Annotated in this window: 201 protein-coding genes, 2 tRNA genes and 1 pseudogene (1 of these 204 running past the window's edge); 94 read left to right on the forward strand and 110 right to left on the reverse strand. The window is 64.2% G+C overall.

What is annotated here, in order from left to right:
- The first annotated feature begins 455 nt into the window (after positions 1-455).
- From SM753_RS08200 to SM753_RS08215, 4 genes are all read left to right on the forward strand, one after another.
- Positions 456-1,880 (forward strand): hypothetical protein, encoded by a 1,425-nt coding sequence (locus SM753_RS08200; RefSeq protein WP_323191216.1) that lies wholly within the window; start codon positions 456-458, stop codon positions 1,878-1,880.
- 86 nt (positions 1,881-1,966) lie between these two features.
- Positions 1,967-2,953 carry a glycosyltransferase family 2 protein gene (locus SM753_RS08205; protein ID WP_323191217.1) on the forward strand — a complete coding sequence of 329 codons (987 nt, stop codon included), beginning with the start codon at positions 1,967-1,969 and terminating at the stop codon, positions 2,951-2,953.
- A 338-nt stretch (positions 2,954-3,291) separates the two neighbouring features.
- Entirely contained in the window at positions 3,292-4,983 is a 1,692-nt protein-coding gene (locus SM753_RS08210) for a hypothetical protein (RefSeq protein WP_323191218.1), read from the forward strand.
- Positions 4,984-5,153: 170 nt separating this feature from the next.
- Positions 5,154-5,720, forward strand: a complete 567-nt coding sequence (locus SM753_RS08215; protein ID WP_323191219.1) for a hypothetical protein — start codon at positions 5,154-5,156, stop codon at positions 5,718-5,720.
- 97 nt (positions 5,721-5,817) lie between these two features.
- Here the strand turns inward: SM753_RS08215 and SM753_RS08220 are convergent, their stop codons facing one another.
- The gene (locus SM753_RS08220; protein WP_138798456.1) at positions 5,818-6,393 is read right to left on the reverse strand and encodes a hypothetical protein; all 576 of its coding nucleotides are present in this window, start codon (positions 6,391-6,393) and stop codon (positions 5,818-5,820) included.
- Between the two features lie 450 nt (positions 6,394-6,843).
- Between SM753_RS08220 and SM753_RS08225 the strand changes: the two genes are divergently transcribed.
- Together SM753_RS08225 and SM753_RS08230 are read left to right on the forward strand one after the other, a co-directional pair.
- Positions 6,844-7,914: a DUF1616 domain-containing protein gene (locus tag SM753_RS08225; RefSeq protein WP_323191220.1), complete on the forward strand. Its 1,071-nt coding sequence runs from the start codon at positions 6,844-6,846 to the stop codon at positions 7,912-7,914.
- Between the two features lie 2 nt (positions 7,915-7,916).
- The gene (locus tag SM753_RS08230; RefSeq protein WP_138798458.1) at positions 7,917-8,495 is read left to right on the forward strand and encodes a metal-dependent hydrolase; all 579 of its coding nucleotides are present in this window, start codon (positions 7,917-7,919) and stop codon (positions 8,493-8,495) included.
- A 150-nt stretch (positions 8,496-8,645) separates the two neighbouring features.
- Here the strand turns inward: SM753_RS08230 and SM753_RS08235 are convergent, their stop codons facing one another.
- Genes SM753_RS08235 through SM753_RS08255 form a run of 5 tightly spaced genes read right to left on the reverse strand, consistent with a single transcriptional unit; the run spans position 8,646 to position 15,126 of the window.
- On the reverse strand, positions 8,646-10,613 hold the full coding sequence (locus SM753_RS08235) for a hypothetical protein (protein WP_323191221.1): 1,968 nt from the start codon (positions 10,611-10,613) through the stop codon (positions 8,646-8,648).
- Complete coding sequence (locus tag SM753_RS08240) at positions 10,603-11,574, reverse strand: glycosyltransferase family 4 protein (RefSeq protein ID WP_323191222.1); 972 nt, start codon at positions 11,572-11,574, stop codon at positions 10,603-10,605. The genes SM753_RS08235 and SM753_RS08240 overlap by 11 nt, the downstream gene beginning before the upstream one ends.
- A complete protein-coding gene (locus SM753_RS08245; protein ID WP_323191223.1) occupies positions 11,571-12,647 on the reverse strand; it encodes a DUF354 domain-containing protein in 1,077 nt (358 codons plus the stop codon). Before SM753_RS08245 ends, SM753_RS08240 begins: the two co-directional genes overlap by 4 nt.
- Positions 12,644-13,720 (reverse strand): glycosyltransferase family 2 protein, encoded by a 1,077-nt coding sequence (locus SM753_RS08250; protein ID WP_323191224.1) that lies wholly within the window; start codon positions 13,718-13,720, stop codon positions 12,644-12,646. Before SM753_RS08250 ends, SM753_RS08245 begins: the two co-directional genes overlap by 4 nt.
- Positions 13,720-15,126 (reverse strand): nucleotide sugar dehydrogenase, encoded by a 1,407-nt coding sequence (locus SM753_RS08255; protein ID WP_138798463.1) that lies wholly within the window; start codon positions 15,124-15,126, stop codon positions 13,720-13,722. Before SM753_RS08255 ends, SM753_RS08250 begins: the two co-directional genes overlap by 1 nt.
- Before the next feature lie 492 nt (positions 15,127-15,618).
- Between SM753_RS08255 and SM753_RS08260 the strand changes: the two genes are divergently transcribed.
- Entirely contained in the window at positions 15,619-17,052 is a 1,434-nt protein-coding gene (locus SM753_RS08260) for a helix-turn-helix domain-containing protein (RefSeq protein ID WP_323191225.1), read from the forward strand.
- Positions 17,053-17,274: 222 nt separating this feature from the next.
- Here SM753_RS08260 and SM753_RS08265 read toward each other — a convergent pair whose 3' ends face one another.
- Positions 17,275-18,102, reverse strand: a complete 828-nt coding sequence (locus SM753_RS08265) for a thioredoxin domain-containing protein (protein ID WP_323191226.1) — start codon at positions 18,100-18,102, stop codon at positions 17,275-17,277.
- A 514-nt stretch (positions 18,103-18,616) separates the two neighbouring features.
- On the opposite strand from SM753_RS08265, the gene glmS reads away from it, so the two are divergent.
- Positions 18,617-20,425, forward strand: a complete 1,809-nt coding sequence (gene glmS / locus SM753_RS08270) for a glutamine--fructose-6-phosphate transaminase (isomerizing) (protein ID WP_323191227.1) — start codon at positions 18,617-18,619, stop codon at positions 20,423-20,425.
- 339 nt (positions 20,426-20,764) lie between these two features.
- Here the strand turns inward: glmS and SM753_RS08275 are convergent, their stop codons facing one another.
- From SM753_RS08275 to uvrB, 3 genes are all read right to left on the reverse strand, one after another.
- Entirely contained in the window at positions 20,765-21,361 is a 597-nt protein-coding gene (locus SM753_RS08275; protein ID WP_323191228.1) for a hypothetical protein, read from the reverse strand.
- 2 nt (positions 21,362-21,363) lie between these two features.
- Positions 21,364-22,560 carry a bifunctional sugar-1-phosphate nucleotidylyltransferase/acetyltransferase gene (gene glmU / locus SM753_RS08280; RefSeq protein WP_323191229.1) on the reverse strand — a complete coding sequence of 399 codons (1,197 nt, stop codon included), beginning with the start codon at positions 22,558-22,560 and terminating at the stop codon, positions 21,364-21,366.
- Between the two features lie 147 nt (positions 22,561-22,707).
- Positions 22,708-24,768, reverse strand: coding sequence for an excinuclease ABC subunit UvrB (uvrB, locus tag SM753_RS08285; RefSeq protein WP_323191230.1), 2,061 nt, complete (start codon positions 24,766-24,768; stop codon positions 22,708-22,710).
- A 295-nt stretch (positions 24,769-25,063) separates the two neighbouring features.
- Between uvrB and SM753_RS08290 the strand changes: the two genes are divergently transcribed.
- The gene (locus SM753_RS08290) at positions 25,064-25,465 is read left to right on the forward strand and encodes a hypothetical protein (protein ID WP_323191231.1); all 402 of its coding nucleotides are present in this window, start codon (positions 25,064-25,066) and stop codon (positions 25,463-25,465) included.
- Positions 25,466-25,543: 78 nt separating this feature from the next.
- Positions 25,544-25,816 carry a hypothetical protein gene (locus SM753_RS08295; RefSeq protein ID WP_138798471.1) on the forward strand — a complete coding sequence of 91 codons (273 nt, stop codon included), beginning with the start codon at positions 25,544-25,546 and terminating at the stop codon, positions 25,814-25,816.
- 247 nt (positions 25,817-26,063) lie between these two features.
- Here the strand turns inward: SM753_RS08295 and SM753_RS08300 are convergent, their stop codons facing one another.
- The gene (locus tag SM753_RS08300; RefSeq protein WP_323191232.1) at positions 26,064-26,678 is read right to left on the reverse strand and encodes a rubrerythrin family protein; all 615 of its coding nucleotides are present in this window, start codon (positions 26,676-26,678) and stop codon (positions 26,064-26,066) included.
- A 345-nt stretch (positions 26,679-27,023) separates the two neighbouring features.
- Between SM753_RS08300 and SM753_RS08305 the strand changes: the two genes are divergently transcribed.
- The 3 genes from SM753_RS08305 to SM753_RS08315 all read left to right on the forward strand — a co-directional run bounded on the left by SM753_RS08305 (position 27,024) and on the right by SM753_RS08315 (position 31,689).
- Complete coding sequence (locus SM753_RS08305) at positions 27,024-28,460, forward strand: sugar transferase (protein ID WP_323191233.1); 1,437 nt, start codon at positions 27,024-27,026, stop codon at positions 28,458-28,460.
- Positions 28,461-28,726: 266 nt separating this feature from the next.
- Positions 28,727-30,439, forward strand: a complete 1,713-nt coding sequence (locus SM753_RS08310; protein ID WP_323191234.1) for an O-antigen ligase family protein — start codon at positions 28,727-28,729, stop codon at positions 30,437-30,439.
- Between the two features lie 44 nt (positions 30,440-30,483).
- Positions 30,484-31,689 (forward strand): sulfatase-like hydrolase/transferase, encoded by a 1,206-nt coding sequence (locus SM753_RS08315; protein WP_323191235.1) that lies wholly within the window; start codon positions 30,484-30,486, stop codon positions 31,687-31,689.
- On the opposite strand, the gene SM753_RS08320 is transcribed toward SM753_RS08315, so the two are convergent.
- Both SM753_RS08320 and SM753_RS08325 read right to left on the reverse strand, forming a co-directional pair.
- Positions 31,677-33,215 carry a flippase gene (locus tag SM753_RS08320; RefSeq protein ID WP_323191236.1) on the reverse strand — a complete coding sequence of 513 codons (1,539 nt, stop codon included), beginning with the start codon at positions 33,213-33,215 and terminating at the stop codon, positions 31,677-31,679. The two genes, SM753_RS08315 and SM753_RS08320, sit on opposite strands and share 13 nt — an antisense overlap.
- A gap of 2 nt (positions 33,216-33,217) precedes the next feature.
- Positions 33,218-33,994: a hypothetical protein gene (locus SM753_RS08325; RefSeq protein ID WP_323191237.1), complete on the reverse strand. Its 777-nt coding sequence runs from the start codon at positions 33,992-33,994 to the stop codon at positions 33,218-33,220.
- A gap of 223 nt (positions 33,995-34,217) precedes the next feature.
- Here SM753_RS08325 and SM753_RS08330 point away from each other — a divergent pair, with 223 nt between their 5' ends.
- Entirely contained in the window at positions 34,218-35,408 is a 1,191-nt protein-coding gene (locus SM753_RS08330) for a glycosyltransferase family 4 protein (protein WP_323191238.1), read from the forward strand.
- On the opposite strand, the gene SM753_RS08335 is transcribed toward SM753_RS08330, so the two are convergent.
- Positions 35,387-36,211, reverse strand: coding sequence for a glycosyltransferase (locus tag SM753_RS08335; RefSeq protein ID WP_323191239.1), 825 nt, complete (start codon positions 36,209-36,211; stop codon positions 35,387-35,389). The genes SM753_RS08330 and SM753_RS08335 overlap by 22 nt on opposite strands.
- A gap of 55 nt (positions 36,212-36,266) precedes the next feature.
- Between SM753_RS08335 and SM753_RS08340 the strand changes: the two genes are divergently transcribed.
- Complete coding sequence (locus tag SM753_RS08340; protein WP_323191240.1) at positions 36,267-37,394, forward strand: glycosyltransferase family 4 protein; 1,128 nt, start codon at positions 36,267-36,269, stop codon at positions 37,392-37,394.
- 3 nt (positions 37,395-37,397) lie between these two features.
- On the opposite strand, the gene SM753_RS08345 is transcribed toward SM753_RS08340, so the two are convergent.
- Positions 37,398-38,264 (reverse strand): sulfurtransferase, encoded by an 867-nt coding sequence (locus tag SM753_RS08345; protein ID WP_323191241.1) that lies wholly within the window; start codon positions 38,262-38,264, stop codon positions 37,398-37,400.
- 433 nt (positions 38,265-38,697) lie between these two features.
- Here SM753_RS08345 and SM753_RS08350 point away from each other — a divergent pair, with 433 nt between their 5' ends.
- Positions 38,698-40,359: an aryl-sulfate sulfotransferase gene (locus SM753_RS08350; protein WP_323191242.1), complete on the forward strand. Its 1,662-nt coding sequence runs from the start codon at positions 38,698-38,700 to the stop codon at positions 40,357-40,359.
- 326 nt (positions 40,360-40,685) lie between these two features.
- Complete coding sequence (locus tag SM753_RS08355; protein WP_323191243.1) at positions 40,686-41,465, forward strand: sulfurtransferase; 780 nt, start codon at positions 40,686-40,688, stop codon at positions 41,463-41,465.
- A gap of 138 nt (positions 41,466-41,603) precedes the next feature.
- Here the strand turns inward: SM753_RS08355 and SM753_RS08360 are convergent, their stop codons facing one another.
- From SM753_RS08360 to SM753_RS08375, 4 genes are all read right to left on the reverse strand, one after another.
- The gene (locus SM753_RS08360; protein ID WP_323191244.1) at positions 41,604-43,112 is read right to left on the reverse strand and encodes a phosphoenolpyruvate carboxykinase (ATP); all 1,509 of its coding nucleotides are present in this window, start codon (positions 43,110-43,112) and stop codon (positions 41,604-41,606) included.
- 193 nt (positions 43,113-43,305) lie between these two features.
- Entirely contained in the window at positions 43,306-44,280 is a 975-nt protein-coding gene (locus SM753_RS08365) for a transcription initiation factor IIB (protein WP_138798482.1), read from the reverse strand.
- Positions 44,281-44,430: 150 nt separating this feature from the next.
- Positions 44,431-45,042 (reverse strand): class I SAM-dependent methyltransferase, encoded by a 612-nt coding sequence (locus tag SM753_RS08370; RefSeq protein ID WP_323191245.1) that lies wholly within the window; start codon positions 45,040-45,042, stop codon positions 44,431-44,433.
- A gap of 11 nt (positions 45,043-45,053) precedes the next feature.
- Positions 45,054-45,212 carry a hypothetical protein gene (locus tag SM753_RS08375; RefSeq protein WP_323191246.1) on the reverse strand — a complete coding sequence of 53 codons (159 nt, stop codon included), beginning with the start codon at positions 45,210-45,212 and terminating at the stop codon, positions 45,054-45,056.
- Positions 45,213-45,487: 275 nt separating this feature from the next.
- Between SM753_RS08375 and SM753_RS08380 the strand changes: the two genes are divergently transcribed.
- A complete protein-coding gene (locus tag SM753_RS08380; RefSeq protein ID WP_323191247.1) occupies positions 45,488-47,017 on the forward strand; it encodes a glycosyltransferase family 2 protein in 1,530 nt (509 codons plus the stop codon).
- Positions 47,010-48,314: a polysaccharide deacetylase family protein gene (locus SM753_RS08385; protein WP_323191248.1), complete on the forward strand. Its 1,305-nt coding sequence runs from the start codon at positions 47,010-47,012 to the stop codon at positions 48,312-48,314. The genes SM753_RS08380 and SM753_RS08385 overlap by 8 nt, the downstream gene beginning before the upstream one ends.
- Before the next feature lie 11 nt (positions 48,315-48,325).
- Here SM753_RS08385 and SM753_RS08390 read toward each other — a convergent pair whose 3' ends face one another.
- From SM753_RS08390 to SM753_RS08410, 5 genes are all read right to left on the reverse strand, one after another.
- On the reverse strand, positions 48,326-48,556 hold the full coding sequence (locus SM753_RS08390) for a hypothetical protein (protein ID WP_135535111.1): 231 nt from the start codon (positions 48,554-48,556) through the stop codon (positions 48,326-48,328).
- A 115-nt stretch (positions 48,557-48,671) separates the two neighbouring features.
- Positions 48,672-49,091, reverse strand: a complete 420-nt coding sequence (locus SM753_RS08395; RefSeq protein ID WP_323191249.1) for a hypothetical protein — start codon at positions 49,089-49,091, stop codon at positions 48,672-48,674.
- 147 nt (positions 49,092-49,238) lie between these two features.
- A complete protein-coding gene (locus tag SM753_RS08400) occupies positions 49,239-50,072 on the reverse strand; it encodes a hypothetical protein (protein ID WP_323191250.1) in 834 nt (277 codons plus the stop codon).
- An 88-nt stretch (positions 50,073-50,160) separates the two neighbouring features.
- Positions 50,161-51,132, reverse strand: coding sequence for a transcription initiation factor IIB family protein (locus SM753_RS08405; protein WP_135535113.1), 972 nt, complete (start codon positions 51,130-51,132; stop codon positions 50,161-50,163).
- 607 nt (positions 51,133-51,739) lie between these two features.
- A complete protein-coding gene (locus SM753_RS08410; protein ID WP_323191251.1) occupies positions 51,740-52,024 on the reverse strand; it encodes a DUF357 domain-containing protein in 285 nt (94 codons plus the stop codon).
- A gap of 139 nt (positions 52,025-52,163) precedes the next feature.
- Between SM753_RS08410 and SM753_RS08415 the strand changes: the two genes are divergently transcribed.
- Both SM753_RS08415 and SM753_RS08420 read left to right on the forward strand, forming a co-directional pair.
- The gene (locus tag SM753_RS08415) at positions 52,164-53,495 is read left to right on the forward strand and encodes an FAD-dependent oxidoreductase (RefSeq protein ID WP_369335338.1); all 1,332 of its coding nucleotides are present in this window, start codon (positions 52,164-52,166) and stop codon (positions 53,493-53,495) included.
- Positions 53,496-53,592: 97 nt separating this feature from the next.
- Positions 53,593-53,877: a hypothetical protein gene (locus SM753_RS08420; RefSeq protein ID WP_135535119.1), complete on the forward strand. Its 285-nt coding sequence runs from the start codon at positions 53,593-53,595 to the stop codon at positions 53,875-53,877.
- A 29-nt stretch (positions 53,878-53,906) separates the two neighbouring features.
- Here SM753_RS08420 and SM753_RS08425 read toward each other — a convergent pair whose 3' ends face one another.
- A complete protein-coding gene (locus tag SM753_RS08425; protein WP_323191460.1) occupies positions 53,907-54,584 on the reverse strand; it encodes a 2,5-diamino-6-(ribosylamino)-4(3H)-pyrimidinone 5'-phosphate reductase in 678 nt (225 codons plus the stop codon).
- Between the two features lie 116 nt (positions 54,585-54,700).
- On the opposite strand from SM753_RS08425, the gene SM753_RS08430 reads away from it, so the two are divergent.
- From SM753_RS08430 to SM753_RS08465, 8 genes are all read left to right on the forward strand, one after another.
- Positions 54,701-55,972: a Single-stranded DNA binding protein gene (locus SM753_RS08430; RefSeq protein WP_323191252.1), complete on the forward strand. Its 1,272-nt coding sequence runs from the start codon at positions 54,701-54,703 to the stop codon at positions 55,970-55,972.
- A gap of 55 nt (positions 55,973-56,027) precedes the next feature.
- Entirely contained in the window at positions 56,028-57,680 is a 1,653-nt protein-coding gene (locus SM753_RS08435) for a hypothetical protein (RefSeq protein ID WP_323191253.1), read from the forward strand.
- Positions 57,680-58,429, forward strand: coding sequence for a metallophosphoesterase (locus tag SM753_RS08440; protein WP_323191254.1), 750 nt, complete (start codon positions 57,680-57,682; stop codon positions 58,427-58,429). The genes SM753_RS08435 and SM753_RS08440 overlap by 1 nt, the downstream gene beginning before the upstream one ends.
- A 197-nt stretch (positions 58,430-58,626) precedes the next feature.
- Positions 58,627-58,941, forward strand: a complete 315-nt coding sequence (locus SM753_RS08445) for a PadR family transcriptional regulator (RefSeq protein ID WP_135535123.1) — start codon at positions 58,627-58,629, stop codon at positions 58,939-58,941.
- Between the two features lie 114 nt (positions 58,942-59,055).
- Positions 59,056-61,899, forward strand: coding sequence for a DEAD/DEAH box helicase (locus SM753_RS08450; RefSeq protein ID WP_323191255.1), 2,844 nt, complete (start codon positions 59,056-59,058; stop codon positions 61,897-61,899).
- A 96-nt stretch (positions 61,900-61,995) separates the two neighbouring features.
- Positions 61,996-62,910, forward strand: a complete 915-nt coding sequence (locus SM753_RS08455) for a hypothetical protein (RefSeq protein WP_323191256.1) — start codon at positions 61,996-61,998, stop codon at positions 62,908-62,910.
- A gap of 32 nt (positions 62,911-62,942) precedes the next feature.
- Positions 62,943-63,590 carry a protein sorting system archaetidylserine decarboxylase gene (locus SM753_RS08460; RefSeq protein WP_323191257.1) on the forward strand — a complete coding sequence of 216 codons (648 nt, stop codon included), beginning with the start codon at positions 62,943-62,945 and terminating at the stop codon, positions 63,588-63,590.
- Positions 63,587-64,774 (forward strand): hypothetical protein, encoded by a 1,188-nt coding sequence (locus tag SM753_RS08465; protein ID WP_323191258.1) that lies wholly within the window; start codon positions 63,587-63,589, stop codon positions 64,772-64,774. Before SM753_RS08460 ends, SM753_RS08465 begins: the two co-directional genes overlap by 4 nt.
- Positions 64,775-64,829: 55 nt before the next feature.
- On the opposite strand, the gene SM753_RS08470 is transcribed toward SM753_RS08465, so the two are convergent.
- Positions 64,830-66,965, reverse strand: a complete 2,136-nt coding sequence (locus tag SM753_RS08470; protein ID WP_323191259.1) for a CDC48 family AAA ATPase — start codon at positions 66,963-66,965, stop codon at positions 64,830-64,832.
- A 123-nt stretch (positions 66,966-67,088) separates the two neighbouring features.
- On the opposite strand from SM753_RS08470, the gene SM753_RS08475 reads away from it, so the two are divergent.
- Positions 67,089-67,223 (forward strand): hypothetical protein, encoded by a 135-nt coding sequence (locus SM753_RS08475; protein WP_259371288.1) that lies wholly within the window; start codon positions 67,089-67,091, stop codon positions 67,221-67,223.
- A 64-nt stretch (positions 67,224-67,287) separates the two neighbouring features.
- On the opposite strand, the gene SM753_RS08480 is transcribed toward SM753_RS08475, so the two are convergent.
- Positions 67,288-67,530: a hypothetical protein gene (locus SM753_RS08480; protein WP_135535129.1), complete on the reverse strand. Its 243-nt coding sequence runs from the start codon at positions 67,528-67,530 to the stop codon at positions 67,288-67,290.
- A gap of 78 nt (positions 67,531-67,608) precedes the next feature.
- On the reverse strand, positions 67,609-68,022 hold the full coding sequence (locus SM753_RS08485) for a DUF5796 family protein (protein WP_135535130.1): 414 nt from the start codon (positions 68,020-68,022) through the stop codon (positions 67,609-67,611).
- Between the two features lie 127 nt (positions 68,023-68,149).
- On the opposite strand from SM753_RS08485, the gene SM753_RS08490 reads away from it, so the two are divergent.
- From SM753_RS08490 to SM753_RS08510, 5 genes are all read left to right on the forward strand, one after another.
- Entirely contained in the window at positions 68,150-68,998 is an 849-nt protein-coding gene (locus SM753_RS08490) for a shikimate kinase (RefSeq protein ID WP_323191260.1), read from the forward strand.
- Complete coding sequence (locus SM753_RS08495; protein ID WP_323191261.1) at positions 68,956-69,261, forward strand: chorismate mutase; 306 nt, start codon at positions 68,956-68,958, stop codon at positions 69,259-69,261. Before SM753_RS08490 ends, SM753_RS08495 begins: the two co-directional genes overlap by 43 nt.
- A gap of 750 nt (positions 69,262-70,011) precedes the next feature.
- Positions 70,012-70,464, forward strand: coding sequence for an ester cyclase (locus tag SM753_RS08500; RefSeq protein WP_323191262.1), 453 nt, complete (start codon positions 70,012-70,014; stop codon positions 70,462-70,464).
- Between the two features lie 18 nt (positions 70,465-70,482).
- Positions 70,483-70,914 (forward strand): ester cyclase, encoded by a 432-nt coding sequence (locus SM753_RS08505; RefSeq protein WP_323191263.1) that lies wholly within the window; start codon positions 70,483-70,485, stop codon positions 70,912-70,914.
- Between the two features lie 73 nt (positions 70,915-70,987).
- Positions 70,988-71,365, forward strand: coding sequence for an ester cyclase (locus SM753_RS08510; RefSeq protein ID WP_323191264.1), 378 nt, complete (start codon positions 70,988-70,990; stop codon positions 71,363-71,365).
- 222 nt (positions 71,366-71,587) lie between these two features.
- Here the strand turns inward: SM753_RS08510 and SM753_RS08515 are convergent, their stop codons facing one another.
- Positions 71,588-72,388: a hypothetical protein gene (locus tag SM753_RS08515; RefSeq protein WP_323191265.1), complete on the reverse strand. Its 801-nt coding sequence runs from the start codon at positions 72,386-72,388 to the stop codon at positions 71,588-71,590.
- A gap of 279 nt (positions 72,389-72,667) precedes the next feature.
- Between SM753_RS08515 and SM753_RS08520 the strand changes: the two genes are divergently transcribed.
- Positions 72,668-73,093: an ester cyclase gene (locus SM753_RS08520; RefSeq protein WP_323191266.1), complete on the forward strand. Its 426-nt coding sequence runs from the start codon at positions 72,668-72,670 to the stop codon at positions 73,091-73,093.
- 372 nt (positions 73,094-73,465) lie between these two features.
- Here SM753_RS08520 and SM753_RS08525 read toward each other — a convergent pair whose 3' ends face one another.
- The 3 genes from SM753_RS08525 to SM753_RS08535 are packed head-to-tail and all read right to left on the reverse strand — an operon-like array spanning position 73,466 to position 74,297.
- Positions 73,466-73,663 carry a helix-turn-helix transcriptional regulator gene (locus tag SM753_RS08525; protein WP_323191267.1) on the reverse strand — a complete coding sequence of 66 codons (198 nt, stop codon included), beginning with the start codon at positions 73,661-73,663 and terminating at the stop codon, positions 73,466-73,468.
- A 5-nt stretch (positions 73,664-73,668) separates the two neighbouring features.
- Positions 73,669-74,061: a hypothetical protein gene (locus SM753_RS08530; RefSeq protein WP_323191268.1), complete on the reverse strand. Its 393-nt coding sequence runs from the start codon at positions 74,059-74,061 to the stop codon at positions 73,669-73,671.
- Positions 74,061-74,297 carry a hypothetical protein gene (locus tag SM753_RS08535; RefSeq protein ID WP_323191269.1) on the reverse strand — a complete coding sequence of 79 codons (237 nt, stop codon included), beginning with the start codon at positions 74,295-74,297 and terminating at the stop codon, positions 74,061-74,063. Before SM753_RS08535 ends, SM753_RS08530 begins: the two co-directional genes overlap by 1 nt.
- Positions 74,298-75,331: 1,034 nt before the next feature.
- On the opposite strand from SM753_RS08535, the gene SM753_RS08540 reads away from it, so the two are divergent.
- Positions 75,332-75,568: a hypothetical protein gene (locus SM753_RS08540; RefSeq protein ID WP_135535138.1), complete on the forward strand. Its 237-nt coding sequence runs from the start codon at positions 75,332-75,334 to the stop codon at positions 75,566-75,568.
- A 251-nt stretch (positions 75,569-75,819) separates the two neighbouring features.
- Here SM753_RS08540 and SM753_RS08545 read toward each other — a convergent pair whose 3' ends face one another.
- The 3 genes from SM753_RS08545 to SM753_RS08555 all read right to left on the reverse strand — a co-directional run bounded on the left by SM753_RS08545 (position 75,820) and on the right by SM753_RS08555 (position 79,507).
- A complete protein-coding gene (locus SM753_RS08545) occupies positions 75,820-76,140 on the reverse strand; it encodes a hypothetical protein (protein WP_323191270.1) in 321 nt (106 codons plus the stop codon).
- A 106-nt stretch (positions 76,141-76,246) separates the two neighbouring features.
- Complete coding sequence (locus tag SM753_RS08550) at positions 76,247-78,580, reverse strand: bacterio-opsin activator domain-containing protein (protein ID WP_323191271.1); 2,334 nt, start codon at positions 78,578-78,580, stop codon at positions 76,247-76,249.
- Positions 78,581-78,826: 246 nt separating this feature from the next.
- Positions 78,827-79,507 (reverse strand): carbonic anhydrase, encoded by a 681-nt coding sequence (locus tag SM753_RS08555; protein WP_323191272.1) that lies wholly within the window; start codon positions 79,505-79,507, stop codon positions 78,827-78,829.
- Positions 79,508-79,714: 207 nt separating this feature from the next.
- Between SM753_RS08555 and SM753_RS08560 the strand changes: the two genes are divergently transcribed.
- The gene (locus SM753_RS08560; RefSeq protein WP_323191273.1) at positions 79,715-79,909 is read left to right on the forward strand and encodes a hypothetical protein; all 195 of its coding nucleotides are present in this window, start codon (positions 79,715-79,717) and stop codon (positions 79,907-79,909) included.
- 2 nt (positions 79,910-79,911) lie between these two features.
- Here SM753_RS08560 and SM753_RS08565 read toward each other — a convergent pair whose 3' ends face one another.
- The gene (locus tag SM753_RS08565) at positions 79,912-80,127 is read right to left on the reverse strand and encodes a hypothetical protein (RefSeq protein ID WP_135535142.1); all 216 of its coding nucleotides are present in this window, start codon (positions 80,125-80,127) and stop codon (positions 79,912-79,914) included.
- A gap of 180 nt (positions 80,128-80,307) precedes the next feature.
- Entirely contained in the window at positions 80,308-81,354 is a 1,047-nt protein-coding gene (locus SM753_RS08570) for a hypothetical protein (protein ID WP_323191274.1), read from the reverse strand.
- Positions 81,355-81,507: 153 nt separating this feature from the next.
- Between SM753_RS08570 and SM753_RS08575 the strand changes: the two genes are divergently transcribed.
- Both SM753_RS08575 and SM753_RS08580 read left to right on the forward strand, forming a co-directional pair.
- The gene (locus tag SM753_RS08575) at positions 81,508-82,254 is read left to right on the forward strand and encodes an ABC transporter ATP-binding protein (RefSeq protein WP_323191275.1); all 747 of its coding nucleotides are present in this window, start codon (positions 81,508-81,510) and stop codon (positions 82,252-82,254) included.
- Positions 82,251-83,675, forward strand: coding sequence for a hypothetical protein (locus SM753_RS08580; RefSeq protein WP_323191276.1), 1,425 nt, complete (start codon positions 82,251-82,253; stop codon positions 83,673-83,675). Before SM753_RS08575 ends, SM753_RS08580 begins: the two co-directional genes overlap by 4 nt.
- 97 nt (positions 83,676-83,772) lie before the next feature.
- On the opposite strand, the gene SM753_RS08585 is transcribed toward SM753_RS08580, so the two are convergent.
- The 3 genes from SM753_RS08585 to SM753_RS08595 form a co-directional block, all read right to left on the reverse strand.
- The gene (locus SM753_RS08585) at positions 83,773-89,151 is read right to left on the reverse strand and encodes a S8 family serine peptidase (protein WP_323191277.1); all 5,379 of its coding nucleotides are present in this window, start codon (positions 89,149-89,151) and stop codon (positions 83,773-83,775) included.
- 365 nt (positions 89,152-89,516) lie between these two features.
- A tRNA-Thr gene (locus SM753_RS08590) sits at positions 89,517-89,591 on the reverse strand.
- 105 nt (positions 89,592-89,696) lie between these two features.
- Positions 89,697-90,788, reverse strand: coding sequence for a class I SAM-dependent methyltransferase family protein (locus SM753_RS08595; RefSeq protein WP_323191278.1), 1,092 nt, complete (start codon positions 90,786-90,788; stop codon positions 89,697-89,699).
- Between the two features lie 111 nt (positions 90,789-90,899).
- Here SM753_RS08595 and dph5 point away from each other — a divergent pair, with 111 nt between their 5' ends.
- Positions 90,900-91,703: a diphthine synthase gene (gene dph5 / locus SM753_RS08600; RefSeq protein ID WP_323191279.1), complete on the forward strand. Its 804-nt coding sequence runs from the start codon at positions 90,900-90,902 to the stop codon at positions 91,701-91,703.
- Between the two features lie 121 nt (positions 91,704-91,824).
- Here dph5 and SM753_RS08605 read toward each other — a convergent pair whose 3' ends face one another.
- The 6 genes and pseudogenes from SM753_RS08605 to SM753_RS08625 form a co-directional block, all read right to left on the reverse strand.
- Positions 91,825-94,446, reverse strand: coding sequence for a BGTF surface domain-containing protein (locus tag SM753_RS08605; protein ID WP_323191280.1), 2,622 nt, complete (start codon positions 94,444-94,446; stop codon positions 91,825-91,827).
- Positions 94,447-94,539: 93 nt separating this feature from the next.
- Positions 94,540-94,629: pseudogene (locus SM753_RS21365) on the reverse strand (surface glycoprotein); the annotation flags it as partial.
- Positions 94,630-94,661: 32 nt separating this feature from the next.
- On the reverse strand, positions 94,662-97,406 hold the full coding sequence (locus tag SM753_RS08610) for a carboxypeptidase-like regulatory domain-containing protein (protein WP_323191281.1): 2,745 nt from the start codon (positions 97,404-97,406) through the stop codon (positions 94,662-94,664).
- A 388-nt stretch (positions 97,407-97,794) separates the two neighbouring features.
- Positions 97,795-98,553, reverse strand: coding sequence for a VOC family protein (locus SM753_RS08615; RefSeq protein ID WP_323191282.1), 759 nt, complete (start codon positions 98,551-98,553; stop codon positions 97,795-97,797).
- An 83-nt stretch (positions 98,554-98,636) separates the two neighbouring features.
- Positions 98,637-99,143, reverse strand: coding sequence for a TIGR04206 family protein (locus tag SM753_RS08620; RefSeq protein WP_323191283.1), 507 nt, complete (start codon positions 99,141-99,143; stop codon positions 98,637-98,639).
- The gene (locus SM753_RS08625) at positions 99,140-100,249 is read right to left on the reverse strand and encodes a GTP-binding protein (RefSeq protein ID WP_135535152.1); all 1,110 of its coding nucleotides are present in this window, start codon (positions 100,247-100,249) and stop codon (positions 99,140-99,142) included. Before SM753_RS08625 ends, SM753_RS08620 begins: the two co-directional genes overlap by 4 nt.
- 238 nt (positions 100,250-100,487) lie before the next feature.
- On the opposite strand from SM753_RS08625, the gene SM753_RS08630 reads away from it, so the two are divergent.
- Positions 100,488-100,700, forward strand: coding sequence for a hypothetical protein (locus SM753_RS08630; RefSeq protein WP_323191284.1), 213 nt, complete (start codon positions 100,488-100,490; stop codon positions 100,698-100,700).
- Positions 100,701-100,759: 59 nt separating this feature from the next.
- Here the strand turns inward: SM753_RS08630 and SM753_RS08635 are convergent, their stop codons facing one another.
- From SM753_RS08635 to glpK, 3 genes are all read right to left on the reverse strand, one after another.
- Positions 100,760-101,434 (reverse strand): phosphoglycolate phosphatase, encoded by a 675-nt coding sequence (locus SM753_RS08635; protein ID WP_323191285.1) that lies wholly within the window; start codon positions 101,432-101,434, stop codon positions 100,760-100,762.
- Between the two features lie 68 nt (positions 101,435-101,502).
- A complete protein-coding gene (locus tag SM753_RS08640; RefSeq protein ID WP_323191286.1) occupies positions 101,503-102,612 on the reverse strand; it encodes a hypothetical protein in 1,110 nt (369 codons plus the stop codon).
- Between the two features lie 2 nt (positions 102,613-102,614).
- Positions 102,615-104,153: a glycerol kinase GlpK gene (gene glpK, locus SM753_RS08645; RefSeq protein WP_323191287.1), complete on the reverse strand. Its 1,539-nt coding sequence runs from the start codon at positions 104,151-104,153 to the stop codon at positions 102,615-102,617.
- A 241-nt stretch (positions 104,154-104,394) separates the two neighbouring features.
- Between glpK and glpA the strand changes: the two genes are divergently transcribed.
- The 4 genes from glpA to SM753_RS08665 are packed head-to-tail and all read left to right on the forward strand — an operon-like array spanning position 104,395 to position 110,029.
- Positions 104,395-106,221, forward strand: coding sequence for an anaerobic glycerol-3-phosphate dehydrogenase subunit GlpA (gene glpA, locus SM753_RS08650; RefSeq protein WP_323191288.1), 1,827 nt, complete (start codon positions 104,395-104,397; stop codon positions 106,219-106,221).
- Complete coding sequence (gene glpB, locus SM753_RS08655) at positions 106,211-107,542, forward strand: glycerol-3-phosphate dehydrogenase subunit GlpB (protein WP_323191289.1); 1,332 nt, start codon at positions 106,211-106,213, stop codon at positions 107,540-107,542. Before glpA ends, glpB begins: the two co-directional genes overlap by 11 nt.
- A complete protein-coding gene (locus tag SM753_RS08660; protein ID WP_323191290.1) occupies positions 107,539-108,876 on the forward strand; it encodes an anaerobic glycerol-3-phosphate dehydrogenase subunit C in 1,338 nt (445 codons plus the stop codon). The genes glpB and SM753_RS08660 overlap by 4 nt, the downstream gene beginning before the upstream one ends.
- Before the next feature lie 4 nt (positions 108,877-108,880).
- Positions 108,881-110,029, forward strand: a complete 1,149-nt coding sequence (locus SM753_RS08665; protein ID WP_323191291.1) for an AAA family ATPase — start codon at positions 108,881-108,883, stop codon at positions 110,027-110,029.
- Between the two features lie 40 nt (positions 110,030-110,069).
- On the opposite strand, the gene SM753_RS08670 is transcribed toward SM753_RS08665, so the two are convergent.
- A complete protein-coding gene (locus SM753_RS08670) occupies positions 110,070-111,035 on the reverse strand; it encodes a DUF368 domain-containing protein (protein WP_138798529.1) in 966 nt (321 codons plus the stop codon).
- Between the two features lie 4 nt (positions 111,036-111,039).
- On the reverse strand, positions 111,040-114,015 hold the full coding sequence (locus SM753_RS08675) for an oligosaccharyl transferase, archaeosortase A system-associated (protein ID WP_323191292.1): 2,976 nt from the start codon (positions 114,013-114,015) through the stop codon (positions 111,040-111,042).
- Positions 114,016-114,160: 145 nt separating this feature from the next.
- Here SM753_RS08675 and aglG point away from each other — a divergent pair, with 145 nt between their 5' ends.
- Complete coding sequence (aglG, locus tag SM753_RS08680; RefSeq protein WP_323191293.1) at positions 114,161-115,078, forward strand: glucosyl-dolichyl phosphate glucuronosyltransferase; 918 nt, start codon at positions 114,161-114,163, stop codon at positions 115,076-115,078.
- Positions 115,072-116,250 (forward strand): glycosyltransferase, encoded by a 1,179-nt coding sequence (locus tag SM753_RS08685; RefSeq protein WP_323191294.1) that lies wholly within the window; start codon positions 115,072-115,074, stop codon positions 116,248-116,250. Before aglG ends, SM753_RS08685 begins: the two co-directional genes overlap by 7 nt.
- On the opposite strand, the gene SM753_RS08690 is transcribed toward SM753_RS08685, so the two are convergent.
- On the reverse strand, positions 116,240-117,655 hold the full coding sequence (locus SM753_RS08690) for an oligosaccharide flippase family protein (protein ID WP_323191295.1): 1,416 nt from the start codon (positions 117,653-117,655) through the stop codon (positions 116,240-116,242). The two genes, SM753_RS08685 and SM753_RS08690, sit on opposite strands and share 11 nt — an antisense overlap.
- Positions 117,655-119,046 carry a sulfatase gene (locus SM753_RS08695; RefSeq protein ID WP_323191296.1) on the reverse strand — a complete coding sequence of 464 codons (1,392 nt, stop codon included), beginning with the start codon at positions 119,044-119,046 and terminating at the stop codon, positions 117,655-117,657. The genes SM753_RS08690 and SM753_RS08695 overlap by 1 nt, the downstream gene beginning before the upstream one ends.
- Positions 119,047-119,301: 255 nt before the next feature.
- Here SM753_RS08695 and SM753_RS08700 point away from each other — a divergent pair, with 255 nt between their 5' ends.
- The 6 genes from SM753_RS08700 (at position 119,302) to SM753_RS08725 (ending at position 126,584) form a co-directional block, all read left to right on the forward strand.
- Positions 119,302-120,285, forward strand: a complete 984-nt coding sequence (locus tag SM753_RS08700) for an alkaline phosphatase family protein (RefSeq protein WP_323191297.1) — start codon at positions 119,302-119,304, stop codon at positions 120,283-120,285.
- 5 nt (positions 120,286-120,290) lie between these two features.
- Positions 120,291-121,748 (forward strand): sulfatase, encoded by a 1,458-nt coding sequence (locus SM753_RS08705; RefSeq protein WP_323191298.1) that lies wholly within the window; start codon positions 120,291-120,293, stop codon positions 121,746-121,748.
- A gap of 59 nt (positions 121,749-121,807) precedes the next feature.
- Complete coding sequence (aglF, locus tag SM753_RS08710) at positions 121,808-122,536, forward strand: UTP--glucose-1-phosphate uridylyltransferase AglF (RefSeq protein WP_135535169.1); 729 nt, start codon at positions 121,808-121,810, stop codon at positions 122,534-122,536.
- 59 nt (positions 122,537-122,595) lie between these two features.
- The gene (locus SM753_RS08715; RefSeq protein WP_323191299.1) at positions 122,596-123,579 is read left to right on the forward strand and encodes a GDP-mannose 4,6-dehydratase; all 984 of its coding nucleotides are present in this window, start codon (positions 122,596-122,598) and stop codon (positions 123,577-123,579) included.
- Complete coding sequence (aglM, locus tag SM753_RS08720) at positions 123,576-124,859, forward strand: UDP-glucose 6-dehydrogenase AglM (RefSeq protein WP_323191461.1); 1,284 nt, start codon at positions 123,576-123,578, stop codon at positions 124,857-124,859. Before SM753_RS08715 ends, aglM begins: the two co-directional genes overlap by 4 nt.
- Before the next feature lie 279 nt (positions 124,860-125,138).
- Positions 125,139-126,584, forward strand: coding sequence for an MATE family efflux transporter (locus SM753_RS08725; protein WP_323191462.1), 1,446 nt, complete (start codon positions 125,139-125,141; stop codon positions 126,582-126,584).
- 96 nt (positions 126,585-126,680) lie between these two features.
- Here SM753_RS08725 and SM753_RS08730 read toward each other — a convergent pair whose 3' ends face one another.
- Both SM753_RS08730 and SM753_RS08735 read right to left on the reverse strand, forming a co-directional pair.
- Entirely contained in the window at positions 126,681-127,793 is a 1,113-nt protein-coding gene (locus SM753_RS08730; RefSeq protein WP_323191300.1) for an AI-2E family transporter, read from the reverse strand.
- Positions 127,794-127,861: 68 nt separating this feature from the next.
- A complete protein-coding gene (locus SM753_RS08735) occupies positions 127,862-129,613 on the reverse strand; it encodes an AMP-binding protein (RefSeq protein ID WP_323191301.1) in 1,752 nt (583 codons plus the stop codon).
- Between the two features lie 113 nt (positions 129,614-129,726).
- On the opposite strand from SM753_RS08735, the gene SM753_RS08740 reads away from it, so the two are divergent.
- Genes SM753_RS08740 through SM753_RS08755 form a run of 4 tightly spaced genes read left to right on the forward strand, consistent with a single transcriptional unit; the run spans position 129,727 to position 135,172 of the window.
- Positions 129,727-130,836 carry a thiamine ABC transporter substrate-binding protein gene (locus SM753_RS08740; RefSeq protein WP_323191302.1) on the forward strand — a complete coding sequence of 370 codons (1,110 nt, stop codon included), beginning with the start codon at positions 129,727-129,729 and terminating at the stop codon, positions 130,834-130,836.
- Between the two features lie 16 nt (positions 130,837-130,852).
- Positions 130,853-132,679 carry an ABC transporter permease gene (locus tag SM753_RS08745; RefSeq protein ID WP_369335339.1) on the forward strand — a complete coding sequence of 609 codons (1,827 nt, stop codon included), beginning with the start codon at positions 130,853-130,855 and terminating at the stop codon, positions 132,677-132,679.
- The gene (locus SM753_RS08750; RefSeq protein ID WP_323191303.1) at positions 132,672-133,769 is read left to right on the forward strand and encodes an ABC transporter ATP-binding protein; all 1,098 of its coding nucleotides are present in this window, start codon (positions 132,672-132,674) and stop codon (positions 133,767-133,769) included. Before SM753_RS08745 ends, SM753_RS08750 begins: the two co-directional genes overlap by 8 nt.
- 32 nt (positions 133,770-133,801) lie before the next feature.
- A complete protein-coding gene (locus SM753_RS08755; protein WP_323191304.1) occupies positions 133,802-135,172 on the forward strand; it encodes a hypothetical protein in 1,371 nt (456 codons plus the stop codon).
- Positions 135,173-135,293: 121 nt separating this feature from the next.
- On the opposite strand, the gene SM753_RS08760 is transcribed toward SM753_RS08755, so the two are convergent.
- The 3 genes from SM753_RS08760 to SM753_RS08770 form a co-directional block, all read right to left on the reverse strand.
- Complete coding sequence (locus tag SM753_RS08760) at positions 135,294-137,744, reverse strand: ATP-dependent DNA helicase (RefSeq protein ID WP_323191305.1); 2,451 nt, start codon at positions 137,742-137,744, stop codon at positions 135,294-135,296.
- 168 nt (positions 137,745-137,912) lie between these two features.
- Positions 137,913-138,533 (reverse strand): hypothetical protein, encoded by a 621-nt coding sequence (locus SM753_RS08765; protein ID WP_323191306.1) that lies wholly within the window; start codon positions 138,531-138,533, stop codon positions 137,913-137,915.
- 238 nt (positions 138,534-138,771) lie between these two features.
- Positions 138,772-139,221, reverse strand: coding sequence for a PaaI family thioesterase (locus tag SM753_RS08770; protein WP_323191307.1), 450 nt, complete (start codon positions 139,219-139,221; stop codon positions 138,772-138,774).
- A gap of 134 nt (positions 139,222-139,355) precedes the next feature.
- On the opposite strand from SM753_RS08770, the gene SM753_RS08775 reads away from it, so the two are divergent.
- A complete protein-coding gene (locus SM753_RS08775; RefSeq protein ID WP_323191308.1) occupies positions 139,356-139,904 on the forward strand; it encodes a DUF1684 domain-containing protein in 549 nt (182 codons plus the stop codon).
- Positions 139,905-140,054: 150 nt separating this feature from the next.
- Here SM753_RS08775 and SM753_RS08780 read toward each other — a convergent pair whose 3' ends face one another.
- The gene (locus SM753_RS08780) at positions 140,055-140,735 is read right to left on the reverse strand and encodes a class I SAM-dependent methyltransferase (protein ID WP_135535178.1); all 681 of its coding nucleotides are present in this window, start codon (positions 140,733-140,735) and stop codon (positions 140,055-140,057) included.
- 89 nt (positions 140,736-140,824) lie between these two features.
- Here SM753_RS08780 and SM753_RS08785 point away from each other — a divergent pair, with 89 nt between their 5' ends.
- Both SM753_RS08785 and SM753_RS08790 read left to right on the forward strand, forming a co-directional pair.
- Complete coding sequence (locus tag SM753_RS08785; RefSeq protein ID WP_323191309.1) at positions 140,825-141,268, forward strand: DUF2391 family protein; 444 nt, start codon at positions 140,825-140,827, stop codon at positions 141,266-141,268.
- Between the two features lie 60 nt (positions 141,269-141,328).
- On the forward strand, positions 141,329-141,907 hold the full coding sequence (locus SM753_RS08790; RefSeq protein WP_323191310.1) for a hypothetical protein: 579 nt from the start codon (positions 141,329-141,331) through the stop codon (positions 141,905-141,907).
- Here the strand turns inward: SM753_RS08790 and SM753_RS08795 are convergent.
- From SM753_RS08795 to SM753_RS08815, 5 genes are all read right to left on the reverse strand, one after another.
- Positions 141,904-142,680 carry a hypothetical protein gene (locus tag SM753_RS08795; RefSeq protein ID WP_323191311.1) on the reverse strand — a complete coding sequence of 259 codons (777 nt, stop codon included), beginning with the start codon at positions 142,678-142,680 and terminating at the stop codon, positions 141,904-141,906. The genes SM753_RS08790 and SM753_RS08795 overlap by 4 nt on opposite strands.
- 253 nt (positions 142,681-142,933) lie before the next feature.
- The gene (locus SM753_RS08800) at positions 142,934-144,409 is read right to left on the reverse strand and encodes an MATE family efflux transporter (RefSeq protein WP_323191312.1); all 1,476 of its coding nucleotides are present in this window, start codon (positions 144,407-144,409) and stop codon (positions 142,934-142,936) included.
- Positions 144,410-144,559: 150 nt separating this feature from the next.
- A complete protein-coding gene (locus tag SM753_RS08805) occupies positions 144,560-145,318 on the reverse strand; it encodes a Zn-ribbon containing protein (RefSeq protein ID WP_323191313.1) in 759 nt (252 codons plus the stop codon).
- Entirely contained in the window at positions 145,318-145,704 is a 387-nt protein-coding gene (locus SM753_RS08810; protein ID WP_135535184.1) for a DUF2073 domain-containing protein, read from the reverse strand. The genes SM753_RS08805 and SM753_RS08810 overlap by 1 nt, the downstream gene beginning before the upstream one ends.
- A gap of 4 nt (positions 145,705-145,708) precedes the next feature.
- Positions 145,709-146,350, reverse strand: coding sequence for an Era-like GTP-binding protein (locus SM753_RS08815; RefSeq protein ID WP_135535277.1), 642 nt, complete (start codon positions 146,348-146,350; stop codon positions 145,709-145,711).
- 1,196 nt (positions 146,351-147,546) lie between these two features.
- On the opposite strand from SM753_RS08815, the gene SM753_RS08820 reads away from it, so the two are divergent.
- Positions 147,547-149,040 (forward strand): ORC1-type DNA replication protein, encoded by a 1,494-nt coding sequence (locus SM753_RS08820; RefSeq protein ID WP_323191314.1) that lies wholly within the window; start codon positions 147,547-147,549, stop codon positions 149,038-149,040.
- A gap of 344 nt (positions 149,041-149,384) precedes the next feature.
- Here SM753_RS08820 and SM753_RS08825 read toward each other — a convergent pair whose 3' ends face one another.
- Positions 149,385-150,203 (reverse strand): S26 family signal peptidase, encoded by an 819-nt coding sequence (locus tag SM753_RS08825; RefSeq protein ID WP_323191315.1) that lies wholly within the window; start codon positions 150,201-150,203, stop codon positions 149,385-149,387.
- Between the two features lie 130 nt (positions 150,204-150,333).
- Between SM753_RS08825 and SM753_RS08830 the strand changes: the two genes are divergently transcribed.
- Positions 150,334-151,977, forward strand: a complete 1,644-nt coding sequence (locus tag SM753_RS08830; RefSeq protein ID WP_323191316.1) for a DNA-directed DNA polymerase II small subunit — start codon at positions 150,334-150,336, stop codon at positions 151,975-151,977.
- Between the two features lie 526 nt (positions 151,978-152,503).
- Here SM753_RS08830 and SM753_RS08835 read toward each other — a convergent pair.
- Positions 152,504-152,929 (reverse strand): hypothetical protein, encoded by a 426-nt coding sequence (locus SM753_RS08835; protein ID WP_135535188.1) that lies wholly within the window; start codon positions 152,927-152,929, stop codon positions 152,504-152,506.
- A gap of 97 nt (positions 152,930-153,026) precedes the next feature.
- On the opposite strand from SM753_RS08835, the gene SM753_RS08840 reads away from it, so the two are divergent.
- The 6 genes from SM753_RS08840 (at position 153,027) to SM753_RS08865 (ending at position 158,432) form a co-directional block, all read left to right on the forward strand.
- A complete protein-coding gene (locus SM753_RS08840; RefSeq protein ID WP_323191317.1) occupies positions 153,027-154,157 on the forward strand; it encodes an ATPase domain-containing protein in 1,131 nt (376 codons plus the stop codon).
- Between the two features lie 187 nt (positions 154,158-154,344).
- Complete coding sequence (locus tag SM753_RS08845) at positions 154,345-155,523, forward strand: aspartate kinase (RefSeq protein ID WP_323191318.1); 1,179 nt, start codon at positions 154,345-154,347, stop codon at positions 155,521-155,523.
- A gap of 317 nt (positions 155,524-155,840) precedes the next feature.
- A complete protein-coding gene (locus SM753_RS08850) occupies positions 155,841-156,080 on the forward strand; it encodes a hypothetical protein (RefSeq protein ID WP_323191319.1) in 240 nt (79 codons plus the stop codon).
- A 65-nt stretch (positions 156,081-156,145) separates the two neighbouring features.
- The gene (locus SM753_RS08855; protein WP_135535192.1) at positions 156,146-156,340 is read left to right on the forward strand and encodes a cold-shock protein; all 195 of its coding nucleotides are present in this window, start codon (positions 156,146-156,148) and stop codon (positions 156,338-156,340) included.
- 179 nt (positions 156,341-156,519) lie between these two features.
- Positions 156,520-156,939, forward strand: coding sequence for a Rieske 2Fe-2S domain-containing protein (locus SM753_RS08860; protein WP_323191320.1), 420 nt, complete (start codon positions 156,520-156,522; stop codon positions 156,937-156,939).
- 152 nt (positions 156,940-157,091) lie between these two features.
- Complete coding sequence (locus tag SM753_RS08865; RefSeq protein ID WP_323191321.1) at positions 157,092-158,432, forward strand: tryptophanase; 1,341 nt, start codon at positions 157,092-157,094, stop codon at positions 158,430-158,432.
- An 18-nt stretch (positions 158,433-158,450) separates the two neighbouring features.
- Here the strand turns inward: SM753_RS08865 and SM753_RS08870 are convergent, their stop codons facing one another.
- From SM753_RS08870 to SM753_RS08885, 4 genes are all read right to left on the reverse strand, one after another.
- Positions 158,451-158,636: a hypothetical protein gene (locus SM753_RS08870; protein ID WP_323191322.1), complete on the reverse strand. Its 186-nt coding sequence runs from the start codon at positions 158,634-158,636 to the stop codon at positions 158,451-158,453.
- Positions 158,636-158,977 carry a hypothetical protein gene (locus SM753_RS08875; protein WP_323191323.1) on the reverse strand — a complete coding sequence of 114 codons (342 nt, stop codon included), beginning with the start codon at positions 158,975-158,977 and terminating at the stop codon, positions 158,636-158,638. Before SM753_RS08875 ends, SM753_RS08870 begins: the two co-directional genes overlap by 1 nt.
- Before the next feature lie 69 nt (positions 158,978-159,046).
- Complete coding sequence (locus tag SM753_RS08880; protein WP_323191324.1) at positions 159,047-159,706, reverse strand: metallophosphoesterase family protein; 660 nt, start codon at positions 159,704-159,706, stop codon at positions 159,047-159,049.
- A 50-nt stretch (positions 159,707-159,756) separates the two neighbouring features.
- A complete protein-coding gene (locus SM753_RS08885; protein ID WP_323191325.1) occupies positions 159,757-160,383 on the reverse strand; it encodes an IMP cyclohydrolase in 627 nt (208 codons plus the stop codon).
- A 389-nt stretch (positions 160,384-160,772) separates the two neighbouring features.
- Here SM753_RS08885 and SM753_RS08890 point away from each other — a divergent pair.
- Positions 160,773-160,845: transfer RNA gene (locus SM753_RS08890), tRNA-Gln, on the forward strand.
- Positions 160,846-160,942: 97 nt separating this feature from the next.
- Here SM753_RS08890 and SM753_RS08895 read toward each other — a convergent pair.
- The gene (locus tag SM753_RS08895; RefSeq protein WP_323191326.1) at positions 160,943-161,581 is read right to left on the reverse strand and encodes a zinc-ribbon domain-containing protein; all 639 of its coding nucleotides are present in this window, start codon (positions 161,579-161,581) and stop codon (positions 160,943-160,945) included.
- A 231-nt stretch (positions 161,582-161,812) separates the two neighbouring features.
- On the opposite strand from SM753_RS08895, the gene SM753_RS08900 reads away from it, so the two are divergent.
- On the forward strand, positions 161,813-162,862 hold the full coding sequence (locus tag SM753_RS08900; RefSeq protein WP_323191327.1) for a hypothetical protein: 1,050 nt from the start codon (positions 161,813-161,815) through the stop codon (positions 162,860-162,862).
- A gap of 1 nt (position 162,863) precedes the next feature.
- On the opposite strand, the gene SM753_RS08905 is transcribed toward SM753_RS08900, so the two are convergent.
- Positions 162,864-163,517, reverse strand: coding sequence for a helix-hairpin-helix domain-containing protein (locus tag SM753_RS08905; protein WP_323191328.1), 654 nt, complete (start codon positions 163,515-163,517; stop codon positions 162,864-162,866).
- A 140-nt stretch (positions 163,518-163,657) separates the two neighbouring features.
- On the opposite strand from SM753_RS08905, the gene SM753_RS08910 reads away from it, so the two are divergent.
- Both SM753_RS08910 and SM753_RS08915 read left to right on the forward strand, forming a co-directional pair.
- On the forward strand, positions 163,658-164,278 hold the full coding sequence (locus SM753_RS08910) for a hypothetical protein (protein WP_323191329.1): 621 nt from the start codon (positions 163,658-163,660) through the stop codon (positions 164,276-164,278).
- Positions 164,275-165,597, forward strand: a complete 1,323-nt coding sequence (locus SM753_RS08915; protein WP_323191330.1) for a cytochrome P450 — start codon at positions 164,275-164,277, stop codon at positions 165,595-165,597. Before SM753_RS08910 ends, SM753_RS08915 begins: the two co-directional genes overlap by 4 nt.
- A gap of 227 nt (positions 165,598-165,824) precedes the next feature.
- Here SM753_RS08915 and SM753_RS08920 read toward each other — a convergent pair whose 3' ends face one another.
- The 5 genes from SM753_RS08920 to SM753_RS08940 form a co-directional block, all read right to left on the reverse strand.
- Positions 165,825-166,784 carry a transcription initiation factor IIB family protein gene (locus SM753_RS08920; RefSeq protein WP_135535204.1) on the reverse strand — a complete coding sequence of 320 codons (960 nt, stop codon included), beginning with the start codon at positions 166,782-166,784 and terminating at the stop codon, positions 165,825-165,827.
- A gap of 531 nt (positions 166,785-167,315) precedes the next feature.
- A complete protein-coding gene (locus SM753_RS08925; protein WP_323191331.1) occupies positions 167,316-168,626 on the reverse strand; it encodes an NADH:flavin oxidoreductase in 1,311 nt (436 codons plus the stop codon).
- 69 nt (positions 168,627-168,695) lie between these two features.
- Complete coding sequence (gene cgi121 / locus SM753_RS08930; RefSeq protein ID WP_323191332.1) at positions 168,696-169,193, reverse strand: KEOPS complex subunit Cgi121; 498 nt, start codon at positions 169,191-169,193, stop codon at positions 168,696-168,698.
- Positions 169,193-171,544, reverse strand: a complete 2,352-nt coding sequence (locus SM753_RS08935) for an ATP-dependent DNA helicase (protein WP_323191333.1) — start codon at positions 171,542-171,544, stop codon at positions 169,193-169,195. Before SM753_RS08935 ends, cgi121 begins: the two co-directional genes overlap by 1 nt.
- A gap of 48 nt (positions 171,545-171,592) precedes the next feature.
- Positions 171,593-172,981, reverse strand: a complete 1,389-nt coding sequence (locus tag SM753_RS08940; protein ID WP_323191334.1) for a hypothetical protein — start codon at positions 172,979-172,981, stop codon at positions 171,593-171,595.
- Between the two features lie 115 nt (positions 172,982-173,096).
- Between SM753_RS08940 and SM753_RS08945 the strand changes: the two genes are divergently transcribed.
- Together SM753_RS08945 and SM753_RS08950 are read left to right on the forward strand one after the other, a co-directional pair.
- Positions 173,097-173,342, forward strand: a complete 246-nt coding sequence (locus tag SM753_RS08945; protein ID WP_135535209.1) for a ferredoxin — start codon at positions 173,097-173,099, stop codon at positions 173,340-173,342.
- Between the two features lie 393 nt (positions 173,343-173,735).
- On the forward strand, positions 173,736-173,858 hold the full coding sequence (locus tag SM753_RS08950) for a hypothetical protein (protein ID WP_318282333.1): 123 nt from the start codon (positions 173,736-173,738) through the stop codon (positions 173,856-173,858).
- 241 nt (positions 173,859-174,099) lie between these two features.
- On the opposite strand, the gene mdh is transcribed toward SM753_RS08950, so the two are convergent.
- A complete protein-coding gene (gene mdh / locus SM753_RS08955; RefSeq protein WP_135535210.1) occupies positions 174,100-175,014 on the reverse strand; it encodes a malate dehydrogenase in 915 nt (304 codons plus the stop codon).
- Between the two features lie 140 nt (positions 175,015-175,154).
- Between mdh and SM753_RS08960 the strand changes: the two genes are divergently transcribed.
- Entirely contained in the window at positions 175,155-175,793 is a 639-nt protein-coding gene (locus tag SM753_RS08960; RefSeq protein WP_323191335.1) for an Sjogren's syndrome/scleroderma autoantigen 1 family protein, read from the forward strand.
- 2 nt (positions 175,794-175,795) lie between these two features.
- On the opposite strand, the gene SM753_RS08965 is transcribed toward SM753_RS08960, so the two are convergent.
- The 11 genes from SM753_RS08965 to SM753_RS09015 form a co-directional block, all read right to left on the reverse strand.
- Complete coding sequence (locus SM753_RS08965; protein ID WP_323191336.1) at positions 175,796-178,255, reverse strand: DEAD/DEAH box helicase; 2,460 nt, start codon at positions 178,253-178,255, stop codon at positions 175,796-175,798.
- Between the two features lie 168 nt (positions 178,256-178,423).
- Positions 178,424-178,996: a dolichol kinase gene (locus SM753_RS08970; RefSeq protein ID WP_138798568.1), complete on the reverse strand. Its 573-nt coding sequence runs from the start codon at positions 178,994-178,996 to the stop codon at positions 178,424-178,426.
- On the reverse strand, positions 178,996-180,759 hold the full coding sequence (gene glyS / locus SM753_RS08975) for a glycine--tRNA ligase (RefSeq protein ID WP_323191337.1): 1,764 nt from the start codon (positions 180,757-180,759) through the stop codon (positions 178,996-178,998). Before glyS ends, SM753_RS08970 begins: the two co-directional genes overlap by 1 nt.
- The gene (locus tag SM753_RS08980) at positions 180,752-181,603 is read right to left on the reverse strand and encodes a CBS domain-containing protein (protein ID WP_323191338.1); all 852 of its coding nucleotides are present in this window, start codon (positions 181,601-181,603) and stop codon (positions 180,752-180,754) included. The genes glyS and SM753_RS08980 overlap by 8 nt, the downstream gene beginning before the upstream one ends.
- Before the next feature lie 77 nt (positions 181,604-181,680).
- The gene (locus SM753_RS08985) at positions 181,681-182,250 is read right to left on the reverse strand and encodes a hypothetical protein (protein ID WP_323191339.1); all 570 of its coding nucleotides are present in this window, start codon (positions 182,248-182,250) and stop codon (positions 181,681-181,683) included.
- A gap of 63 nt (positions 182,251-182,313) precedes the next feature.
- On the reverse strand, positions 182,314-182,724 hold the full coding sequence (locus SM753_RS08990; RefSeq protein ID WP_323191340.1) for a hypothetical protein: 411 nt from the start codon (positions 182,722-182,724) through the stop codon (positions 182,314-182,316).
- Positions 182,724-184,295, reverse strand: a complete 1,572-nt coding sequence (locus tag SM753_RS08995) for an oligopeptide/dipeptide ABC transporter ATP-binding protein (protein WP_323191341.1) — start codon at positions 184,293-184,295, stop codon at positions 182,724-182,726. Before SM753_RS08995 ends, SM753_RS08990 begins: the two co-directional genes overlap by 1 nt.
- Complete coding sequence (locus tag SM753_RS09000) at positions 184,288-185,526, reverse strand: ABC transporter ATP-binding protein (protein ID WP_323191342.1); 1,239 nt, start codon at positions 185,524-185,526, stop codon at positions 184,288-184,290. The genes SM753_RS08995 and SM753_RS09000 overlap by 8 nt, the downstream gene beginning before the upstream one ends.
- Positions 185,523-187,052: an ABC transporter permease gene (locus tag SM753_RS09005; protein ID WP_323191343.1), complete on the reverse strand. Its 1,530-nt coding sequence runs from the start codon at positions 187,050-187,052 to the stop codon at positions 185,523-185,525. Before SM753_RS09005 ends, SM753_RS09000 begins: the two co-directional genes overlap by 4 nt.
- A 2-nt stretch (positions 187,053-187,054) precedes the next feature.
- Positions 187,055-188,095 carry an ABC transporter permease gene (locus tag SM753_RS09010; protein WP_323191344.1) on the reverse strand — a complete coding sequence of 347 codons (1,041 nt, stop codon included), beginning with the start codon at positions 188,093-188,095 and terminating at the stop codon, positions 187,055-187,057.
- Positions 188,096-188,225: 130 nt separating this feature from the next.
- Positions 188,226-190,070, reverse strand: a complete 1,845-nt coding sequence (locus SM753_RS09015; protein ID WP_323191345.1) for an ABC transporter substrate-binding protein — start codon at positions 190,068-190,070, stop codon at positions 188,226-188,228.
- 738 nt (positions 190,071-190,808) lie between these two features.
- Here SM753_RS09015 and SM753_RS09020 point away from each other — a divergent pair.
- Both SM753_RS09020 and SM753_RS09025 read left to right on the forward strand, forming a co-directional pair.
- Entirely contained in the window at positions 190,809-191,273 is a 465-nt protein-coding gene (locus SM753_RS09020; protein ID WP_135535225.1) for a PPC domain-containing DNA-binding protein, read from the forward strand.
- Positions 191,274-194,789: a DNA polymerase II large subunit gene (locus tag SM753_RS09025; RefSeq protein ID WP_323191346.1), complete on the forward strand. Its 3,516-nt coding sequence runs from the start codon at positions 191,274-191,276 to the stop codon at positions 194,787-194,789.
- Between the two features lie 164 nt (positions 194,790-194,953).
- On the opposite strand, the gene fer is transcribed toward SM753_RS09025, so the two are convergent.
- Positions 194,954-195,598 (reverse strand): ferredoxin Fer, encoded by a 645-nt coding sequence (fer, locus tag SM753_RS09030; protein ID WP_323191347.1) that lies wholly within the window; start codon positions 195,596-195,598, stop codon positions 194,954-194,956.
- 165 nt (positions 195,599-195,763) lie between these two features.
- Here fer and SM753_RS09035 point away from each other — a divergent pair, with 165 nt between their 5' ends.
- The 3 genes from SM753_RS09035 (at position 195,764) to SM753_RS09045 (ending at position 198,795) form a co-directional block, all read left to right on the forward strand.
- Positions 195,764-197,443 (forward strand): aldehyde ferredoxin oxidoreductase C-terminal domain-containing protein, encoded by a 1,680-nt coding sequence (locus SM753_RS09035; RefSeq protein ID WP_323191348.1) that lies wholly within the window; start codon positions 195,764-195,766, stop codon positions 197,441-197,443.
- A gap of 80 nt (positions 197,444-197,523) precedes the next feature.
- On the forward strand, positions 197,524-197,862 hold the full coding sequence (locus SM753_RS09040) for a hypothetical protein (protein WP_135535229.1): 339 nt from the start codon (positions 197,524-197,526) through the stop codon (positions 197,860-197,862).
- A gap of 30 nt (positions 197,863-197,892) precedes the next feature.
- Positions 197,893-198,795: a ketopantoate reductase family protein gene (locus tag SM753_RS09045; protein WP_323191349.1), complete on the forward strand. Its 903-nt coding sequence runs from the start codon at positions 197,893-197,895 to the stop codon at positions 198,793-198,795.
- A 93-nt stretch (positions 198,796-198,888) separates the two neighbouring features.
- Here SM753_RS09045 and SM753_RS09050 read toward each other — a convergent pair whose 3' ends face one another.
- The 4 genes from SM753_RS09050 to SM753_RS09065 all read right to left on the reverse strand — a co-directional run bounded on the left by SM753_RS09050 (position 198,889) and on the right by SM753_RS09065 (position 202,271).
- Complete coding sequence (locus tag SM753_RS09050) at positions 198,889-199,923, reverse strand: lysylphosphatidylglycerol synthase transmembrane domain-containing protein (protein ID WP_323191350.1); 1,035 nt, start codon at positions 199,921-199,923, stop codon at positions 198,889-198,891.
- A gap of 1 nt (position 199,924) precedes the next feature.
- Positions 199,925-201,436 carry a sulfatase-like hydrolase/transferase gene (locus tag SM753_RS09055; RefSeq protein WP_323191351.1) on the reverse strand — a complete coding sequence of 504 codons (1,512 nt, stop codon included), beginning with the start codon at positions 201,434-201,436 and terminating at the stop codon, positions 199,925-199,927.
- 68 nt (positions 201,437-201,504) lie between these two features.
- The gene (locus SM753_RS09060; protein WP_135535233.1) at positions 201,505-201,870 is read right to left on the reverse strand and encodes a NifU family protein; all 366 of its coding nucleotides are present in this window, start codon (positions 201,868-201,870) and stop codon (positions 201,505-201,507) included.
- Positions 201,871-201,953: 83 nt separating this feature from the next.
- On the reverse strand, positions 201,954-202,271 hold the full coding sequence (locus tag SM753_RS09065; RefSeq protein WP_135535234.1) for a DUF5783 family protein: 318 nt from the start codon (positions 202,269-202,271) through the stop codon (positions 201,954-201,956).
- A 112-nt stretch (positions 202,272-202,383) separates the two neighbouring features.
- Here SM753_RS09065 and SM753_RS09070 point away from each other — a divergent pair, with 112 nt between their 5' ends.
- Complete coding sequence (locus tag SM753_RS09070; RefSeq protein WP_323191352.1) at positions 202,384-204,171, forward strand: VWA domain-containing protein; 1,788 nt, start codon at positions 202,384-202,386, stop codon at positions 204,169-204,171.
- 915 nt (positions 204,172-205,086) lie between these two features.
- Here SM753_RS09070 and SM753_RS09075 read toward each other — a convergent pair.
- The 7 genes from SM753_RS09075 to SM753_RS09105 form a co-directional block, all read right to left on the reverse strand.
- The gene (locus tag SM753_RS09075; protein WP_135535236.1) at positions 205,087-205,452 is read right to left on the reverse strand and encodes a DUF5518 domain-containing protein; all 366 of its coding nucleotides are present in this window, start codon (positions 205,450-205,452) and stop codon (positions 205,087-205,089) included.
- Positions 205,453-205,550: 98 nt separating this feature from the next.
- Positions 205,551-206,963 (reverse strand): DHH family phosphoesterase, encoded by a 1,413-nt coding sequence (locus SM753_RS09080; RefSeq protein WP_323191353.1) that lies wholly within the window; start codon positions 206,961-206,963, stop codon positions 205,551-205,553.
- Positions 206,964-207,003: 40 nt separating this feature from the next.
- The gene (locus tag SM753_RS09085) at positions 207,004-207,747 is read right to left on the reverse strand and encodes a uroporphyrinogen-III synthase (protein WP_323191354.1); all 744 of its coding nucleotides are present in this window, start codon (positions 207,745-207,747) and stop codon (positions 207,004-207,006) included.
- On the reverse strand, positions 207,744-208,541 hold the full coding sequence (cobA, locus tag SM753_RS09090; protein WP_323191355.1) for a uroporphyrinogen-III C-methyltransferase: 798 nt from the start codon (positions 208,539-208,541) through the stop codon (positions 207,744-207,746). The genes SM753_RS09085 and cobA overlap by 4 nt, the downstream gene beginning before the upstream one ends.
- A complete protein-coding gene (hemC, locus tag SM753_RS09095) occupies positions 208,538-209,668 on the reverse strand; it encodes a hydroxymethylbilane synthase (RefSeq protein ID WP_323191356.1) in 1,131 nt (376 codons plus the stop codon). The genes cobA and hemC overlap by 4 nt, the downstream gene beginning before the upstream one ends.
- An 85-nt stretch (positions 209,669-209,753) precedes the next feature.
- Positions 209,754-210,194 carry a hypothetical protein gene (locus tag SM753_RS09100; RefSeq protein ID WP_323191357.1) on the reverse strand — a complete coding sequence of 147 codons (441 nt, stop codon included), beginning with the start codon at positions 210,192-210,194 and terminating at the stop codon, positions 209,754-209,756.
- 321 nt (positions 210,195-210,515) lie between these two features.
- Complete coding sequence (locus SM753_RS09105) at positions 210,516-211,115, reverse strand: conditioned medium-induced protein 4 (RefSeq protein ID WP_323191358.1); 600 nt, start codon at positions 211,113-211,115, stop codon at positions 210,516-210,518.
- A 154-nt stretch (positions 211,116-211,269) separates the two neighbouring features.
- Here SM753_RS09105 and SM753_RS09110 point away from each other — a divergent pair, with 154 nt between their 5' ends.
- The 5 genes from SM753_RS09110 (at position 211,270) to SM753_RS09130 (ending at position 216,125) form a co-directional block, all read left to right on the forward strand.
- A complete protein-coding gene (locus tag SM753_RS09110; protein WP_323191359.1) occupies positions 211,270-211,851 on the forward strand; it encodes a biotin transporter BioY in 582 nt (193 codons plus the stop codon).
- Complete coding sequence (locus tag SM753_RS09115) at positions 211,848-212,549, forward strand: ABC transporter ATP-binding protein (RefSeq protein WP_323191360.1); 702 nt, start codon at positions 211,848-211,850, stop codon at positions 212,547-212,549. The genes SM753_RS09110 and SM753_RS09115 overlap by 4 nt, the downstream gene beginning before the upstream one ends.
- On the forward strand, positions 212,543-213,247 hold the full coding sequence (locus tag SM753_RS09120; RefSeq protein ID WP_135535245.1) for an energy-coupling factor transporter transmembrane protein EcfT: 705 nt from the start codon (positions 212,543-212,545) through the stop codon (positions 213,245-213,247). Before SM753_RS09115 ends, SM753_RS09120 begins: the two co-directional genes overlap by 7 nt.
- 96 nt (positions 213,248-213,343) lie before the next feature.
- Positions 213,344-215,443 (forward strand): heterodisulfide reductase-related iron-sulfur binding cluster, encoded by a 2,100-nt coding sequence (locus SM753_RS09125; protein WP_323191361.1) that lies wholly within the window; start codon positions 213,344-213,346, stop codon positions 215,441-215,443.
- Between the two features lie 49 nt (positions 215,444-215,492).
- Positions 215,493-216,125 carry a PH domain-containing protein gene (locus SM753_RS09130; protein ID WP_323191362.1) on the forward strand — a complete coding sequence of 211 codons (633 nt, stop codon included), beginning with the start codon at positions 215,493-215,495 and terminating at the stop codon, positions 216,123-216,125.
- Here the strand turns inward: SM753_RS09130 and SM753_RS09135 are convergent.
- From SM753_RS09135 to SM753_RS09145, 3 genes are all read right to left on the reverse strand, one after another.
- Complete coding sequence (locus tag SM753_RS09135; protein ID WP_323191363.1) at positions 216,119-216,691, reverse strand: GNAT family protein; 573 nt, start codon at positions 216,689-216,691, stop codon at positions 216,119-216,121. The genes SM753_RS09130 and SM753_RS09135 overlap by 7 nt on opposite strands.
- On the reverse strand, positions 216,691-217,287 hold the full coding sequence (locus tag SM753_RS09140; RefSeq protein WP_138796431.1) for a GNAT family N-acetyltransferase: 597 nt from the start codon (positions 217,285-217,287) through the stop codon (positions 216,691-216,693). Before SM753_RS09140 ends, SM753_RS09135 begins: the two co-directional genes overlap by 1 nt.
- A gap of 76 nt (positions 217,288-217,363) precedes the next feature.
- On the reverse strand, positions 217,364-218,002 hold the full coding sequence (locus SM753_RS09145; RefSeq protein WP_135536791.1) for a DedA family protein: 639 nt from the start codon (positions 218,000-218,002) through the stop codon (positions 217,364-217,366).
- Between the two features lie 118 nt (positions 218,003-218,120).
- Between SM753_RS09145 and hemB the strand changes: the two genes are divergently transcribed.
- On the forward strand, positions 218,121-219,101 hold the full coding sequence (gene hemB, locus SM753_RS09150; RefSeq protein WP_135536790.1) for a porphobilinogen synthase: 981 nt from the start codon (positions 218,121-218,123) through the stop codon (positions 219,099-219,101).
- Between the two features lie 441 nt (positions 219,102-219,542).
- Positions 219,543-221,201 carry an ammonium transporter gene (locus SM753_RS09155; RefSeq protein WP_323191464.1) on the forward strand — a complete coding sequence of 553 codons (1,659 nt, stop codon included), beginning with the start codon at positions 219,543-219,545 and terminating at the stop codon, positions 221,199-221,201.
- Between the two features lie 83 nt (positions 221,202-221,284).
- Here the strand turns inward: SM753_RS09155 and SM753_RS09160 are convergent, their stop codons facing one another.
- Positions 221,285-222,190, reverse strand: a complete 906-nt coding sequence (locus SM753_RS09160; RefSeq protein ID WP_135536789.1) for a DMT family transporter — start codon at positions 222,188-222,190, stop codon at positions 221,285-221,287.
- Between the two features lie 114 nt (positions 222,191-222,304).
- On the opposite strand from SM753_RS09160, the gene SM753_RS09165 reads away from it, so the two are divergent.
- Positions 222,305-223,645 carry a glutamate-1-semialdehyde 2,1-aminomutase gene (locus SM753_RS09165; protein WP_323191364.1) on the forward strand — a complete coding sequence of 447 codons (1,341 nt, stop codon included), beginning with the start codon at positions 222,305-222,307 and terminating at the stop codon, positions 223,643-223,645.
- 243 nt (positions 223,646-223,888) lie between these two features.
- On the opposite strand, the gene radA is transcribed toward SM753_RS09165, so the two are convergent.
- From radA to SM753_RS09180, 3 genes are all read right to left on the reverse strand, one after another.
- On the reverse strand, positions 223,889-224,923 hold the full coding sequence (gene radA / locus SM753_RS09170; protein WP_135536787.1) for a DNA repair and recombination protein RadA: 1,035 nt from the start codon (positions 224,921-224,923) through the stop codon (positions 223,889-223,891).
- A gap of 170 nt (positions 224,924-225,093) precedes the next feature.
- Positions 225,094-226,332 carry an ABC transporter permease gene (locus SM753_RS09175; protein ID WP_323191365.1) on the reverse strand — a complete coding sequence of 413 codons (1,239 nt, stop codon included), beginning with the start codon at positions 226,330-226,332 and terminating at the stop codon, positions 225,094-225,096.
- On the reverse strand, positions 226,329-227,036 hold the full coding sequence (locus tag SM753_RS09180) for an ABC transporter ATP-binding protein (protein WP_323191366.1): 708 nt from the start codon (positions 227,034-227,036) through the stop codon (positions 226,329-226,331). The genes SM753_RS09175 and SM753_RS09180 overlap by 4 nt, the downstream gene beginning before the upstream one ends.
- Before the next feature lie 130 nt (positions 227,037-227,166).
- Between SM753_RS09180 and rpiA the strand changes: the two genes are divergently transcribed.
- On the forward strand, positions 227,167-227,853 hold the full coding sequence (gene rpiA / locus SM753_RS09185) for a ribose-5-phosphate isomerase RpiA (protein ID WP_135536784.1): 687 nt from the start codon (positions 227,167-227,169) through the stop codon (positions 227,851-227,853).
- Between the two features lie 36 nt (positions 227,854-227,889).
- On the opposite strand, the gene SM753_RS09190 is transcribed toward rpiA, so the two are convergent.
- Positions 227,890-228,057, reverse strand: coding sequence for a DUF1931 family protein (locus SM753_RS09190; RefSeq protein WP_135536783.1), 168 nt, complete (start codon positions 228,055-228,057; stop codon positions 227,890-227,892).
- A 203-nt stretch (positions 228,058-228,260) separates the two neighbouring features.
- On the opposite strand from SM753_RS09190, the gene larB reads away from it, so the two are divergent.
- Together larB and SM753_RS09200 are read left to right on the forward strand one after the other, a co-directional pair.
- On the forward strand, positions 228,261-229,034 hold the full coding sequence (larB, locus tag SM753_RS09195) for a nickel pincer cofactor biosynthesis protein LarB (protein WP_323191367.1): 774 nt from the start codon (positions 228,261-228,263) through the stop codon (positions 229,032-229,034).
- Positions 229,035-229,433: 399 nt separating this feature from the next.
- Positions 229,434-229,673, forward strand: coding sequence for a GIY-YIG nuclease family protein (locus SM753_RS09200; protein ID WP_135536781.1), 240 nt, complete (start codon positions 229,434-229,436; stop codon positions 229,671-229,673).
- Here the strand turns inward: SM753_RS09200 and SM753_RS09205 are convergent.
- Positions 229,670-230,260 carry an NAD(P)H-dependent oxidoreductase gene (locus SM753_RS09205; protein ID WP_323191368.1) on the reverse strand — a complete coding sequence of 197 codons (591 nt, stop codon included), beginning with the start codon at positions 230,258-230,260 and terminating at the stop codon, positions 229,670-229,672. The two genes, SM753_RS09200 and SM753_RS09205, sit on opposite strands and share 4 nt — an antisense overlap.
- Positions 230,261-230,423: 163 nt before the next feature.
- On the opposite strand from SM753_RS09205, the gene SM753_RS09210 reads away from it, so the two are divergent.
- On the forward strand, positions 230,424-230,686 hold the start of the coding sequence (locus SM753_RS09210) for a phosphoglucomutase/phosphomannomutase family protein (RefSeq protein WP_323191369.1). It continues 1,117 nt past the right edge of the window; the window shows 263 of its 1,380 coding nt (coding positions 1-263); it begins with the start codon at positions 230,424-230,426; the stop codon falls past the right edge of the window.

Here is a 230,686-nt window from a genome sequence, read left to right on the forward strand (position 1 = left end):
CAACGAGACGACGACAGAGGACCGGCCGACTACCGACGAGCGGGAAGCGACGACGGCGAACGCCACAGTTGCGGCGAGCGCCAGATCTGAACCAGGCAGCCTTCCGCGAACTCCGACCCGGTTCTGACGGCCGACGAAGGGTGTCCGACGGGCCGCAGTCGATGGAACGCCCGGCGGATACCGAGGCCGTTCATCGGCGTCCGACGGCCACCGGGGGAACGGTTGGTTCGGGTGCCGACACGGAGTCAGGCGGAAACTCCGCAGCAGCGTTGTGGCTTCGTAAAAGCGCGACGGACCGTTTCGGTTGCTCCGGAACACCGCGGAATCGTACATACAGCCCTTATTATATACATAATAAAGATTCGTCTACGGGAAGTGTCCCCGTGACACGAAACGGTTCTACCGGACCGGGGCTCAGTCGTCGTTCGTTTCTCAACCGTGCCTCCGCCGCTACTGTGGTCGCATCCACGGTCGTGGGGACCGCCGCCGCGCACTCGCTGGGAGATAACTACGGAACGGTCGTCGACATCGTCGACGCGGGTGCGGACAGTGACGGCGGTACCTCGATCACGCCGATACTCCGCCGGACAGCCGCCGACGATACGCTACTGAAGTTCCCGCCGGGACGCTACTACATGGACGAGCAGTTCCGGTTCACGGGGTTCGAGAACTTCGGGCTACTCGGGAACGACGCGACGCTCGTTCCGGCGAACTACCACGAGTTCGACGGGCCGCAGTATCGGCTCTTCCGACTCGGCGTCGGCGACAGCCCCGGCCGTAGTCTTCGGTTCGAGGGATTCACCGTCGACCAGACCGCACCCGACACAGGAATTCGGGTGATAAACGCCGAGGTCGAGGACGGTCTGGTCGTTCAGGATATCGTTGTTCGCGGCCGCCACGACAGCGGGACGTGGGGGCCGGGGCTGTTCAACATCACCGACCCCGACGGCAGCGGGGTCGTAGAGCGGTTTACGGCACGCGGCGGGGCGGCCTGGGTCGACGAGACGCCCAACGCCGGGAACCTCTGGCGCGGACCGAGCGGCATCATCGCCAACCGAAACCACGAAGGAACGCTCCGGTTCCGGAACTGTGCGCTGGGTGCGTTCCCGGATAACGGCCTCTACGCGTCGGGCGGAACCGGAACGGTCGTCGTCGAGGGCGGGCGCTACCAGAACAGCGGAACCGCCTCCATACGCCTCGGCGGCCGGCGAGTCGTCGTCGACGGCGCGACCGCCCGCGTCGGCTGGAACCCGGAGAACTACGTCCGACAGGACCCGATCCGGCTCGACTACGCCGGATGGGCGACCCTGAAAAACGTCACCGTCGACGTCCCGCGACCGAACGGTATCGGGATCGCAGTCCGGAACGGCGTCGACGGGGTGACGATCAGGAACGCGTCCATCTCGATGGCGCGTACGCCGACGACCGGCGTCGGGATCAGCCCGCAGGTCGGACCGTCGTATCTGGAAGACGTCGAGGTCGAAATGGACGCCAGCGGAAACGCTATCGAGATCCGCGGCGATTCCCCCGGCGAAGTCGGGCTACAGAACGTCCGGATCACCGGTGATGCGAGCGGGTCACCCTTGCGTCACGCCATCTACTGCAGCCGCGACCACTGCCAGTTCAGGGGCGTGGATATCGACCAGACGGGCGGGGAAAAGCGCCGCGGGCTCGAACTCAACGGCCGCGACTACTTGCTCTACGACTGCGATTTCGGGACGACCCACCACCCCGTCGTCGTCAACGGCGACAACGTCTGGGTGGAGAACTGTCGCTTCGACTCCTACGCGGGCTACGCGTCGCTCAAACTCAACGACGGAGCGGGGTCGATCCGTCTCAAGAACAGTTCGTTCCCCGATGGAGTGGCGGATCTTCGGTGACTCCGGGAGGTTCGAGAATCACACCACTGGATCCCCGTCGTTTACCGGGTCTATAATAATCAGACGCGGGGACGCACTCCGACGAAATGCCGAAAGTTACCGTGATCATCCCGACGTACAACCGAGCGGAAACGCTCCCCAGGGCCGTCGACAGCGCGCTGGACCAGACGTTCGAGGACCTCGAAGTGCTCGTCGTCGACGACGGTTCGACCGACGAAACGCGGGAGTTGCTCGACTCGTATTCGGACCCGCGTGTCCGGACGATCGCACACGAGACGAACCGAGGGGCGAACGTCGCCCGCAACACCGGCATCGAGAACGCTCGCGGGGAGTACGTCGCCTTTCTCGACTCCGATGACGAGTGGTATCCCGGGAAAGTATCGAGGCAACTCACGGCGCTCGACGCGAAAGGCTCCGACTGGATCGCCGCCTACTGCGACACCGAGATCCGCACGTCCGGGTCGTCGGGACGGCTCCGGTCGCTCGCCGCGGGCGTCCTCGCTCGCGCCGACGTCGACCCGCGGATGGAGGGCGGCGAGCAACTCGTCGGCGAGATCCTCGCCGGCAACGTACATCCCGGCGCGGGATCGACGCTGCTGGTCCGCACGGACGTCGCCCGCGAAATCGGCGGGTTCGACGAGACGCTCGACCGCTTTCAGGACCCGGAGTTCGTGCTTCAGATCCTCGACGAAGGGAAGGTAGCGTACGTCGACGAACCCCTCGTGGTTCGCCTCGAAACCGGGACGCCAGCCGCCGAAACGGTCGCGGCGGCCGACGAGCGGTATCTCCGGAAGAACGCCGACGCCGTCGAGACGTTCGAGCGGCGAGGCTACGATATCATGGGGCGTCACCACCTCATCCTCGCGAAACGGTATTTCGAGGACGGGCAGTTCTACCACGGGACGAATCACGCCCGCCGGGCGACGGTACCGCCGCGTCACTGTCCCGGCCTCCTCTGGGCCGTTATCGCCGGGGTCGGCCGGCAGGACCGCAAGTCGCTCGCCATCGCCGCGTCTGCAGTCGGACTTGTCGTCGCCGCCGTAGCCATCCGCGGCAGTTCGAACGGGCGTTGACCGCGCTGACCGGCAGTTCGGATAGCGGGCATCCAGTGTCGATCAAGTGATAGGCCGGAGATAGATGGCCGTCAGTGACGGGTTATCGGACCGTTAATCGTGCATCCACAGACGGGCCATCCGGTTACGTGCCGCGAACGGAGTCCGTCGGCAGACACACCGCAAACGAAAGCTGTCGACGCACGTTCGCGCTGACCGAACGGGGACAAACACATATCGTCGAACAGCGCGGCCCCTTATCCGGTTTATAGTTAATATCGCATGCCCGGATATAACCGATACTGCCGCTCGCGACCGCGCTTCGACTCCGGTCGCGACCACCACGATATCCGAGAACTATGAACAAGGAAATGTTCGGCGTGTTCGGCGACGAGGATGAGTTCGCCCGGTTTCGCTCCCCTGACGAGTTCGACCGGGTCGTCGGAGGGGACGAAGTGACCGTCGGAATCCGCGACCCGGGACTGACCGTCCCAGGGAGAAGCGCGACCCACACCGCCGACGGCGACGCCTGCGTCGTCTGGGGCGAGGTGTTTCCGCCGGACGACCGCGATGTCAACGCGGCGTGCTGGTTACTAGAACGGTACAGCGATGTCGGCGCGGATGCGTTCGCGGACCTCAACGGCTCGTACCTCGCAGTCGTCGACGTGGACGGCGAGGCGGTCGTTGCAACTGACCCCATCCGGTCGTGGGAGTGTTTCTACACGGACGGCCCCGGAACGCGGGTGTTCGGTACTGACGCCGCGGCTGTCGGGCGAACGATACGGTCGCCTCGCGTCCACGAGGAGTCAGTGCTCGAGTTCCTCCACATCGGCGTCGTGCTCGGCGAGAAGACGTGTTTCGAACGGCTCCGCCGCTTGCCGATGGATAGCGCTCTACGGACCGACGAGGTGGAGCGACTCTCTCGGTTCGTCTACGAGCCACGGGAGTTCGACTACGTCGGCGAACTCGCCCGTCGACTAGAGCGGGCGATCGAACGCCGCGCGCAGTATCCTGGCGAGAAGGGCCTGCTTCTCTCCGCGGGGTACGATTCCCGACTGCTGCTCTCCCAGATACCCGGACTCGACGACAGTTACACGGTCGGGTCGTCCGACGCCCAGGAGGTCAGCGGTGCCCAACGACTCTCCGACCAGTACGGTACCACCCACTCCGCCTTCACCCCGGACGACCGGTACCTCCACGCCGACGAGCGGAAGGTCCGCTACTCGCAGGGCATCAAGGAGTCGCTACACATCCACCACGCGGGTTACGACGACCAGATCGACGCGAACACGATGTGTCACGGCCTCCTCTGTGATACCATCTTCCGGGGGCACTTCACCGAGCAAGCGAGCGTCGAAGTGTGCGGAAAGCGTGTGCCGTTCGGGAAGTTAGACCCGGATCCGGAACCCGTAGACGTACTGCTCGACAAGTTCGGCTACCGGACCGAGGCCAGCCGGGACCTCTCGCGGTACACGTCGACCGACCTCGATCCGGAGACGTTCGTTCGGAACGCAGTCCGATCGGAGTTCGAGTCCCACCGCGGCCGGTTCGACGCGGTACAGAACGGCCTCGACTGCTGCGGGATCGGGAATCAGCCGTCGATGCCGTTTCACACCCACCTCTCGGACAACTACTTCGAGGCGTTTCTCGCCACTGACGCGGAACTACTCGACTGGCATCTCCAGACGCCCCCCGAGCACCGAACCACCGAAACGTTCCTGCGGGCGTGCGAAAGACTCGATCCGGACATCCTGCGGATCCGGCCGCCCGACCGCCCTCACGATTCTTTTCTGCTCAACGAGGTCGAGGGGTTCATCCGGCGGACGGTGCCGTTTGTTCGCGCGTTCGAATCGGCGTGGCCGGACCGAGCGGCGATATTCGACCAATACGACCTCGACCGGCGTCTCTTCCCCGACGCCGAGTACGTCCACGACTTGCCCGTTCGTCATAAGTTGCGCATCAACGATATCTCCGGGTGGCTGGCACAGTGCTCCGAGTCCGCGAGAGACATCGACGAGTTACTTCAAGACCCAGTCCCGAAACCGGCGTGACGCGTCACAGCCCGATGAGTTCCCCGTTCCGCCGGTCGCTACAGGGTCGGAGTCGAGCACAGGGCGAAACGAGTGCCACCACTCGACGGTAGCTATACATAATCATTAAGGTCTAACTCGAGAATGGGTTCGTAACGAGTGTCGCATCACCGCCCCATCGTACTTTTACAATGGATCCCGAGACCGATTCGGACGTCGACTCGGCGAAGTTCACGATTCCGGACGAGAGGCGAGCGATGACCGCGGAGTCGACATCGGGTGATCGGAACCCGCCCAGATCCAGACAGATCCTCGACGCCCTCGACGAGATGGACACTCCCGTCACGATCGACGAACTCGCGGACGAACTGGTGACGCGACGTGACCTCCGATCGGAGGGCGAGGATATCGAGACGTGGGCTGACGTACACGAACAGTTGTACGTCGTCGACCTGCCCGTCCTCCACGGCACAGGTGACGTCCACTTCGATGCATCAGCCGGTCTCGTCTCGCTCGCCGACACGGAATCCGCCGAACCCACAACTGATACAACGCCCGCCGACGAGGGTGACGGCCGTCGCTGGGCCTCGGTCCTACCTATCGCCGGACTCGCGACGTGCTCGGCGCTACTCGTCGGCCTGACTCGCGTCGGCGCCTGGCCGCTGGCAGACACGCCGACGCTCGCTCTCTCGGGGGCCGTCGCGGGGGCAGCCGTCTTGCTGGCCGCCGTACTGGCGGTGCGTCGAACCGTCAGCTAACTTCGAGTCACGGTCGTACCGGAGAACACGGACGGCGTCACGCCGACGCCAGAAGCGCCAGTTGTCGGCTGTATCAGTCGCTGTTGGCAAAAGCCCGTCACTCGGTCGCGATCTTGGTCACCGTTAGCGCCGTAAACAGTAGCAGAACGACCGCAGAGAGTGCTACGGCAGGGAGCGCCGTAAGCGGCGGGACATTGAACACCATCCCGGCGAAGAAGGATGCGCTGACTCCGGACGCTCCGAGGTAGTAGCTGTTCCACGAGCGGGACTCGTCGTCCGTCGCGTCATCGTCGTCGACCGGCCCGAGATGCCGGTCAAGGCGGTCCGCGAGCGAGGCACGTTCGACTATCCCGCGGCTCTGGTTGTACTCGATGATCCCCTCCTCGTCGAGTTTCGGGAGGTGGGACTGGTAAAGCGGGATGTAGACGCGCTGGCGCTGTTTGGAAGTCAGCGCCTTGACGGTCGTATCGTGTTCCCACGCGGCCACCTGCTCCGCGATATCGCGCATGCGAACGGTTCCGTCCTCGCCCTGAAGATACCGAAGGACGTTCCGTCGCCGTTCGTTCTGGAGCAGGTGGAAGATCTGGTCTTCAGTGAGGGTAGATTCGTCAGTGTCGTCGTCAGACGTGTCTTCTATCGTCGGTCCGTCGGAGGGGGTCTCGATCACACTCATTATCGACGGATAATACATTCTCGGAGAGTGTAATAAATAGGTAAACCTGTCTCGCGTGTTGCAGACTGTTGCAGCGAATTCAGATAGTCAAACTGACTGTTTACACAGTTTAAAACCACTCAAGAGCCCCTCAAACCGACAATTATGGCTTTTTGGAGAAAAACACCCATATCTGGTACGGGTCACAGAAACGGTTAATGCGTCGTTAGCAACAGCGGTTTCGGGCCGGGATCGAAGCGGATCGTATCCGACGGCGATCACATCTGACTCAGGTGCGAGAGAGGTCGCGGTGTCTCGCTGGCGGCCACACCAGGTCACGGCCGCGTCTGCTGGCTAGGTGGAACCCATCGAACGGATCCGCTAGACCGACCCGCCGTATCGCGCGCAAACGGCGAGAGCCAGCAGTATATGAAACTGATAATAAACTCCGATCGGGTCGAACGGGCGGTAATGGACGATCAGAATCGCTGGTGGTACGTCGATCTCGTCATCGTATCGCTTCTCGCGGGACTCGCCGGGGGATTGATCCATCTCGGAACGGCGGGGATGGCACGGATCGTACTGGCAATGCCGTTGTTCCTGCTGTTTCCGGGCTACGCATTCGTCGCGCTACTGTTTCCGGAGAACGGGGACGCCCCCGACGAACCGTTCGACGAGGACCGGACGGGACTCTGGGCTCCGCGTTCCGAGTCCAACGGCATCGACCGCGTGAGTCGCTTTATCCTATCGGTCGTAACGAGCGTCGTTCTGGTGGCTGTCGTCGCTCTCGCCGCGAACGTGACTCCGTGGGGGATCACTCTGCGGCCGCTACTGGCCGGTCTCGGTATCGCCACCGTGGGTTTCAGTCTGCTCGGTCTCGTTCGCCGGTGGCGGTGTCCCGCCGACCGGCGCTTCACGCCGTCGGCCGGCGCGTTCTGGTCCGGCCTGTTCTACGCCTCGAAAGACACCCCTTACGGCTCAAATCGTGCGGTGTACAACATCGCGATCGGGCTAAGTCTACTACTGCTCGTGACGAGCGCGGGGTACGCGGCAACGAACCCGGTGGAACACGAGGGATTCACCGAACTGTACGTGGATACGGACCCGGTGAGCGGCGACGACCGGTCGATGTATCAGTCGACGTACGTCCGGGGAGAGAGTGCGGAGTTCGCCGTGAACGTCACGAACAGGGAACACGAGCAACGGCAGTACACGACCGTAGTCATGCTCCAGCGAGTGAACGAGAGCGGACGCGAGACGACCGTCCAAGCGGAAACTGAACTTGCGAGCGACGAGATCACAGTTTCGGACGGTGCGACGGAGAGCCAACAGTTCGAGATCGCTCCGACGATGGCAGGGGACGACCTCCGACTGGCCGTGTTGCTATACGAGGGCGATGCGCCTGCGGACCCGACGGCGGCGGACGCCTATCGGACGCTCCGGTTACCGATCACGGTCGAGGACGGGCAGAGTGCGATGGCCCAACGAGCGACCGGCGGCAGTGATGCGGTGCAGTCCGCGCCGACCGGCGGTGATAGCTGACGATGTGGCCGTGGGAACACCTCGCGTTGGGCTACGTGGTCTACTCGCTGCTCGGACACGCACTCGAACGGAAAGCACCGTCGGACATCGGTGCCGTCGCGGTCGGAGTCGGAACGCAACTACCTGACCTCGTGGACAAGCCGCTCTCGTGGGGTCTCGGGATCACTGAAACCGGGTACTCGGTCGGACACTCGCTGTTCCTCGCGCCGGTCGTCTGCCTCGCCGCGGTCGCGCTCGGACGGAGATACGGCGACGGGAGGATCGTCGTCGCGTTCGCCGTCGGCTACCTGTCGCACCTGTTCGGCGACATCGTTTACCCGCTGTTTCTGGGGCGGGGGGTCGCGCCCTCGGTCGTTCTCTGGCCCGTGGTGACGCAGCCGCCGTCGAACTCGCACCTCGGCTTCGTCCAGTTGGTTACCCGGTACCTCGTTCGATACGCGCGCCAGATGGCTGCGCTCGACGTTACTCCCTACCTGCTCTTTCAACTGTGTCTCGGCCTGTGCGTCCTACTGCTTTGGCTGTACGACGGCATGCCCGGTGCCGCCCTGTACCGCATCTTCGCTCGCCGCGCCACGCGTTGAGACAGGAGTCGTTCCGTTTCGGAGTCCGGCCGCGCTCGGTCTGCTGTCGGCTGGGTTCGGAAGACAACTGCTGTCGGCTGACTGCGGAAGAAAAGCACCGTGACGAAATCGGCCGAGATCGGAACCGAGTGCCAACGATACGGGCAGTCGCTACTGGGGGCTCGTACACATCGTCACGTCGCCGTTCGCGTAGACTGTGCCCTGTTCGGGTCGGCAGAGCCGGGACTGCGGAACGTCGCGGATCACCCCCCGCTCGTTTTCGTCGCGGAAGTAGGTCGCTTCCGTCGACTGCCTCTCCCGGTAGACGACGAGGTCGTGGGTGACTGGCTCACCGTCGACCACCGTTGCGGTGTCGGCCGGATGCGCGTGCGTTCGCTTGATCAACGTCTGGTACGGGTGGTCGGTGTAGAGCACCTGGTCGGGGCGGATCTCGTCCGGCCGGGGCGAGCCGGTCATCTCGCCTATCGTGTCGGCGGCGGTCAGTTCCGATTCGCTGTAACTCAGTTGTTCGTGTTGCTCGTCGAAAACCGGACTGTCGATGGTCCCCTGGCTCGACAGCAACATCGCGCCCGGGAACGCGAGCGAGAAGACGAGAAGGCAGGCGAGAAAGAGCCTCGGCTGCAGGTTCGTTGCGAGGTATCTGATGCCGATGACGGCGAGGAGAGCCATCGGCGCGTACAGGAACGCGAACCAGCGCTGGGGGATGAAGTTTCGGATGCCGAACATCGGCAGACCGAGAACGAAGACGAGCATCACCGCAGTGGCGAACAGGAGCATCAGCACGGACTGGTTGGCCCGCTTGCGGTGGACCACGTAGAGACAACCGACGAGTGCGGCACAGAGCAACAGCAGGAAACCGGACACGTCGACGTACTGAACGAGCAGTTCTATCGCCGTCGGGCCGGCCGACTCGCCGCCACCGCCGCCGGCGGAGGAACCGCCGGCCAGGTTCAGGAGTCCGGCACTCGACGCGAACGTCTCGCGGAGCCAACTCAACACCGTCCCCAGGAACGAACGCTGTTTGTACGGCGTCAGCGACCAGGTGAAGATGGTAAAGCCCACGTCGAAAACGACTATCCCGACCAGGTTGACCGGCTTTCGCATCCGGAAGATGTTCGGGTCGAGCGGCGACGTTTCGAACGGGGTGATCTGGATGACGACCTGGGAGAGAAACGCGGCGGCGAGCAAGATCAGCATGATGAACGTCGAAACCTGATGGGTGAGGATGATCGCGAGCGTCAGCAGGATCAACAGTACGAAGTCCCGAAGACCGTTCTCGACCCACATGAGTCGGACGAGCGCGTAGAGTACGGCGAGAAAGAAGACCAGACCGAGGCTCGTTGGAATGAGGTGTACCCCCCACTCGACGACGTAATTCCCGACGGAGTAGATCATGGTCGCGAGCACCGCCCAGCGGTCGGTCACGAGCAGGTTCGCCGTCGAATAGACGAGCAGGACCGAGAGGGGCATCACCACGCCGATCGAGAGGTAGAGCGCGTTTCGAAGCGAGAGGTCGTAAACGATCGCCGCCGACGCGAGCACCAGATGATAGAACGGTGAGGCGAAGTGTTTGTCGTCGGCGATCGCATCCAGAGATCCCTCCGACAGGATCCCCGCAGCCAACTGGGTCACGTGGGTCCAGCTATCGATACCGATCAGGCCGGGCGTGGTGAACAGGCCGGCGAAGCGGACGACGAACGCCAGCAAGACGACCTCGGTGAGCAGTAGCGTCCGGTTGAAATCCGTCTCGTCGGTGAAGAGGATCTGCCCGAACACCAGCGTGCCGAGGACGCTCGCCAGGTCGAGAAACAGCGGGGACCGCTCGCCGTGGACGGTCGCAACCAACACCATCGCCGCCAGTCCCGAGATCACGACGCTCGGCAGGGAGCGGGCGATCGGGGCCGGCAGCGCCGGCAACGCATCCGCCTGGCGGTCGTTGTACGACGCCAGCAGGTAGAGGAGGCAGGCCACACCGAGAACCAGCGGAATCGTCTTGATGTAGACCTGCGAGGCGAAAAACCGCAACGGGAAGAGGAGGGCGGCGACGATCAGGCCGCCGCCGGCGGCCACCAGATCGAACCGGAGGTCGTCGAGCCGTCTGGCGACGCTACGTCTCATTGGACATCTCTCGAAGGTCGATCGAGCGTCGGTTCGTGTCCGTTCCGTCGAGTACGCCGTCGTACAGCGCCACGAGCTGGTCACCCATCGCGTCGAGGCTCAACTCGTCGACCGCGCTCCGCCCGTTCGACCGGCTCCCGTTCTCCAGGACGTATTCGAGCGCGGCGACCAGTTCGATCTCCCTGTCACAGACCGCCGAGTTTGCCACGTCGTCGAGCACGTCGCTCACGAATCCGACATCGGTCGAGACGACCGGCAAGTTGCACGCCGCCGCCTCCTTGACGGCCATCGGCCCGCTCTCGCGGGTCGACGTGAGTAACAGGGCGTCGCTCGCGTTCATGTAGTGCGGCATCTTCTCGTGCGGGACCCCGGTCACCGTCCGCAACTCGGCGTCGACCGAAGCCTCATCGACGACCGACCGAGCGAGCGGGTAGTTCTTCTCGGGACGGTCGGGGTCGTACGGGAAGAGGACGACGGGGTCGTCCGTCTCCCAGCCGAGATGGTCCCGGGCGCGATGGCGTGGGATCGGTCGGAACTGGTCCGTATCGACGCCGAACGGGATGACGGTGTGGTCGCAGTCGAGCGCCGAGGACATGACCGGACTCGGCAGGACGACCGCGTCGGAGAGCCGCGCCCCGTATCGGCTCATCGCCCGAAGCCAGCCGCGCCCGCTCATCAGGTCAGTTCCCCAAAGCGTCAGCACGACCGGTCTGGTCGGCTGCGCCAGGGCGAGGGGCGCGACGAGCCCGTAGTTCGCGTGGACGAGGTCGTAGTCGCCCGACCGGATTTCCCTGAGGATCCGCGGGTAAAAGCGGAGGTAGTCGCCGGCCGAGCGGGGCGAGTCGGGGTGGTACTCGCCCGGTACCGAGAGGACGGTACAGTCGATACCGCGGTCGTCGAGCGTCGCGACCTGTTGCTCGAAAAACGATCTGGTCGACGTGATTAGCTGTAACACGTTCATGGTCGCGTCGGCGTCGCGTCCGGTTCGCCGGGCTGAGACGTTCGGTCGCCCGGCGGCGATTCGATCTTGTCGACGACGACGTCGGTAACGTCTACCGTCTCCTCCAGTAACGTCTCACGCCGGCGCGCCCACCGCTCGTCGTTCGGGTCGCGGAGGATCGACGCCGCCTTCCGCAGGGACGCCTCGTGTCTGTCTTCGCCGTTGAAGTTGAACAGGAGACCGTAGCGCTCCTCGAGTTCTTCGGTGTATCCCAGCGAGAGCGAATTCACGTAGACTGCAGGCGTCCCGAGCACCGCGCTCTCGGTGGCAGTCGTCGCGCCCTCGCCGATGACCAGATCCGCGTGGTAGAGGAGGTCGTGAATCCGTTCCGGCGCGATCGAGATCCGCCGGGATTCGAGGTCGTCGGGGAGCGCCACCTCGGACGTGAGCAGGACCCGCGCGCCCGCCGCCTCTAGTCGGTCGACCGCATCGTGGACGTCGTCGAAGCCGCCCTGCCCGACGTCGTGTGAGGAATCCCAGCTGCTGACCCGAACGACGACGAGCCGGTCATCCGGGTCGGCGTCGACGGCTTCGAGTACGTCGGCGTCCGGCGTGAACCGGTCAGGGTGGAGGTACGCGAGTTCGTGGTATCCGGGATAGCGAACCTGCTTGTCCCCGACATCACCGCGATAGCACGCGGGCGTACACACCGTGTCGGCGAAGGGGTACGCCAGCGTCTTGATGATCGTCGCGTGTTCGGTGTCGTAGAAAACGACGCTGCGCGCGCCGACTGCCGACGCGACGTGTGCGGCTGCGACCCCCCCGATAGCCGTGATGACATCGGGGTCGATCCGACGGGCCCGCCGCAGTAGCCGCGTCTCGTACGTCGCCTGAACCGCCGCCAGCGAGAGCAGCGAGTCCGAACGGCCGGCGAGTACCTCGTGGTCGATCCCGTAGCGGTCGAGCAGGTCGACCGTCATCTCGTTCTCGCGGGCGAAGACGTGGACGTCGTGGCCCCGCTCCGACAACACGGAGATGGCGTTTTTGAAGAAGTGGACGTGTCCCGGATGCTGGATCGTCGTGACGACGTTCATTCGCGGGTCACCTCCAGTCCCTCGTTCGCCGTCGCGTCCAGCACCATCGCGGTGACGACGAGAAAGAGACTGACGGCGAGTGCCACCGCCGACTTCGCCGCACGGCCGCCGGCGGAGTCGCTGGTGAGGGACTCGACGACCGCCGTCAGTCCAGTCACGACGCCGATCACCGCACCGAGGACGCCGACGCCGTAACAGACCGCGACCGGATGAACCCCGTCGTCGAGGTAACACTCCTTCAGTCGCCAGCCGAAGCCACGCGCCAGCGTCAGCGATGTCGTCGGGACGAACGACGCGAAGTCGATCGTGCTCTCCTCGTCGCGGTAGACCGCCGGCATGGAGACGTCGACGACGCGCATGTCAGCGACGTTCAGCCGCACGAGGAGGTCGTTACAGTAGTCGTGGTTGTCGCGCATCCGGTCGACGTCGATAGCACAGAGCGCCTCGCGAGTGATCGCGGTGTAACCGTTCTGCGGGTCGGTCGTCCGCCAGTAGCCGCTGGCGACCTTCGTCAACGCCGTCAGCAACCAGTTGCCGACGGTTCGAAACGGCGGCATCTCCATCCAGTCCTCGCGGTTCGCCAGGCGGTTGCCCTTCGCGTAGTCGGCCTCGTCCTCGACCAGCGGGTCCAGCAACGCCGGCATGCGCTCGGGGTCCATCTGTCCGTCGGCATCTATCGTGACCGTCAGGTCGACGCCGTCCGCGCGGGCGCGGCGGTACCCGGTTCTGAGTGCGCCCCCGGCCCCCTGATTCTCCTCGTGACGGATAGGGACGACCTGCGGGTCGGCCAGCGTTCCGCCGTCCGGGAGCGATTCGGGGGGTGAGACCTCCCGACCACTCGCGACCGCGTCCGTCACCGTCTCGTCGGCCACCGCTTCATCCCGATTCACCGCAGAACAGTCGGGGTCGGCCGTCGCGTACCGCTGGATCACGTCCCAGGTCCTGTCGGTAGAGCAGTCGTCGACTGCGTAGACGCGGTCGACGAAGGCCGGTATCGATTCGAGAACGTGCCCGATGCGTTCCGCCTCGTCGTAGGCGGGGACGATGACCCCGACCGTGTGGTCGCGGTACATCACAACCTCCTGTAGGCGATGTCCTGTTCCCGCATGGCCTCGGGGTCGAGGGCACCGGTTACGTCGATCAGGACGGGGTCGTCGTTGAACTGCGCAGCCACCTCCGCGTGGTCGAGGTCGCGGAACTCGCCGTGGGGCGTCGAGAGAATGGCACCGTCCATCTCCTCGAACGAGAGAGACTCCTGTACTTCGATGCCGAACGCGTCCCGCATCGCCTCGTCGTCGCCGTGCGGATCGTAGCCGACGACATCGATATCGTACTCCCGGAGGTTGTCGACGACCTCCGCAACCTTCGACGTGCGGATGTCGGCGACGTCGGATTTGTAGGTAAGTCCGAGTAGCAGCAGCCGACTGTGCTTGAGCGTCTTCTCGCTCTGGTTCAGGGCCTTGATCGCCACGGTGGCGACGTGGTCGGGCATCGATTCGTTGACCTCGCGGCCCGTGAGCATCAACTCGGGGACGAACCCGTCGCGCTCCGACTGGTGGGCGAAGAAGTACGGGTCGACGGGGATGCAGTGGCCGCCGACGAGACCCGGCCTGTAGCCGTGGAAGTTCCACTTCGTCCCCGCGGCTTCGAGTACCGCGTGGGTGTCAAGGTCCATCCGCTCGAACGCCATCGAAAGCTCGTTCATCAACGCGATGTTGAGGTCGCGCTGAACGTTTTCGACGAGCTTGCACGCCTCGGCCACCTCGATCGAGGGGGCGCGGTAGATGCCGGCGTCGACGACCGAGTCGTAGAGCGCTGCGACGTCCTCTAAAACAGCGGTGTTTTGCCCACTCACGACCTTGACGACGTTCCGGAGAGAGTGGTCGTCGTCACCCGGCGTCGCCCGTTCGGGCGAGTAGCCGACGTGGAAACCGTCGCCACACGTCAGTTCGGAGGTGTTCTCGATGGCGGGGACCAGAACCTCCCGCGTCGCGCCCGGGTACACCGTCGATTCGAGGATCACGGTTGTCCCCGGACTGATGGACGCACCAACAGTTTCGCCGGCGCTCCGGACTAATTCGAGGTCGGGCTGTTGGTTGCGGTCGACGGGCGTCGGGACCGCGATGACGACGTACTCCGCGGCACTGATCGCGGACGGGTTCGACGTGTACGTGATATCGTCGTCGGCGACTGCCTCGTCGTCCAGGTCGCCGGTCGTGTCGACGCCGTTTTGCAGGGTCTCGACCTTCTCGGCGTCGATGTCGTACCCGATGACGCCGTAGCCCGCCTGGGCAAACCCGGTCGCCAGCGGAAGGCCGACGTACCCGAGTCCGACCACGCAGACGCTCGCATTCCGCGGCTGGTCCGGCTCGGTCGCGTTCCGAGGGCGCTGTCCGTCCGTGTTTCGAGACTGGACGGAACTGCCGTCGTTCTCGACGCGGTCCATTCGACCGTCGGTATCGCTGAGTGGTGGATTCATATATCGTCTCTTCGGATGTTCTGTGCCGATCCGACCCCGACTCGGACGAAGGAACTGAGACGCGAACCGTCGGTCGAAGCGACGGATCGGTGCGTCTCGGTCCCTCGTCAGCGACGGCGACGGCGCGTCCGTCACCGCGCCCCGCCGGGATCGGCCGAGCACGAACCTCGAAGTGGAAGACGAACCTGTCAGTCATTATTATAAAGCAGGTAAACGCTCGACGCCGCTCTGACCGTCGTCTTCGTCCCCTCGACCACCCATCTGAGACGGAGGTTCGGGTCTCGGCGCCCCGAGAACGCCGGAAATCCGGTTTATATCCGCGTTAAACTCCGACTTGTTCTACTAATAATAATGGGAGAGGCGTGTCAGGTATCTCACCATGAGAGCGAGGGCAGTCGACGAGCATCGTGAGACGGATCGGTCGGAGAGATAGGAAAGATTAACAGTGGGATCGTGAGTACCTCCGATACTGACGTAAAAACGACAATCGCTATGGATTTCAGGTCCCTTGCCGCCGTCGTCGTTATCCTGTTGTTCCTCGTGTCCTCTACGCCTGTCGCGGCAGACGCATCTGGCGTCGCAATAGAGGGGGCGTCGTACGCGGGCGAAGGTGTCGTCGAACAGAACGAAGACACCGTCCGACTGTGGCAGTCCGACCCCCACACGCTCAACGTCACACTTACTGACACGAACGCCTCTACGCGCGTTGAAGTCTGTGTCGGCGTCGCCAACGCGAGCAACGAGTCGGTGCACAACCTCAGTTGTCAAATAACGACGACTACTGTGAACGGAAGTACAGCCTCTGTACCGGTCGAGAAGTGGCCCGAAAACGTCACCGGTGACCAGACTGTCGTAATGACCGTCCGGAACAATCCATCCGGGTTCCAGAAGAGTGAGCTACTCGACCGGGACACCGTTTCGGTACAGGTGATCGAGAAAGACGGCGACCTCGACAGCGACCGGCTAACGAACCACCAAGAGGTCGAACACGAAACAAACATGTCCAAGGCCGATACCGACGGAGACGGCCACGGCGACGGCAAGGAGGTACACGAGTACGGGACCGATCCGACGGACACAGACACCGACAGTGACGGACTCCGGGACGGCGACGAGATCAGCCGCGGAACCGACCCGACGGCATCGGACACGGACGGTGACGGGCTCACTGACAGCGAGGAAGTCAACGAGTACGACACCGACCCGACGGTACCGGACACGGACGGCGACGGCCTCACTGACGGCGAGGAAGTCAACGAGTACGACTCCGACCCGACGGAACCGGACACGGACGGTGACGGGCTTACTGACAGCGAGGAAGTCGACGAGTACAACACCGACCCGACGGAACCGGACACGGACGGCGACGGCCTCACTGACGGCGAGGAAGTCGACGAGTACGACTCCGACCCGACGGTACCGGACACGGACGGCGACTTCGTGAGCGACGGCACCGAAGTCACCGTCTGGTCCGGACCGAGCAGCGCCGCGACACCGCTGGCATACGTTATCGTCGCGGTCGGTGGTCTCGTAGCGGTGGCGTGGCGGATCGACGGTGCCGACGGTCTTGAACGACTCAGGTCAGTCGTCGAATCCGAGTCCGCCGAGGAGACAGAGACCGAATCCGTATCCGCCGTCGGCACGACCGACGGCACTGACGAACCGGCAGAGACAAACGGGACGACTGAACCGCCGCTTATCACCGACGACGCGCGAGTCCTACGGATGCTCGACGAGCACAGTGGTCGCCTTCCGCAAAGCGAGGTCGTCGAGCGGACCGAGTGGTCAAAATCCAAAGTCAGCCGCCTCCTCTCGCGGATGGAAGACGAAGACCAGATCAAGAAGATCACTATCGGCAGAGAGAATCTCATCACCCACATGTCCGACCAGCCGCTGGAGTCCAACGATAGCTCCGTGAACGATTGATAGGGTCGTTCGTGATTTTCACCGGCATAGATTCTCCGTCGTCGGGTTTCTTCACCGGCATAGACTCTCCGTCGTCGGTTTTACCCCCAACTCGTTTGCTGCTGGGGTTGGCCGAACACAGTTACGAACGACCCTGTGACGCCGGTGCGGCGGTAGAGAAGGGGAGAGTGAACGCGATACACACCGTCGAGGCGGACGCGGACCGGTGATGCGTCCGGCAGATCAATCGTCGCTTGCCCGTTCGAGTTGTGCTCTGGTCTCGTCCAGATCGACGGTCGGTGCGGTGACATCGCCGTCGACGACGACGCGAGGGACCGTAGAGACGCCAGCGTCGCTCGCGGCGTCCGTGGTTGCCCGCACCGCGGAGGCGTACGCGTCATCGTCGAGCGCCCGTCCGATCTGAGACACACCGCGGACGCCGGCCTCCTCGGCGAGTTGTTCGAGGAAATCGCGTTGGGCCCATTCGTACTGCTCCTGTGGCTGGTTCTCGAAAACGTACGCGAGATACGCCCAGTAGTTCGCCGGGTCCGCGTTCCAGACCGCGAGTCCGGCGCGAGCGGCCCGCGGCGCGTCGGAACCGAGAAACGGCTCGCCTGACCGGTATCCCAGAAACCGGAATTCCAGAGCGATATCCTCGGAACGGACGAACTCCGCGACGATCCCATCGAGTTGTTCGAGGACGAACGTCTGCGTGTGGGGACACTTCCAGTTCCCGTAGACGGTTGCCGTCGCCGTCGCGTCGGCGGAGCCCATCGTCGCGTACTCGTACTGTCCAGGGTCGTCGGGACCCGGCGCGGTTCCGGCGAACGAGACGCCCGGCTGACGGATCGTGATACCGTCCACGTCGAACGACTCGTCAGCGGATTCAACGCGGGAAATCCGTGTCTCGGTTTCGGTGTCGGGGCGCCGCTGGGTCACTGTATCCGCCCTCTCCGTTCCCGTATCGGACGTGTCCATCGCTTCGAGAACGGAGGCACAGCCCCCGAACGAAGCCGTGACCGCGGTTCCGATCGCCCCTACGACGCGTCTCCGCGGAACGTCATCTGCCATGGGACGCCGAAGGGACGGCGAGGGCATTATTATCTCGACGATAAGCGAGACGTACGACGCCGAGTCGCGTCGGGGGACTCGACACCGACCGAAATTCCGGTCGCTTCCTATCGCTGACTATCGACGCGCGGTCGGTCACGGTCTGACCCGGCGGTACGAACGTTGCACTCGCGAAACAGTACGGGAGAGTCACGTCGCAACGGTCCGATACTGTCCGTTCGCCCGAGCATGCGGCCGCTACGGCGCACTGAGCCGGCTAAATTCGAGCCGCGAGGGGTTACACCTCCGCTAAGGCGGCTTATCTAACCTATAGTAAATTCCCGGTACACGAATGTGTCCGGTAAGCGCCCCCTCTCCCCGACGGACGGGGACGGCGGGCCACCAGACCAACTATGTATCAGCACACCACCGTAGACGGTCGATTTCCGCAGGAGAGCGTCGGAACCACGGAGCATGATACGACAGTCGTTGCGCCGCTCGGATCGAGTGCGATCCAGACGGAGGTGAGAGGCTGATGTGCGGGATCATCGCTCACGTCGGCGACGGGAACGCGATCGGCCCCCTTATCGAGGGGCTGGAAAACCTGGAGTACCGCGGCTACGACTCCGCCGGCGTCGCGGTCCAGAACGGCAGCGGCGTCAAGGTTCACAAGTGCTCGGGGCAGGTTTCCGAACTCAAAGAAGAACTGCGGGCGACCCCGAAAGGAAACGTCGGGATCGGTCACACGCGCTGGAGCACGCACGGCCCGCCGACGGACGAGAACGCCCACCCCCACACGGACACGGCCGGGGACGTCGCCGTCGTCCACAACGGGATCATCGAGAACTACGAGAGGCTTCGACGAGACCTCGAAGCGAAGGGCCACGAGTTCACGAGCGACACCGATACTGAGGTCATCCCGCACCTGATCGACCACCATCTCGGGTCGTCTACGTCCCCCGAGGCGGCGTTCCGGCGTGCGGTCAGCGACCTCGACGGGACTTACGCGATCGCCGCCCTCGTCGACGGCGAGGAAGCGGTCTACGCCACTAGACAGGGGTCGCCGCTGGTGCTCGGCCTCGAAGACGAGAAGTGGTATCTAGCGAGCGACGTGCCCGCGTTCCTCGAACACACGAACGAAGTGGTGTATCTCGAAGACGAGGACGTGGTGGTACTCGAACCGCACGAAGTGACGATCACCGACCTCGACGGCCGACAGGTCGAGCGAGCGGCCGATACGGTCGATTGGGACCCCGAGGAGACGAGCAAGGGGAAGTACGACCATTACATGCTCAAGGAGATCCACAACCAGCCGACATCCCTCTCGAATACGATCGAGGGCCGCGTGCAGGACGGCGAGGTCGCACTAGAGGAGTTCCCGGACGGGACGTTCGCCGACGTGCGGAACGTGCAGTTCGTCGCCTGTGGTACCTCCTATCACGCAGCGCTCTGCGGCGAACAGTTGCTGAAAGAAGCGGGCGTCCCCGCACAGGTGGTCCGCGCGAGCGAGTACGTCTCGACGTCCGGACCGGTAAGCGAGGAGACGCTCGTGATCGCAGTTACCCAGAGCGGCGAAACCGCTGACACGCTGGGGGCGGTCCGGGCCGCGAACGCGGCGGGTGCGACGACCATCGCCGTGACGAACGTCGTGGGGTCGACGGCCGCACGAGAGACCGACAGGGCGCTCTATCTGCGCGCCGGCCCCGAGATCGGCGTCGCCGCTACGAAGACGTTCTCCTCCCAGTCAGTCGCGCTGGCGCTACTGACCCAACGCATCGCGGCGGACATTCCCGTGGGGACGGTCCCGGAGAGTACGGAATCGCTGTTGAACACGGCTGAGCGACTCCCTGACGACATCGAAACGGTGCTTGAGACGAGCGATTCGGACCGCATCGCCGCCAAGTACGGTGGCAGTGACTCCTACTTTTTCATCGGACGCGACCTGGGCTACCCCGTCGCGCTCGAAGGGGCACTGAAGTTCAAGGAGATCACCTACGAGCACGCCGAGGGGTTCGCCGCCGGCGAACTCAAGCACGGCCCGCTCGCGCTCGTAACGCCGCGGACCCCGATCTTCGCGGTTTTTACTGGCGAAGACGACGAGAAGACGCTGACCAACGCGAAGGAAGCCCGGACGCGGGGCGCGCCGATCGTCGCGGTCGCGCCGGAGGGACATCCGGCCGTCCAGGCTGCCGACGCACACCTCGAAATCCCCGACACGCACCCCACCTGGGCCAGCCTGCTCGCGAACGTCCAGTTACAGCTGGTCTCCTACCACGCCGCGAGCCACCTAGACCGCCCCATCGACAAACCGCGTAACCTCGCGAAGAGCGTCACCGTCGAGTAGGGTTCCGGGTATCCGACGTTTCACTTCCGTCCGGTCTCGATGACGAACCGATCGGCGGCTGAGTCTCGCCGCCTAAACGGTACTGTCCAGCGCCTTCTCGGTCTTTGACCACAGCGTTTCTGTCGTAGCTGTGACCGCGTTAGAGCAGGGTACGCCGGAATCGTGTTCAACGGATGACGACAAGCGTGGCGCGAACCGCGTTGAACGCAGACTCTCCCGGGATAGGAGCACAGATGGTTGGCACAGCCGAGACGGTCTTTTTGACGCTCGCTCGGACGCCGTCTCAGACGGTCGGATCGTACGATCGATGTCGCCCTGGCTTCTAGCCGGTAGTAGATATCAATGAGGTAGGGTGTCACTCGTCTCGTTCAATCTGATGGTCGCGTTGAGCGTCGTGTCGTTGATATCAACCGTCTCGTTGCTTTCGTTCGTCTCCTCCGTCTCGTTCAGTCCATCTGTCTCGTTCGTCTCCTCCGTCTCGTTCAGTCCATCTGTCTCGTTGTCGGATCTGTTCTCGGCATCGGTGTCATCGTCGCCGATCGTGATGTTGAATTCCTCGTCGGTCGTCTCCTCCGTCTCGTTTAGCCCATCCGTCTCGTTGTCGGATCCGTTCTCGGCGTCTTCGTCATCATCGCCGATCGTGATATTGAACTCCTCGTCGGTCGTCTCCGACGAGGACGTCGTCGGTTGCGACTGTTCCGTCGTCTTGGCAGACGACGACATGGTTTCGTTATCAGCGGTCGCTCCTCCGTACAGCGCGCCGATACTGGGCCCGGAGACGGAGAGGACGATGCCGACGGAAAAGAAGATGATACCGAACGTGACCAGGGCGATCTGCAGGGCGCTCGTGAAGGTGATACCGATAGCAGATCCGTCGGATCTAGCCTCGCGCGCATCGTCCGGCGAGTCGAGGGGACTGCGACGGTTCACTCGCATGGTCAACCCTTGTCCCCAGTGCGGTCGCGCACAATGTCTTCGCCGGGACCAGTAGTAACGCCGGGCGAGAGCGTCACGCCCGGACCGAGGCTCGTGTTAATTCCGGTCTTCGCTCCGTCGCCGACGACCGCGCCGAACGTTCGACGGCCGGTCGAGACGCGCTCGCCTTTGACGGTGTGTTCGACGGGTTCCTCGTCATGCCGGACGTTTGCAACGGTCGTCCCCGCGCCGAAGTTCACGTCACGGCCGAGGATGCTGTCGCCCACGTACGAGAGGTGGCCGACGGTCGCGCCGGCGAACAGGAGGCTGTTTTTGACCTCGACGGAATGGCCGATCGTTGCACCCTCGTCTACGAGCGTCGTCCCTCGAATGTACGCGTTCGGCCCGACCGTCGCGCCGGACCGGATCAACGCGGACCCTTCGATAACGACGCCGGGTTTCACCGTCGCACCCTCTTCGACGACGACTGACCCCTCGACGTGAGCGTCAGGACTGATATCGCCTGCCAGAGCGGTCGAGAGTTCGCCGAGCCACCACTCGTTGGCCTCCAGCAGTTCCCACGGCCGCCCGACATCCATCCACCGGTCCAGTTCGACGTACTCGACATCGAACTCCGCGATCACCCGTGCGAGGACGTCAGTGATCTCGCGCTCGCCGCGCTCGCTGACGGGGACATCGAGCCAATTACGGGCTTTCTCGGGGAGGACGTACGCTCCCGTGTTCACCAGGTCGCTCGGCGGGTCGTCGGGTTTCTCGGTGATTCCCGTGACCCGTCCCGCCTCCGCAGTCAAAACGCCGTACTGTGACGGGTTCTCCACCCGAAACGCACCGACGCCCGGACCGGCCTCGAACAGTCGCGCGACGGACGCCTGATCATAGAGATTGTCGCCGTTTAGCACCGCGAACGCGCCGTCGATGTGTCGGGCCGCAACGCGAACGGCGTCGGCCGTCCCCGACTGCTCCATCTGGACGGCGTAGCTGATCGACGCACCTGCGTATTCCGAGCCGAAGTAGCGTCGAACGGCGTCGGCTTCGTACCCGACGACCAGAACGATCTCGTCCGCGCCCGCCGCGGCGGCCGCCTCGACGGTGTGGGCGACTATCGGCCGCTCGGCCACCGGTAGCATCGGTTTCGGCACCGAGGCGGATAGCGGTCTCATCCTTGTTCCTTCGCCCGCTGCGAGAATGATGGCTTGCATCGGTGGTGACACCTGGACGTAGACGCGGTTTACTATACGCTTGTTAAGGGGCGCAAAACGCCGGTGAACAGGGGAAGAAGGCGGTACGTCGATATCGCGCTGCGGGGAACTGGTTCGTCCTTCCGCTCTCAATAGCGGTCGAGGTCCCTAGAACTCGGGGTCGATCTCGGGCGCGACGCCCTCGTCGCCGCCGTCCAGGTCGAACTCCTGGCGGAGTTCGCGGATGCGGTCGCGGATGTCCGCCGCGAGTTCGAACTCCAGATTGTCGGCGGCTTCCTGCATGCTCGCCTCTAACTGCTCGATCCGGCGGGCCGCCTCGTCGGCGTCGTCCGGTCCCTCGCCGGTCACGTCGCTGGTGTCGGTCTCGCTGCCGGGCAGGTTCGTCTGGCCGATCTCTTTCTCGATGGTCGTGGCCTCGAAGCCGTGTTCCTCGTTGTACTCCTGTTGGATCCGCCGGCGGCGCTGGGTCTCCTCGATGGCCGCCTCCATCGCCGACGAGCGCTCGTCGGCGTACAGCACCACTTCGCCGTTGACGTTTCTGGCCGCACGACCCATCGTCTGGACGAGCGTGGTCTCCGACCGCAGGAACCCCTCCTGGTCCGCGTCGAGGATGGCGACCAGAGAGACTTCGGGGATGTCCAGCCCCTCGCGGAGCAGGTTGATGCCGACGAGTACGTCTATCTCGCCGAGGCGGAGCGAGCGGATCAGTTCGTGGCGTTCCAGGGTGTCCGTCTCGTCGTGCATGTACGCCACGTCGACGCCCGCTTCCTCGAAGTACTCCGTCAGGTCCTCGGCCATACGCTTCGTGAGCGTCGTGACGAGGACGCGCTCGTCGCGGTCGACGCGGTCGTCGATGCGGTCCATGAGGTCGTCGACCTGCCCCGTCGCATCCGCGACCTCGACCTTCGGGTCGACCAAGTGGGTCGGGCGGACGATTTGTTCGACTATCTGGTCCGAATGCTCGCGCTCGTAGTCAGCGGGCGTCGCCGAGACGTACAGCGTCCTGTCGACGCGGTCGGCGAACTCGTCGAACGTGAGCGGGCGGTTGTCGTACGCGGTTGGCAGGCGAAAGCCGTTCTCGACCAGCGAGTCCTTCCGCGATTTGTCGCCCTCGTACTGGCCCTTGATCTGCGGGAGCGTCTGGTGCGATTCGTCGATGACCGTGAGGAAGTCGTCGGGGAAGTAATCGAGCAGGGTGTACGGCGCGTCGCCCGGTTCGCGGTCGCCGAGGTAGACCGAGTAGTTCTCGATGCCCGAGCAGTAGCCCGTCTCCTGCATCATCTCCAGGTCGAAGGTCGTGCGCTCCTCGATGCGCTGGGCCGCGATCATATCGCCCGCTCGCTCGAAGTAGGAAACCCGGTCGTGCATGTCCTCGCGGATCTCGTCCATGGCGGTCTGCAACTGCGGTTCCGGGATGGAGTAGTGTTCTGCCGGGTGGACGAGCACGGCCGGTTCCTGGCTCTTGACCTCGCCCTCCAGCGGGTCGATCTTCACCATCTGGTCTATCTCGTCGCCCCAGAACTCCACTCGGACGGCGTAACGGCCGTACATCGGGTATATCTCGACGGTGTCACCGCGGACCCGGAACGTCCCCTGCGTGAAGTCGACGTCGTTGCGCTCGTAGTTCAGGTCGACGAGTCGGCCGAGCAACTCGTCGCGGTCGATAGTTTGGCCGACTTCGAGCCGCATCGACATGTCGACGTAGTTCGACGGGTCACCGAGGCCGTAGATCGCGGAGACGCTCGCGACGACGATAACGTCGTCACGCGTCAGCAGTGAACGCGTCGCGGAGTGGCGCAGGCGGTCGATCTCGTCGTTGATGGAGGCGTCCTTGTCGATGAAGGTGTCCGTCTGCTCGACGTAGGCTTCGGGCTGGTAGTAGTCGTAATAGGAAACGAAATACTCGACGGCGTTGTCCGGAAACAGGCTGCGGAACTCCTCGTACAACTGCGCGGCGAGGGTCTTGTTGTGGGCGATGACGAGGGTCGGCTTCTGTATCTCCTCTATCACCCACGAGACGGTGTTGGTCTTGCCCGAGCCAGTCACGCCGAGTAGTGTCTGCTCGTCCATCCCCTGACGATAGCCCTCGGCCAGTTGCTCGATGGCCTCCGGCTGGTCGCCCGCGGGGTCGAACGGCGCGTCGACGCGAAACGGTCGTTCCTGGTCGGGACGGTCCGGGGAGAGCGGACCGGAGTTTGCGTCACTCACAGTGGACAACGATACGGACTGAAGTTACTTTACGCGCTCGGTCGGGTGCTTCCTCGACGTTCGAACGACGGGGTTCGACGTATCTGAACCAGAAGCGGAAAAATACGTCTCCGATCCCGTACAGTGTGCGCTGCGACTGTTTATTATGATAATTATTATTCAGATACTGACTCGTAGCCATCGACCATCGTGGGGGACTGCAGACGCCGCGTGCGTCCCGTACCCCTGACAAACGTTCCCATATATTTCAGTACGGAAACACTTAATAGCAATCCCGAACACCTGTACAGTACCGATGAAGTTTGACGTTAGATTTACCCGCTCCGAAAAGATCGGGATGACGGGAGCAATGACCGTCGTCCTCTCCGCCTTCCTCCCCTGGGTTACGCTCGGTCTCGGTCGCGTTTCCGTCTCCGGCCTCGCCGGCGGATATCCCGGCCATGTCACGCTTGCGCTCGGTCTCACCGCGTTCGCCGGGGTCGTCCACTGGGGGTGGCGAATCAAGACACGCGCACTCCTCGCCGGCGTCGGTCTCGCGACCATTGCCGTCGTCTGGTTCACTCTGGTGTACATCACCGGCCGCGCAAACCTCGGTCTCGGTCTCGTTACGACGACGATGGGGGCGACTATCCTCCTCGCCAACGGGGTCTACGGCCTCGCCGGCGATTACGTCGGGCGTCACCGCATTACGGCCTGAGTGAGGACCGAACAGTCGGGGCCGGAACGCCGCGGCGTTGTGACAACTTCTTTCTTCTAGGTGTGCTTACAGCCGAGCATGAGTCGAGACGAACTCGAACGCGTGAGCGAACTGCTCCGCGACGCCAGCGCGGCGGCCGACGACGACGAAGCGAGAGAGCGCCTGTACGACCAGTCAGACCAGTTCGCCGACCTCGCGACAGCCGACCGCGGCCCGGACCACGGCCGACTGGCACGCCACGAGCGGATACTGGACGAGATCGGCGACGACGAGAACGACGAGGTGCGGACGGCTATCGACGATGCGCTCGCGGAGATCCGGTCGTACCGCGAAACGCTCGAGGGCGTCTGAACTATAGCGGACCAGTCCGAAGCAGTTCGGATGTCCGCGAGAATTCGGGGGCCAGGGTGTGAAGGATGACGTCGATCACCCGGATGGCGCGCTGGCCAGCGAAAGCGAGCGAGTATCGAACGAGATGCGGATTCGCGCCCCGAGGTGAACGGTCTCGTGGACTGCTCACTGACCGAGCGCCCGAGAGCGGAGACGGTCGCGGCTTCGAATGCGAAACCGTCCACTCGTCGATAGCTGGAACGCCGATTTAGCAGACTGGTTTCGGGTTGACGCCCATCGCCTCTAACTTCTCGACGTAGTCGTCGTACGCCGCCTGGATCGCTCCACCTGCGGCCTCCGCCGCGCGGTCCCAGTCCTCGTCGCCGTCGCACAGATCGCCGAGGGCGGCGACCGCCTCGTCGCGCAGGTCGTCCAGCGACCCGCCGTACCCGCGGAACGTGGACGCCGTCTGCGGGTCCGCCTCGCCCGTGAAAAAGCCCGACATCTGGGTGGCGCGCTTGGACTCCGCGAGCGCCGCGCCGACGAGCCCGCCGACGCGGGAGACGTCATCGTCGAGCCCTCGGAGGTACACCTGTATCGCCGGCGTCCCGTGTGGGTCGTGGTCCGCCACGTCGTCGACGACGGTTTCGTACTGGTCGCGCTCGACGACTGCGGCGTCGGCGATGCAGTCGACGTCGGTGTCTTCGGTCCACTCCTCGTACGTCTCGGCGGCGGCGAGGGCGGACGTCGCGGCGGCATCGAGGACCGCGTCGCTCTCCATCTCCCCACCCGTGAGCGCGTAGAGCGCCTTCGAAGAGCCGAGTCGGGAGAGCGCTGTTTCGTTGTCGTCGCGGACCGTATCGAGGAAATCGTCGGCGGTCATGTCGACGCGTACGCAGAGGACGCGTTTGTAAGCATCGTCCTTGGCAGTTGTTGGGCAGGAGACGGGAAATCCAAGAGCGTAGATACGCTAACACGCTCTCGTCACCGCCGGCGCGTCGTCTCGGTCGCATTCATCACGTACTCCGTCGTGTCGCCGTGGGTTGGGTAGGCAGCAGCAAGCGAGACGCTTCCCGCGATCACCGCCGGGCGGGTTCCGGTAGCGAAAAACGCCGACGGCGGGTACCGGATCGTGCGTAGTTGGATATCGGGGCCGAGAGTCGCCCCCGACCGCGAAAGCCGTTGGTAACGCAGTCCTTATATTCGGTGCGGCAGTGTCACATGTACGATGACAACGGGATGGCGCTACCGGACGCTCTCGGTGACGGGCGTCGCCGGGCTGACGGCGCTGGCCGTGCTGCTGGCGAATCACGCCATTCCGCAGTACCTCTTTACGACGTACGTTCCGGTGTTCAACCGACTCGACGTCACCGTGTTAACGGGGATGTCGCTCCGACGGGCGCTCTCGATGAGCGTCTTCTTTACGATCATGGCGCTGATCCCGATGTACAAGCCCCGGCCGCGGCGGATCCTCGATGCGGTGTTTCTGACCCAAAAGCGCGTGCTCGTCTGCGGGTTGGCGCTCGCGACGCTCGGGTACTTCCAGTGGTCCCACCGGTTGCCACGGGCGACGCTGGTGATGCTGACCGGAATCCTGTTACTTGTGCTTCCCGCCTGGTTCGTGGCTATCAGGCGGCCGATCCCGGGCGAGCTAGACCGGACGATAATCGTCGGCGACGACCTGGCGCAGATGCGGACCGTTCGCGAGGCGGTGGACGGTGACTTGCTCGGGTATCTGTGTCCGACGGCCGCGTTGCCGATCGCCGAACCGGAGCAGGCGCTCGCTGACGGCGGCGTTGCCGGACTAGAAAACATCGACCATCTCGGCGGGCTGTCCCGGGTCGAGGACGTGCTGGTCGAGTACGACGTCGATACCGTGGTGCTGGCGTTCGGCGAAGCGGACAGAGGGGAGTTCTTCGGGGCTCTGGACGCGTGTTACGAACACGGCGTCGCGGCGAAAGTGCACCGGGACTACACTGATTCAGTGCTGACTCCGGATACGAGCGTGGGGCCGTTAGTGGACGTGGAGGTGGAACCGTGGGACTGGCAGGACTACGCGTTCAAGCGGACGTTCGACATCTGCTTTGCGGCGTTCGGACTGGTCGTCTGGGCCCCCGTGATGCTGGTCATCGCCGTTGCGATCAAACTAGACAGTTCCGGTCCCGTTCTGTACAAGCAAGAGCGGACCGCGGTCCTCGGGGAGACCTTTCCCGTGTACAAGTTTCGGAGTATGGTGCCTGAAGGCGAGTCCGCGGAACCGACTGCGGACGAGCAAAACGACCGCGTGACGAACGTCGGTCGCGTGTTACGGAAGACGCATCTGGACGAGATCCCACAACTGTGGACGATACTGACGGGACGGATGAGTGTCGTCGGTCCGCGAGCCGTCTGGACCGACGAGGAAGCGCTGTTAGAGGCGACATCACAGATGTGGCGAAAGCGGTGGTTCGTGAAGCCGGGACTCACAGGGCTAGCGCAGATTAACGGCGCGAAAAGTACCGATCCCAAGGCGAAGTTGCAGTGGGATATCGAGTACATCCGCAAGCAGTCGTTCTGGTTCGATCTAAAGATCGTGATACGGCAGGTGTGGATAATACTGCTGGAGACAACCAATAGCGGCCCGATGGATGCAGCGTCTCGACCCAACGGATCAAAGGAAGATTAATTGGGCATATATTCGTCATGTGTGTTACGACGCTCAATTTCCCTCAAAGACTCCTCGTCACCCCGGTGATTATAACCATCAGAATCTAAATGACATACTTTAAACATCATATACCGGATCAGGTACTAACTCTCCGAAGCCCGCCCAATTCGATTTCGACGGATGCAACGATAGGAACCGCCGTATGCCTCACCGCTCTCCTGACAGGATTTGCCCCGATCAGTCACGTCACGACGGGGATATCACTGATTACGGCTATCGGTATCGTGGGAGTCGTCTATACGGTAGTCGTCTTCAGATACGGCGTTCTGATCGAAGGCCTACTGAGTGCGTTTTTCGTGCTGCTCACGTTCAACGCTGACGTACCTCTCGTTCATGGCCCCGGGATCGCGGAACTCAGCGTGTACCTGTTAGACTTCGGTAGCCTCGGAGTGTTTCTGTTGGGGATACTCTGGTATCAGCAACAGCGCCCGACATTCAGTGTGGCGTTCAGAGTAGTACTCGCTTCGCTCGGTGCGTTCGTCCTGTGGAGCGTTCTCGCAGCGCTTTTCGGTAGCGGGACATCGCTGACCGCCGGACTGATGTTCTCGGCGGCACAGTTGCGATATCTGCTCGTCTTTAGCGCTGCGGGAATGGTAGTGTACTGGACGGACGTCCGGCAGGCTCTGTATCCGCTAGTAATCGCAGTGACCGGTCACCTGATCGTCGCTATGGTCCAGACCGTGAGCGGGGGGATAATCGGTTTTAGTCGTCTTGGCGAAACGAGCGAACAGTTGATATCGACCTTTACCATCGGATCCTACACGATCGCGACCGGACTGCACGCAGGAGGCTTCGTCGGAACTGGGCGGGTCTTCATCGCCGTCTTGCTTTTACTGACGCCGATTCTCTGGTATGCGGCGAACTCCGACGCCAGATTCGCTATGGCAACCGTCGGCCTTGGAGCGATAACCCTTCTGCTCCGCGTCAGTGACACTGAGTCCGGACTCGGGGCGTTTTTCGTTAGCGCCCTGTTGTTCCTCTTGGGGATCGCACTGTTCAACAGGATTGACCGCCGGCACTATCGACAGATAGGTGTCACAGTGCTATCGTTAGGGATGCTCATTGGACTGTATCTTGGTAACACTGTTCGCGCAATCGGAATATCCCTCGTTTCGGGACTTGCCGATACGGTTCAGGGGATAATACGGACGGACGATACCACTGCGACAGAAGGCGAACCAGGTATGGGATCGGCGGGGGAGAGCCGAACCGACTCGAAGAACGGAGCAGACGGGACGGACGATACCACTGCGACAGAAGGCGAACCGGGTATGGGATCGGCGGGGGAAGAGGGCCGAACAGACCCGAAGAACGGAGCAGACGGGACGGACGAGACGACTGCGACAGAAGGCGAACCAGGTATGGGATCGGCGGGGGAAGAGAGCCGAACCGACTCGAAGAACGGAGCAGACGGGACGGACGGTGGGACAAGCACGGACCCGGGCGACTCAACTGGTCAGCCCAGTGATTCCGGCGGAGCTGGTATGAACGATGGTTCCGCGGAGGTAGCTGTTGACGCATCTAATCTTGACGTTCGACTCGAACAGTACGAGGCAAGCATCGACATCGCGATCGAGAACCCTCTGTTCGGACTCGGCGGCTGGAACTTTCCACTGCGCTCCACGCAGTATCAGCTACCGGAGATGATGGCTGTTCACAATACCGTACTGTCACACCTCGCCGCCACCGGAATTGTCGGAGCGCTACTGTATCTGACCGCCGTCGTGACTGTCGTCGTCCATCTGCTCCAGAACGTGATCTACGGGAAGGATCGACGAGGCCTGGGGATAGCACTAGCCTGTGGGATAATCGGGTTTCAGGCGTACTCGTTCTGGACTACGGTTCATCACAGTACGACTGCCACAGCCGTATACTGGGCACTCTGTGGCGCGGCAGTGGCATGGAACCCACAGAATGGAAACAATTGGGAACATTGATATTGAGGATGTCCACTACATCGTCTATGCTTCCGCTGCGATCCGTGGCAGAAACCGACTCCGTCGAGAATATATTATTGTTTATCTCTGACAGTACGAAGTTCGAGTCGCTGCCAGCGACCGTCCGAGAACTCGGTGTTACCGCACAAGCAATCGCTCCAAGTACGTTTACAGCTCCAAGCTTTCCAAGCCTCATTACCGGTCAATATCCGGCGGACCACGGGATATGGGATTTCAATGACAGCCTCGATAGGAAGCCACTGTTACTATCCGGTGATCAGGATGTGGGATTCAGAGCAGACACGATATGGACAGATTTAGAGCCCGAACAGAAACCACCTCGACGGATGCTTCAGATAGAGAGTACGAAAAATCTGGATGCACTTGAACCCCCCTTCGTTTACGTCGAACATCACAAAGGCGGACATCTCCCGTACGGCTATAGCTTTGACGAATGCAAGTCCACAGACGATTTCTTCAAGCATAAATTGGGTTCATTTGAGGATATATCGAGTCTGTACCAACACAGCGTCGATACGGCCGCAGAACGGTTCGTTACGCTCACGGAGTTTTTGGCGGATGCGGATCTGCTGGAGTCAACCCTTCTCATATTTGTAAGCGACCATGGCGAGGTTCTCGGAGAGGCGAAATACGGCCGTCCGATAGGACACGCACGTCCCATGACACCCGAACTCGTCGAGGTCCCACTCACGTTCGTCGGTTCAGGGCTACCGGAGGGCGAAACGATAGAGCGGACGGTATCCGGAATAGACATCGTTCCGACATGTTTCGGGGCACGTGAAAAGCAACAACCACCAGATGTCAGTGGAGTGGATCTCTGGAACGAAACTCCATCCCCAAAAAGGCGTGTTCGATCTGACGTCTGGCAAACGACGACCATAGATAAAATCGATCACAAGTTCACGAAATACAAAGCAAGTTCTGTATGGGACAGTGAAGGCGGTCGAGTGTATCACCAGGGACCTACATACGAACGACTCGGGTATGCAATGTACGTTCAATTATACGCGGGACATGGAACCTCGTTTACGCGGCCACAGTTCGGCGTACGGTCGGCTAGCGGGCTCCTGAAGACATATCTCCCGAAACACGTCGAGTATGGGTCACCCGGGTTTACCGTCGAACAGGGTAAGACGGAACTTCCCGAACAATATAACAGGGAAAGAGAGCGCTGCGGGACAGATCAGATACCACAGGAACAACTCGAAAAACTCGGTTATCTCGAATAGCCCCGTTCACTTGCAGTGACGAGCAGTCGTTTCATGCGCGGAAATCGACGTCCAACGTTATTTTCAACAGCCACTAGTAACTCCACATCTGCTCGTTGTACCCCACCAGATAGCACGTACACTGGGAGATAGATCACCGCAGTCAACGCAATGAACAGTATTACGCCTAATGGCCCATCAATGACTTCTGGACGCAAGATCAACCACGGTACGAGAACGAGGGCCCCAGTAATTCCGAGAGGCGCTAGCGTCGGAAAAGAGAAGGGGAACACGTCGTACCTGCGAAGGGTCCTGATGTACAGCAGGTTCAGTCCGGAATACGAAATCGCAGACGCAACAGCGGCCCCCTCAATACCGTACGCGGGGATTAAGACGACGTTCAGCAAGATATTGAGAACCACGATTGTGAGATTCACGAAAAGTATCGTCCGCGTTCGTCCGATCGCGACAAGCGCGTTCCCGGAGAGCCCCGAGAGGATGTGAAAGAAAAACCCCGTGCTGATTATCCGTAGGACTCCGCCTGCAGACGCGTACTCCGGACCGAACGCGGTCGATAGGATCGTTTCGGGGAAGAGTAGCGCAGCGAGGTACAGCGGGAAAGCGAGAGAAGCGGCCCACTTCGCAGTCACGTTGTAGAAGCGGTTCATCGCCTCAGCGTCGTTCTCAGCGTGTAGTTCGGAGAAAATCGGCATGAAGAGAAACCCGAAGGCAGTGATAACAGCGAGTAGCAACTTGGCCAGAGTAAACGCAATGTCGTACTGACCGACGACCGAGGCCGTCGAGAAGTATCCTAATAGGACGTTGTCTGCCTGCTGGACAACGTTCCATATCGCAGCCGAGAGCATCAGCGGGAGCGAAAAAACGAGGAGCGACCAATACTGGGGTTCGTATCCGTCTCGAACGAAGATCCCGGTTCGTCGGTGAAGGAGAACGAGCGCTGCGACCGCCGTGATGCCGGCACCGAGGACCCATGCCACGGCTGCACCACCGATTTCGTATCCGAGCGCGACAGCACTAGCAATGAGAACAAACCGTGCGACCGGAGCGAGGAAGTTGTTGAGAAGTACTCGCTCTCCGGTCCGGTTGTATCCACGAAAAATGCTGACGGCGATAGACCGGATCACGATAAACGGAACTACGAAAGAAAAAACCTGTAGGACGAACGTAAGCCGCTGATCGTCGAACACTCGTGTCGCGATAAGCGGCGAAAATGCGTACAGTAAGACACCGAGTCCGGTCCCGAGACATAGTCCTAGCGTTAGTCCGGATAGGGCGACGTCACGACTCTCGCTCTCGCTCTCGTGGCGAGGGAGTTCTCGGGCGACACCGCGTGGCAGTCCGCCTTTCGCGACGATCGCAACGAGAGTTGCGACGGTAAATCCAAGGACAACGACGCCGTATCCGTCAGAACCTAGCAATCGGGCGAGAACGACCCGAATACCGAAGCTCAGACCCATGCTAACGACAGTACCGAAGAGAATGAACGCAGCACTGCCTGCGAGTCGGCCGAATTTACCGCTGTCCATACTTACTCTTGAAGATATCCGAGATGAGAGAGACGGTCCGAGACCTGATCGTCGGGACGCTCGTTTTCCCGTTGTTCGATGTCTCCCGCGGTTATTTCCCGACGCTTACCCCCAGAAAGCGTGAGCCATGGAACGGCGACCAGATCTTCGAGGTAGAGACGATGTGGATGACCGTAGACGCCGAAACGTCCGAAACTATTTCCGTGATCTCCCGTAACGACGGATTTGCCGGATAAGGACTCAACGAGTCGTTCGACGTGTGGCATTGTCACCTCAAGATTCTCCTCGTAAGCACGACGGACGGTAGCGGTATCGATCTGCCCATGTCGGAGTTGGTCCCAGATCCGTAGCGTCTTCGTATCGTCGCCAAGGAGTCCTTGTTGTTCTATCTGTTTACCCTCAGGCCCGATAAACGGGTAGTGAGGCTGCATAAAGTGTATGATGAGGCGTTTATTTGGATATTTTCGGACAATATCGAGAGCACTCTCGACGACCGCCTCGGGACGAACTGTCTTCAGGTCGTCGTTCCAGTCCTCGCGCCAGAGCTGTACGTCGTGGAAAAAGTTCTCTGAAACTTCCTGACGGATAATGTGTGGGTTCGCTGAGACGTACACCGTGTCTGGAAAGGTTCTATCGACGTAGTTGTGATGAATGAATTCGGGGGTACTGGAACCTCCGGATATTACGCGGATAAGATCCCCTTCTAAAGTATTATGTCGGGCAAATGTATCGTATCGACAGCCATCGAGAATGATCAGATTGTCCCAGTCTTCGTCCATCACGGTGATACCCGTGTTCCCAAGGATATTCCGCTGAACCTGAGAATATAGACGGAGCCCAGGCCTGAGAACCTCCGAATACAACAGAGAGGGATTGCGGATCCCTTTACGGACATCCGAGAGAGAATACATCTTATCCCGCGTAAGGTTTATCAGCGATAATAACTCTGCGATCTCCGGCCAACAGGAACCTATTTCAGGATAGCTTCTTCACCCTGAACTCGTGACCGATGAAGTCGTCGTGTTCGCCTGTCAACATATAAAGTGTTCCCGCAACACGACACCGTTTCAGCGCAGCAGTGCCGTTTGTGATAGTTTCGACACCCATATTCTGTCTCGGGGTGAAGTGTGCGATGAAGTCGCTGCCGAGAGCGAGAAGACGATATCGGTAGGAAACGGTCCCGTCCAACGGCTACTGTATCCGCTTTTTATCATCGCGTACGTATTCGCTATACATCGATCACATGATGTGAGGTGCGTCCACACTACGCACCCACCTCAGACGCTTGCAGCGGGAGCTTTCCTCCAATTGATCGGATTCGTTTGGATAGCAGATATCTGGGACGACCCCCGACTCGGCGTCGACCTCGATCGAAGCGAATCGATCACGCGACGCATCGCCAGAGGATACAATAGGGCGCTATTTTCGTTTGCGAAGCGAAGACTCGGGAGGGCCGACCTGATTGTCTTTGCGCTCGCTCCGGAATTACTCTCAGAATATGGTATCGCACCTGACGCCGCCAACGTCTACACGACGACCAACGGCGTGGACCCAACGCTAGTCCCGACAACAGTCGGTAGCGATGAGAGAGAGTCAGTTAGTGTCGTCTACGTAGGGCCAGTGCTACTGGAACGGGGCATCGGGACACTGCTTGATGCCGTGACGGCGTTGCCAAAAGACTGTCCGCCGCTATCGATCACACTGGTCGGTGAAGCGAACAAAGAGACGAGAGAAGCGGTCTCAGAGTGGCAAGAGAACACTGGAGACCACACTGTTCGATTGACCGGACGTCTTTCACACGACGCCGCTATGGAACACCTGAGAACTTCGGATATCGGAGTCTGTCTTCTATCAACTGAGGTGAGAAATTACAATTTCGCCTACCCCATTAAAGTGTTTGAATACATGGCCGCTGGGGTCGCGATCGTCTGTACTCGGACCGTGGGAACGGAACAGATCCTGAACGATGGCGAGAACGGTCTACTCGTCGAATCAGATGACACAGACGATGTCGCCGACGCGCTGAGTCGTCTGGTAAGAGAGGAGGAACTACGCAGCCGGCTCTCGTCCGAGGCGCAAAAGACAGTGCGTGAGTATCGGTGGTCCGAGATCAACGAGTCAATAATAGCAGAGATCCGCGCGACCACTGGATCCAGTGTTAGACAGCGAGATCACTCGCGGAGCCACCGCTGATAGAGAGCACCGCGAACCGAAGTAGGAAGCAGCCGCGGTATCAGGCGAACGATGGTGTTTGCCACAGCGCGCGGGAATGATATGAATCCGATCTCGTGAAAGTACCGCTGAATCCGGATTTCCTCGCGGGCGTACTCAAGACCGCCTCGGCGACCGTACATTTCTGATCCGGCCCGTACCTTGACGACGACATCTGGTAGATTACGAAACCGGTAACCGTTCTGTATCATCCGCACCCAGAGTTCGTAGTCCTCCATTCGATCGACCGCACGGTAGTTCCCTGAACGGAGGACGGCTGACCGGCGCGCCACTACGGTCGTCTGATTGATCGGGCATCTGAACTTGGCCATAGAGACTATATTTTCGTGTTCGGTCGGGACTTCCCTGACCGCGTGCGTCTCAGCTGGGTCGTCCTCGAACTCGGCGATGTAGCCGCCAACGACATCCGCACCAGTCTCATCGATAACCGACAATTGCTTTCGAAACCGGTCTTCGAGGCAGATATCATCAGCGTCGTGAATTGCAACGTATTCGCCAGAGGCCACCTGAAATCCTCGCTTGAGCGCCCCGCCATGGCCACGGTTTGTGGATAGTTCGTCAACAACGACGGGGAACGCAGCTTCGTCCTCAGCGAGATCTATAGTTTCCTCTATTCCTTCAGGAACTGGACCGTCCTTGACGATGACGAGCTCTTCAGGGGGACGAGACTGATCTCGGATACTGTCGAGAGAGGCTGCCAACTCCCTAGGGTCATCACCAGCATAAGTGGTACAGACCGCAGTGAGGTCGATATCGTCACTCATTATCGAGTATTCGAAATAGAAGGGTTAAATAATGGCTGCTTCTATGAGCTTCCGAATGCATATCTGCTTCGTCTTCCGCCGACGGGTCCCCGATACCGGGTCGACGGCCGTGAGCGAGTATGCCCGTCACCTCGCTGCCAACGGAGACGATGTTTCCTTCATTGGTGGGACTGACGGAGAAAGCGTAGAGAAAGACACCTGGAACGGAGTAGATGTCTGGCGCATCCCGACAGACCTGTCTACCGCACTGTCTATCTCGCCCGTGCGTTTCGCGTACCGCTCTGCAAAGCTGCTGCGTCGGTATCCGGAACTGCGAGACGTCGATGTAGTTTATATGCACGGTTTTCCCGGGTTGGGGCCGGCCCTCCGACTCCCAGGGGTCGACATCCCCACGATCGCAGACATTCGCGGGACGGCCGTCAGCAACCAGCTTCTCGAGCGGGTTTCTCATCTCGGGATTCGTCTACAGCGCCACGTCGTGGACAGGACGACAGTTCTGGATGACCGCGTCGCGACCCGCATCTTCGGACGGGATCACGGTCTCGATGTCGTCCCGCTGGGTGCAGACTTCGATATCTTTTCGCCGTCCGGACAAACGCAACGGCCGACTGGGGTGCCCTCCGACTCACCTCTAATTGGATACGTGGGCCGGTTGCATCCATCTCGGGATTTAGATAGACTCGTCGCTTCATTCGCAGAGTTCGTGTGCGCCGACCTCGACGCTCACTTGGCAATCATAGGTGACGGCGAAGCACGTAGGGAGCTTAAGGCCACCTCGAAGCGACTCGGTGTGACTGATCGTGTCCATTTGCCGGGCCCGGTAGCACACCATCAGATACCAGACTACCTCCGCGGATTCGACGTGGTTGCCGGATACGTTGCAGACAAACCCCAATATCGGTATCAACCCCCAATCAAGACTATCGAGGCGCTCGCCACGGCCCGTCCAACTGTACTGACGTCGACGCCCGGTAACCAGCAGTTTTATACTGGTGACAACGCGCTCGTAGCTCCGGATACACCTAGTGAATACGGGAGTGCGCTGGAAACACTCATCGAGAGCCCGGCGACCAGAGAAGAGCTCCGGTCGAACGCACGTGAATCCGTCAAACGATTCGACTACGAAAACATCGTGAAAAACGACCTCAGGCCCGTGCTACGAAAGACTGCTAAGTCAGGGTGAGATTTACTTCCCGCTGCCCGTCTCGATCGGCGCGTCCACCAGATTACCCCACTCGGTCCACGAGCCGTCGTAGTTGACGGTGTCCTCGTAGCCGAGCAGTTCGTGCAGCGCGAACCAGGCAACGGACGAGCGCTCGCCGATACGGCAGTACGCGACCGTCGTCCCTTCGCCATCGATACCTTCATCGCCGTAGAGCTCCGCCAGTTCGTCGCGCGTCTTGAACGTGCCGTCGTCGTTTGTCACGGCAGCCCACGAGATGTTCTTCGCGCCGGGGATGTGGCCGCCGCGCTGGGCGGTCTCCTGGAGTCCCGGCGGGGCGAGCACTTCACCGCTGTACTCCTCGGGCGAGCGAACGTCGACGAGCGGAACGCCGCGGTCGATGGCCTTCTCGACGTCGTCGCGGTAAGCGCGAATGGACTCGCGCGGACCGGAGGCGTTGTACTCCACGGCGGAGAAGTCCGGCTCCTCGTCGGATAGCGGGTAGTCGTTGTCTACCCAGTACTCGCGGCCGCCGTCGAGCAGGCGGACGTCGTCGTGGCCGTAGTACTGGAACTGCCAGTAGGCGTAGGCGGCGAACCAGTTGGAGTTGTCGCCGTACAGGACGACAGTCGAGTCCTCGCTGATGCCGTGACCGCCCAGCAGGTCCTCGAAGTCCTCCTTCTCGAGAATGTCGCGCTGGGTCTGGTCCTGGAGTTGCGTCTCCCAGTTGAAGCCGATAGCGCCGGGGGCGTGGCCCTCTTCGTACGCCTCCGTGTCGACGTCGACCTCTACGAGTCGGTACTCCGGATCGTCGCTCTGGAACTCGTCCAGGTGCTCTTCGACCCAGTCGGCCGAGACGAGCACGTCGTTTGCGTAGTCGCTTTCGCTCATACAGTACATTGTACTCGCGCCACTCTTATAGAAACTACACATACGGCAGGTACCGCCTCGCCGCCGCCGTCGAGGTAGGTGTTGCCGGTACTCTCAGCGACGGCAGGGAACGGCCGCGGGACTGTCGAAGCGAGTCTCCGCTGAATGGAACCTTACGTCCGGAGACACGAAAACGCGGTGCGGGTATCCCGGCTAATCTTGCAGGTAACTCCGAGATGGCAAAGGAACAACAGTTCACGACGGACGTTACGATTGACGGCTGTAAAGCGTCGAACAGCGAAACCAGATATCGACTGACGAAATTATATGTCGATAGAAGCTTCGGAAGAGGTTGAAATCTCTCTGACCGGAAGTTCCGCATCATCCCAACTTTGATCGTGCAAATCCAAACGACTTAGAAATATATTCAAGGACACATAAACAAGCCAAGCCAATGAACTTAGGGAATAAACTTCGAATAGGAATAGTAGTTCTTTGTATCGTGCTACTCATACCGGTATTATCTTCTGCTCTAACGTATGAGGGGCTACATTCCGGAAACGAGGAGCTCCGGAATACGACGAACAACGTGACATTCGTCACTACCCAAGGAGGTTCATCAGATATCTATGAGCATGCTGGGGTACTCACGGCGGTACATACAGAGTCGGGAGAAGCCATCTGGACACACGATGAATACCGCCGATACATGGATGTTCAGCCACTAGACCAGGACCGGCTCCTCTTCGTTGCCGGCGAACGGGAATCTGGCGACAGTTTTCAGCGTGTAGCCGTTGTTATCAACTGGCGGACTGGAGAGGAGCTAACGAAGTTCGATGTTCCATCGGATACACATGATATTGACCATATGGGGGGAAGTGAATACGTAATCGCAGACAAAGCTACTCCAGAGCCCGCTAAGCACCGTGGCGGTCGGATCTATATCTACAACGAATCGACCGATGAAGTCGAATGGGAATACGTGTTCGCCGAACACTTTCCGTCGTATCCCGAAGCCGGTGGACAAGCAACTGGATACACCCATCTGAACGACGTCGATATCGTCGACAACGGGAGCGCATTCCTCGTAAGCCCCCGAAACTTCGATCGTGTGATGTTGATAAATCGGTCGACGAAGGAGACCGAGTGGACGCTCGGCGAGGAAAATAACTATGATATTCTTCACGAGCAGCACAACCCTAGCTTGATATCGCAAGATCCAGTGACTCTCCTTGTCGCAGATAGTGAGAACAACCGTGTCGTAGAATACGAACGGCAAAGTGACGGGTCCTGGAAGCTTATCTGGTCGTTTTCAGAGGGATTACACTGGCCTCGCGACGCGGATCGCCTCCCGAACGGGAACACGCTAATCGTAGATACTGCTAACGACCGCGTCATCGAGGTAACACCAGACCGGGAAGTGGTGTGGGAGTTTACGATCGAACGGAGTCCGTACGATGCTGACCGCTTGGAGTATGGAGAAGAGCCAGAGGGCCCACCTATGGTCGAGTTCAGTGATCAGTTCGACTCGCCACATGATGACAGAGGGGCCTCTACCGCCAGAGCCGTCAAAGAAAAGTTCATCGACAGCCACAACAGACTCTACTCACTTGTCGGTGCATGGGTGCTACCACTCTGGGCCGGTAGTACAGATTTCGCATTCCTCCTCGGCGTCACCGGCCTTCTGTCGGTCTGGGCAGGTGTCGAAGTCGGAATGCGGACGCCGATCGAGAGACTGTTCGAGCACATCAATGTAGATCGTCTGGGTACTGCAGCAGCCGCAATGGGCATACTGGCAGTTTTGAGCGCTACTGGATTACTCTGGATCAGTTTATCGCAGAGTAGTTTCACGGGAATATATGTCGGTACAGCCGTACTCTTGCTGAATATCGGGTATTCGAGCGTAGCCGAGGCGGAGAACTGGCCTCACACACGATCCGCAAGGCGGGTTGATGCAGTATTCAGGGTCGGGTCGTTACTGGTGAGTTTCGTCCTCGGTGGTTTGTTCGTGTTTTTACAGTTATCGAACGCGGGCGGATCACTCGTACTGTATTCCGCATTAGCCCTTGGAATGATATTTACAGCCCTACAGAACGTGTTAGTGGTGGACCTGTAGCCGCTGGCAGGGATCTCACAGGCTAAATCTGGCTTGAAGTCGTTTTGATTCGGTACCGTCGGTTCCTGATACTGTTGGCTGTACTCCCGTGAAGAATATCGGACACCGGAGGTCCGAGTCTCGTTCCGAAGGTACAGCGGACAGTATGAGTTGCCAGGTACTTCCAACGCTTCCTGACGAGGAACGCCAGTTCGACCGGGTACCGGTGGTTCTTATCGCTGTCCGCGTGTCCCAGCGTGAGAGTCTGCCTCTTTCCACGGCGAACGCGAACTGTCGGTTTTGACCCTTCCGGTCTATATAAAACTGTAGCGCCCTCACCTCGACGCATGACCGACGACATCGTCGTTTCGCGCGAGTGGCTCGCGGACCACCTCGACGAGGTGGCCATCGTGGACGTGCGCGACGCCTGGGAGTACGACGGGATCGGACACGTCCCCGGGGCCGTGAGCATCCCGTTCGACACGTTCCGCAGCCAGTCGGACGGGGACGAGGGCATGCTCCCCGGCGAGGCGACGTTCGCCGACCTCATGAGCGAAGCCGGTATCGAGTCCGGTGACACTATCGTCGCCTACGACGACACACACGGCGTGTTCGCGGCGCGCTTTCTCGTCACGGCGGAGATATACGGTCACGACGACGTCCGCCTGCTCGACGGCGATTACAGCGCCTGGAACCTGGAGTACGAGACGACATCGGACGTGCCGGACGTGGAGCCGACCGACTACGAGGTGACCCGGCCCGAGGAGACCATCCTGATCGACCAGGCCGCCGTGGAGGCCGCCATCGACACCGACGCCGTCCTCGTCGACACGCGCGACGACTGGGAGTACGAAGAGGGGCATATCCCCGGAGCCGTCAACCTCGACTGGAAGGACCTCGTCGACGAAGAGACGCGGGGGCTCAAGCCGCGAGAGGAACTGGAGGAGACACTGGCGTCGCACGGCATCACGCCCGACCGTCGAGTTATCCTCTACTGCAACACCGCGCGGCGGATCAGTCACACGTACGTCGTCCTCCGGTATCTCGGCTACGAAACCGTCGCGTTCTACGAGGGGAGCCTCACCGAGTGGAACGAGGCGGACGGGCCGCTAGAGACTGGGACGTGACGGACAGAACAGTCCAGATCCACCAGTCTGTTAGACTGGACTAGTCAAAACAGTGCGGTCAGGTTCAGTACAGTCAGGCTCAGTGCGGTCAGAGACAGTCCGGTCAGAACGGAGGAACAGACAGCGAAGTCGCAGTGATCAGTAGACCGCGTCTCTGATCGCTTCGTCCAGGTCCTCGAACTCAGACAGGTACTCGCGCCGCTCGGACCGGAGGTCGCGGACCTTCCGTTCGTACTCGTCGACGTGGTCGGGCACGGCGAACGACCCGATATCCATGTCCGGCACCGAGCGGGGTATCGTCAGTCCCGTCGCTTCGTCGTCCGTCCACTCGACGGTGCCGCGGGCTATCTCGCGCAGGATCGTCACCGAGTCGTCGACGCCGATGTCTTTCGCCCCCGCGCCGATGTGGCCGGTGTTCAGCACGAAACAGTCCACGTCGAGGTCGTCGATGAGGGCGCGGAACCGGTTCCCCTCCGCGCCCTTCGAGCCGATTATGAAGGGATTCGTGCCGACGACGCGGATCGACTCGCCGGCGCTCGACGGGTCGCCGGCGCTGGTCTGGATGGATTCGCCGAGCATGAACGCCGCGGCGGACTCCGCGGGCGAGAGCTTCGCGACCGGCGGCATGAGCGGATTGCGCGTGATGAAAAACACCTGGTCGACGGTTTCGAGGTCGATGTCGTCGGCCGCCGAGGAGAGGTGGTCGCGGAGTATGCTCGCCCGCCCGTTGGACGTGTGAACGTCGCTCTCGAAGTCGACGGTCCCATCGTCCGCCACCGCGACGTTTTCGAGCACCGCGGAGTCGTGGGTCACGGCGTCGTGCAGCGCGGGCTGTTCGTCGGGGTCAAGTCCGATAGTTTTCACGTACAGGCCCTCGCCCTCGCTGCCGGCGACGCTGCCGTTCGGAAGCAGCGCGCAGACGTCGTCCTGGAGCATCGTCGCCGACTCGGGCTCGTCGAGCCAGAGCCCGTGAGCGGTGAGCGTCGATTTCCCGGTCGCCGAGAGGCCGAGAAACAGCTGACCGACGGTTTCGAGGTCGTCGGTCTCGGTGCGGAGCTCGACCCGCTTGCTGCCGGCGTGAAGGCCGAGGCCGCCGTTTTGCTTGGCATAGAACATGAACAGTCGGAGGAACGACTTCTTGGCCTCGCCGGTGTAGTCGCTGCCGAGTACGGCGGTGACGCCGGCGTCTGGAAGGACGCGGATCGCGGTCTCGTCCCACTCGGGAACCTGCACCGTGAGGAAGTCCGGGTCGGTGACGGTGTCGCCCGCCGCGGGTTCGAGCAGCTTTGCGAGCGAAAGCGCGATGCGGCCGTACTCCTTCGGCACGTAGTACCGGCAGACGTAGCTGTGTTCGGGATGGCGGCCCACCTGTCGGTCGAGACAGATCATCTCGTGCTCGCGAGCGTACTCCAGCGCGTCATCAACGTGCCCGTAGTCACGCGCGGTGAACTCGTCGTCGACGGCAGTTCTGGTTCTGTCCGCGCAGCGCGAGCGGTGTTCGCTGACGTACGACGGAGACCCGAAGGTGGTCGTTGTTTCCAGTTCCCGTGAGAACTCTCGGAGTCGTTCGAGCGATGGGTTATAGACGACGTTTGCGGCCTCGGCCGGATCGGGAAGTGCCGTCTCCGGCGGGGAAGCTGTTGTCATGATGGCTGGCGTATAGGTGATTTACGATGACCACGGCTATAATAATACGCTTCCGAATCGCCCGCGGTAGCGGCCGCCCCGTCTGCAGAATTCGGTGAACTCCGTGCAGTCCTGAGTGCCGGCCTGTACCATGATAAGTGCGTGAAGCAGGGTCAGGTCACGGCGATGGCGGACCGCCCGCCTCCCGCCGCAGTCACTCGTGGACGCCCATGGCCTCGATCTGTTCCTGATACCGGTTCCGGATGGTCACTTCGGTCACCTGCGCGACGTCGGCGACCTCCCGCTGGGTCTGTTTGTCGTTGCAAAGCAGCGACCCCGCGTAGATCGCAGCGGCGGCGAAACCCGTCGGCGACTTCCCCGACAACAGCCCCATCTCGGTCGTTTTGTCGATGATCTCGTTGGCTTTCGACTGGACTTCCTCGGAGAGTTCGAGGTCGGAACAGAAGCGCGGTACGTACTGTTTCGGGTCGACCGGTTCCATTTCGAGTCCGAGTTCCTGCGAGACGTACCGATACGTACGGCCGATCTCCTTGCGTTCGACGCGCGAGACCGCCGCGACCTCTTCTAGCGACCGCGGGATCCCCTCCATGCGGCAGGCCGCGTACAGCGTCGCGGTGGCGACGCCCTCGATGGAGCGGCCGCGGATGAGGTCCTCGTCCAGCGCCCGTCGGTAGATGACCGACGCGACTTCGCGGACCGAGCGCGGAACGCCGAGCGCGGAGGCCATCCGGTCGGTCTCCGAGAGCGCGAACTGGAGGTTGCGTTCACCCGCGTCTTTGGTCCGGATGCGGTTTTGCCACTTGCGCAGGCGGTTCATCTGACTGCGTTTCTTCGAGGAGAGTGAGCGTCCGTAGGCGTCTTTGTCCTTCCAGTCGATAGTCGTCGTCAGTCCCTTGTCGTGCATCGTCTGCGTCGTCGGCGCGCCGACGCGGGACTTGCTCTGTCGCTCCTGGTGATTGAACGCCCGCCATTCCGGGCCGCGGTCGATAGTCTGCTCCTCGACGATGAGTCCGCACTCCTCGCAGCTACGTTCGTTCCCGTCCCCGCTCGTGACGAGCGTCTCCGACTCGCATTCGGGGCAGTGTTTGACGCCCTCAGTGGATTCTGTGGCCTCCGTTTCGTCTTCCGACTGTTCATCCCGTTCTCGCTGCCGAGTGGGGCGTACCATTGGACGAATACATAAACTTCCCCGAGACGCTTAAACGCTGGGAGCGGATCGGTGAACACGGACGGGGGTGAGCGGGCCGTCGTGACCGTCGCTGACAGTTTTCACACTGTTACCGTCGGGTGTCGCCAACCAGTGTCCCGACGTGCCGAACTACAGGTCGGAGACCGGTTGCCGGCAGGAGAAGTTCGCGAACGTCCGACCGGGAGACACCTGATTCACCGTCACCGACTGCACCCGAAACCCTGCCGCTTCGAGCAGTTCCCGCGCTTCGTCCTCGGAGACGTGGTACTCCACGGTGGTTTCCCCCCATTTCTCCACCTCGACCGGTCCGTCGCCGATTTTGAACCCGATGCGCGCAACCCCTGCGGGGCGAAGTACGCGCGAAAACTCGTTCAGAGCGACTGCCATCTCTTCGTCGGGCACGAAAAAGACCGAGGCCGGACACCACACGCCGTCGAACCGGTCGGCGTCGAACGCGAGATCGCGGATGTCCATTCGAAGGTACTCCCCCGGTCGGTGCGTGCGAGCGTAGTCGATCATCCCGTCCGCGATATCGACGCCGATCGGATCGAGGCCACGGGTGTGGAAGTACTCGCAGTCGCGGCCGGGGCCGCATCCGGCGTCGAGGACGGCCGGTCCGGGGAGAGCGTCGACGAACGATTCGAGGAGGGCGTGAAACTCCTCGGGGAGAGCGTCGAGTTTCGTGCGGGAATCGAACTCGTCCGCGTGTCGGCCGTAGAGTTCCGCTGGAGGTTCCGGCATTTAAACGACCGTTAGGCAAACAGCGAAATGAGCGTTCGGGTCCGGCCGGGTCGCACGGGCAGGCCAGTGTCGTTTCCCGCCGGGTCTGCCGTCCCCTTCGTCGCGGACGACTCGGTCTGCGCTCCCTGGTGGTCAGCGGCGAGACCGAACGACCCCGCACTCGCGTCCAACTGGGCCTACCGACCGGGCTCTCATACTGTCGGCTGTACCTTCGGAACGATACTCGGGCCTCCGGGGGGTCAGATATTCTCTAAGGGAGTACAGCCGACAGTATCAGCACCTGCGTGGACACTGGGCTATCGGCGTTCGAGACACTCCCGCAGCATTATTTCCAGCACAATTGTAGGAAATAATATGTAAATAATCTATAAACCAACCCTACTAGCAAGTAGCATCTCTATTACAACAACGGAAGGAGTTGGGAATCTAATTACTGTACATTTACATGAATTCGCCAACAGATCAGTTCGGGGAGCGGCTTACGGAGACGACGCTTTTCGTGCTCACCGTTTTAGCGTTCGGACTCCTCCTCCATCTGCTCCCCCCGCCAGTCGTAGACATCTGCTTGCTGATCGGCGTTCTCGGCTTCCTTTACCACGTGTTTCTAACGTATTACGAGGACCGTGCTACGGGGCTCCCGTGGCCGGTTTCTCAGGTTCCGGTTTGGTGCGTTTTCGCTTTCCCCCTTGGCGGGACCATCTCCGCGTACGTGTTCGCTATGAACAGAAGTATCACCCAGACGGTGGTGTTCAGCGCTTTGCTCGTCGTCTTCTTCTACTTCTGGTTTATCCTTCCGGCGGCGTGGTTTCAGAAAACGCACGGTGGCCCGGCGAACGAGGACCGAGAGCCTCCTGACTCGACTCTCTCGGTACTCGTGCCGGCGTACAACGAAGAGGGATACGTCGGTCGGTGCGTGGAATCGCTACTGGATTCTCGCTATCCCGGGCCCACAGAGATCATCGTGATCGACGACGGGAGTACGGACGGCACCTATGACGAGGCCATCGCACACGCAACCGGTGACGTTACCGTCATCCAACAACCGAACGAAGGGAAATACTCGGCACTGAACACGGGACTCGAACGATCGACCGGCGACGTGATCGTTACCGTCGATGCCGATTCGGTCGTCGACGAGGACGCGCTCGTCCAGATCGTAAGAGACCTAGAGGCGGACCCGAACATCGGGGCCGTCGCGGGGGCAGTGAAACTGCTCCGCGTCCAGTCGCGTATCGAGAAACTGCAGGCGCTCGAATACGCACTCGGGATCAACACCTTTCGACGAGCGTTCGCGGCGTTAGGGTTCGTAAACGTCGTTCCGGGCTGTCTCGGCTGTTTCCGGCGAGCCGCCCTCGAAGAAGTCGACGGATACGACGGGGACACGATGACGGAGGATTTCGACGTCACGATCAAACTCCTCAAAGCGGGATGGAACGTCGAGGCCAGTGACTCGCTCGCCTTCACCGAAGCGCCCAGAACGTGGACCGGCCTCTACAGTCAACGGCTCCGGTGGAGCCGGGGGAATATCGAGACGCTGGTCAAACACAGCGATCTGCTTCGCAGTAGGGAGGTGAACAACTTCACCGGCCTGCTGTTTCCCTATCAGATCGTTTCGCTCGTCGCGATGCCGTTTGCGACGGTCGTCATCCTCTGGACCATCGGCAGCCGACTCGCGGCGGGGAACATAGCGTACGTCGTCGCGATACTGATGACGTTTACGCTCCTCCAGTTGATCGCGAGCCTCTTCGCGCTCGCGTTAGACGAAAACGACCTCTGGTTGAGCCTGTACGCGCCGGTCGTCGTGGTCGTGTACAAACACTTCATCGACGCTGTAACGCTCAAGTCGCTGTTCGATATCGTGAGACGGTCAGACAGAGCGTGGTCGCAAACCCGCCATCGCGAAACGGGGGTCAGCGGAGACCCCAGCGCCGTACAGAAAACCGAATCGCCGACAGTAGAGACCGATAATGACTGAACGCTCTCGGCGAGCGTTTCTCGGGACGCTCGGGACGACAGTGTGCGGGACGTTGCTCGCGCGTGAGGGGTTCAAACGGCTTCGCTCCGCGGGCGAGTCCGGTCCGCAGGACGCTGACCCGCCAGCGGTTCCTCCCGACTCGCTCCGCGTGCGCTCCTCTAGCCGTTCTATCGCTGCTCGACGCGGTACGTTACACGCTGGACTGAATTCGGCGGAGTCGTGGGAGCCCGTCGCGGGGAGCCTGTCACCCGAACGGGACTCTCCGAGGGAGGGGTCCGAGCCGATGCGTCTCGCTTCGAACTCGGCCGGGAAACGTCTCGGTTCGGACTCGGCCGGGGCGATCGAATACACGTTCGACACTCCGTTCGATTTTACCGAGTCTGGCCTCTCCTTCTGGGCGAAGTTCCTCGGTCGGCCGACAGCACCGCTCCGGATACGGTTGTTCGCCCCGGACGAACGGAATCAGTTGCTCGCAACCCGATATACGGCTAACTCGATGTCGAACGCCTGGTTCGGTATCGATGTCGGTCCGACTACCGAGGTCGGGTCGCCGGACCCGGCGAACGTCTCTCGGATACAGATCGAAGTTGACGCCCGGGACCGGCCCCTTCTCCTCGACAGGTTCGAGACCAAGCCCGCGGCGAGGACCGGACGCGTGATGCTGATCTTCGACGATAACCGGGCAAGCGTCGCGAGCGCGTACGAGGAGATGCACCGGCGAGGGCTCACCGGCGCGATCGCCGTGATCCCCGATCTAGTGGGCGACCGCGGCCATCTATCCGCCGATCAGCTTGCGACGTACCACGCTGACGGCTGGGACCTCGTTTCCCACCCGCAACTGGACAAACCGTTGCCTGCGTATTCGGAGGCGACTCAGAGACGGGAGATCATCCGCACGAAACGGTGGCTCGTTAGCCACGGGTACGAGGCGGGCGCGGATCATTTCGTCGCCCCGTTCGGAAAGATCGGCCCGAAGACGCTCGAACTGCTCGAGGAGTTCCATCACACGAACTATCTGACGACTAACGGATTGAACGACACGCCGCCGACGGATCCCCTCACGATCGACCGGGTCGCCATCGACGACGTACAGAACGCGAAACGGCAGATCGAATTGGCGGCCACGTACGATAGGCTCGCCGTCCTCTCGGCGCACACGGTCGGGAACGCGGACGATCGCTGGGTCTCCCGAGACGGGTTTATCGACGTACTCGACCACATCGAACGGTCAGCCGTCGAGGTCGTCACTCCCACGAGTTACTGGGAGACTGCCGCCGCAGTTTCCGGGTCCGACTGATGCACTGATAGTCACTTCCCGCCGCGCTCGGCCGAGAGTTGAAGCTCCCCGTCCGCCGACGCGAGCGTGTAGGCCTGATCGGTCGCCTCGACCGCGTCTATGAGCAGATCGCCTAGCTCCGGGTCGTCCTCGAGGTCGATCGATTCGAGGATCGTTTCGAGCTGGTCGTACACGTCGGCGATCTGTACCGCTTCGTTCTCCCGCAGGGCCGTCCGTGTCCGGCTGAGCGATCCGTTGACCATAGCTGACGATCAGTCCAGATAGTGTTAGTTATGGACTCTTTACTCCCGACAAAGAGGGCGGTCGCTCGGCCGACGCCGGGGTGACGCGTGTACTCCGGGCAGTTCTCAGGCGAGTCTAATCGTCGGTCGCATAGACACCGGAGAGACCGCTGTCTGCGGTTTCTGTGGGGGCTGTCACGGTTTTGTAAAACATGATGAGCATGGCTACGATGAGAGCACCGCCCCAGAGGAATCCAGTGGGGAGAAGGAATGTGAGCCCGAATCCCTCTCCGAGCCAGACGATTCCCGGAGTGCCCCACTGCCCGGCGATGAACAGGGCGGTGACGGCAGTCCGAAGCGTGCCCGTCACGTCGAGCGCGGGCACGGCAAACCCCATCACGATAGCCAGGATCGAAAGCACGCCCAGATGTGCGTGGCCGCCGATCATCCACCCGGGGACGACGCCGCTGCTGGATAGCAGGATGAACTGATACAGTCCGACTGCCATCATCACTGCCAATCCGAGGAATCCCGATCCCTTGAGTGCTCTCGTCATTGGTATACTATCCAATAACTATATTTGAATGAAATGTTTTGGGATCGGGGCACTGCTCACCGGCACCGTTCCTTGTAACGACGAAAGATACCACTACGTCCTGGCAGGAAGACTACGACTGTCGCTCTGGACTAGGACGGGTAAGGGTCACTCGGCCACGAACTCCCGGGTCAACGCGGCGACGTCCGACCTGAACGCCCGGAGTTCGTCGTCGGAGGTCCCGGCGGAGAGTTCTCGGTGTTTTTCGCGGACGATATCCTCCAGCACCCGGTCGTAGAGCGAGTCGACGGTGACTGGCTTCCCATCGGCTTCGAGACCGTTCGCGATCCGCTCGAAGCGACGGTCAGTCGCCGCCTCGCTGGCCAGTTTCTCGGCAGTGAAACCGGCCGATGGCGACCCGTCCGACGGTTCAAGGTTCGGATCGGGTTTGTGGGCACGCAAACGGGTCTTGTTACGCAGTACGACGCCGGCCGCAGTCCCGTCGTACCAGCGCGAATCAGGTATCGCGTACGTCTCGGGATCGAAATCGACCGCTCGAACCTCCTTCCGGAACGCGTTCACCGGCGTGAGCCCGAGTCGGTCGAACACCTTCTCGGTCGTGTCGGGTGGGAGAAACGCTTCCTCGGTCCCCGACCAGATATCGTGACCCACGAACGAGGGGAGCCGATTCCAGTCGTAGTCGACGGCGCGCTTGTACGTCGACACGCCGAAAAACACCACGTCCTCGACGGAGTCGACGGCGGTCCGGAGCGCCGCCCGGTCGAGGCGCTCGCGGACGTGTCGGACCGTGTGCTCGTCGGGTGCAGGGATCGTGTCCCGGTCGAAAACATCGGTACGGTCGCCGAACTCGACGGTGCCGGATTCGGAGAGCCGGAACCGAAACTGGCCCCCGTCGATCCGTTCCTGTATCCATAGATGTCCGCCGTCGAACAGTTCGGTCGGAGCGTCGTCGACGCGGGGGACGGGAGGACACGCTTTCATCGCGTACCGGGTACCACTTGACCCGAGTACTTGCTTGCTTCGGCGGGCGAAACGACGAGCGAAGCGAGTTGCCGTGGTTCCAGTCCAGTTACGCCATCGCGGCCGACGTTCCGGCGGCCTCTAACAGTTCCTTGTAGCGGTTCCGGATGGTGACTTCGCTGACGTTTGCGACCTCGCCGACCGCCGACTGAGTGACCTTCTCGTTGACCAGCAGTGACGCGGCGTAGACGGCGGCGGCTGCGAGACCGACGGGCGATTTCCCGCTGTGAATGCCGCTGTTGCGGGCGTCGTCGAGCAGGCGTCGCGCCTGTCGCTCGACTTCCTCCGAGAGGTCGAGGTCGCTGGCGAACCGCGGGACGTACTTCTCGGGGTCCGCAGGCTGGACTTCGAGGCCGAGTTCGCGCACCACGTAGCGGTACGTCCGGGTGAGTTCCATCTTCTCCACGCGGGAGACGGTGGCGATCTCGTCGAGGCTCCGGGGCGTTCCGGCCTGGCGAGCGGCGGTGTACAGCGACGCAGTCGCCACGCCTTCGATGGAGCGACCCGGTAGGAGATTCTCTTCGAGCGCGCGTCGGTAGATGACGCTCGCGGTCTCACGGACGCTTTTCGGGAGGCCGAGCGCCGACGCCATCCGATCTATCTCCCCGAGCGCCTGCTTCAGATTCCGGTCCTGGGAGTCACGGGTTCGGAACCGCTCGTTCCAGGTGCGCAGACGCTGCATCTTCTTGCGCTGGCGCGAACTGAGCGAGTTGCCGTACGCGTCCTTGTTCTGCCAGCCGATGTTGGTCGAGAGCCCCTCGTCGTGCATCATCTTCGTCGTCGGCGCGCCGACGCGGGACTTCTCGTCGCGGTCGCTGGAGTTGAACGCACGCCACTCCGGACCGTGGTCTATCTCGTCTTCCTCGACCACGAGGCCGCAGTCTTCGCAGACGGACTCGCCCTGCGCGGAGTCCTGTCTGACCGACCCAGAACACTCCGGGCATACGTCTGCGTTCTCGTTTTCGTCCGCTTGTTCGATCTCTGTCTCGCCAGTGGTCGTACGGATGTTAGAGTCACTCATGATTGTGGGGGTGGAAACGACAACACGGGGGTAGGAACCAAGAAACCCGGATCGTTCTTCCTATCGGGAAAGACGAACGGCAGATATATAAGCCTTCCCCCTACCTTTATAAGTAAGCTTCTCCCTGCTTATGTATATGACGGTCTTTGATCGGACATCAGTCATGACCGTTTCGGGGAGTGTCGGGAGAAAACAGCTACGTGGGGCGGAGCCAAAATCGGCTGCGAGTAACTCCCCGGGAAAAGTCACGAACAGGGACAATCGGGGCGAGAAGCCGAACTGACGGTCAGATCCGACGGCGAAGGAGAAAAACGGAACCCAGCACGGCGAGAACGCGCTCGCGCCGAGCAGCGCACCGGTCCCGGCCAGAAAACTCCGGCGACTACTGTCGAGGTCGTCGAGCGAGCCTTTGACGTTTGCGACGATTTCGTTCGAGGCGTATGGTCCCCATCAGTTCTCTGTCACATTGTGATCCGCGTCGGAATCCCCTCCGATGCGTTACTACCAACCAGTGGCAGCCGTATACCGGTATTTTCCAGATGATGTTGCCGACGGCAGTTCCCACCCAACTTCGACCCGCGCCCCGTCGGAACGCGAACAGAGACGTTCAGACGGTAAACAGATGGCCCTCCGTCGGCACGTCGAAGAGGCCGATACGCGCACCGGCATCGAGCCAGGCGTGCCCGTACGAGAACGCGGCAAGCGCGTTGACCCGGTCGCCGTCGTCGCGGAAGTGTCTGCCGTCGTCGAGATACGACTCGGCCATCTCCAGGCACTCGGCGGCCGCCTCGCTCATCGCCGTGCCGTCCGGCGGAGCGATCTCTGCCTCCCCGAGAGCTTCCGCCAGCAGGTCGTGATACCGGTTCGTCTTTTCCTCTAAGTCCGCCGCCATAATGGAGCGAGAGGTTCGGGGAGGGTAAGCGCTTCGACCCTCCGTTCAGCGTCCCTGTGAGCCGTCTCGCGCCGCCGAGGTGGCGGAAACGCGTGGTGACAACACAAGCTAAATACGCCACGGAGGCCAAGTATTTCGCATGAGTGACCGGCCCCACGTGGAGATATACACCAAGGAGAACTGCTCTTACTGCGAGAAAGCGAAAGACCTCTTCGACGAGAAAGGAGTCGAGTACGAGGAGTACAACGTGACGGGCGATGAAGAGATGTTCGACGAGATGGTCGAACGCGCTGACGGACGCCAAACCGCACCCGAGGTGTTCATCGACGACGAACTGATCGGCGGGTGGGACGACACCAGCGCCCTCGACGAGACGGGCGAACTGGACGAGAAACTCGGGATCGCATCGGACGGTGACGACACGGACGGACCGGAGGAACACCGGAAACTGGTCATCGCCGGGACCGGCATCGCGGGACTGACGGCGGCCATCTACGCGGCGCGCTCGAACAACGACCCGCTCGTCATCGAGGGCGACGAACCGGGCGGACAGCTAACGCTGACGACCGACGTCGAGAACTACCCCGGCTTCCCGGAGGGGATCAGCGGCCCGGACCTCATCAACAACATGAAAGAGCAGGCCGAGAAGTTCGGGGCCGACACGATAAACGGCGTCATCGCCGAGGTCGACGACTCCTCTCGACCGTACCGCGTCGAGATGACGAACGGCGACGTGTACACGGCGGACGCGTTCATCGCCGCAAGCGGCGCGAGCGCCCGTACGCTCGGCGTCCCCGGCGAGGACGAACTGATGGGCTACGGCGTTTCGACCTGCGCCACGTGTGACGGCGCGTTCTTCCGCGACGAGGAGATGCTAGTCATCGGCGGCGGCGACGCCGCGATGGAGGAGGCCGACTTCCTCACGAAGTTCGCCTCGAAGGTGTACATCGCGCACCGACGCGAGGAGTTCCGCGCGGAGGACTACTGGGTCGACCGCGTACAGGAGAAAGTCGACGAGGGCGAGATAGAGATCCTGAAAAACACCGAACTGACGGAGATCCACGGCTCGGCCGAGGAGGGCGTCGACCACGCGACCCTTGTCAAACACCCCGAGGGTCACCCCACGGAGAAACTCGACGACCCCGACGCCGAGGAGTTCGAGATGGATGTCGGGGCGGTGTTTCTCGCCATCGGCCACACGCCCAACACGGCCTATCTGGAGGACACGGCCGTCGAGATGGACGACGCCGGCTACCTCCAGACCGAGGGCGGCAAGGGCGGCGGCCAGACGAAGACGGGCGTCCCCGGTATCTTCGGCGCGGGCGACGTGGTCGACTATCACTACCAGCAGGCCGTCACCGCCGCCGGAATGGGCTGTAAGGCGGCGCTCGACGCCGACGACTACCTGGAAACGCTCACCCAGGCCGAAACGGGCGCGAGCGCGGACGGAGCGGTCGAAGCGGACGACTGAACGGTTGAGGCACCGTGCCGAGACCGCAGTCTCGGCTTCGTCTTGAGGCGGACGACTGATCCAAAGACGGATTAGTCGGTCACCCGAACGTCAGGCCATGACGGACACTATTACGATCACGGTAGAGTCTTCGGACGACGGCACCGACGAGATCACGCTCCCCGAGAACCTCATCGAGATGCTCTCGGAGGGCGAGGAAGACGCTGCGACAGTCGTCAGCGATATCGCCATGTTCGGGTGCGCACAGCGGATCCACGGGGCTATCCACCACAGTCAGGGCGAACCGAGCCAGGAGATCCAGGACGTCGAATCGGAGACGATGGAACTGTTCGAGGAGCGCTTCGGCGCGACGTTCGAAGAACTGACCGGTCACGACCACTAAACGGGTTCTGACGCCCGCTTTCGACTGCATCAAGTGGACGGCTGCTCCGCCGGCACCCACCGTAGGAGGACGCCGCCGTCCAACCGTTCGACATCCGCTAGCGACAGCGCCGGAAAGTCGTCGACGAACCCGTCGCCGTCCGCGAGCGTCGGTGCGTCGCGGCCGCCGATGATCTTCGGCCCGACGAACACCGTCAGTTCGTCGACGAGACCGGCGTCGAACAGCGAGAAGATGACCTCACCGCCCCCCTCGACCATGATCCGGTCGACGCCGCGGTCCGCGAGCGCCTCGAACGCGGCCGCGAGGTCGACTCGCTCGTTTCCCGCCGCGAGTATCTCAGATCCGGCGTCGCGGAGGGCGTCGACCCGGTTCTCGGGGGCCGCGTCGCTCACGAGGACGTAGGTCGTCGCCGCGTCGTCGAGGATTCGGGCGTCGGTCGGCGTCCGCGCCCGCGAGTCGGCGACCACGCGCGAAGGATGCTCGGAGTTCCCCCGAGCGACGCGCTCGTCGACCCGCTCCGCGTCGTCGAGCGTCAGGTGCGGATCGTCCGCGAGAACGGTGCCGACGCCGACGAGAACGGCGTCGCTCTCGGCGCGGAGGCGGTCGACGCGGTCGAAGTCGTCCGGTCCGCTGATGGCGACCTGTTCGCGGCCGCGATGCGAGAGTTTCCCGTCGGCGCTCATCGCGGCGTTGACGACGACGTGCATGAGCGGTAGTTCATCCGCGTACAGAAAGCCGCTTTCGGTCCCTGTCCCCGTTCCCACAGTGCTTCGCCGCCGTTTCGCGCGAACCATTTTTACCCCGTCCGGTCGAATAGCCGGTGATGAGCTTAGACGATCATGCCGAGGAACTCGCCTCCAACCTCGGTGTCGACAAAGAGGAGGTCAAAGCGGACTTAGAGAACCTGGTGTCGTACAGCGTTCCGATGGACGAGGCGAAACAGAGCCTCCGCCGGAAGTACGGCGACGGTGGCGGCGGCAGCGACGGCCCGAGCGAGGTCAGCGTCGCCGACATCGAAACCGACGACGGCAACGTCACGGTGACGGGCACCGTCCTCACCCGGGGCAAGCGCTCGATCCGGTACCAGGGCGAGGAAAACGTCATCTACGAGGGCCGCATCGCGGACCAGACGGGCGTCATCGACTACACCGCCTGGGCCGAGGTCGACTTCTCGCCCGGCGACACCGTCACGCTCGGCAACGCCGGCGTCCGCGAGTGGGAGGGCGAACCGGAACTGAACATCAACGAAAGCACCACCGTAGCACGCGCCGACGAGACCCTCGACGTGGCCTACGAGATCGGCGGCGACGCCGACCTGATCGACGTGCTGGTCGGCGACCGCGGCGTCAACGTCGAGGCCAGAGTGGTCGAGGTCGAGTCCCGGACTATCGACGGCCGCGACGGCGAGACGGATATCCTGTCGGGCGTGCTCGGCGACGAGACAGCGCGTCTCCCTTTCACTGACTGGGACCCCCATCCCGAGGTCGAGGAAGGCGCGGATCTCCGGATCGAGAACGCGTACGTCCGGGAGTACCGCGGCGTGCCATCAGTCAACGTCTCGGAGTTCTCGACGGTCGAAGCACTCGCCCGGGACGTGGACGTCAGCGCCGCTGCGCCGCGGATGGACGTCGGCGACGCGATAGAGAGCGGTGGCGTGTACGACGTCGAACTCGTCGGGAACGTCATCGCCGTCCGCGACGGGTCGGGCCTCATCCAGCGGTGTCCGGAGTGCGGCCGCGTCATCCAGAAGGGCCAGTGTCGCACCCACGGCGACGTCGACGGCGAGGACGACCTGCGAGTGAAGGCCATCCTCGACGACGGGACGGGGTCCGTCACAGCCGTACTCGACGAGGAACTCACTGAGACGGTGTACGGCGGGGACATCGAGGACGCCCGCGAGCAGGCCCGCGAGGCGATGGACCAGGAGGTCGTCGCGGACACCATCCGCGAAAACGTCGTGGGCCGGGAGTACCGCGTCCGCGGACACCTCTCGGTCGACGAGTACGGCGCGAACCTCGACGCCTCCGAGTTCGAGCGGAGCGCGGACGTGCCAGCGGACCGCGCCGCTGAACTGATCAGGGAGGTGGTCGCATGAGCGAACGTCGTGAGCGAATGCGATTACGCCGGAGTGTCACTCCGGAGGTGGTCGCATGAGCGAATCCGACGACGGCGGGCCGGGCACGCGCGAGGTCGCGTACCGCCTGTTCGCCGCGGAGTACGACGACGCCGACCTGGAGTTCTCCGAGAGCGACGAGGAGCGAGCCCCGAACTACGTGGTGACGCCGACGGGCGCTCGCGTCAACCGCCTGTTCGCGGTGGGCGTCCTGACTGAGATAGAGCAGGTCAACGAGGATGTGCTCCGCGCCCGAGTCGTCGACCCGACGGGCGCGTTCGTCGTGTACGCCGGGCAGTACCAGCCCGACGAGATGGCCGCGTTAGAGCGGATGGACCCCCCTGCCTTTGTCGCGGTGACAGGTAAGGCGAACGCGTTCCAGCCGGACGATTCGGACAGGGTGTTCACCTCGATCCGGCCGGAGAGCATCAACCGCGTCGACGACGAGACGCGGGACCGCTGGGCGGTCGCCACCGCCGAGCGGACGCTCGAACGCCTGGGGACGTTCGCGGACGCGCTGGACCTCGACGAGACGGGCGACGACCTGGAGGACGCCCTGCTTGCCCGCGGCGTCGACCCCGCGCTGGCCCAGGGCATCCCCATCGCGCTCGACCACTACGGAACCACCCGCGAGTACCTCGCCGAGCTATGGGACGTCGCCGTCGACGCGACGCGCGTCGTTGCGGGCGAGATAGACGCCGACGAGGTCGGACCGCTCTCGCTCGCGCCGGGCGAGGGTGGCGACGAGGCTACGGTCGAGTTCACCGTCTCGCAGGTCAATGACGAAGCGGTTGAGCCGGCCGAAACGGCTGATGAGAGCGAAGAGCCGACAGACGAAGCGCCCGCCGAACCGGCTAGTGAGGGAGAGTCAGCGGAATCCGCCGGTGAGGAAGAACCGGCGGAGCCGACTGACGAGGAGGAACCGGCCGCCGCGGAATCCGGCGTCGACGGCGGGACGGTCGCCGACGCGGAGACCGCCCGCGACGCCGAGACGACGGTCGAGGACTCCGAGGACGCCAGCGAGGCGCTGGGAGACTGGGACGACACCGGTGACGTCGAACCCGGACAGGAGACCGTCACCGACGAGGAGTTCGAACCCGAAGCCGACGAGGTCGAAGAGCTCGGAACCGGCGGTGCCGGCGACGAGATGTACGAGTTCGACGAGGAGGAACGCGAACAGATCGAGGAGGAGTACGGGACCGACTTCTCGACGGGAACCGAAGTAGGGGAACCGGGCGAGGCCGACATCGACGTGGGAAGCGAGGCACAACCCGCCTCGGACGAGACGAACGGAGACGCCGAGGAGCCACGAGATAGTGAGCCAGGCGAGCAGGCCGACGCGCTGGAGGGGACCAGCGACGAACTCCCTGACGACGATCTCGCGGAGGCCGCGGCTGAGGCCGGTGGCGGCGAAGCGGCCGAAGTCGAGGACGAAGCGACCGAAGGCGAAGATGAAGCGGCCGACTCCGGCGGCGAAGTCGACGTTGACGAAGACGCTGAACTCGGCGAGACCGTCATGGACGTGATGGAGCAACTCGACGAGGGCGACGGCGCGCCGCGGGAAGAGATCGTCGCGGGCGTCGTCGACGGGACGGGGGCCGACCCCGCCGACGTGGAGGACGCCATCGAGGACGCGCTCATGGGCGGGCAGTGTTACGAGTCCGGCGACGACACGCTCAAGCCCATCTGATGGCGCTGGTCGAACCGGTTCCGGACGCGCCCGCCGCCGTCGCGGACCTCGGCGACGAGCGCGCGCTGGTGGTCGCCGACTACCACGCCGGTATCGAGGACGGTCTCCGGTACGAGAAAGGCGTCGACGTGGATAGCCGCGCCGAGGAGCGCCGGGACCGACTGCGGTCGCTGGTAGTCGAGACGGACCCCGACAGGATCGTCTTTCTCGGCGACCTGATGCACTCCATCGGAGACCCGGGCGGGGCCGAGCGCGGCGAAGTGGAGGTGTTGATCGAGTCGCTCCCCGGTGACCTGCCCGTGACGCTCGTCAAGGGGAACCACGACGGCGACGTGGAGTCGTGGGTCCGCGACGTGTCCGTGACGCCCGGTCACGGCGTTCGCCTCGGACGCGTGGGGTTCGCCCACGGACACACCTGGCCGTCGGCGGACGTGCTCTCGGCGGACGTCGTCTGCGTCGGGCACGAACACCCGTGCGTTCGCCTCGAAGACGAGGTCGGCGGGACCCGGGTCGAGCAGGTCTGGCTCCGCGGGCCGCTAAAGCGGGAGGCGTTCGCCGACAGTCACTCGGACCTCGACTGGAACGACCCCGAACTGGTCGTTTTTCCCGCGTTTAACGGGCTCTCTGGTGGGACCTGGGTGAACGTGTCCGGTCAGCAGTTCCTCTCCCCGTTTCTGCCGGCCGGCCTCGGAGACGGGCAGGCGTATCTCCTCGACGGGACGCGCCTCGGAGCGTACCGAACCGTGTGAGCGGTGGGCTGTCGTCTTACTACTGCCGTCTCTCACGCGTCTGACCTTCTGAAAGGACGCCGAACCCCGCTACATACTGCGAATACCAGACCTTAGATCAATGTCTGACGCTCCACCAAATCATTTTGGTGAAGCCTTTACCCCCATTACCATTGTAGAGACATATGCCTTCGTAGGGGGGGCAGAAGGGGAATACAATGTACGATCTTACCGGATTCCAGCGAGATCTGCTGTACGTGATCGCTGGGGAAGACGACCCACACGGATTGGCAATCAAAGACGAATTAGAAGCCTATTACGAGACCGAAATTCATCACGGGCGACTGTACCCGAATCTGGACACGCTGGTGGATAAGGGCCTCGTTGACAAGGGCGAACTCGACCGGCGAACGAACTACTACGCGCTGACGCAGCGAGGCGAACGGGAGATAGAGGCCCGCCGCGAGTGGGAAGAGCAGTATCTGGACGAGCAGGAGGAACTGGAAGTCGGCAGAATGGCCGAAGCGGAGTGACCGCGGGAAACGCGACGGGCACACTACCTTTCTTATTCGCGTCAGAAAGTGAGAAGCGGCGGCTGTCTCCAGTGGACGATGCCCTTAATCCGGTCGAACCGCTAGCTGGGGTAGATGAGCGATAGTCGGGCCGCGCCCGATTCTGCGGCTTTCACCCGCCTCAGCGACGAGGTTCGGGGCGCCCTTTCAGAACGAGGATTTCACACGCCGACGGAACCTCAGAAGCGTGCGATCCCGCCGCTGGCAGCGGGCAACGACACGCTGGTCGTCGCGCCCACCGGCACTGGCAAGACCGAGACGGCCATGCTTCCGGTGTTCGACGCGATCTCGCGGGCTGACCCGCGGTTCGGCATCTCCGCGCTGTACGTGACGCCGCTGCGGGCGCTGAACCGGGACATGCGCGAACGCCTGGACTGGTGGGGCGAGGAGTTAGGCATCGAGATCGACGTCAGGCACGGCGACACGTCGGACTACCAGCGGGGAAAGCAAGCGGACGACCCGCCGGACGTGCTCGTGACGACGCCGGAGACGCTGCAGGCGATGTTCACCGGGTCGAAGCTCCGGAAAGCGCTAGCTGACGTCGAACACGTCGTGATCGACGAGGTCCACGAACTCGCCGCGTCGAAACGGGGAGCGCAGTTGACCATCGGGATGGAACGCCTCCGCAATCTGGCCGGTCCGTTCCAGCGGATCGGCCTCTCCGCGACGGTCGGCGACCCGGCCGAAGTAGGCCGCTTTCTCACCGGCGGTCGCGGCTGTGCGATCCGGACGGTCGACGTCGGCAGCAAGGTCAGCGTCACGGTCCGAGAACCGACAGTCACGGAGGAAGACGAGGCCCTCGCCGGGGAGCTACTGACCGACGAGGAGATAGCGAGTCACGTCCGGGCGATCCGCGACATCGTCGCGGAGAAGGAGTCGACGCTTATCTTCGTCAACACGCGCCAGACGGCGGAGGCGCTCGGATCGCGGTTCAAGGAACTCGACCTGCCTATCGGCGTCCATCACGGGTCGCTGTCGAAAGACGCCCGCATCGACGTGGAAGACCGGTTCAAGGACGGTCGGCTCGACGCCCTCCTCTGTACCTCGTCGATGGAGCTGGGCATCGACGTAGGTCACATCGACCACGTGGTACAGTACGGCAGCCCCCGACAGGTCACGCGCCTGCTACAGCGCGTCGGCCGGGCCGGCCACCGGATGGACCAGCTATCCGAGGGCACCATCGTCACGACGCATCCGGACGACACCGTCGAGGCGATGGCCATCGCCCGTCGAGCGAAAGCGGGGGAGGTCGAGGCGACGGCCATCCACGACGGCAGTTTAGACACCGTCGCGAACCAGATACCGGGAATGGTGATGGCCAGCGAGGACGGCGTGAGCGCGATGGAGGCTTACGAGACGGTGACGAGCGCCTACCCGTTCCGCGATCTCACGGAGTCGGAGTTCAAGGCGGTGCTTCGCGAGTTGAAGGGCAACCGCATCGTCTGGGTCGACGAGGAGACGGACCGGGTCGAGTCCTCAGGAAGCACCTGGCAGTACGTGTACGCCAACCTCTCGATGATCCCGGACGAGGAAACCTACACCGTCGAAGACGTGGCCAGCGGCCGCCAGATCGGCACGCTCGACGAGCGGTTCGTCGTCAACTTCGCCGAACCGGGCGAGGTGTTCATCCAGCGCGGCGAGATGTGGCGGATCACCGAGATAGACGACGAGGAGAGCGAGGTGACCGTCAGCCCCATCGAGGACCCCGCCGGTGAGGTGCCGTCGTGGGTCGGCCAGGAGATACCCGTTCCGCGCGGCGTGGCGAGCGAAGTCGGCGAGATGCGCGCCGTGGCGGAACCACAGTTCCGGGCGGGAGCTGACGCCGACGGCGTGGCTCGCGAGTTCGCGAGCCGGTATCCGACGGACGAGCGAACCGCGGCGAGCGCGCTCGAACGGATCGAAACGCACGTCGAGGCGGACGCGCCGATGCCGACCGACGACCGCATCGTCGTCGAACACCAGGGCCGAACCGTCGTCGTCAACGCCGCGTTCGGACACAAGGTCAACGAGACGCTCGGTCGCGTACTCTCGTCGCTCGTCGGCCAGCGGACGGGGTCGTCTGTCGGCCTCGAAGTCGACCCGTACCGCATCGAACTCGACGTTCCGGGCGGCGTGACGGGACCGGACATCGTCGAGGTGATAGAGGAGACGGAGCCGGACCACGTGGCCACGATCATCGAGTTGAGCCTCAAGCGCTCGGACACGCTGAAGTTCAAGCTGTCGCAGGTGGCCGCGAAGTTCGGTACGCTGAAGCGCTGGCAGGGCTCGGGCGGGATCTCCGGCAACCGCCTGATCGCCGCACTCGAAGACACGCCCGTCTACGACGAGGCGGTCCGCGAGGTGTTCCACGAGGAACTAGATGTCGACGGTGCCGGCGAGGTGCTCGAATCGGTCCGGACCGGCGACGTGGATGTCGTCTCGGTCGGCGGCCGAACCGCCGTCGGCACCGGCGGCCGGTCCAGCGGCCGGGAGCTTCTCTCCCCGGAAAACGCGGACGCGAGCGTCATCGACACCGTCCGTGAGCGCATTCAGGACGACCGCGTCATCCTGTTTTGCCTGCACTGTCAGGACTGGGAGCGACGGAAGCCGGTTCGCCGGGTCCGCGACCAGCCGAAGTGTCCCGAGTGCGGGTCGACCCGCATCGCCGCGCTGAACCCCTGGGCGGACGAGGTTGTGAAAGCGATTCGCGCCCCGGAGAAAGACGAGGAACAGGAGAAACAGACCGAGCGCGCCTACCGCGCCGGGAGTCTCGTCCAGGCCCACGGGAAGCGAGCCGTGGTCGCGCTTGCGGCGCGGGGAGTCGGCCCCCACAACGCCGCCCGGATCATCAACAAACTCCGCGACGACGAGGACGCGTTCTACCGCGACATCCTCTCTCAAGAGCGACAGTACGCCCGGACGCAGTCGTTCTGGGACTGAGCGAGAGCCGACACGGATCGCCCCCTAGCGGTGCGAGGTCTCGGGGAAACGGGCGATCCCAACGCTTATTTACAGGTTCTTCGACACGTGTATCATATGTCACGAGCGGGTTCGGAAGACAGCGGCGTTCTGGGGGCGCTGCCGATACAGCGAGGCGCGTTGGCGGGCGTCGGTGCGTTTCTCGTCGGATACGCCCTGACGTATCTGATCAAGTCCGGTGATATCGAGGGCAAGACGCCGGACGACGGCGTCATGACGTACGATTCCAACGGCGAGGAGGCCGATGTGGTGTTCTCGGAAGTGGAGGTCGACCCGCCCGAAGTCGCCGACGCAGTTAGCTGGCTGTACTACGAGATGCACAACGTCGAGCTCGACGGGACGATAGCGTACACGATTTCACAGGACGGCGATAGCAACACGCAGGAGTTCGACCTGCTGCTCGGCGTCGACGTCGAGACGTACATGATGGTTCTCCCGCCGGTGCTGCTCGCGGCGGCCGGCTACTGGGTGGCGTCGTCGGTAGCCGTACGCGACGAGACCGAGGCGGCGAAAGCCGGCGCGACCGTCACGGCCGGCTACCTCGTTACGGCGACCCTCGGAGCACTCGTCTTCGCCTACAACGACCTGAACACCCAGACCAGAGAGGGGTACGGCGGCGAGGTGGAACAGACCCTCGAAGTGGCGTACAGTGCGGACCTCCAGTCCGCAGTGATATTCGCCGGACTCGTTTATCCGCTCGCCTTCGGCGCGCTCGGCGGCTACATCGCATACAGGCGGGCGGAGACGCCCGGACCGGCAGCGGGGCGGCAGACGCCCCCGCACAACCCGCAGCAGCCCCAACAGGGTCCGGCCGCCGGAAACCACAACAAAGACGCCGACGGCGGAAACCGAGCGGCGGGCCGTCAGGCCAACCAGCGGAGTACCCGACAGAGACCCGCCCACCGACAGCAGTCGAACCAGACGCGAGGCGGACAGTCGGGGCGGTCCGGCGACGACTCGGGCCGTCCGTAACGCACATACTCTTTCGCACCGCCTCTTTTCGTATGAACCTCGCTCCGGGCGGGTGGCGCTACGCGATACCCCCGGCGCTCGCCGCTTTACCGGCACTCATCTTTAGTTTTGGCCTGAGCGCCGCCCTGATCGCTCTGGCCGTCGGCGTCGTCGCCTTCTTCCGCGACCCGGAGCGGACGCCGCCGCCGGCCGGCGTCGTCTCGCCCGCGGACGGAAAAGTCTCGGTGATCCGCGAGGAGGGCGACCGCGTCAGAGTCGGCGTGTTCATGAACGTCTGGGACGTCCACGTCAACCGCTCGCCGGTCAGGGGGACGGTCACCGGCGTCGAACACAGTCCCGGCGCGCACCGCCCCGCGTTCTCCAAGGAGTCGGACCGGAACGAGAAGGTCCACATCCGCTTCGATGACGCGGAGGTGACGCTCATCGCGGGGGCGTTCGCCCGCCGCATCCACCCCTACGTGGAGGCCGGCGACGAACTGACCCGCGGCGACCGCATCGGACACATCGCCTTCGGCAGTCGCGCTGACGTACTGTTGCCGCCCGACATCGACCGCGCCGATCTCACCGTAGAGAGCGGCGAGAAGGTGACCGCCGGCGAGAGCGTCATCGCCTACACGGACGACGAGACGCCCCTCGCCGGTAGCATCGAAGAGTTCGGCGAGGAGAGCGGATCGGCGTGACGGGGGAGGAGACGCCGCCGCCGAGAGAGAACGGGGCGGCTGACCCGGCGGCGGAGAACGGCGCGGCTGACCCGGCGATGGAGAACGGGGCGGCTGACTCAACGGCTGACGCGGTGACAGACCCGGTAGAGGATGTGGCGACAGGCCCGGCGGCGGACGACGACGGGTCGATCCGCGCCAGCGCCGGGGACGTCGAAGTCACCCGAAGGCGGGCCCTCGGACTCGCCGGCGGCGCGGCGGCCCTCGGCGCGGGCAAAGCCGTAGACAACGTGCTGATCGGGTACGGCGTGGTCGTCGGCGAAAACCTCACGACCCAGAACCTGTCCGCCGTCGCCGACGAGCGACTCGACCCCTCGCTGGCCGAATCCCCGCTTCCGGACGGCCACCGGGCCGCGGTTAGAGGGGACGCGCTCGCCGTCGTCGACGCCGACGACGAGGCAGTCGCGACGGTGTCGCTTCCGGGCGACCCCGACGAGGGGGCCGCAGTGGACGAGCGACTGGGCTTTGGGGGCGGACCCGTCGAGGAACTGGTTCGGGACCTCTCCGCTCTCCGACGCGGGGAGTACGAGTACGCGTTCTCGACGCGTGAGCCCTTTTTCGAGCGGGTCGACGACGCCGAGTCCCGCGCGGTCACGACGGGCGCACTTCGCGGCCCGTACTACGCGGGCGCCGACCCCGAAACGGTCGAATCGTTCGCGGACGCCGACCCGTCTCGCCCGCGAGCCGTTCTCGACGGTCTCGTCGACGGGTTCCGCGAGTACTCCTCGTACGACGTTCCGAGATATCTCGCCGGGTCGGTCGAAGACAACGTCCTCTTCGGGACCGTAGACCTCAGGCAACATTTCCGGACCGAGGCCGATTTCGATGCGATCCGGGCGGACGACGGCACGGGGATGTTCTGCTGGGAGTTCGTCAACCGGTCGCTCGAAGCGCTCCACGCCGTCCCCGCACGGCGTCAGCGCCGCCCCGTCGTCGGCCTGAAAGTCGTCGACGACCGCCACAAGCACGTCTACACCGGCGTCGCGAGCGTCGTCAGGGAGTCGGGGGACCTGGTGATCCCGGCGACGTTCGTCGACTATACGCACTCGACGCTGTACGACGATTTCTCGCTGACCGGCCTCCTCGGAGAGGGCGTGGAGGCGTACAACGAGCGACACCGCGCGACGGACATCTACTGGCCGTGACCGCGTCGCCGCGGTCCCGTAGTCTGAACCCATCCGAGACCGGCCCCGGAACGTGCTACTGTACGCCTGTACTCGGTTCGACCGTCTCGCGCGCCTCGTCGAAGTGCTCGGCCGTGATGACGACCTCCTCGGCGCGCTCGTTTGCCGCTTCGGGGCCGAGATCGTCCGCAAGTTCGCGGATGGCCCGCATCGAGGCGTCGCGCGCGACGGCTTCGATGTCCGCACCGGTGTAGCCCGCCAGTTCGTCCGCCAGCGCGTCTAAGTCCACGTCGTCGCCCAGGGGTTTGCCGCGCGTGTGAACCGCCAGGATCTTCCGGCGGGCCTCGGCGTCCGGTTCCGGTATCTCGACGTGCGTGTCGATCCGACCGGGGCGAAGGATCGCGGGGTCGATAGCTTCCATGCGGTTCGTCGCCGCGAGGACGACGACGTTCGGGTTCTCCGCGAGGCCGTCGAGTTCCGTCAAGAGTTGCGAGACGACGCGTTCGGTCACCTCGTGGCCCTCGCCCCGTCGCGCGGTCACGGCGTCTATCTCGTCGAAGAAGACGATGCTCGGCGCGGACTGGCGCGCGCGGTCGAACACCTCGCGGACGGCCTTCTCGCTCTCGCCGACGTACTTGTCGATTATCTCCGGGCCGTTTACGTGCACGAAGTTCACGTCGGTCTCTCCCGCCAGCGCCCGAGCGAGCAACGTCTTGCCGGTGCCGGGCGGGCCGTACAGCAGGACGCCGGAGGGCGGATCCGTGTTTGTCACGTCGAACAGTCGGTCGTAGGAGAGCGGCCACTCGACGGCCTCGGTGAGGGTGTCTTTCGCGTTCTGGAGGCCGCCGACGTCGTCGAAGGAGGTCTCCGGCGTCTCCGCGACGTACTCCCGCATTGCGGACGGTTCGACCGCCGCGAGCGCGGCGTCGAAGTCGCGTTTCGTCACTTTCGGGTCCTCGTCGTCCGCCGCCTCGCGGAACCGCGGCAGGGCGTGCATCGCCGCCTCCGTCGTCAGCGCGTGCAGGTCAGCGCCGACGAACCCGTGCGTGCGGGCGGCGATCCGGTCGACGGACACGTCGTCGGCGAGGGGCATCCCGCGGGTCTGGACTTCGAGGATCTCGCGACGGCCGGCCTCGTCCGGCACGCCGATCTCGATCTCGCGGTCGAAGCGCCCGCCGCGACGGAGCGCCGGGTCGATAGCGTCGACGCGATTCGTCGCGCCGATCACCACCACGTCTTCGTGCGTATCCAGACCGTCCATCAGGGAAAGCAGTTGCGCGACGACGCGGTTCTCGGCACCGTCGCTTTCCTCCCGCGTCCCGGCGATGGAGTCTATCTCGTCGAAGAAGACGACGGCGGGCGCGTTCTCGGCCGCTTCGTCGAAGGCGTCGCGCAGTCGCTCCTCGCTCTCTCCCTTGTACTTCGACATGATCTCCGGGCCGTGGACGGTGACGAACTCCGCGTCAACCTCGTTGGAGACGGCCTCGGCGATGAGCGTCTTGCCGGTCCCCGGCGGACCGTACAACAGAACGCCCTTGGGCGGGTCCACGCCGAGTTGGTGGAACAGGCCGGGCTCCGACAGCGGTATCTCGATCATCTCTCGAACCTGTTCGAGTTCCTCGTCCAGCCCGCCGATGTCCTCGTACGAGACGACGGCGTCGTCGACGCTCCCCTGGTCGGAGGCGTCGGTCCGGTCCGGTTCGTACGGGTCCGGCGCGACGAGCACCATCGTGTTCGACGAGATGCGAACGGGGCCGTCCGGGTCCGTCGCGACGACCCGGAACGGCGGATCGGCGACGCGTTCGAGGCGGATCTGTTCGCCCTCGCTGACGGGGCGGTCGTGGAGGTCGCGGGTTACCGCTCGCTCGACGACGGTCGCGTCGACGTTCGCGAGCGACGGCGGCGGCGCGACCGTCACCGACTGCGCGTCCTCGACGTCCTGCTTGGCGACGGTGACGGTGTCGCCTATCTGGACCCCCGCGTTCGTCCGCGTGTCCGCGTCGACGAGAATAGCATCCGGCGGGACATCGCCGTCCGCGGGCCACACCTTGGTGACGGTCGTTCGGTCGCCGCTGACGACGACGGTGTCGCCGGACAGGACGCCGAGGCTTCGACGCGCGGCTTCCGGAATGCGCGCGACGCCGCGGCCCGCGTCGCGCTTCTCGGCACCGCGTACCGTGAGTTCGACGGCAGCGGGTCCCTTCGAGCTCATGCGACTCGATAGCGGACCGACAGCCTTCATTGTAGCGTTTGCCGCTGTGTGCAGGCCGGCCGCGGGCGTGGCCCGCTCTCGACCGGAGAAACGCATATGTCGCCGGCCGTTCCACGGTAACACATGGTCGTACAAACGGAACGTGACGACGTGACCTGGTTCGAGTGCGAGGGGTGCGGCTTGCTGTTCGATGACCAGAACGACGCTCGCCAGCACGAGGAGAACTGCGACGCCGAGGAACCGTCGTACATCCAGTGAGCGGAGGTTCAGACTGACTCGTCGGACGTAGCGACTACAGGCAGTCGCACGCGCCCGGACCGGCTCATAGCCGCTCGCGGTGGTCGGCGGCGAGTTCCTCGGCGCGCTCGTTCGTGTTCGTTTCTGTCCACCTGACGTTCGTTCCCGACCCGTAGGAAAGCGCCGTCTTCAGTTCGTCCCGCAGGACGCCCGCGCCGACTTCGACCACGTTGCCGTCGTCGTCGCCCAGTTCGTACACGCCGTAGCGCTCCGGCGCGTTCCCGACCGTCCGGCGGTTCAGCGTCCGCCACTGCTTTGCGAGAGGCATCTACTCCGTCTCTGACGGCCGTACCGCGGGAAAAGATTTCGGCGCTCGGCGACGAACGCCGTTCGTCGGCTCCGACCGTCAGGCGATCTCGTACGAGTGCTCGCTCAGTTCGTCCTCGGCGAAGACGAACACCCGTCCGCGGGCGACCTCCGGGTCGGCCTCGATGATGATAGAGTGGCCGTCCATTCTGGCGACGACGCCGGGGAACAGTTCCTCCTCGTCCTCGACGAAGATCCGGCCGACGCCGGTCGTTTCGAGGATGTCGTCGTGGGTGTTCCGGTCGTTGACGTACATCATGACCCCCTCCGTTTCGCTCGGGTCCGTCACGAGCACCTGCACCTGTTTGCCGGGCGGCGTTCGAACCGACTCCTCGACTTTCTCCGGGACGCCGTGGTAGAGAACCTCCCTGCCGTCGATATATTCGACGTAGACGCCTTCCTCCGCGAGTTCGACGCCGAGTGTCGACGGCGAGACGTTGTTGCGGGCGCTCATACACGTCCCTTCCCGCGGCACGCTCAAAAGCGACCCGTTCTCGCGCAGGCGGTCGCGGGGGCAGAGACGACCCGGCTATATCCGCGGGGACCGCCAGCGGTAAGTGCGTGATCTGATTTCCTTGGGTATGGACGGGCGGGCACGCGCTCCGGCGGCCGGGACGGTGTTGAACGCGCTAGCCTGCGGTACTGGGTCGGCGTTCGCCATCGACGAGTACACCGCCGCCGAAGTCACGCTCGACGAACGCGGCGGCGTCGACGGCGAGATAGCCGGCGCGCCCGACGCCGACACCAGCCTGATCGAACGCTGCGTCGAACTCGTCGCCGCGGAGTTCGGCGACGGACAGGGCGGGACGGTCCGGACTGAGAGCGAGGTGCCGATGGCGTCCGGTCTGAAGAGCTCCAGCGCGGCCGCGAACGCGACGGTGCTCGCGACGCTCGACGCGCTCGGCGTCGACACCGTCGACCGGAAGTCGGCCTGCCTGCTCGGCGTAGAGGCTGCCCGCGACGTCGGCGTCACGGTCACCGGCGCGTTCGACGACGCCAGCGCCAGCATGCTCGGCGGCGTCACTGTCACCGACAACGAGCGCGACGAACTACTCGCCCGCGACGAGGTGACGTGGGACGTGCTCGTGTGGACTCCGCCGGAGCAGTCGTTTTCGGCGGACGCGGACGTAGAGCGGTGCCGGCGGATCGCGCCGGTCGCGGAACTCGTCGCCGATCTCGCACTCGACGGCGAGTACGGCCGGGCAATGACGGTCAACGGCTTCGCCTTCGCCGCGGCGCTCGGCGCTCCCACCGACCCGTTACTGGAGGCGCTACCCGACGTCACCGGCGTTTCGATATCCGGAACCGGCCCCAGTTTCACTGCGGTCGGCGACCGCGAAACCTTAGAGGAACTACGAGAAACATGGGAGACACGACCAGGAACCACATGGCTAACGACGACACAGACAGACGGCGCACGGACGACATAAGCCTCGACGAACTCCGCGAGGAGATAGAGAGCATCGACCGAGAGTTGGTCGAACTCATCGCGCGACGGACCTACGTCGCAGACACTATCGCGGAGGTCAAAGAGCAGGGGAACCTGCCGACCACGGACGAGGCCCAGGAAGAGGCGGTGATAAAACGAGCCGTGGAGAACGCGGAACAGTTCGAGGTGGACCCGAACATAGTGCGCGCCATTTACCGCCTGCTCATCGAACTGAACAAGGTTGAGCAGCGGGAGAATCGGTAGCCGGACTCGGGTGGTTCATACTGTCGGCTGTAACTTCGTAAAGATAATCGGACCACCGCCGGGGTTCCGATATTCTTTAACGGATTACAGCCGACAGTATCAGGGGTTCGACTGACGGTCGGCCAGTCAGACCTTCTTCCGGGAGTCGTTTTTCCTTTGTCGCTCGATTCGTTAGAAGCGGAACGACGACCCCCTCTAGAGATGGTTTGAGAGGCATCTTTTATCACCGCCGCGTGTAGCGGAACCTACTCTCACCGGGAGGCCAACCAATGGCCGACGCAATCACTGAGAAGTTCAGTCAGCACCAACCGCAGTCTCTCGACCAGTCTCGAAACGACCGGGCCGGGCGCAGTCTTCGCCGTGGGTGGGTAGTAGCCTCTGTTCCGGGAATGCAGCCACGATCTCCCACCCGCAACCTCGTTTTAGGCGCGATGTGCATCCTCGTTCTCGGTGTTCTCACCAGTATCCTCGCGACGGTTCGAGTCAGCTACCGCCCCTACGGAGGCTGTTAACGGGAAACACGAGACCCCGGATCACTGGCGACCCGACCGCAGTAGTTGTGGACCGCGCCGAAACAGTTCCTGTGACTACGTGCCGGACCGCAACGGAGTTCCGCTTCTGACCAGCATCTGATCGAGGCTCCTGCTCCGCTGACCTGGAAACATTTGATATCTGAACGTATGGCCACTAGCGCTATCTAGAGAGGCGTTTCAAGCGCATTGACAGTCCAAACTCACAGGGAGATATCCCATGGCACAGGCCACCCCAGACGCCGAACAGATCGTGACTGCGTACGTTGCTATGTGGAACGACCGGGACTACGCGAAAATCCCAGAACTCGTTTCAGAGTCGTTCGTGATGTACGATACAAACGCACCCGCGGACGACATACCTGGCCCAGCGGGTGAGGTCCACGGCCCGGACGGACTGGAGGCGTGGATACGCGCAATCACGACCGCCTTCCCAGACTTCGAGGCGGACATTCAAGAGATGCTGGCCAGCGACGACCGGGTGATGTACGAGGTGACCCTCTCTGGGACACACGAGGGAGAATTTGCCGGGATTCCACCGACGGGCCGGGAGATCGAGCTTTCCGGGATGGAATCGTACCGCGTCGCAGACGGTGCCGTCCAAGAACACCGCACCTACTACGACCGGCAGGAATTCCTGAACCAACTCGGACTCACGGACGACGCGACCTAACAGTCGGAGGATCCACAAATGGCCACAACAACCACCGAGGAGAACGAGCAACTCGCACGCGACCACTTCACACGCGTATGGAACCACGGCGAGTTCGATACGGACGTCCTCACGGATGACTTTCGGGTCCACACGCACAGCGGCGGGCACGAGACCTACACATTAGACGAGTTCCGGGAGGTCATCGCCCAAGCACGCGAGTCGATACCCGATCTACGCAAAGAACCGGACGACGTGTTCGCGGCCGACGACAGAGTAACGATCCAGTACACCATGACCGGCACTCAGGAAGGCGAGTTCAAGGGTGTTCCACCGACCGGGAAGGAGGTCGAGATTGCCGGCGTTGCCGTCTACAGGATAGAAGACGGCGGACTCGCAGAATCGTGGTTCGTCGCCGACTTCTTGCGGGCGATGAAACAGCTCGGGGTCGTCGAACCGTCTGAAGAATAACGTGGGCGAAAGTGAACACAATGGCAACTATCGAATAAGATAACAAAGCAGTCGTACGCCGGTTTTTCGACGCGTGGAACGAGGCGAACTTCGAAGTCGTCGACGACGTAGTGGCCGCCGATGCCGAGCAGCACAATCCCCAAGAACCACCCGTCCCGCCCGGCTCGGAGGGAGAAAAGCGGCTCATGGGATGTCTCACTCTGCGTTCTCCGATGCGACGCTCGCCGTCGAGGAAATGGTTGCAGACGGTGACAGTGTCGCCGTCCGCTATACAGCTACGGGGACGTACGACGGCGAATTCATGGGGGTGGAACCGACGGGGACCGACGTCGAGATAGTCGGCTTCGAAATCAACTGGCTCGCAGATGGTCGGATCGTCGAATCGTGGGGGCTCTTCGACACGTTCGGGGTGATGCAGCAACTCGGTGTCGTTGATCCGCCCGGGGAGTGACAGAGGCTGTTGTACCTGTGTACCGGTATTGCCGACCCCGTGTCGGAGAAATACCGAAACGACTTACAACAGTCGAGAGCGGCGATCGGCACCGATCCCGTTTTCGGCAGTGACGTTCGAAGAGTTCCGGCAGCGACGGATCTTCGCCACATCACCTACCGTGAGTATCCACACGGGTACAGTGTCGGTCCTTCTGATACCGTCCGTGGGGATAGTGTCCTCTCACTCCGACGGTAACAGTGCAGGATCGAGCGGCTCTGCCCCGGCCCGGTATTCCTCGTACAATGACTCCGCCCACGAAACGACATCCGAGTGCGTACACTCTAAAAGCCCCTTTACGAGCACGTCGTCACCGGTCTGGTTGTCGTCGCACAACCAGATCAGGATCGTTCCATCGATAATGTGGATATTGAGCGGAACGCGCCCGTCGTAGAGCCACATCCGTTCGGCGATGTCCTGCCAGAGGGCCGCCCGCTCCGGGTCATCCCTGAGAACGTCGATGAAGTTCGCTTCGATGACTCCCTCGAAATCGAGCTGTCCCGTAACGACGCGGCCACGAATCGTTTTCATATACTCGGGGAGTGAGTTCTGGGTGAGACCACGGTAGCTGTCGCTCCCCCTGAAGTGGTCTATCGCGCGGTCGAAGTGGGCGGTCGGATTGGTCTCCGTCGGAGTCGTGATCTCGGCCTCACGGAAGCACCGAAAGTCGAGTTCCCAGGCCGGGTCGGGCAACCAGTCGATCGCCGGACCGAGATGGCGAATCCCTTCCGTCGCCGCCAGATACCTCCGGAACTCCGTTATCATCGCCTCTCCCAGGGAGGTGAGCCAGTACCTGCTTCCCTCCGATCTGACCCAGTCCCGGGCTTCGGCATCATCGAGTACCCGTGCGGCTGTTGATCGGGGCACCCCGGTCGCGTCTTGGAGTTCACGGCGGGACGCTGCGCCACTAGTGAGTTCCTCCAGTATCTGGATACGATTAGCCGAGTTCGCCAGGAACTGGATGTCATCGAGAGTGGCGTCCATGTGACCAAGTAGCACTCCATTCGGTAAATAGTCGCCAGCAGATGGACAGGGAGTGCCGTAACTCGGTCCGACAGCCTAGATACAGGGGACAACGTACGTACATCCACGCCGTGTGAGGTGTTTCGAGGCGTACCCACACGTCAAAGATCGCAACAGCGGTGGTACAAACCAGCGGGTCAGACTTCGAAGAGAAACGTATCAGTGGTATTACCGTGGGAGCATTCCTGCCGAGTAAGGCCAAACGACTGCATCCCGTCTGTTGGTGTGGGTGGAACACCCATGGCACAGTCTACATCGGACGTCGAACAGTGCGTCGAAGAGTGGATAGATGTTTGGAACACCGGCGGGTACGAGCGCCTTCCAGACGTTCTCGACGAGTCAGCCACGGTGTACGATCCCGGCGCTCCGGGCGGAGTGCTAGAGGGACGTGAGGAGTTCGAAGCCCACCTGCGAGAGCTACGAGCGGGGTTCCCGGATTTCACCATCGGGATAGCGGAGATGCTCTCGAAGGACGGAATCGTCATGACGGAGTGGACAGCGACGGCCACACACGAAGGGGAATTCAACGGCATCCCGGCAACCGACCGCGAGATCGAATTCCAAGGAATGTCGAAAACGGAGATCCGAGACAGCGAAATCGTAGAGGACCGGATCTATCACGATTTCCACGCCTTCTTGGAACAGCTCGGTCTCACCGAGAAGTAGAAACGTCCCTTCTCTCTACCGGTTCCCCTCTTCCCAGACCGGCACTCACCCCATCGCTTGAGAGTTTCCAATAAGACCAATGGACGCTGCTCGCTGAAACGCCAGCATCGCCCGTTTCTACCTTTTATCTGCGATTGAGATCGATTGCCTGTGACACCCGTTTTTGCCAACCTGAATTCTCAATAGGGTGTTTGTTTCGTTAGGCTATGTTACGGATTTCGACTCCCTGAACAAGGTCGAGCAGCGCGGGCAGCGGTAATGCGGGTCGTAGTAGAAAGAGCGTGAGGGCGGTGTCCCAACCTCACCGGCACCCTCCACAGAAAGCGTTCATCTAGGTCACGGACGTCTGAGAGCCTGAATTCTGTGACTGCACTAATCGAGGTCCGGTTCGAATAGATCTTCTATCGAGCAGTCGAAATACCTAGCGAGCTTAAATGCCAGTTCGAGCGACGGGTCGTATTTTGATTTCTCTATCGCATAGATCGTCTGGCGGCTCACGCCGACTGCGTCTGCGAGTTCCTGTTGCGTGATGTCCGCTTTTGCACGCTCGACCCGAAGGTTGTTATCCATATACTTTACAGGCGTTGATACGCTTCCGTCCCCCCTAATACGAGAAATATCGTTACGACGCCCGCCGTTGCAAGGTAATCCATTTCCGTCGGAACGATATCGCTTGTCGCTGCGTATCCAATGTAGATAACAGTTATGGAGACGAGAAGAACCATCCCTGTAACGGTTAGTGCAAGGTCAATATTCCGCGTGTCACGTTCGTCAACGACTCCCGACTTCTCGCGTTGTGACTTGAACGCATACCCGATGTTACTGGTGAGTACCATCACAGCGGGTAATAGGACCAAATCTGCGGCCGTTGGGTCCGTAAACGGCTCACCGACGAGTAAACCAGCGATCGGATAAACGAGCGCTGGCACGATAAACAGAAGGAGGTTGTACTTCGCCGGCAGCCACATCAGTGGTCGCCTCCGTTCGTCCCAAACTCCCGAGAGAGGATTCTCGGCAAGTTAGTGGCCCAACTGATAATCGCACAGACGATCATCATTACTACAGCGCCGAGATAGACCCAGAGGGTGTTTCCTCGGATCATAAACTCAGGAGCGATGAATCCTGAGAAGATAATTATGGCACTGATCGCTGCTGTTATCGTTACGAGGAGGGCACCATACGCTTGTCGCGGGTTCTCTACCATACAGTATCAGCTTGATCCGCCGCGGATATAAATGTTAAGGTGACTTTACAAAAAGTGTAGTTTACTTAACGTTCGAACCGAGACGTGACCCCGGACGCTGTGCTCTGCGGGGACATAGAATAACGCTACTGAACGCCAGTTCAAGGAGGCCACTCAACAGTCAGACCACGACTCGACTGTCTGCTCCGGAGTCAGTGTGAGACCGATATCCGTGCGCTCACAGTTCAGGCTGTTCTCCGGCGAATACTCCCACGTTGCAGACGTTCCGTTCGGCGTGAAGACAGACACCGTTGCCGGGCGAGCCTCAACTGCTCCAGACTGGTCGATGGAGTGTGGTTCGAGTTCGTACACTCGGCTGAAGATGGAATCACCGTCCCGGTCTGTGACGTAAACAGCTATCCGTGCGAGGTCGTCGGTATCGTTTTCGACGAGTACCTCTATCGAGTCTCCGTCGCCATCGGATCCGCCAAACGGGTCGATCCCGTTACATCCCGCTATCGAAACCGCAGAAACGGTGCCGACACTGGCGAGCAGCCGGCGGCGAGACGTTCACTGCGTATCGTGGGACCGAGAGGGACTCGAAGACATCGTGCGTAAGTTCATCAGTACACCCCTCAATGTTTTCATTCGAGCACTCTACCAGTTCGAACCAGTTGGCACAGAGTGATCTCCTACATTTGTCTGTACCAGTAGATACCGCTACCGGCGAGTAAGAGACCGGATATCAGGTGGAACGCGCCTTTCGGAAGAATTTGCGAAAATCCGACTATCGGGTTGGCAATGAGCATCAAACCGATAAGTAGCGTGATGAGACCAACGGCTTTGCTGGTGGTATCTGTGTTCCCGCCTGTATCCATATATGCCCGTTTAGCTCCTATGAATTTACAAATTCGGATCCGCGGAAAGATGCTGTTTCCCCGGTCTCGGAACGGGCTACGGCCATTTGTCGATTACTACGCCCAAGTGTGTGACTCAGGCCGTACCCAAACGGTATATGTGTAGTGTTTCTTTATTTACCGGAGGTTACGTATCAAATGGGACTTCTCGATTCGTTCGGCGCGTTGGTCAGTAGTATCATCGCCGGAATCGTCATGCTGGTGTTCGGTATCCTCAGTTTCTTCGTTACGGTGTTTATCGTGCAAATGGGTGCGGAGTTGGCAGGATACACCCCCAGCGGGGATTTTGTCGTTCTGTCCGCCGCGCTTCTCGCGACGGGTGCGATCATCGCCGGCGCCACTCCGATGTCGGGGTCGACCGACACCGCTGAATAGCGGTGTCCGGGGCTGCGTTTCGGCTGAAACACTCTCGTAGCCCGCTATATTCGATAGCGAGAGCCCCCGCCGCTTGCGGGCGAGATCAGTCTCAACTGTCACGACACGCGCACTGCGTCCGAGTGCGTCTAGTGCTATCTAGAGGCAGATTTCAAGCGAACTGATAGCGAGGAAGAGAGCGATACCGCATGGTAGAGGCCCCGCTGGACGCCGAACGGGACGTTCCTGCCGTTCGGGAGCGAAAAAGTACGCTAGCCGCGTGCGACGGGGACATCCCGTTTCTCGGTCTCGGCGTCGTCCGTCCTGACGCGCTGGGGCGGCCCGCTGGCCGGCAGACGGGCGCGACAGTTCAGCCAGCCGATACTCCCTTTGGTCGGTGCCGCATAGCGAGCGGTTACCTCGACCAGTTGGTCCGCGGCGTCGGTCTCGGCCGTCGCTCCGAGAAACTCGATGTCGACCCCCTCGCGCTGCATGCGCCCGATGGTCTCGTCGATGAGCGAGACGGCGTCAGTGTACTCGGCCCGGGAGCGACCGTCGAACACGTACGTGACTGTGTATCGTGTCTGTGCCATTGTCAGTGTACCCACGTCTCGGTCGTGCCCTCGGGATAGAGAGCGGGCGCTGCTACACGCAGCGTGATCAAAAAGCACCGCTCAAACTATCGCTAGACCGGCGTCGTTACCGCTTCTCGAAGTCGACGAGTGTCGACGAGAGCGTGTGGAGCGCGTTGCGCAGGTGATAGTGAAAGGTGGTCTCTGCGAGGTCCATCGACTCGGCGATGTCGCCTGCGGTGCTCCGGCGCGGCCAGTCGAAATACCCGGCGTGATAGGCGCGTTCGAACGCCTCCTGCTGGCGTTCAGTCAATCGGTCGTCGATAGATTGTCGCATCTCTAAGGCTTTCTGAACGGGACGGTCGAACTCGCGCTGTGCGATCAACGTCGAGTCTGGGTACACGGCCTGAATCCTGTCAGTCAACCGGCGAACGTCGGCCGACCGTGGCGCTTCGACGCTAAACCGCCCCCGTCCAGCGTCGGCGTGTCCCGACGTGAGGATGGCACCTTTCTCCGTGATTTCGTTCAGGGCCGGTCCCTTCAGGACGAACTCGACCAGGCCGCTGTCGCCCTCGTCGGCGATCACCCGAACGCGGTCCACGTCCGGGTCCTCCGTCGCGACGTCGCGTACGCCCGCCGGTGTCGCGCCGTCGACCGAGAGATATACGCTCCAACCACCTGACGCCGACTCGACGTAGCCGGTGATGGTGAGTTCACAGTCCAGGCGGTCGGACGCCCGGACGAACACCAGTTCGGAGTCCGTGACCTCGAACTTGAGTTCGACTACCGAATCGGCGAACAGGAGTCTCCGGTTTTCGATAGCGTTGATAGCGAATCCGACGGCCTTGCCGAGAGTTTCGAACCCCGCCTGTTCGCGCTGACTGAACGCGAGTGGTCGGGTCGCGTACACCGCCAGAACGCCGTACGTCGTGTCACCGTGGACCAGCGGGACGGCGGCGACCGACTTGACATCGCGGTCGAGCGCCTCCTCGCGCCAGGGTTCGAACGAGGGGTCGGAGCGAATGTCCTGGCTGACCTGTATCCTCCCCGTGCGAAGCGCGCGACCGCCGGGACCCTGTCCGGGGTCCTCCTCCGCGGTCGTGACCGTTATCGCCTCGACGTACCCGTCGTCGATCCCGGCGCTGGCGCGGGGGACGATCCGCTTGCCGCGCCGTTCGGGTTCGCCGATCCAGGCGAACTGGTACAGTTCGGACGCCGCCAAGCGGTCACAGACGACCTGCTCGATCTCGGTTCGCGTCGGCGACTCGAACAGGTCACGGGTCACCTCCAGAAGAAGTTCGTTGATCCGGTCCAGCGTCGTCAATTCGTCGCGCTGGCGCTCTAGTTCCCGCTCGTGCCGCCGACGCTCCGAGATGTCGTTAGCCATCAGGAGCGCGCCGTCGAACTCGCCGTCTCGATACAGCGGAACCCCCCGTCCGGTGAAGTACGCCTCCGCGCCGTAGATCGATTCGAAGGGAAACTCGAACTCGATCGTTTCGCCCTCTTGCAGGCGAGAGAACAACTCCGCCTCGCCGGTTTCGACGATAGAAGGGAGTTCGCGAATGTCCACCCCGATCGCGGCCGACGACTCCTCGTCGGTAGGCAGGCCGATGATCTCCTCCGCCCGCGGGTTTTCGTACGTGATCCGGAGGTCATCGTCGAGACGGAACATTCCGAACGGCGCGTTTTCGACCAGTTCCTGGTTGAACTGACGGGCGGCACCGAGTTCGCGCTCGCGCTCCGTGCGGTCGGTGATGTCGCGGGCGATACCGCACCGGTGGATGTCGCCCGTCCGTGGGTCCTCGAACGCCGTCTCCCGGAACTCGTGTGGGATGCGTTCGCCGTCTCCGGTGACGATATCGAGGTCGGCTTGTCGGTCGCCGAGTTCGTCGACGGCCCCGGCCAGACACGGCAGGTAGTCGTGCTGGTCCGTCGCAACGAACTCTGTCGGGTCGGCCGCGGCTATCTCCGCGTCCGTGTAGCCCGTCACTTCGCGGAGTTTCGCGTTCCAGAGGACCAGAGAGCCGTCCTCGTCGAGGACGTACACGATGTCGTCGAACGCGTCCAAGACGCGGTCGACGAGTCGGTTCCGTCGCTCTGGTCGCTCGGCGTCCGCGGTCGCTCGCACGATACAGATGAACTGGTCGTCAGCCAGACGGGCGATCGAGAGTTCCTGCGGGAAGGTACTGCCGTCGCGTCGCCGGCCAGCGACCCAGCCTCGCCACTGGCCATCCGCGCGGCAGGTCGGTAAGACCTCCAGTTCGAAGCGAGACCGCTCGCTCTCGGCGAGACGACGGTCCCAGGGCTCGCTATCGAGGTCCTCCGGTCGCGCAAACCCGTAGAGGTCAGCGTACGGCTGGTTGACCGAGACGTACTGTTCGCCGTCTATGACGGCCATCGCATCCATCGACGCAGCCATCACTTGCGCCCCGTCCAGAGTGATCTCGGCTGCGTTTGTCATGGTGTGGTGTTTGCTAGCACTGGTCTTAAAATCCGGCGCACAGCAGGCACGGCGGGCGGAGAAAAAGAATTGGTTCCGAGAATGACGGCGGAAAATTCAGTTCTGGAATGTGTTGATTTGACACGCTGAACCCCGGCGCATACGCCTGGGTTTCCGAAGTGCCTGACTCCGCCGAGGACGGGATCCTGAAGCCGGTTACCGTCCCGTTCGATCACAGTTTCGGGCGTCGATAGGCACGGCGGACGGTCAGTACTCCCAGAGCCGCTCGATCCGCGATTCGATGTCGGGGTGGTCGTCCCGGAGCGCGTCGACGGCGGTTTCACCGCCGACGTTGATGACGTGGACTTCCCCCCGACGCCCGGAGTAGGCGTCTTGGAAGTCGTACACGACGCCGACGACTTCGACGTCCTGCGGAACGTCGTCGCTCTCTATGAGGAACTCGACCTGTCTGTCGACGTTGTACTCGACGAGCCGATTGATGGCCTCCGTGCGGTTCACGTCCGACGGAAGGAGTTCGACGCCGCTTTCGAGATGCGGCTTCAGTAGCTCGAGGCAGTGGTCGATACCCGCAGGCTCGGCACTCTCGCCCGTGAGCGCGTCGTACGTCGCGGTAACGGCTCCACAGCCCGTGTGCCCCACGACGATGATAGTGTCCGTTTCGGTGTGTTCGACCGGATAGAGAACGTCTCCCGAAACCACGTCGCCGGACTCCGTCCGCTGAACGACGCGGTTGCCGATGTTGCCGCACGTAAAGAGGCGTCCGGGTTCGTCGTTCCCCCAGATGTGGTCCTGAAGGACGCGGGAGTCGGAACAGCAGACCGTGACCGCGTCCGGCCGCTGGGAGTCCTGTACGTCGTCGAACCGTGACTGAAACCGACTGGCGTGGTCCGAATTGCTCCGTAGCAGGTCGAGTAACGCCTGGCTCATGGGCGTACAGCGACTCTCGGAGAAGTATAATCTTGCGACTGCGCGGAGAGTCCTCCGATCCGAAAACGGTGCGTTCTCCGCGGCGACGAAGGCGTACATGATCAGTCGTCGTTCTGCCCGTAGATGTGTTCCTAGTGCAGTAACAGGAGGATACCACCAGTGGTCCTCACAACAGCGTTTAACGTTTCGGATCCGTACCTTGCAGTAATGGTTATCATGGGGAAGTGTACTCGGTGTGGACACACGCAACCGGGGACGGAAAACGGGAAGACTGTCGACCCACTCGCGGAGGGCGGGTGTGCAAACTGCGACAACGGGACGTTCACCGTCGTGGAAGAGGACAACGCCGCGGCGCTACGTCACGGGACGGCAGACGTAACCGTATCGGCCAGGTCCGACTAGCGTCAGAAGTCAGCGCGTCCGATCAGGTCGACGACGGTCAGCACGAACCAGCCCATCCAGACCGCGAACGCGACCAGAGCAGCGCCGTAGTACGCGGTGCTGGAGGCAAACATCGTCGCGACCGCGAACGCGACGACGACCAGAGAGACTGCGACGAGGTGCCGACGCCAGTTCGAGAGGGCGGCCGCGAGCGCAGTGGTAGCCGGTCGGTTCGCCACGGGTGAGTGTTTTCGAGACGCGGGAACATATAGTAGTGCTTGCAACTGTTTACAGATCCGATCGCACGCAGTCGTGCGATCGAGTGTGTGATGACTTGCAAGCGCTATTATAACTGTGGGCCACTGCGGAGAGGTCGGGGCCGAGTGCTCCGGCAGTGACCGCCGCTCGGGCCGGGCGGATCACCACTCCAGTCCGCGAGGGTCGTCCGGCGGTGAAAGCGGGGACGACGGAAGGCCGTCCGGTGGTTCCGGGTCGTTGTAGCCGCCGGGAGCGACGTCGTTCGGACTCTCCGGATAAAACAGCGACGCGAAGGCGTGAAGGTGCTGCCGGCCGACACCGAGTTCGAACTGGCCGCCGCCGTACAGTCGAATGTCGCGCTTGCGGGCGAACTCGATGGTGTCGAGGAGGGATTCGACGCTCCCGAACCGCGACGGTTTCACGTTGAGCCAGCGCGGTTCGAACGGCAGCGATTCGACGCTGTCGACGCCGGTGATGGGATGGTCCCACGAGACGCGGTCGGCCACCTCGTCGACGAACGCGTCCGTCTCGGCCGTCAGGGCGGGGTCTTCGATGACGGCCTTCGGGAACGCGTCGGCGACAAGTCGGTAGAGGTCGAGGTCGGCGCTCTGGTCGACGTCCGTTCCCTCGTACTGACCCTTCAGGTCGACGATGCGGACCGTCGCCCGCGACGCCAAGTCGGCGACCAGGTCGGCGTCCCAGTCAGATGTCGGGTCGAGTTTGAACGCCAGATCCGGGTCGGCGTCGAGCAGCGTCTCGATGCGGTCGACCGTGGGCGGGTCGCCCAGACGGGTCGAGACGACGAAGTTCACCGGGTCGTACGTCCGTCCGAGTGCGGACGCGAGCGACTCGCCAGCCTGTCTGAGCGCTAGGTCGAGCGCCGCGCTCTCAAACCCCCAGCGGCGGTAGTTGCGTGCGGCCGCCTGCTCCGGGTCGACGTCCGGGAAGAGTTCCACGTCGTCGAGTGCCTCGGAGAACGCTGCGACGGTGTACTCCCCGGCCAGGTCGAACGGCTGGCGGTCGACGAGAGCGTCGTGGGGAGCCGCGTCGTACGTGACATCTTCCCCGCGGCCCGTCTCTCCGTCGCCGCGAAGGGTTATCTCGGTCGTCACGCGCGTGAACCCGCTGGAAGTGTCCCGTTCGCGTCGCGTCAGTCCGACCTCGTCGATCCGTAGCGGATGGTCAGCAACTGCGTCGTACAGCGCCATGGGCTACTCTGTGGTCCGGGAGACTATCAGTGTATCCGAGTTACCGTTTCGCGCCGGTCCTCCGACGGTGGACTCGGCGGATGTCGGATCAGTTGAAGTGACACATCAAATTTGCCGACAGGAATATGACGGAGTACGCCCACTAGAAACACGATGACTGCAATTCGGACACAGAGCGTTCAGAAGTCCTACGGCGACCTGGAGGCGTTATCCGGCCTCTCACTGTCCGTGGACGAAGGCGAACTGTTCGGTCTGCTCGGCCCGAACGGAGCGGGAAAATCGACGACTATCGAGATCCTCACGGGACAGCTCCGGCCCGACGCGGGCGACGTGTCCGTTCTCGGGACGGACCCGACGACGAACCCCGCCGAAACCCGACGACGGGTCGGTATCCTGCCGGAGCGGGAGTCGCCGCCGAGTTTCCTGACGCCGCGCGAGTACTTCGAGTTCGTCAGTACAGTTCGCGACATCGACGACGAGACGCGAGAGCGCCGAGTCGAGAAGTGGGCGGACCGGCTGTCGTTCGCCGAACAGCTCGATACGCTGGCCACCGACCTCTCGCGCGGGCAACAGCAGAAGGTGATGATCGCCGGCGCGTTTCTCCACGAACCTGACCTCGTCTTCATCGACGAACCGCTGGCGAACCTCGACCCGATCGTCCAGGAACGCACCAAGCGGTTCTTCGAATCGTACGCCGCCGACGGCAACACGCTGTTTTTCTCGACACATCACGTCGAGGTGGCCGAGGACATCTGCACCCGCGTCGGCATCGTGAGCGGCGGCGAACTGATCGCCGAACGTGACCCGCGAGCGCTGGACGACGGGTCGTCGCTGCTCGACGCCTTCCTCGCGAACGTCGACGCGCCCGAATCGCGCGAGGCGCTGGCGACGGAACCATGAGCCTGCACTGGACGCTGTTTCGCGGCATGCTCGCCGAGGAGTGGCGGCTCCACACCGAACTGTTCGGCGGCCGGCGCTTCGCGGTGTTTCCGCTCCTCGTCACGGCGCTCGCCGCGGGGACCGCGTGGTTCCTCTCGCTCACCGAAGTGACCGTCGCGACGGTCGCCGCCGGTCTCCACGGGCTCGCGTTCGCGTTCGGGCTTCACACGGGTTCTATCGGCTTCGTCGGGCGTGACGCCATGGAGAATTTGCTCGGCGATATCACGATGCTCGTGTTCTCCGGGCGGACGCTTCCGGTGTCGCGGCGGACGCTGCTTTCGGTCTTTCTCGTCAAGGATATCGTCTACTACGGCGTCCTGTTCCTGCTCCCGCTCACGGTGGCGGTCGCGCCGCTCGCCTACGCCCGCGACCCGGCGCTGCTCGCCCGCCTGCCGCTGCTCTGGGCGACGACGACCGCAACGTTCCTGTTCGGTGCCGCTGTCACGTTCGCGTTCGTCGGCCTCTCGACGCGCGGCCTGCCCGGGCGCGTGGTCGGTCTCCTGGCCGCGGCGGCCGTCGGCCTGGCCTGGGCCGCAGGCGTCGACGTCGGAGGAGCAACGCCGTACGCGCTGTACGCCGACCCCTCACTCGCCACTGCGGCGATAGCCGTTGCCCCGTCGGTTGCCCTCGCTATCGTCGGCCTGTACGCCTACGACCCGTCGGTTCGGAGCGGGGTGCGAACGACCGACGCCGCGTTCGGACGCTGGCGTCGCCGCCTCGGCGACGACACCGGCCTGTGGACGAAGAGCCTGCTCGACCTGCACCGGAGCAGCGGCGGCATCTGGAAGGTGCTTTTCTCCGGCGGCGTCCTGTTCGCCGTCAGCGCCGCACTCATCTTTCTCACCGAATCAGTCACCGGCGTCGAGCCGTCGATCGGACTCTCGTTCGGTGCCATTCTCGGTCTGACGGCCTTTACGACGTACAACTGGCTGACGCAGTTCGACGACCCGGACGACTACCTGATCTACCCCGTCGGCGTCGCAGACGCCTTCGCCGCGAAGTTCCGGGCGTTTCTCGTCCTCGCCGTCCCCAACGGCCTGGCGTACTTCGCGCTCGCGGTAGTCTGGTTCGGGGCCGACCCCGCCCACGTCGCCGTGGGTGCCGTCCTCCTCGTCGGGATCGAACTCTACCTCTTCGGTCTGACGGTGGCGCTCGCCGGCCTACAGCCGAACGAGTTCCTCTTCGACAGCGTCCTGTTCGCCGCGTTCGGTGCCGCCGTCGCCGCGGCGCTCGTCCCGGTATTGATCGTCAGCTTAGTCGTGACGCCCGTCTCGACGACGCTTCTGGGCGCTCTCGCGGCCGCCGCACTACTGCTCGGCGCTGTCGGCGTCGCCGTCTACCGCCGCGCTGTCCCGCGGTGGGAGCGACGCCTGCTTGCCTGACACTGATCAGACCGCCAGGCTGAACCCGAGTTCGTCGCTCCCGCCGTGGTCGCCTCAACCTCGTCCGGATCGACCTCGTGTTTCGCCGCGGCGTCGGCTACCGGAACCGCCGGCGGCCGAGAAGCGTAAGCGTCAGCGCGAGGACCGCACCGACCGGTCCGACGCCCGGTTGCCCGTCGCTTTCCGTCTCAGCGTCCCGGTCCTCTGCAGTGGTGGTCGACGGTTCGCCGGTCGATTCGGTCTCCGACGGATCGCTCACCGTCACGGTCCCGACGTCCGTTTCGCCGATGTGCAGGTCGTGCGTGCCCGGTCCGAGCGTCGGAGCGAACGACACGGTCCGCGCCTCGCCGGGCGCGAGAGAGACAGTTCGCTCAGCGACGACCTCGCCGCCCCGTTCGAGCGCGACGGTGGCGTTGCCCCCGGCGGTTCCGGTGTTCGTCACCGTCGCCTCGACGGGGACCGACTCGCCGTCCGCGACTTCGGTCGCGCCGAGCGTCGCGTCGGTCACGGAGTACTCGGGGTGTTCGACGCCAACCGCGAACGCCGAGAACCCCGGAGTCGCCGCCTCGTACTCGTTCCCTGTGTGATTCGTCGGGAGGTCGCGCCACTCGCCGTCGTGATACCGGTAGAGCGTCACGTCGTCCGGGTCGGCACTGTCGGGGAGCGCCGACTGGGACACGCTGAACCGGAGCGTCGCCTCGGCGATCGCCTCCTCGGAAACGCCGTCGCGGCCGACGTCGAAGTAGCCAAGCGCCGTCGACCGGTTGTAAGCCGGGACGTCCCCCGGCGGTTCCGCGGACGCCCCGACCGACAGGTCGAACTCGGGGGCGTTCTCGGCGAGAGTCACGTTGATACCGGTCGCACCGACGCCGTTCGCGGTCACTGACGCCGGGAGGTCGGCCGACGCGGTGTCGCCTCGCAGGCCGCGGACGACGGTGACTGTCGCACCGTCCGCGGTGGCCGTCACGTCCGTTCCGACGCCGAGCGACGGTTCGAGCCCCGACGACGGCGCGCCGCCGCTTCCGCCCCCGCTACTGTCGTCGCCGTCGTTGTTGTCGCCGCCGTCGCTGCCATCGTTCCCTTCACCTCCGCCGCCGTCATTACTGTCTCCGTCGCCGCCATCATCTCCCCCACCACCATCGTCGTTACCGTCTCCGTCGCTACCGTTGCCGCTGCTGTTATCCGGTCTGGCTTCGACCGAAACGGTCACCGTGTCGGTAGCCGAGACGCCGTACTCGTCGGTGAGCGTCAACGCGGCCTCGTACTCGCCGGGCGACTCGTACGCGTGCGAGACGTGTTCTCCCTCGGCGGTCGCGCCGTCGCCGAAGGACCAGTCGTACGCGACGACTGTGCCCTGCGCCGCGCTGTCGGCGGCGTCGAACGTCACCGCGTCGCCGACGGTCGCCGTCGCGGGGTCGGCAGTAGCGTGCGCGACCAGCGACGGCTCTTCGAGCGTCACTGTGAGGTCCCGCGGGCCAGTGGCGTCGACGGTCCGTTCGGTCGTCGTGGGGACGAACGACTCGTTCTCCGGCGGCGTGACCGCGACTGAGACGTTCCCGGAGAGTTCGAGTCCGTCTACGGGAAGTCGTCCGTCCGCCGTGGTCAGGAACTCGCCGACGCGGACCGACGCCCCGTTCGCGCTCACGTCGACCGCGACGGACGCGTTCGCCACCGGTGCTCCCGACTCGTCCGTGACCGTCATCGTCACCGGATGGCCGTCCGGTATGTCGTGCGTTCCGAGGTCAGCGTCCGTTTCGGTGACGGTGTTCGCCAGCGGGTAGACGTCCGCGACGCCGTCCTCGGGGAAGAACTCGTCTGCGGTCGTGTCGTACTGGCGGTAGCCCACGTCGACGGTCGCGTTTCGGCGAACGCCGACGGCGTACGACCCGTCCGCGTCGGTTCGCGAGACGTTCGTCCGCCTCGCCCCGTCGTGTGTCGTGACGACATCGTCGGCCGCGGCGGTACCGTCCGGGCCGCGGACCGTCCCTTCGAGCGTCACCGTCGGCGGCGCAGTCGACCGGTAGGCGTCGTACACCGTCGACTCCGCGAGGTTGCCCGACGCGTCGACGAGCGCGACGTTCAGGTGGAGCGTCGACGCGGTGATCCGCGACCCGTCCAGTTCGACCGCGTACTCGCCGTTGCCCGTCCGCTCGACCGCCGCCTCGTGCCACGCCTCGCTCGTGTTCGTGACGTTCCCGTCGTGGGGGGCGGTCGTCACGGACCCGTCCGCGTAGCGCACGCGGACGCTGCCGTTGGCGAGGTCCATGTCGTCGCTCGCGGTGAGCGACAGCGTCACTGGAAGCCGGTACAGGGAGTTGCCTTCGCCACCGTCCGTCACCCGGATCCCCCGGAGTTCCGGCGGCGTGACGTCCTCGCCGGGACGGTACGTCGCGGCGTAGCGAGTGACGGACCGCGTCGACAGGCCGTCGGAGCCGTTCGCCGTCAGCACCGCTTCGTACGTCGCGTTCTCGACGAGCGGGTCGTCGCCGGCGTACGCGAACTCGTCACCCGTCGTCGTCCGCGCGGCCACCGTCGTCCCGTTCCGGCGTATCTCGTAGTGGTTCGTCGCCGACGACCGGTGGACGAACCGCGTGGGGGGTTGGTCGACCTGGAACCGCGCGCCGACGCTGACGTTGGCGGCGGCGGGCGTCGCCCCCAGATGCCAGTTCCGGCGGTCCGCCGTGAGCGGGTGGGCGCGGACGCTCACCGCTCTGTTCTCGCCGACCGCGAGCGACTGCATCGGCGAGACGAAACGCCAGTCGCGGCCGTTGTCGACCGCTGTCAGCCCGTACGCCGTCCGGACGTCGCTCCCGGAGGGGGTGACGTACACCGTCTGCCGAGTTCTGTCGCGCCGGTCCCAGCGGGCCGTCGTGAGCCCCCGTGTCGGGAACGCCGAGTGGGTGACAGTCCGCACGACATCGTAGTCGTCACCACTGCCGGTCCGGCCGTAGGTGACGGTCTGTGCGGCGAGGTCGGACTCGTCGGGCGCGACGGTCCGCGGCCCGTCGACGCCGACGGTGGGATACACTAGATGATACGCCTCGGAAACGTCGAGGTGGTGCCCGCCGTCGTCGTACGCGCTCGCTGGCGCGAGCAGGTACGAGACGCTAGCGTTTGCCGTACCCGTGCTGAATCGAACTGACGGTTCGTCGGGGAACGTCCGGAACGATTCGTACGTCAGCGACCGACCGTCGGCGGTCGTCCGCTGCATTTCGCCCGCCGCGCGGAGCGTCTCCAGTTCGGTTCCGTCGCCGAGGCCGCTCGCGTTCAAGCCGTACCGAACGGCGTCGTTCTCGTCGAACGAAACCGTCGCGTCGTCAGACACAGTCAGCGTCTCCTCCACGAGAACCGTCTCGCCGGTCGACTCGTCGACGCCGCCGCTGACGACCGTGTACGTGCCCTCGAAAACGAGCGTCTCCGCGTCGTCGCCGGAGAGAGACAGCACCTCGGTCGATCCGCCGTCACCGTGGCGGTAGAGGACCACTTCGTCGCCGGCGACGCTCGTCCCGTTCGCGCCGTGTTTCGAGACGGAGAGGCGGTGGCCGATGGTGTATCCGAAGCTCCCGCGGTACTCGCCGCCGTCGACTAGCAGTCGACCGGAGTAGACGCCCGCATCGGTGGTCCCGTTGACTCGCACCGCGACGGCCTCGGTGTCTCCGGGCGCGACCGAGACGGCCGTCCGGTTCAGCGACACGTCGCCGGTCGTGCCGTCGTCGATATCGGTCGCGTGGGCGGAGACGTCAAGCGTTACCGTTTCGGTTCCGCGGTTAGCGAGTTCGACGACGCGCGTCTCGTTCGCAGACGGCCGGACGACGCCGAAGTCGACGGTCGACGGCGCGACGGTCACGTTTGCCGTCAGCGCGGCGGTCGTGTTGACGCGGCCCGACCCCGCCTGGTAGATGTCGTAGTTGCCCTCGAGACGGTCCGTCCGCGTGACGAGCGCGCTCCGCACGTCGGTGGGGGTCCAGTCCGGATTCGCGTCGAGCAAGAGCGCGGCGATGCCGCTGACCGCGGGTGCCGACATACTCGTTCCGGAGTACTCGACGTACCTGTCGGTACCCGCCCTCGCGCTGGCAATGTCGACGCCGGGCGCGACGAGGTCGGGTTTCACGCGGTTCGTCGCCGTCGGGCCGCGGGAGGAAAACGGTGCGAGACGGTCGTCACCGTCGCTCGCGCCAACCGTGAGTGCCGACGGAACCACGCCGGGCGAGAGAACGGTGCCGTAGCCGTCGTGGCCGGGACGGCCGTCGTTACCCGCCGCGACGACGACGGTAACGCCGTTGTCGACGGCGTACTGGACCGCGTCGAAGTAAGGGTCCTCGTCGTAAACGGGTCCGCCGAGGCTCACGCTGATCACGTCTGCGTCCGTCTCGTCGACGGCGTACTCTATCGCGTCGATGACGTTGGAGCGACTGCCGTATCCGTCGCTCTCGATGACTCGGAGGTTCAGGACGCTCGCGTTCGGTGCGATGCCGGTGTAGGTTCCGTTGCTCGCGGAGCCGTCGCCTGCGACGATTCCGGCGGTGTGGGTCCCGTGCCCGTACGGGTCGTCAGTGGTCCCCTCGCCGGTGAAGTCGACCTGGCGGGTCACGGCGTCCTGCAGGTCGGGATGAGAGTCGTCGACGCCCGAGTCGAGGACGGCGACGGTGACGTTCTCACCGTTGACGCCGTATCGAGAGCGCGCCGCGCCCGCACCGGTGAGTTCCGAAACGTCGTCGAGGGAGACGCTCACGCGTGCGTCGAGCGACACGTGTTCGATCTCGGCGCTCGTCCGGAGGGTCTCGTAGACGGCCGCAGACTGGTCTTTCGACACCGAGGCGGAAACCGCGTCGACGGAGTCGAGCGTGCGTTCGGCCGTCAGACCGCGCGTTCGGCCCATGTCGTCGCGCAGGGCCGCGGTCGGACTCCGCTCGGCATTGCCGTCCGTTCGACCGACTTCGTCCGGACTGCCCCGGCGCTCGACGATCACCGGGATCGAGTCGGCGTTCGCGTCCGTCAGGTTCTGTTCCACCAGCAGGTCCACGTTGAACAGACGAGGATCGAACCGCTCCAGGTCGGCGTTCTCGGGGAACACGTACGTCCCGTCGGGTGTCGATATCCGCCGCATCGCCGTCTCCGAATCGGTCGTGTAGACGGTTTCGCCGCGGCGCTTCTCGACGGTCACCGTCTGGCCGGTAATGAGCGTCAGCGTTACGGCGGACTCGTTCGCCGCTCCGGCGCGGTCAACGCCCGGACCGGCAGTCGGGGAGCCGGTAGTTCTCCCGTCAGTCGAAGCGTTCGTGACCGAGAGGTTCGCATGGGTGTCCGATATCTGAACCTCTCGGTCGCCGGACGGAGCCGCTTCTGCGTACGCGACAGCGGGTGCCGCTGTCGCCGAAACCAGCAGGAGAGCGACCAGAAACAGCGTCCGGAGAGACGCGTTGAGGCGAGACGATACGTCGTGGGACTCGCCTCCGCAGGGGCTGTCAGATTTCATATCAGTCTGGATATCAGTATCGATAGCTGATACCGCCAGTACCTTGATGTGAAACGTAAATCTTGTGGTGATACCGTCTCTACTTAATAAAATACAATTCGTAACTCAGAGAGAAATAACAGACGTTCGGAGCGGTCGGCGGCACTGCCGGCGTCGACGTCTGCGTCGGGAAATAGCGGTCGACGAGTCCGGGATCAACCGCTCCGCCTACCACGGTTCTACAATGTGCTGTTACCCCCACGTCCGTCGTAGAATGAAAGCCGGAGGTTTGAACCACGCCCGCGTCGGTCGTTTCTCCCCCGTTCCGTAGTTCAGTCCCTCACGAGACGTATTGACCGCTTGCAGGATCGCTTGCGGCAAAAGTAAGCCGGTGGGGGGATTTGAACCCCCGGCCTAATCCTTACGAAGGATTCGCTCTAGCCAGTCTGAGCTACACCGGCGCACTGCGCGCCGAGCCCTGCGTCGCTACGCTCTGCAGGACACCGGTACACTCCACCTCAACATAGGCGCGATAATCGGTTTAAGGATTCCGAATTCCGACGCCGTTATCGAGTCAGTCGCACGTCGAGACAGACGTTCAGTTCGTGCGGCGCGTACGACCGGACGGTGTGGCGCGTCTCGACGGCAACCTCGTACTCCGGTTCCGCTGCCGCCCTGATCGCCGCCTCCCCGGGACCGAAGGGGTCGTCCTCGTGCTGGATATCGTAGTAGTGGACGACGCAGTCGTCGCCAGCGACGGTGACGGCGGCGTCGAGGAACTCGTCGGCGCTGTGTGGCAGGTTCATCACGATCCGGTCGGCCCAGTTCTCGTACTCCGGCGCGTCATCTCGCACACCGTCGCTTCTCTCCGGGCGCTCGCGAGCCTGCGGCCCGCTCGTCTCATCGATGCCCTCGCTTCGTTCGCGTCCCGCAACTCGCGACGAGCCCGAAACAACGTCTCGGACATCGCCCGCGATAGCGGTCACACGGTCGGCCACGCCGTTTCGCTCGGCGTTCTCGCGGAGGTACTCGACCGCGCGCTCGTTCAGGTCGACGCCGACCACCTCCGCTCCGCGTTTCGCCGCCGGGATGACAAAGGGACCGACGCCTGCGAACATGTCGAACACGCGCTCGCCCTCCTCGACCTGCTCGGCGACGCGGTGGCGCTCCGTCGCCAACCGCGGCGAGAAGTACATCTCTGCGATGTCGAGCGCGTACTCGCAGCCGTACTCGCGGTGAGTCGTTTCGGTCCGCTCTCCGGCCAGTAGCTCCCAGTCCCTGATGCGGAGTTCGCCCTGGATCTTCGACGCTCGGTCGACGACGGTTTCGACGGGGACATCCGACTCGACGACGGCGTCGGCGATGTCGGCCGCGCGCTCCGGGTCGTCCTCGTCCACGATGACGATGTCGCCCAGGCGCTCGTAACTCGGGTCGAAATCGAGCAGGTCCGCTGGCGTCTGCTGTGTGGCGCGCTCTGGCACGTCGCGGACGACCACGTGATATTTCTCTGGGACGGTGGCCGCGTCTGTCACCGGAATGTACAGATACCCCTCGTCGAACTCTATCTCCAGGTCCTCGTCGACGAGATCGTCGGCCGCGAGGGAACGGCGGGTCGCCTCGCCGTCCTCCCGCTGAACGCGAACGCACGGCGCTTCCATACGCTGACTCTCGTCCCGTGGCGGGCGTAAGCCTGACGCTTCCGGGCCGAGCGTGTCGCGCGTTCACCGTCGAACCCCTGGCGTTAAGCGGGCACGACTCCGAGTCCGGGTATGCTCACGTTCATCGGTCTCGGCCTCTACGACGAGCGGTCGATCACCGTCGAAGGCAAGGAGGCGCTTCGCGACGCCGACCGCGTGTTCGCCGAATTCTACACCAGCACGCTTGTCGGCACCACCGTCGCGGAACTGGAGGAGTATCACGACACGCAGATCGAGGTTCGCGACCGCGAAGGCGTCGAACGGAGTCCCGGAGAGATCCTAGACGCCGCCGAAACGGCTGACGTCGCCTTCCTGACGGCCGGGGATACGATGATCTCGACCACGCACGTCGACCTCCGCCTGCGCGCTCACGACCGCGACATCGAGACGCGGGTAGTCCACGGAACGACGGCTCAGGCCGCCGCGAGCGCGCTCACCGGCCTCCAGAACTACCGGTTCGGCAAAGCGACCACGCTCCCGTTCGCGTACGCCCACGGCGCGGACGGGCTTCCGGCAAGCGTCACCGAGACCATCGACGAGAACCGCGACCGCGGCCTCCACACGCTCGTCTATCTCGACATCAAGGTCGACAACGCGGCGGCGGTCGCCCGGTCGGAAGACGACGAGATAGAGGAGTACATGACCGCGAGCACGGCCGCAGAGTATCTCGTCGACGAGTATCCAGAGACGCTCGGCGTCGTCGTCGCCCGCGCGGGCAGTCCGGACCCAGTCGTCGTGGCCGACAGTATGCGCGGCCTCGCGTCGCGGTCGTTCGGCGGTCCGCTTCACCTGCTCGTCGTGCCGGGAGAACTCCACCACGTCGAACGCGATGCCCTTCGTGACCTGGCGGACGCTCCCGACTCGTCGCTCGACTGACGCGAACTGCTTCTGAAACCCGTTCGGGGACACGATATCGCGTGCTGCGGCTGTTCGGCGTAGCGTTCGAAAAAATGTGAATCGTCGAAAGCCGGCGTGAGCCGGTAGTTAGCTACCTGAATTAGTCCTGACGACGGACAGCCAGGAGGGCAGCAGCGATGAGCGCCACGATGGCGACGCTGATGCCGAAGCCGGGCTGACCGTCACCGTCGGAGTCACCGTCCCCGTCGCCGTCCTCAGGGGTGGTCTCCTCGGTGGTGGTGTTAGTCGGTTCTTCGGTAGTGGTGTCAGTCGGTTCGTCGGTAGTGGTGTCAGTCGGAGTCTCCGTCTGCAGCGTCACGTCACCGGCGTCAACGACGATGTCACCGTTACTGTCGGTGTACGGAGCGTCGTTATCGCCTTCGGAGTCAACGAAGTCGTACTCCTGGTTGTCGTTGTCGTCCATGTGCGGCATCGCGATGAGGGTCTGATCCTCTTCGATGGCGCTGTCGAGTTCGACCTGCACATCCGTGTGCGTGCCGTTCTCGAGGTACTGGGACGTACCAACGACGCTGCCGATCGGGTCGTCCTCGACGGACGCGTCGTGGATAGTGACGAAGCCACCTTCGGGCAGGTAGACCTCGTCAACAGTCACGACGGAGCCGTCTTCACTGATGCCGCCAGAGTAGGACACCTGAGCGGTCGGAGCTTCGCCGACAACTCCGCTGACGGAGTCAGCGAGCGAGTTGCCGTTAGAGTCCTCGAGGTAGACCGTGAAGTTGGAGCCTTCCTCAGGCTCGCCGCCGAAGTCGAATTCGGCGCTGAAGCTACCGTCGTTCTGGACGGTTGCGGTCTCCTCAAGCAGGAACGGGTTGTCAGTGTCGTCGCCTTCGGCGGTGATCCGCACTTCGGAGCCGGCGGCGATGGTCGTCGTGCCGCTGATGGTCTGGCCGGACGAGGCCTCGACCTCAGGCGGCTGGATGGTCCCTTCGCGGCCGTCCATCTCGAAGGTGTCGCTGACCGTCTCGTCGTCGTCGGACGGGTTCAGCTTGGAGTTCTCCTCGACGGTGAAGGTAGCCTCGTAGCTACCGTCGTCGGAGGAGATGTCAAGTGCCGAGCTGTCGACAACGAGGTAGTAGAGGTCCTCGTCGCCGTTCGTGTAGACGTCCGTGTTACTGTCGCTGAGTTCGGCCGTTTTCGGGTCACGGTTCGCTTTCGCTTCTTCCTGCTCGACCGTGATCGAAACGTTCTCGTCGTTAGTGAACTCGGAGTAGTCGTCCGCGCCACCAACGAGACCCTCGATACCGGACGCGTCAACCTCGACCACTATCTGATCGCCTTCCGAGATAGTGCTGTCCTGAGAGACAGAGTCGGCGAGGTCTTCGACGTCATCGTAGCTCATGTCCTGCGGTGCGGTACCGACAGACAGGCTGTCAGTCGAGCGCGGGCGCAGGTTGAGCGTACCGGGGTCGTCGGAGTCAGCGGTCGGGTCCTCACCAGCACGGACCGTCATCCGGTAGCCGTGGTCGGTGAGAAGCCGGCTGCTGCTGAACGTGGTTGCGGTGAGGTTGTCGCCTTCGAGAACCGTGACGGAGTCGTCGCTGTTCGCTGCGGATGCGAGATCCGACCCGGTCGTGTTACCAGCTTCGTACGTGTTGAACTGGATGGTGACCTCACCGTCGTCGTTACCGTCTTCGACAGTCAGGTTGGCCTGATAACCGTCGTCCTGGATGTTACCGACGGTGACAGCGGCCGTGTCGGTGTTCTCCAGTTCGACCGTGATGTCGGCAACGTCGCCGACCTGGTCGCTCGTGACGGAGCTTGCGAACTCGGCCTCGCTGTCGCCGGCGTCCGAGACGTTGATGTCTACGGAGTCCTCGGCGTCAGTGTCGGTGACAGAGAAGTCGAGCGTGTAGTTGTCTGCGTCGATACCGGAGAAGTTACCGGTGGCCGTGCTACCACCGCGGACGGAGAACGCAACGCCGTCCTCGGTGTTGCTGACATCGTCCTCGTCAGCGAAGATGTTCTGAAGTTCGTCGGCGTCGAGGTCGTCTGCGGTGACCTCAACGTCGAAGCTACCGCGTTTGGAGTCAACCTCGAACTCCTCCTCGGAGTTACCGGAGTTCCGAACCTCGCCATCGTCAGCGGTGATGGTGAGGTCCTGTTCGACGACAGTGAAGTTGAACGAGCCGCTAGACTTACTGAGCGTGTACTCGCCTTCACTGAGACCGGACGTGTCGATCAGGTGCGCGCCGTCGGCGTTCGCCGTGCGCTCCCGCTCGAGAATTCCGGTTTCGGAGTTGATGATCTGGTAGTCCTCGTTGGACTCGAAGCCGTCCTCGTAGAGGACCTGGCCTTCCCAGTACGTACCACCGGCGTTGAGGTTCGCGTCAGACTCGGACTGGTTCGTACCTTCCTGGCCGTCGTTGCCGTCGTTACCGTCTTCGCCATCGTTACCGTCGCCGTCGTCGGCGGCGGTTTCGAGGGTGGTCGAGCCGGTGTTAACTTCGTCGTCACCACTGGAAGCGGTACCAGTGATTTCGTACGTCATGTCTTCGGAGTCAGCGGTGGTGACCGTGTACGTCAGCTCGACCGTTGCGTCTGCGGGCACGGACGAGATCGTAACCACGGCACCGGTGCTGTCAGCCTCCGCGATGATGGTATCTGCATCCTCACCGTCGACAGTGACGCTGTCGATGCTTGCGGACTGGACCTCGGGACTGAACTCTTCCGAGATCGTGAGTGACCCGCCGTCACTGTCCATATTGACTGTTGTCGTAACCGTTGCCTCTCCACCAGGACTCACTTCCGAGTCACTGATGTTGCGATCCGCATCGGCGATCCCTGCAGCTGCGGTGCCTGCGAATGCGGCAGACATCGCAACTACTGAGACCACCATTAACGCAGCCATCAGCAGGCTACGCATCTTATCGTTATTGCTTGACATTTTGTGTTGGGTTTGTCGGTTGGATCAGTTGTTTAACTGGAATACGCGCCAGCAACTTGACTGAGTTCCATCAGCGAGATCTGGCCGCTGGAGTATGCGTTGGCCGCTGCAGAGAGCTCCATCAGGTCGATCTCGCCGTTGTTGTTTGCGTCGTACTCGGCTACAATGCTGCTGTTGCTGTTATCGTCGTCGGACGATTCAACAGTCAGCGTACCGGTCTGGTCGTCGTCTTCGGTGTACACGCCGTGCGTGTGGTCACCAGCAGCCAGACCGCTCGTGTCGACATCGTCGAAGGTGACGGTAACGTTCTCATCGCCAACGAGCTGGACGTCCTGGCTCGCAAGCGTGTTACCGTCCACGCGCAGTTCGACGGTCTGCGTACCCTGCTCGTCGCCAATGTTGGTGACCGTCGCGGAGACGTCGATCTGGTCTCCCTGCGTGACGGTCTTGTTGGACGGCGAGAGGTCGCTGACATCGAAGGTTGCTGCGTCCGGCGTAACGCCGACGATCACGATGTCGGCGTTAGTCGTACCGGCGCTGCCCTTGTAGATCTCGTTGAAACCGGTCTCGTTCTCGAAGGTACCGACTAGGCGGTAGGTCTCGCCGGTTCGGACCTCCGTGAAGGAGTACGAACCCTGCGGACCCGTGTAGTCCGTATCGAGGAGCGTTTCGCTACCGTTGTTCTCGACACGGAGCAGGTCGACCTTCGCACCGGGGAGGTTGTCCGCCGGGTTCTTGTCGTTGACCACGTCGCCAGTGATCTCACCGACGCCGTAGACTTCGATCTGGACGGTGTCGTTGAACACCATGTCCTCGCCGTTGGTCACTTCAGCCGTCAGGTTAGCCACACCGGTACTGCGGGTGGACTGGAAGACGGTCGTCTCGTTGCTCTCCGTAACGGTGAGCGGGTCGTCGACGACGTTTCCGATGACGGTGTTGTTCGTGCTGAAGTTGACGTCTTCGCTGTCAACGAGATCGGAGTTCTCGATCGGGGTGAACGCACTGTCCGGTTCGTTCTGGGCCTTCACGTCGAGTCCCACACGAACGTCGCGCTCGGAGCTGATCCCCATCGCGATCGAGTCAGAGTAGTTGCCGTCTTCGCCCTCTGCGGACAGGTTCAGACGGTAATCGAGCGTAACGTCGACCGGAGCCACGACGATGTCGTGGTTCTCGGTCTCAGACTTGGGTCCAGCGGTCTGTTCGAACTCGCTCGCCGCGACGAACTGGCCAACGCTCGTGTCGGTCAGGTTCTCGCGGTTGTAGTTGGTCGCAGTGACGTAGACCGTCACGTTAGTGTCGTTGCCTGCGAGACCGGGGATGGCGTAGCGGCCATCGTCGTTCGTCTCGTCGACGAGGAACGCGTTCCCGTCGTCGTTAACGAACGTGTTCTCGGTGAACGCAACCGACTGGTTGCCGGAGCCCTCGTAGACGGCCCAGACAGTAGCGTCGGAGACGCCTTCACCGTCGATATCGACGACTTCGCCGGTGATCTTCTCTTCACCTTCCAGCACGTACTGGACGGTAGCGTCGTTGTCCTGCAGGTTGTTTTCCGCGTTCGACGCGTTGATGCCAACCTCAGTGAGCGGGTTGGCAAGCGTGTCGGCGCTCGCGTTGTCCGCCGTGACGTTGAACGTCACGTAGGACTCGGAGTATCCGTCACCGTCGATGTCACCGCGCTCGGTGGTCGTGACAGTGGTGGAGGTGTTGATCGCGTCGTTGTCCCAGAAGTCACCGACGTTAGCGTCGGTCTTGTTGAACTCCAGGTCGACGTCGATCGAGAACTCAGAGGAGTCGATAGGCGTACCGGCGTTCTCGACGTTGGTGTTCTCGACCACGACGGCGTACGTCGCGGTGTTGTCGGACTCGTTGTTGCCGAGCAGCGTCGAGGATGTACCGGCGACCTCGCCGTTGTCGAAGCGCTGGACGTCGACGTTGTCAGGCTGGAGGTTGAATTCCAGCGTGACCGGGAAGTTGACCGTCTCCTGCGACCCGACGAACTGGGTCTGGGAGTACGTCGTGTACCCGAAGCGGTCGACGTTCACGGTGTAGTTCTGTCCAGGTGCAACGCGGACACGGCTCGGGTCGAACTGACCGTTAGCGTCGGTGGTCAGCGTTGCGACCGTCGCGCCGTTGTCGTTGTTGACGATTTCGACCTGAGCGTTCTCGATCGGCTCACCGTTCGAGTCCTCGACTTCACCGGAGATGAAGGAGGAGTCAGTGGTGATGCTCTGGACGCCAAGAGTGTCGATAGCACCGGACGAGGTTCCGTCGTCAGCCTGAAGCTCGACTGATGCGTCGAGATCTTCGTTGCCGTCGACGGTGGCACTGGACGCGAGCTGAGCGTAGACTTCGACACGGTCGACCGTGCCGTTAGTCTCGGAGTCAGCGTCCGTACCGTTGAAGTCGACCACGGTGCCGTGGGTGGCGTAAGACGCCGAAGCCTCGGCGAGAACGTCGCTGTCGTTGTACGCAACGACACGGACGTCAGTGACGTCGTCGACATTGACGTTGGCGGAATTAGCACCACCAGCAACGTTAACCGTGATGTTGTTCATCTCTCCAGAGTCGCCGCTGAAGTCTAAGTCAGCGACTTCTGTCTCTTCACCGGAGAGAGCATTTACGCTTTCAGTATTGTCAGTAACGCCCCCGTTATCACCGGGAGCGTTAGCCGCGGCAGCCGCTCCCGCGAACGCGATGGAACCTCCGACCACGGAGAAAACCATCAGCGCCGCGAGGACGAGGCTGCGTACCTTGTCTTTCGAATTCGTTGTTGTCATGTTATTCTGTTTGTCTGTCGGTCGGCGCCAGCGACTTTCTCTCGGACTCGGCCAACGAACGCACGCCGAAGACCAAGGTACTCGTTGCTGTCACCATGGGTAGGGGTACGGTAGAAACCGTTGTGACCTCGTTATAAATGCTTTGTGGTGAATGACGCGTATGGTAATTATTCACACCACTAGATACGGCCGGAGTCGTGCGGTTTCGGCGATATGGGGGATTCGGGGGGGACGGGGGTTTACCATATAAACAGCTTCGCCCTCGTTCGTCCAAGCGATTCGACCAGTCCGACAGTTGACGGCAACGCGTCGAAGTGACCGTTGTAACGTACCGGTAGTTTCCGGCCTTGCGTCGGCGAACTACCGAATCGAATTACGACAGTCCCAATCAGTCGCTCGTGACGATTTCGAGTTCGTGGCCGTCCTGGTCCGTGGTAAAGGCGTAGCGCATGTCACACGATTCCGGGTCGCGGTACTCCGCCGCGCCGCGTTCCACGAGCGTGTCCCAGAACTCCTGTAGGTCCGCGGCTTCCACAGCGAGATGGCCCCAGGCCTCGCCCATTTCGTACGAGCGACCGTCGTAGTTGTACGTGAGTTCGACCGCCATCCCCTCGTCCGCGGCGTCCACCGGCTTCATGAAGTAGTTGGCGAACGTATCCGACTCCCAGCGTCCGGTGTGTTCGTACTCGAGTTTTCGGGTGAACCAGCCGATGGCCTCGTCGGCGTCCTCGACGCGGATCATCGTGTGGTCGAGACTCCACCTCGCGCCGTAGTCGCGCTCGACTATCTCGATCTCGTGGCCGTCCGGGTCCGTCACGAAGGCGTAGCTTCCGCCGCAGGAGTCCGGGTCGCGGTACTCCTCGACGCCGCCGTCGATCAGTTCGTCGTAAGCGTCGTACACGTCCGCCACGCGAACGGCGATGTGGCCCCATGCGTCGCCCATCTCGTACGTGCGGCCGTCGTGGTTGTACGTGAGTTCCAGCAGTGCCCCCTCGTCGTGAACGTCCGTCGGGCCGAGAAAGACGTTGGTGAACGTGTCGGCCTCCCAGCGACTCTTCTCCTCGTAGTCGAGGTGGGTCTTGTACCAGGAAAGCGACTCGTCGAGGTCCTCGACGCGCATCATCACGTGGTCGAGCGGTGCACTCATACCCCTAGATCGGGTCGCTCCGGCGAAAAGGATACCGAAAGGGGCGGTCGGAGCCGGGTCCGAGTTCCCCGTTCTGAGAGAAGTCAGGAGCGATGCGGCCGGACGAGACGCACCAGGTCGTCGGCATGAAACCACCAGGCAACGGCGAAAAGTGCCACCGGACCGACCGGAATCGAGGTGATTCCGGAGTGGTCGGTGCCGAGAGTGAACTGGAGGTGTGCGATGGCAGCGACGAGCAGGAGTGCCGCGGTGACGCGACGGTCCTCGCGGTCGATCACTGTAGCGCCTGCCGCGCTTGCGGCCGCCGCCGCGTACGCGAGCGTTCCGACGCCCCACGAGAGCAGATATGACGGCAACCCTCTCGCGTGCGCGTGCACGAAGAAATAGTCTACAATTGGAACGAACTGTATCGCCGGCCCCGTCGAAAGCAGTCCCCACGGGAACACGAACCCGCTCCCGCCGGGATACAGAGTCACGGTCCAGGGGAGCAGACCGACGATGAGAACCCAGCCGAGTCGTCGCGGCAGCGGACGCCCGTCCGACGCCGCGCGACCGTCAGTCGACCGAGAACGACCGTCCCGCGCCGTCATTTCCGCGTGATGATGCGGAGAACGTCCTCGTCGGCGAGTTCGTGGTCCGTCCCGACCTGTTGGTCGTCGTGTTTGGCGCTCGGCCCTTTGACGCGGGCGAAGCGGAACCGCTCTTCGAACTCGCCCCCGAGTTTGTGACAGGCGTCCTCGATGGTGCTTCCCTGCGGGAGGACGAGCGGTTCCTCGTAGTCGACGCCGCGGCCCGGCTTGTCCATGTATATCCGCATCAGTCCGAGTTCCGTCCAGATCCGCTCGGCCAGCGAGTCGAGTCCTTTCTGCTTCTCGGCGCTGATGAAGATGGCGTCGTCCGGGTCGATGTCGTGGTCCCGCAGGTTCCCGTTGACCGTCTCCAGATAGTCGGGGTCGATGAGGTCAGCCTTGTTGACGGTGACGACGGAGGGGAGGTAGATCCGGTTGTCCATCACGCCGTCGATGAGTCGGTCCACGTCCATCTGCTCGCCGATGGCCACGTCGGCGTTGATATACCCCTGCTCGCGGAGGACCTCCTTTATCACGTCCTCCGAAACGTCGAGGTCGACGCTCGCGTTGACCTTCAGTCCGCCTTTCCCCTTCTTGTTGATCGAAACCCGCGGCGGTTCCTGGTCGATGCGGATCTTGTTCTTGTACAACTCCTCGTTGAGGCGTTCGTACTGGTCGATCTCGAACGGGGAGAGGACGAACACGACCATGTCCGCGGCGCGCACGACTGACAGGACTTCCTGTCCGCCACCGCGGCCGCTGGCAGCCCCTTCGATCAGGCCCGGAACGTCGAGCATCTGGATGTTAGCGCCGTTGTATTTCAGCATGCCCGGGTTGACGTCGAGCGTCGTGAACTCGTACGACCCGGTCTCGCTATCGGCGTTCGTCATGGCGTTCATCAGCGTCGACTTGCCGACGCTGGGGAAGCCGACGAGTGCGACGGTCGCGTCGCCGTGTTTCTCGACGTGGTAACCGGTGCCGCCGCCGGCGGAGCTCTGGTTCTGTAGCTTCTCTTTTTTCTCCGCGAGCTTGGACTTCAGACGGCCGATATGGGCCTCTGTGGATTTGTTGTAGGGCGTGTTGGCGATCTCCTCGCGCAGTTCGTCGATCTCCTCTTCGAGCCCCATTACCCGTGAATCGGCTATCGACGCCGAAAAAGCCTTCCTTTGTACTGTGGGTACTCGCGCGTCGGCGGGACGGTTTGCCCGGCCCGCTCTGAGACGCGGTTGAGGACGTTCCAGAGGGGTTGACTACAAAGCCGGACAGGGGTTTCACGGCTCGATACGACGCTCTGTCGGTTCCCTGTCGCCGAGAGCAAAACTTCGACACGTTAATACGCTGGCCACCGCTCGGGGCCAATGTACGATGCCGGACCCGTCCAGGTTGCGTGATAGCACGCAGATCGTCCTCCCGACCGCCGACCTGGACGGCCCGTCGGAGGACCTCAAAGCCGCCCTCAACGACGCCTGCGTGGTGAGCATCCACGAGGAGGACGGCTACTACCGCATCATCGGTAGCCCCGTCGAGATAAAGGAGGCAAGCAAGTTCCTCTCGCGTCACGGGATCACTCTCCGGTGACGGTGGTTCGTGGACGGTGACCCACACCGGACACCGGTGTGATCGGTCCGTTCCGCGACCTACTCGCTTCTGACCGCGTCGAGCGCTTCGAGAAACCCCGCAGCGTGCGCTCCGTCGGTGACGACGTCCGCGGCGGCCCGGGCCGCATCATCAGCGTTGGCGACGGCGAAACTCCGACGGGCGCGATCGAACGTCGACACGTCGTTCTCGCTGTCGCCGACGGCGACGAACTCGTCGGGAGCGTGACCCAGATGCTCGCAGAGCGCTTCGAGGCCGTTTCCTTTGCTCACGGATGGGGATTTGACGTGATAGGCGTATCCGGTGTCGACGACGGTCAGGCCGTGGTCGTGCGCCAGTTCCCGAAGCGGTTCCTCGGGGACCGTCCGGCGGACGGCTATCTCCGTCTCCCGCCAGCGGTTGACGAGGTCGGCGTCGCCCCACCCGAGGTCGTGGCCGAGTTCGAGGAACTCCCGCGCGACCGCCTGTGCGGCCTCGCGGTCGCCCACGATAGAAACGTCGTCCGGCGTGCAGACGACGCCGCCGTTCTCGGCGACCACAGCCTCCTCGATACCGACGAACTGACAGAGCGCGACCGGATACGGGAACGACTTCCCGGTGGCGACGACCACGTCCGCGGGCCAGTCGCGGATCGCGTCGAATGTCCGGGGGTCGATCCCGCCGTCGGGACGGGTCAGCGTACCGTCGATGTCGAGTACGAGCGGAGGCGCGTCCATACCTGCCGTTTCGGTGTCAGCTACTTAATCGACAGCAAAAGAAGCCGCGTCGACGGGCGTTGTCTCTCTTACGGAACGGGCACCCAGACGGTCGTCGGAAGGAGTCCAGTGAGAAACATCGCGGCGATGATGAACGTCCCGAAGACGATCGCGGCCGCGGGCGGGTCCCAGTGGGTGTCGCCGTGGGCGTAGAACAGTCGCTGGAACAGTTCGCCGAACAGCGCGACGACGACCCCCATCAACGCGGCGAGGAGTAGCGCGGGCGCGTCTCCGACCCCCGCGATCGCCGCGTCACCGCTTTCGGCCGCGGCGAGTGCGATCGTACTTGACGTGAGCGTCATGTGGTGGGTAACGGGTATCTGCTCGACGCCGCAGTTGAGGAACAGAAGCGACGCGGCACTGATGCCGAATCCGAGGAACGGGCTCCCGGTCACGAGTGCAGTCCACCCGCCGAGAATACCCGTGACGAGTCCGAGGAGCGCGACGTTTGCCCACTTGTACTGGTGTGGGAGCCACGGTTCGACCAGCAGGCGGTTGGCCTGTGCGGTGCCACCGTCAGTGGCGCTCTCGGGACTGTCAGTAGGGCCGCCGCCACCGGCAGTCGTCATCCGCTTTTCCTCGCGCTCGAACGGAGCCATATTCAACAGTCCCTCGCGCGCTTCGCCGATGAGGCTGTAACCGAGGATCAGACGGTGGAACAGCGCCGAGAGGACGACACCCATCGCGATCGGGTCCCAGGGCATGCCGAAAGAGCCGGAAACTTGCCGGATGAACATGCCGAGAACGCCGAACGCGCCGCCGACGATCAGCACGTCGGGCTTGGTGCCGTGTGCGAACAGGATGTTCTTCCCCTCGTGGTAATCGAAGCCCGTGTCCATGTACCCCTTCTTCGCGGCGTAGGCGGCCGCGGCCGCGCCGCCTGCGAATGCGATGTGAGGACCGAAGACGGGACCGAACGCGACCTGTCCGGTGATCCCGGTGCCGATATCTGTAACGCCGACTGCGCCCACGTCACTGGCGATGTCTACGCCGATCTGGTTTGCCGCCTCACCCGCGATCACCATGAAGCCGGTGAAGATGAACGCCGGCAGGGCACCGAGCGCCGCGCCGAACGCGCCGCCAGCGAAGGCAGCCATAAGCAGGGATAGCGTAATGTCGCCCCAGATCTCGATCGCCATCCTCAGGTCCCCCCGTCTCGCGCCCAGTCGCGGCAGCGATCGATCGCGTCGTCCCAGCGACTGTACATCTCGTCGGCCACCTCGCGGTCCATCTCGGGTTCGAACTCGCGGTCGACCTGCCAGTTGTCTCGCAGTTCGTCGACGGAGTCCCAGTAGCCGACTGCCAGCCCCGCGGCGTACGCGGAGCCGAGCGCGGTGGTCTCGTCGACCTCCGGCCGGACGATGCCAGTCTCGATGATGTCGGACTGTAACTGGCAGAGGAAGTTGTTCTTGACCGCGCCGCCGTCGACGCGCAACGTCGACATGTCGATGCCAGAGTCGGCCTCCATGGCCTCGGCCACGTCGCGCGTCTGATAGGCGATCGATTCGAGCGTCGCCCGAACGATGTGTTCGCGGCGGGTGCCCCGAGTCATCCCGACGATGGTCCCGCGTGCGCGCTGGTCCCAGTGGGGTGCGCCGAGCCCGGTGAACGCCGGGACCATGTAGACGCCGTCCGTCGAGTCGACGCTGCGGGCGAGTTCCGCTGTCTCCGCGGCGTCCTCTATCAGATCGACGTCTTCCAGCCATTCGATGGCGGCCCCGGTTACGAAGATGGCACCCTCGAGCGCGTACTGGACGGGTTCGCCCGAACGCTGGAAGCCGATGGTCGTCAGTAGGCCGTGGTCACTCTCGACCGCGTCGTTACCGGTGTTCATCAGGAAGAACGAGCCGGTTCCGTAGGTGTTTTTCGCGTCTCCCTCGTCGAAGCAGGTCTGGCCGAACAGCGCGGCCTGCTGGTCGCCGAGTGCGCCGGCGACGGGGATCTCCGTTTCGAGGAAACCGTCCGGGTCCGTGTACCCGTAGTAGTCGTCGTCGCTGGACGGGCGCACTTCGGGCAGCATCCCCCGGGGGACGTCGAACTCCCGAAGGAGGTCGTCGTCCCACTCCAGATCGCGGATGTTGTAAAGCATCGTCCGCGACGCGTTGGTCACTTCCGTGATGTGGTTGCCCGTCAGATTGTATATCAGCCAGGAGTCGATCGTTCCGAAAAGTATCTCACCTTTCTCGGCGCGGTCCTGAACGTCCTCGGGACGGCTGCGCTCCATCTTGATCGGGTCGGCGTTCGCCAGCAGCCACTCGGCCTTCGTCGCGGAGAAGTACGCGTCGGCCTCCAGGCCGGTTTTCTCACGGATATCCTCGACTTTTCCCTGGGATTCGAGTTCCTCGACGCGGTCGGTGGTTCGTCGGTCCTGCCAGACGATGGCGTTGTGGATCGGCTTGCCCGTCTCGGCGTCCCACAGGAGCGTCGTCTCCCGCTGATTCGTGATTCCGAGCGCCTCCAGCTGGTCGGTGTTCAGACCCGCCTCGTTGAGGGCCCGGTTTACGACCGTCTTCGTGTTCTCCCAGATCTCCATCGGATCGTGCTCGACCCAACCGGGGTCGGGGTATATCTGTTCGTGCTTTTCGTACGCGTTCGCGACGACCTGGCCGCTGTGGTCGAAGACCATAAAGCGCGTGCCAGTCGTCCCCTGGTCGACCGCCCCGACGTAAGTGTCTGTCATTGGTATCACCAGTTGTGTGCCGGCTGCTGCCGGACGTACGGCACCGCCGTATCTTTACTACTAGTGCCGCTATACCAGTAAACATCAATGACTTTCGTTATAAAAGTTTCCCTGAGCCGGAATTATAGCGGCTTTTAACCGCTTGTATGATCTGCGTGGTACCCAATGCGTCTTGAGTTTACTGAATAATGCCTTATGGCGGTAAAGTAAAGTGGGAGCGACACGACGTTCCAGAAAACGGATGACTTACGACACCGAGGCCCTGGTCGTCGGTGGCGGGTCGACGGGAACCGGGATCGCCCGTGACCTGGCTATGCGGGGGGTAGGCGTGACCCTCGTCGAAAAGGGGAACCTCACGCACGGGACGACGGGTCGGATGCACGGACTGCTCCACAGCGGCGGGCGGTACGCCGTTGCTGACCAGGCGAGCGCGAAAGAGTGCATCGAGGAAAACCGGGTCCTTCGAGATATCGCGAGCCACTGCGTCGAGGAAACCGGCGGTCTGTTCGTCCAGCGACCGGAAGACTCGGACGAGTACTTCAGGGAGAAACTGGAGGGCTGTCGGGAGTGTGGAATTCCCGCGGAGGAACTCACCGCCGAGGAGGCCCGGGAGATGGAACCGTATCTGGCGAGTGACATCGAACGAGCGATCCGCGTTCCGGACGGCGCGGTCGACCCGTTTCGCCTGTGCGTCGCAAACGCCGTCAGCGCGGAAAACCACGGCGCACGCGTAGAGACGCACGCGGAAGTCGTGGACCTGCTCGGCGACGAGGACCGCGTGGAAGGGGTGACGGTCCGACACGAGAGCGTCTCGCAGAGCGACACGGATCGGGGTTCGTCACGAGAGGAGCGAGCTGACGGCGACCCGGGCAAGCGCGAGCATCAGGAACCCGGTAGTACCGAAGATATCCGCGCAGACTACGTCGTCAACGCGACGGGCGCGTGGGCCGGACAGATAGGTGAGATGGCCGGCGTCGACATCGAGGTGCGCCCGTCGAAAGGCGTGATGGTCGTGATGAACTGCCGGCAAGTCGACACGGTCGTCAACCGCTGCCAGCCGAAAGGCGACGCGGACATCGTCGTCCCCCACGAGACGACGGCCATCCTGGGTACGACGGACGAGGAGGTCGACGACCCAGAGAACTACCCCGAAGAGCGGTGGGAAGTGGACCTGATGATAGACGAGTTGAAGCAACTCGTCCCTGTCCTCGACGACTCCCGGACGGTCCGGTCGTTCTGGGGGGTTCGTCCGCTGTACGAACCGCCGGACGTGGGGAGCGACGACCCGACGGACATCACGCGGGACTACTTCCTGCTCGACCACGAGGAGCGCGACGACCTGGAGGGGATGACCTCCATCGTCGGCGGGAAGTTCACCACCTACCGCATGATGGCCGAGGAGATAAGCGACCACGTCTGCGAACAGTTGGACGTCTCCGCCGAGTGCCGCACCGCAGACGTTCCGCTGCCGGGGAGCGAGGATGCGTCGGTCCTCGACGAGGGCATGGACCGCTTCGGACTCCGTTCGCCCATCGCCCGCCGGAGCGCCCAGCGTCTCGGGTCACGCGCAGACGACGTGCTCTCGTCGGTCGACCCGAATCCGGTGGTCTGTGACTGCGAGGCCGTCACTCGCGCGGAGATACAGGATGCTATCGACGGGGCCGGCAGCGATCTCAACGCCGTCCGCATCCGAACCCGTGCGTCGATGGGTAACTGTCAGGGCGGCTTCTGCTGTCAGGGTATGGCCCACGAACTCCATCCGGAGTACGGCGAACCGACCGTCCGCAGGGCGCTGGACGAACTGTACCAGGAGCGCTGGAAAGGCGAGCGCCACGCCCTCTGGGGGGAACAGCTTTCGCAGGCGATGCTCAACTACGCGCTCCACGCTGCTACGATGAACCGCGACGAGGACCCCGCCGAGACCGGCGGTATCGACTACACCGCGTTCGACGACGGTGTGGACGCGCCGGGCGGGACCGGCGACGAACGGGGCGTGGTGCCGGACGGGGGCAACCACGCCAACAGTACGGGCGGCCGTACCGCCGACGAGGGTGATTATGGCGATTGAGGACGACGTCCTCGTTATCGGCGGCGGCCTCGCGGGCGTCGCGGCCGCACTGACCGCGAACGAAGACGCGCAGGTGCGCCTGATCTCGCACAAGCAGAGCACGCTCCGTCATGCGAGCGGCCTCGTTGATGTCCTCGGGTACACGCCAGCGGGCAAGGGACCGCTCGTCGACCCGTTCGACGCGCTGGCCGACCTCCCGGAGGGCCATCCGTACGAACGCGTCGGGATCGACGCCGTCCGGTCGGGACTGGCGCTGTTCGACGATATCGTCGGCGACGCGTACGCGGGCGGGCACACGGACAGAAACGCCCTCGTTCCGACCCACGGCGGAACGGTGAAACCGACCGCGCGCTATCCGAGAGCCGCCGCCGCCGGTCTCGCCAGCGACGAGCGGGACGCCCTGCTCGTCGGCTTCGAATCGATGACTGATTTCGACGCGCCGCTCGCCGCCGAACATCTGGCGGCGGCCGGCGTCCCGTTCGAGGCTCGCGGCGTCACGATACCGTTTCCCGGTGATTTTCGGGCGGACGCGAAGGTGACGCGGTACGCCCACGCGCTCGACCGGAACGAGGAACTGGACGGAAATGACGGAGGCCCCGGAACGCCCGCGCGGCGAGCGCTGGCCGAAGCGGTGAAACCCCATCTCGACGACCAAGAGCGCGTCGGTTTCCCGGCCGTCCTTGGCGACGATGACCCATCGGGGATCCGGTCCTCCATCGAACGCGCCCTCGGCGTCGACGTGTTCGAGGTGCCGATGGGGCCGCCGAGTCTCCCCGGACTCCGCCTCGAAGACCGTCTCTACGCCGCGCTGGAAGACGCCGGCGTCCGCGTGGCGACCGGGAACCCGGCCGTGGACGTGGCGACGGAGGACGGCCGGGTCCGCGCGGTGTACGTCGACCGGACCGGACGGCGCGTCCCGTACCACGCCGACCAGTTCGTGCTGGCGTCGGGCGGTCTGGTCGGCAAGGGGATCGATTCGGACCGCGAGACGGTCCGCGAACCGGTTTTTGACTGCCACGTCCCGCATCCGACGGACCGGTACGACTGGTTCGAGGACGACGCGTTCGGCGACCACCCGTTCGCCCGCTTCGGCGTGGACGTGGACCACGACCTTCGGCCGCTCGCCACCGATGGGACCCCGGAGTACGAGAACCTCCGGGCCGCGGGGAGCGTCCTCGGCGGCTACGACTTCGCAGCCGAGAAATCGGGGAGCGGCGTCTCGCTCGCGACGGGGTACGCCGCCGGCCGTGCGGCGGGCGAGGCGGCCGCCCGCGGTGACAGCACGTCAGCGACTGCGACGACTCACGGTGATACCAAATGAGCGACGCCGAGAACCCAGACGACGAGTTCGAACCGGTACAGGTGTTCGGAGACGAGGACGGCGCTGACCTCCGGCCCGGATCAGACGACTGCTACAAGTGCTCCACCTGCGACACCAACTGTCCTGTGGCGGAGGTAGACGACGACTTCCCCGGCCCGAAGTTCCAGGGGCCCGAGCAGTGGCGTCTCAAGCGCAAGGAGGACCACGACATCGACGACTCGGTGATGAAGTGTTCGAACTGCATGCGCTGTGACGGGGCCTGTCCCTCGAACGTCCCGCTGAGTCAAATGCACAACACGGCCCGCGGGGAGTACGTCGACGAGCAGATGGAGACACTCTCGCGGGAGTACGTCCGCAACCGCATCCTCTCGAACTACCGCTTCTTTGCGAGTCTCGGGAGCAAGGTGCCGCGCCTGTCGAACTTCGTGATGGGCCTCGGAATCACCTCGTGGCTCGGCGAGAAGGTGATGGGTATCTCCAGCGAGCGCGAGATGCCGGAGTTCGCGACGCAGACGTTCCGGGAGTGGTGGGAAGAGCGAGGCGGCGTTGCCGCCTCGAAAAAGCGAGCGCGGGAGGCGCGAGCAGAACGCGGCGAGGACAAAACGAACAGTCCCGACAAGCGCATCGCGTATTTCCACGGCTGTTACTCCAACTACAACACGCCCGAGGTCGGCAAGGCGATGGTCCGCGTGTTCGAACACTTCGGCTACGAAGTCGTTGTGCCGCCCCAACGCTGTTCGGGCACGCCGATGTTCGCAAACGGGATGGTAGACGACGCACGCCGCGCCGCCGAGACTAACGTCGAGGAGTTCGTCGCCGCCATCGGCGACGGCGCGGACGTCATCGCGTCCTGTACCTCCTGTTCGATGTCGCTCCGCCAGGAGTATCCCGAACTGTTCGACATCGAGGGGATCGACGACCTGTCGGCTCACACGTACGAGGCGGTCGAGTACCTCCGGATCTACGAGGACTTAGATACCGCACTGGCGGGGGCCGACGCTGATTTCCCGGATACGGCGTACCACGCACCCTGTCACGCCCGCAACCAGGGGTTAGAAGGGCAGGCTATCGAAGTGGCGGACCGGATAGACGGCGTCGAAGCGACCGACGTCGGCGATTCCTGTTCCGGTATCAGCGGCACGTACGGCTGGAAAGCGGAGAACTACGACACATCTATGAAGATCGGATCAGAGATGTTCGACCACATGGACGAGACGGAGGCGGAGACGGGAATGACCGAATGTCCCACCTGCGCCATGCAGATGGAACACGGCACCGGATACGACATCCGGCATCCGCTCGAACTACTGGAGGCCGCCCTCGTCGAGGGCTGACACGATGGATCTCCACGAGCGAATCGAACGGAGACAGAACACGGCCCGAGAGAGCGGTCTGATCGTCGACCGAACTCCGCTCAACCCCGCCGTCCACTTGCCGGAACCGGTCGGGAGAGGACCAGTTCTGGAACGGTTGCTGGACGTGCTCGATCCGGTGTTCCGTCAACAGCTCCCCGACGACGTGGCCGTGTTCGGTCCGAAAGGGTCGGGGAAGTCCGCGCTCGTCAGCGCGCTGTTTGCGGGCCTGAACGACCAGATCGGTCGGGACCGCCAGCGGATCGGAACGACGACTCGGGCCGGAAGCGCCGAGGGCACGACCCAGTTCGTTCGGATCGACGCAACGAACGCACGCAGCGAGTTCCGTTTCTATCACACGCTGCTTACCGCCGTTGTCGACGAGTCAGTGCCGGAGCGCGGCGTCGGGACGGACACGCTCCGAGAGCGACTGACCGACCAGTTGCAGGTACCGACGCACTGTGCGGTCGTCGCCGTCGACCACCTCACGGACGTCGAAGATGTCTCCGTATCTGACCTGCTCGAATGGTTCGAACCGGTCGACGACGCAGTGACGGTCGTCCCGATCGGTCACGAGGTACCGGAGACGTGGACCGGCGAAACCGTCCACGTCCCGGAGTATCGACAGCACGCGCTCGTCGACATTCTGACGACCCGCGCCTCGCAGGCGCTCGAAAGCGGGGCGCTGAGACACGGCCAGGCTCGCCGGATCGCCGAATGGGCCGGCGGCGACGCCCACGACGCCCTCGCCGCAACCTTCGGCGCGGCGGACACCGCTGACCGGGCTGGTGCCGACCGGATTCGGGCCAACGACATCGACGCCGGAATCGACGCCGTTCCGGAGAACTGCGTCCATCTCGGACGCGTCCTCGGCCTCCCTGAGAACCGCCAGCGGGTGCTCTCCGAACTGCTCTGCCTCGACGGGACACCCACGATCCGCGAGGCCGCCGCCGCGATCGCGGAAGGATCCGATCTCACCGCGAGCACCGTCAAGCGGTTCCTCTACGAACTCGCCGAGAACGGCGTTCTCGAACGGGTACAGACGACAGACGCCCACGGAAACGGTCGAACTCCCAGCCACGTTGTCCCGCGTTTTCCGACCCTCGTATTCCGGCGACTCGACGGAGACCTGTAGCCGTCGGTGAAGCCTTCGGTACGGGGCGGGGCGACCGAGATCAGGCGTACTCCAGATCGTCCGTCAGATGATCGACTGCGAGGACTAATAGCCCGCCGGCGACGGCGGCGACGACGGCGAGAACGGTCACACCGCCGTTCGAGACGACCCGCTCCGCGGGCAGGCGAAGCCCGCCGACCATGAGGCTCACGAGGAAGGTGAGCGTCGCCGCCCGGTAGTTCGACAGCGCCCAGTCGATAACGCGGGCCAGCGTGAGCAAGCCGGCGAAAGCGCCGGCCATGAACGCGGCGACGGGCGGAACTGCATCGACGACTGCCGCGACCGATCCGCCGTCCGCCAGATCGGCCAATGCGTCGGTAAAGCGGTTGAGCGCGCCGAGCATGTACTCGTACTGACCGACGAGTATCAGGAGGAACGCCCCCGAAACGCCGGGAAGGATCATCGCACACACCGCGAGCGCACCAGCGAGGAGGATGACCGGTAGCGCGTGCGAGACGCCCGCTGACGCCCGTCCCGTCACTGCCGCGGCGAGACCCACGCCCGCGACGGCGACGGCGACGCGTCCCGACGTGGTGAGGTCGACCTGTTCGTAGAGAACGACAGCGGACGCGCCGATGAGGCCGAAGAAGAAGGCGTACGTCGGGGCCGGATAGGCGTCGACGGCGCGTTCGAGCGCGTGCGACAGGCTGACGACGGCTGTCATCATCCCCACGCCGAGCGTGAGCAGGAAGACGATGTCCATCCGGACCAGTTGCGACCGAACCGCGCGGCGGGACTCCGGGTCGTGGACGCGGACAACGTCGCGGAGAGTTCGGAGGTCGATAGCCGTCAGCGCCGCGATGAGGCGCTCGTAGATGCCGGTGATGAGCGCGATGGTCCCGCCGGAGACGCCGGGAACGGTGTCGGCGCTTCCCATGAAAAACCCTTTCAGGTAGATCGCCAGCCACTCGCGAAAGGAGTCGACGGACTGGCGCTCCCGGAACGAGTCGACTGAGCCAGACACCATATGATCAGGGCGTCGTAGCTCTCACGAACCGGCCGTCGAGTGCGGTATCCGACTCGTTACCGTCGCCGGAGGCACCGTCGCTGCCGGTGCCGTCGTCTCCGACCGTCGTGTTCCCGTTGTCGGTCGTCTCGTTGTCGGCGGTCTGGTTGTCGCTGGTCTGGTTATCGGCGGTGTCGTTGACATCGAGGTTCTCTTCGATGCCCTCCATCTCGACGGTGACGTTGTCGCCCTCGTAGATGGCCCGTTCGGGCACGTCGGCGTTACCGATCTGGCCGGGGTTCTCGAGGTTCTGGAGGATGTGTCGGTCCCCGATCCGTTCGGCGTTGACGCCCTCCAGGCTCCCGGTGAAGACGGTGTAGTTGCCCGTCGCGCGGACGCTGGAGTTCGTGTAGCCGTCGTCCGGTCCGAGCGTCTCCTCGGTCGGATACGGAACGGTCACCGTGAAGTCGCCGTTCTCGTCGGTTTCGACGCTCTGGTAGTAGGTGAACTGACGCTGGTCTTGCGTCCCGTTGAGTTGAACCATCGCAGTCACCGATGTCGCGTTAGAGGCGTTGACGCTACCCTCGAGGGTCGCCCCGTCGACGCGCTCGAAGGTTTTGACGGTCGACTCTCGACGGATGTCGTAGGCACCGACATCAGGACGCTGGAGCATGTTCGCGAGGCGACCCGTGAACCGTCGGTTGATGGCCACCGGTCGCGTCGCCCCACCCTCGGTCCGCTGGGCGAGGCTCAGTATGGTCGTATCGGACCGGGTTTCGTGCACCAGCCGGTAGTGCGAGAGCTGCTGGCTGTCGTGGTAGTACATCCGCGACAGCATCGTGTTCTCGAACCGGTCGTTCATTCCGTAGAGGTTAGCCGGCTGTTGTGCCTGTCCCTCGGCTGTCTGGAACGTGATCATCCGCTCTTGCGTGCTGAGGTAGTCGCCGAACGATGGACCGGCCCAGCGCGTTATCGGGCTGAACTTGTTGCTCGCCATCTGGTCGTCGATCATCACGTACCGGGTGTCCTCCCGTGCTTCCGCTTCGCTCTGTTGTGCGATGACCTCGCGGAGTTCGTCGTTCGAGAGGTCGCTGATGTGTTCGTCGCGCTCGTCGAGCGACGGCAGCGCTTCCAGAACGAGTTCGGCGCGCGTCTCGTTCGTCGTCTGGAGGAACTCGGACGCCGGCCGCGGTCCCTGCTGGAACGGGTTGGCGTTCGGTATCCGCTCACCCTGGACGGTGATCCAGTGGCCGTAGTCCCACCACGACATCACGCCGTAGGCGCCTTCGGGATAGTCGTAGTCGTCGGTCTGCTCGTACGTCTCGTACATCTCCATCGGTTCGCCGTCGGGGTTCGCGTAGGTGCCCGGTTCGGGGGTATTCTCCTGGAGCCAGCCGGTGCTTTCGGCCCAGTACGCGGACGAGCCCGGACCGGTCGAATTGCCGGCTTCGGCCGCGGCCGTACTCGCTGACGAGGACGCGAGCGGTCCGACGAGGGGGACGGTTACGAGCAGGAGGACGGCGACCAGCGTCAACACCTGATACCCCTTGATGTCGGTCAGACGCTTCGCCGACGTCGGAACGTCGAGCAGGCGGAGTATCTGCCCGAACAGCCAGGCGTTCAGCAGGACGACGGAGATAGCGAGGTAGTAGTTGAACCGCTGCTGCGTCAGTGACATCAGGACGAGGAAGACGGTGAGCACGACCAGCAGGAGTTCGTCCGGGCGGTAGTCGTCGCCGGCGAGCGCGATATGCGCTGCCATCCAGAACAGACCGAACGCCGCCGTGAGATAGGTCAGTCCGTACTGGCTGATCATGAAGGAGCCGGCGTCATCGAGTGAGACCGCCTGCACCTCTCCCACGGTCCGGCCCGTGTCGCTCGACCCGAGCGCGAAAACGCGGACGACGTTATCCTGGATGAGCGAGAACGCGTCGGGGAGTGCAACGGCCATCAGAACGGCCCCAGAGAGGATGCCGCCCGCGATCACGGCCGGGTAGTAGTGGCGGGCGATGTCCCGGTCGTCGAACTCGCGGGCGAGCCACGCCATGAACGCACAGCCGGCGGCGACGGCGATGGCGATCAGATACTGGGTCAGCGAGATCGTCGTCGTCTCGAAGCTCAGCGAGCCAGTTTTGACGACGAGCATCGGAACGACCGTCGCGAGGCTGACGACGCCGACGAACGCGGTGTGGTCGGGGCTCCGTCCGCGGACGTAATCGAGGGTCAGCGAGACGGTGAAGAAGGCCCCGAGGATGCCGATGAAGATGATGCCGGGCGGCCAGGTCCACAGGTACAGCGCGATGGCGACGCCCGCGAGAACGCTAGCGATCGTCGGGTCGCGGAGGGCCTCCCAGTCGCGGTCCACGACGAGTTCGTACACCGGCTTTTCCTGCTGGGCGACTCGGAGGGCGCGGACAACCATGACGAGGGCGATAGAGAGGAAGAACGCCTCGGCGATGTGGTGGTCGCCGAACCCGACGGTACCGCGGTCCAGAATGTATCCCGGAAGGATCGCAAGCACGAAGACGCCGAACAGAGCGCCGAGGCGGCCGGCGTAGTGTTTGCCGAGGTAATAAAGCGGGAACACGAGAAGGGTCCCGAACACCGCGGGTGCGTAGAGAAGCACCGTCCGGACGGTCTCGCCGGAGGGGTCTCCCATGCCGACGACCAGGGCGGCGGTCGCGACTATCTGGTCGAACAGCGAACCGAACTGGCCACCGGACGTCGTGCCGTAGGGGAAGTGCGTGTACGGATCGAACGGCATCGTCCAGGGCCAGTTGTTGACCGTGTACTGGATTTCGCGGTAGTGGTAGTATGCGTCGTTACCTCTGAACAGTATCTCGCCGCCGCTGGTGAAGCGCTCGCGCGCCTGGATCCGGACCCAGAACATGAACGCCACCAGCACCGAGAGAACCGGCACGTGATACCAGTCCTCCCAGATATCGAGCACCGACCGCTCGTTGGCGGTCTCGTCCTCGACCGTTTCGGTCTCGCTACTCATTAGGTTTGGATCCTCCGAAAACGCCTATAGGCCTTGTGATACGGATCGCCGACTGCTGTCGGGATCTGGACGCTTCGCGTCACGGACCGAACCGGACGGGTCAAAGGGGAAAACCACTACTGTGGGGCCGACGAATCGCGTCGTGATGAAGGTTTCAGTGGTTCTATGCACCTACTCGCTGGACGTGTACGGCCACTTCCGCGAGGCCGCCGACAGCATCCTCGACCAGACGTACGACGACGTCGAACTCGTCATCGTCGTCGACGGGACGACGAAGGTGTACGACCGTGTGCGCGAGGACTACGGCACCCGCGACGGCGTCGTCCTCCACTGCAACGACGAGAACCTGGGATTACTGAAGAGCCGGAACAAGGGGGCCGAACTCGCGTCCGGCGATATCGTCGCGTTCACTGACGACGACGCGGTTGCCGACGAGGAGTGGGTCGCTGAACTCGTCGACACTTACGAGACCCACGACGCTCTCGCGGCCGGCGGGAAGATGACGCCCGCCTGGGTCGCCGGGAAACCGTCGTTTCTCCCCAGCGAGTTCTACTGGCTGGTCGGCGTCACGCACCGTGGGTTCGCAGACGGCCCTGGCGAAGTGCGCAACACGTTCGGCGCGAACATCTCCTTTCGACGCGACGTCTTTCTCGACCTCGGCGGTTTTGACCCGAACATCGGCGGCCGGAAAGGCGACAAGAATCTCCAGGGCGGTGAGACGGAACTTGCGGCGCGCCTCCGCAGGGAGTACGGGGAGGGCGTCCGGTACAACCCGAACGCGACAGTCGCCCACAAGGTGTTCGAGTACCGAACGGACCCCGTCTGGTTGCTGAAACGCGCGTTCTGGCAGGGGTATTCGAAGCGCGCGATGGAGACGCTCGTTCCCGATTCGACCGGCGAGGAGAGCGAGTTCCTCGGCAAGTTGCTCTTCCGGTTCGTTCCGGACCGGACGAAACGGGCCATCTCCGAACAGTCCGGCTCGCAGGCGCTCAAGGCGCTCTCGCTGCTCGTCTTCACCGGCGTCGTCGGCCTCGGCTATCTCTACGGGACGGTGAAATGGTGACGAGCGATACCGCGGGCGGGGATGCCGACCCTCGCACCGACGACGCCGGGGTCTGCGTCGTCACCCACCCTCTTGCCGCCGCGGGGGAGAACGCGACGCGAACGCTGCTGGAGATCATAAGCGCCGTCACGACGGTGTCGCTGATCACGGCCGACCTTCCCCGAGACTCCGCGATCCGCGACCGGCACGAGGTCGTCGAGATAACGCGGGAGGGTGCGGGCGACAACATCGCCGTCGCCGCCGTCCGCTTCGTTCTGAACCAACTGCGGATGTGTCGGGCTATCGCGCGGCGGGACGAGGAGGTCGTCCTCTTCTTCGGCGCGACGTCGTACGTCCTTCCCGTCGTCGTCGCGTCGCTTCTCGGCAAGACCGTCGTCCTCGAACCCCGCGGCGACGTTCCACTGACGCTCCGCCTCAACTGGGAGGAGCGCCTCCCCTCGCCGGTCGCGCGAGCGCTGGCTGGCGTCGTGTGGACGCTCGAACGGATCAACTACCATCTGGCGGACGCCGTTATCACGTACACGCCCTCGATGGCCGCGGAACTCGGCCTCGACGACTTCCGGGAGAAACTCCATCCGAACGGCGCGCGCTACGTCGACACCGACGAGTTCGACGTGGACGTTCCGTACGAAACGCGCGACCGAACGGTCGGATTCCTCGGCCGCATCGACGAGGAGAAGGGGATCCGGGAACTCGCCGCCGTCGCGCGCCGCCTGCCCGACGACGTGACGTTTCGCTTCATCGGCGACGGCGACCTCTCCGACTGGCTGGAAGCCGAACTCGCAGACGAGATCGCGCAGGGGTCGGTCGAACTCGCGGGGTGGGTCGACCACGACGAGGTTCCGGCGGAACTGAACGACCTCCGCCTGCTCGTCATGCCGTCCCAGCCGACCGAGGGCTTACCGACGACTATCCTGGAGTCGCTCGCCTGCGGAACGCCGGTGTACGCGACGCCGGTGTCTGGCATTCCCGACGTGGTACGCGACGGGGAAACCGGGTTCCTCATGACCGAACGCGACCCCGAGGCGATAGCCGACGAGATAGCGCGCGTGCTGAGCGAACCGGACCTCGTCGCGGTGAGCGGGAACTGCAGGGCGTTGACCGAAGAGGAGTACTCTTTCGAGGCCGCCGTCGAGCGGTACGCGGCGATCCTCGACGGCATCACGCGGTGACGTTCGCCGGGAGCAGCGCGACGGCCTTCTGTCGGACTCTGGTCGAGAGCACGACGAGCGTCGCCCCGTAGACGGCCCCGCCGACGAGAACGAGCGCGACGGTGGCGTAGTGCGACCCCGGAACGACGCCGGCGAGCGCATACACCGCGCCGGTCATCACCAGACTCGCGCCGAACTGGTGTGCCATCTCCCGGTAGGGAACGTCCGGCCGGCCGATGAGCGAGGTGAGAGCGAGATAGCCGAGGACGAGCGTTATCGTCGCCGAGAGCGCCGTCGCGAGCGCCGCACCGTACCAGCCGAACTGCGAGATGAGACCGACGTTGAGGACGACGTTCGAGACGACGAAGACGAGGTTGATCCGGAAGGCCACGTCGGGACGGTCGATCGCGTTGATCGCGCTGAGAAACTGCGCCCCGAACGCCGCCAAGGTGCGAGCGACGATGAGCACGAGCAGGATCGTCGCACCGCGGGTGAACTCCGGTCGGTAGATCTTGAGCAGTCGCGGGCCGATGACCGCCGCGCCGAACAGCCCGGGGATCGCGAACACGCCGGTGAACACGAGCCCTTCGTTGATGTAGTGATGGACCCGGTCGTAGTTCTCCTCGACGGAAAGCTCGCTCAGTTCCGGGAACAACGTCTTCTGAACGGAGTTGCTCACAAGCGCCAGTGTCGAGGCGAGCGTCCACGACACTTCGTAGATACCGATGAGCGCCGACGGAACGAAGAAGGCGAGAACGATCGTGTCCATCCACCCGAACGCGCGGGTCTTGATCGTCCCGAGCCAGGAGTATCGGGCGTACTCGGCCAGACGCCTGACGTGCTTACGCGTCGGCCGCGCGGGCCGAACCTCGAAGAGAAACACGCCGAGCACCGCGGCCGCCGCCAGCGACACCGCGTGGCCGACGAGAAGGCCCGTCAATTTGTACCCGAGCAGGATCAGCGCCACCTGAAAGCCGGTCCGGCCGACGCGCTCGACGGAGCGTAGGATACCCGTCTGGGCCACTTTCTTCTGGCCGTTGAGTGCCCCGATGACGGTTATCATCGCCACGTTGCCGACGACGAGCGCGGCGACGAGGCCGCTGACGGACGCGCCCACGTAGTCGTTGACCTGCTCGCCGAAGGCGACGATACCGACCGCGACCGTGGCCGCGACTGCGGCGTTCAGCAAGAACCCGACAGTGAGATACGACCCCCGGTCGGAGCCCTCACTGACGCGCTTGTTGACCGCGCTACCCACGGCACTCGCCGGGATGTTGAGCCAGAACAGAAGCGCGACGGCGACGGCGTACGTCCCGAGTCCGGACGCACCGAGGACGCGGGCGATAGCGAAGGTGGCGGCGAACCCGGCGAGCGAGACACCGACCTGCGACGCGAAGTGGATCAGCGTGGTTCTACCGAGACGCATTATTCCATGTAGCCGAGGTCTTGGAGTTGTTTTTGCATCGCGTCGGTGAGTTCTGAACCTTCGCCGGTTGCAATGAGTCGCCCATCGGTCGATAGCCACTCCGAGAGGGCGTCGTCCAGTTCAGACGCCGTATCCGGATGTTCGGTCGTGACGTCCGTGATTTCGTCAGGCAGTTTGAACAGTCGGGAGCGTCCCTCACTTTTCTCGTACCTGAACTCACTGGTGCGAAGGCTCGTGAGCATATCAGAGTGAAACTGCGTCGTGTCGAAATCCGGGTTTCGGTCCAGATAGGGCTCGAAGTTCGCCCCCTGGCGCTGCGAGATAACCCGTTCACGGACCGTTTGTCGCATATCGATTCCCTGTAACCCGTCGGTGGATGCGCCACCCATATCGGCGAGCGTTCGCATGAGATCGAGATGTTGAACGAGGCCGTCGGACGGATAATCGACGTCGTCGAGACCGTGAACCACCAGCGGCACGTGCGTTACCGCGTCGTTGATCACGATGCGATGGGCGAGCATTCCCCGCTCGCCGAACAGTTCGCCGTGGTCGGCGGTGATGACGACGACGGTGTCGTCCAGATCGAGCGACTGGACGTGATCGAAGAGTCGGCCGACCATCTCGTCGGTGTACGCGATCTCTGCGTCGTACATCGCCTCGATCGCGCGCTGTTCCGTCTCCGTGAGGTCGTAGCCGTCAGCGACGATCTCCTCCATGTCGTAGTGGACACGCATCGCGATGTCAGCCGCCTCCTCGGCGGAGATATTCAACCCGTCCGTGTATCTGTCCAGATACGGGAGCGGCGGATAGTAGGGACGGTGCGGTTCGTTGTAGTGAAGGTAGAAAAAGAACGGCTCGTCGCCGCCGAGGTCGGTGAACCACTTTTTGGCGACTTCGTTCATCAAAAACGGGGTCGCGTGTTTGGCCGTGTCGTGCGTTACTCCGGCGGAGTGGCTGCGAATGTTCAGGAAGTACTTGGCTATCGTCTCCGGACCGAGAACGTCCAGAAACGTCGAGGCGGCGAGCCACTCGAACCTGTCGAACCCTCGGTCGAGACCGGTGCCGGAACTGACGTAGGAGTTCCGGGAGAGTCCGGCCGTTGCGTATCCGGCGTCACCGAGCCGTTCGGCGACAGTATCGAGTTCCTCTGGGATCGATTCGTTGGCGATCCGTAACCCGTGGTGTGACGGGTACACGCCGGTCAGAATAGAGGCGGCGGACAGCGCCGTCGCGTTCCCCGCAGCAAAGCAGTTCGAGAGATACTCTCCGCTTTCCGAGTCCGCGATCCGCTGGAGGTTCGGCGTCGTATCGCGGTCGTACCCACCCATCGTGGTATGGTCCGCACGGACGCTGTCAAGGGTGATCCAGAGGATATTCGGAGGGGTCGCCATCGTTACGTAGTCCACCGGGAAGTTATTTCCATCTTTCCCTCTCAGTCGCCGTTACGGAGACGTATCGGTTCGATGAATACCGCTAGTTCAACTGTCTCGGATGACGCGTAGTATCCAAGACCTGTGAGATCAGGTCCGAGTTCCGTTCGAGTCGGGAAACCTATCGTTTACCGCGGGGCGGGTCTGATAACAGACGATATCTGATGAATAATGGTGAAGTAACTTACTTAATGGAGTACTGTTTACACCCGCGAAATGACTGTTGTCGTACTGGGTATCGACGCTCTAGATCCCGACCTCGTGGATCCAGCCCAGCATCCTCACCTCACGCTAGAGAACTACCGCTCTATCGAAACGATCTCCAGCAGTGCCGGCGAACCGAGTACGCACGAACTGTGGCCGACGATCATCACCGGGCTCAAACCGGCTAATCACGGATTAACGCTCGAAGATGACGGAGTCGCATGGGGAAACCCCCTTCTCGACGCCGGCAGTACTGCCGCTGACTACGTCCTTCCCGACGGGCTACAGAACCGGATCGGGGAATGGCTACTCACGAACACGGCGGCGGATGCGTTCCGGACTCCAGCGGACTACTACGAGGAAAACGGGATCGAGACGGTGTTTGACGGACGCGACACGAAACCGATCGGGATCCCGAACTACGTCGTAGACCCCGACGAAGAAGACCGCGAACACGCGTTACGTCGGAGTCTCGGCGACCTCTTCGAGCGCGACCAGTCGGCCGTAGGCGGACACAGTTCGTCGGACGCGGACGCCTTCTACGAACAGTGTATGGAGATGGCGATGATCCGACTGGCACGAACTCGCCGGGCCCTCCGGAACGGCGAGTACGAACTCGTGTTCGGCTACACGAGCGGCCTCGACCTCATCGGTCACGTGGCCTACGACCGTCCGGACCTCCAACACCGTGCGTACGAGGAACTGGACCAGTTCGTCGGTGAACTCCGTGACGACCTCGGACCGGAAGACGAACTGCTGCTGGTGAGCGACCACGGACTCCAGGACGGAGTACACACCCACGAGGCGATGGTCGCCACGACGAACGAACGGCTGGTAGAGGGCGTAGAGAGCGTCACCGACGTGCGAGCGGCCATCGACGCTGAACTCTCCGCGACGGACCACGACCGGACACCACGAAGGGATATCGAAGGCCCGGCCGATACCCACGACGGAGACGAAGTCCGCGAGCAGTTAGAGAGCCTCGGCTACATGTAGTAATCATGAAACCAAACGTCCTCCTCGTCGTCCTCGACAGTGTCAGAGCCAAAAACGTCTCCGCGTACGGTCATCACCACGAAACGACACCGTTTCTGGACCGCTTCGCAGACCGGGCGACGCGCTACGAACAAGCCCGGTCGCCCGGGGCCAAGAGTCTCACGAGTCATACGAGCCTTTTCACCGGCCTCCACGTCGAGGAACACGGCGTCACGTCGACCGACCACTCTATCGACCCTGAATACACTGTGTTCGCCGACCTCCGCGACCAGGGGTACGATACCGGTGTGTTCTCGGAGAACACCTGGATCACGGACGTCGAAGTCGGGCTGAAGGACGGCTTCGATACCGTCGTGGGCCCCCAGAACTCGCCGTTTCCGGACGCCGTCAATCCGAAGGAGTTCGTCGCGAAGGAAGGCCGCGGCCAGTACGGGGAGTATCTGAAGGCGTCACTGACGAGCGCTGCACCCGTTAAATCGTTACTGAACGGCGTCGCGATGAAGTTGGCCTGGGACCATCCCACTCTCGTACCCGACTTCCTCAAGGCGACGACGCCGGCAGACGTCTACACCGATTTCTTCCTCGACTGGCAAGCGGAGCGCACCGGTCCGTGGGCCGCTTGCATCAACTTGATGGATGGACACATCCCGTACGAACCGCGCGACGAACACGACCAGTGGGGCGGCGAGAGAGCGCGGTCGATCCAGAACGAGACGGAGGATCACAAGTGGGAGTTCAACGGCGGTCAGCGCCCATGGTGGCAGCGAAAGGCCGTCGAAAGCCTCTACGACGGTGCGATACGTCAAATGGACGCGGAACTGGAGCGACTTCTGAAGACGTTGGAAGAGCGAGGCGTCCTCGATGAGACGCTGGTTGTGATCACGAGCGACCACGGAGACGGATTCGGAGAGCCGAGTTTCGTTCGGCCGAACACTCGCGTGTCGGAACACGGCGTGGCGATCCACGAAACCCTGTTCCACGTTCCGCTGTTCGTGAAGTCGCCCGGCCAGACGGAGGGACGAACCATCGAGGAACCGGCCACGCTGACGGAGTTCCCCGCAGCAGTGCGCGCGGCAGTGGACGGAACGTACCGTGACGGTGACGAGTTCGTTCCGGACGGACCCGTGCTGGCGTCGGCGGCGGGACTTACCGAACCCCTGAAAGAACGTGCGAGTGAGTACGTCGACGACCTCACACCGTACACGGCACGGTCGAAAGCCGTGTACGAGACACACGAGAACGAGGTGCGAAAGCACGTCACGTGGCGCGACCAGTCGGCGACCGTCGGCATCCGTGACGCACAGACGGTGTATCTCTCGTCCCGAAACGACTCGGCATCGGGAACGGCAGTCGAAGCGGCGTTCGACGGTATCGACGATGCCGGCGTCAAAGCGGACGCCGGCGGCGTCGAGGAGGTAGACGAGACGACGTATCAACGCTTGGAGGACCTCGGCTACGTGTAGGACCGGAACGTTCGGAGAGAAACCTACTTTTATTGTAGATCACCGTTGCGAATACAGACATGCAAGCAGTCATCCTCGCTGCGGGCAAAGGAACCCGCCTCCGCCCGCTCACCGAAGACAAACCGAAAGTCCTCGTCGAAGTCGACGGAAAGCCGCTCATCGAGGACGTGTTCGACAACCTGGTCGACATCGGCATCGACGAGTTCGTCGTCGTCGTCGGCTACAAGAAAGAGAAGATCATCGAGCGCTACGACGACGAGTACCGCGGCGTCCCGATCACCTACGCTCACCAGCGCGAACAGTTGGGGCTGGCGCACGCGCTCCTCCAGGCCGAACCCCACGTCGACGACGACTTCGTGCTGATGCTCGGCGACAACATCTTCCGGGCGAACCTCGGCGACGTGATCCGCCGTCAGCAGGAGGACCGCGCGGACGCCGGCTTCCTCGTCGAGGAGGTACCGATAGAGGAGGCGTCGCGGTACGGCGTCTGCGACACGAACGAGTACGGCGAGATCGTCGAACTGATCGAGAAACCGGACGACCCGCCGTCGAACCTCGTGATGACCGGGTTCTACTCGTTCACGCCGGCGATATTCCACGCCTGTCATCTGGTCCAGCCGAGCGACCGCGGCGAGTACGAACTCCCGGACGCCGTCGACCTCCTCATTCAATCCGGGCGGACTATCGACGCGATCAGGATGGACGGGTGGCGGATCGACGTCGGCTACCCCGAGGACCGCGACGAGGCGGAGCGTCGATTGGACGAGACAGAGGCCGCGGATCACTGAGTCGGATCGAAACCGTCGGAACCGGAAACCACAAATCCCTCGTCGTGGACAGGTCGGATATGAACGTCCTCGTTACCGGTGGCGCGGGCTTTATCGGCTCGCACATCGCCGAACGACTCCTCCGTGACGGGCACCGCGTGACGGTGCTCGACAACATGGACCCGTACTACGACCTCGGGATCAAAGAACGCAACGTCGAACGCTGCCGTGACGCCGGTGACGACCGCTTCGAGTTCGTCGAGGGGTCGATCACTGACGAGGGGTTAGTTCGCGACGTGATCGCTGGCGACGACATCGAGTTCGTCTACCACGAGGCGGCGAAAGCCGGCGTTCGGACGAGCGTCGAGAACCCGCAGGCGTACAACGAGAACAACGTCGGGGGCCTCCTGAACCTCCTCGAAGCGGCGGACGACCACGGCGTGACGCGACTCGTCAACGCCTCCTCCTCCTCCGTGTACGGCAAGGACGACTATCTGCCGTACGACGAGGAGCATCCGAACTACCCGCAGAGCCCTTACGCGATCACGAAGCTGAGTTCCGAGCACTACTGTCGCGTGTGGGACAACCTCCACGATATTTCGACGGTGAGCCTGCGCCACTTCACCGTCTACGGCCCGCGGATGCGGCCGAACATGGCGATCACGAACTTCACGACACGGTGTCTCAACGGCGAACCGCCGGTGATCTACGGCGACGGTCAGCAGACGCGCGACTTCACGTACATCTCCGACATCGTCGACGCCAGCGTCGCGTTGCTCGATACCGACGCCGCCGACGGCGAGGAAATCAACGTTGGCTCGTCGGGCAACATCACGATCCAGGAACTCGCCGAACACATCATCGCGGAGACGGGCGCGGACGGCGACATCGAGTACACCGACGCCAACGAGGCCGACGCACGCCACACGCACGCCGACGTGTCGAAAGCGGCGGAGTTGCTTGACTACGAACCGCAGGTGAGCATCAGGGAGGGGGTCTCCCGGTTCGTCGACTGGTATCGGGAGAACCGCGAGTGGTACGAACCGCTGGTGATCAACTCGTGAACGTCTCTATCGTCGGAAGCGGCTACGTCGGCACGACCGTCGCGGCCTGTCTCGCCGACCTCGGTCACGAGGTCGTCAACGTCGACATCGACGAGGACGTCGTCGCGTCGATCAACGACGGCGACGCGCCGATCCACGAGGACGGCCTCCAGGAACGGATCGAACGGAACGCGGGCGGTCGCCTCCGCGCGACCACCGACTACGCCGCGGCCGCAGAGACGGACCTCACGATGCTGTGTCTGCCGACGCCGTCGGAGGCGGACGGCAGCATCGACCTCGCAGTCATGGAGGCCGGCGCGGAGGCGCTCGGCGACGCGCTCGCCGAGAAGGACGGCCGTCACGCCGTCGTCACGAAAAGCACCGTCGTCCCCGGCACTACGGACGACGTGGTCGGCCCCGCCGTCGCCGAGGCATCGGGCAAGACCGTCGGCGACGACCTCGGCCTCGGGATGAACCCCGAGTTCCTCCGGATGAGCACGGCCGTCGAGGACTTCCTCCACCCCGACAAGATCGTCGTCGGAACTGAACAGCCGTGGGTCCGGGACCTCCTCCACGAACTCTACGCCGACCTCCGGGAGGAAACGACCGTCGTCGACACCGGCCTGCGCGAGGCCGAGATGATCAAGTACGCCAACAACACGATGCTGGCGTCGAAGGTGTCGCTGGTCAACGAACTCGGCAACGTCTGCAAGGAACTGGACGTCGACGCATACGAGGTGTTCGACGCCGTCGGCCTCGACGACCGCATCTCCGACCAGTTCCTGCGCTCAGGGCTCGGCTGGGGCGGCTCGTGCTTCCCGAAGGACGTCGACGCCGTCCGCGCGGTCGCCCGCGAACAGGGGTACGAACCCGAACTGCTGAACGCCGTCGTCGACGTGAACGACCTGCAGCCCCGCCGGATGGTCGACCTCCTCGCGGACCACGTCGACCCCGAGGGCGCACGCGTCGCCGTCCTTGGCGTCGCGTTCAAACCCGGCACGGACGACGTTCGGGGGTCGCGCGCGATGGACCTCATCGGTGTCCTTCGGGACCGCGGCGCGGAGGTCGTCGCGTACGACCCCGTCGCGACCGAGAACGCGCGGGAGAAATACCCCGACGTGCGCTACGCCGACTCCGCCGAGGACGCGCTGGCCGACGCCGACGCCGCCATGGTCGCGACCGACTGGCCCGAGTTCGACGAACTCGATTTCTCGGCGATGGCCCGCTCGGTACTGATCGACGGCCGCCGGATCGACGTGGACACGGATGCGCTTGACGTGTACGAGGGATTGACCTGGTAGGCGGTGACGTGGCGGTGATCTAGTCGTCAGTGAAGAGACGACGCGGCAGGGGAACAGGCGCAGTAATCACGGCGACCGGCTTCTCGGTTCTCGCAGTGATACGGGCTCTACCGTGTGAGTACGACATCGAGGAGAGCGGACGCTCAGGCCGAACCGGACTGAGATGGAAACCACTTTACTTTCGAATCGAAATAGTACTACCACGTGCGACGCATTCCGAATCCCGTCCGCCTGCTGATCCTGGCGACGAAGTTCCCGGCGCGACTCCTGGCAGCGTTCATGCGACGCAGTCCGAACCCGGTCCGCCTGCTGATCCTCGTGATCGGTCTCGGCCTCGCCCGCGCTGGTTTCATCGACGAAGAGCGCGCGCGCCGGACGACGGATCTGGCCTGGCCGCGCATCGTCACCGGTATCGCCAGGATGTCGAAAAACGCCGTCGACGTGGCGATGGTCGGCGTCGCGCTCGGGTCGGTCGCTATCGCGGGCGTCGGATTCGCCTCGGCGTACTGGGGCATCGCGTTCTCACTCGGCGGCGGGTTCGCCGCCGGGACCATCGCGCTGGTCTCACAGCGCTACGGCGCGGAGGCGTACGACGAACTCGGACAGGCCATCCGGTCGAGCGTCGCCCTGGTTATCGCGGTGACGTTGCCCGTCGCCGCGTTGTTCTATCTCGTTCCGGCCGAACTCGTGTCCGTCATGACCGACGACCCCCGGACGATCGAACTCGGGGCCGACTACCTCCGAGTGCTCGCCTTCGGCGTCCCCTTCGCCGGCCTGAACCTGATCGGGAGTCGGATCTTCATCGGCGTCGACGACGCGTACACGCCGATGCTAGTTCGGGCGGGCGGGGCGACGGCGAACGTCGTCGCCAACGCCGCGCTCATCTTCGGTCTGGGAATGGGCGTCGTCGGCGCAGCCATAGGGACGGTGCTTGCGAACGTCCTCGTAACCGCGACGTTCGTCGGCGGCCTCGCTTTCGGATGGCTTCCCGGCAGAGGGGACCTCTGCGTACAGGTCGACTTTCGTGGAACCTACGCAGACGTCGGCGTGTTGCGGGACATCGTCACGATCGGTCTCCCCGTGGTCGGGCGGAACTCGGTGTGGACCGCCGCCAAGTTCCCCATGCTCGCAATCGTCGCGCTCTTCGGACAGAACGTCGTCGCGGCGTACGTCATCGCGCGGCGCATCTGGGGGATAATGAACACGCCGGGGTGGGGCTTCGGCCTGGCGTCCTCCAGTCTCGTCGGGCAGGCGCTCGGCAGCAACGACGAGGCGCTCGCCGACGCGTACGGCCGCGACATCATCGGGTTCGCTATCGCGACCTACGCCGTCGCAGCGGTCGTGGTCGCGGTATTCGCCGAATCTATCGTGATCTCGTTCGTCGGCGACGCCTCCGACCCCTCGGTCCCCGTCGCCGTGGCACTGCTGTATGCGGCCTGTATCGCCACTCTCGCGCAGGCAGTAAAGGGGGCGGCGGCCGGACCGCTCGACGCGAGCGGCGACACGCGCTGGCCCTTCTACAGCCAGGCGATCGGGATGTTCGGCTGCGCGATACCCATCGCGTATCTCGGGGCCACGACGCCGCTGGGGCTGATGGGTCTCTACCTCTCGTTCGTCGCGGAGACGACGGTTCCGGCGGCGATCAACTACCACCGCTTCGCGACGGGGAAATGGAAGTCGATAAGCCGAGCGTTCCGCCCTGACTCCGCCGTGGCTGACGACTGAGAGGAACTGTTGTACGTCAGTGCTGGAGTTCGCCGACAGGGGATCGCGAAATCGGGACACAGTCACAACAGTCCCTATGAGACCGGATCATGGCCGTCACTCCGCGCCGGAGGACGGCGGCGGTTCGCTGGCAGGCGACGACTCCTCGACGGGCGCTGGTTCGTCGTCGAGCGCCTGGGCATCGCGGGACTGCTTACCGTTCGTTTCCGAGAACGTCGACTGCTGATACCCGCCAGTCTCAGCGGAGAGCAGTTCGACGCCCTCGACTAGCAGCGCAACGGCGAGCGGCCCGGCGATGATGCCGATAGGACCGAGGCTGAGCAGCCCGCCGGAGAAGCCGATGAAATACAGGGTACTCGGGAGATTAGCGCTCCGGCGGGCGAGACGAGAGCGGATCAACACGTCGGGGAGATAGCCGATGAAAACGGCACCGGCGACCGCTATCAGCGCGGCGGCGGCGGCGTCGCCAGCGAGCAGTTCGTAAACGACGAGGACGCCGATGAGGACGCTCGGGCCGACAATGGGGAGGAACTGCAACACGCCGGCGACGACGGCGAAGGTGAGCGCTCCGGAGTAGCCGAGTGCGGTGAACACGACGGCCGCGACGGCGAACGTGCCGACCGCCGTCGCCGCCTGCAGGACGTAGATAGCAAACAGCGTGGACCGGGCGCGGGCGTGGAGCGCTTCGACCACGTCGCGGTACTCGACCGGAACAGTGCCAACGACCGCGCGATAGGCCCGCCGCTGACCGAGCAAGAGGCCGAACACGACGAAGGCAAACAGCGCGAACTTGACGGCGAGGACGGACGTGGTGCCGAGTAGGCTGACGGCGATATCTCCGAACGAGTCGGCGACGGCCGCCTGAACGTCGCTGACGACGATGACCTGCTGGAAGCCGAACGCGTCGACAGTGACCGACGGGGGGAGCGCATGAAACAGTTCGACCAGCTGATCGCGTCGCCGGTAGAGAACGAGTCCGAGCGGAGCAAACACGGCGATGGCAGCGCCGAACGCGAGCGACGACGTGACAGCGCTCGCCCACCACGGCGGGAGTCCGTGAGCGACTAACCGACGGTACAGCGGGGCGGAGACGGCGGCGACCGTGACCGCGAAAAACACTGTCGCCAGGACATCGCGAAGGATGACCGCCGCGATGACGGCGAGGAGAACGACGATGCCGGAGAGGACGTGTTGACGACTGCGGGACACGAACCTATCGTGACGCGGAACCGATAAAAACGCTTCTCCCGGACGAACCGCTCGCCGCGGCCGACCGACTATTCGCCGAACTGACGCTGTTCGGCCTCTCGGAGTTCGATCCGCCGGATCTTCCCGCTGGAGGTCGTCGGGAGTTCGTCGACGAACTCGATCCGCCGCGGGTACTTGTACGGGGCCGTCTCAGCTTTCATGTACGACTGGAGGTCGTCGATCAGGTCGTCGCTTCCCTCGTAGCCGTCCGCGAGGACGACGTACGCCTTCACGACGTTGCCCCGCTCCTCGTGCGGGCTGGCGACCGCCGCTGCCTCCGCGACGGCCTCGTGGTCAACCAGCGCGTCCTCGACCTCGAAGGGCCCGATGCGGTAGCCCGCCGAGATGATGATGTCGTCGGCCCGCCCCTCGAAGAAGAAGTAGCCGTCCTCGTCCCGCCGGGCGAGGTCACCGGTGCGGTAGTAGTCGGCACCGGAAGAGGAATCCTCTTCCGAGCCCGTACTCGCTTCGCTCGCGCGGACGCGAAACGTCTCCCGGTCGCGTTCGGGCTGTTCGTAGTAGCCGTCGAAGATGGCGGGGCTGTCGACGGGAACGGCGATCTCGCCGGTTTCTTCCGGTTCGGCCTCCGTCTCCTCAGCCACGTCGAGTATCGTCGTCCCGACGCCGGGCGCAGGTTTGCCCATGCTCCCGGGCTTTACGTCGATGCCGGGGTAGTTCGTCACCAGTGCGACCGTCTCTGTCTGGCCGTAGCCGTCCCGCGGCGTGACGCCGACGGCGTCCTCGAACGCCCGGATCGGCTCGCGGTTGAGCGGTTCGCCGGCCGACACGGCTTCCGTCAGGGCGAGGTCGTAGTCGGCGAGGTCGGTCTGGGTGAACAGTCGGTACTGGGTCGGCACCGCACAGAGGCGGGTGACTTCCTCCTCGGCCATGAGGTCGAGAAACGTCTCCGGGTCGAACTCGCCCTCGTAGAGGAACTGGGGCGCGCCGGTCGTCAGCGCGACGCCGACCGGGCTCCAGAACCATTTGGCCCACCCGGTGCCGGTGGTCGCCCAGAGTAGCTCGTCCGAGAAGTCGGTGTCGCGGTCGACCCCCCACCAGTACGGCCCGTTGATCCGCTCGAAGCAGTAGAGCCAGCGGTGGCGGTGGAGGACCGGTTTCGGCTTACCCGTCGTGCCGCTGGTGTAGTTGATCGACATCGGGTCCGACGCGCCGAGGTCCGGCCCCTCGTGGTCGGGGTTACGGCCGTCGACGAGGTCGGCGTACGCGTGCCAGCCCTCGCGGTCGGCGGTGCCGCTTGCGTCCCCCTCGTCGTCCAACACGATCACAGTCTCAAGCGGCGTCTCGGAGGAGGGTTCCGAGTCCGAGGCATCACGGCCCGAAGCGTCCGACGGCGTTTCGTCGAGCACCGGTTCGACCATGTCAGTCAGGTCCGCGTGGACGACGACGGTGTCGGCCTGGCAGTCGTTCGCCCGGAAGGCGATGTCGTTCGGCTTGAGCATCGACGAGCAAGGCACCAGGATCGCGCCGCGGGCGAGTGCGCCGATCTGCACGGCGAACGCGTCGGGGTGGCGCGGGAACAGGTGCATCACCCGGTCGCCCTCGCCGACCCTGAGGTCGGCGAGCGCCGCCGCGAAGCGGTTCGCGTCGTCGCGGACCTCGCCGAACGTCCGCTCCGCCTCGCCCCCGTCGGCGTCGCGGTATCTCACCGCGAGGCGGTCGCCGAACGATTCCGCGTGGTCCTCCAGGACGGACGGGAGGGCGTAGTCCGCGGGGATGTTCCACTCGAAGGCGTCGCACTCCCGTTCGTAGTCGAGCGACATACCCGATTCCTCAACGATCAACCATTTGAGTTTTGCGCCGAACCAGATATCGGTCCCCGACGCCGTCACGGCGGATCGGCGGGGTTAAAAACACCCAGTACAACCACCGAGTAATGAGACGGCGAACGTTTCTTACGGCGAGCGTCGGCGCGGCCAGCACTGCGCTTGCGGGTTGTATCACGCAAGACAACGATGACGGGGCCGACGACGACGACGAGGAGTCGACGCTGACGACGCCCGAGAGCTTCGACGGGACCCTTACCGTCGCAACGTACGAGTCGTTCGTCGACGCACCGAGTTCCAGCCCCGGAGAGTGGGTCAAAGAGGAGTTCGAATCGATGCACGACGGCGTCACGCTGGAGTGGCAGATAGCGGAAAACAGCGTCACCGAGTTCGTCCAGCGAGCGCAACGGGACGCCGAGATCGATGCCGACGTGTATCTCGGCCTGAACGTCGACGACCTGGTTATCGCAGACCGTGAACTCGACGAGTCGCTGTTCGTGAGCGCCGACAGGTACGGCTTCGAGAACCGGTCGGCCATCAAAGACGACCTGCTGTTCGACCCGCAATCCCGCGCGCTCCCCTACGACACTGGGTACATCTCGCTGGTGTACGACGAGAACGAGGTCGACGAGCCGGAGACGTTCGACGACCTGACGACCGACCCCTACGAGGGGACCCTGCTCGCACAGAACGCCCAGTCTAGCGACCCGGGCCGGGCGTTCATGCTCTGGACGGTCGACCAGTTCGACGAGGACGGCTACCTCGACTACTGGCAGGAACTGGTTGACAACGACGTCCGCATCTTCAGTTCGTGGGGCGACTCCTACGACGCCTACAGCGCGGAGGAGCGGCCGATGGTCGTCTCCTATTCGACTGACCAGGTGTACGCGAACCGCTACGACCAGGACATGAGCCGTCATCAGGTCGCCTTCCCGAACGGGCAGGGGTACGCCAATCCGGAGGGGATGGCCGTGTTCGAAGCGAGCGACAGTCCCGCGCTCGGCTTCGAGTTCATGGACTTCATGCTCTCGCAGTCGGCCCAGTCCGAAGTTGCCGTTCGCAACGTCCAGTTGCCCTCGACGGACCACGCCGACCTGGACGAGGAGTTCGACCAGTACGCACACGTGCCCGACGAAACCGTCATCTTCAGCTACGACCAGTTGCAGGGCAACCTGAACGACTGGGTCGACGACTGGGCGCGCGAGATAGCCGGGAACTGAACCGGGAGAGACGACCGTGAAACCCGTCGATCGAGGTGTGTCGTGGGTCGAACGCCACGCGCTGGGAGTCGCCGCCGCGGCGACGGCCGCCGTCATCGCGGTCATGTTCTATCTGCCCGTGGGGATCGTCCTCTCGGAAGCTGTTGGGATCGCCCCCGGATTCCCGCCAGCCGTCTCGCTCGACGCCTTCGCCGAGGTTCTGTCCGATTCGTTCTACGTGGGCGCACTCGCCGGCGTCGGCGCGGACCCGTTCGCCGTCGGCCGCCACGCCGACAACGTCGCGTCGTGGGGCGCCGCCTTCCTCGCCGGGGAGACCGGGCTGCCGTCGTTCGGCCTGTTCGGCTTTACTGCCTATCAGGCGCTCCTCTCGACCGTCGCGAGCGTCGCCCTCGGCCTCCCGGGCGCGTACGTCCTCGCCCGGTTCGAGTTTCCCGGCCGGCGGACGGTCCGTTCGCTGACTATCCTTCCTTTCATCCTCCCCTCGATCATGGTCGCCATCGGATTTATCGCCATGTTCGGTCGCCGCGGCGTCGTCAACGACCTCCTCGCTACGGTCGGACTCGGGCCGCTAGACGTGATGGGGACGCTCTCTATCGTCATCGTCGCCCACGCGTTCTACAACGCGCCGCTGGTCACGCGGGTGACGGCCGCCGCGTGGGAGAGCGTCGACGCCCGCACCGTCGAGACGGCGCGCAGTCTCGGCGCGAGTCGACGGCGTGCGGTCCTCGACGTCGTCGCGCCGCAGCTCCTGCCCGCAGTGCTGACCGGCGCGCTCCTCACGTTCGTTTTCACGTTCATGACGTTCCCTATCGTCCTCGCGCTCGGCGGACTGCGGCTGGCGACCGTCGAGGTGTGGGTGTACAATCTATTAGGGAACATGAACTACCGTGAGGCCGCCGCGCTGGCGACGCTCGAAACCGCGCTGTCGCTCGCGCTGACCTACGCGTATCTGCGGTACGAGGCCCGCCAGGCCGCCGGGAGTCGCGGGGCGAATCCGCTACAACGCGTCCCGCTGTTCCCGTCGCTCGGGGCGCTCCGTTCCCCCGTCCGCCTCGGCGTCCTCGCCTACGCCGCCGTCGTCGTCGTCGTGTTCGTCGGCCCCGTTCTGAGCATGGTGTGGACGAGCGTGACCGGCCCCGACGGTCTCACCCTCGCGTACTACGAGTTCCTCGTCCAGCGGCAGGCCGAAGGCTCCGCAGTCCAGACGAAACCGTGGCCCGCGGTGCGCAATTCGCTGACGTTCGGCGTTGCGACGCTCGCGGTCGCCCTGCCGATGGGCGTCGCCGCCGCCGTCGTGACGACCCGGCAGTTCCGCGGCCGCGCCGTCGTCGGTGCCCTCGCGATGGGACCGATCGCCGTCAGCGGCATCGTCACCGGCGTCGGTCTCCTGCTCGGCCCCGTCTTCGGCATCCCGCTCGGCGGCGGGTGGCGTCTCCAGGTGACCGGCGCGACGGCTATCGTCGCCGCCCACGCCGTCGCCGCGTACCCGTTCGTCACCCGCTCCGTCGCCCCGCTACTGGGCCGTCTCGACCCCGCGATGGTCGAGTCCGCTCGCGCGCTCGGCGCGAGTCGCGCCCGGGCGCTCGTGGATGTGGAACTCCCCCTGGTCGCCGCGGGCGTCGTCGCAGGCGCGGCCTTTGCCTTCGCCATCAGCGTCGGCGAGTTCGATTCGACGGTTATACTCGCGGAGGGGTCCCAGAGCTACACGATGCCAGTCGCCGTCGAACGCTACCGCGGCCGCCGTCTCGGCCCGGCGACCGCGATGGGAACGGTCCTGCTCGTCGTCACGAGCGTCAGTTTCGTCGTCATCGACCGACTCGGGGGGCGGTTCGAGCGTGGTTGACCTGCGCGTCGACGCCGTCTCGAAACGGTACGGCGAGACGACGGCGCTCGCGGACGTGAGTCTGACCGTCGCAGACGGCGAATTCTTCACGCTCGTCGGACCCTCCGGTTGCGGGAAGACGACGACGCTCCGGGCCGTCGCCGGATTCGAAAGCCCGACGACCGGCGAAATACGCTTCGGCGACCGCGAGATGACCGGCGTTCCGCCCGAGGAACGGGACGTGGGCATCGTCTTCCAGTCATACGCGCTCTTTCCGCACATGAGCGTCGCCGAGAACGTCGCCTACGGCCTGCGGTTCCGCGACCCGCCCGACGGCCAGTCAGTCGACGAGCGCGTCGCCGACCTCCTCGACCTCGTCGACCTCAGTGGGACGGGCGAGCGCGACCCCAGCGAACTGTCGGGCGGCCAGCAACAGCGGGTCGCACTCGCTCGCGCGCTCGCACCCAACCCGCAACTTCTCCTGCTCGACGAGCCGATGAGCGCGCTGGATGCCCGCCTCCGCGAGCGACTCCGCCAGCAGGTCAAGCAGATCCAGTCGGACCTCGGGATCACGACGCTGTACGTCACCCACGACCAGGAGGAGGCGCTCGCGGTGTCCGACCGTGTCGCCGTCATGCGCGACGGCCGCGTCGAACAGGTCGGCACGCCACAGGACGTGTACCGCCGCCCCGAGACCCGCTTCGTCGCTGAGTTCGTCGGCGAGAACAACGTGTTCGAGGGCCGGGTCGCCGGTCACGCCGGTGAGACGACGACGGTAACGGTAGACGGCGAGGACCTGCTGATACCCCGCGTCGACGCTACCGAGGGGGAGTCCGTCGCGTTCTGCGTCCGCCCCGAAGCGCTGTCGGTGGTCGACGGAGCGGCCGACGGCAGCGCCGGTGACACCGCGGACAGGGGGACTCTCGACGCCCCCGCGAACCGCCTTCCCGCCGATGTGGAGTACGCCGAGTTTCTGGGCGAGGCGGTTCGTGTCCATGCGACGTGGAACGGGCGAGATCTCGTCGTGCGCCTCCCGGACGAACCGAACGACGGCGCGCTGACGGTCGGGTTCGACCCCCGGTCGGCACACGTCGTCGAAGGTGACCGGTAGAACTTTCGTCGGTTGATCGATACGTTTTCGTGATGCATTTCACACGGAGAGGACTTCTCGGCGCGGTCGGCGCGGCCGGGGTCTGTGGCGTCGCGGGCACGGCAGTCGGACGCCGCAGGGCGAGGCAGGCCGACGAAGAGATGTGGACGACGAGCTACGACGCCGGCCGCGTGGAGTACGCCGACGCTGCGGCCCGGCGCGGTGACGCCGTTTTGCTCGCCGGCCGATCGATCGGCCAAGAGACGACAGCGTACTGGACGCTGGCGGTCGGTTCCGATGGCGAGAAGCGACCGGCGACGACGTTCGAGCGAGAGACACAAAGCACCGTCGACGCAGTGGTGCCGACGCCCGAGGCCGCCGTGGTCGCGGGCATCGATCTCGGGCCGGAGGACGCCGTCACGGCTCCGTGGACGCCGTGGGTGTCGAAGGTCGGTCAGGACGGGGTCGAGTGGACGTACGGAAAGGACGAGGTAGAGGAGGACTACCGAGTCGGCGGCACTGCCCGGACGAACGGCGGCGACTACGTCATCGTCGGCTCCCGGGGCATCTACGACCCCGACCCGTGGGTACTCCGCCTCGCCGAGGACGGGAGCGTCGTACAGGAACGGTCACTGGACCGAGACCGACCGGCGGAGTTCCGGGACGTCACCGCGGTCGGCGACGGCGAAATCGTGGTCGGCGGGTCCGTCGGTGAGCCTCGGGAGTCGTCCGCGTTGCTCCTCCGGATCGATTCGGATGGCGATACCCGCTGGGATCGGACGTACGACGACGCTGACGGGGTCGGCCTCACCCGCGTGCGGTCGGTGGCGACCGACGGCGACGGGGTCGCGCTCGCGCTGGACGGCCACACGGACGGCGACGCCGGTCCGACAGTCGGGTGGGCTGACGGTGAAGGATCGCTCGAACGGACGACGTACCTGTTCCCGTCGCAGACATCGGCGGCTGAGTCGGTCGTCCCCACCGACGCCGGCTACCTTGTCGGCGGGAACTTCGTCCTCGAAGACAGCGTCGACGACTACTGGCTCGCGACCGTCGACCGCAACGGCGGCGTTCGGTGGCAGGCCCGATACGACGACGGCGGCTACTTCGGTGACCTCCTCGGCGACGGAGCGTACGCCCTGTTCGCGGGTGGTGACGGAGAGGATGCGACCCTCCATCGGTTCGACTCCGCGACGGTTCCCCGTCGGAACGAGGCGCGGAGCGCGTCGATGGCGAGCGAGCAAGAAACGACTGAAGCGGCGACCAACCGAGCATCCGCCGATACCGCCGACGGCGGAACGACGCCCGGAGACGCCAGTACTGAGGAGACAGCGACGAGCGGTACGCCCGGATTCGGCGTCGGCGAAGCCATCGCAGGGAGCGCCGCACTCGCGCTGATCCGTCGGCGGCGGTGCGACGACTGACCGCCACAGCGGCCGGCCTCGACTTCGCGGCCGCCGTCTTTCCTGGAACCGACGGAGCCCGACCGTATCACGATCTCCAGATGAAATCAAGGGGTCTCCGCCGTGGACTGCCCCGGGAGTGCTACTCCACGCTCGACCAGAATCGGTCCAGCCCTAACGACAGCATGTCGGGGCTCACGGGCTGGAACTCGTCGTCGTCGGGCAGGTACTCTCGAACGCTGTCCCACGAATCGCGGGCGTACCGCTCGTCGACGAAGACGCGGACGCCCACTTCCTCCGGGCCGCGGATCACGCGGCCGATGGCCTGACGGGCCTTCCGTACCGCGGGGATGGTCAGTGCGTACTCGAACCCGCCGCGGGACGCCCCCCGAGAGCCTCCGTCACCGGAACCGCCGCCGAACTCGCGGTCGTACGCCGTCCGTACCGCTCGCGTCCGAGGACTGGCGGTGTTGATGATCGGGACGCCACAAACCACCGCGGCGCGGAGTTTGTCGCCCTGATAGTCGACACCCTCCGTGAGCGTGCCGCGCAAACTGGTGACGAGCACTTTCGACTCGCCCGCGAAGAAGTCGTCTTTGAGGTTCTCGGTGGCGTCGTCGCCACTGGACTCGTCGATGAGAACGGGTTTGTCGACGCGCTCGCGCAGACTCCCGGCCGCCCACTCCGCCTCCGCGTAGTTGGGCATCCCGACGAGTACGTTGCCCGGCGAGCGCGCGACTTCGGCGATAGCGTCCGAGTAGGTCTGGCGCGTCTGGTTGCTCTCATCCGCGGTCCGCTGGTCGGGTCCTTCCCCGCTCGTTTGCCCCGGCTCACTCGGCGGCGACCCGCGGTTCTGGTACGTGAACTTCGGCGCGTCCACCGCGAAGCTCTCGCGGTTCTCCGCGGGGAAGTCGAGGCCGTAGGTCCGCTCGACGACCGGGCGGTCCTCCTCGTGTTCGATGTGGCGTAATCCCGTCACCTCGGCGAACACGTCGAGCGGTTCGAGCGTCGCGCTCATCAACACGCCGCCGCCGAACTCCGCGAGTTGCTCGCCGATGGCGTCGCTGGGGACGCAGTTGTGCATCGAGAGGCTGGCGTTGTACGCCCGACGCCAGGAGCCGTCGGGCTCCGTCGAGTCCCAGGTCCGCTCGAGTTCGATCTCGCGGAAGTAGTTCGTGTGACCGTTTCGGTACCACTCGCCGAGAACGCGGCCCACGGCCGGTGCGGCGCGCTGTTTCTGCTCGTCCTCGGCCTCGTTGAGGATCCGGGCTACGACCGCGCCCACCGTCTCGGCGCGCACCCAGACACCCCCGCCGTACCCCTCGCGCTCGGCCCACTCCGAAATATCGTCTTCCTCGGGCGTTTCGGGGTCTCGTAACGGTATCTCCTCGTCCGGTAGGTCGTTGAGGTTCGCCTTCCACCCGCGGTGTTCCCGTTCGAGATGCGCCGTCACGCGCCGGTCCAGTTCGTCTCTCAGGTCCTTGATGAACTCCCGGGTCGACTGCAGTTCCGAGAGCGTGACGTCGCTGTCTTCTAGTTCGACGCGGATGAGGTCGGCGTCCGCTCGCGCGTTGTCGCGCCCGTCGCCCTCGTCGAACTGGATCGGCTGGATGACGCGGGAGAGTTCCGTCTCGGCGTCGCGAAGCGTCCTGTCGCCTACCGCCTCGCTCACCAGGTCGCGAACGCGCGGCTCCAGCATGTGCGCCTCATCGCAGACGACGAACGTCGAATCGTCCAACAGCGCGCCGGTAAAGGAGCCGGTCGTCGTCGGGTCGAACGCGTGATAGTAGTTTCCGACGACGACCTCCGCGTGGCCGAGCATCGCGCCCATCATCGAGTGCGGGCAGGTGCCGTGTTCGACCGCGCGCGCGACCAGGTCCTCGGGCGTCAGGTGGCCGGCGGCGGTGAAGTCGAAGGGGACGGCCTCCGCCGGGTCGCCATCCTCCGGCAGATCTGCGAGGTACTGCGCGTAGAACGGGCAGTACTCGGTGCCCTCGGACTCGGGCATGCCCTCCGGATACGGCGACGGCGAGTCGGCCGTTTCGAGATACGTCGCGCCGCCCGACCCCGAGTCGGCGAGGCCGACCTGCTGGCTCCGGGCGTCGGCGGTGAGCGCCTCCGCCGTCGTCGGTCCATCGCCGGTGAGGCCGCGGGTGCGGTCCCGAAGGTCCTCGCAGCGGTCGTACACGTTCTCGTCGTCGATGCCGCCCGCGCCCTCGCGGTTGTACGGGCAGACGTCGGCTTTCCCCACGAGCGTCAGCCCCGAGACGGAGCGGTGGTCGTCCGGGAGGTTCGAGTTGATAGTTCGCATGTCGGCTTCGAACTGGCGGAGTTGCTGTTTGACGCTCGTCAGCGCGACCACGCGTTCGAAGTCGCTGTCGGGGTCGCGCACCAGCGAGATCCCCGCAGTCAGAGCGAGCATCGTCTTGCCCGTTCCGCAGGCACCTTCGAGCGCGACGAAGCCACCGTCTCGCGCCGTTTCGACGGCCGTTTCGATGCCGTCTTTCTGGTCGTCGTACGGGTGGTCGTGACCGAACACGTCCCGCCAGGTGGCACCCATGGTATCATCCGCTATCACTGCCGCGTCGGGCATAGGACTGTCGGAACACTGGCCGCGGCTTCCGAGAAAAACCTTCGCACGAAGCCGTGGTTCGACGGCCGATCAGCGGACCGAGCGTCGCGACGGGACCCGAAAACGGCCGGCGGTTCTCACGGCCGGGCGACCGACGCGGTGTGAGTTTCGCCTACTGGGTGCTTTCGTCTACGGAGTACTATCGCTTTCCGGCCCGGTGCTGTCGCCGTCCGATCCGGACCGGTCGCTGTCCGAACCGGTGCTTTCCGCCTTGTCCTCGGCCTTCTGGGCCGACTCATCGATCTTGTCGGCCGCCTCCTGGCCCCCTTCCTCGATCTTGTCGGCCGCGCTCTCGCCGGTTTCCTGGATCGTGTCCGCGGCTTTCTCGGCGGCCGATTCGGTCTCGTACGCCATCTCTCCGGACCGCTGGGCGGTCTCGTCGGACAGCGTCTGGGCCTTGTCGGTCACCTTGCTAAGGGTCTCGCCGGGCGACTCCGACCGTCGACGCAGCGCGTAGGTGACCCCCAGCGCAGCGCCGACGAGGAGCAACTTGGGGAGCACGCTACTCCCGTCGTCTCGGCTGGTTCCGCGAGACGCGGAGACCGACTCCGTCGCCTCCGATTCTTCCATCGCCTCTCGCAACGACTGTTTCAACAGTCCCCGAACGATACCGTCGGTTTCGGCGGGCGAGCGTCCCGTCCGAGCCTCTTCGAGAGACTCTTTGAACACTTCCTTCAGTGCCTCGCGAACGATTCCTGTGGCCAGTACTGCTAGCGTCTCCTTCCTGTTCTGTGATAAAGCGCTACTCATCGTAATCCCCCGGAAAAGCGATCCACACGGACCGTGGAATAGGTTCGGGGTCACTGATTCGGTAACTGTGAGCTACTGACACGATAGCTCCAGACCGCTGATGAGATAGCTCCGAACCGGTGACTCGATAGCCCCAAGCCACTGACCCGGTGACCCCGATTTGCTCGTTGGGTCGTCCCTGCGCTCTCGCCGTACCGCCGACGACGGAGTGACGAGTGTCCGGCGGACACCTACTCGTTCACGTCGGGTCTTCGGCGTCACCGTCGCGGGTTGTCCACGTGGTCTGGCCCTCTCCGCCGGCGGTTTTGTACACGCCCCGCGCGTCGGCGACTGCGTCGCCCGCTCCGTTCGTGATGTCGACGGAGACGACGGTCGTAGTGTCGCCGTCTCTGTCGACTTCGGCCTCCGCGCGTAGAGACTCGGTCGCCGGCGAGAGGTAGTCTATCCGCATGTCTATCGTCGGGTTCGGTTGCTGATGCAGCGAGAACACCGCCGCGCCGCCGACGGTGTCCGCCAGCGAGTAGGTGACGCCGCCGTGTGCGACGGTCGACCACGGAACCGAGGAGTGATGCTCCGCGAGGTCCAGCGTGGCGACGGCGCGGCCGTCCTCGACCGACTCCAGTTCGATGCCGAGATGCTCGACGAACGGTAGCCGTTCGAACAGCGACTGCGCGTTCAGGTCGTCCATACCGCTTTACGAGTACGGAGGAAAATAAACTATCCGCACGTAGTTCGTTTCTTCTCGGTGGGGCAGGCTGAATGACTGCCCCGTGCAATCGACCAGACGCAACCATTACCCGCCGCCCGCCCGAATCCCGACGTATGACCGACGAGTTCGACGAGACGGCATGGCGGCGGGAACTGGAGATCCAGCGAGAGCAGAAAGACGAGTTCTTCGCCGAACACCGTCAGTCGCCCGTCCCGCCCGAGCAGCGAGAGGCGTTCGACGGCCTGGACTACTTCGACCCGAACCCTGACTATCGCGCCGAGGCCACCGTCACGGTCCACAACGACCCGGAACCGGTGACGATGGACACTACCGCCGGCACCGAGGTGCGGTATTTGCGCGAACTGACGCTCACCGTGGAGATACGCGGCGAACAGCACGACCTCGCAGCGTACCGTCAGGAGGGCGACGAGCAGTACTTCGTTCCGTTCCGCGACAAGACGACGGGCCAACAGACGTACGAAGGCGGTCGGTACATGGAGTTCGAGAGCGAGGGAGAACTAGAAGACGGCGACGAGATAGTGCTCGATTTTAACCTCGCGTACTCCCCCTTCTGCGCGTACAGCGAGACGTTCGCCTGTCCGCTTCCGCCCGAGGAGAACTGGCTGGACGTTGCGGTAGAGGCCGGCGAGAAAGCGCCCTGAACAGCCTGTTGTAGCGGAGGGCTCAGTTGGGAGTTGACCGTTCTACGGGGCCGAACGGAAACCGGAAGAGTTGCGCTGACGAGAACCGAAGCGACTCGAACCGCTCGACCACTGCGGGGATATCGGGGGTTCTGGGTCGGGACCACCGAGTCAGGGCGCGACGCCGACGGTCAGCAGCGTGCCGAATTCTCGGTATCGTTCGACCATGTCCTCGCGCGTTTCCCAGTTGTCCGTGGGGAACTCCTCCGCGGGCGGAATGTCCATCTCGCGGTCCGGAATAGTGTCTTGCTCGGCGACGAAGAGACCGGCGTCGCGGAACGCCTCGCGGTACCGCTCGCGGGACCAGCGAGTCATGTCGATATCGATCTTCTCCTGCCAGTCGTGTGAGTGGACGTTCTCCTCGTAGTAGTTCACCGCGCAGTAGAACGTCCCGCCGGGGCGGAGGATCCGGCGCACCTCGCTGAGGGTCTCGTCGGGGTCGCTCGCGTAGTAGAACGCCTCCATCGACCAGACGTGGTCGACGGAGTTCTCCGCGAACGGGAGCGCTCCGAAGTCGCCGACGACGTAGCCGACCTGCGGGTCATCCGTGTACTCGCTGGCGTTGCGCGCCATCTCCGGCGATCCGTCGAGGCCGTACGCGCGGCCGGCGTCGTTGGTGTCTCGCAGCGCACGACCGGCGTAGCCGCTGCCGCAACCGAGGTCAAGGACGACATCGCCCTGTTCGACCGGCATCCGCGAGAGGGCGTGTTTCGCGGTGTGCCAGTGTCGTTTCTCCATGCCGCGGTCGCGGCCGGTGGCGGCCCACTCGTCGAACTCGGCTCTGACGCTCATGGGCATCCGTAGACGGTACGGGGACAAAATCGGTTCGGACCCGCACCGCGACTCGGGAGTGTTATCAACGCCGCTCCGAGAGATAGGGTATGGCCGACCGTCGGAAACGATACCGCATCGCCGACTCCGCACAGCAGGTCGTCGGTGGATTCCTGCTCGCGGGGCCGTTCGTCGTCACCGAGGAGGTGTGGGTCCTCGCCGCAAACATGACGTTCTGGCACGCCCTGTTGACCGTCGGGATCGTCGCCGGTATCGGGTACGGAGCGCTGTACAAGGCTGATTCCGGACGCGACGCGGAACAGGAGGCCGAAGTCGCCGGCATCCCGGTGCGGTTCCTCTCGCTGATGGTCGTCTCCTACGGGTCAGTGCTACTGCTCGCTCTCGCACTGACCGCCCCGCAGACGTTTCTCCTGCAAGAGGAGATACTCGCCGATCCGACGACGGCGGCCGTCGCGATGACCACGCTGAAGGCCGTCTCAGTCGGCGCGATATTCAGCGTCGTCGGCGCAGCCACGGCCGACAGCGTGTTCTAAGGGCACCCTGCGACGGCCGGACCCAGCAATCTTAAGTTGATCCCCCTCGCTTCACGGGGTATGGATTACACGCTCGCGATAGATGACAGTCCTGACACGGTACCGGGCGGGACTGGCGTACTGTTGCTCCACCCCAGTACGGGCGAAACAGACCGTATCGACACGGATTTTCTGAAGAAAGACACCGACCGTTTCCTCGTCATATCCACGCGAACGACGGCGCGGGAGGTCACCCAGAAACTCGACTACTACGACGTCGATGCCGAGAGCGCCGTCATCCTCGACACCCTCTCAGTAGACCGCGGCTACTCCCGCCGGAGCAGCGAGAACGTCCACTACGTCGGCGCGCCGGACGACTTGGACGGCATCGTCCAGCAAACCGAGGAGTTCCTCGCCAGTCACGACGGGAAGCTCCGGGTGAGTCTCGACTCGATCACCGAACTCGCCTACTACGCCGGGGAAGAATCGACCATGGACGCCATCCGCGCGATTCTCGCTCTGCTCGACGACCACGACGCGGTCGGACTGTTCCACCTCGCCACCGAGGTCCATAGCGACGATGTCGTCGACTCGTACCGCGACCTCTTCGACGGCGTCATCGACCTGAACGAGGACGGGACTATCACCACTGACTTCTAAAGTTCTCCGAAGGTTTTCTCCGCCCAGGTGACGGCGTACTCGACGCCGTGACTCCTGTAGGCACTCGTATCCAGCGCTGCGAACGGCGCGGGCAGTTCCAGACCGTGTTTTATCGCCGCGCAGGCGAGTTCCGTCGCGTCGGAGAACTCCGTCTCATTGCGGGCCACTTCCCCCGGGAGGTCGTCGAGACGGCCCTCGATCCGCGTCCCGGCGTCGTGCCAGGCCTCCCCCAGACGCGGGTGCTCGGCCGGCCAGTCCGCGAACGTTTCACGGGTGTGCAAGCCGATCCAGCCGTCGTACAGCGCCGCTGCGACCTGATACGTCGCGTTCGGGTCGAGGGGGACGACGTCGGCAAGGTCCGAGTACGAGTCGCGGAAGAACCCGAGGAAGTGCTCGGGTTCGCCGGTCCCGACCTGGACGAGCGCCTCGGCGATCAGGAAATCGACGAACGACTCGGGCGACCCCTCGACTCTCGGTTTGACCAGAACCGCTGGCGGGACGGTCTGACGAGTCCAGGTGACGCTCCCGTCGCCCGGCATGCCGACCGTGAAATCGGTTCCCGCGTAGCGTTCGAGCAGTCGCGGCGCGTCGTCCGGTAGCCACGCCGCGGGGTGGGTCGCCGGGTCGAGTTCGTCGACGAACAGACCGAGGTCTTCGGCCTGTTCCGGGCGGATCGTTTCGAAATCGGTGGCGCAGTCGAGCACGACGGCGTCGGACGCATGCGTCTCGCGGATCGCTTCGAGGTCCGACGGGAGGTCGCGGGTCCCGAACATCAGGCGAGCAAGGACTGGATGACGAGAACGACCGCCAGCAGTCCGGAGACGCCGATGGTACCGACAACGACTTTCGTGGCTTCGCTCATACTCGACGGGAATGCCCGCGAGCGCATAAAACCACCTCAATCCGGTCGAGTTTGGAGTTGCATCAGTGGTCAGAGCAGGGCCTCGTAGGGGGGTTGTACCTGTATCCCGGGTATTCACCCACCCCGTACCGGCGAACTCCCGAACTGAAGGACAACAGACCCTATCAGTCCGCACCCGTCGCGCCGATATCCGATTCGCGGGCGACGCGCCGCCAGGCACCGGACCAGAATCGGAGGGTGTTGACCGCAGCGCGGACGTACATGTCCGCCAGGATAGCGGCGTAGACGGCGACGAGACCGAGATCGAGCCCGGGGTCGAACGTAACCCCGGCGACGGACACCGCAGCGACGCCCGCGGGAAGCGCCAGCGTCGCGATAGGGAGTTTGAACAGGTAGGTTCCGGCGACGGTGCCGTACAGCGGCCAGCGCGTGTCACCCGCGCCCCGCAGTCCACCTCGCATCGTCCGAGAGACGCTGAACGCGGCGACGCCGACACCGAACATCCGAATAAAATCGACAGTCAGGTTCACGTGTTCGGTGCCGAAGGCGACCGCGATGGGGCGAGCGAGCGCGACGATGACGCCGGCGATGATCAACTGTGTCGCCAACGCTATCCGGAGCGTTTGCCAGCCGTACTGGTCCGCCTCCGCCTCGTCTCCCGCGCCGAGGCTCTGGCCCACGAGAGTGCTAGACGCCGTCGCGTACCCCCAGGCGGGCATCAGCGCGAGCAGCATCACCCTTCGGCCGATGGCGTAGGCGGCGAGGACGGGCGTTCCGAGCGCTCCGAGGATGAACAGGAACGGGAACCGGCCGAACGTCCGAGAGAGTCGGGTTCCGGCCAGCGGAAGCCCGACACGGACGAGTTCGCGGAGTATCTCGCCGTCCCACTGCCGCCCGCCGAGTCGCAAGCGGACCGAGAAGCGGCCGGACAGAAGCAACGCGAAAAAGACCAGCGCCGCGACCGTGTTCGCAACGGCGGTCCCCCACGCCGCGCCCGCGACGCCCCACTCGGGGAACGGACCGAGGCCGAAGATGAGAACGGCGTTCAACCCGATGTTCGTCGGCAGGGTGACCAGGCGAACGTACATCGGCGTCCGAGTGTCGCCCGCGCCGGCGAGGGCGCGAGCGGCGATGAGACTCCAGAACCGGAAAAAGACCGAAAGCATGACGATCTGCAGGTAGACGGCACCGAGTTCGATCGTCCGGGGGTCGTCGTTCAGGAGAGCGATGAGCGGTTCGGCGTACACCCAGGTAACTACCGTCAGCGGAAGCGAAACCGCAAGCGCTAGCCACAGCGACTGCTTGATCGCGAGGTCCGCACGCGCGTCGTCGCCCGCCCCTTTGAACCGCGAGACGATGCTTATCGTGGCGCTGGTCAGTGCGAGCGAGAGTCCGAACGGGACGAAGTAGTACTGAAACCCTAGTTCCAGCGCCGCGACCCCCATGTCGCCGACGGCGAGACTCACCATGAAGAAATCCGCCGTCCGAAGGAGCGTTCGCATCGCTCCGGTTATCATCACGGGGACTGCGAGGTCGAACGCCTCCGACCCCTTCTTCCGGTCGACGAGGCCGATTCGGGCCAGTGCCGCCGGAAACAGAAAGAGGGCACTCCGGACTCGGCGCTTTGCGTCGTCCAGCATTCGAACCGAAATACACCCTCGTCGGAGTTACTTCTTGCCAACTGCCCCCTCGGCAATTGGCATTGTTTCACATAGAACAGAAAATACCCATACAGCCACTCTCGGCTATAGAATCGCGGTATTTGGAGATGAAACAGAGGGGTGGTGAGATCACTCCGCGTCGGACCGCCAGGTTTCGGGCACTTCGATGACGTACCGACCGTCTTCCTTCAGGGAGATGATGTACTCGTCGCGGTCGTACAGTTCCATCAGGTTGAGTTCGTAGTGACCGGGGCTGACGATCTTGATGCTCTCGAACTGATTGTTGAGCTCCTCGCGGAGTTCGGAGAGGTCCGGCTGATCGCCGTCCGGAACTTCCGCGACCTGCGCGTCCTCGCCCGCTGCAGGGGAGCTATCCGCCGAGTCCGGCGGATCGTCCGGAAGTTCGTCGCGCGTCACGACATCGGTTCGCGCGTTCGACTGGGCGGAATCCTCCTGAGACGGCGTCGATCGAGGGTTCGCTGAACGACGCTCTGCATCGTTCCGACCGTCGCCTCTCCCGCCGTCTGACCCCGACGTAGCGGACGCGTCCGCGCTCGCTTCCGACGAGTCGGTTCCGACCCACTCCTGCACCGTTTCGCGTGCGCGACCGACTCGACCGGTCGCACCAGAGTCCCGGTCGTCACTCGCCTCGGTTGTGTCCCCCGTCGCTGCGGATCCAGCCTTCGCGGTCGTCGCCCCGCTACTCCGACCGGTATCGCCCGCGTCGGTCTGGGTTCGCTCGTCGGCGTCGCCGGTAGCCTCACCCGCAGGCCGCGAACCGCCGGGGTCGAACTGGAACTTGTTTCCGCCGCAGTCCGGACAGCCGGACAGCATCTCCTTGGAGCCGTCGGCGAACGTCCGGCCGCAGTTCGTACACTGGTGGGGCATTATCGGCGAGAGACGAGCGCGCTGATGAGCGTCTCGTCCTTGTGGAGCGTCTCGATCTGATTCGCCGGGCCGATGACGGTCAGTTTGTTCGCTGACTCCTTGCCCATCAGTCGGTCGAGGAAGCTCGAATCGTTCGTCTTCGCGCGCGGGTACGTCTCTATCTCGATCCCGTTGAACCCGTCCGGACTGATCTCGGTCATCGTCACCTCGATCAGTCGGCTTTCCTCGTCGGGAGAGAGTCCTTCCTCCAGAATGACGATGTTGCCCTCGTGAACGCCATCCAGGATCATCCGGATCTTCTCCATGCTCGTCATGCCGGACATCCGCTCGCCGCTGATGAGGTCTATCTGAACGCCGTCGTCGTCCGGGTCTTTTGTTTCTGGCATAGTGTTACCCGAAGTACTCCGCGATCTTGTCGTAGACCTCGTCCATGTTGTCGCCCTCCAGCGCCGAGAGGGGAACCGTCTCGTGCTGGGGGAACGCGTTGCGGATGCGTTGCTGAGTCGAGTCGTCCAGGTCGATCTTGTTCGCGAAGATGAGCACCGGCAGGTCACGGCTCTCGATGATGCCGATGAGCATCGTGTTCACCTGCGTGAACGGGTCCTCCGTCGAATCGAGGACGTAGATGACGCCGTCTACGTCCTCGCGGAGCCAGTGCATCGCCTCCGCGACGCCTTCGGTGGCCTCGCGGGACCGCCGAACGGCGTCCTCTTTCTCCATGTCGAACTCGGTGAACTCCTCGTAGTCGACTTTTGTCGTCACGCCCGGCGTGTCGACGATGTCGATAGTCACCGATTTCCCGTTGCGCTTGATTTCGACGTCTTCCTTCCGTCGCGCGCGTCGTGTTTCGTGTGGAATGTGGCTTTCCGGGCCGACTGCGTCGCCCGTCCAGTCCCGCGCGATGCGGTTGGCGAGGGTAGTCTTCCCGGCGTTCGGCGGTCCATAAATTCCGATACGTTTCTGTTCGTCGTCCGCAAACAGACGATCTCTCGCCCGTGAGATGCTTGCTTTGAGTCCGTTTATCAGTCCCATCCTGACCTCACGCACCCGTAGGTGCTTGTCCACCTAGCAACACCGGACTCACTTAAGCCTATGTCAGACATGTATCCGCTTGGGTAGGGGTGTTTTTCGTGTCTAATCGCCACGCAGTCATGCGGTTCTAGTACAATATCTCGGCTAATTGTCAACGGTTCATCTGATCGTTCTGTCACGTATCGGTCCTATCAGTCGAACAACGCGGCGGGAGGGTCGCGGCGGTAGGGAGAACTGTGGTTCGACTTCCACCTGAAACGGAGGGGTGGAGAGTGAGACTGAATCAGAATCCCCGTCGCTGTCAGGTGGTTTTCCCGGTTATTAACTCGGGAACTGGTCAGACGTGAGGTAGTCTATAGAGTGAAAGGGGATGTCAGTGCCCCGGTTGGACCCGAAACGGTAGGGGGTACCTCCCCCACCCCTTCGTTTCGGGTGGAACGGAGAAAGGCCGGGTGGGGGGAGAATCCCCTGTCTAGTAGCGCTGATTTTATTACACTACAACAATAACAATATCCGTAATGGGTAAATAGCGTTTTATTGACGGTGTTGTGGATGAAACGATCCATCACAAACCGTTAGCAATTCGGTCGGCGGTCCGGCCCACCACGGGAAACAACCGAACCGACTCTGGTTGAGTGACTCCCGGGGGATGGTCTGTTAGGTAGTTCCACTTGAAACGAAGGGGTGGGGGGTGTGCTGCGGGCGTCTCGATCTCCGTTCTCTTGCCCGGTTTTATCGTCCCGAAACTAGTATCCTGAAAGTCGGGTGTCGGTAACGGTTCGTTTCGATCGTAGGCCGACGTTTCCCGTCGACGGTACGGATACTTCAGTTCGGCCAAACGTCATCCGGCCACTGCTGGATTACCTTCTCGTGATCGTCGCTACAGCCAAATACGGCGCTTCTTCTTCTTCCTTCCACTCAGACAGGTCTATTGGCCGTCACTCGTTTGGCTCACTGAAAACCCGAAAACGTGCTTTATAAGCTCTCTAACGGCATGATCGAGTCACTTGTTTCGGGTTCGTCAACGAGAGGGAAGATTTTAAGACCCTGGTCTACCTTCCCTTCGTTTGCATCAACTGGACGGACCGTGGGTACATTTGGACGGTGGATCCGGCATCTGAGGCTATCACGTCGGATTCGTTCTCTCTCCGCGGGGCGGTCTCCAGATGAAACGAAGGGGTGACTGAACTACACAGATGTCCAACGAGGAACCGGGACCGAGCGATTCGGCGAGCGTCGATATAGACTCGTCGCAGGACTTCGACGTCGACCTAGACGATGTCGTTCTAGAGGACGAGGAGGAGGAGAACCAGGGGCTGTTCGATGACCTCCTCTCCGGGGAACCGATATTCGAGAACAAGGAGGTGTTGCGGCCGTCGTACACGCCGCACGAACTCCCGCACCGGAAAGAGCAGATAAACAAGATGGCGACGATCCTCGTCGCCGCACTCCGTGGTGAGACGCCGTCGAACATCCTCATCTACGGGAAGACCGGAACCGGAAAGACCGCCAGCGCCAAGTTCGTCAGTCAGGAACTCGAAAGTACCTCGCAGAAATACCGGGTGCCGTGCGATGTCGAGTACATCAACTGCGAAGTGACGGACACGCAGTACCGCGTACTCGCGCAGTTGGCGAACAAGTTCATCGAGGAGAACGAGCGACTCATCGACGAGTGGCTCGCGGACCTTCGCGAACTCCGCGAGTCGGCGCTCGAAGACATGTCCGCCTTCGACGACGCCGACTTCGATTCGATAGACGCCGTCGACGACCGCATCGCGGAACTAGAGGCGGACAAGGCGGAGTTCGAGACGGTCCCGATGACCGGCTGGCCAACCGACCGCGTGTACAGCGTCTTCTTCGACGCGGTCGACTACCACGAGCGCGTAGTGGTCATCATGCTCGACGAGATCGACAAGCTCGTCGAGAAGTCCGGCGACGACACCCTCTACAACCTCTCGCGGATGAACTCGGAGCTCGCGAACTCGCGGGTATCGATCATGGGGATCTCGAACGACCTGAAGTTCACTGACTTCCTCGACCCCCGCGTCAAGTCCAGCCTCGGCGAGGAGGAGATAGTTTTCCCGCCGTACGACGCGAACCAGCTACGGGACATTCTCCAGCACCGCTCCGACGTCGCGTTCAAGGCGGACGCGTTGACTGACGACGTGATCCCGCTCTGTGCCGCGTTCGCCGCGCAGGAACACGGCGACGCTCGTCGCGCCCTTGACCTGCTTCGCACCGCGGGCGAACTCGCCGAACGCGACCAGTCGGAACTCGTCGACGAGGACCACGTCCGGCAGGCTCAGGACAAGATCGAACTCGACAGAGTGGTCGAAGTAGTACGGACGCTCCCGACGCAGTCGAAGATCGTCCTCTTCTCTATCATCCTTCTCGAAAAGAACGGCGTCCACAACGTCAACACCGGCGAGGTGTACAACATCTACAAGCGCCTCTGCGAGGAGATCGACGCCGACGTTCTCACTCAACGTCGCGTAACGGACCTCATCAGCGAACTGGATATGCTCGGCATCGTCAACGCGGTAGTCGTCAGCAAGGGTCGCTACGGCCGTACCAAGGAGATCAGCCTCTCGGTCCCTATCGAAGAGACGGAAGCCGTCCTCCTGTCGGACTCCCGACTAGGAGATATCGAAGACGTTCAGCCGTTCGTGCAGGCTCGGTTCGACAACTAAAAAGCCCTTGTGCGCCGCTGGCGCGGCGCACTGCGCCAATTTTATGCGTTCCAAGCCGCCAGTCTGCGCGAGCACCGAGAGAGCAACGATCTCCCGAGCCGTCACTCGTTCCGCTCGCGAAGACGCCGGCGGTTGCCGGCGCACGCTCGGAGTACCTGCCTTTCCCCGTCCGCTCTGGGCGCTCACGTTCGTTCGCGCGCCCGAGCGCGGCCGGCCCGACAGCACCGTTTTGTGTCCGGAACTTCCCTCCAGGCGATGATTCTGTGGAACATTCGCATATCTGAACCCCCTCGTTTCTAGTGGAGATTCGACGGAGAAGCCCCGTACGGCGTCCGAACGGGAGGTTACAGCTTAGCGAACTGCAGGCGAATCCAGCCTAACCACGGGATTCGAACTTCTGCACGGCCCTCGATCCACTTCGGTTTGACGACGGTGGTTCGGCCGGCAACCTGGTCGTAGTACGGCGTATCGTCGCCTTTCGTGATGAACCCGTCGTGTGGCGCGGGGCAGTTCTGCACCTCCTCGCAGGTGTCGCCTCTGATGTGCGACTCGTTCGCCTCGCTGACCCAGTTCTCGCCCTTCTCGACGTAAAAGCGGGCGCGGTGGATTATCGGAATTCCCTCGTCTCCGTTCGGTTTGAAGACGATCACGTCGCCGTAACTCCCGAAACTCCGCTCGTCGGTCTCGATTCCCCGCTGGTACGTGACGACGCCGTGAACGGCACCGTCCCCCGCGAACCGGTCTTCATCGACGATGAACACGAGGTCGTTTACCTCCATGTGGGGTTCCATGCTCCCGCTTTCTACCGCGACCAGTGGCGGCCAGATGCCGCTGACGGCGAACAGGAGCAAGCCGACCAGCGCGACGATAGCCATCGTACTCAGCAGGTCTCGGAGAGCGGCGACGCCCTCGTTGTCGCTCGTGAGGAACCAGGTGACCGGATTCTCGCTTGCCCTCTCGTCCTCGTCGTCGCCGGCAGTGTAACCCGGAGCGGCTGACGGCTCCTCTGCCGTTTGGTCCGCGTCGGCACGGTCACTCCCGTGAGAATCCGCTTTACTGGGCGGTGCCCGGTCCGAACCCACCGCTGTGGACCCGTCTTCCCCCGACGGATCGTCTTCCTGGGGGGTACGGTCCGGTGTGTCACCGTCTCCGGAGTCAGTCATCGTCACCGCATACTCCCCTCCGCAAAATCAACCTTCTGTTATGGGTGGTCGACGAAACCGACGCGGGTGTCAATCGAACCGGAAGTTCCGTTCCGCTACGTTTTTGCACTCTCCCCGGGATTAGTGGTGTGTGCCACTGGAGGCCCCCGCTCGCATCGTCCGCGAACTCACGAGCAGGGGGTACAACGCTGACCGCGAGGCCGTGACGCTCATCGCCTCGGCCGACGACCCCGCCCGCGCGCTCGAACGCGCCGTCGACGAAGCGCCGGAGGGCGCGCTGACTCTCTCGGTCGAACACGTCCGAGACGTACTCGACGCTGACGCCGGGGGAGACCCCGCTACGATGAACGAATCGGCGTCGACCCGGGCCGGCGCTGTGGATGCACCGCCGGCGGAGAACACGACTGACGCGACTGACGCCGCGGCCTCACCAGAGACGGCCGGCTCCGACCGCCCGAACCGGGACCCCTCTGCTTCGACTGCAACACCCGACGACGGACGACGCTCTCATTCTAATAACTCTCCAGACGAAACGGAGGGATCGACGGGCCGTTCTGCCGACCAATCGGTTCGGTCTATCGAGATCGGAAACGACATCACCGGCAGGAGCACCGGAACGGGCGAATACGAGGATTTCGTTACCGTGTTCCGCGACCGGTACGACCGCCTCGGAGAGAAACTCCGGACTCGCGTGAATCACCGCCCCGCCGAAGCGATTCAGTCAATGCCCGGCGGGAGCGAAGCGGCGATAGTCGGGATGATAAGCGACATTCGCTCGACTGCGAGCGGACACTGGCTAGTCGAACTCGAAGACACGACGGGCACGTTTCCGTGTCTCGTCATGAAAGACCGCGACATCGCGGACCTAGTCGAGGAACTGCTCTGCGACGAGGTGATCGCCGTGGAGGGAACGCTAGCGGACGACGCCGGGATCCTCTTCGTCGACTCGCTCCACTTCCCGGACGTTCCCCGTACGTACTCGCCGAACACCGCCGACCGCCACGTTCAGGCCGCCCTCATCAGCGATGTTCACGTCGGCAGTCAGGAGTTCATGACGGACGCCTGGCACCGCTTTACCGACTGGCTTCACACCCCGGAAGCGGAAACCATCGAGTATCTGCTGATCGCCGGCGATATGGTCGAGGGCGTCGGCGTCTATCCGGACCAGGACGAGGAACTCGACATCGTCGACATCTACGAGCAGTACGAACGCTTCTCGGAGCATCTCAAGGAGGTGCCGGGCGACATCGAGATCGTCATGATCCCCGGCAACCACGACGCCGTCCGCCTCGCCGAGCCGCAACCCGCCTTCGACGAGGAGCTCCGCGAGATCATGAGCGCCCACGACGCCCGCATCACCGGCAACCCCTCGACGGTCACTATCGAGGGCGTCTCCGTCCTGATGTACCACGGCGTTTCGCTGGACGAGATCATCGCGGAACTTCCCGAAGACAAGGCCAGTTACGACGAACCACACAAGGCGATGCATCACCTCCTGAAGAAGCGCCACGTCGCGCCGCAGTACGGGGGCCACCTCCGCGTCGCGCCCGAGGAGAAGGATTATCTCACAATCGACAGCGTCCCTGATATCTTCCACACCGGCCACGTTCACAAGCTCGGCGTCGGCAAGTATCACAACGTGCTTTCGATAAACAGCGGCTGCTGGCAGGCCCAGACCGAGTTCCAGAAGTCGGTCAACATCGATCCGGACGCCGGGTTCGCGCCGGTCGTCGACCTGGACACGCTGGAGCCCACGATCCGAAAGTTCCACTAAAAAGCCCTTGTGCGCCGCTGGCGCGGCGCACTGCGCCCTTTTTATGTCCACCAGGCCCGCCAGTCTGCGCGAGTCGTCTCGATTACGACGACACGCTCGGAGTGCCTGCCCTTCCCCGTCACTCACCCGCGCTCACTGGCGAGGCGACTCCGTCGCCACGCGATGCTCGCGCGGCATCGTTCGGCCGAGTGACTAGCCAGAGGTTTATAAGAAATCCCGCGGCCAGACAGTTCGTGCCCTAACGAATCGGCGCGAGGGCGGACGAGGCGGGTGTACGGCGATCCCTCTCGCGACAACACGTGCCGTCTGTTCGTTATTATCGCGCGGCATCCATCGCACTCTGCAAGTCCGATCTCGGATCGTCGACGTGTGCGTTGTCAACGGTCCTGACGAGACCCGCGTTGAGTCCCACGGCAGGCGCTACTCGGGCGGGAGAGACGTGAGTCATCGTCGCGGTCGTTCGATGATACGCTCGAGACGGACGAACGGGTAACCGAGCGTGCGGACGACAACCTCCCATCCCTTGCTACGGTTCCAGACGGTATTTCACCGTCGGTGTTCCCTCGAATCGGGGGCCGGCCCCGCGTTCGTCGAATCCGATGTTCCGCGCGGCGGCGGCGACGTGCGGGACGGTTTCGGGTGCGATCAGCTCGACCGACATATCTTCCTGTTCGGCGAAGCGAACAGGCTCACCGAGCAGTCGCTCGCAGGCATCTTCAGTGCCGTCCAGTTGTGTGACGTGGACGCAGTCTTCGCGCGCGTCGAAGCTCACGAACCCGAGCAGATCCGGCCCCCCTTCGTCTGCGTCGGCGTTCGGATCGGTCTCTTCTTCCTCTGATTCGGCGACGCGGACCGTGCGGTCGTGTACGAGGTTCCGCATTACGTCGGTGGGAGAGTCCGCGATCCCGGCGAGGTCGTCCGCGTCCGCCTCCACGGCGTCCCGTATACGCATCACCTCCATGGTATCGCCCCACACAGAAAAAACCGTGGCGTGCGAGCGGTGGTGACGGGCGGCACACTTTCAACCCGTCGGCCACAATCTACGGGGTATGCCGGAACGCCCCGACGGGACGGACCGTTGTGACTTCTGTCGGCTTCCGTATCCGACACCTCCGATCGAACTCGCTTACGAAGGGACGACGTACGAATTCTGCTCGACCGCCTGCCGGGACGCGTTGCAGTCGTCCGATCGCGTGTTCACCGAATACCACGGACACAGGTGCTTCGCGACGGGCGTCTCAGCTCTCGACACCGCGCTTCCCGAGGGTCTCCCGCGTAACTCTCTCGTTCTCCTCTCGGGCCAGCCAGGTACTCGTCCCGGGGCGCTCTACGCCGAACTCGTCTGGCGAACCCTGCAACGCGGCGAATCTGCGGTCTTCGTGACCTTTCAGGAACCGCCGATTTCGGTCGTCGAAACGTTTCTCATGCTTGATTGGAACGTCCTTCCCTTTCTCGAACGAGGTCAACTACGGATACTCGACTGTTTCACCTACCGCGTGGAGGACCGCAACCGCATGCTCGACCGGATGAGCCAGTGGAACCAACACCTCTCCAACGTTACCGCCCCTGCGACGAAGTCGGTCCGTGACCCGAGCGACATGGCCGAACTGGAGAACAAACTCGACAACTGCCTCGAAACCGAATCGATGGTCGAGGAAGGTATCGTCCTGATCGATTCGCTGACCGAACTCGGAACGCTCGTCCAACCGGTCCAGGCGTACAACTTCGTCAAAGATATCCGCGCCGATGTTTGCAAGGGTCGATTCGTTCCCGTCTTCGCCGGAGCGACCTTCTCCGGACAGGCGGAGTCGTTCCCGCACGACCTGGAGTACATCGCGGACGGGATCGTGGACATGGAACTCAACGGCGAGATCGTCGACGACACGCTGCTTCGGCGGATCCGGGTCCGAAAGATGAACAACGTGCTCACCATCTCGGAGTGGGCGACCTACGAGTTCACGAACGGTACCGGTCTCGTCACGTTCGACCCGACCGAGGAGATGGCCGCGACTGACCAGGGGCCCAGAGAGTCCTCGAACGGGATGACTGACCCGGTTCGGGGCTCTGAGAGGTCTTCCGGGGTTCGAGAGGCGGATTGCGACGCGTCCCCTCCGGACCCTCCCAGTGCGGACGCGCCCGGCGCTGACGCCGAGTCGGATATCGACTCTTCCAACGAGTAGCATTCGGTTGCACCGCGGGGCTCCAGTCGGACGGCCCGACGACTCGACCCGGCACGGGTCCCGAGCGGGAACGCTCACAAGTGGACACCGTTTCTCCCCCAAAATTACCGGAGATGGACACAGTTATCAGCGCGGTACGGCAACGGTATTCCATGATCGCAGTTAGTCCGAATCCACGGGTGATCGGATGCGCGTAGTCGCGAAGTTCGGCGGAACCAGCCTGGGCAGCGGCGACCGCGTCAACCGCGCCGCGGACTCCATCGCCACCGCCGTCGAGGCGGGTCACGAGATAGCCGTCGTCGCGAGCGCTATGGGGTCGACGACCGACGAACTTCTCGACGAGATCACATTCGAGACGGACGACGCCGACCGCGCTCAGATCGTTAGCATGGGCGAACGGACCAGCGTGCGGATGCTCAAGGCCGCACTCGCCGCTCGCGACATCGAGGCCATCTTCCTCGAACCCGGCAGCGAGCAGTGGCCGGTGATCACCGACGCGGCGGGCGAGGTCGACGTCGAGGAGACGAAGCGTCGCGCCGCAGCGCTCGCTGAGCAGTTAGACGGCGTCGTTCCAGTGATCACCGGGTTCCTCGCCCAGGACCACGACGGCAACGTCACCACACTCGGCCGCGGCGGCAGCGACACCACGGCCGTCATGCTCGGCAAGTACATGAACGCCGACGAAGTCGTCATCGTCACCGACGTCGAGGGCGTCATGACCGGCGACCCCCGCGTCGTCGAGGGCGCGCGCAACGTTGGCAAGATCACGGTCGACGAACTCCGAAACCTCTCGTTCCGGGGGGCCGAGGTCGTCGCCCCCAGCGCGCTCTCGTACAAGTCGAGCAACATGGACGTACGCGTCGTCCACTACCAGCACGGCGACCTGCTCACAGGCGGTACCCAGGTCGAAGGGGAGTTCAACAGCCTCGTCGACATGCGCGAGGAGTCGCTCGCCTGCCTCACGGTCGCCGGCCGGGCCATCCGCAACAGCTCGGGCATCCTTCAGGAACTCACGGCGGCGCTCGGCGAGGCTGACGTCAACGTCGACGCCATCGCCAGCGGCATGGATTCAGTCACGTTCTACGTCGATGAGGCCGCCGCCGAGCGGGCCGAAACCGTCCTTCACCGCGAGGTCGTCGACCAGGAACCGCTCTCCAGCGTCACCGTCGAGAGCGGTCTCGCCGCCATCCGCGTCACCGGCGGCCAACTCCCCAATCGCTCCGGCATCATCAAGGCTATCGTCGACCCGATGGCCGACGCCGGCATCAACCTGTACGACCTGATCACGAGCGCCACCTCGGTCGCCCTCTTCGTCGACTGGGAGGACCGCGAGGACGCGCTGGAGATCATGCAACGGCGGTTCTAAGGAACGCCCTTGCGAGCGCTTGACAGCGCTCGTTGCGCCCTTTCAATGTCTTCCGGAGGACGCTTCGCGCCCTCCGAGCCGTCACTCTCTCTGTTCGCGAAGACGCCAACGAGCGCCGCAGGCGATCGTTCCAGGTTCGCCAGTCTGCGCGAGTCGCCACGGTAGTGGCGACACGCTCCGAGTGCCTGCCTTTCCCCGTGTGCTCGCGACGAGACGCGAGCACGGCCGCTGGTTCGTCCGGGCGTAACCATCCTTCGGACCAGACGGTCGCTGGAACGCTCGACAGGAGTTTTATCCGCGCGGCGAGTATCCGTGCTATGGTTGAACACACCGCGACGTTCGAGATCGAATCGGCGTCCGACGCGCGGATCGTGTCCAGGGCGCTCGACGAGTTACACAACCGATTTCGGGAGGAGGACTTGGAAGTCGGAGACGGCAAGCGGGGAATGAACGAGATGGTCGAGGAGTTCAGGTCCCTGCACGAACAGATCGACGCCGATTCTACGGGAAAACTGGTGGTCACTTACACGGACGAGAACCCGGAGAACGATCCGTAGCACCCTACCGTGGTAGCGCGACCCTCGGAAGTGTTATCCATGTATGAGCACTACGTATATTTGCAATGGCAAACGGAACTGTTGATTTCTTCAACAACACTGGCGGCTACGGATTTATCGAGACTGAGGATGCGGACGACGACGTTTTCTTCCACATGGAGGACGTTGGCGGTGCAGACCTCGAAGAAGGCACGGACATCGAGTTCGACATCGAAGAGGCCCCCAAGGGCCCTCGCGCGACGAACGTCGTTCGCGAGTAAACGCGGACTATCGTTTCACGACGATCGCTGTAAACGACATTTTTCGAGTACACTACCCCCACGAGTCGGGACTCTACGGTACACGGAGTGCAGTACCGACGACTCGCCGCACCTGACGCGGCGGGGACGTACGGGCGACTGCCGCGATGTTTTTCACGCTCGGTTCTGTCACGGCTACTATGGCTGACCGACTGACGACGGTGGACACCGTCCGGGAGGAGGGGTCCTGGCTGTTCACCATCCGCGACGAGTACGGTGAACTCGACGAAGCCATCCTCGTCCCCTGCGATGACGAGGAGGGGGACGACGTCGAGGCGTGGATCAACCGCTGCACTCACGAGGCTCAGCGACTTGACCGCGGATTCGGCGCGGCGATGCGGGACGGCCAGATCATCTGTCCGAAACACGGGTCGATGTTCGACTCGTGTTCGGGCTACTGCGACAACGGCGACGCCGCAGACACGACGCTTCCCGGCGTCGACGTGACTGTCACCCACGGCGACATCTATCTGACTGACGACGACGTCGCCTTCGAACACGAGGGCGGTATCGACGACGATAACGACGGTCCCGATTCGACGTCGCATATCGGCTTCTGATCCCCGAACGGACCGCTAACGGTCACCATTCGCCACCAGTGAATACGTCTGTCCAGCGGAGTCGGTGTACCTACCGCCCGCCGGCGAATCTGTCTGCCGTCACCCAGATACTCGCAGCTAGTTTGAACAGCAGGCACTCCCTTGTGTGCGCCGTGAAAGCGCACAAGACCAAAGTGGTCGAACGGATCGAACTACCCGACCGCGAGGCACGCGAGGCTAATCTGGACGAAGCGGGCTACAACGTGTTTAACCTGAACGCTGACGACGTGTACGTCGACCTGCTGACCGACAGCGGCACCGGTGCGATGAGCGACGAGCAGTGGGCCGCCCTCCTCCGCGGCGACGAGGCCTACGCCGGCAGCGAGAGTTTCGCCGAACTGGAGTCCGCCGTCGAGGACGTGATGGGGTTCGAGCGGGTCGTCCCCGCTCACCAGGGACGCGGCGCGGAGAACCTCCTCTACGGCGCACTGGTCGACGACGGCGACGTCGTGCTCAACAACACGCACTTCGACACGACTCGCGCCCACGTCGCCAATCAGGGCGCGGAAGCCGCGGACTGCCCTGCTGAGATCGCCTTCGACGCTGACGCCGACGCTCCCTTCAAAGGCAACTTCTCGGTCGACCGCGCCCGGGAACACGTCGAACGGGTCGGGGCCGAGAACGTACCGGTCGTCGTCCTGACGATAACTAACAACTCGGCGGCCGGACAGCCGGTCAGCGTGGCGAACACCCGCGACGCCCGCGAGTTCGCCGACGAGATAGACGCGACGTTCGTGATAGACGCCTGCCGCTTCGCGGAGAACGCGTACTTCGTCCGCGAACGCGAGCCAGGCTACGAGGAGGCGTCGGTGGCGTCCATCGCCCGCGAGCAACTCGACTACGCGGACGCGCTGGTCATGAGCGGCAAGAAGGAAGGTCTCGTCAACGCCGGCGGGTTCGTCGCCGTCCGCGACCCCGACCTGTTCGACCGCGTCAAGCAACGCGCCATCCTCTTCGAGGGGTTCCCGACGTACGGCGGGATGGCCGGTCGCGACCTCGCGGCGATGGCCGTTGGCCTCCGCGAGGCGGTCGACCTCGCCCGCGTTCGAGACCGGATCGAACAGGTCCGCGACCTCGGCGAGCGACTCCGCGATGCGGGCATCCCGCTGTACTGGCCGCCGGGCGGACACGCGGTGTACGTCGACGCCGGTGAGATGTTCGCCCACGTCCCCACCGAAGAGTTCCCCGGGCAGGCGTTGGTCTGTGAGCTCTATCGGGAGGGCGGCGTTCGCGCCGTCGAACTCGGCGAGTTCGCGTTCCCCGGAACCGACCGGCCCGACCTCGTTCGACTGGCGCTTCCCCGTCGGACGTACAGCCGAGAACACGTCGAACACGTCGTCGACACGTTCGCCGCGGTCGCTGACCGAGCGGACGCGATATCCGGGTTGGAAGTGATAGACGAACCCGAAATGGCGGAGTTACGCCACTTCTCGGCGCGACTCCAGCCCGTCTGACGCCACGGAAACGGGTCACTACCCCCGATCTCCGCCCGTCCCGTCGATAAACGCCTGCAGGTCGTCGTAGCAGTCGAGGCAGAGAAACTGCGACGACGGTTCGACCGCTTCGCCGTCAGGGTCGACTACTTCGGTTTCGACTGTCGCGTGCCGCTCCTGAGTGTCGATGGTGGTGTTGCACCGCCCGCAGTCGAAGGTCGGCATCACCGGCCGAACAGTCGCTCGGGAAGCGACCTGGACTGGGTCTGCTGGCCCCGTCCCAGCCGACTCCGGAGACCACCGCTCTGTTTGGTCTGGCCGCCGCCGAACCGCCGCTTTACCTCCTGTCGGATCATGTCGATGTCGGCCACCTTGTCGGTCCGCCGCTGCTCGGCGCGCCGCAGGAACAGCCCGACCGCGAGAAACATCGCCGCGTCCTTGAGTTCCGAACGGAAGCGCTGCCGGTCGTTTCGCAACACGAACGCCTTCAGCAGCGACAGGCCGCCGATGGCGAAGTACAGTCGTGAATCCGTTCCCCTTCCCCTGAACATGTCTGTCACAGACATCGCATCGGGTATACTCCGCACGACGGGTTAACTGTTCGCTCGTACCCCTGTACGGACCATTCAGTTCGCTTACCGCCCCTTCTTCAGCCGGGATCCGATCTTCCGCGGGAGGCCGGCCTCCTCGACTACCCGTTGCACTTCAGCGACGTCGTACTCGACCCGGTACTCCTCGACCGTCAGCGCGTCGAGATCGAGAACGGCATACGCGGCCCGCGGGTCGCCGTCCCGCGGTTGACCGACGCTGCCGGGGTTCATCACGATTCCCTCCTCGTACTGCTCGTGGCCCTGAACGTGTGTGTGACCCATGATCAACGCGTCCTCGTCGCCCAGCAGATGCGGGGAGAAGTCGTCGGGATACGTGTACCGGTCCGGGTCGTCGGGGTGGCCGTGGACGATTTTCACGCGGCCGTCGCACTCGACGCGCTCGTCCGGCAGCGCGGCCAGCCACTCGACCTGGTCGTCCGACAGCGTCTCTCTCGCGTGTTCGACGCCCGCGCCGGCCATGCTGTTGAACCGGAACTCGGTTCCGGTCGCCACTGCGCGGTCGTGATTGCCCATCACCGTCGGGACGTTCCGCTCCCGGACCGCGTCGACGCACTCGGCGTGCCAGGGGTTGTAGCCGACGACATCGCCGGCACAGAGCAGGCCGTCCACGGCCGGCATGTCCTCAAGCACCGCGTCCAGCGCCACCTTGTTACCGTGCACGTCCGAGATCACACCCAATCGCATGAGTACACTGAAACGGGCGCGGTCCTTGAGGGTTGTCCGCTCTTTCCGTCCTACTCGTCGCCGTTGACGACCGCCGTCTCGAACCCGCTGTCGGTCCGCGCGACACCGGCGGCACACACCGCGTGTTCGAATTCAAGGTCGAACGCTTCGCGCGCGGCGGTCTCGGCGTCGGTCGCCTCGAAGTCGAACGCCTCGGGGCTGTCCGTTTCGTACGTCGCGACGAGCGTCGGCTCCTCGACCCGCTCGACGATCAGTGCGTCCTTTCGGACGATGCCGACGTACGCCTGCTTGCCGACCTCGCCGTCGGCATCCCCGTCCGACGAGCGTTCACCCGACCCGCCGCAGAGGACGCCGGCGACCCGCGGCGTGTCGTACTCGTCTTTCTCGTAGTCAAGCGCTAGCAGGCTCTCCGCGAGGGCGTCCCGCGCGGGATAGCCGAGTTCGATCTTCTCGGTTATCGGGTCGACGTGCGAACCGTTGCCAAGCACCGCCGCGCCGCTCGCGGTCCGCACGCAGTTGTATGAGATGTACGGGTTGTCCGTTTCCGGTGCGTCCTCGGTCGGACCGACGGTCAGCGCGTCCTCGCGCTCCGCGATCCGGCGGTTGGGAAACGACCGGGAGGAGACGCGGTACGCGGCCGCGTCCGTACCGACGACGACGAAGCGTCCGATGTACATACGCGAACGTGGACGGAAGCGGGAAAAAGAGGTGTCGATACGCGTGCGTTCGACGGGTGGAGACGATCGCTTGTCCTGTCGTGTTCCCAGTGCCCGAGCGTAGGTCGCTGAGGTTCAACTTCTTTCGAGGCGGAGTCCCCTTTCTCACGGAGTCGTTCGAGAATCAGAGATTCTCGTGACTTAGACGGTGGGTAAACAAACTGCCATCGGAAGGGGCGCTATCCCATCCCGACTCCTACCGCAGGTGAAGGCGATCCGTACCGGAACGATGTGAACGAGTGACTAACCAGTCCTCTCTTTCAGACCCGAACGAGTTCGAAACACTCAAATGCGGAAACGCGTTACTGAAGGGTGAAGCGTCGGATAGCCGGAAACCGGCGAACGTGTCAAGTCCATTGGGGTAGCGGCCAATCCTGAAGCCTTCTGGGGGCTTCGACCCTGGTTCGAATCCAGGATGGACTACTCGAAATTCTAACGTCTCTCATTCCAGCAGTGGCACCTGACCGAGGGCGTCCTTTCCGGCGGGTTCGAGACGCTGCTTTCTGAAAGCGTTCTCCCGTCAGCCTTCGCTGCCGCCGGCGTTTTCAGGGACGAACCGAGCGGCGACCCAGCCGATCGCGGCCGAGATACCCGCGGGGATAGCGACGAACAGAAACAGCACGAGAAGCAGGCCGCCTCGTCCCTCGATGCCGCCGTCGACCGTGATCCCGGGACTGAGCGCGATCACGGGCACCAACAACAGTACGATAGCGACCGCGTAGCCGCTCTTTGCGACAGCGCCCTGGACTGTGCGGCGACGGACGAGATACGCGGTGGCCCCGAGCCACGCGACGAAACCGAAGGCGAGCGCCCACCCGCTCCCGGTCAGGACTGCCAGCACGATAGATCCCACTAGGCCGACGATAATCCCGCCGACGATGCCGACGACGACGGTGAGCGTATTATCCACGAGTCCGTCCGGAGCCAGCAGTTGCTCCGGGCGTTCGTTACCGGTCGAGGCGGAACTCTCTCCGGCGTCGGTCCGTTTCCCGGTCCCCGCTGACGGGGATCCCGTTTCGTCCCACGCGCCGTCCTCGTTAGTGTCCCCGGACTCGAGTTCCGCAGTCAGATCGGCCGAGCAGTGCATGCAGTAGGTCGCCGTCTGGCCGATGGGTTCGCCACACTCCGGACAGTGCGGGTCGCTATCGGCGCTGTTCATGCTCTGTCTCCCGTCTTTGAGGGTGTGGCGTTCGTGGTCATCGTCCGGATCTCTTTCACCTGAGCGTGTGGTACTGACCCTTCTAACTTATATCCGTGCGTTAAGGGGTTCGTTCTGTCGAGTACGAGAGTACGGTAGCGCATCGTCCCTCGTCGATCTGCGCAAATCCGCCTGACAGATGCTACCTAGTCACGAATTATCATTTTATCCACAGCGAACATATCGTGGCCCATGTCGCAACTCCAGGCGCACTACGAAGCGGTTCGAGAACGCCGCGGCTACGACGCGGTCGACGTGCCGATCGGTGACCTGTCGGCGTCGTACGGCCGGAACCGCTTCGCGTTCACCGAGGACGCCGACGCAGTGGCGCGAGCGACCCCGGCCGAAACGTGCGTTTCAGTGGGTCTCTCGATGACTGGTGCCCCACACGTCGGAACGCTGGGACAGATCCAGTCGGCCGTCGACCTCCAGCGCGCCGGATTCCACGTGCAACTGGTTCTCGCGGATATGGTGGTGTACAACGCGGGCGAAGCCGATATCGAAATCCTCCGCGCACGCGCCGAGCGCTACCGGAAACTCGCGCTGGAGATGGGGTTCGATCCCGAGCGCGGACGGATCTACTCACAGGACGAGTCTCACGGCGTCTTGCACACCGGATTCCTGCTCGCGAGAGACTACGATCCCGACGCGGGAGACGGACGGGACGAACGGTCGACAGAGTTCGAGGAGGCGCTCGACGCTGCCTACGACGACCTTGACGAGTCAAGCGACGCGACCGAGTTCTCCCGGGAGTTGTGCGGACTCCTCCTCGCCGCAGACTCGATCAACCCGCTGCTGAAAGACGAGTACGAGCGCGTTCTTCTCGCTCTCGGCGCTGACAACGTCGGCCTCGCTCGCCACATCGACGCGGTTCGCGAACGCGCCGGCGTCGACGGGTCAGTGGTCGGCCTGTACTCCCGACTCGTAGACGGGGTCGACGACACGCCCAAGATGTCGAAGAGCATCCCCGGTTCGAGCGTTCACCTCGACATGGATCCCGAGACACTCCGCGAGTCCGTCCGCGACCCGGATCTGGACGCGGACCGACCGGCGGAATCAGTCGTCTTTCAGATGATGCGTCACGCGTCGCCGTACTCGGCGTCGACGCTCGACGACCTGCGAGCGGTCTGCGGCGGGAACTCTGCGGGAACTCGTTCCGGCGAGCGCTGGTCCGAGGCCGTGCGGGAGTACGCCGACTACCTTGCAGATCTCGCCGAGACGTGGCGACGGACTGCCGGCTAGTTCACCCCTCTCGACGAAACGCTTCGTAGATCGCCGCCGCGCGCTTCGGGCCGACGCCCTCAACTGCCAGTAGCTCCTCTTCCGTGGCGGCGACCAGCGACTCGACCGACGGAAACGTTTCGTACAGTGCGTCCGCAGTCCCGGGACCGACGCCGTCGATACAGCCGTACATCCGCTTGGCGACGGGTTCAGTTCGGCTGGTCACTGCGCCGGTCGACAGGGCGCGCGCTGACGGCTCTTCGGTGTGTTTGCGCGCCAGGCGAACGGCAACGTCGGCGAGTCGCTTGCCGTCGCCGCACGGGATCACCGGCGTTCCTAACCGGGCGGTGATCGACGCCACGGTCCCCCGAACCGACGCGTCCGGGACGCCGGGCCGGCGGCTTTCGACCTCTCGGAGGTCCCCTTCGATGAGGACGTACGCGTGGTCGTACGTCTCGTTCATCTGCCGGACCTGCGCTTCCAGGTCCGACCCGACGCGACCTATCGTCGACTGCAGGTAGTCGTCGCTCGTCTTCCGTTCGAACCCGACGTTCCTGATGACGATGTCGCCGGCGGCGAGACGGCGGACCTCGACGGCATCCACGTCCGCGTGGCTCCGTAACGCCGCCGCGACCGCGGGCGGCTCCCGGTCGTCTACGAGTGCGGAGACGGCCATACGATCAACCGAACGTAGACGCCCGTTCGGTATGAACGTCAGGTTCGTCGCCGGCGCGGGACGGGTCGATACTCTCGCTCAGCGGAACGACGCTTCCGCGAACCGAAACGTCGATAGGCGTCACCGTTCATCTCGCCGACATGGTGTCGTCTGTCGCCGGGACGTTTTCCGCGGTGTTCGCGCCCGAGTACTTCGTCCTCCTCTGTACGCTCGCGCTGATCGGCTACGAATGGCGGGCCGCACCAGCGAGGAACTATCCGGGGCTCGCAGTCCGGGTAGGAGCACTCGCCGCGGCCTGGGCCGTCGCGTACGTCGTTTACGACGCGGGTCCAGTTCTCTTCGACACCGTCCCGGAGTGGGGGCCGGATTTCACCGGTAGCCTCGGCATCGCTGTCGGCTTCTTTCTCCTCTGGGCGGTCTGGCGGCTCCGAATCTGGGGACCGCTACTCCCGGCGCTTTCGGCGGTACTCCTCGGTCTAACCGTCCCTCACCTCCTGCTGACGCCGTTCTGGGACGTGTCGAGTCACGTTGCCTACGCCGCCGCACCGGCGGGCTATCTGGCCCTGCTCGACCGCCGGTTTTCGCCGCTGCTTGCCGCCCCGGTCGGAATGGTCGTCGCCCGTCCCCTCGCCGGCGCGCACACGTGGCCGGAATCTATCGGCGGTCTCCTGTTGGCCGCCGGCGTCCTCGCGTGCTTCCGGTACGTTCGGGGCCGGGAGAGTGACGCTTTCAATACCGCCGCGCGCGAGATCCGACCATGAGTAACCAGGAGGTTCCGACCCCCTCTGGACTGCCCGTTCTGGGCCACACCGTGGCGTTCGCCCGCGACCCGTTCGGTTTTCTCGACCGGGCTACCGGCGAGGCGGGCGACGCGTTCCGGATGGATGTCGTCGGGACGGACGTCTACGTCCTCACGCATCCGGAGCACTTCAGACAGGTGCTCGTGACGGACGTCGACCGGTTCGGGAAAACGGAGGATTTCTCGCGGGCGTTCGGCTCCGGCCTGCTCTCAACCGAGGGCGACCGGTGGCGGCGACAGCGGGACCAGCTTCAGCCGTTCTTCTACGCCGACCGGATCCGAGGGTACGGAGACACCATGGTCGAGCAGATAGAGCGTCGCGCGGAACGGTGGTCGCCCGGCGAGACGCTGGACGTTGCGAGCGAGATGAAAACCCTCACGCTCGAAGTGCTGTTCGCGACGCTGTTCGGACGCGAACTGGACCCGACGGCCGACGCGGACCTCTACGCCGCCGCGAACGGACTGAACGCGTGGTTCGCGCCGTCGTCGTGGGCGCTCCCGACGTGGGTACCGACGCCCGCGCGGCGGCGGTTCCGAAACTCGTCGCAACGACTCCGGGAGGAGGTCGACCGTCTCGTTCGGGCCCGGGAGCGGGCGGACGGCGCGGGCGACGACCTCGTCTCAAAACTCCTCGCAGTCCGCGACGCCGCCGACGGACGGGGTCCGACTGACGAGACGATCAAAGACCAGCTAGTGACGTTCACGTTCGCCGGTCACGAGACGACGGCGCTTGCCCTGACGTACACCTGGTATCTCCTATCGGAACATCCGGACGTGCGCGACCGGCTCTACGCCGAACTCGACGCGGTTGTCGACGGGCGCGAGCCGACCGCTGCGGACGTCGAGCGACTCGATTACGCGGATAGCGTCCTCCGGGAAGCGATGCGGCTCTACCCCCCGGTCCACACCATCCCGCGCCGAACCGAGGACGCAGTCGACGTCGACGGCTACCGCATCCCGGCCGACAGCGAAGTCCACCTCTCGGTCCGGCAGGTACATCGAAACGGGGAGTTCTACGACGACCCCGGCGCGTTCCGACCGGAGCGGTGGACCGAGGCGTCCGACCGTGAGAGACACGAGTTCGCCTACGCCCCGTTCGGCGGCGGCCGGCGAACCTGCATCGGCCGGGCGTTCGCGCTGTTCGAGGCGAAACTGGTGCTCGCGACTATCGGTCAGCGGTACCGCCTTGACGCGCCGGCTGACTTCGCCCTCGAACTCGACCCGCAGATGACGACGCAACCTGACGGCGCGGTGCCGATGGCCGTCACCGAACGCGACTGACTGCGTGGGGTGGTATGCGCCGCGTGCGAGCAGTTCGTCCCGCGTCTGGACGGTGAGGGAAGTGCCGCCGGTGGACGACTCCTTGGACCGACGAGATACTGGCCGGCGTCCAGGTGTCTCCACTGATAGCCGTCGTGAACCTGCGTGTCCTCGTGTACGATTCCGTCGACGAAACGGGTGAACGGCTCCGTCACCGTCCCGGCGTACGCGCGCCGGGGAGAAAAGCGCTAGTCGTCCTCCAAAACGTCGGTCTGTTCCTGGTAGCGGTTCCGGATAGTCACTTCCGTCACCTGCGCGACCTCGGCCACCTCCCGCTGGGTCTGTTTCTCGTCGCACTCCAGCGAGGCGGTGTAGATCGCGGCTGCCGCGAACCCGGTTGGGGACTTCCCGGAGTGGAGCCCTTCCTTCGCGGTCTCCTCGACTATCTCCCTTGCACGCGTCCGTACCTCCTCGTTCACGTCGAGCTCCGAGCTAAACCGCGGGATGAACTGCTTCGGGTCGACGGGTTTCATCTCGAGGTCGAGTTCCTGGGAGATGTACCGGTACGTTCGGCCGATCTCTCGACGGTCGACCCGGGAGACCTCGGTGATCTCCTCTAAGCTCCTGGCGATCCCTTCCTTGCGGCAGGAGGCGTACAGCGTCGCGGTGGCGACGCCCTCGATGGAACGCCCGCGGATGAGGTCCTCGTCCAGAGCGCGGCGATACATCACGCTCGATATCTCCCGGACGAACCGGGGGACGCCGAGCGCGGACGCCATGCGGTCTATCTCCGAGAGTGCCTGCTTCAGGTTGCGCTCACCGGCGTCGCGGGTGCGGATCCGGCGCTGCCACTTCCGGAGCCTGTGTAACTGTCCGCGCTTCTCGGATTCGATCGACCGCCCCTTCGCGTCCGTGTTGCGCCAGTCGATATCCGTCGTCAGTCCGCGGTCGTGCATCGTCTCGGTCGTCGGTGCCCCGACCCGAGACTTTTCCTGCCGTTCCTGGTGGCTGAACGCCCGCCACTCCGGCCCGTAATCGATCGCCTCGTCGTCGACGACGAGGCCGCAGTCGTCACAGACAAGCTCCCCACGGTCGGGGCTCTGGACGAACCGTTCGGTGCCACACTCCGGGCACTCGGAGTCCTCCTCTGTGCTCTCTGGTTCTATCTCGGCGCGACGGCCGCTTCGATGGGTGTTCAGGCGTGACATTGTGTGCATCCGGGAGATGACGGCGGCGACTGGCAGTCCCGACCAGACGGAAAAGCGCCAGCGGTTCGACCGACTGCCCCCATCCCCTCTTCTGTTTTCGCGTTACCGATCCCGACCCTTTGTTATGAACCGGCTATGATCGCCCGACCGAGGGCAACGTCTGGTTACTCGGTGACATACCACTGCGACGCCTCCGTACCAGTCCAGTCGGGGGGTTTGTACCCTTCTACGCGAACGTAAGGGGTGTCTTCCGGTGACCGTTCTCAATCGTTTCTGTCAATTACTGCGCCGCCCGTCTTACTAGATACCAAACAGAACAGTAACGTACAACTATACCCCGTTCCGAGCCTGCTTTGTACCGACTCCGAGACCGGCCGCCGGCGGAACGGGGTGTCGGTACTGACGCCGTACCATGGCGGTCTACCGCCGCGTTCGACTCCGGGCTGTTCTCTTACCGAACGTATCGTCGGCTATACGGACGCTAATTCGTCCTTTCTTCCGCCGCTATCCGCCGATGAGTGGGTTCGGTCGTCACTCTTCCCGGTCGTACGCACCCGCTTTCTCTAACCGCCCCCGCGCCGCCAGCACTGACGGCGTTCGACAGACGCCCGGGGCACCCGTGACCTGCGGCACCGTGCAGTTGTTGCAGCTCTCGCAGACTGTCCGGGCGGGAGGTTCGTCGAGCAAGCGCGCTCCGAGTCGGGGTTCGGCGTAGAACGGGCGGCCAACGCCGACCGCGTCGCAGGCGTCACCCAGCAGGCGCTCTATCTGCTCGCGGCCCCGGATCCCGCCTTCCGCGAGGACCGGAACGTCGACGCGGTCGCGGACGCGACGGCAGAAATCCGCGTTCCATCCCGGTTCGAAGTCGTACCGCCGCGACTGCAGTCGGTTGAGCGCGGCGACGAGTCGTTTGCGGAACCGTCCGCCGAACGCCGCGTCGTACCCTGTCTGGAACCGCTCGTCCGACCACGCGCGCTCCGGAAACTCGCCGCGGACGATGCTCATGTCCCACACCACGGACCCTTGTACCGGAACGACGGCGTCGTACCCTATCTCGCACAGCAACTCGGCGATCCGAACGCCGTCTCCGAGGCTCAGATGCCGTCGGACGAGCGCCGGAGCGGCGGTTTCGGCCGGCACTTTCGTCACCAGAGGGATCTCGCCCGCCCGCTCCCGGATCTCGTCGTGGACGACTTCGAGAAAGCGAACGCGCTCCCGGTGTGACCCGCCGAACTCGTCGTCCCGGCGGTTGTAAAACGGCGAGAGGAACTGCTGGACGATGCCCATGTTCGCCCCGGCGAGGTGGACCATGTCGTAGCCCGCATCGACGGCGCGCTCCGCGGCGGCCCCGAAGTCGGCGGCGAGGTCGTACACCTCCGCGGTCGAAAGCACGTGCGGGTCGTACGACAGAAAGCCCGACCTATCGAGCGCGCGGAGCTGCCAGGGGAGACGGGAGACGGCGAGTTGCTCCAGACCGGGATTCGCCTCGCGGTACTTCGCGTGCCACGTCTCCATGCTCCGGAGGCCGCCGTGTTCGAGTTGTATCGCGATCCGGCCACCGTGGTCGTGGACGGCGTCGGTCAGCGCGGACAGTTCCGCGACGAACTCGTCGTCGTGGACCCGCGTCATCCCGGGCGCGGCACACCCTCCCTCCCCGCGGACGATGGTCGCGCCCTGGAAGATCAGACCGACGCCGGACTCGGCGGTGGGCTCTAACTCCGCGATCAGCGTGTCGACGGCGTCCGGCCCGTTGCCGGCACACTCCAACAGCGGGGCGCGGTAGAGCCGATTCGGCACGGTGAGGCCGCCGATATCGACCGGATCTTCGAGCCGGGAGGACATGCTCTCACGTTGGAGTGCGCTCGTCAAAAGCGTTCAGTCGCGCATACTGCTGAACTCGACCTATCGAAACTACTTCTCGACTTCTAACAACGCCACTCGTTCGCACACCAGAGCACCGATATCCGCGTCCGTCGCGTCGCGTTCGGCGTCGGTCACGTCGAAAAAGTCCCGGAGTAGCTCTTCGTCGGCGTGTTCGACGGCGGCGGTCGGTTCGGTGATGTCGAGCTGTTCGGTCGCGGCCTCTGTCGCGCCCGCCTCGTCGTCCCCGTCTATCAGCACCACGACCGCCTGTTCGCCCTCGCTGACGCCCATCTCGAAGGCCTGGTTGATCTGTCGCCGCCCGGCGGCGTACAGCAGTATCTCGACGCCGCGGTTCCGAGCGACGTTCTCGCCGCGTTCGATAGCGCGGTCTGCGAGTTCGACGGCCCGTTTGAGATGGTCCCGGCCGGCGACGTAGCGGGCGTCGAACGCCTGCACGGCACAACCATGCTCGTCTCCGATCTCCCCCAGTCGCTCGACCAGCGCGTCGGTGTCGTCGACGGTCAGGCGGCCTTCGACCAACTCCATCAGAAATCACCCAGGCTCGCCTGTCCGGCGTCGTCCGACTCGTTCGCGGCGGACGATTCCGCCGATTCCTCCCGTTCGTCTCGCCCGTCGCCTCCGCTTCCGTCCGTCGACGGGACGGCGTCGCCCGTCGCCTCGTCGACGCCCTCCATTGAGGGGTCCTCACGCCCGGCGTTTTCGAGTACGTTCTCCGCGGTCTTGCGACGGCCGCGCAGTGCGCGCAACACGACCGACTTGTCGGCCTCGCGGAGTTCGGACCGCGTCTCGATGCCGGCCTCGTACAGGCGTCGTGCGCGCTTGCGGCCGACGCCGCGGACACCCGCCAGGTCGAGCAGTTCCTCGCCGACGCCGTACTGGACGCGCTTTCGCGCCTCGCGGATGGCGGTCTCCTCCCCGACGTCGAGTTCGTTCGCCAGTTGTTCGGCGGCGTTCAAGAGCCACTCCGCGGTGTCGACCTTGCCGCGGATGTCGCCCGGCCCGATGCCGTACTTCTCGGTGATGCGGTTCTCGTCCACTTCGCCGGCCCAGTCCTCCAGTAGCTTCGCCGTCTTCAGCGCGGCGAGCCAGTCCTCGAAGCGGCCCTCCTCGAACTCGCTCGGCGTCGCGCCGAGCAGTTCGCCCTCGCGCTCGTAACACAGTTCCATGTACTCCTCGTGGTCGCCCGACCGCAGGTACAGTTCGTACATGTCCGGCGTCCGCGACACCAGGTGATAGAGGCCGAGCGCGGTTGGTCGCCCCTCCACGGAGCGCAGGCCGTCGACGATCTCGGCGGCGCTCATCGGGTCGAGGTAGAGCCGCGAGACGGTGTGGCCGAGGGCCGTAGCTGTCAGTCTCCCCTCGTCACGGTCGACGAACTCGTTGCGTTCCAGATACTCCAGCACGTCGTCTGTCACGCGCTCTAGTCGGCCCGGCTCGGCGGACTGGGAGGCGTACAGGGTCCGCTCCAGGAACGAGAGCAGTTCGTCTCGGGACCCTGCGAACCCCGTCGCGACGGTGGCGAGGACGTGGGTTCGCAGCGCCGGTTCGGCGGCCAGTTTCGACCGGACCGGCTCGGGGTCCGCGTACACGTAGCGGTCGAACAGTTCGTCGAGTTCGTCGTGACTGCTGGCGACGAGCACCGCCTCGCCGTACGGGTCCATCCCGGGCCGACCCGCGCGACCCATCATCTGGTGGACCTCCAGCACGTCGAGCGGTTGCATGCCGCCGGCGGTGCCGTCGTAGCGCCGCCAGTCCCGGACGACGACCCGTCGGCTCGGCGTGTTCACGCCCGCCGCGAGCGTCGGCGTCGCGCTGATGACCTTCAGCAACCGGTCGCGGAAGGCGTCCTCGACCAGCGAGCGGTGGTCGGCCGCCAGTCCGGCGTGGTGGAACGCGGCCCCGCCCTCGACGGCGTCCGCAAGGTCTTCGCTCGTCTCCGTGTCGCTCACGTCCCGGATCTCGTCCGCCACGTCGGCGAGTTCCTCGCGCTCCTCGACGGTCAGATGCGGGTCGACCGTGTCGGCGAGTCGCCGCGCCGCGGCCTCGGCGTTCCGACGGGAGTTGACGAACACGAGCGTCGACCCGTCGTCTTCGAGGGTGTCCCGAACGACGGCGGCGGTCTGTTTCTCGCCGCTTCGCACCTCCAGTTCGGATTGCGTGCCGTCGTCCAAGTGGAGCGCGTTCCCGTAGTGGACCCCTTTCTTCAGGTCGATGGGCCGCCACGTCGAGTCGACGAGTTCGGCGTCCAGCCATTCCGCGACGTCGTCGGCGTTGCCCACCGTCGCCGACAGCGCCACGGTCTGGAGGTTCGGGTTCAACTGGCGGAGTTTCGCCAGCGTCACCTCCAGCGTCGGGCCGCGCTGGGCGTCGTCGATCAGGTGCACCTCGTCCGCGACGACACAGGAGAGGTCCTCGATCCACGCCGCGCCGTTTCTGACGAGCGAGTCGACCTTCTCGCTGGTCGCGACGACGATGTCTTTCGTCGACAGCCACTCGCCGTCGCTCTCGTAGTTGCCGGTTGAAACGCCGACTGAGACGCCGTACTCCTCGAACTCCTCGAACTCGGCTTTCTTCTCGCTCGCAAGCGCCCGGAGCGGGACGATGTACAGCGCTTTCCCGCCGGAAGACGCGCTCTGCTCGTCTGCCGAGCCGTCCGAGCGTGGCTTGGAGACGCCCCGCTGGATCGCCGACAGCATCGCCAGTTCCGCGATGAGCGTCTTGCCGCTCGCGGTCGGGACGCTCGCGACCACGTTCTCTCCCTCGGTAACGCCCGCCTCGACGGCCTCGGCCTGCGGGGGGTAGAGCTCCTCGATCCCCTGTTCCTGCAGGTGGTCCGTGACGCCGGGCGGGAGCCCCGACAGGTCCGCTGTTTTCATTACACCTCCGTAGGGGCGTCCTGCGGTTTAAACTGTCGTCTCGGGCGGTCAGTCGTCGTCTCGACTCCGCTGAGTGCGGTAGCCGAGGGCCGCTGTCAGGGCCGCGATGCCCGCCCCGATCCCGAACCCGTCGAGTTCGCCGGCGGCCGTTCCGGTGTCGTCGTCCGTCGTCGGAGTCTCCTCTGTCGTCCCGTCGGTGCTCGTCCCACTTGCCGTCGTCCGGTTAGGTTCAGCAGTCGTCCCGTTCGTGTTCGTTGTCCCGCCTGCCGTCGTCGTCCGGTTGGATTCAGTCGTGGTCGACTCCTCGCCGCTTGATTCCGGCGCCTCGACCAGTGCCAGAGTTGCGCTCGATCCGTCGCCGCCGTAGTCGCTCCCCGCCACGACGACGCGGTCCCCCTCGTTCGCCGGTAGCACCGACTCCCATTTGAGCCGCGGCGAATCGTCCACGCTCGCGTGCCACGTCGTCCCGTCGTCGTTCGCCCGAAACGCCCACGGCGGCCTGGCACAGCCCTCTCCCCAGTGGTAACCGCACGCGGCGACTCCGCCGGGAACGGTCGACACGTCCTTGATGTGCGGCTCGGGTTCGAACTCCGTTTGCTCCCACTCGACCTCCCACTCCGGACCGAGTTGCGCGAGCCATGTCGAGTTCGTTCCCGCAAGGACGAGGCCGCCTTCGTCGAACCGGTCGGCGGCGATGATCTTGCGTTCGAACTCCGCCGACCGATCGATCTCGATTCCGTCGCCGACGGTGACGTGCCAGAGCCACCCCTCGGCTTCGTCGGAATCGCGCGTTCCGGCGAGTACGACGCCGTCGTCGGCCACGACCTCCGCTCGGATCTGCCGTCCGTCACGGTCGTCGAACGTCCGAGACTCGCTGACTTCGCCGGCGGAGTCGAGGAGCGTGAGATGCGGGTACGTCGGTTCGGGGGACGGCGTCGCCACGCAGAGGACGACGCTTCCGTCATCGAGTTCGGCCGCAAACGTGTCGCGTCCGGACACGTCGACTGTCGTCGTCCACGCCTCGCCGCCGTCCGCGGCGGTCTTCGTTACGAACTGCTCAGCGCGCCCTTCGCCGGCGGTCCCCGCGAGCAGAAACCCGTCGTCCGCGGTGACGGCGACGGACGTCACTGACCGCCGCTCGTCGTCCCCGTACTCCCGTCGCCACTGCTCTCGCCCGTCGCCGTCGACCCGTCGGAGCCAACTGCGGCCGCTCGTTCCGGCGTCTCGGTCGATACCGGCGAGTGCGTATCCGTCACCGTGTGCGACCGCGTCGGTCACTTTGAGGGATTCGTCTTCCCCGTAGGTGCGCTGCCAGACGACGCCGTCTGCGACGTCTTGACCGACACACGATCCGTCGTCAGCGGCGGCCGGACTGCCGACCAGTCCGACGGCCGCGGCCGTCGCTAGGAACTGTCGACGTGAGAACGCGGAGGGCATTACTGGTGCTGATACGCGGCCGGGTAATCAATGTTGGCGTTACAGAGCCTCTCTGGGGGCCGCCGTCGACGGTGTATCCGCCATCTCTATGTGGACACTGCGCTTACCTTTGGGCATGAAAGTCGAATTCGACCGCGACACTTGCATCGGTATGTTCCAGTGCGTCGCCGAGTGGGACGGTTTCGAGAAAGACACCGACGCCGGCAAGGCGATCCTGGTCGACGGCGAGGAGGTCGAGGAGGACCTGGTCGTCCGAGAGGTGCCCGAGGACGAGGAACTCGACGCCAAGTTCGCAGCGCGGGCCTGCCCCGTCGACGCCATTGCGGTGTACGACGAGGACGGGGAACAGCTCGTCCCATAGAAAGCCCTTGCGAGCGCTTGGCAGCGCTCGCTGCGCCCTTTCAATGTCCGCCGGAGCGACTTCGTCGCTCCAAGCCCTCGTTCGACTCCGTCTCACGAGGACGCCGCCAGAATCGCTCCGCGATTCTCGCTAAGGCCCGCCAGTTTGCGCGGTCGCGGCGGTCGCCGCGACACGCTCTGAGCGCCTGCCCTTCCCCGTCCGCTCGGGGCACTCGTTACACTCGCGCACCCGAGCGTGGCCTTCTGCTATCGTCCTGTCCTCGTCTTCTTTCGGTCTAACTATCAGCTATCTGGGAACGCGAATCAACCGTATGAGACAGCTACATAGACATTTACCCCGTATGACAAAAGAATTATGTGAGACCATGATGTTTCACCCTATAGGTGAACGAGCATGCCGAACAACGCAGAGACCCACATCACGGAGTGGGCCGAACTGATCGGTGACTCGGTGCCTGACGCAGTACAGGAGGAGCGCGACGAGTCTGGGGACGATCCCTGGAACGTCGGGCGCTGACGACTGTGCTCTCTTTTCGCAGTTGCTGACCCCCGAACCAGCGGCCGCGCTGGCGTTCGCGAGCGTCAGCGAGCGACGTCAGCGGACGGGGGAAGGCAGGTACTCAGAGCGTGCGCTGGCGACCATCAGCGCTCGCGCAAACTGGCGGGCCTGGACCGACGCCTGAGGCGGAGCCGAAGGCGTCGTGGAGGACATTGAAAGGGCGAGCGAACACCTGCCAAGGTGTTCGCGAGGGCTTTCTTTACGAGATCTCGTCGTACTGCTCCGACAACTTGTCCGCGGCCTCGCCGAGCTGTTCGCGCTCGAAGGCGGTCAGGTCCCAGTCGATGACCTCCTCGACGCCGTCGGAGCCGATCCTGACGGGGACGCCGAAGGCGACGTCGTCGTGGCCGTACTCCCCATCCAGTTTGACGGAGGCCGGAAGCACCTCGCCCGTATCCCGGAGGACGGCCTCGACCATGTGGCCGACGCCCGTCGCGGGGCCCCACTCTGTCGCGCCTTTCTTCTCGATGACGTTCATCGCGCTCGTCTTGAGTTCTCCGAGGATCTCGTCTTTCTGGTCGTCGTCGAACTCTGGGTCGCGACCGTCGACGCGGACCTTCGAGAAGACGGGTACCTGAGCGTCACCGTGCTCGCCCAGGATGGTGGCCTCGACGTTCTGGACGGGCGCGTCGAAGCGCTCGGCCAGCACGTAGCGGAAGCGGGCGGAGTCCAGGCGGCCGCCGAAGCCGATCACTTTCTCGCGGGCGCGTTCGCCCGTCTCGTACAGGTGGCGGTTCAGCAGGTCGACGGGGTTCGACGTCGTGATCGTCACGAAGTCGTCGTTGTGTTCGGCGATCGACGAGCCGATGTCCTCCATGATCGGCGCGTTGTCGCCCGCGAGGTCGATGCGAGTCTGTCCGGGCTGGCGCGGGATGCCGGCCGTGATGACGACCACGTCGGACCCGGCGGTGTCCTCGTAGCCGCCCTGTCGGATAGTCGTGTTCGAGTCGTACGCGACGCCGTGGTTCGCGTCCGCGGCCTGTCCGATCGTATCGTCTTCTTTGTCCGGGATGTCGACGAAGACGAGTTCGTCGGCCACGTCACGGAGCGCGATGTTGTATCCTGCGGCGGCGCCGACCGTTCCGGCCGCGCCGACCACACTAACTTTCGTCATACCACGTAAATAGCGCCCGCGATTCACGTTAAAGACTTCGAAACCTCGAAATTCAGCGATGTTCGTCGGTCCCGGGTTCGTCGTTTGTCGAACTATTTGGGTTCGCAGTCCTTTTCGACCCCACGGCCCATCTAGGAGGTATGAGCGACTTCGACAAGGAAGCGGAGCGAGAGAAACTTCGCGAGCAGTTCGAGGAGGAAGAGTCCGACCGTCAGCACACCCAGCAACTGAGTGAACTCCTGTTGAAGGGCGCGACCATGACGAACAACCACTGCGACCGGTGCGGCGACCCTATCTTCCGGTACGACGGCCAGGCGTTCTGTCCGACCTGCCAGTCCGAGGGGCAGGCGGCCGGCGGAGGCGCTCAGGGTGGCGGAAACGCACAGGCGAATCCACAGAACCAGCGTTCGGCGACGAACGCAGAGCGGCCCGAAACGGCCGAACGAGCGGTGGAGGCCGATGATACCGATGCCGCGGCCGGAACGACGGCGAACGAGGCAGCGCCGCAGGCTGACGTGTCTCGCCCCGCGGATCCGAAGTCGTCGTTCGCGTCTGCTCCGGCGAACGCACCGGGTCGCGGTGCCGGTCCGACGCCCGCCGAGGGCTCTTCGGAGGCCGCGCCGGAATCCGGTGATGTGGCCGCCGCCCAAGAAGCCCTCCGCGCGACGCTCACGAAGTTCTCGCGGAAGGCGGCCGAGACTGACGACCCGCGACGGGCGCGGGAGTGTCTCGCCGCCGCGCGGGAGGCCGCCGAAGCGCTCGACACACTGCCGTACTGATCCTACCCGGCGTACTCGCTCCCCACGACTTCCCGGATCCGCTCCGCTGTCACCTCGCCGACGCCGTCGGCCTCGGTGAGGTCGTCCTTCCGGGCGGTCATCACGGCTTCGACGGTGGCGAACTGCTCAAGCAGTGACCGCGCCGTGACGGGACCGACGTCGGCGATGGAACTGACGACGTACTCCTGTTGCTCCGCGAGCGTCTTCGACTGCTTCTCGCCGTGGACGCTCACCTCGCGGTCGTCGGCCTGCTGTTCGCGGCCGGCGATCACTTCGAGCAGGTCCGCGGTGTCGCCCTCGCCCTCGGTCCGGAGGACGCTCACGCCGAAATCGACCGCGAGACTGGACAGCGCGCCGCGGATGGCGTTCGGGTGGACGTTGCGCTCTCCGTAGAGGTCGTCGCCTTCCAGGATCAGGACGCCTCGGGAGTAGTGTCGGGTCAGGTCGCCCACCTGCTCGAAGACGGAGCGCTCGTCGCCGCCGGTGAGCGTGTCGAGGAGGTCGCTGACCGTCTTGCGCTCGACCGCGACACGGTCAGAAAGGACGTAGTCGCCGACGGCGAGCGTCTCCAGTCGCGTCTCGACGCCGTCGCGCTTCGAGAGGTTCCGCGCGATATTCGAGTCGAGTTCGCGCTGGTCGACGACGATCTCCAGCGACTCCTCGTCGCCGTTCGCGGTGGCGACGGTGCCCTCTGCGGCGTCGGCGGTTGCGTCGCCGTCGCTCTCCTCTGTCTCGTCGCCCGCGAAATCCTGTAATCCCGGCTGGTCGCCGCTGTTCGCCGTCGCCGCGGCCGCTCCGCCGTTCGCGGCACTGGCGTCGGTCTCACCGCCGGACACACCTTCTGCGTCGCCACTGCTTCCGGCCGGCTCCGCGAAATCGCCGAGCCGCTGTTGGCTGTCGTCTAACTCCTCCTCTAAGTCGTCGGCGACGCCTTTCAGCTTCCGCAACTCGTCTTCCATCTCCGACTCCTTCCGGCGAGCGATCCAGAAATACGCCTCGTCGCGGGTGTCCTCCGCCATCAGAACGACGACTTTCCCCTCGGCCTGCCGGCCGGTCCGTCCCTTGCGCTGGATGGAGCGGATCGCCGTCGGAACGGGTTCGTAGAACAGCACGAGGTCGACCTCGGGAACGTCAAGCCCCTCCTCCGCGACGGAGGTCGAGACCAGCACCTCGAACTCCCCGTCCCGGAAGGCGTCTAACGTCTCCTGCTGTTCGGTCTGGGTCATTCCGTCGCTACCCTCTTTGTCGCCCTGTCCGACGAACCGCCGGGTGTCGAAATGGTTGCCGAGAAACTCCGTCAACACCTCGGCGGTGTCGCGGGACTCGGTGAAGACGATGACGCGCTCGCCGTCGTCGATGCCGAGCGTCTCCGCCAGCAACATCCGCGTCTCGGAGAACTTCGGGTGCCGGTCGTCGTACTCCTCGGCCTTGCGCATCGCCTCGCGGACTTTCGGCTCCGAGACGAGTCGCTGGCTGGCTTTCGACGCGCCCGAGGACCGAGCGGCGTTGCGCTGGCGCTCGAAGTACCGGCGCAGCGCCTCGACACTCTGGGTCTCGACGTACGTCACTGCGGTCCGAAGCTTCCGGATCTCGGCGTGTGCGGACATCCCCTGATACCCCTCGGACTGGTCGTTGTCGATGAGCTTCTGGAGCTCCGCCCGCATCCCCTTCAGGTCCGTCTCCGAGAGGTCGGCGCTGGTCTTTCTGGTGACGCCGAGTTCCTTTAGCTTCTCCAGTCGGTCCTCGATCACCTCGTTCAACGCGTCGCGTATCTCGACGACGGTGTCGGGGAGTTCGATCGTCTTCCACTCGACGTCGGTCTCGTGGGTGTACTCGCCCACGTCGGCGTCGTCCTCGGTCATCACCTCGACTTCGCGGATTCCCAGGTTCTCGCAGACGGTCAGTATCTCCTCCTCGTCCCCGCCGGGCGAGGCGCTCATCCCCGTGACGAGCGGATCGTCGGCGTCGGCGTGGTAGCGCTCGGCGATGTAGTTGTAGGCGTAGTCGCCCGTCGCACGGTGGCACTCGTCGAACGTGCAGTGGGTCACGTCAGCGAGGCTGACTCGGTTGCCGACCAGGTCGTTTTCGACGACCTGCGGCGTGGCGATGACCACACTCGCGTCCTCCCACAGTTCGGCGCGGTCGTCGGGCCTGACTTCGCCGGTGAACATCGCTATCTCCTCGTCGGGGATCGTGAGCGCGTCGCGGTAGAAGTCGGCGTGTTGCTGGACGAGCGGCTTCGTCGGCGCGAGAAACAGCGACTTTCCGCCGACCTCGTCGAGTCGTCGGGCGGTCACGAGCAAACTGACCGTCGTCTTCCCGAGGCCAGTCGGCAGGCAGACGAGCGTGTGGTCCTCGGCGGCGGTGCCGGCGAGTTTGATCTGATAGAGGCGACGCTCGATGAAGTTCGGCGTCAGCAGCGGGTGGTCGACGTAGCCCGGTTCCTCGTCCGTGGCGGCCATTGGCGGCCATTACACCCCGCCGGCGTTAAGAGTTCGTATAGCGCGGTGAAAGTGGTCCGCTATCTTGCCGGTCACCGTCGGGAACGTGCTGTTGGTGAGCGTCCTCGGGACGACGCTGATGCAGTACTCGGACGCAGTGTGGGACCGCCTGCCGCGGCGGACGACGGGTTAGATGACGATGAACGCCGCCACCGCAGCGGCGATAGGGATCGTGAGGTTATCGTCGATGACGTACGTCGCGATCACCGGCTTCACGCCGTCGGCCAGCGTCGCCGCGACGGCCGCGATGGCGGCGGCGTGTATCGGCAGGAACGGGTACGCAAGCAGGAAACAGGTCGTGAACATTGCGGCGAGCACTGGCCAGCGCTTGATCGTCCGCAGTTCGCCCGACCCGAGCAGGCCGCTGACGGGGTCGCCGAGCGTGAGCATCAGCATCGCCGGAATGGCGATCTGCGGTTCGAACACCAGGCCGACCAGGGTCCCGCCGAACACGTACAACGCGTAACCGGCGACGTTGTCCTGTTCGTACTCCCGGGTCAGTTTGTCGTACACGACCCACTCCAACCCGGCGAACAGCCGGAGCGCCTCTAGCACTATCGTCACGACGGTCCCGGCGATAAGCACCCACTGGATGTGCGTCCACTGGAGGTCCAGCCAGGAGACGTGCTTGCTCAGGACGTATGCCCCCGGTATCGTCGCTCCGCTTGCGTGGACGAGTCGACGGGCGACTTCGTTCGCCATTATTCGGCGTCCGCCGGCGCGAGCAGTTCATCGAACGTCCCGCCGCCGTTCCGAAGACCGGCCAGCGACTCGGCCAGTTCGTCGACGTCGACGCGGGTCTGTTCAGTGGTATCTCGTTCGCGGACAGTGACGGTCCCTTCTTCCAGAGTCTCGTAGTCGACCGTCACGCAAAACGGCGTGCCGACCTCGTCCTGCCTGCGGTAGCGTCGCCCGATCGCGCCGGAGTCGTCGTAGGTGACGTCCAAGCCGTTCTCCCGGAGTTCGGCGGCGATCTCTCTCGCACGCTCCGCCATGCCGTCTTTGTCCATCAGCGGGAAGACGCCGACCGTGGTCGGCGCGACTTCGGCGTCGAGTTCGAGGTACGTTCGCTCCTCGCCGTCTACCTCGTCCTCGCGGTAGGCGTGAGCGATGACGGTGTAGACGACCCGGCCGACGCCGAACGACGGTTCGACGACGTGGGGCGTGATGTGCTCGCCGGATTCGGTGACCTCCTCGACCGCGAAGCCAGTTCTCTCGACCGGCACCACGTACTCGTCGCCGTCGACCTCGACGGAGACGGTGTCGCCGTCGAACGCGGTCCTGTCGCGCTCGGCTTTCGTCTCGAGCGCGTCGGCGATTTCGCCGGCCTGCCCGCCGAACTCCGGGCCGAGATAGCTCATGTCCGGGTCGACCGTTGCGCGTTCGACGGTCTTTGGCTCGTCGTACTGCTTGAAGAGTGTGAACTCCTCGTCGGAGTACTCGCCGTGCTTCGAGAGGTCGTAGTCGCTACGGTAGGCGAGGCCGGCGAGTTCGAACCAGTCGCCGTCTATCTCGGACTCGGCGTCCCAACAGTCGGCCGCGTAGTGGGCGCGTTCGCCCGGGAGGTGCTGGCGGAACCGGAACCGGTCCATGTCGACGCCGACCCGTTCGTACCACGGCTTGGCGACGCCGAGATAGTAGGCGACCCACTCGTTCGTGAGGATGCCGTCCTCGACCGCGTCGCCGACGGTCGTCTCGACGTAGTCGCCGTTTTCCTTGTTCTGCTCGCTGGCCGGATACAGCGTCACTTCGACGTCTTCGACCCGTTCGAGCGGCGGTTCGTCCTCCTCGGGGTCGATGAAATGCTCCAGTTCGGCCTGCGTGAACTCGCGCACCCGAATGATCGAGTTCCGCGGGCTGATCTCGTTGCGGTACGCCTTGCCGATCTGGGTGACGCCGAACGGCAACTGGTTGCGCGCGTACTCCTTGAGGCGGGGGAACTCGACGAAGATACCCTGGGCGGTCTCAGGCCGGAGATACCCCGGTTGCGAACTGCCGGGGCCGATGTTCGTCTCGAACATGAGATTGAAGTCCTGGACGGGTTCGCCCGCCAACTCCGTCCCGCAGTTCGGACAGACGAGGTCGTGTTCGGCGATCATCTCCTCGACTTCGGAGATGGGAACGGCCTCGGCGTCCTCGATGTCGGTCGCGTCCTCGACCAGATGGTCGGCTCGGTGGCTCTCGCCGCACTCGGGACACTCGACGAGCATGTCGTCGAACCCGTCGAGGTGGCCCGACGCCTCGAAGACCGGTTCGGGCATCACGGTCGGTGCGTCTATCTCCTGGTGGCCCTCCTGTACCGCGAACCGGTCCCGCCAGGCGTTCTCGACGTTGCTTTTCAGCGTCGCGCCCTGCGGACCGTACGTGTAGAACCCGGAGACGCCGCCGTACGCACCGTTCGACTGGAAGAAAAAGCCCCGGCGCTTCGCCAGTTCGACGACGCGCTCGCCGATGTCCTCAGTCATACAGCGCCCCCAGCAGATCCACGTCGCGGACGATCCCTACCAGGTCGTCGCCGCTCACCAGCGGGATCTGCTCGATGTCGTTCGTGATCATCAACTGTGCCGCTTCCCTGGCGGTCTTCCCCGAGGTCACCGTCACGACATCGCCGGACATGAACTCCTTGACCGGACCTGCGGGGATCTCCACGTTTCGGGTCGGCAGGTAGCGGTTGCCGACCGCCTTGATACCCTCCCAGGCCCAGTCGTCGTCCTCGTTGGCGATGCTGTCGCCCGTCTCCGCCTCGCCCTCGACGACCCGCGCGACGTCGAGTACGTCCACCTCCGTGATGACTCCCGTCATCGACCCCTCGTCGTCCAGCGCTATCGCGTAGGGGACGTTCGCGTAGTATATCTCGCGCTCGGCGACGTGAAGCGGGGTGCCGTCCCAGACGGTGTTCAGGTCCCGCGAGGCGAGTTCGCCGACGGTCCGGTCACCGTCGGCTTTCTCTTCTGCGATCGCGCGAATCACGTCCGTGACTGTGACGATCCCCTCTAACCGTCCGTCGACGACGGGGACTCTTCGCTCTCGTTCCGTCACCATCAGTTCGCTTACCTCTTCGAGACTGGCGTCCTGTGTCGTCGTCGAAACCTCGTTCAATAGGAGGGCGAGCTGGTCCTCGTCCGGTGTCTCGATGAGTGACTCGCGGGAGATGAGCCCGCGGTACTCCTCGCCGTCGTCCGTCTGTTTGAGAACCGGAACGGACGAAAACGACCGCTCTTGGAGGTACTCCAGTGCGTCGTCCCGAGTACCCGGAAGCTCAACGGTCACGACATCCGAGCGAGGTGTCATCGCGTCAGCGACGTTCATACCCGCTGGGTAGGACTTCTCCCCTCTTGTACCCTACGAACCCCACGCTCCCGTCTCCCGCGGCGGCGACTGCAGTGCTATCTCTCCTCGTCGAGGTCGACGAGGCGGTCGGCCTCCGGGAAGAACTTCTCGTAGTCGTCGTGTTTGAACGAACCCAGATGGTCGCCCGACAGCGTCTCTGCGTGCGTGTACATCTCGTTTTCCTCCCGGGCAGTCTGGACGGCACCGTCGGCTCGGTAGCGCTGGAAGTTGCCCGCGATCAGGATCGAGGTTTCCGTCTCCGGGTCGAGTAGCTGGGTCACGTGAAAGACTCGGCCTTCCGCTTCGGCGCGGAACACGTCGAACGCGGGGAACTCACACGCTTCGACCGCTTCACGGAACGCCTCGGCCTGGTTGTCGGGAACGACGTGTACGAGCCCCCATCGGTCTCCCGTCCCGTCTTCCGGCGGTTCTGCCGCGGTGTCTACCGCTGTCACCGTCACGGTGTCCCATCCCTCGTCTTCGAGTTCCTCCGCCATCGCCTGCATGTCGTCAAGCGTCTGGCTCCACGCGTCCTTGTGGATCGGGATACTCGCTTCCAGTTCCTCTTCGGAGCCGAGCGGCTGCGAATCCGAATGGTCATCTCTGGACTCGCCGGGTTCTCTCATACTCATTCGTGATGATGGACCGGTGTAAGCTTTTCTGACTGCTGAAGAACTCGCGCGCCGCCGTTACCCGCCGACGCCGAAAACGAACTCCATCGCCATCGACGCCCCGAGGACGGCGAGGGAACTGAGAAACACCCGCGCACCGCCGCTCCAGCGCTCGTCATGACGGACGGCGAGGTCGTCCGGCAGTGCGGTCCGCGTCGCTTGCTCGAAGCGTGATTCGGTCTCTGGTTTCTCTTCTCCCCCGTCAGTATCGTAATCCTTCCAGGCGGCTCTCGGGCGGAGTTTCAGCGTTCCGATTCCGAACAGCAACAGGCCGAGGAAAAACAGCCAGTATTTCACGCCCGTCCATCCCCAGCCGAGCGGAAGGCACAGTACTGTACCGATAACGAACACAACGGCGGCTAGCGAGACGGCGTATACGATGCCGTCGACGCCCCGTCGCACCCGGAGCGAGATGCCGCCGGCGCTCATTACTGCTGCATCTCCGTCCGATACTCACCGGGGGATGCGTACTCGCTTTTGTGTCGGTGGCACCGACTCTCGCGGCCGCTCTCGCTTATCTCGTGTGCCTCGGGATATTCAGCGTCGCACTCGCTCCCGAACTGTTCGTTGAGATACTCGCTGGCGGCTTCTTCGTCGCCGTCCGCAATCATGCTCGCCGCCTCGCTGACGTGCGTCTGGACCTCCGGGGGCACGTCGAGATCACCGAACAGTTCCTCGACGATCTCGTCGATGCTGGCGAACCGTGTGTCGAATGCAAGGAACTCCTTTACGCGCTCGACGGTCGTCCGTTCCGCGCGGGAGCGCTCCCGGAGTACCTCGCGGAACACCTCGATAGCCGTCCACACCTCCATGTCGATATCCCGGTACTCCTCCGGTCGGATCTTCATGGGACAGCGCGTCGAGAACGGGCAACCGGACGGCGGGTCCCGCGGGCTCGGCGGCGTACCGCGGAGCGTGATCCGGTCTTTTTCCAGGGTGGGATCCGGCTCCGGGATCGCGGACAGTAGCGAGTGCGTGTACGGGTTCCCCGGACTCTCGAACATCTCCTCCGTCTCGCCCAGTTCCATGATGTTGCCGAGGTACATGACTGCGACGCGGTCGCAGATGTGCCGGACGACGGAGAGGTCGTGGGCGATAAAGAGATACGTCAGTCCGAACCTGTCCTGTAGGTCCTCGAGCAGATTGAGTATCTTCGCCTGCACGGAGGCGTCCAGCGCGGAGACTGGCTCGTCGAGGACGACGAAATCCGGCTCTAGCGACAGCGCCCGGGCGATACCGACTCGCTGTTTCTGACCGCCGCTGAACTGGTGCGGGTAGCGGTAGTAGTGTTCCTCCTGGAGGCCGACCGTCTCCAGGAGCTCTCGCACCCGCCGTCGTCGGATCTGGTTTCTCGACTTGTGGACCGTCACGTCGACGGTAACGCCGCCGCCGCTCTCGGTCACGTTGATCGTCAGCTCCGAACTGTCTATCGGCGCGCTCTCGCGGAGATGGACGAGTTCGGCTTCCGGGGTTACGACGATGTCGCTGTCCTCGTATTTCGCCTCCGCGACGTGACGGACCATCTCTCCGTTGACCGTCACTTCGGACGCAGCGGCGTTCTGGACGCCGACCTCGAACGTGGGCCAGTTGTGAACTTCGAGCGGTTCTCGAACTATCTCCCCGACCGTCATTCGGTTGTTGAGGCTGGAGTCGGGGTCCTGAAACACCATCTGGACGTTCCGCCGCCACTGTTTCAGCTCTTTCCCGTCCAGCGTCGTGATGTCGGTGCCGGCGTACGCGACCTCACCGGCGGTTGCGGACTCTAGCTGGACGAGCGTCCGTCCCAGGGTCGTCTTTCCACAGCCGCTCTCGCCGACGAGGCCGAGCGTCTCGCCGCGTTCGATGGTGAACGAGACGTCGTCGACGGCCTTGACCGGTTTACCGCCCAACAGTCCCCCTTCCTTGCCGTAGTACGTTTTCAGGCCGTTCACGTCGACGAGGGTGTCCTGCTTGCTATCCTGTGCGGCCGTCTCCTGGTCTCCGTATGCTTGCTTACTCATCCGTTCCCACCTCGGAGTCGTCTCCCCGACGCTGATGCTCCGTTACCGCCTCGATTCGACTGGCGTCCTCCGGGTAGAGCAGACACGCCGCAGTGTGTTCTTTCTCCCCTTCGCCGACGGACACCTGTTCAGGGTGAACAGACGTGCACTCGTCGAACGCCTTCGGACACCGCGGTGCGAACCGGCACTGCGACGCCGGTTCGTTCGGCGTCGGCACGTCGCCCTCGATCGTCGACAAGCGGTCGCCGCCCGGGTTCCGTCCCGGAATAGACGAAAGCAGCCCTTGCGTGTAGGGATGTCGCGGGTTCTCGAACATCTCGACTACGGGCGCTTTCTCGACGATTTCGCCGGCGTACATCACGTTGACGCGCTCAGCGACCTCCGCGATGACGCCCATGTCGTGGGTGATGAACATGATCCCCAGGTCGTGTTCCTCCTGCAGTTCGGACAGGAGGTCGAGTATCTGCGCCTGGATGGTGACGTCGAGCGCCGTCGTCGGTTCGTCGCAGATCAGCACGTTCGGGTCGCAGGCTAACGCCGTCGCGATGACTGCCCGCTGGCGCATCCCTCCCGAGAACTGGTGCGGGTACTCTTTGAGCCGCCGGTTGGCGTCCGGGATCCCGACTGCCTCCAGCAGGTTCGCGGCCTCTTCGGTCGCCTCACTGCCGCGTAGTCCCTGATGGAGTCGAAGCGACTCCTTGATCTGGTTTCCGACGGTGTAGACCGGATTCAGGCTGGTCAGCGGGTCCTGAAACACCATCGCGATGTCGCCGCCGCGGACGGAGTGAACCGCGTCGTCGGGCGCTTTCGCGAGATCAACGTACCCTTCTTCGACGGTCACGTTGTCGCCGCTTCCTTCGGACTCAGCGAGGGCGATGAAGGTCTCGCTGTCGGGTTCGCTGATCGTCTCGCCCGGCGCTACCTCGACCGTCTTGTCCGGGTACTCCCGAGCTAACCGTTCGACGGTACTGGGGTGACTGTACCGGATACTGCTTCCATCGAGAACGTGTCCGGGTTCCTCGACCAGACCCATGATAGAGCGCGCGGTGACGCTCTTTCCGGACCCGCTCTCTCCGACGATACCGAGCGTCTCGCCGCGTTCGATGTCGAAGGAGATGTCATCGACCGCGCGGATCGTCTCCTTGTCTGTGAAGAACGCTGTCTGGAGGTTCTCGATCGACAGGATCGGATAGCTGTTGTCCGGGCCGACCCCGTAGGCGACTTGGCTCATGCTCCACCTCCTGCCGCGGCGGCCTCACCGCCGCTGCCGGTGTCGCTCTGTGGGTCGATCGCGTCGCGGATGCCGTCGCCCAGAGCGTTAAACGCAGTCACGACGATGACGATCAGTAACCCCGGCACGATGGAGATGTGCCAGGAGTCGGTCGCGATGTACGACTGTCCGAGGTCGATGGCGCGGCCCCACTCCGGAGTCGGCGGCGTGATGCCGAGACCGAGGAAGGACAGCCCGGAGACGGAGATGATGATGCCCCCGAGCGTCATCGATCCGTAGATGAGCATGTAACCGACCACGTACGGAGCCATGTGTTTTCGCATGATCCGTCGCGGAGTCTGGCCGTAGCTCTTTGCGGCGTCCACCCACTCCTCTTGAACGACCTGGAGCGAGGGGCCACGGATGGCGCGCCACATTGCGGGCCACCCCCAACTCCCAAGCAGCAATGCCAGGAGTAAGCCGCCGTTGTATATGTCCGCTATCCACGTCTCCCTGAGTATCACCACCGCCCCTATCAGTACGAGCAGGCGCGGCATCGCCTGGATGGAGTCACTCAGTATCACTGCCCCGAGGTCGACTGCACCCTTGTAGTAGGCGGACACCATCGCCAGTGAGAACGCGATCACCGATGAAATGCCGAGCGCGAGCAGGCCGATGAACAGCGAGACCCGCGACCCGGCCGCGAGGAACGTAAAGAGGTCCTTCCCGTTCGGTAACGTCCCGAACGGATGGAACCGGTCGTAATCGTCGTAGGTTCCGATACCGTGGTTCCCATTGCTTCCGCCGCCACGGGAGCGGGAGCCGAGATTTGCGTTGCCGACCAGCGTCGACCGCACTTCGCCGCTTTCCTGGTCGAGATATTCGGTCTCGTAGCTGTACGGTTCCTGGATGTTCTCTTCGACTACCGTGGGTCCGAGCGCCGGAGCGAACATCGCCATCATGAAGAACATCGCAATGATGACGAAGCCGAACTGTCCCCAGCGGTGGGTACGCATCCGGTCTATCATGTCGTCGGCCGGCGTCCAGTCCGCGTAGCGGTAGTGTTCGCGGAAGACGAGATACCCCTTCCAGAACCAGGCCAGACAGGCGAACGCGTACAGGTAGATGAGCGCGACCCGAATAGCCCACGCGATGGCGGCCGGCAGGCCGAGGAAAGTGCCTTCCCAGCGCCAGAACTCTACCGTGAACCCGGCTATATCGGCTGCGAACTGCTGTCCGCCCGGAACACGGTGTCCGCGGTTCGGAATCACGTCTCGGGACAGCAGCGTGGGTATCTCCGCGAGACGGTCACCGACGCTCGCGAGCACCGACCCGACTGGTTCGAACAGGGCGAGAAGCGGGAGACCGAACAGTCGGTCAGCGATCGTTTGCCACGGCGGGAGTTCCATCATCGCGCCGAATAGCGCACCGACCTGTAACGCAACGAGCACACCGAGGACTGCGAGCCATCGGAGAGCCGGTTCCGGATTATTCCGGATACGGTCGAGCAACGGTGCGTCGTCTTCGATGGATGTTCGTTCACTCATTATTACTCACTCTCGTATCCGACCCGCGGATCGATGATCGTGTACAGGAAGTCTTGCATTATGTTGATAAATACTAGTAATAGGATGAAGATGAACATTAGCGCCCCGGCTACGGGCATATCACCTTCGGTTAGTGCGTCGAAGAACAACTTCCCGATGCCGTTTATCGCCATCACTGTCTCGACGAGGACGGATCCGCCAAGCAACAGGCCTGCCTCGCCGGTGATGACCGGCACGAGAGGGATGAGTGCGTTCCGGAACATGTGTTTCCAGACCAGAGACCGGCCCGAAACGCCTTTCGCCTTCGCCATCTCGACGTAGTTCGAGTGTTTCGTCTCCAGCATCGCCGTTCGGCCGATCCGCATCTCGTTACCCATCGACGCGGAGCCGAGAACGACCGCAGCGGGGAGGATCTGCTTCGTCGCCCTCACCCACTCCATCGGTTGTATTTGACCGGCCTGGAGGTTCGTCCAGGCAGTGTGGAAGTACTTGGTTCCGATAACCTGCGGAGTGTCAACGATGAACGTCTTCCAACTGAAACCGAACAGTATGTCCTCGGACGTGGACAGACCGACCAGCAGGATCACCGCCAGCCAGAAGTTCGGCATGGCGCGCCAGACGATCCCGCCGAACGACGCGAAGTAGTCTCCGGCCGTGTTCGGGTTCAGCCCCGCGTAGAAACCGAGCGGAATCCCGATGAAAAGCGGGATCAGGATGGCCCAAAAGCCCATCCAGACCGTTCGCGGCGCGCGGGATTTGATAAGTTCGATGGTGTCCGTGTTGGTCTCGACGACCCAGGACTGGCCCAGATCGAACGTGACCATGTTCCAGAGGAAATCGAAGTACTGTTGCCAGAGCGGCTGATTCAACCCGAGTTGTCGCCGCATCCGTGCCATGTCGTCCGGATTCGCTTCGGTTCCGAACACGGCGGATACGGGGTCGATCGGCCCCATTCGGATAGCGATGAACGTCACCGTCGTTCCGAATAGGATGACGGGGATCGACAGGACCAATCGTTTTGCGAAGTAAGACCAGCGGCTCATAGTCTCTCACCGCCGTCTGCGTTGGATCTATTCATCATTAATTGCGTTTATCTTTCATGCATTATTTGCGTTCCGCTTCGAGTTGAGGACCAGCACTACCGTGTACTAAAAAACCCTCGGTGGGGCGGTACTAGTCGCGCTCTCCGACGTAGACGACGTTCTTTTTCTGTCTGGATCGGCCGGCGGCACCTGCCCGCGGCTTTTCGACCCAACTGTAATGCATGTTCTCCGCCACGTTGTGCAGGAGCGGGAGGAAGACGACGTCTTCCCAGTTGGCCTCCTCCATCGAGACGTAGGCCTCGTTACGGGCATCCTGTCCCGCTTCGGGGGCAGGATTGTTCTGGACCTTTTCCCAGGCGTCGGCTGCGCTTTGCGCGGCCTCGCTCTCGTTGGGGTCCCAGTCGACGTAGCTGATGGGTGCGTCGAGCGACGTGTCTGTCTGCGGCGGGTTCATCAGCTGGAGGAAGTTGTCCGGCGCAGGGTAGTCCATGATCCATCCGAGGCTGTAGGCGTCCAGGTTGCCTTTCCGACCTCGTGACAGCATCGTACTGAACTGGGTCTGCTGGATCTGGACGTCGACGTGTGCGGATGCGAGCTGGTCACGAAGGATGTTCGCTATTTCCGCGAAGAGCTCGCTCTCGTAGATGGTGAGTTCGAGTTCGTAGGGGTCGTCGCTGCTGTACCCGGCGTCCTCCATGATCTCCGTCGCCTTGTCGATACGCGTCTCTTCGAGGCCGTACGGGTAGTTCTCCTCGTGGTCGAGATAGGCCTCTTTGCCTCCCGGATAGATAGCCGGCGGCGTGAAGTGTGAGGCGGTCGTGCCGGGACCGTTGAGCACCTCGTCGATCATCTGCTGCTGGTTCATCGCGTGCGCGAAGGCCTTCCGGACTGCCGGTTCCGTGTTCGCCTGGTTGAAGGCGAAGTAGTACACACCGACCTCCTCGACCTGGTAGTACGGAACCGTCTTGTCGTTCTCGAGCGGGCCGTACGTCCCGTATTTCCGACCCATGCTGTCTTTCCCTTCGATGGACACCTTGTTGGCGTCGTACTGCGAGTTCGGAATGTACGGAACGTCGGCGTTCTCGTTGAGAACCGTGTACGTGTAGAGGGCGTTGTCCTCCTCTGCGATCATCCAGTGAACGCCGGAGACGTACGGTCCTTCTCCGTGATACTCGTCGATCGGACGAGCCGAAACCTCGCATTCGCTCCCGGAGTTCCAGGTCTCGAGGCTGAACGGTCCCGCGCCAACGGGTGTTTCCTGCGTGAACTGCTCGTAGCTCATGTCGCCGTCGTACCCTTCGATGTCTCCCACGACTCCTTCGGGGATGATCGAGAACGAGGTGTACGCGAGCAGTTCAGGAATCGCGTGGAACGGCGATTCGAGCGTCATCACGACCGTCTTTTCGTCGGTCGCTTCGATATCCAACGAACCGGGGACGTACGCGTCCTCTTCGCCTTCGGTCTCGTGTGCAATGCCGAGGAAGCCGAGAATGAAACTCGCTCGTCGGGAGTTGTCCGACTGAGCCAGTCGCTCGAATGAGTAGACGACGTCGCTTGCGGTCACGTCACCGTAGTCGTCGTGGTTGTACGTGATATCGTCTCGGAGGTTGACCGTCACTTCCGTGACGTCGTCGTTGACCTCCATGCTCTCGGCGAGGAGGTTCTCCGTCGTCGTCTCCCCGTTCGGGTAGTTCGTCAGCGCGTCGAACAGGTTTATGATGACGATGCCCGACGCCTCGTCGGTCGAGGCGATGGGGTCAAGCGTCGTCATCGTGGAGTTGTGACGCCTGTAGGTCTTGTCGGTCTGTTCCTGCTCCCGAGTGGTTCGCTCCGTCTCCTCTTCCGGAGTGAGCGTGTCAGTGTCGTCTTGACCTTCGTCGTCACCGCCGCCGGAACAACCGGCTAGCGCGACTGCCGTCGCAGCTCCGCCGGTGGCCTGCAGGAACCGCCGGCGAGTAGTGTCATTATCTGTCATCCCAAACCCCCCTTCTGGATGGACCAGTTTAAATTTTCCGTTACGTTTCGCGATCTGAGAACCTTCTCAGCGGTTTGGCCGACGTTAATAACTACAATAATAGTGGTTTTATTTACTCTGATCGCCCAGTCAGCACTGTTTTTCCGACGAGTTTATAAGTGCCTGAAAGATTATTACCTATATGGCGAGGAAACCGTCAGGTCCCCGCAGTGGGAGCGCGAACGCCGGTGAAGTCATGAGTACCGTCGACGGCGACGGTAACCGACAGGAGTACGTCATCGCCGATATCAGCGAGGACGATGCCTGGCTCTCCATGTGTGTAGACGACGCCCCGACACTTCCGGCCTGGCGGTAGACGACGACCTTTTGCGCTGCGTTTCTGCGAACGGTCCGCCAGCGGTGGGCATGTTCGCCTGACTCGGCAAAAGCTCGGCCAAAATCCAGCGCCACCGCCTCAGTCGCTTGCCCGCGGTTTCGCCGCTCGCTCTCTGCGGCGCGTAGCGCCGTGCTTCGCTCCCTTGACGGGTCCTCGGACCGCTCGCTCGGGCCAGGGCCCTCGCTCCCAGATACATTGCTTGCAGACGCCCTGCCCTTCCCCGTACCGGACGGACTCGGCCCAACGGGGCCTCGCCGTCCGCTCGGCCGTTTCACCGCGCTCTTGGCCCCCTCGCGGATTACCGCCGACCTATCGCCCGGCGATACGCACCTTTTTAGTTCTGGCCACCGCTCCAACAGGGTATGCAATACCGCGAAGTCGAGACCACGGGGGAGTTTCTGGCTCGACTCGACAACGGCGCTGACTGGCGCGAGGAGATCGAGGGGCTCGCCCGCGATGTCGACGCCGACGCGGCCTGGTTCACCGCGATGGGCGCGGTGCAGGACGCCGAGATATGGTTCTACGACCAGGAGACGACCGAGTACGAGGCGGTCGAGTTCGACGAACACCTCGAAGTGGCCGCCTGCGTCGGTAACGTGTCGTGGCTGGACACCGGGGCCCAGAACTCCTCGAACAGTCGGACCTCGTCCGACGATGGAGAGCGGTTCGCCCACACACACGCCGTCCTCTCGCGGCCGGACGGCGACGCTATCGCGGGCCATCTGAACGCCGCGACTGTCTTCGCCGGCGAGGTGTACATGCGGACGTTCGACACGACGCTCGAACGCGAACACGACGAGACTACCGACCTGGACCTCTGGTTATAGATGCGGCGGGAAGACGAACGGTACTTCGAACGGCTCGAAAACGGCCTCGACGACGCCTTCGAGGTCGCCCGCTCGGCCCGCGAACAGGGTCACGATCCCGAAACCGAGGTCGAGATCCCGGTCGCCAAGGACATGGCCGACCGCGTCGAGAACATCCTCGGCATCGACGGGGTGGCGGAACGCGTCCGCGAACTCGAAGGCGAAATGAGCAGGGAGGAGGCCGCCCTCGCGCTCGCGGAGGATTTCGCCGAGGAGCGCGTCGGTGACTACGAGACGAAAGCCGGCAAGGTCGAGGGCGCGGTCCGCACGGCGGTCGCCCTCCTCACCGAGGGCGTCGTCGCGGCTCCCATCGAGGGGATCGACCGCGTCGAACTGTTAGAGAACGACGACGGCACGGAGTTCGTCAACGTCTACTACGCCGGCCCGATCCGCTCCGCCGGGGGGACCGCACAGGCACTGTCCGTCCTCGTCGCCGACTACACCCGCGCGCTCATCGGCGTCGACGAGTACAATGCCCGTGACGACGAGATAGAGCGCTACGCCGAGGAGGTGTCGCTGTACGACAGCGAGACCGGCCTCCAGTACACGCCGAAAGACAAGGAAACGAAGTTCATCGCGAAGCACGTCCCCATCATGCTGGACGGTGAGGCGACGGGCGACGAAGAGGTGTCGGGCTTTCGCGACCTCGACCGCGTCGACACCAACTCCGCCCGCGGCGGAATGTGTCTCGTCCTCGCCGAGGGGATCGCGCTCAAGGCCCCGAAAATCCAGCGCTACACCCGGAACTTGGAAGAAGTCGACTGGCCCTGGCTTCAGGACCTCATCGACGGCACCATCGGCAAGGACGGCGACGAGGGGGCCGACGAGGGTGACGAAGCGGACCCCGACCCGGACGACGGCGACGAGAGCGAGGACGCGGACGGAAGCGACGCCGCCGAGCCGGACGGCCCGCCCCGCGTTGAGGAGTCCTGGAAGTTCCTGCGGGACCTGATCGCCGGCCGCCCCGTCTTCTCGCATCCGAGCGAAACGGGCGGGTTCCGCCTGCGCTACGGCCGCGCACGCAACCACGGGTTCGCAACGGCGGGCGTTCACCCGGCGACGATGCATCTGGTCGACGATTTCCTCGCGACCGGAACCCAGATCAAGACCGAGCGCCCCGGCAAGGCCGCGGGCGTCGTCCCCGTCGACTCCATCGAGGGGCCGACGGTCCGCCTCGCAAACGGCGACGTCCGCCGGATCGACGACCCCGAGGAGGCCCTCGAAATCAGAAACGGCGTCGAGAAGATACTCGACCTCGGCGAGTATCTCGTCAACTACGGCGAGTTCGTCGAGAACAACCACCCGCTCGCGCCCGCTTCCTACACCGTCGAGTGGTGGACACAGGAGTTCGAGGAGACCGACGCTGACGTGCAGGCGATGGCCGACTCCGTCCGCGTCGACCTCGACGACCCGGACCCAACGGAGGCGGTCGAGTGGGCGACCGAGTACGACGCCCCGATCCATCCGAACTACACCTACCTCTGGCACGACCTGTCCGTCGAGCAGTTCGAGGCGCTCACCGACGCCGTCGCCGCCGGCGACGTGGTCGACGGCGACCTCCTGGTCGAGAACACCGCCGACGTCGGCGAGGCGCTCGAAGCGCTCATACTCGAACACCGCCAGGAGTCAGACGCTATCGCAGTGCCGGAATGGGACCCGTTCGTCCGGTCGCTCGGTCTGACGACCGACCTCGACCGGACCTGGGACGACCTCTCGGCCGAATCGCGCGAGTGGGACAACGCGGTGAAAGCTGTCAACGAGGTCGCCCCGTTCGCGGTCCGCGAGCGCGCGCCCACGCGTATCGGAAACCGAATGGGTCGCCCGGAGAAATCCGAGTCGCGCGAACTCAGCCCGGCGGTCCACACGCTCTTTCCCATCGGCGAAGCCGGCGGCAACCAACGCGACGTCGCCGCCGCTGCGGGCCACGCCGAGACCATGGAAGACACCCCCGGCGAGGTCGAAGTGGAGGTCGGTCGCCGCGAGTGTCCCGGCTGTGGCGAAGCGACGTTCAAGCCGTGCTGTCCAGACTGCGGCGCGCACACGGAACCGCACTACCAGTGCCCTGACTGCGAACGGGACCTCCGTCCGGACGAGGCCGGCCGCGTTCACTGTTCGCGCTGCGAGATCGACGGAACGTCCGTCGAATCCCGCGTCATAGACGTTCACGCCCAGTACCGCGATGCGCTCGAGTCCGTCGGCGAGCGCGAGAACGCCTTTGACATCCTGAAAGGCGTCAAGGGGCTTACCTCGACGAACAAGACGCCCGAGGCCATCGAGAAGGGGATCCTCCGCTCGAAACACGGCGTCTCAGCGTTCAAGGACGGCACCGTCCGCTACGACATGACGGACTTGCCCGTCACGTCCGTCCGTCCCGAAGAACTGGACGTTACCGTCGACCAGTTCCGCCAACTCGGCTACGAGGAGGACATCCACGGCGACCCTCTCCGGCACGAGGACCAACTGGTCGAACTGAAAGTTCAGGACGTCGTCCTCTCGAACGGTGCCGCCGAACACCTCCTGCAGACGGCCGATTTCGTCGACGACCTCCTGTCGCAGTTCTACGACCTCGAACCGTACTACGAACTGGACAACCGCGACGAACTCGTCGGCGAACTCGTCTTCGGGATGGCCCCCCACACCAGCGCGGCCGTGGTGGGTCGGGTTATCGGCTTCACGAGCGCGGCGGTCGGATACGCGCATCCGTTCTTTCACGCCTCGAAACGGCGCAACTGCGACGGCGACGAGGACTGCGTGATGCTCCTCCTCGACGGCCTGCTCAACTTCAGCAAGTCCTACCTCCCGGACCAAAGAGGCGGTCAGATGGACGCACCCCTCGTCATGTCCTCGCGCATCGACCCGAACGAGATCGACGACGAGGCGCACAACATGGACGTCGTCTCGCAGTACCCGAAGGAGTTCTACGAGGCGACCCGCGAGATGGCGGACCCCGGCGAGGTCGACATCGAGATCGCGGAGGACACCCTGGGCACGGACCGGGAGTACGCCGGCTTCGGTCACACTCACGACACGACCGATCTGGCGCTGGGTCCGGACCTCTCTGCGTACAAGACGCTGGGGTCGATGATGGACAAGATGAACGCCCAGTTGGAACTCTCGCGGAAACTCCGCTCCGTCGACGAGACGGACGTCGCGGAGCGGGTCATCGAGTACCACTTCCTGCCGGACCTCATCGGCAACCTCCGGGCGTTCTCCCGGCAGGAGACCCGCTGTCTCGACTGCGGCGAGAAGTACCGCCGGATGCCGCTGTCGGGCGACTGCCGGGAGTGCGGCGGTGACGTGAACCTCACTGTTCACCAGGGGTCGGTGAACAAGTACATGGACACCGCCATCCAGGTCGCCGAGGAGTACGGGACCCGCGACTACACGAAACAGCGCCTCGAAGTGCTCGAAAAGTCGCTGGAGAGCATCTTCGTCAACGACAAGAACAAGCAGACTGGCATCGCGGACTTCATGTGAGCGGTGCGGGCCGGGACGGCTCGCCGTCCCGGGGATTTTTGGCCGAGCTTTTTGCAAGAAGGGTAGCAAGCGAAGCGCAGCTACCCGACGCAGTAAAAAGGTCGTCACGGAACAAGCAGACTGGCATCGCGGACTTCATGTGAGCGGTGCGAGACCCGGGCCCGTCAGTCGTTGAGATGTGCCCCCTCGAACGAGCGGGGCGGCAACCGGAGTTCTTCGAGGACCGGCAGGTGTTTGACGTTGTAGACGACCTTCATCTGGTCAGTGACCGGGACGCCGTTGCAGGATAGCTGGATCCCGCGTTCGACCATCTCCGTCGGGAGAATGTGGTCGACGGGCATCGACAGTTCACCCTCCGTGACCACGACAGCGCAGTTGGCGCACGCGCCGCCGCGACAGGAGTACGGCCAGGCGAACCCGCGGTTCTCGGCGGCTTCGAGGAGCGATTCGCCGGGTTCGGCCAGGAACCGACCGTAATCCGTCGAGTCGAGGTTCTCGGCGGACGCCTTCTCGAACAGGTCGTCGTCGTCGAGTTCCCACCCGTAGTCGCCGAGCACCTCGAAATTGAGGTACTCGATTCGGGAGCCCTCCTGCTCGCGCTGCTCTTCGACGCTTTCTCGACTGACCTCGATCTCCTCGTTCCCGTCGGCCGATTTGATCTCCTCGTACGCCGCCTTGACCAGCCGAAACTCCCTCGCGGATCCGCCCTGGTCAGGATGTGCTTCCTTCACCCGCCGTCTGAACGCTCGCTCTACCTCCGCTTCGTCCGCATCCGGACCGATCGATAGAATCTCGAACGGGGACTCCACGGATACCGCTAGCCGATTGGGACGAAAAAGATTTGCGCCCCAGTACGACGCGTTTTTCGGCCGCTTTCCCTCGGTTTCACAGCCGGCTGTTCGCTCCGAGCGACTGATCTCCCCCGCCATCCGGTTCACTGATGTTTATTACTGATCGTCCATGAGAGTAGGCGTATGCTTCACGCGGAAGGTTCGCTCCTGACGGTTGACGTCGGGGAGCGATCGACGGACACAGACGAAATAGACGACGTGCTCGAATCGTTCATCGGCGGGCGCGGCGTCGGCACGAAACTCGCGTACGACCGTATCCCGTTCGACGCGGATCCGTTCGGCCCGGAGAACAGCCTGTTCTTCGCGACCGGGCCGATGCAGACGTCGAACATGAGCTTTACGGGGCGTACGAACTGCACCGCCGTCTCCCCGCTGACAGACGGCCTGATCTCGTCGAACGCCGGCGGGTTCATGTCTCGACATCTCGCGGATACGGGCTACGCCGCCGTCGAGATAACCGGCGAGAGCGAGGAACCCGTCATCGTCCACGTGCGCGACGATTCGGTCGAGTTCGAGGAAGTGCCCGACCTGGCCGGCGCAACAGTTCCGGAGGTGACCGAGCGCGTCACGGACCGTGACGAGGACCTCTCTGCCGAGAACATCGCCGCTATCGGGCCGGCCGGCGAGAACCTCGTCCGGTTCGCGTCGATCATGACCACCGAGACGCGGGCGTTCGGCCGCGGCGGGCTCGGCGCGGTGTTCGGCTCGAAAAACGTGAAAGCTGTCACGTTCGCGGGCGACTCGCCGCCGGAGATCGACATCGACCCCGTCCAGATGGACGTCCACCGCGAGGCGGCGACGAGCGACCACATCATGAAGCGACAGGGGACGACGAGCGTCACCGACTACGCGAACGAGGTGGAGGCGCTGCCGACGCGGTACTTCTCGGAGCTGTCGTTCGAGGGGGTCGACGGTATCAGCGGCGACCGAGTCGAGGAAAAGAAGTTCGAGAAGGGGACCTGTTCGGCCTGCGCGTTCGCGTGCAAACTCCCAACGAAAGACGAGGAGCGGGGCGTCGAGACCGAGGGGCCGGAGTACGAGACCGTGATGTCGTTCGGAAGCAACGCGGGCGTCGACGACATCGTCGACGTGATGCAGTCGAACGAACTGTGCGACACGCTCGGTCTCGATACGATCAGCGCGGGCGACGTAGTGTCGGCATACCTCGCCGCCGAGGACGAGTTCGGCAACGTCGACCTGATACACGACCTCGTCGAGAAGATCGCCTACCGCGAGGAGGAGGGCGACCTGCTCGCGGAGGGTGTCGACCGCGTCCACGAGGAACTCGGCGTCGAGAACTGGTCGGTCAAGGGGATGGAGTTCCCCGCACACGACGGCCGGACGCTGAACGGACAGGGCCTCGCTTACGCCACGTCGAACCGCGGCGCTGACCACATGTACGCGACGTTTTACGCGTACGAGTACCCGCTCGTCGACCCCGACTCGGCGTTCGAGCCGACGGGTCTGGACGACAAGCCGCCGGAACTCGTCCGTCAGGAGAACAAGCGAGCGCTGGAGGACTGCGGCGTCGTCTGTCGGTTCTCGCGCGACATGCTCAACGCGGAGCGCTTCGAGGCGCTGTTCGACGCTGACTTCGATGACTTGCTCGACATCGGCGCGCGCGTGATCGACCTCGAACGGGCGTTCAACAACGAACGCGGGTTCGACCGGGCGGACGACCGACTCCCCTACGACGTCGACGGGTTCGATGCGGCTCTGGACGAGTACTACGGGATCCGCGGGTGGACGGAGGACGGGACCGTTCCCGCCGCCTCCGGGTCACACGCGCCCGCAGACGACTGACGGCGGTCGACATCTCGCTCTCCCGGGGGTCCGTCGAACACCGCCCTACGTTTATGCCCGTTCCCGTGGTGCGTTCAGATATGGCTGGACAGGGAGAAACACCGGCGAAGGAGGGGGAAGAGGAAGCGGAAAAAGCGGTCAACCGGCTCGACCTCGGACAGGCCGTCTACGACGAGGACGGCGAAGAACTCGGTACGATTCGCGGGTTCGAGAAGGGCGGATTCTTCGTGACGACCCGCGAGGGCGTCGAGAGCCTGAGCGTCGAACACGCCCGTTCGGGGCACGATTTCGGCGAGGCAGAACTCATGTGGCGCTGCACGGAATGCGGCGAGATGGGGGCGATAGACGAGGGGCTCCCCGACGAGTGTCCCGGATGCGGCGAACCGAAGGAAGCGCTCATGTACTGGACGGAGGACTAAGCTCTTTGTCGTCGACCGCGAGAGGGGAGTATGGACGTCGTCGTCTTCGGAGCGGGTAGTCTCGGCAGTCTCGTCGGCGGACTGCTCGCGCAGGAACACGATGTGACGCTCGTCGGCCGCGATCCGCACGTCGCCGCCGTCGCCGAGTCCGGGCTTGTCGTCGACGGGGACCGTTCGGCGACGGTCGCACCGACGGCCGCAACCGACGGGACCGGACTGACGGCGGATCTCGCGGTTCTGGCGGTCAAGGCGTTCGACACCGAGGCCGCCGCCCGCGATCTGGCGACCGGTGAGTACGAGGCGGCGCTGTCCCTCCAGAACGGCATGGGAAACGAGGAGCGCCTCGCTCGCCACCTCGACTGTCCCGTCCTCGCCGGAACGGCGACCTACGGCGCGGTCCTCCGCGAGCCGGGCCGCGTGGAGTGTACTGGCGTCGGCGAAATCACGCTCGGACACCGCGAGGGCGGTGACTCCGCGTCGGCGGTCAGAGTCGCCCGCGCGTTCCGTCGGGCCGACCTCGATGTGACCGTCTCCGACGACATGCCGCGACGGCTCTGGGAGAAACTCGCCGTCAACGCCGGTATCAACGCCGTTACCGCGCTGTCCCGCGTCGAGAACGGAGCCCTCCTGTCGGGGCCCGCGAACGACCTCGCACGCTCCGCTGCATGCGAGGCGGCCCGGGTCGCCCGTCGCCGGAACGTGTTTCTCCCCGACCGCGCGGCGCTGGACGCCGTCGCGGACGTGGCGACGGCGACGGCCGACAACGAGTCGTCGATGTATCAGGACGTGCAGGACGGCCGCCGGACGGAGGTCGACGCCGTCAACGGCTACGTCGTCGACCGGGCCTCCGAACACGACGTTGACGTCCCCGTCAACCGGACGCTCGCGGCGCTTTTGCGGGCGTGGGAGCGAGGTCAGGGCGTTCGCGAGTGAGTCCGGTGTGAGGGCGCGTCGAGTCGGTTGGCGGCGAGGCCGAACTGTCCGCGAACGGGCACAGACCGACCGCCGATCCGAGTACGACCCCGATCAGGTGCGGTACAGCACCCACAGCGCCGCGGCACCGCCGACGACGATAGCGAACCAGTAACTCGCCAGCCGGTAGATCGTCGCGACCGCCAGCGCGTCTGCGGCCGACAGTGCGCTCAGCGCGACGACGAGTCCGGTTAGCGCTCCCTCGACGGCCGCGAGGCCGCCCGGCGTGGGTACCATCCCCGCGAGCGTGCTCGCCGGGACGACGAAGAAGACGAGCAACAGCGGAACGGCGAGGTCGAGGGTCAACCCCGCGAAATACAGCGGCAGCGCGAAAAACACCCAGCCGACGTACGCGAACGCCGTCGCGGACAGCAACGCTCTCGGGGATCCGGTGATGCGAGCGATCGACTCGTAGAAGCGTTCGATCCGCTCTCGGATGCTGTCGACGGTGACCCGATCCGTCCGGCGGGCGAGCGGTTCGACGACGCGCAGTATCGCCCGTTCGACGACGCTCCGGAACTGCCACCCGGCCACGACGATAGCGGGGATGCCGACCGCGAGTACCCCGAGACCGACCGCGAGATCCTCCGCGGTTTCGGTGAGTTGCGACCGGAGCAGCAGGTAGCCCAGCCCGACCGCCGCGAAGTTGAAGAAGGGAAGCAGGTTCAGCAGGTCGGCGGTGACGACGCTTGCCAGGCTCTGCTCGTAGTTCGCGTCCGTGTCCTGCGAGAGGACGTACGCGATGAAGGGTTCGCCCCCCGCTTGCCCGAGCGGCGTCACGTAGTTGGCGAAGGTTGCGGCGAAGTACGTCACGACGAGCTTCCGGTACGGGACGTCGATCCCGCCGACGCGGAGAACGATCTGCCAGGCTTTCCCCCACGCTGCGAGACACAGCAGCGTCGAGAGGCAGGCCGCGCCGAGCCACCGCAACTCCGCGTTCCGGAGTCTGGCTATCGTCTGGTCCCACCCGACCGCCGCGCCGAGTAGGTAGACGAGAACGGCGGCGACGACGAACCCGCCGGCTATCTTCGCCGTCGTCTGGCGGTCGAACAGGTCTCCGAGGTCCGCGGTGCCGTCTGCGCCAGTCACGTCAGTCGATATACCCCAGGTCCTGCAGACGGTCCTTTGCGTCCTCGCTCATGTCGTCCAACACGTCCTCGCCCGTGCCGGCGGCGTCACCCTCCCAGGGGCCGCCGACCCGGTCCTCGAACCGCGATAACGCCGCCTCCACCTCTGCGATGGAGTCGTCGATCTCACCGCTCGTCCCCGCGCGGTTCTCCGTCTCGCCCGGGTCCTCGTCGAGGCGATACGCCTCGTCCGGGATCCGCTCGTTGCGAATGTACTTCGCGTCCGGGCGGCGGCCGGCCCGCATCCGCGAGTAGAACCGCGAATCCTCATCGAGCGTGATCCCCGCGGCGCTGGCCTTCTGTTCGAGCTGTTTCAGCTCGACGACCGGCCGCGAATACTCGACGAAGGCGAACTCCCCGTCGTCGAACTCGCGGTAGTCGTCGCCCAGCAACGACCGCCGCTCGTCCAGCGAGACGGCGGTTTCGCCCGCGGGGTCGACGCCGGCGTGGTCTAACACGGTGTGATACAGGTCGATCAGTTCGACCTGCTGGTCGTAGCGGCCGGCGTCTAGGTCCGGGTGTTTCACCAGCAGCGGGACGTTCACCAGCGGGTCGTAGATGCTGAACTCGTGGCCGTAGAGGTCGTGCTCGCCGTGGAGTTCGCCGTGGTCCGCACAGACGACGACCAGCGTGTCCTCCCAGCGCCCCTCGGCCTGCAGCCAGTCGAACAGGCGACGGAGTTCGGCGTCGATGTGGCGGATCTCCGCGTCGTAGAGGCCGCGGATGTCGTCGAACTCCGCGTCGTCGATGTCGCGCGCCCCGGAGTTGTACTCCTTGGAGTTCTGGCAGACGGCGGTCGAATCGACGTCCGGCGCGAACTCCTTCCTGTACTCCTCGGGCGGGTGGTAGGGGAGGTGAGCGTCCATCAGGTTGACGAACGCGAAGAAGTTCTCGTCGTCGTCGACGCCGTCGACGAACTCCCGCGTCCGGTCGATGACCTGCGGCGTCTTCGAGTCCGACCCCCCGCCGCTGGCGAAGTACTCGTGGAACGTGTTACCGACGCTGACCAGCCAGTCGGCGACTTTTCGCAACTGCTCGTTGTCGTTCATCGTCTTCCAGGCTTTCGCCAGCGGGCCGCTCATGAACTCGCCCGGCATCACCTGGAAGAAGTTGTCCTGGTCGCCGAACCCGTCGGTCAGATGGGTGTACGGCGTGATCCACGCGTTCGAAGAGTAACAGGCGCTCTCGTGGGTCCCCGAGAGGCTCTCTGCGAGCGTCGTCGCACCTTCGAGATAGGGGTTTTCCTGGTTCGCGTTGTGTTCGCTGGGGTAGAGACCGGTAAACAGCGACGCGTGGACGGGAAGCGTCCACGGTGCCGGCGCGACGGCCTGCTCGAACACCGCGGCGTCCTCGGCGAACGACTCCAATCCCGGCGTTGTCGGGCGGTCGTAATCGTATACGGACAGGTGGTCCTTACGAACGGTGTCCATCACGACGAAGAGAACGTCCCGTTCCGACGCGTCCGCGCTCGTCATACCTACGGTGGACCGCCGGAGCGTTAAAAAGACTGCTTATCGCGGTTCCGCGGGAACGACCGTCGGAGTTAGAAGGGGGCCTGCGGGCCTTCGTCAGAAGCGCCGTCGTCCTCGTCGTCGACCGTCTCGCCGGGGAACGACGGTTCCATGCCGCCGTCGCCGCCCATGCCGCCACCGCCGGTGTCGGCGTGGACCTTCTCGATCTCGGGGATCTCCTTGACCATGCGGCTCTTGATGGCCTGGATGGTCATCGGCGAGATACCGCATCCGCTACAGGCTCCGCCGAGCTGGATGGACACCTCACCGGTTTCGCGGTTGAGGTCCTGAATGGCTGCGTTACCGCCGTGCATCTGGATCTGTGGGAAGTTCCTGCGCAGGAAGTTCGAGACTCGATCTTCCAGATCGTCGCCGTCCTCTTGGGCGTCAGTGCTCATGTCCACTGGTTGGTGGTCAGCACCCTTGAACCTTTCCCGCTACGTGTGCGTTCCGCCCGCTCCTCGGCGAGTGACTCCATCGGCTACTCGAACCCGAACACGTCGCGGATCTCGGTTTCCAGTTGGTCGACGTAGATGTCGAGCACCTGGTCCAGTTTCTCCTGGTCGACGACGACGCCGCGGGTCCGTTCTCCGGGGTTATCGGGCAGTTCGATGCGGAACTCGCCGTCTCCCTCGTAGAACGGTTCGCTCTCGTTCAGTATCTGCTGGTCGATGGCGTGGATCAGTTCCGAGTCGTACGTCTCGTTCATCTGCTCGAAGGCGTTTTTGTACGCCCGCTGGAGTTCGGTGAAGTAGTGGACGTACTTGTCCTCGAACCGTTCCGGGTCGAAGTCGGTCATGTGAGTGCGAACGGGTGCGTTCGACAAAAGTCGGGCGATCCCCGCTGACGTGGCTCAAACGCCGATTTTACCCTACCGTAGCCTGATATGCTTCGTCCGCTTTGGTTTCTCTATGGCAGAGCCTTGTTCGCGTAGACGGTATCTCAGGCTGGCCGCCGCGGCCGGAACGCTCGGAATCGCCGGGTGTTCGCAACAACTGTCCACCGGAAACTCCGGTCCCGCCGGTTCCGGGGACACGACGACAACGACCGAGATGTACGAGCGGATCGACGACTGGCAGTACGACCCCGACGAACATCAGGATAATCTCTCCAGCGGATCGGCGGCTAACGCGACGTACACCGCCAGCGCACAGGGGGACGCCGTCGAGATGTCCGCCGAGTCCTCGAACAACGTCGGCCTCACGGCCGGCGGCGCGATGGACGTCAACAACTTCCGTGACAACATCGACGAGGGGTATCTGCCGATCCCGTCGGACCTGTCCTACGAGGGGTTGTTCAACGAGTACTACTTCGACACCGGGAGCGACCGCCCCTGCACGTCGCTGTTCTGTCCCTCCTACAGCACAGCCGTCTCGTCCGACCCGCTGGCAGACGAACCGGAACGGTTCATGACGGTCGGGCTGAACTCCGGCATCGAGGACTTCGAGCGCAAGACGCTGAACCTCGTCGTCGTCCTCGACATCTCCGGGTCGATGAGTTCGCCGTTCGACCGCTACTACTACGACCGGTTCGGCAACCGCCACGAGGTCGAAAACTACACGGAGCGACCCAAGATAGACGTCGCGACCGATGTCGTCGCGTCGATGACGGAACACCTCGATGACGAGGACCGCTTCGGAATGGTGCTTTTCAACAACGGATCGTACGTGGCCAAGCCGATGCGGGAAGTCAAACGCACCGACATGAGTGCGATCCGCGACCACATCCGCGAACTGCAGGCGAACGGCGGTACCAACCTGTCCGCGGGCGCTGAAACCGGAACCGAACTCCTCTCGGAGTACGCCGACGCCGACCAGACCGAGTACGAGACGCGGATGGTGTATCTCACGGACGCGATGCCCAATCTCGGGACGACCACCGAGGATGGGCTGGTCGGTATTGCCGAGGAAAACGCTGAACAGAACGTCTACACCACGTTCGTCGGTATGGGGGTCGACTTCAACACCGAACTGGTCGACGCGCTGACGGCGGTCCGCGGGGCGAACTACTACTCCGTCCACTCAGCGGACCAGTTCGAGAAACGTCTCGACGAGGAGTTCGAGTTCATGGTCACGCCGCTCGTGTTCGACCTCTCGCTGGAACTCGACGCCGACGGATACGCCGTCGAGGAGGTGTACGGCACCTCCGCGGCAGAGGACGCGACCGACTCGCTCGTACGGGCGAACACCCTGTTCCCCTCGCCGACGGAGGGCGGCCGGACTCGCGGCGGCGTCATCCTCGTAAAAGTCCGCCAGACCGGTAGTAACCCGGAAATCAACCTCTCGGCCGAGTACGAAACCCGGACCGGTGAGCGTCGCCGCCAGGAGCGGACGGTCCAGTTCTCCGCCGACGGGCCGGAGCATTTCGACAACTCCGGCATCCGCAAGGCCGTCCTGCTCGCGCGCTACGCCGACCTCATGAAGTCGTGGATGGTCGACGAACGCACCGAGGAGTACGGCGAGGACGACGTTGAACCGCCCGAGGAGTACGAACTCGGACAGTGGGAACGCCAGTCGGACCCACTGTCCGTCTCGGACACCTATCGGCGGCGATTCGATACCTTCGCCGATCACTTCGAGCACGAAATGAACGCGCTCGGTGACGAGGAACTGGAACAGGACCTGAACCTGCTCCGGGAACTGTCCGCCGACGGTGCAGTCGACGGCTCCGCGTTCGGACTCATCGCACCGGACTTGTAGCGCCGAATCCCTTTTCTGCGCCCACGCTTTCCCTGTTCTGTCGTTAGTCGCTCATCGTCCGACTGGAATCAGTTCTGGCGTATTTCATATCGCGACTATTAGTTTATCGGGCCGGTGTCCGGACCGATCATCCCGTTTCGGGGTCGCTGAGCAGTTGTCCCCTCGGTGTTTCATCTCCTGATTCCAGGTTTCTATCAGCCGTCGACGGCGTGTACCAGTGATCACGAAGTAGTGCGGCACGAACTGTCTCTCGGACCCGTGTGATGTTGTCGGTAGCTCCGTTCGCGACGTTCGTTCGGAACGCGCTCGGTCGACCCGAACTTCTCTGCAATTTCGTCTCACCGCCACGGTGAACGCTGTGAAACGCCGACTCTCGATCCGGAATCGATCAACCGCTGAGCGGTGTATCATCACACCGCCGAACTCCCAATGCACGCCTTGCCGTTGCAGCCATCTCGGTTGCGCCGTTGTTGTGCGAGTTTCCTAGTATCGCAGCCTGAGACACTGATTACGTTCGCAAGTCCTCACAGACAAGGTCGCCCGACAGCGTGCGATCAGCGTGTAAACCGTTTCAGTGACGACTATCGCTCGCTCGGGCACAGAGTTGGCGGTGGGCGTTCGACTGTGCCTGCGGTCTCTTCCGTAGATCTGGTCGGATTCTCATCAAACCTACAAGGCAGTCGGTGAACGCACGTGTGCGCGACAGAGAGTATCGCAACCCGATACACTGATCTTCGCATTATCGACCGGCGCGATCTCCCCGCTACTACCCTGAAGAGGATGACGTACTCTGCTCATAAACCATATTCCACCATACGAAAATGGCAAACCGAACGAACGCCGCTTTGCCTTTTCCGAGTTTTTCTCGGACAAAGCGAGAATCGCATTCGGAAGTTCGAGGCAGTAACGATGCCCTTAGCCCCGGAGCGCGCCGCCAATCGCCCCGGCTAGCGCGCTGTCCAACGCGAACAGCAACGAGAGAAAGACAACAACGAGCGAGAGGCCCGCACCGCCGACGATGGCGTTTACAGGTTCCGTGACGGTCACGCCCAGCAGCGACGTTCCGACGAGAACGAACACGGCGATTATGAGGCCGCCGACCGCGCCGGCGAGTAGCCCGTGCCACGCGCCACTTCCGAGGCCGCCGCCGCCGAGGTAGCCCGCGAGAAAGCCGCCGACCAGACCGCCGGCTATCTGCCCGATCACCGGTAGCGCGAGGCCGACAGTAGCGATGACGAGACCGACGATGAAGCCGATCCCCACCGCTCGCCAACTCGTCATCGGTCGATCACCTCATCGGAAAATCTAGTTGCTGTCACGTCGGTCTCCAAGGGACCGAGCTATTTTGTTATAGAGGGAATAGCGCCCCTAAGCGGCGGTTACGACAGTTGCGTTCCGACTAGCTCGTCCACGCGGTCGATGAAGTCAGCCTGCGTTCCCTCCGGAATCGTCGCCCCGGCGGCGACGTTGTGACCGCCGCCGTCGCCGCCGACAGCCTGCGAGGCCGTCGTCATCACCGACGAGAGGTCGAGTCCCTTGCTGGTCATTCGTGCCGTCCCGCGAGCCGAGACCTTTACCTCGTCCGCTTCTTTCTCGGCGAACGCGACGATTGGTCGGTCACGGTCGACGCCCGAGGTGCCGACGGCCATCCCGGCGACGATACCGACGATCGTCTCCCGGATGCGGTCGCCGGCGTCGAACCACTGGACGTGTTCCTCGCGGGTGACACCTTCCTCCTTGACCCACTCCAGTCCCTCCGAGAGATTCCGCCGGTGGTTCGACAACAGCGTCTGCGCGCGGTCCAGTGCGCCGTCGCGGTTCCCGAGACAGACCGCGAGACCGACATCCGCCCGCTCGTATCTTGCAGTCGCGTTCAGTAGCGTGGAGAACTCGCTCGCGTCGCGGAGTTCGGTACCCGACTCCTCCGCGGGCAGGGTGTACGTCGTTCCGACGAGGTCGTCTATCTTCCCCGGCGGAACGCCGGATTCGACCGCGCGTTGAACCAGCGCGCTCGCGAGCGTCTGTCTCTCGTCGTCGGTGAGGTCGACCCACCGACGCCAGTCGCCCCCCGATTTCAACTCCAGATCGAGGCCGTCGAGGAAGCGAAGCGCGCCGTTCTGGTCGTTCGAGATGCCGGGGATCCGCACGTCGGTAGCGTACTCCAACAGTTTCGGAAGCGGCCGGGTCTGTTTCCCGTACAGCGCCAGATCAGTTCCCGTGTCGAGGACGCCGGCGGCCTCGCCCTCGGCGACGATTTCGGCGTTCGCGCCCACGAGTTCGCCGTCCATCGCCTGCATATCGCCGACTGCGCCGACGACGGTGAGGCCGGCCAGGTCGCGGTTGTCCCGGGTCGCGGGTTCGAGCGCTCGTGCGAGGACGTAACTCGCGCCCGCGCCGGAGAGTTCCGAGGAGCCGTCGATACCGAACAGCAGAGGGTTGAGGTGGAACTCCGTCTCCGCGTCGGCCGGCCGATGGTGGTCGGCGATCACCGGCGTGAAATCGCCGGCGGCCTCGTGCTCTGCGATGATATCTAACTGCCCGCTGCCGAAGTCGGTGAAGAGGACGGTGTCGTACTCGGTAGCGGCGATGCTCGCGATCTCCTCCTCGTCGAGTTGCTTGCTGAACAGCGTCTCGAACGGAATCCCCGCCCGTTCCAGCGCCGTCGACGCGATGGCGGCGCTCGTCAGGCCGTCTGCGTCGATATGCGAGGCGAGCAACACCTCGTCGGCCGCGCGCAGGCGGTCTGCGCAGGCGGCCGCGCGGTCGACCATCTCCGGAACGGGGGCGTCCATCGAAATCGGATTGGCGCTCCCTCGGTCTTAAACCTCCGGATCACTCGTGATAGGTCGGCGCGGCGGCCTCGACGACCGCCGTCGCCAGCGCCTCGAACGTCACCGTCTCCGGGACCACATCCACCGCTATCCCGCGTTCCTCGGCGGTTTCCCTGGTCGGCTCGCCGATCGTCCCGACCGCGGCGTCGTTCAGCCCCGCTATCGCCTCGTCTCGGACGCCCCGCTCCGCGGCGGCGTCGAGGAAGTGATCGACGGTGAGCGAGGAGGTAAAGAGCGCGGCGTCGAGGTCGCCGCTTGCGGCGAGTTCTGCGGAGTCGCCGCTGCCTTCGGGCCTGACGAGGCGGTAGAGCACGGTTTCGTTGACTTTCGCGCCCGCGTCAGCGAGGCCGTCCGTGAGCACGTCGCTCCCGTGGTCGCTTCTGGCGACCTCGACGCGAGCGCCGTCGACGTCGTCCGCGAGCGCTTCGACCAGACCGGTCGAAGAATACTCATCGGGAATGATATCGACGTCCCAGCCGACCTCGCGCATCGCCCGGGCGGTTCGCTCGCCGATGGCGACCAGCGTCGCGGCTCCGGGGTCCCACCCGGCGGCGGCGACGAGTTCGACGCCGGTCTTGCTCGTCATGACGACGTAGTCGGCCGCGTCGGGCGTCGCGTCCGTCGGTTCGACCGCGAGCATCGGGTCCGGAACGGGGTCGGCACCGAGCGACTCCAGCAGTTCGACGGCCTCGTCGATGCGCTCGTCGTCGGGACGGAACACGGCGGCGCGTACGTCGCGGTTCACGCGTCGTCACCTCCGCTACGTCCGTCTCCGCCGTTCCGTCCGCTCCCCCGACCGCGAAGGAACTCGACGACGCGGTCGCGCACCGCCGCAACGTCGCCGATCACCGTGATCGCGGGCGGTTCGATCCCGCGCTCGTCGCGGGCGTCGACGACGGTGTCGAGCGTCCCGGTCGCGACGCGCATCTCCGGCCAGGTGCCTCTCTCGACGAGGGCGACCGGCGTCTCGGGGTCCATCCCGGCCTCCCGGAGCGCCCGGGTGTAGTCGGGCAGTTTGCCGACGCCCATCAGCACGACGATGGTGCCGCCGGTGTCGGCCAGGGCCTGCCAGTCGACGGCCGACTCCGCTTTGGTCGGGTCCTCGTGCCCCGTGACGAACGAGACGCTGGAGGCGTAGTCGCGGTGGGTAACGGGGATCCCCCCGACGCCCGCCGCGCCGACCGCCGAGGTGATGCCGGGGACGACTTCGACGGGAACCCCGTGGTCGGCGAGGTACTCCATCTCCTCGCCGCCGCGGCCGAAGACGAAGGGGTCGCCGCCTTTCAGCCGAACCACGTCGTTTCCCTCCTCGGCCAGGTCGACGAGGCGCTGGTTGATCTCGGACTGGGGCGTTCGCTCGCCCCCCGCGCGCTTCCCGACGTCTTCGCGCTTTCCTTCGGGGATATCCTCGATGATCTCCGGGCCTGGAAGCTTGTCGTGGAGAACGACATCGGCCTCGTCTATCAGGCGGGCGGCCCTGACCGTCAGCAGTTCCGGGTCACCGGGTCCGCTGCCGACGAGGTAGACAGTGCCCGTCATTCCTCCTGTATCTCCCGCTTGGCTTCCATCTCGTCGTCATTCTCGCGGCGCGCTTCGGCGATCAGGTCGTCCGCACCCTTCTCGGCCAGGTCGCGGGCGAACTCTCGGGCGGCGCGGGCGTGGTCTTCGACGGGGAGGTCCCGCGTCGCGGTCACGCTCTCCTCGCCGTCGCGGTCGAACACCTGCACTGCGGTGTGGACGTACTCGCCCTGGATGACGGCGTGGACGCCGATAGGTGCGACGCAACCGCCGCCGAGTTCCGCGAGGACGGTGCGCTCGGCGGTCGTCTCGACGCGCGTTCTGGGGTGGTCGAGGATGCTGTGGAGCGTCTCGGCCGTCTCGCCCTCGACTGCGGCGACTGCGAGCGCGCCCTGTCCGGGCGCTGGGACGAACTCGTCGGTCGGTAGCTGCTGGTACTCGACGTTGTGGTCGAGGCCGCTCCGTTCGAGGCCCGCCTCGGCGAGCACTATCGCGTCGTATTCGACGTCGACCTCGCGTTCGAGGGCGCGGCGCTCGACCTCGGCGAGGTCGTTGAACCACTCCTCGACGTCGCGCTCGTAGGGGAACTGGTAGTCGTCGTCGTCCGTCCGGCCCTTGCGCTCTTTTTCCTCCTCCGTCCGCTCCTCGTGTTCGCGCTGGAGGCTCGGTGCGAGTAGCTTCTCGATGCGGGTGTCGACGTTGCCCCGCAGCGGTTCGACGGTCAGGTCGGGGCGGGCGTTCCGGATCTGGGCCTGCCGGCGGAGGCTAGAGGTGCCGACGGTCGCGCCCTCGGGCAGTTCCTCCAGTCGGCGGCCGTTCGGCGTGACGAGGGCGTCGCCCGGCGCGGCGCGGGCCGGGATGCCGGCGATGATCAGTCCGTCCGGCTGCTCGGTCGGCATGTCCTTCATCGAGTGGACGGCGGCGTCCAACTCGCCGTCTATCACCTTCTCGTCCAGGCTCCGAACGAACGCGCCGGTTTTTCCGAGGCGGTGGATGAGTTCGTCGCTCACCCGGTCGCCCTCCGTCTCCACCTCCACGAGTTCCGCGTCGATGCGGCGGTCCGAGAGCGCCGCCTTCACCGTCGCCGCCTGGCGCATGGCGAGGTCGGAACCGCGCGTCGCCAGACGTATCGTCTCGTTCGTACTCATATCCCCTTCTCGGCGTTCCCCATTGAAACCTCCATCGTCACGGTTGCACTCGTTTCCTGCGTGTGCCCTGCCGGTGTGTGCCCTCTCAGGGCGTCCCGACGTGCCGGTGGCGCTGGTAGAGGTAGTAAAGCGACAGGGGTATCCCGAAAGCGAACGCCGTCGACACGATGCCGACGACGGCCACCAGCGCGTACAGGACGGGGTCGGGGTCCCATCCGATGTCGGCCGCTCGCACTGCCTTCGCGTCGAGGTACAGCGAGATGGGAAACACGGCAGTGAGTACGGTTCCGACCGTTCCGAAGAGAAATACCGGGATCAGCAGTGTGAAGATCCCGGCCAGCGTCCCGCTGTGTCCCATCATCGGCATCAATCCGCCCCCGAACCCGAGGAGGACGGCGGCGACCATCCAGCCGGTAACAAGGAATAGAAGCAGTGAAAAAAGCGGCGTCACGGCGACGACGTACCACCAGTTCGAGTCGACGCGCGGGCGGTCGGCGAGGCGCGTGGTGGAGTCAGGGGCGGCCATACTCGAACTGATGGAGCGACGGAGGATAAAGGATCCCGACCATTCGGCCGGCACGAGAGCGCGGCGCTCGAACGCGCCGCGCGCGAGCGTACACCGGAAGAGCGGAGCTCTTCCGAACCCTCGCTCGCTCCGCTCGCGAGGACGGGGAAGGGCAGGCGGTCGCCAGCAGTAGCTCCGCGAGCGAACGAGCAAAGCGAGTGGGCGACCGGAGTTTTTGCCTCTCTACGAGTGGAGCGAGGTTCGGGAGAGTGGTGCCCTCCCGGTGGAGCTTTTTGCCACGAGCGATGCGCTTCGCGCACCCGAGCGGGAGAAAAAGTCGTCTCAGAAGGAAACGTCCGTCTCCATCCCTTCCGTGGCGTCGTCCAGTCCGTCCTCCTGGATGTCTTCGGTCATGTTGGTCGCCAGCCCGCCGTCGGCGAGTATCGTATCGAACTCGTCGCGGTAGCGGTCGTTTGCCTGCCGGGACCGGTTTTCCGTGCGCACGACGCGGCGGTACCGGCGGACGGTCGACTCGCTGACGTCGAAGGCGTCGGCGAGGTCGGCGGTAGAGGCGTCCTCGGTCAGACGTTCGCGGAACTCGGCCAGGTCGAACGGCGCGTCCCTATCGCGGTCGCGGACGAGATGGAGGTTCATACGGGCTCGAAAGACGGCCTTGCGGGAGATATCTAACTGGCGCGCGATCTCGGCGTCGCTCTCCTCGTCGTAGAACAGTTCGACGAGGTCGACGAGCGCCTCGTCGGACAGGTCCACCTCGAACTCGTAGCGGTCACGCATGCTCGCGATGACGCTTTCCAAACGGTCCCGTTTTCCCTCGTCCTGACCGGTGAGCGACCCGGGCGTCTCCTCCTGGGACTCCGTCACCGTGTCCTCGTCCGTGACGTCGATGAAGATATCACGGAGCTCCTCGGTTTTTTCGTCCATAACTGGTATGGAACGACGTTCACCAGTGCCATACATAAAAGCTTGTTGACGGTCGGTCGGGGCTTCGCCGGAGACGGACGACCGATCTCGTCAACCGGAGTTCGAACGACGGTAAACCAGTGCGTTCATTGCCGGGTCGGCGAGAGTAGCGGGTATGAGTACGGACACGGATTCAGTCGAACTGGTCGGCGACCGCACGGTCGAGGATATCGCGACGGCGGCGCTGCTGGCCGCGCTGACGGCGGCGCTCGCGCAACTCTCGTTTCCGTATCCGCTCTCGCCCGCGCCGGTGACGATGCAGGTGTTCGGCGTGTTCCTTGCGGGCATCGTGCTGGGGCCGCTGTGGGGCCCCGCGTCGGTCGTGCTGTATCTCACCGTCGGGGCGATCGGCCTCCCAGTGTTCGCGACCGGCGGCGCAGGACCGGGAACGCTGGTCGGACCGACGGGCGGATTTCTCCTCTCGTACCCGTTCGCCGCGGCGCTTATCGGCGCGGTCGTTCACCGGGGCTCCTCCCTTCGCGACCCGGCCACCGTCTCGAAACCGGTTCTGGCCGGAGCGATGGTCGCAGGAACGTTGCTCATCTACGCCGGCGGTGCCGCGGGGCTGATGATCGTCGCGGGATACAGCCTGTCCGACGCGGTCATCGCCGGCGCGGTCGTCTTCTTCCCGGCGGAGGCGGTGAAGATAGCCGCCACAGTGGCCGTCGCCCGAAGCGGTCGCCTGCCGTCACAATGATCGAAACTCGCGATCTCGTCCATCGCTACGGCGACGAACCCGTTGTCGACGGCGTCTCCCTCACGGTAGACGACGGGGAGTTCGTCGTTCTGGCAGGGGCGAACGGTAGCGGCAAGACGACGCTCGTTCGGCATTTCAACGGACTGCTGACGCCCGACGAGGGCCAGGTCGTCGTCGACGGGACACCGGTCGCCGAGGACTTGGTGGCCGCGCGGACCAGCGTCGGGATAGTGTTCCAGAACCCGCGGGACTGCTTCGTCGCGGCGACCGTGGGTGCTGACATCGCCTTCGGCCCGGAGAACCTCGGGCTGGACCGGGCGGAGATCGACCGCCGGGTGACTGCGGCGCTTTCGGCCGTCGACATGGCGGGCCGCGGAGACGAACGCATCGACGAACTCTCCGGCGGGGAACAAGAGCGCGTCGCAGTTGCGGGCGCGCTCGCGATGGACCTCGACCACCTCGTGCTCGACGAACCGTTTACGGGGCTCGACGAACCCGCTCGAACCGGACTGGTCGACCACCTCGACGCGCTCAGCGGGTCGGGAACGAGCGTCGTCGTGGTGACACACGACCTGCGCGACGTGCGCTCGCTCGCCGACCGCATCGTCGCGCTGGCGGATGGTCGCGTCGCCGTGAACGCCCCGCCGGGCGAGGCGGACGACGAACTGTCGTCGCTGGGCGTGCGCGTCCCATGGTGACCTACGAGCCGGGGTCGTCGCTCGCGCACGGGTTCGACCCGCGGGCGAAACTCGCGTTTCAGGGGGGGTTCGCCGCGGCGGCGTTCACACACGTCTCCGTCCGGGGGCTCGCCGCGGCGACGCTGCTGGCGCTTGCGGTGCTCGCGACGGCGCGGCTCTCCCTACGCCGTGTCCTCGCGGCGTTTCGGTTCCCGCTCGTATTGCTTGCGCTTGCGCCCGTCTTCGCGGCGATACAGGTCGGCCCGCCGTGGATCGACCTCGACGCGGCCGTCGAATCGGCGCGGCTGAGCTACCGGGTCGTTCCGGTGTTGCTCGTCAGCGCGGCGTACGTCCGGTCGACGCCGGTTCGGGAGTCCCGTGCCGCACTCCAGCGACTCGTCCCGGGGAAGCCGGGCCGAGTGCTCGGCGCGGGCGTTGCCATCGTGATCCGGTTTTTCCCGGTTCTGGTCGCCGACCTTCGCCGGATCCGTGCAGCTATGACCGCGCGCCTCGGCGGGGAACGCCCGCTTTCCGACCGAATGCGGATCGTCGCGCTCGGCGGCGTCGAACGGGCGTTCGACCGCGCCGACCGTCTCGCACTGGCGCTTCGCGCCCGGTGTTTCGCCTGGAACCCGACCCTACCGGCGCTCGCGTTCCGTCGGCGGGACGGCGCACTCTGTCTGGCCTCGGCGGCACTGGCCCTATCCTCACTGATATAAACTAACTGCGTGTTCTATATTTGACGGGGACACAACCGGGGTGGACCGGGAAGTGCGGTAACAAGATTTAAGCGGCCAGTCTCCGCGTGATCGTACATGACATTCGTGGCCCAGGCGGAGGGCGCGGTCACGCGCGAGACGTTCTGGACGATCAGCGAGGTCGGAGAGGTCCTGTTTTACTACCTCGCGGCGGTCGCGATTCTGGTGTTCCTGTACGGGGTGTACGAGCGGTTCGCCCGCTACGCCCGCGGCACTGACGACTGGTTCGACCGCTTGAACGACCTGCCTGGACGCGTTGTCTCCGCGACAAAGATCGTCTTCTCCAACCAGAAGCAGTTCGACCGTGACCTCTACGCCGGGCTGATGCACGCGTTCATCTTCTGGGGCTTCCTGACGCTTTTGATCGGCACGACCATCCTCGGCATCGACATGGACCTCGCCCGAAAGCTCGGCGACTCGTTCTGGACCGGCGACTTCTATCTGGCGTACTCGCTGACGATGGACGCGATGGGCCTACTGTTCGTCGTCGGTATCGGCATGGCGTTGTACCGGCGTTACTGGGTCCGCAACGAGCGCCTCTGGGGGAAACACACCGGTGCTGAAGACGACCTTTTCATCTGGTCGCTGTTCCTGCTCGGCGTCGGCGGCTACGTCGCCGAGGGGATCCGTATCGTCGGTACCGGCTTCCCCGAGTTCGAAACCGTCAGCTTCGTCGGCTGGTTCCTCGCCGACGTGTTCGTTATCGCCGGCATGACCGAGTCGCTGGCCGTCGACCTCTACTGGTGGGCGTGGTGGTCTCACGCCGTCCTCGCGCTGGCGTTCGTCGCATCGGTCCCGTACGCGAAACCGTTCCACATGATCTCCTCGTACGCAAACGTCGTCACGCGCGACGAGAAAGCGGGCAAACGCCTGCCGGGCGTCCCCGAGGACGCCAGTCCCGACGAGATCGGCTACAGCGACGTCGAGGACTTCTCCTGGAAGGACGTCCTCGACCAGGACGCCTGTACGAAATGCGGCCGGTGTTCGTCGGCTTGCCCGGCGAAAGCATCGGGCCGGCCGCTCGACCCCCGTGATGTGATCCTTGACCTGAAGTCCTACCGCGAGTCGGTCGAGGCCGGCGAGACCGAGGAGAAGGCGATCATCGCCGATGGCGGGGCGAGCGTCATCGACAGTTCGACGATGGAGTCCTGCATGGCGTGTATGGCGTGTATGGACGCCTGTCCGGTCGAGATAGAGCATTTGAAACAGTTCACGGGGATGAACCGGCGGCTGACCGAGTCGGGGCAGATGGACGAGAACGTCCAGGAGGCGATGATGAACGTGTTCCAGAACGGCAACACGTTCGGGGACCCCGACCGCAAGCGCCCCGACTGGGCCGAAGAGTTGGACTTCGAGGTGCCGGACGCCCGCGAGGAGGCGGTCGAATACGTCTGGTACGTGGGCGACTACCCGAGTTACGACGAGCGCAACAAGCGGATAGCGCGGGCGCTGGCGACCGTGTTCGAGCACGCGGGCGTCGACTACGGGATCCTCTACGAGGACGAACAGACTGCGGGCAACGACGTGCGCCGAGTTGGCGAGGAGGGACTGTACGAGATGCTCGTGGAGGACAACGCGGCGGCGATCCAGGACTGCGAGTTCGAGAAGATAGTGACGACGGACCCGCACGCGTTCAACACGTTCATGAACGAGTATCCGGAGTTCGACGCCTGCGAGTGGGAGGCCGAGGACGTGTTCCACTACACGCAGGTGGTCGACGACCTGGCGAGTCAGGGCGCGCTGGCCCTGGACGGGACGGACCTGAACTACACGGTTACGTATCACGACCCGTGTCACCTGGGGCGGTACAACGACGTGTTCGAAGCGCCGCGGGACCTGGTCCGCGCGACGGGTGCAGACCTCTACGAGATGCCGCGGAACCGCTCGGACTCGTTCTGTTGTGGCGGCGGCGGTGGCGGGTTGTGGATGGACTTCGACGAGGAGCCAAAGCCGAGCGAGGAGCGGCTGCGGGAGGCCTTGGAAGACACGGAGGCAGGCGGCGCGGTCGAGAAGTTCGTCGTGGCCTGCCCGATGTGCGCGACGATGTACGAGGACGGGCGCAAGACCGGCGGGTTCGAAGACGAGATAGAGGTCGTCGGGCTGACGGAACTGGTCGCGGAGGCGCTCGGCCAGGAGGAGCGCGTCGCCGCGGCCTGACGGTTCAGTCCGTTCTTTTATGACGTTCCGGTATCATTTCTATATTGTCATGTCTCGATCCAGTGAAGACCGCACTGAGGAGCAGCGAGAGACGAACGAATCAAACGGGAGGCGAAACGGCGATGGCTGGGGCGACCAACAGGCACGGCACGATGACGCTCGAACAACCGAGTCGGTGCGGAACGGAAACGCCGCCATCATGCCTCTCCTTCTCGACGGGGAGGAGATTCTCGTCGACGCTCGCCCCGCGTGGTCGGCGTGGAGTTTTCACCTGCTCATCGCGGGACTGGTCGTCGTGGGATCACTTCTCGTCGGCGAAACGGAGGTGGTCGGCGTCGGTATCGTCGTCGCCGCACTCCTCGTCGGCTACGTCTGGTTCCAGCGCAAGAAAGTACGCTATCTGGTCACCGACCGTCGGATCGTGGTCGTCACGGGTATCTCGTCGAAACAGACCAACGAGACGTGGATGGAGGACGTTCGCGGGATGCAGACCGGGGCCTCGTTCGTCGAGCGTTTCCTCGGCCACGGCCATATCACCGTCTCTGATTCGATCCTTTCCCGTGGCAGCCTGCTCGCCATGAGCGGCCTGCAGGGGCTTACTCTCGGCGGTATCAGCAACTACGAGGAGATCGCGAACGTCGTCCGGCAGCGCCAGGCCGAACGGAAGGCGGGTAACTACTGAGCGCCGACGCGCCAGTCCCGTTCCTCCCACTCCTCGCGCAGGACGCCGAAGTACACCATGTCGACGTACTCGCCGTTCACGTTCTCGGCCTCGCGCATGACGCCCTCCCGTTGCATCCCCGTCTTTTCGAGCACCCGCTGAGAGGCGGGGTTTGTCGCTAACGCCCGCCCGCGGACGCGGTGGAGGCGGAGTTCCTCGAAGGCGTAGCGAACCAGCAGGCGTGCGGCCTCGGTCATGATGCCGTCGCCGTGAACGTCGGGCGAGAGCCAGTAGGCGATCTCGGCGTGACCGTCGGAGTTGTCGACGTCGAACAGGGAGACGGTACCGAGGATGTCGCCGTCGCGGGGGCCATCGTCGACGCAAACCGCGAGTTCGACCCCCGCGTCGTCGTCGGAGATCCGTTCATCGAAGTGCTCGCGAGTGGTTTCGAGATTCGTCGGGTTCGCGCTCGTGAGCGGTCGGCGGACCCGCGGGTCGTCGATGTTGTCCCGGATGAACTCCAGGTCCTCTTCCTCGACGGTCCGGAGGGTGACGCGATCGCCCCGGAGGAAGGCAGCGCCGGGCATCAGACCGCCTCCCCGTCGGCGGACTCGCTTCGCTCTTCTCCCGACTCCGATCTCTCTCTGCTCGGCCGAACACCGTCCCACTCGCTCTCTAGCAGGCCGTAGAAGTGAGTGTCGACGTACTCGCCGCTGACGAACGTCTCGTCGCGCTGGACGCCCTCCTCCGTGAAGCCGAGTTTCTCAAGCAGGCCGCGCGAGGCGGCGTTACTCTCCAGTGCGCGGGCGCGGAGGCGGTGAAGGCGACGCTCGTCGAACGCGTAGTCGACGAGCAGGGCAACGGCCTCCGTCGTGTACCCGTCTCCCTGCGCGTCGGGCGTGGTCCAGTACGCGATCTCGGCGTGGCCCGCCGAATCGTCGACGTGGAAGAGCATCACGTAACCGACCGGGTCGCCGTCGACGCAGGCGAGGAAGCCGGCGTCGTCGTCGGCGTACATGTCGTCGAAGCGGTCGCGTTGCTGTTCGAGGTTGGTCGGCGTGTCGAACGTCATCGGGCGTCGTATCGCGGGGTCGTTGCTGTGGTCTCGCAGGAACTCCAGGTCGTCCTCCTCGACGGTTCGGAGGTCGACGCGGTCGCCAGCGAGAAAGGTCGCACCGGGCATGACTTCACCACTCGACTCGCTCGAAATAGTTCTACCGTCGGTGTGGTAGCATGTATCATTCACGCGCCGTGGCGGGTCAAAACAGCGCGGTGACGTACTCGCCGAGATAGATCCAGGTGGCCGCTAACCAGGTCTGGAAGAGTAGGCTACCGAGAGCGGAGAGGGCGATGAACTCCACGTCGTCCATCTCCGCGAACCCGGCCGGGACGGTGAGCATCCCGCGGGTGAAAAGCAGGGCGTTGCTCACGGGGATAACCACACGGCCCCACCGGTCGAACCAGCCCTCGAACCGCCTCACCGAGGATTCGCTCACCCGGAACCAGGGTTTGTCGAGCAGGAACTCGCGCCCGTAACGTTTCGCCAGCGCGAACAGCGCCCACTGGCCGACGGTCGCCCCCGCGGCGGCGACGAGGACGATAGCGACGTGGTCGAGCGCCGAATCCGCAAGCAGAGTGATGCCGGCGGGCACCAGCGCCTCGCTCGGCGCGAAGTAGAGCAGCATCGCCCCTTCCAGGATCAGGATGGCAAACAGCGCGAGCAGGCCGTAGCGACTCAACCACTGTCGGGCGAGTTCCTCGTCGCCGAGAAACACCAGTGCGATACCGATGAGGGCGGCGACGGCAACGAAGATGGCGAGGACGAGCGGACCGTAATCGGCCAGGAACCGTCGCGCTCGGTTCCCGTCGACGGCCGTGGTTCCCGATTCCGATTGCATTCGTCCGTTCACAACCACCACGCCGGTAAAATGCTTTGTGACACGACGGCGATACGGGTTCCCCTGCGCGGCCGAGCGCGACCGCGACGCCTTTTATCGCCGCGCCGTAAGGAGACGTATGACCCTCACTCGACGCCCGCGCCGCCTCCGTCAGGACGGTATCCGCGACATGGTCAGCGAGACCGACCTCGACGCGAGCGACCTGATAGCGCCGGTGTTCGTCGACGCAACGACCGACGAACGCCTGCCGATCGAATCGATGCCCGGCCACGAGCGCGTCCCCGTCGACCAGGCTGTCGGCCGGGTCGAGGAACTGCTCGCGACCGGAATCGAGTCCATCATCCTCTTCGGCATCCCCGAGTCGAAAGACGACCGCGGTAGCCGCGCCTGGGCCGAAAGCGGCGTCGTCCAGGAAGCGACTCGGCGGATCACAGCGGCGACGGACGCGTACGTCATCACCGACGTCTGCCTGTGCGAGTACACCGATCACGGACACTGCGGCGTACTCGAAGAGAGCGCAGCCGACGACCCGGACGTGACCGTCCGCAACGACGAGACGCTTGACCTCCTCGCGAAAACCGCAGTCTCTCACGCCGACGCCGGCGCGGACATGGTCGCGCCGAGCAGCATGACCGACGGGATGGTCGGGGCTATCCGCGACGGCCTCGACGAGGCGGGTCACGACCACGTCCCGATCATGAGCTACGCGGCGAAGTACGAGAGCGCCTTCTACGGTCCGTTCCGCGATGCCGCCGACGGCGCGCCCGCGTTCGGCGACCGCCGCCACTACCAGATGGACCCCGGCAACCGCCGCGAGGCCAGACGCGAGGTGGCGAGAGACGTCGAACAGGGGGCGGACGCGCTGATGGTCAAACCCGCGCTCCCGTACCTCGACATCGTTCGCGACGTCCGCGAGTCGTTCGACCACCCCGTCGCGGCGTACAACGTCAGCGGCGAGTACGCCATGATCCACGCTGCGGCGGAGAAGGGATGGCTGGATCTGGAGGGTGCTGCTCTGGAGTCGCTGCTTTCGATCAAACGGGCGGGTGCGGATCTCATCGTGACGTACTTCGCCGAGGATGTCGCGGACGCGCTCTAACCCGTGTCCGACCGCCGTCGGTAGTTCTGCCGTCTCGTCAACCGTTCGCCGTTATCACTGCCGTCTCGCCCCCGTTTGCCGTGATCGCAGGCGGCGATGCTTACCCGGCGTAGCTCCGCCACCGCAAACGATCGTGGGATTTACTCGATCCGATCGTCCAGTTACCCGACGCTCATCCACCTTATATTCGTAATAACCCGTATTACTCCGGATGGTTGTCGAACCAAGCGACCAAAAATAGGACATTTGGGAACAACAACTGTTATAAGGACAACAGTAATGAAGTTATATCGTGATACAGAATCAGAATGTGGTGCCAAAAGAAGATTCGAGGAACGTACGTCTAAAAACCGAATCTATTCCGTCTGATCCGGGGGTGACGGGAGCGTGACGACGGCGCTACAGGTCGACCCGCAGGTGATCGCGGAGGGCGTGAACCTGATGTGGGTGCTCGTCGCGACGTTCCTGATATTTTTCATGCACGCCGGCTTCGCCATGCTGGAGGCGGGGCAGGTGCGCTCGAAGAACGTGGCGAATCAGCTGACGAAGAACCTGCTGACCTGGAGCGTCGGCGTCCTCGCCTTCTTCGTCGTGGGTGCCGGCGTCTCCGCCGTCGTCGGGACGCTAACCAGTAGCGGGAACTTTGCCCCCGCGGACCTCTACAGCACGATGACGACCAACGCGGTCAACGACTGGGTCGGCTGGCTGTTCGGCGCGGTGTTTGCGATGACCGCCGCGACAATCGTCTCCGGCGCAGTCGCGGGCCGCGCGAAACTCCGCGCGTACGTCGGTTACACCGTCTTGCTCGCCGCGGTCATCTACCCCGTCGTCACCGGTTTCACCTGGGGCGGCGGCCTGCTGGCGATCAACCCCGAATCGGCGAACGGCTGGATCGCAGACGTCATCGGCGCCGGTTTCGCCGATTTCGCGGGCGGCATGATCGTCCACGGGATGGGCGGCATCGCCGGCCTCACCGCGGCGTACGTCATCGGTCCGCGGATGGATCGCTACAACGCCGACGGCTCCGTCAACGTCATTCCCGGGCACTCGATGACGTTCGCGGCGCTCGGCACGCTGATCCTCGCGTTCGGCTGGTACGGCTTCAACGTCGGGACGGCCGCGTCGGTGTTCGCCGTCGAGGACGGCTCTCTAGTGCTCGGCGCGTTCGACACGGTCGGTCGCGTCGCTCTAAACACCACGCTCGGCATGGCCGCGGGGGCCGTTGGGGCCGGCTTGGCCGCGCTGTACAAAACTGGGAAAGTCGACACGCTGTACGTCGCTAACGGCCTGCTCGCGGGATTGGTCGGCGTGACCGCGTCCGCGAACGTCGTTGTCTGGTACGGCGGCATCATCTCCGGTCTCGTCGCCGGCGCACAGCTCCCGTTCGTCTTCGAGTTCGTCGAGAAGCGCCTGAAGATAGACGATGTCTGTGCCGTCTTCCCCGTCCACGGGTCGGCCGGGGTCGTTGGCGCGCTGCTGATCCCGTTTTTCCACGTCGACGGGTTCAGCGCGAGCCTGCTCGCCGCACAGGTCGCCGGCGTCGCCGTCATCTCCGCGTGGACTGTCCTCGCGACCGGTGCGGTGTTCGGACTGTTCAACGCCGTCGGACAGGCCCGCGTCTCGCCGGAACACGAGCGCGATGGCCTCGACGTCTCCGAACACGGCGTCGACACCTACCCCGAGTTCGGCACGCCCGACACCGTCACCGACGGCGGGTCCGACGTTGTCCGCATGGACGGCGGAACGGCGGCCGCGGGCGGCATCAAGATGGTTGCCGCTATCGTGCGCCCCGACCGACTCGGCGACATAAAACAGTCGCTCGCCGAGGCCGGCGCGCCGTCGCTGACGGTCACGAACGTCTCCGGCCGCGGCAGCCAACCCGCCAAGACGGGCCAGTGGCGCGGCGAGGAGTACACGGTCGACCTCCACCAGAAGGTAAAGATCGAGTGCGTCGTCGCCGACATCCCGGCCGACGACGTGGTCGAGGCGATCCGCGACGGCGCGAAGACCGGCGAACCCGGCGACGGGAAGATATTCGTGCTGCCCGTCGAGGACGCCCTCCAGGTGCGCACCGGCAACCGCGGTCCCGAGGCGGTGTAGACGCGCCTGCCGTTGTAATCCGGACCACGCGGGTCCCGGTATCGCCGAAACGAAAGCTTTCCACTGTTCGTCCCGCGGCCGCGTTACGACGCGGTCGTTCGCGCCCGCAACACGTCCCGGAGCGCCTTGCGCTTGACCAGTCCGAACCCCGCGAACACGACGCCGAATCCGACGACGGTCGCGAGCGAGAGCGGTTCGCCCAGCGCAAGCCACCCGGCGAGTGCGGCGAACACGGGGACGAGGTAGTTCACGAGGTTTATCTCCAGCGAGCCGAGGCGGTCGAGCAACGAGAAGTACAGCAGGTAGCCCGCGCCGCCCGCGACGACCACGAGATACGCCATGGCGACGAGCGCCCGGGAGGACCACGCCACGGTCTGTGGTTCCCCGAGTGCGACGCTCGCCGCGTGCAGCAGCGGTGCGCCGACGACCATCGCCCATCCCTGGAGCGCCGGCGCGGAGAGGTCAGTCCGGACCCGTTCGACGGCCACTGCGCCGACCGCCCATGCCAGCGCTGACCCGAACACGAGGGCGACTCCGAAAGCCGAGGCGTCGACGTCGTTCGGGGAGGGCCGAGCGACGACGGCGACGCCGGCTAAACCCAGAAACAGGCCCGTGACCGTCGCCGGGTCGAGTCGGTCCGTCGGAAACGCGACGCGGGACGCGCCCGCCGTGAGAACCGGGATCGAACTCACCACGACGGCGGCGACGGCGCTCGTCACGTACTGCTGCCCGGCGAACAACAGCGCGTGGTGGACGGCGACGATGCAGACGCCGGCGGCGACGATAGCCAGCCAGTCCCGACCGCCCGGCCGCCAGCGCGCGTCCGAGAGGGCGGCGTACCCGAGAACGAGAACGGCGACCGCGTCGAACCGAAACGCGGCGAGCAGGGCCGGCGGTAACACTGCAAGTCCCGCTTTCGCCGCCGGAAAGGACGTTCCCCAGACGGTGCCGAGAAGGACGAACCCGGCCACAGTTCGGTATCTCGTCACGCGTATCCGAAAGCTGGCAGTCGGCAAAACTATTTTCATCGTGTTGATAATTGTTGACACGGCAGCTCGCCGCGTCCAGAAACGTCTTTTCCGGGGCGGCCCAAAGTCGGACCTATGCATCACGACGAATCCCGCGACCTCTACGACCGCGCGCTGTCGGTCATGCCCGGCGGCGTCAACTCCTCGGTTCGCGCCGCCATCGAACCGTACCCGCCGTTCGCACAGCGCGGCGACGGCGGCCACCTCATCGACGCGGACGGCAACCGGTACGTCGACTGGGTGTTGGGACTCGGACCGCTACTGTACGGCCACGACACGCCCGAACCCGTCCAGGCGGCGGTCCAGTCCCACGCCAGCGAGGGCCCGATGTACGGGATGCCGACCGAGATAGAGGTCGAACACGCCGAGTTCGTCGCGCGGCACGTGCCGAGCGTCGAGATGATCCGCTTCGTCAACAGCGGCACCGAGGCGACGGTGTCGGCGGTCCGCCTCGCTCGCGGCTACACGGGCCGCAACAAGATAGTCGTCATGCAGGGCGGGTACCACGGTGCCCAGGAGTCGACGCTTGTCGAGGGCGACGCCGACAACCCGCGGCCCTCCACCGCTGGGATCCCGCAGTCGTTCTCCCAGCATACGCTCCCCGTGCCGTTCAACGACGAGGAAGCCGTCCACGAGGTGTTCGAGGAACACGGCGACGACATCGCCGCGGTGCTGGTCGAACCCCTCCTCGCGAACAAGGGGATCGTGATGCCGGAGGACGGCTACCACGAGACGCTCCGGGACCTCACGGCTGACCACGACTCGCTGCTCATCTTCGACGAGGTGATCACCGGCTTCCGCGTCGGCGGCCTCCAGTGCGCACAGGGCAAGTTCGGCGTTACGCCCGACGTTACCACGTTCGGCAAGATCATCGGCGGGGGCTACCCCGTCGGCGCTATCGGCGGGAAATCGGAGATAATCGAGCACTTCACGCCTTCGGGCGACGTGTTCCAAGCCGGCACTTTCTCCGGCCACCCCGTGACGATGGCCGCCGGACTCGAAACGCTGCGCTACGCCGCCGAAAACGACGTGTACGACCACGTCAACTCGCTCGGCGAACAGCTCCGCTCCGGCCTGACTGAGGTCGTCGCCGACCAGGCCCCCGAGTACACCGTCGCCGGTACGGACAGTCTGTTCAAGGTGCTTTTCACCCGCGACGGCCCGCGCGACCTGGACGGGCAGTGCGAGGCCGGCTGCCGGCAGCGTCCGGACTGCCCGCGCTACGAGTACTGTCCGAAAAACGGCGCGGACGTCGGCAACTGCGAGACCGACCGCTGGCGGCGCGTGTTCTGGCCGAAGATGAAAGAGCAGGGCGTGTTCCTCAGCCAGAACCAGTTCGAGTCGCAGTTCATCAGCTACGCCCACTCCGAGGAGGACGTGGAGAAGACGCTCGAAGCGTACAAGGAAGCGCTGTAACGCGACGCTCGACCCGTTCCCGGCCAGTGCGAGCGCGCGGCGCTCGGACGCGCCGCGAGCGAGCAAGACGGGGAAGGGCAGGCCGTCGGCTGGCGGTCAGTTTGAAAGAGAAAGAATCCGCGGGAGCATACGGCGGCTTTGCCGCCGTTTCACGCGGCCGAACGGAGTGAGGCCGCGGGTTTTTTGGCCGAGCTTTTTTGGCTGAGAGGTCGCCGCAGGCGACCCGAAGGGAAAAAGGTCGTCTTATTCGGGTTTCAGACCGCCGTCTTCGACGCGCATGACGGCCTCGCCGTCGGCGAGGTTCGGGGCATCCACGAGGCGGACGATCCGCTTTGTCCCCTTGGACTTGCGGAGGTAGATGCGGAACGTGGACTTGTGGCCGAGGATGTTCCCGCCGATGGGCTGGGTCGGGTCGCCGAAGAAGGAGTCGGGGTTCGACGCGACCTGATTCGTCACGACGACGGCGACGTTGTGGAGGTTACCGACTTTGTCGAGGTCGTGGAGGTGCTTGTTGAGTTTCTGCTGGCGCTCGGCGAGTTCGCCGCGGCCCACGTATTCGGCGCGGAAGTGCGCCGTCAGTGAGTCCACACAGAGCAGGCGGATGGGGTACTCGTCGTCCTGCGTCTCGTTGGCGAGTTCCTGGGCCTTCTCGGCCAGCAGCATCTGGTGATTGGAGTTGAACGCCTTGGCGACGTGGATCTTGTCGAGGACGCTCTCGATGAGGTCGTCCATCGCCTCGTCGTCGTCCGGGCTTCCCTCTATCTCGCGGTCTTCCATGAACGCTTCGAGCGTCTCGTCCGGCAGGCCGCGGACCATGTCGTCGATGCGCTCGGGACGGAACGTGTCCTCGCTGTCGATGAACATCGCAGCGCCGCGGAGGCCGCCGTACTCCTTCGGGAGCTGGACGTTGACTGCCAGCTGGTGCGTGACCTGGGACTTACCGGAGCCGAATTCGCCGTACACCTCGGTGATCGACTGCGTTTCGACGCCGCCGCCGAGGAGGTCGTCGACCTCGTCGACATGCCAGGTCAACTTGCCGATCTGTTCGCGTCGCTCCAGTACGGCCGCGCCGGTTTCGAAGCCGCCGATGTCGGCGGATTCGCGCGCCGCCTGAACGATGTCGGCGGCGGTGCTCTCGCCTACGTCCGCGGTGTTCGACAGTTCGCTGGGACTCGCGACGGCGAGGCCCTGGAACGAGTCGAAGCCCGCTTCTGTGAGTTTCTCTGCGGTTGCCGGTCCGACGCCGGGGAGGCTTTCGAGGTCTGCGTCTGCTGCCATACCTTCCCCTAAGCTACCCCTGCTACATAAACCCCGGTTAACAGGGAAGTGAAAGTGAAACTGTACGGAAGCGTCGAGGTGGATGTGCTCGAAGTGAAAGGGTTTAGTAAGGAAAAGCGGGGCGCGGCGGGCCGCCGGCCCGCGGCGGTTCCGTCGAGAGACACTCGCGTCTATTCGTATCGTAGCGCCTCGATCGGGTCCGTCCGCGCGGCACGCCATGCGGGATAGAGACCGGAGACGATGCCGACCAGCACGCCCACGCCGACGGCGATGGCGAACCACTCGAACGGGTAGGAAAGCGGTAGATCCGCGTACTCGGTAGCGGCCCATCCGGCGACGGCTCCCAGGACCGTCCCGCCGACGGCGCCGATGACGCCGAGGATCGCCGCCTCGGTGAGAAACAGCGTCAACACGTCGCGGTTTTGCGCGCCGACGGCTTTCATGATCCCGATCTCGCGGGTCCGCTCGGTGACGCTGACGAGCATGATGTTGGCGATGCCGATAGCGCCGACGACCAGCGAGATGACGGCGATGCCGGTGACGAACGCCGTCACGCGGTCGAGGATGTCGCGTATCTGGTCCAGCAGTTCGCCGCCGGTCTGGAGCGTCAGTTCGAGGTCGTCGCCGAGATAGTCGCTGGCGTCGGAGGCGTTGCTCGTCAGGTAGTCGCGGGCGCTGTCGCGGGTCGTCTCGACCGTCCGAGGCGACTCGGCTTCGACGATCACCGAGAGGTAGCGCGGGTCGTCGGTCGCCTCGCCCGCGAGGTCGAGATACACCGGGTCGGCGGGGAGATACACCCGCGGGTCCTCGCCGAACCCCTCGAACGGTCCCTGTCCCTCGGACGTGTCGAGGATGCCGACGACGGTGACGTTGACCGCGCTGTCACCCGGGACGGAGACGGTGATTCGGTCACCGACGGAGACGTTCCCCTCGAACTGGGCGGCCGCCGCGGGATTGAGAACCGCCTCGCGCTCCCCCTCGGTGAACTGTCTCCCGTCGTCTATCTGCTCTGAGTCGAGATACTCGGGACCGGTCGCGATCACTCCCTGGCGTATCGGGACGGTGTCGTTGCCGTGGGCCATCGACTCCGTCGGGAGCGGCGTCCAGGGGTAGGCCGCCGCGACGTCTTCGAGGTCTCTGAGCTCCGTGACGTCCCGCTGGGTGAAGACCAGTTCCGCGCCCTCCCCGGGTCCGCCGCCCTGATCCGGTGGACTGCCCCAGACGTAGATCCGGTTCGTGTCACCGGTTTCGACGTCGCCGAGGATGCCCGCTTCGAGGCTGACGCCCAGCGTGACGAAGGTGATGACGGCGGCGATACCGATGACGACGCCCAGCGTCGTGAGCGTCGAGCGAAGGGTGTGGCCGCGGATCGACCGCCAGGAGAGGCGGAGGCTCTCTCGGAGTTTCATCCGGCGGCTCCCGGGTCGCGGAGTGGTTCCACCCGCTCGACGCGTCCGTCTAGCAGGTGGACGATTCGGTCGGCCCGCTCGGCGATGTGGCGCTCGTGCGTGACGACGAGAACGGTGTTACCCGCCGCGCGGGCCTCGTCGAACAGGTCCATGATGATCGCGCCTGTTTCCGTATCCAGGTTGCCGGTCGGTTCGTCCGCAAGGACGAGTGTCGGGTCCGTGACGAGGGCGCGGGCGATGGCGACGCGCTGACGCTGGCCGCCGGAGAGTTCGTTTGGGCGGTGGTCGCCGCGGTCGCCGAGGCCGACCCGTTCGAGGATCTCGTCCGCGCGCTCGGTCCGCCGCGAACCCGGAACGCCCTGGAATATCAGCGGGAGCGCGACGTTCTCTCGGGCAGTGAGCTTCGGCATGAGGTTGAACGTCTGGAAGACGAACCCGATCTCGTCGCCGCGCAGGGAGGTTCGGTCGCGGTCGCTCAGTTCCGTCACGTCCGTCCCGTCGACCGTCACCGTCCCCTCGGTCGGCGTATCGAGACAGCCGACGAGGTTCATTAGTGTGCTTTTTCCGGAGCCGCTTGGACCCATCACCGCGGTGTAGGACCCGCGGTCGAGAGTGAGGTCGACGCCGTCCAGAGCGTGGACGGGTTCGCCCACGCGATACGTCTTGCGAACGTCCCCGAGCGTCACTGCGGGGTCATCACCCATAGCGACCTTCTAGGGTCGGATCATCCAAAAACGTGACCCGGCGCACGACGGGCGGCAGTTCGACTGCGTCTCCGAACGTCCTCCGTTGCACTCCCGAGCTTTTTTGCGTCCCCGAACGGCGTACTCGCGTATGAAGACCAGCGGCGGCACGACGGAAGCAAAGCGCAGGGCCGGCGAACGCGCGGCCGAGGCGGTCGAGGACGGGATGGTCGTGGGGCTCGGCACCGGAAGCACCGCGGCTCACGCCATCCGCGCCCTCGGCGACGCCGTCGACGCCGGTCTCGACGTTCGGGGCGTTCCAACCTCGTTCCAGTCGCGCCAGCTGGCGATCGAAGCGGGGATACCGCTGGTCTCGCTGGACGAAGTCGACACCGTCCACCTGGCGGTCGACGGGGCGGACCAGTTCGCAGGTGGTGACCTGATCAAAGGCGGCGGCGCGGCCCACGCCCGCGAGAAGATCGTGGACGTGACGGCCGAGCGTCTGGTCGTCGTCGCGGACCCGTCGAAGGCCGCCGAGCAACTCGACCGCCCGGTCCCGGTTGAGGTGCTTCCGGCCGCGCGTCCGCTCGTCGTGCGGCGCGTCGGCGCGCGCGGCGGCGACCCCGAACTGCGCGCGGCGGAGCGCAAAGACGGGCCGGTCGTCACGGACAACGGGAACCTCGTGCTCGACTGCGATTTCGGTGCTATCGAAGACCCTGCGGAACTGGCGGCGTGGCTGTCGGAACTCCCGGGCGTCGTCGAACACGGCCTCTTCGTGGGCGTTGCGGACGAGATACTCGTCGGTCACGAGGACGGCGTCGACGCGAAAAAAACCTGAGACGGCGCGAGGCCGTTCAGCTAACGGGGTCCCTACTTACAGGTCGCGCGGCTGGACCGTCTTCCGGTCGTTCGCTTCGGCGCGCTCCGCGGCGTTCTCGAGGAGTTCGTCGACTTCCCCGTCGAGCGCCTCGTAGAAGTCGGAGGCAACGTTCTTGTCGTCGAGCGCTTCTTTGACGGCTGCTTTGACAATGAGGTCTGCCATACGACCTGGGATTGCCCGGCACCCTTTATAAGATTTCTCAAATCGCGCGGCGAGCGGCCCTGAGTCGGGCGTACAGCGACGAATTCCTGTTAGAGTGCGGAAATATAAACCAAGCACTTTAATATGGGGAGGCGAATCGGGTGCGAGCCAGTACCGACGCGCGGAACGAAAAGGCGGTAGTAGTTCCAGCGCGGACCCGGAGTATGCGCGAGATACTCGAAGCGGTCGCGACGGGCGACCTGTCGCCCGCTCAGGCCGAGGCCCAGTTACGGGGCTACGCGACGGGCGATGCCGGGCGGTTCGACGCCGCCCGCGAACAGCGACGCGGCGTCCCGGAAGCCGTGTACGCGGAGGGGAAGACAGCCGCGGAAGTGGCGGAACTGGTCGCCACGGCCGTCGAAACGACCGGTCGCGGGATCGCGACTCGCATCGACGACGAGCAGGTCGCCGCTGTCCGGGAGCGGATAGAGGAGGCGTTCCCGGACGCCGAGGTGGAACATCGGGAGCGCTCCGCCGTGCTCGCGGTCCACAGCGCGACGTTCGACTTTCCGGACGTTGACGCGACAGTCTGCGTGGTGACGGGCGGGACGGTCGACGCCGGTCCGGCCGGCGAGGCGGTCGCTATCGCGACGGAAATGGGCGCGACCGTCGAGCGGATCGAGGACGTCGGCGTGGCGAGCATCGCCCGACTTCTCGACCAGGTAGAGACGCTCCGCGCGGCTGACGTCCTCGTCGTCGCCGCCGGCCGCGAAGGCGCACTTCCGACGGTCGTCGCGGGATTAGTCGACACGCCGGTGATCGGGCTTCCCGTGTCGAGCGGGTACGGACACGGGAGCGACGGTGAAGCGGCCCTCTCGGGAATGCTCCAGTCGTGTACCGTCCTCTCGACGGTCAACGTCGACGCCGGGTTCGTCGCCGGCGCTCAGGCGGGACTCATCGCCAGAGCGATCGAGGGAGATAGCGGTTCACAAAAGTAAGGTCGCTGTAATCCGATATTTGTATTGATCTGCGTGCGATCGAGTGCATGGACCGAAAAGAAATATTCTCGGAACCGCAAATCTGGTCCAAATTTGGAAAGAATATATGTGGGTGCGCATCCAACCCTAAACCACCGGCACCGAAGTGCCGGATGAGACCAATGCCCACCTGTGACCACTGCGAAGCGCACGTGTCCGAACGGTTCGTGCGCGTCTTCGCAGACGAACGCGGGCGTATCTATGCGTGTCCGAGCTGTTCGGCGAACGCAGGAATCGCCGAGGCGGCACGACAGCGCGCCCGCGGTTCGTGACGACCGCTGAGACCGATAGCGGACGACTACCACGCGAAGCCTTCCTCTTCCGCGCTGTTTTTGCCCCGTCCCGACACACCACTCGACAGTGAGTCACTACGTGTACGTTCTGGAGTGCGCAGACGGGACGTACTACACGGGGTACACGACGGACGTTTCCCGACGCGTCGCGGAACACGACGCCGGCGAGGGCGCGAAGTACACCCGCGGCCGGACGCCGGTGGAACTGGTGTACTCGGAGTCGTTCGACTCGCAGTCGGCGGCCATGTCGCGGGAGTACGAGATCAAACAGCTCACTCGGGAGGAGAAGGAGCGGTTAGTCCCCTAGTCGTCGGCCGCCGCCTCGGACCCGGAGACGACGGGGTCCGACTCGGCGTGTTCGGTGACCAGTCGGCCCAGTTTCTCGACGCGGTCTTGTAGGTCGTCGTCGACGAACGCGCGGCCGTCGGGCGCGTCCGCATCCGCCTCGAACTGGTCGTACACGTTCGGGATACCGACCTGATGCGGGAGGACCCACCCGTGGACGCCGCGGATCGTGATCCGCATGTGGTCTAACGTGCTGCCGTAGGAACTCCCTCCGGCGACGGTGAGCAGGCCGGTGACTGTCTCTTCGAACTCGTCGTAGCTCCAGTAGTCGTGGACGTTTCGGAAGGCGGCGGAGTAGGAGTTGTGGTACGTCGGCGAGCCGAGGATGAGACCGTCCGCTTCGCGGGTCTTCCGCTTGACGAGTTCGCTGTCGCCGGGCTCGTCTAGGTCGGGATCGTACAGCGGCAGGTCGTACTCGCGAAGATCGAGCAACTCGGCATCGGCACCGGCGTGTTCGGCGGCCCGAAGCGCGTAGACGAGCGCTGTCCGCGTGTAGCTCTCATCGCGGAGGCTCCCGGGAACGGCGACGATACGAGGTGTGTCGGTCATTGTTTCGTCTAGTCGACGAACGCGTAAAGCCGCTCTGCCAAACCGGCGTGTCGGGGTCAGCGGCGTCCGGTCGTCGCTCCGTAACCGCCGGGCGGTTACAGGCCGTGGTCACCGTTCGAGGTCCGGCGCGGGTTTTTTCGCAGTCGACGGTGTTGGAGGCGGTATGGAGACGCCGATCACGTTCGGAACTGACGGGTGGCGCACCACCCTGGAAGAGTTCACCGCGCCCCGCGTGCGGATGGTCGGACAGGCCGTCGCGACGTATCTGGCGGACGAATGCCGCGGCGACGACCCCGTCGCCGTGGGCTACGACGCCAGAGAGAGTTCCCGCGGGTTCGCCGAGGAACTCGCTCGGGTGCTCGCCGCGAACGGCCACGACGTTGTGATGCCCGAGCGCGACCGACCGACGCCGCTCGTCGCCTGGGC

The organism is Halostella sp. PRR32, from assembly GCF_034808085.1.
Lineage (GTDB): Archaea > Halobacteriota > Halobacteria > Halobacteriales > Natronoarchaeaceae > Halostella > Halostella pelagica.

What these genes read in the sequence shown, in the direction of transcription:
- SM753_RS08205 (WP_323191217.1), top strand. Translation starts at nt 1,967, where the DNA reads ATGCCGAAAGTTACCGTGATCATCCCGACGTACAACCGAGCGGAAACG.
- SM753_RS08210 (WP_323191218.1), top strand. Translation starts at nt 3,292, where the DNA reads ATGAACAAGGAAATGTTCGGCGTGTTCGGCGACGAGGATGAGTTCGCC.
- SM753_RS08215 (WP_323191219.1), top strand. Translation starts at nt 5,154, where the DNA reads ATGGATCCCGAGACCGATTCGGACGTCGACTCGGCGAAGTTCACGATT.
- SM753_RS08220 (WP_138798456.1), bottom strand. Translation starts at nt 6,393, where the DNA reads ATGAGTGTGATCGAGACCCCCTCCGACGGACCGACGATAGAAGACACG.
- SM753_RS08225 (WP_323191220.1), top strand. Translation starts at nt 6,844, where the DNA reads ATGGACGATCAGAATCGCTGGTGGTACGTCGATCTCGTCATCGTATCG.
- SM753_RS08230 (WP_138798458.1), top strand. Translation starts at nt 7,917, where the DNA reads ATGTGGCCGTGGGAACACCTCGCGTTGGGCTACGTGGTCTACTCGCTG.
- SM753_RS08235 (WP_323191221.1), bottom strand. Translation starts at nt 10,613, where the DNA reads ATGAGACGTAGCGTCGCCAGACGGCTCGACGACCTCCGGTTCGATCTG.
- SM753_RS08240 (WP_323191222.1), bottom strand. Translation starts at nt 11,574, where the DNA reads ATGAACGTGTTACAGCTAATCACGTCGACCAGATCGTTTTTCGAGCAA.
- SM753_RS08245 (WP_323191223.1), bottom strand. Translation starts at nt 12,647, where the DNA reads ATGAACGTCGTCACGACGATCCAGCATCCGGGACACGTCCACTTCTTC.
- SM753_RS08250 (WP_323191224.1), bottom strand. Translation starts at nt 13,720, where the DNA reads ATGTACCGCGACCACACGGTCGGGGTCATCGTCCCCGCCTACGACGAG.
- SM753_RS08255 (WP_138798463.1), bottom strand. Translation starts at nt 15,126, where the DNA reads ATGAATCCACCACTCAGCGATACCGACGGTCGAATGGACCGCGTCGAG.
- SM753_RS08260 (WP_323191225.1), top strand. Translation starts at nt 15,619, where the DNA reads ATGGATTTCAGGTCCCTTGCCGCCGTCGTCGTTATCCTGTTGTTCCTC.
- SM753_RS08265 (WP_323191226.1), bottom strand. Translation starts at nt 18,102, where the DNA reads ATGGCAGATGACGTTCCGCGGAGACGCGTCGTAGGGGCGATCGGAACC.
- glmS (WP_323191227.1), top strand. Translation starts at nt 18,617, where the DNA reads ATGTGCGGGATCATCGCTCACGTCGGCGACGGGAACGCGATCGGCCCC.
- SM753_RS08275 (WP_323191228.1), bottom strand. Translation starts at nt 21,361, where the DNA reads ATGCGAGTGAACCGTCGCAGTCCCCTCGACTCGCCGGACGATGCGCGC.
- glmU (WP_323191229.1), bottom strand. Translation starts at nt 22,560, where the DNA reads ATGCAAGCCATCATTCTCGCAGCGGGCGAAGGAACAAGGATGAGACCG.
- SM753_RS08290 (WP_323191231.1), top strand. Translation starts at nt 25,064, where the DNA reads ATGAAGTTTGACGTTAGATTTACCCGCTCCGAAAAGATCGGGATGACG.
- SM753_RS08295 (WP_138798471.1), top strand. Translation starts at nt 25,544, where the DNA reads ATGAGTCGAGACGAACTCGAACGCGTGAGCGAACTGCTCCGCGACGCC.
- SM753_RS08300 (WP_323191232.1), bottom strand. Translation starts at nt 26,678, where the DNA reads ATGACCGCCGACGATTTCCTCGATACGGTCCGCGACGACAACGAAACA.
- SM753_RS08305 (WP_323191233.1), top strand. Translation starts at nt 27,024, where the DNA reads ATGACAACGGGATGGCGCTACCGGACGCTCTCGGTGACGGGCGTCGCC.
- SM753_RS08320 (WP_323191236.1), bottom strand. Translation starts at nt 33,215, where the DNA reads ATGGACAGCGGTAAATTCGGCCGACTCGCAGGCAGTGCTGCGTTCATT.
- SM753_RS08325 (WP_323191237.1), bottom strand. Translation starts at nt 33,994, where the DNA reads ATGGACGAAGACTGGGACAATCTGATCATTCTCGATGGCTGTCGATAC.
- SM753_RS08335 (WP_323191239.1), bottom strand. Translation starts at nt 36,211, where the DNA reads ATGAGTGACGATATCGACCTCACTGCGGTCTGTACCACTTATGCTGGT.
- SM753_RS08340 (WP_323191240.1), top strand. Translation starts at nt 36,267, where the DNA reads ATGCATATCTGCTTCGTCTTCCGCCGACGGGTCCCCGATACCGGGTCG.
- SM753_RS08345 (WP_323191241.1), bottom strand. Translation starts at nt 38,264, where the DNA reads ATGAGCGAAAGCGACTACGCAAACGACGTGCTCGTCTCGGCCGACTGG.
- SM753_RS08350 (WP_323191242.1), top strand. Translation starts at nt 38,698, where the DNA reads ATGAACTTAGGGAATAAACTTCGAATAGGAATAGTAGTTCTTTGTATC.
- SM753_RS08355 (WP_323191243.1), top strand. Translation starts at nt 40,686, where the DNA reads ATGACCGACGACATCGTCGTTTCGCGCGAGTGGCTCGCGGACCACCTC.
- SM753_RS08360 (WP_323191244.1), bottom strand. Translation starts at nt 43,112, where the DNA reads ATGACAACAGCTTCCCCGCCGGAGACGGCACTTCCCGATCCGGCCGAG.
- SM753_RS08365 (WP_138798482.1), bottom strand. Translation starts at nt 44,280, where the DNA reads ATGGTACGCCCCACTCGGCAGCGAGAACGGGATGAACAGTCGGAAGAC.
- SM753_RS08370 (WP_323191245.1), bottom strand. Translation starts at nt 45,042, where the DNA reads ATGCCGGAACCTCCAGCGGAACTCTACGGCCGACACGCGGACGAGTTC.
- SM753_RS08380 (WP_323191247.1), top strand. Translation starts at nt 45,488, where the DNA reads ATGAATTCGCCAACAGATCAGTTCGGGGAGCGGCTTACGGAGACGACG.
- SM753_RS08385 (WP_323191248.1), top strand. Translation starts at nt 47,010, where the DNA reads ATGACTGAACGCTCTCGGCGAGCGTTTCTCGGGACGCTCGGGACGACA.
- SM753_RS08390 (WP_135535111.1), bottom strand. Translation starts at nt 48,556, where the DNA reads ATGGTCAACGGATCGCTCAGCCGGACACGGACGGCCCTGCGGGAGAAC.
- SM753_RS08395 (WP_323191249.1), bottom strand. Translation starts at nt 49,091, where the DNA reads ATGACGAGAGCACTCAAGGGATCGGGATTCCTCGGATTGGCAGTGATG.
- SM753_RS08400 (WP_323191250.1), bottom strand. Translation starts at nt 50,072, where the DNA reads ATGAAAGCGTGTCCTCCCGTCCCCCGCGTCGACGACGCTCCGACCGAA.
- SM753_RS08405 (WP_135535113.1), bottom strand. Translation starts at nt 51,132, where the DNA reads ATGAGTGACTCTAACATCCGTACGACCACTGGCGAGACAGAGATCGAA.
- SM753_RS08410 (WP_323191251.1), bottom strand. Translation starts at nt 52,024, where the DNA reads ATGGCGGCGGACTTAGAGGAAAAGACGAACCGGTATCACGACCTGCTG.
- SM753_RS08415 (WP_369335338.1), top strand. Translation starts at nt 52,164, where the DNA reads ATGAGTGACCGGCCCCACGTGGAGATATACACCAAGGAGAACTGCTCT.
- SM753_RS08420 (WP_135535119.1), top strand. Translation starts at nt 53,593, where the DNA reads ATGACGGACACTATTACGATCACGGTAGAGTCTTCGGACGACGGCACC.
- SM753_RS08425 (WP_323191460.1), bottom strand. Translation starts at nt 54,584, where the DNA reads ATGCACGTCGTCGTCAACGCCGCGATGAGCGCCGACGGGAAACTCTCG.
- SM753_RS08430 (WP_323191252.1), top strand. Translation starts at nt 54,701, where the DNA reads ATGAGCTTAGACGATCATGCCGAGGAACTCGCCTCCAACCTCGGTGTC.
- SM753_RS08435 (WP_323191253.1), top strand. Translation starts at nt 56,028, where the DNA reads ATGAGCGAATCCGACGACGGCGGGCCGGGCACGCGCGAGGTCGCGTAC.
- SM753_RS08440 (WP_323191254.1), top strand. Translation starts at nt 57,680, where the DNA reads ATGGCGCTGGTCGAACCGGTTCCGGACGCGCCCGCCGCCGTCGCGGAC.
- SM753_RS08445 (WP_135535123.1), top strand. Translation starts at nt 58,627, where the DNA reads ATGTACGATCTTACCGGATTCCAGCGAGATCTGCTGTACGTGATCGCT.
- SM753_RS08450 (WP_323191255.1), top strand. Translation starts at nt 59,056, where the DNA reads ATGAGCGATAGTCGGGCCGCGCCCGATTCTGCGGCTTTCACCCGCCTC.
- SM753_RS08455 (WP_323191256.1), top strand. Translation starts at nt 61,996, where the DNA reads ATGTCACGAGCGGGTTCGGAAGACAGCGGCGTTCTGGGGGCGCTGCCG.
- SM753_RS08460 (WP_323191257.1), top strand. Translation starts at nt 62,943, where the DNA reads ATGAACCTCGCTCCGGGCGGGTGGCGCTACGCGATACCCCCGGCGCTC.
- SM753_RS08470 (WP_323191259.1), bottom strand. Translation starts at nt 66,965, where the DNA reads ATGAGCTCGAAGGGACCCGCTGCCGTCGAACTCACGGTACGCGGTGCC.
- SM753_RS08475 (WP_259371288.1), top strand. Translation starts at nt 67,089, where the DNA reads ATGGTCGTACAAACGGAACGTGACGACGTGACCTGGTTCGAGTGCGAG.
- SM753_RS08480 (WP_135535129.1), bottom strand. Translation starts at nt 67,530, where the DNA reads ATGCCTCTCGCAAAGCAGTGGCGGACGCTGAACCGCCGGACGGTCGGG.
- SM753_RS08485 (WP_135535130.1), bottom strand. Translation starts at nt 68,022, where the DNA reads ATGAGCGCCCGCAACAACGTCTCGCCGTCGACACTCGGCGTCGAACTC.
- SM753_RS08490 (WP_323191260.1), top strand. Translation starts at nt 68,150, where the DNA reads ATGGACGGGCGGGCACGCGCTCCGGCGGCCGGGACGGTGTTGAACGCG.
- SM753_RS08495 (WP_323191261.1), top strand. Translation starts at nt 68,956, where the DNA reads ATGGCTAACGACGACACAGACAGACGGCGCACGGACGACATAAGCCTC.
- SM753_RS08500 (WP_323191262.1), top strand. Translation starts at nt 70,012, where the DNA reads ATGGCACAGGCCACCCCAGACGCCGAACAGATCGTGACTGCGTACGTT.
- SM753_RS08505 (WP_323191263.1), top strand. Translation starts at nt 70,483, where the DNA reads ATGGCCACAACAACCACCGAGGAGAACGAGCAACTCGCACGCGACCAC.
- SM753_RS08515 (WP_323191265.1), bottom strand. Translation starts at nt 72,388, where the DNA reads ATGGACGCCACTCTCGATGACATCCAGTTCCTGGCGAACTCGGCTAAT.
- SM753_RS08520 (WP_323191266.1), top strand. Translation starts at nt 72,668, where the DNA reads ATGGCACAGTCTACATCGGACGTCGAACAGTGCGTCGAAGAGTGGATA.
- SM753_RS08525 (WP_323191267.1), bottom strand. Translation starts at nt 73,663, where the DNA reads ATGGATAACAACCTTCGGGTCGAGCGTGCAAAAGCGGACATCACGCAA.
- SM753_RS08530 (WP_323191268.1), bottom strand. Translation starts at nt 74,061, where the DNA reads ATGTGGCTGCCGGCGAAGTACAACCTCCTTCTGTTTATCGTGCCAGCG.
- SM753_RS08535 (WP_323191269.1), bottom strand. Translation starts at nt 74,297, where the DNA reads ATGGTAGAGAACCCGCGACAAGCGTATGGTGCCCTCCTCGTAACGATA.
- SM753_RS08540 (WP_135535138.1), top strand. Translation starts at nt 75,332, where the DNA reads ATGGGACTTCTCGATTCGTTCGGCGCGTTGGTCAGTAGTATCATCGCC.
- SM753_RS08545 (WP_323191270.1), bottom strand. Translation starts at nt 76,140, where the DNA reads ATGGCACAGACACGATACACAGTCACGTACGTGTTCGACGGTCGCTCC.
- SM753_RS08550 (WP_323191271.1), bottom strand. Translation starts at nt 78,580, where the DNA reads ATGACAAACGCAGCCGAGATCACTCTGGACGGGGCGCAAGTGATGGCT.
- SM753_RS08555 (WP_323191272.1), bottom strand. Translation starts at nt 79,507, where the DNA reads ATGAGCCAGGCGTTACTCGACCTGCTACGGAGCAATTCGGACCACGCC.
- SM753_RS08560 (WP_323191273.1), top strand. Translation starts at nt 79,715, where the DNA reads ATGGTTATCATGGGGAAGTGTACTCGGTGTGGACACACGCAACCGGGG.
- SM753_RS08570 (WP_323191274.1), bottom strand. Translation starts at nt 81,354, where the DNA reads ATGGCGCTGTACGACGCAGTTGCTGACCATCCGCTACGGATCGACGAG.
- SM753_RS08575 (WP_323191275.1), top strand. Translation starts at nt 81,508, where the DNA reads ATGACTGCAATTCGGACACAGAGCGTTCAGAAGTCCTACGGCGACCTG.
- SM753_RS08580 (WP_323191276.1), top strand. Translation starts at nt 82,251, where the DNA reads ATGAGCCTGCACTGGACGCTGTTTCGCGGCATGCTCGCCGAGGAGTGG.
- SM753_RS08585 (WP_323191277.1), bottom strand. Translation starts at nt 89,151, where the DNA reads ATGAAATCTGACAGCCCCTGCGGAGGCGAGTCCCACGACGTATCGTCT.
- SM753_RS08595 (WP_323191278.1), bottom strand. Translation starts at nt 90,788, where the DNA reads ATGGAAGCGCCGTGCGTTCGCGTTCAGCGGGAGGACGGCGAGGCGACC.
- dph5 (WP_323191279.1), top strand. Translation starts at nt 90,900, where the DNA reads ATGCTCACGTTCATCGGTCTCGGCCTCTACGACGAGCGGTCGATCACC.
- SM753_RS08605 (WP_323191280.1), bottom strand. Translation starts at nt 94,446, where the DNA reads ATGGACAGTGACGGCGGGTCACTCACGATCTCGGAAGAGTTCAGTCCC.
- SM753_RS08610 (WP_323191281.1), bottom strand. Translation starts at nt 97,406, where the DNA reads ATGACAACAACGAATTCGAAAGACAAGGTACGCAGCCTCGTCCTCGCG.
- SM753_RS08615 (WP_323191282.1), bottom strand. Translation starts at nt 98,553, where the DNA reads ATGAGTGCACCGCTCGACCACGTGATGATGCGCGTCGAGGACCTCGAC.
- SM753_RS08620 (WP_323191283.1), bottom strand. Translation starts at nt 99,143, where the DNA reads ATGACGGCGCGGGACGGTCGTTCTCGGTCGACTGACGGTCGCGCGGCG.
- SM753_RS08625 (WP_135535152.1), bottom strand. Translation starts at nt 100,249, where the DNA reads ATGGGGCTCGAAGAGGAGATCGACGAACTGCGCGAGGAGATCGCCAAC.
- SM753_RS08630 (WP_323191284.1), top strand. Translation starts at nt 100,488, where the DNA reads ATGCCGGACCCGTCCAGGTTGCGTGATAGCACGCAGATCGTCCTCCCG.
- SM753_RS08635 (WP_323191285.1), bottom strand. Translation starts at nt 101,434, where the DNA reads ATGGACGCGCCTCCGCTCGTACTCGACATCGACGGTACGCTGACCCGT.
- SM753_RS08640 (WP_323191286.1), bottom strand. Translation starts at nt 102,612, where the DNA reads ATGGCGATCGAGATCTGGGGCGACATTACGCTATCCCTGCTTATGGCT.
- glpK (WP_323191287.1), bottom strand. Translation starts at nt 104,153, where the DNA reads ATGACAGACACTTACGTCGGGGCGGTCGACCAGGGGACGACTGGCACG.
- glpA (WP_323191288.1), top strand. Translation starts at nt 104,395, where the DNA reads ATGACTTACGACACCGAGGCCCTGGTCGTCGGTGGCGGGTCGACGGGA.
- glpB (WP_323191289.1), top strand. Translation starts at nt 106,211, where the DNA reads ATGGCGATTGAGGACGACGTCCTCGTTATCGGCGGCGGCCTCGCGGGC.
- SM753_RS08660 (WP_323191290.1), top strand. Translation starts at nt 107,539, where the DNA reads ATGAGCGACGCCGAGAACCCAGACGACGAGTTCGAACCGGTACAGGTG.
- SM753_RS08665 (WP_323191291.1), top strand. Translation starts at nt 108,881, where the DNA reads ATGGATCTCCACGAGCGAATCGAACGGAGACAGAACACGGCCCGAGAG.
- SM753_RS08670 (WP_138798529.1), bottom strand. Translation starts at nt 111,035, where the DNA reads ATGGTGTCTGGCTCAGTCGACTCGTTCCGGGAGCGCCAGTCCGTCGAC.
- SM753_RS08675 (WP_323191292.1), bottom strand. Translation starts at nt 114,015, where the DNA reads ATGAGTAGCGAGACCGAAACGGTCGAGGACGAGACCGCCAACGAGCGG.
- aglG (WP_323191293.1), top strand. Translation starts at nt 114,161, where the DNA reads ATGAAGGTTTCAGTGGTTCTATGCACCTACTCGCTGGACGTGTACGGC.
- SM753_RS08685 (WP_323191294.1), top strand. Translation starts at nt 115,072, where the DNA reads ATGGTGACGAGCGATACCGCGGGCGGGGATGCCGACCCTCGCACCGAC.
- SM753_RS08690 (WP_323191295.1), bottom strand. Translation starts at nt 117,655, where the DNA reads ATGCGTCTCGGTAGAACCACGCTGATCCACTTCGCGTCGCAGGTCGGT.
- SM753_RS08695 (WP_323191296.1), bottom strand. Translation starts at nt 119,046, where the DNA reads ATGGCGACCCCTCCGAATATCCTCTGGATCACCCTTGACAGCGTCCGT.
- SM753_RS08700 (WP_323191297.1), top strand. Translation starts at nt 119,302, where the DNA reads ATGACTGTTGTCGTACTGGGTATCGACGCTCTAGATCCCGACCTCGTG.
- SM753_RS08705 (WP_323191298.1), top strand. Translation starts at nt 120,291, where the DNA reads ATGAAACCAAACGTCCTCCTCGTCGTCCTCGACAGTGTCAGAGCCAAA.
- aglF (WP_135535169.1), top strand. Translation starts at nt 121,808, where the DNA reads ATGCAAGCAGTCATCCTCGCTGCGGGCAAAGGAACCCGCCTCCGCCCG.
- SM753_RS08715 (WP_323191299.1), top strand. Translation starts at nt 122,596, where the DNA reads ATGAACGTCCTCGTTACCGGTGGCGCGGGCTTTATCGGCTCGCACATC.
- SM753_RS08725 (WP_323191462.1), top strand. Translation starts at nt 125,139, where the DNA reads ATGCGACGCAGTCCGAACCCGGTCCGCCTGCTGATCCTCGTGATCGGT.
- SM753_RS08735 (WP_323191301.1), bottom strand. Translation starts at nt 129,613, where the DNA reads ATGTCGCTCGACTACGAACGGGAGTGCGACGCCTTCGAGTGGAACATC.
- SM753_RS08740 (WP_323191302.1), top strand. Translation starts at nt 129,727, where the DNA reads ATGAGACGGCGAACGTTTCTTACGGCGAGCGTCGGCGCGGCCAGCACT.
- SM753_RS08755 (WP_323191304.1), top strand. Translation starts at nt 133,802, where the DNA reads ATGCATTTCACACGGAGAGGACTTCTCGGCGCGGTCGGCGCGGCCGGG.
- SM753_RS08760 (WP_323191305.1), bottom strand. Translation starts at nt 137,744, where the DNA reads ATGCCCGACGCGGCAGTGATAGCGGATGATACCATGGGTGCCACCTGG.
- SM753_RS08765 (WP_323191306.1), bottom strand. Translation starts at nt 138,533, where the DNA reads ATGAGTAGCGCTTTATCACAGAACAGGAAGGAGACGCTAGCAGTACTG.
- SM753_RS08770 (WP_323191307.1), bottom strand. Translation starts at nt 139,221, where the DNA reads ATGGACGACCTGAACGCGCAGTCGCTGTTCGAACGGCTACCGTTCGTC.
- SM753_RS08775 (WP_323191308.1), top strand. Translation starts at nt 139,356, where the DNA reads ATGACCGACGAGTTCGACGAGACGGCATGGCGGCGGGAACTGGAGATC.
- SM753_RS08780 (WP_135535178.1), bottom strand. Translation starts at nt 140,735, where the DNA reads ATGAGCGTCAGAGCCGAGTTCGACGAGTGGGCCGCCACCGGCCGCGAC.
- SM753_RS08785 (WP_323191309.1), top strand. Translation starts at nt 140,825, where the DNA reads ATGGCCGACCGTCGGAAACGATACCGCATCGCCGACTCCGCACAGCAG.
- SM753_RS08790 (WP_323191310.1), top strand. Translation starts at nt 141,329, where the DNA reads ATGGATTACACGCTCGCGATAGATGACAGTCCTGACACGGTACCGGGC.
- SM753_RS08795 (WP_323191311.1), bottom strand. Translation starts at nt 142,680, where the DNA reads ATGTTCGGGACCCGCGACCTCCCGTCGGACCTCGAAGCGATCCGCGAG.
- SM753_RS08800 (WP_323191312.1), bottom strand. Translation starts at nt 144,409, where the DNA reads ATGCTGGACGACGCAAAGCGCCGAGTCCGGAGTGCCCTCTTTCTGTTT.
- SM753_RS08805 (WP_323191313.1), bottom strand. Translation starts at nt 145,318, where the DNA reads ATGCCCCACCAGTGTACGAACTGCGGCCGGACGTTCGCCGACGGCTCC.
- SM753_RS08810 (WP_135535184.1), bottom strand. Translation starts at nt 145,704, where the DNA reads ATGCCAGAAACAAAAGACCCGGACGACGACGGCGTTCAGATAGACCTC.
- SM753_RS08815 (WP_135535277.1), bottom strand. Translation starts at nt 146,350, where the DNA reads ATGGGACTGATAAACGGACTCAAAGCAAGCATCTCACGGGCGAGAGAT.
- SM753_RS08820 (WP_323191314.1), top strand. Translation starts at nt 147,547, where the DNA reads ATGTCCAACGAGGAACCGGGACCGAGCGATTCGGCGAGCGTCGATATA.
- SM753_RS08825 (WP_323191315.1), bottom strand. Translation starts at nt 150,203, where the DNA reads ATGACTGACTCCGGAGACGGTGACACACCGGACCGTACCCCCCAGGAA.
- SM753_RS08835 (WP_135535188.1), bottom strand. Translation starts at nt 152,929, where the DNA reads ATGCGTATACGGGACGCCGTGGAGGCGGACGCGGACGACCTCGCCGGG.
- SM753_RS08840 (WP_323191317.1), top strand. Translation starts at nt 153,027, where the DNA reads ATGCCGGAACGCCCCGACGGGACGGACCGTTGTGACTTCTGTCGGCTT.
- SM753_RS08845 (WP_323191318.1), top strand. Translation starts at nt 154,345, where the DNA reads ATGCGCGTAGTCGCGAAGTTCGGCGGAACCAGCCTGGGCAGCGGCGAC.
- SM753_RS08850 (WP_323191319.1), top strand. Translation starts at nt 155,841, where the DNA reads ATGGTTGAACACACCGCGACGTTCGAGATCGAATCGGCGTCCGACGCG.
- SM753_RS08855 (WP_135535192.1), top strand. Translation starts at nt 156,146, where the DNA reads ATGGCAAACGGAACTGTTGATTTCTTCAACAACACTGGCGGCTACGGA.
- SM753_RS08860 (WP_323191320.1), top strand. Translation starts at nt 156,520, where the DNA reads ATGGCTGACCGACTGACGACGGTGGACACCGTCCGGGAGGAGGGGTCC.
- SM753_RS08870 (WP_323191322.1), bottom strand. Translation starts at nt 158,636, where the DNA reads ATGCCGACCTTCGACTGCGGGCGGTGCAACACCACCATCGACACTCAG.
- SM753_RS08875 (WP_323191323.1), bottom strand. Translation starts at nt 158,977, where the DNA reads ATGTCTGTGACAGACATGTTCAGGGGAAGGGGAACGGATTCACGACTG.
- SM753_RS08880 (WP_323191324.1), bottom strand. Translation starts at nt 159,706, where the DNA reads ATGCGATTGGGTGTGATCTCGGACGTGCACGGTAACAAGGTGGCGCTG.
- SM753_RS08885 (WP_323191325.1), bottom strand. Translation starts at nt 160,383, where the DNA reads ATGTACATCGGACGCTTCGTCGTCGTCGGTACGGACGCGGCCGCGTAC.
- SM753_RS08895 (WP_323191326.1), bottom strand. Translation starts at nt 161,581, where the DNA reads ATGAACAGCGCCGATAGCGACCCGCACTGTCCGGAGTGTGGCGAACCC.
- SM753_RS08900 (WP_323191327.1), top strand. Translation starts at nt 161,813, where the DNA reads ATGTCGCAACTCCAGGCGCACTACGAAGCGGTTCGAGAACGCCGCGGC.
- SM753_RS08905 (WP_323191328.1), bottom strand. Translation starts at nt 163,517, where the DNA reads ATGGCCGTCTCCGCACTCGTAGACGACCGGGAGCCGCCCGCGGTCGCG.
- SM753_RS08910 (WP_323191329.1), top strand. Translation starts at nt 163,658, where the DNA reads ATGGTGTCGTCTGTCGCCGGGACGTTTTCCGCGGTGTTCGCGCCCGAG.
- SM753_RS08915 (WP_323191330.1), top strand. Translation starts at nt 164,275, where the DNA reads ATGAGTAACCAGGAGGTTCCGACCCCCTCTGGACTGCCCGTTCTGGGC.
- SM753_RS08920 (WP_135535204.1), bottom strand. Translation starts at nt 166,784, where the DNA reads ATGTCACGCCTGAACACCCATCGAAGCGGCCGTCGCGCCGAGATAGAA.
- SM753_RS08925 (WP_323191331.1), bottom strand. Translation starts at nt 168,626, where the DNA reads ATGTCCTCCCGGCTCGAAGATCCGGTCGATATCGGCGGCCTCACCGTG.
- cgi121 (WP_323191332.1), bottom strand. Translation starts at nt 169,193, where the DNA reads ATGGAGTTGGTCGAAGGCCGCCTGACCGTCGACGACACCGACGCGCTG.
- SM753_RS08935 (WP_323191333.1), bottom strand. Translation starts at nt 171,544, where the DNA reads ATGAAAACAGCGGACCTGTCGGGGCTCCCGCCCGGCGTCACGGACCAC.
- SM753_RS08940 (WP_323191334.1), bottom strand. Translation starts at nt 172,981, where the DNA reads ATGCCCTCCGCGTTCTCACGTCGACAGTTCCTAGCGACGGCCGCGGCC.
- SM753_RS08945 (WP_135535209.1), top strand. Translation starts at nt 173,097, where the DNA reads ATGAAAGTCGAATTCGACCGCGACACTTGCATCGGTATGTTCCAGTGC.
- SM753_RS08950 (WP_318282333.1), top strand. Translation starts at nt 173,736, where the DNA reads ATGCCGAACAACGCAGAGACCCACATCACGGAGTGGGCCGAACTGATC.
- mdh (WP_135535210.1), bottom strand. Translation starts at nt 175,014, where the DNA reads ATGACGAAAGTTAGTGTGGTCGGCGCGGCCGGAACGGTCGGCGCCGCC.
- SM753_RS08960 (WP_323191335.1), top strand. Translation starts at nt 175,155, where the DNA reads ATGAGCGACTTCGACAAGGAAGCGGAGCGAGAGAAACTTCGCGAGCAG.
- SM753_RS08965 (WP_323191336.1), bottom strand. Translation starts at nt 178,255, where the DNA reads ATGGCCGCCACGGACGAGGAACCGGGCTACGTCGACCACCCGCTGCTG.
- SM753_RS08970 (WP_138798568.1), bottom strand. Translation starts at nt 178,996, where the DNA reads ATGGCGAACGAAGTCGCCCGTCGACTCGTCCACGCAAGCGGAGCGACG.
- glyS (WP_323191337.1), bottom strand. Translation starts at nt 180,759, where the DNA reads ATGACTGAGGACATCGGCGAGCGCGTCGTCGAACTGGCGAAGCGCCGG.
- SM753_RS08980 (WP_323191338.1), bottom strand. Translation starts at nt 181,603, where the DNA reads ATGAACGTCGCTGACGCGATGACACCTCGCTCGGATGTCGTGACCGTT.
- SM753_RS08985 (WP_323191339.1), bottom strand. Translation starts at nt 182,250, where the DNA reads ATGAGAGAACCCGGCGAGTCCAGAGATGACCATTCGGATTCGCAGCCG.
- SM753_RS08990 (WP_323191340.1), bottom strand. Translation starts at nt 182,724, where the DNA reads ATGAGCGCCGGCGGCATCTCGCTCCGGGTGCGACGGGGCGTCGACGGC.
- SM753_RS08995 (WP_323191341.1), bottom strand. Translation starts at nt 184,295, where the DNA reads ATGAGTAAGCAAGCATACGGAGACCAGGAGACGGCCGCACAGGATAGC.
- SM753_RS09000 (WP_323191342.1), bottom strand. Translation starts at nt 185,526, where the DNA reads ATGAGCCAAGTCGCCTACGGGGTCGGCCCGGACAACAGCTATCCGATC.
- SM753_RS09005 (WP_323191343.1), bottom strand. Translation starts at nt 187,052, where the DNA reads ATGAGTGAACGAACATCCATCGAAGACGACGCACCGTTGCTCGACCGT.
- SM753_RS09010 (WP_323191344.1), bottom strand. Translation starts at nt 188,095, where the DNA reads ATGAGCCGCTGGTCTTACTTCGCAAAACGATTGGTCCTGTCGATCCCC.
- SM753_RS09015 (WP_323191345.1), bottom strand. Translation starts at nt 190,070, where the DNA reads ATGACAGATAATGACACTACTCGCCGGCGGTTCCTGCAGGCCACCGGC.
- SM753_RS09020 (WP_135535225.1), top strand. Translation starts at nt 190,809, where the DNA reads ATGCAATACCGCGAAGTCGAGACCACGGGGGAGTTTCTGGCTCGACTC.
- SM753_RS09025 (WP_323191346.1), top strand. Translation starts at nt 191,274, where the DNA reads ATGCGGCGGGAAGACGAACGGTACTTCGAACGGCTCGAAAACGGCCTC.
- SM753_RS09035 (WP_323191348.1), top strand. Translation starts at nt 195,764, where the DNA reads ATGCTTCACGCGGAAGGTTCGCTCCTGACGGTTGACGTCGGGGAGCGA.
- SM753_RS09040 (WP_135535229.1), top strand. Translation starts at nt 197,524, where the DNA reads ATGGCTGGACAGGGAGAAACACCGGCGAAGGAGGGGGAAGAGGAAGCG.
- SM753_RS09045 (WP_323191349.1), top strand. Translation starts at nt 197,893, where the DNA reads ATGGACGTCGTCGTCTTCGGAGCGGGTAGTCTCGGCAGTCTCGTCGGC.
- SM753_RS09055 (WP_323191351.1), bottom strand. Translation starts at nt 201,436, where the DNA reads ATGACGAGCGCGGACGCGTCGGAACGGGACGTTCTCTTCGTCGTGATG.
- SM753_RS09060 (WP_135535233.1), bottom strand. Translation starts at nt 201,870, where the DNA reads ATGAGCACTGACGCCCAAGAGGACGGCGACGATCTGGAAGATCGAGTC.
- SM753_RS09065 (WP_135535234.1), bottom strand. Translation starts at nt 202,271, where the DNA reads ATGACCGACTTCGACCCGGAACGGTTCGAGGACAAGTACGTCCACTAC.
- SM753_RS09070 (WP_323191352.1), top strand. Translation starts at nt 202,384, where the DNA reads ATGGCAGAGCCTTGTTCGCGTAGACGGTATCTCAGGCTGGCCGCCGCG.
- SM753_RS09075 (WP_135535236.1), bottom strand. Translation starts at nt 205,452, where the DNA reads ATGACGAGTTGGCGAGCGGTGGGGATCGGCTTCATCGTCGGTCTCGTC.
- SM753_RS09080 (WP_323191353.1), bottom strand. Translation starts at nt 206,963, where the DNA reads ATGGACGCCCCCGTTCCGGAGATGGTCGACCGCGCGGCCGCCTGCGCA.
- cobA (WP_323191355.1), bottom strand. Translation starts at nt 208,541, where the DNA reads ATGACGGGCACTGTCTACCTCGTCGGCAGCGGACCCGGTGACCCGGAA.
- hemC (WP_323191356.1), bottom strand. Translation starts at nt 209,668, where the DNA reads ATGAGTACGAACGAGACGATACGTCTGGCGACGCGCGGTTCCGACCTC.
- SM753_RS09100 (WP_323191357.1), bottom strand. Translation starts at nt 210,194, where the DNA reads ATGGCCGCCCCTGACTCCACCACGCGCCTCGCCGACCGCCCGCGCGTC.
- SM753_RS09105 (WP_323191358.1), bottom strand. Translation starts at nt 211,115, where the DNA reads ATGGACGAAAAAACCGAGGAGCTCCGTGATATCTTCATCGACGTCACG.
- SM753_RS09110 (WP_323191359.1), top strand. Translation starts at nt 211,270, where the DNA reads ATGAGTACGGACACGGATTCAGTCGAACTGGTCGGCGACCGCACGGTC.
- SM753_RS09115 (WP_323191360.1), top strand. Translation starts at nt 211,848, where the DNA reads ATGATCGAAACTCGCGATCTCGTCCATCGCTACGGCGACGAACCCGTT.
- SM753_RS09120 (WP_135535245.1), top strand. Translation starts at nt 212,543, where the DNA reads ATGGTGACCTACGAGCCGGGGTCGTCGCTCGCGCACGGGTTCGACCCG.
- SM753_RS09125 (WP_323191361.1), top strand. Translation starts at nt 213,344, where the DNA reads ATGACATTCGTGGCCCAGGCGGAGGGCGCGGTCACGCGCGAGACGTTC.
- SM753_RS09130 (WP_323191362.1), top strand. Translation starts at nt 215,493, where the DNA reads ATGTCTCGATCCAGTGAAGACCGCACTGAGGAGCAGCGAGAGACGAAC.
- SM753_RS09135 (WP_323191363.1), bottom strand. Translation starts at nt 216,691, where the DNA reads ATGCCCGGCGCTGCCTTCCTCCGGGGCGATCGCGTCACCCTCCGGACC.
- SM753_RS09140 (WP_138796431.1), bottom strand. Translation starts at nt 217,287, where the DNA reads ATGCCCGGTGCGACCTTTCTCGCTGGCGACCGCGTCGACCTCCGAACC.
- SM753_RS09145 (WP_135536791.1), bottom strand. Translation starts at nt 218,002, where the DNA reads ATGCAATCGGAATCGGGAACCACGGCCGTCGACGGGAACCGAGCGCGA.
- hemB (WP_135536790.1), top strand. Translation starts at nt 218,121, where the DNA reads ATGACCCTCACTCGACGCCCGCGCCGCCTCCGTCAGGACGGTATCCGC.
- SM753_RS09155 (WP_323191464.1), top strand. Translation starts at nt 219,543, where the DNA reads ATGTGGGTGCTCGTCGCGACGTTCCTGATATTTTTCATGCACGCCGGC.
- SM753_RS09165 (WP_323191364.1), top strand. Translation starts at nt 222,305, where the DNA reads ATGCATCACGACGAATCCCGCGACCTCTACGACCGCGCGCTGTCGGTC.
- radA (WP_135536787.1), bottom strand. Translation starts at nt 224,923, where the DNA reads ATGGCAGCAGACGCAGACCTCGAAAGCCTCCCCGGCGTCGGACCGGCA.
- SM753_RS09175 (WP_323191365.1), bottom strand. Translation starts at nt 226,332, where the DNA reads ATGAAACTCCGAGAGAGCCTCCGCCTCTCCTGGCGGTCGATCCGCGGC.
- SM753_RS09180 (WP_323191366.1), bottom strand. Translation starts at nt 227,036, where the DNA reads ATGGGTGATGACCCCGCAGTGACGCTCGGGGACGTTCGCAAGACGTAT.
- rpiA (WP_135536784.1), top strand. Translation starts at nt 227,167, where the DNA reads ATGAAGACCAGCGGCGGCACGACGGAAGCAAAGCGCAGGGCCGGCGAA.
- SM753_RS09190 (WP_135536783.1), bottom strand. Translation starts at nt 228,057, where the DNA reads ATGGCAGACCTCATTGTCAAAGCAGCCGTCAAAGAAGCGCTCGACGAC.
- larB (WP_323191367.1), top strand. Translation starts at nt 228,261, where the DNA reads ATGCGCGAGATACTCGAAGCGGTCGCGACGGGCGACCTGTCGCCCGCT.
- SM753_RS09205 (WP_323191368.1), bottom strand. Translation starts at nt 230,260, where the DNA reads ATGACCGACACACCTCGTATCGTCGCCGTTCCCGGGAGCCTCCGCGAT.